The sequence below is a fragment of the Williamsia muralis genome, from assembly GCF_002735905.1.
GTDB lineage: Bacteria > Actinomycetota > Actinomycetes > Mycobacteriales > Mycobacteriaceae > Williamsia > Williamsia muralis_A.
The window spans coordinates 796,871-1,027,556 of record NZ_PEBD01000008.1 but is presented as its reverse complement, the minus strand read 5'-3'; the positions used below and the strand labels follow the sequence as shown (position 1 = coordinate 1,027,556).

The window sequence follows — 230,686 nt, the reverse complement described above, 5'->3', positions numbered from 1 at the left end:
CGTTGGTCTTCGAGACCAGTGCCTCACGTTCTTCGAGGACCTGGCGGATCGGCGGAACGATGAACTTGCCGAGCACCACCAGCACGATGATGAAGATCAAAAGGACAACGAAGAACGTGCCGTTGGGTATGAGGAAATTCTCTGCGGCGAGATCCATGGTGTCGTTTTACCTGTTTCCCGAAATTATTCGGCGCTGATCGGGGTGGCGAAGACGAACAACGCCATGAAGGCCAGGTTGATGAAGTACGCAGCCTCGACCAGACCGACGGTGATGAAGAACGGAGTGAACAGGCGGCTCTGCGCTTCTGGCTGACGCGCGATGCCTGCGATCAGCTGCGCACCGGCCAGACCGTCACCGATACCGGCGCCAATAGCGCCGCCGGCCATGATCAGACCGCCGCCGATCAGTGCGCCCATGCCAATCATTGGATCCATTTACTTTTCCCTTTCGGTGGTACTGACAATCGGATTGCCAGGTCTTATGGCCCCGCCGGCATCGCACCGGCAAGGGGTCGTGCTAGTGGTGCTCGTCCTCCAGCTCCATTGACTGGCTGAAGTACAAGATGGTCAGCAGGGTGAAGATGAACGCCTGGATTAGGCCGACGAAGAGGTCGAACATCTTCCAGATCGAGTTGGGTGCCCACATGATGTAGGCGGGGAAGATCGCGATCAGCGAGACCATCACGCCGCCGGCGAACATGTTGCCGAAAAGACGGAGTGAGAGCGAGACGGGCTTCGCGATCTCTTCGATGATGTTGATCGGGGCCAAGCCGATGGCGTGACCCTTGATCAGGGCCTTGGGATGGCCGAGGAAGCCGCGACGCTTGACGCCGGCCGCGTGGTACGCGACGAAGACGAACAGAGCGAGCGCGTAGACGAAGTTCGCATCGGAGGCCGGCGGCTTCAGCCATTCACCGGTACCTCCCCCCTCCTTGCCGTACTGGACCGGCAGCACCGAGATCCAGTTGGCGACCAGGATGAAGATGAACAGCGTCACGGCCAGTGGCAGCAGGAACGGCGCGACGCGCATGCCGATCGAGCTCTCGACCTGGCCGCGCATCTGGGAGGTGAGGGTTTCGAAGAACAGCTGTACCGGGTTGGGAACACCCGACGTCATCTTGGCCCGCACGTAGAAGGCCAAGCCGAGCACGACCAGAGCCGCAAAAGCGGTCCCGATGATGGTGTCCAGGTTGAAGGTCATCCCGAACAGATCGACGTGGGTGTGGTGCCCAACCTCGATCTCTGCCTCGGCGAGATACGACGTATCTGTCATGACTGGGTACGAAGTCCTTTCATCACTGGAATAACCGTGTTGAGAACCAGGATCACCTGACACAGCGCGAGTCCGAACATCACGCCGAGACCGTCCGGCCTGGCGAGGAACGCCACCACGAGGGCGACGATCGTCAGGAGCGCCAGACGCAGGGCGGAGTTGATCGCGATCGGCCGCTTGCGCGGATTCTCTTCAGCGGTGATTCCTTGCACATACAACTGCACGAGCTTGGCATTGGCCAGACTCAGGGCCAATCCGACGAACATCCAGATACCGAACATGATGTGGCCCAGGTAGGCGCTTGCGGCCACTGCGACGACGACCAGCAATCCGCTCAGGATCGCGGGGCGCACCAAACTCAGCGGAACATCCGGGAATACCGGCGCCGAGTCGGAGCTTGACGTCGTCATGCACCTCTCCTCAAGGGTCCAGCGGGTTCGCTAGCTCTGGGGGCAGCCTGGTAGAGCCGTGCCCGTCGATCTGGAACATGATCGGGGCGACAGCTCATCGATCCCTGTGACCATATCAACACTGTGGTGGCCTGCCACCAGGGGGTGCGTTGACCGCGATTGCGGCTCTCACCTTGGCGATTCGGCTACTACAGACGATAGTACTACGTTGCATCGCATACCCGAAATGTCCGGGTTAGGCTTCACTTCGTCACAGATTACTGGACACGGTTCCACCGGCCGCCACCCGGTCAGGCAGACGCACCCTGACGGTGTCGTCGACGAAGGCGCGGGACGATGGTGGCGACCATCGCGAGAACCAGTCCGGCTGCCAGGACCGGTACCACCACCGACACCGAGAAGAACGTGCTCGCAGCCGCCCCGAAGGCCAGTAGTCCGACCCAGAGGTAGATGAGCAGCACCACGCGCCTGTGTGAATGACCGATCTCCAGCAGTCGATGGTGCAGGTGCATCTTGTCCGGTGTGTAGAAGCCGACACCTGCCCTGGTCCTGCGCACGACCGCCATCAGCATGTCGAGCATCGGGATGAACATGACGGCCGCCACCAGGATGATCGGCGACAGCAACGTGAACACATCGGCGGGGCCGTAGGCATTGGTGGCCACCCTGCCCGATGCGCTGGTCGAGGCCGTGGCCAGCATCAGCCCGATGAGCATCGAGCCGGAATCGCCCATGAAGATGCGGGCGGGCTGGAAGTTGTGCGGCAGGAAACCGAGGCATGCACCGGCGAGAATGGCCGAGATGAGAGCCGGCGGGTAGTAACTGACGTCGCCGCCCTGGTCTCGGAGCAGACCCAGCGAGAAGACACAGATCGCCAACGACGCGATGAGCGCCAGGCCGGCGGCCAGGCCGTCGAGGCCGTCGACGAAGTTCATGGCGTTGACCGTTGCGACGGTGACCGCGATCGTGAGCAAGCCCGCCTGGAGTGGGTCGAGCACCACCGTGCCGATGTCGCCGAACGGGACGTACAGCAGGTACCAGCTCACACCCATGATCACCAGGACACCGGCAGCGGTCAGCTGGCCGACGAACTTGGTCAAGGCGTCGATCCCCCATCGGTCGTCGATGATTCCGACGAGCACGATGACCCCACCGGCGACGACAACGGCATTCATGTCGTCGGTGTATGCGAAACCCCTTGTCAGAGCGGGCAACTCGCCGGCGAGAGACATCCCGGCGAGCACGCCGATGTACATGCCGACACCGCCCAGACGCGGCGTGGGAATCGCGTGGACATCCCGGGTCCGCGGAACGGCCACCGCACCGGTCCGCGTGGCAACGACCCGCACGACACCGGTGGCGAGATAAGTGATGACGGCGGCGGCGAGCCCGACGAGCATCAGCTCCCGCAGCGGGACGCCTGCACCACTGCTCGTGAGGCCGGACTGCGCTGCGATCAGCACACCACCGCTCTCAAGGGGACTCGAATAGGCCGCGAACACGGGTCAACGCTACTAGCGCGCGCTCGAAAAGCACGCAAGCGGTCGACCGGACCCGCCGCCAGCGGGATCGAGCCGACTCAGCTACGCAAGCTCTCGACTCCGGTGCCCAGCACCTCGGCGATCTGCTCGGCACTGATCGCACCCTCGCGCAGAATCTTGGGACTGACGTCCGTGAGATCGACGATGGTCGACGGCATCGCCTTCTCGGCCGGTCCACCATCGAGGTACACGGCCACCGACTCCCCCAGTTGCTCGCGGGCCTCGGCGGCGGTGGTCGCCGGCGGTCGGCCGGATATGTTCGCGCTGGAGACGGCCATGGGCCCGACCTCACGAAGGATCTCGATGGCCACCGGGTGCAGCGGCATCCGCAGCATCACCGTGCCCCGGGTGTCACCCAGATCCCAGGCCAGCGAGGGAGCCTGGTGAACCACCAGACTCAGGCCGCCGGGCCAGAACGCCCGGGTCAGTTCCCTCGCCATCGACGACACGGACAGCACCAGGCCGTCGATGGTGCTCCACGAGCCGACCAGCACGGGCACGGGCATGTCCCTGCCCCGCCCTTTGGCGGCCAGGAGATTGTTGACCGATTCGGAATCGAAAGCGTCGCAACCCAACCCGTACAACGTGTCGGTGGGCAGGACGATCAGGCGGCCACCTTTGGCGGCGCCGACGGCGGCGCGGATACCGGCCGTTCGAGAATGGGGATCGTTGCAGTCGAACGTGGTGCTCACGGGTCCCATCCTTGCATGGTCCCCTTGGCCCACATCCGCGACGTACCCGCCGGTCAGATGCGGCGGGACGTCGTCGTTCTGGTGGCGGTGACAAAACGCGGCCGTCCGGCCAGATCGTGGTTCTGGGCGATCGAATCGAACCGGCCATCGGCGGTCAGCACATCGACCACCGCCTGTCCCGTGCTGTCGTCGTGCTCGATGGCCACTTTGCCACCCGCCTCGAGGAGCTGGGCGACGGTGGCGATCATCGGGCCGATGACCGACATCCCGTCCGCTCCCCCGAACAGCGCGAGGGGCGGGTCGTGGTCGATCACCTCGACCGGCAATTCGGCTGTCTCGGGTATGTAGGGCGGGTTGGCGACGACAACATCGGCTCTGATACCGGTCAGAACGGCCGGGTCCCGAACGTCGCCCTGATGCACCTCGACTCGATCCGCGAGCTGATCGGGCATCCGCGAGAGGTTCCGGTGAAGCCATCGGAGTGGCTCGTCGGCGATCTCGACGGCGTGCACCACGGCGTCGCGCCGACCATCCGCGATGGACAAGGCGAGTGCACCGCTTCCGCTGCACAGATCCACCACCACCGGTTCGGCAACGTCGGCAATCGCCTCCAGTGCCCACGACAGCAGCGCCTCGGTTTCCATCCGGGGTATGAACACCCCGGGGCCGACCTCCAGATCGACCATGCCGAACTGGACGCGACCGATGATGTGCTGCAAGGGCTCACGCGCGCACCGCCGGTCGATCATCGCGCGGTACGTGTCGGTCTGCTGCTGCGTCAGCTCATCGACCGTGACGAGGCCGCCCACGGATGTGCCGGCCACGTGAGCCAGCAGAAGCGCTGCGTCGACGTCCGGGCTGGGGACACCTGCGGCGGCCAGTTCGGTCGTTGCGGCCCTGCGTTGTTCGCGCGCGTTCACTCCGCCTCGAGGCGGGCCTGGCGATCGGCGGCTCTGAGGGCGTCGAGAAGTGCGTCCATGTCACCTGCGAGAACGGCGTCGAGGTTGCTGGCTTTGTAACCGATCCGGTGGTCGGTGATGCGATTCTCCGGGAAGTTGTAGGTGCGGATCCGTTCAGAACGATCAACCGTCCGCACCTGCGCCGCCCGCCCTTCCGACGCCTCCGAGTTGGCTGCCTCCTCGGCCGCCGCCTGCAGGCGCGCAGCGAGGACCTGCATCGCGCGGGCCTTGTTCTGCAGTTGCGATCGTTCGTTCTGACAGGTCACGACGATCCCGGTGGGCAAGTGGGTGATCCGGACCGCGGAGTCGGTGGTGTTCACGCCCTGTCCGCCCTTGCCCGAACTGCGGTACACGTCGATGCGGAGATCGGAGTCGTCGATCTGCACCTGCTCGACCTCATCGGGTTCGGGATAGATCAGTACGCCGGCCGCCGAGGTGTGGATACGCCCCTGCGACTCCGTGACCGGCACACGCTGGACACGGTGTACGCCACCCTCGAACTTCAATCGCGCCCACACGCCGTCCGGACCGTCGCCTTTCGACTTGATCGAGATGGTGACGTCCTTGTACCCGCCGAGATCGGACTCGGTGAGTCCGAGGGTCTGGGCCTTCCAGCCGTGCCGTTCGCAGTACTTGAGATACATCCGCGCCAGATCCGAGGCGAACAGGGCCGACTCTTCGCCGCCTGCACCCGATTTGATCTCCAACACCACGTCGTCGCCGTCGTGGGGATCGCGCGGCGACAACAGGTCGGTGAGGGTGGCGTCGAGATCGGCGGCGGTCTTCTCCAGCTCGGGAATCTCGGCCGCAAATGCCGGGTCGTCCGCAGCGAGTTCGCGTGCCGCCTGCAGATCGTCCTGTGCTGCTTGAAGTTTGGTGTACGTGGCCATGATTGGCGCGAGCTCGGAGAAGCGCTTGCCCACGCGGCGCGCGGCAGCGGGGTCATCGTGCAGGGAAGGGTCGGAGAGCTGCGACTGCAAGCCTGCATGCTCGGCGAGAATGTCGTCGATCGCGGACGGCTCGGGGCTGCTCATGACCTGTTCCTACTCGAGAAAGTTATGACCGACGGCTGATGAGGTCAACCGGGGGATTCGACGAAAACGGCGCCTGGCCTGCCGCACAGGCAGACCAGACGCCGGACTTTCAAGCTATTTCTCGGCTGCAGCGTCTTTCTTCGCCGGACGCTTGCCGTAACGCTTCTCGAAGCGTGCGACGCGGCCACCGGTGTCGAGAATCTTCTGCTTGCCCGTGTAGAACGGGTGGCACTGCGAGCAGACCTCGACGTTGATACGACCGTTGTCCTTGGTGGAGCGGGTCGTGAAGGTGTTCCCGCAGCCGCAGACCACAGTGGTCTCGACGTACTGGGGGTGGATTCCCTGCTTCATTCTGGTGTCCCTTTCAATGGTCGCCGGGTCACCTTCGCGGATCGAAGGTGTGAACCGGAACCGGACTCGACCGTTCAGTATGCCAGAGCCGCTGCCACGTCAGCGAATCGCTAATATTCAAGCGATCGACGGCGGGTATACATCCTCGGCATGATCAGTGGAACGACCTGACAATCGTTTTCATTCCGCGACGTCCTCTACGGCAGGCAGATCCATGACACGGGCAATAAACTTCGCGACTGCAGCAACCGTGCTGGTCTTCGGCCTGGGAGCCTGCACATTCGAGCGTTCCGGCGATCCCGTGCCCGAATCAGCGGACTCCGGATCGGTGTCGAGCTTCCGCCCATCGGCGGACAATCCTGATCCCACCGACGACATCAAAGGCGTCGAGAAAAGGTACTACCCCGCTGCTCTTCATGTGGTCCCCACCGATCGTGTCCGTTACTCGTTCAGCCCGCCCATCGGCGGGCGGCACGACGCGGTCTGGGCCGCCTGCACCGGGGTGGTCTACAACGCGGGCATCCGTTCGGAAAACGCCGTGCATTCACTCGAACACGGAGCGGTCTGGCTCACCTACAACCCGGAAGACCTCGATGCGGAGGCCGTGGAATCGCTCGCCGAGCGCGTCGACGGAGTCGACTACACACTGCTCTCGCCCTACCCCGGATTGGACCGACCGGTGTCGGTGCAGTCGTGGGGACATCAGCTCAAGGTCGACGATGCCGACGACCCACGTATCGATCAATTCATCACCGCAACGAAGCAGAACATCCAAAGCGGTGTCTACCCGGAAGCCCCCGAAGAGACCGGTTACCCCGAACCGGGGGCCACGTGCGCGGCGTCCGGCGCGTTCGATCAGCTCGATCCCCCACCGTTCGATCCGCGCCCCGGCACCCTGCCGGAGAACTGATCACTGCCACCACGCACGAACCCACCCATCCCGTTCGGCCCGCCCTTTTGACGGGTGGGCCCACGGGATCAGGTGGGTTCGGTGGCTGCGAGCCGGCGACTAGTCGTCGCCCATGGCTCCCGGTGCGGTCTTCTGTACCTGCATGAGGAACTCGATGTTGCTCTTGGTCTTCTTCAGCTGACTCACGAGGAGATCGATCGCCTGCTGCGAATCAAGGCCGGCAAGCACGCGCCGCAGCTTGTGCACAATCGAGAACTCCTCGGGCGACAACAGCAACTCGTCCTTACGCGTGCTGGACATGTTGACGTCGACCGCCGGGAACACCCTGCGCTCGGAGATCTTGCGGTCCAGTTTGAGCTCGGCGTTGCCGGTGCCCTTGAACTCCTCGAAGATCACCGTGTCGCCGGTGGAACCGGTCTCGACCAGAGCCGAGGCGATGATGGTGAGCGAGCCACCGTTCTCGATGTTGCGGGCAGCACCGAGGAAACGCTTTGGTGGGTACAGCGCCGTCGAGTCGACACCACCGGACAGGATCCGGCCCGATGCCGGCGACGCATTGTTGTACGCACGACCCAGTCGGGTGATCGAATCGAGCAGCACCACAACGTCTTTGCCGTCTTCGACGAGACGCTTGGCCCGCTCGATCGCCAACTCGGCCACCGAGGTGTGGTCTGACGGCGGGCGGTCGAAGGTGGAGGCGATGACCTCACCCTTCACCGACCGCTGCATGTCGGTGACCTCTTCGGGCCGCTCGTCCACGAGCACCACCATGAGGTAGCACTCGGGGTTGTTGATCGAGATGGCATTGGCGATGTTCTGCAGAATCGTCGTCTTACCGGCCTTGGGCGGGGACACGATCAGTGCACGCTGTCCCTTGCCGATCGGCATGACCAGGTCGATGACGCGGGTGGAGATGCGCTCGCTGGTGGTCTCCAGGCGAAGACGCTGATTCGGATACAGCGGGGTCAGCTTGTTGAACTCCGGCCGGCGTTTGGCGGTCTCGACGTCTGCGCCGTTCACCGAATCGAGCCGTACCAGCGGATTGAACTTCTGACGCTGATTCGACTGCTCACCTTCGCGCGGGACCTTGACCGCCCCGGTGATCGCATCGCCGCGACGCAGCCCGTTCTTGCGGATGAGGTTCATCGACACGTAGACGTCGTTCGGTCCGGCGAGATAGCCCGACGTACGGACGAACGCATAGTTGTCCAGCACATCGAGGATTCCCGCGACCGGCTGCAAGACGTCGTCGTCGGAGATCTGTGGCTCACGCTCGTTACCGCCGCCGCCGCCTTCGCCGCGGTCACGTCCGCGACGACGCTCACGGAAACGGCGTCCCCGCCTACCGCCGCGGCCGTCTCCGTCCTCGTCGTCGTCACGGGGACCGTTGTCGCGGTTGTCACGGGGGCCGCTGTTCTGGCCACTTCCCTGATCGCCCCGGTTGCGGTTCCTGTTGCCCTGCTCGGAGCGGTTTCCCTGCTCCGAACGGTTGCCCTGTTCGTCGCGGTTCCGGTCGTCCCGGTTGCGGTCGTCGCGGTTCCGGTTGTCGCGGCTCGAGCCGCTGCTCTGGTTGTCGCGGCCCTGGTTGTCGCGGCCCTGGTTGTCGCGACTCTGACCCTCGCGAGTCTGATTGTCGCGGCCCTGACCCTCGCGACCCTGGCTTTCCTTGCCCTGGTTGTCCCGGCCCTGGTTGTCCCGGCCCTGACCCTCGCGGTTGTCTCGACCTGCGGCCTGCCCGTCGCGACCACGACGACGCTGCCGCCGCTGATCGTTGCCGTCTGCCTGGTCACCGTCTTGGGAAGACTCGTCGGTCTTCGGCGCGGCCTTCTCCTCGGCGGGTGCCGCAGTGGCCGCCCGCTCGGGTTCGACCCTGGTGGTCTCGGTGGTCTTCGTCGCTGCTTCGGCGGCGGGTTCCGCAGGGGCGGAGGCGCCCTTGACCTGCGGCTTCTCGGCAGAGGCAGTCGGTGCGTCGTCCGACGGCGCCGTTCCTGCCGAGGTCTTGTCTGCGGGCGCCTTGCTCGAGGCCGCCTTGCCCTTGGTGGCAGGTGCGCTGGACGCCCCGCCACTCTGGCGTTCCTTGATGGCCGCGATCAGGTCGCTCTTGCGCATACCCGACGTGCCCTTGATGCCCAGCTCTCCCGCCAGGCCACGAAGTTCAGTCAGAACCATTCCCGAGAGCCCGGTCCCACGGCGACGTTCGGCTTTCGGAGTGTCAACTCCACCGAGGTCGAGCGTGTTCTCCGAGCCCGGTGCAGTGATCAGGTCCGTATCCGTCAACGGATATCCTTTCCTTCCCCCGCCGGTAGATTCGCGAGGGCCAAAGTTCTCGCACCCGGAGCCCAGGTGAGAGGTGCCGCTACTTTTTCAGCGGTCTTATGAGGCGTGTGTCGTTTGCCGCGCTTTATATTTCACGGACTGGCGCCCGCGGGCTGTGATTCGAATTTGACATCCGATGAGAAGCACGCTCGGGTGAAAACATCCGCGGCTGGACGGGTACATGCTAACCAGGATCAGTAGTTCGGGCAACACCCACAGAATGCGGCGTGTTCACAAACTGCGAATCAATCTAAGTTGCACCCGTCGTCGTCAGTGTACGACTACTCCGGGTGCAATCTCTACTTCCTGCAGAACAAATCCCAGCTCAGCTGCCTTGTCGCGGGTCTGAGGTGGTAGCTCCGACGCCGTCAGCGCCAGCACGGTGGGCCCGGCGCCCGACACGGTGGCCGGTACCTGCCGCTCGCGCAACCATCGCACCAGGGCGGCCGTCGCAGGCATCACCGGGGCCCGGTAGTCCTGGTGAAGTCGATCCTCGGTCGCAGCCATCAGCAACTGGGGTTCGGTCGTCAACGCGACCACGGCCAGAGCTGCGCGGCTGACATTGAACACCGCATCCGCCCTGGACACAGCGTCCGGCAACAACCCACGGGTGACCGCGGTCGACGACTCGACCTGCGGAATCATGGCGTAGGCGCGAATAGCTGGATGCAGCTCCAGCGCCCTCGCGAAATAATTGAGTGCCGGTGAATCCCCCGCGACGTCGGAGGTGTGGACACCCGCGGTGGGTTCGGACCAGGAGACGACGGCCGAACCGAGCACACTCGCCGAGGCATTGTCCGGGTGGCCTTCGAACTCCGACGACAGCTGGATCAACGCCTCGGTGGACAGTTGTGTTCCCAGGCCGGCGGCGCGGACCAGGCCGGCAGCGACCGCAAGCCCGCCGACAACTGCGGACGCCGACGACCCCAGACCACGGGCATGTGGAATGCTGTTGCGGCACTTGACGTCCAGGCCCGGGGCCGTGACGCCGGCCGCCGCCAGCCCCCGATTGATCGCCCGGACCACCAGGTGTCGCTCGTCGAGCGGTACTCCCTCGGCGCCTTCGCCGCTGACGGTGATGCGCAGTGCATCGCCACCGACGGTGACGGAGATGTCGTCGTAGATTCCCAAAGCGATACCCAGAGAATCAAACCCGGGACCGAGATTGGCACTCGACGCGGGAACACGCGCTTGCGCCTGGACCCCCGCAGGCAGAACGGGATTCACGTCCACACCTTCGCGACGGAGCCCGGCCACGTGCGAGTCATCGCCAGAGGATTCATCAGTCCGCGTTGCCCACACCGTCATGATCGGTTCCCATCAGCCCACATTCAGCGCGCGTGCGACAGCCACCGGATCAACCGGGATGGCCTCCACCGGCGGGATGCCGGCCAACGCGGTGTCGGGATCCTTGAGGCCGTTGCCGGTGACGGTACAGACGACGAGCTCGCCCGCGGACACCCAGCCCTCTTCACGGGCAGCAAGAAGTCCGGCGACACTGGCCGCCGACGCCGGCTCGACGAAGACACCTTCGTGGCCTGCGATCAGCCGGTAGGCCTCGAGCAGTTTCTCGTCGGTGGCAGCCCGGAATCGGCCACCCGATTCGTCCTTGGCGGCAACTGCCTGGTTCCAGCTGGCGGGTGAGCCGATCCGGATGGCGGTGGCGATCGTCTCGGGATCCTTGACCGGTTTGCCGGTGACCAGAGGAGCCGCGCCGGCCGCCTGCACGCCGAGCATCCGAGGGGTCGACCCGACAACACCGTCGCGGTGGTACTCGGTGTAACCCTTCCAGTACGCGGTGATGTTGCCCGCGTTCCCCACCGGCAACGCATGCACGTCAGGAGCCCTGCCGAGCACATCCATGATCTCGAAGGCGGCCGTTTTCTGACCTTCGATGCGGGCTGGGTTCACCGAGTTGACCAGCTCGATCTCGGTCCACTCGGCGGTGGCCTTGCGAGCCAGTTCGAGGCAGTCGTCGAAGTTGCCCTGCACCTGGATGATCTTGGCACCATGCATCACGGCCTGGGCGAGTTTGCCCATTGCGATCTTGCCCTCCGGAATGAGGACTGCGCACGTGATGCCTGCGCGGGTTGCGTACGCCGCGGCCGAGGCCGAGGTGTTCCCGGTGGACGCGCACAGCACCGCGGTCTTCCCGTTGTTGACGGCATTGCTCACGGCCATCGTCATCCCACGGTCCTTGAACGAGCCGGTCGGGTTGAGGCCCTCCACCTTGAGGTACACCTCGCACCCGGTGATCTCGGACAGGTGCGGTGCGGCGATCAACGGCGTGCCACCCTCGAGCAGGGTGACCACCTTCCAGTCGTCCTTGACAGGCAATCGGTCGCGGTACGCCTCGATCAATCCCGGCCATGCGCGGTGCACGGCGACAGACTCACTCATTGGTTCCCTCCAGTCGGAGAACGCTGGACACGCTCAGGACGGCTTCCAGTTTCTCCAGTGCCGCAACGGTTTCGGACAATGCCGCATCAGGTGCGCGATGGGTGACCACCACGAGCCGGGCGTCGTCGCCGGCGCCTTCCTGGCGAACGGTCGAGATGCTTATGCCCCGAGAGGAGAACTCTCCGGCGACTGTTGCGAGCACCCCGGCGCGGTCCGCCACCCGCATCGACACGTAATACCGGGTCCGCACGTCACCCATGGGGGCTATCGGCAGCGACGCGTACGTCGACTCCAGTGGGCCACGACCACCGTGCACCTTGTTGCGCGCAGCCATCACCAGGTCTCCCAACACTGCCGATGCGGTGGGCGCGCCACCGGCACCCTGTCCGTAGAACATCAGCCGGCCGGCGTTCTCGGCTTCGACGACCACCGCGTTGAAAGCGCCGTTGACCGCCGCCAGAGGATGTTCGAGCGGCACCAGAGCCGGATACACGCGGGCCGAAATGCGTTGCTGCCCATCCCCACCGACGATTCGCTCGCAAATTGACAGCAGCTTCACCGTGCAGTCGAGGGCCTGTGCCGAGACGAGGTCGGCAGCGGTGATCTTGGAAATGCCCTCGCGGTAGACGTTGAGGGCGGTGACCCTCGAGTGGAAGGAGATCGACGCCAGGATGGCTGCTTTCGCCGCCGCGTCGTAGCCCTCGACATCGGCTGTCGGGTCGGCCTCGGCGTAGCCGAGTCGGCCTGCCTCTGCGAGCGTCTCCTCGTAGTCACTGCCGTCGGCATCCATCGCGGACAAAATGAAGTTGGTTGTGCCGTTGACGATTCCGGCGACACGGTTGACGGTGTCTCCGGCGAGCGACTGCATCAGTGGGCGGATCACCGGGATGGCGCCGGCCACGGCCGCCTCGAAATAGAGATCGACCTTCGCCCCGGCCGCGGCAGTCGCGAGTTCGCCGGTGTAATCGGCGAGCAGCGCCTTGTTGGCGGTGACCACGGACTTGCCGCTCTGCAGCGATTCGCGGATCAACATCCGCGGCGGGTCGATGCCGCCGATGAGTTCGACAACGATGTCCACATCGTCGCGGGCAACGAGGTCTTCGGGTTTGTCGGTGAGCAGGGCCGGGTCCACCCCGTCACGAGGAACGTTGAGGTTCCGGACGGCGACCCCGCGCAGTTCCAAGGGGGCGCCGACCCGTGCCTGCAGGTCAGCGGCGTTGTCGGTGAGGATACGAACCACCTCGGTCCCGACATTTCCCATTCCGAGTACCGCAACGCCGATGGCGCGGGCCCCGTTGTCGTTGGTTCGGCTGTCCGTCACTCGTTCACCTCCAAGCTCAGTAGATCTTCAACAGTTTCACGTCGCAGGATCACTCGCGCGTCGCCTCCCCGCGTGGCGACCACAGCGGGTCGGGTGACCATGTTGTAGCGACTCGACATCGAGTAGCAGTAGGCGCCGGTGGCGCCCACCATCAGCACGTCCCCGGGGCCGACATCGTCGGGCAACCAGCAGTCGCGGATGACGATGTCGCCGCTCTCGCAGTGCTTTCCGACCACCCGACTGACCACCGCATGTGCGGTGGAGACCCGCGACGCCAGCCGGACGTCGTACTCGGCCTGGTACAGCGAGGTGCGGATGTTGTCGCTCATACCACCGTCGACAGAGACGTAACGGCGATGAGCTCCGCCCGGCCCGAGCTGGACGTCCTTGACGGTGCCGACGGTGTACAGGGTGACACCGGCCGGACCGGCGATCGCACGGCCCGGTTCCACCGCGATGGTCGGGGTGGGTAGGCCCAGTGCGGCCGATTCACGTTCGACGATGGCGGCGAGTTTGTCGGCGACTTCCTGAACCGGAGGCGGGTCGTCGGAGGGCAGGTATGAAATACCCAGTCCCCCACCGAGATCCAGGATCGAGAGTTGGGCGGTCTTGTCCACGCCGAACTCCGAGACCACGTCCCGCAGCAAGGACAGGACACGGTGGGCGGCCAACTCGAAACCACCCACGTCGAAGATCTGCGAACCGATGTGGCTGTGCAGCCCCACGAGTCGGAGGTTGTCGGTGGCGAAAACCCGTCGGACCGCGTCCATCGCCGTGCCACCGGCCAAGGAAAAGCCGAACTTCTGGTCTTCGTGTGCCGTGGAGATGAACTCATGGGTGTGCGCCTCCACGCCCACGGTTATCCGGATGAGGACGTCCTGGACCACGCCGAGTCGACCGGCGATCTCATCGAGACGTTCGATCTCGATCATGGAGTCGAGCACCACGTGCTCCACACCGGAGGTGACCGCGAGTTCGAGCTCGTGCGGTGATTTGTTGTTGCCGTGCAGGGCGATCCGATCGGCCGGGAAACCCGCACGCAACGCCACCGTCAGTTCGCCGGCCGAACACACATCAAGCGAGAGACCCTCTGAGTGCACCCACCGCGCGACCTCGGTGGACAGGAACGCCTTCGACGCATAGTGGACGTGCTGCGCCGATCCGAACGCCTTCGCCATCTCGGCGCACCGCGCCCGGAAGTCCTCTTCGTTGATGACGAACAGCGGGGTGCCGTGTTTCTCGGCCAGCTCGGTGACCGCGATGCCGCCGATCTGCGCCACACCGTTTTCGTCGCGATCGGTGCCCTGCGGATAGATCGCCTCCGGCAACTGCGCGAGTTCCTCTGGAGAATTGGGCCTTTCGGCCAGGTGCGGTGCCGCCACGACCTCCGCGTGCCGTGGTCCGGCGGGGTGTGCGTTCACATTCGCTCCGGTGCGCTCACGCCGACCATCGCCAGACCGTTGGCGATGACCTGCTGGGTGGCGCCGCACAGAGCCAACCGTGCGGCGTGGAGATCGGTGGGCTCCTCGTCGCCCTGAGGCAGGACCCGGCAACGGTCATAGAACTTGTGATACGTGCTCGCCAGCGCCTCGAGATACCGGCAGACACGGTGCGGCTCACGCAATTGCGCAGCAGCAGCGACCACTGCGGGGAAGTCTCCCAGCGTACGGATCAGATCGCCCTCGGCCCGATCCACCAGCAGCTCGAGGTGGCCGGTGGAGGCGGTGAGACCCAGGGCCTCGGCATTGCGGCCGATCGCCGCGAGGCGGGCGTGCGCGTATTGCACGTAGTAGACCGGGTTTTCGTTCGACTGGCTGACGAGTAGGTCGAGGTCGATGTCGATGTTCACGTCCACGGACGACCGGATGAGTGAGTAGCGGGCGGCGTCCACACCGACCGCGTCCACCAGATCGTCGAGGGTGATGACCGTGCCTGCCCGCTTGCTCATCCGCACCGGCTGCCCGTCGCGGACGAGATTGACCATCTGCCCGATCAGTACCTCCAGACGGTCGGGGTCGTCGCCGAGCGCCGCGGCCGCAGCCTTCAGCCGGACGACGTAACCGTGATGGTCGGCGCCGAGCATGTAGATACAGAGATCGAACCCACGGTCACGCTTGTCCTTGAAGTACGCGATGTCGCCTGCGATGTACGCCGCCTCGCCGTCACTCTTGATGACCACGCGGTCTTTGTCGTCACCGAACGCGGTCGACCGCAGCCACCAGGCGCCGTCGTTCTCGTAGAGGTTGCCGTTTGCCTTCAGTTCGGCGATGGCCTTGTCGACCTGACCGCTCTCGAACATCTTGTTCTCGTGCGTGTAGACGTCGAAGTCGGTGCCGAACTCGTGCAGGTTCGCCTTGATCTGCGCGAACATGAGATCGACGCCTCGGGCCCGGAATGTCTCGAGCCGCTCTGCCTCGGGGAGGTCCAGGGCGCCGGGTGCGGCCTCGAGCACCTGCGCCGCGATCTCACCGATGTACGCGCCGGCATACCCGTCCTCGGGAGTGGGTTCACCGAGTGCGGCGGCAACCAACGATCGCGCGAACCGGTCGATCTGTGCGCCGTGGTCGTTGAAGTAGTACTCGCGGGTGACCGCGGCACCTTCGGCCGAGAGAACCCGGCCCAGCGCGTCACCCACGGCAGCCCACCGCGTGCCACCGAGGTGGATCGGACCGGTCGGGTTGGCCGAGACGAACTCGAGGTTCACCCGGAGCCCGTCGAGGGTCGTGCCGGTCCCGTAGGCCGCACCACGTTCGATCACTCCGGCAATCACCACGTTCTGCGCGTCGGCGGCGAGTCGGATGTTCACGAACCCGGGTCCGGCGATCTCGGCGGTGGCGATGCCCTGACGGCTGGAGAGCTCGGCGGCAAGCCATCCGGCCAGCTCACGCGGGTTGACGCCGACCTTCTTACCGAGTTGGAGCGCAACGTTGGTGGCGTAGTCGCCGTGCTCGGGATTGCGCGGCCGTTCCACGACAACACTCTCCGGCAGCGCGGACGGGTCGAGTCCGTGGTCGGTGAGGACGGTTGAGGTGGCGGCATGCAGCAGCACCGCGAGGTCGGCGGGGGTCACGATGCACCATCCTATTGGCCCGCACCTCATCATTGACAATCGCCGTCTCCCTGCACAGCGATTGCCGTCGACGCGCACAAGTACACTGTCGGTCGCCGGTTCACATGCCGGCACGCACTCGTTCGCTCACCCCAGTTTTTGCACCGAAAGAGATCCATGGCCGACGCCGATAAAAAGGGCAACAAGATTCCCAAGAAGCCGTCCACCGCAGGTAAGTCCGGCAAGAAGAAGGCCGGGCAGGTCCCCGTGGTGAAGGCGGGGGGCGTCGGACGGCAGATCCCGTGGATGACCATCGGCGCAGTGGTGGTGATCATCGCGCTCGTCGGCGGCCTGGCCGCGTACCTGGTGCCCAAGTATCTCGATCAGCGCGAAGTCGCGAAGTTCACACCTTCGGCGTCCAATCCCGACCCCTCGGACAAGATCGACGGCGTCACCAAGATCTACTACCCGGCCGGTCAGCACGTGCAGCCGACGCAGCGCGTGGCCTACGACCAGTCACCTCCGTTCGGCGGACCTCACGACGCGGTCTGGGCCGCGTGTACCGGCATCGTCTATCCGAACCAGTTGCGGACCGAGAACGCCGTCCACGCACTCGAACACGGTGCGGTCTGGATCGCCTACAACCCGGACACCATCGCTCCCGGCGACCTCGACATCCTGCAGGACAAGGTCGAGGGCGAGTCGTACATGCTGATGTCGCCCTACCCGGGCCTGGACACGCCGATCTCGCTGCAGTCGTGGGGTCATCAGCTCAAGCTCGACTCCGCAGGCGACGAACGCGTCGACCAGTTCATCGAGGCCCTGCGCCAGAACTCGAACAGCGGCGTGTACCCCGGCCAGCCCGACGCCACCGCGTATCCCGAGATCGGGGCCTCCTGCGCGGCGACGCCAGGCGCGTTCGATCCGAACAACCCTCCCCCGGCCGACGTCGGCCCGATCCCCGCTGACGCCATCCCCATGGACGGCACCGGCACCACCCCCGCCACCGAGGAGGGCCTGGTCGCACCGGAGCAGCCGATGACCACCGCTCCGGCCACCCCGGAGCAGCCCGTCCCGGCCACACCGGCGGGCTGATGGACGACTCGGAGTCCGGCACCGACTCGAACACCCGCGAACAGGCTCAGACCGGGTCGGATACCGGGACCGGAACTGCTGAGGCCGAACAGACCTCCACTTCTGACGCACAACGCAGGCAGCTGCCGGCGATGCTGGTTCTCGGCGCGGTCGCCATGTTGCTGCTCGGTGTGGTCGTCGGTTTGTTGCTGCGCATCAGCTTCGAAGGCGACGACGACAACAGGCCCGCCGAGGACTCGGCCGCGGTGGGCTTCGCGCAGGACATGATCCATCACCATCAGCAAGCTGTGGAGATGGCGACGATCGAGTTGTACGGCGGGAGCGACCCGCAGGTGCAGTCCCTCGCCTACGACATCCTCACCTCGCAGACCAACCAGATCGGCCAGATGCAGTCGTGGCTGACCCGCTGGGACTACCCGCTCGACAATCCCGACGAGGCGATGGCCTGGATGCAGGGTCACAGTGACGGGCACGGTCACGGGGGCAGCACCGAGCCCAGCATGTCGATGGGGCCGAGGGCACCCGGTTCACCCCCGATGCCGGGGATGGCGACCACGGCGGAGATGACAAAGCTGCGGACGCTCCAAGGCGCCGAGCTGGACACTTTCTTTCTGCAACTGATGTTGCGACATCATCAAGGCGCGACCGAGATGATGGAGTTCGCGGCCGAGCGCGATCACGTCCAGGAAGAGTTCGTCCGGCAACTCGCCCAGCAGATGGTCAATGTCCAGCAATCGGAGTCGGACACGATGACGAAGATGCTCGAATCCCGTGGGGCGCAACCTCTTCCGATGAATTAGTCACAGGTCACCGGCTGCGCGGCAAGTCCTCGAAGACCGACCGCCAGTACTCCTCGGGAACGGTTCGGCCGGACTTGAGGATCAGCGCCAGGCCGGTCGCCATGAAGATGCCCAGGATGCCCAGCCACAGGCCGAAGACACCGATGGCAATCCAGGCCGCAGTGACCAGTGGCGGCCACGGATCGAGCACCACCAACAGCGGGGCGAACAGGAACCCGAGTCCGATGTACCACGACGAGCCTGCCCGATCCATGATCAGGACCGCCCGTAACCAGCGCGGCGCGCCGGGCAAAGTCGTCGTGGTTGAGTCTTGTCGATCGATATCCATGCCTTCAGGGTCACCGCATCGGTGGTCGAAATCGATTACGCCGGAGGTAAGAAAAGCGCCCCCGCCTGCGTAGTTCGACCACCGCCTGGCGATATGGCAACGGAAAACGAGAACACGTTCTAGTATGGGACCATCCACACACGGCTCGGGGATGGTGCATGTACGACTTCGAAGAACGACGTGACGATGACTCCGCGCTGTCATCAGAGCGGTTTCCGAAACCGCCTCTCGCGCTGACCGCGCTCGAACTGGCTCGCGTGATGGTCGAATATCCCACATCGGCGGTGGTGGACGCCATCCTCCCGAGCCATGGTGTGGGCGAGGGACGTCCGGTGCTGGTGATCCCCGGTTTCTACGCAACCGATGGCCTCACCAACAGGATGCGTTCCCATCTGCGCGGTCTCGGCTACCGAGCCCACGGATGGCACCTAGGCCGTAACTTCGGATTGACCGACCACATCGTCGAGGGGCTACCCGACCGACTGGACCGACTTCACCAACGCTATGGCGTGCCGGTCAGTGTTGTGGGCTGGAGTTTCGGCGGCCTGCTCGCCCGGTGGCTGGGCCACGAACGTCCCGACGCGGTACGGCAGGTCGTCTGCCTGGGGTCCCCGTGGCGGCCTGAGGGTGAGGTGACCAGGACGACGGCAATGTTCGAGCACGCCGCACGCAAGTACGGCCTCGTCGACAACGCGCGAGAGATCGTCGACACCCTCCGAGGACCGCTACCCGTCCGATGTACGGCGATCTATTCCAAGACCGACGGGATACTCAACTGGCGCAGTTGCGCACTCGACGAGGACGACAACTGCGAGAACATCGCGGTTCTCAGCAGCCACATCGGGCTGGTCTCCAATCCACTGGCCCTGAGCGTGCTCGCCGATCGACTGGCCCAGAACCCGCTTGCGCCAGAACCTTTCGATTGGGCGCGCTGTGTCCGTCACACCATCCTCGGTCCATCGATGAGCGCCCCGACGTTGAGAAAGACCGCATGAGCACCGACAAGACGGCCGGCGAGTCCGGCGACGAACCCACAGGCACAGAGTCGGACGAAGAACTGTGGGAATTGCGTGACGGAGCCTGGGTGACCAGGTTGATACCGATCCTGCGATTGGCGGTCAAGGGCTGGTTCCGGTCCGAGGTGAAGGGCATGGCGAACGTGCCCGATGGCGGAGCGCTGCTGGTGTCCAATCACTCCGGCGGCCTCCTCGCGATGGACGTACCGGTGATCGCGGTGGAGTTCTTCGACCACTTCGGCAGTGAGCGCCCGCTCTACGTGCTGGCGCACGACATGCTGTTCATCGGCCAGGGAAAACAGCTGTTCGCTCGCGCCGGTTTCGTTCCGGCCAATCGCCGCAACGCCGATCAGCTCCTCCGCAGCGGAGGCGTCACCATTGTTTTCCCCGGCGGCGACTACGACGTGTTCCGGCCGTCGACCTCGGCCAATCGCATCGACTTCAACGGCCGTACCGGGTACGTGCGCACCGCGCTCGAAGCCGGGGTGCCCATCGTCCCGGTGGTGAGCATCGGAGGGCACGAGGCCCAGATCTTCCTCAGCCGCGGTGAGGATCTCGCCAAGCTCCTCCGTCTCGACAAACTCATGCGGACCAAGCTCGCCCCGCTGTCCTTCGGATTCCCCTTCGGGTTGTCGCTGCAGTTCCCCCCGAACCTGCCGATGCCGACCAAGATCGAGACACGGGTGCTCGAACCGATCGACATCGTCGCGGAGTTCGGACCCGACCCCGACATCGCTGAAGTCGATCGTGTGGTCCGCGACCGTATGCAGTCCACATTGGATGAGATGGCCCGGGCACGCCGCTTCCCGGTGCTCGGATGACCACAGGATCAGGAGCCACGTCGTGACCGAGTTGATTGGCCGAATTCGCCGGATGCTGTGGACCATCGGGGTACTCGTCCGCAGTGGCATGCTCGCCCCGCTGCGCCCGGACAAGTACCTGCGGATGGGACTCGTGATCTGGCGTCAGGGCACCACACCGATGACCGGCCTCGGGTTGGCAGCAGTGCGGCGGCCGAACGCCACTGCCCTCGTCGACGAACTGGGCAGCCTGACGTGGGCGCAGCTCGACACCCGTAGCGACGCTCTCGCCACGGCGTTGCGCGACCTGCGGCGAGAGCCTGACCAGACCGTCGGCATCCTCTGCCGCAACCACCGTGGTCTCGTCGAAAGCCTCTTGGCATCAACAAAACTCGGCGCCGACTCGCTCCTGTTGAACACCGGGTTCTCGGGCCCTCAGCTCACGGAGGTACTCCTTCGCGAGCACACCGGCGTCCTCATCTACGACGAAGAGTTCGCCGATCTGGTGGCCCACGCCCGTTCGCACGTCGAGGATCTCGCCGAAGTGATCGCGTGGACCGACAGCGGCACCGACGCTCCCACCGTCGAAGGGCTCATCAACAAGCATCGTGGCGCCAAACGTCCGGGACGTCCGGATTCCCCCGGACGTATCGTCCTGCTGACCTCCGGCACCACCGGGACCCCCAAAGGCGCACGCCGCTCCGGTGGCGGGGGCGCCGGAGCGCTCGCGGCCATGTTCGACCGCATCCCCTGGAAGGCGGAAGAAAAGATCGTCGTCGCGGCGCCCATGTTCCACGCCTGGGGCTTCGGGCAGCTCGCCGTGGCCGGGACGATGACCTGCACCGTGGTGATGCGCCGCAAGTTCGATCCGGAGGCAACGCTGAAGTTGGTTGCCGAGCACCGGGCCACCGGTCTCGCGCTCGTGCCGGTGATGCTCGAACGCATCATGGATCTGCCGTCCGAGGTGCTCGACCGCTACCAGCTGAGTTCATTGCGTTTCGCCACGGTCAGTGGATCGCGGATGAGGGCCGACGCCGTCACCGGGTTCATGGACCGGTTCGGCGATGTGGTCTACAACAGCTACAACGCCACCGAGGCGGGTCTGATCAGTACGGCGACACCTGCGGACCTGCGCGCAGCGACGGACACTGCCGGCCGGCCCGCGGCGGGCACCGAGGTGCGGATCCTCGACGACAACCTCGACGAGCTGCCTGTCGGCGAAGTGGGAAAGATAGCCGTTTTCAGCAACTCTCACTTCGAGGGGTACACATCGGGTGACTCCAAGGACTTCCACGGCGACTTCATGTTGTCGGGCGACGTGGGCCGCCTGGACGAGAACGGCCGGTTGTTCGTGGTCGGCCGCGACGACGACATGATCGTCTCGGGTGGCGAGAACGTCTATCCCCTGGAGGTCGAGGAGACGCTCAACGCCCATCCCTCGGTCCTCGAAGCTGCAGTGCTCGGAGTCGAGGACGACAAGTACGGACAACGACTGGCGGCCTACGTGGTGCTCAAGCCCGGCGAAGATGCTTCCTGCGACGATCTCAAAGCACACGTCAAGTCCCAATTGGCCGGCTTCAAGGTGCCCCGCGACGTCGAGTTCCTCGACGCCCTCCCCCGCAACGCCACCGGCAAGGTGGTCAAACGCGAACTCACCGGACCCGCGTGATGACAAACGCGGAACAGTTTGGGTAAGTCACCGATGACGCGCCTCGCACCCCTCCATACTTCCGGAATGGAGCGAATGGAAGGGGTTGATGCCGGCTATCTGTACATGGAAACGCCAACCATGCACATGCACACGCTGAAGATAGCCATCATCGAACCGCGAGAGGGTTTCACGTTCGAGCGTTTCCAGGAGCAGATGCTGGCCAGGCTCGGCCAGCTTCCGCCGCTGCAACGACGGGCTCTGCCCGTACCACTCTCGCTCAATCACCCGCTGTGGATCAGTGACCAGCCGATCGAGCCCGAGCGGCACCTCTTCCTGCACGACCTGCCGGCGCCCGGGGGTATGGCGGAGCTCGAGGCGGTCACCGGCGAGATCGCGGGAACCCCGCTCGACAGGTCGATCCCGCTGTGGGAGATGCACGTGTGCCAGGGCATGGCCGACGGGCGAATCGCGGTGATAGGCAAGATGCACCACGCGCTCGCGGACGGCGTCGCAGCCAACGCTTTGCTGGGCAACATCACCGACCAGAGTGACGATCCCGAGCAGAACCCTGCGCCACAGAAGGATTCGAGGTCTGACAGCTGGAATCTCGAACCGACGCCCACCAAGGCCGAGCAGACCCGACTTGCCCTGTCCGATGCCATCCGCCAGATGGGCACGGTGCACGGCCTCCTGTCGCGTACGGCGTCCGGAGTCAATGCGGTGGTGCGGCATCGTCGGGGTGATTCGGTGTCGGTACCCCGCCCGGTTCTCGACGCGCCCCGGGCATCGTTCAACGGCGCTCTCGGTGCCTCGCGCATCTTCGCCACGTGCACGCTCCCCCTCGACGACATCAAGCAGGTGCGAAAAGCCAACGGCGTCACCGTGAATGATGTGGTGCTGGCGATCGTCGCCGGAGCGCTGCGCGACTGGACCAGGTCGCGCGGCGAGGACCTGTCCGGATCACTTCTGGCCGGGGTTCCGGTGTCGACCGACGACCCTGAGGGCCCCGCGCGTCTCGGCGGCAACCGGGTGTCGAATCTGTTCACGACCCTCGCAACCGACGTGGACGACCCACGTGAACGGTTGCTCGAGATCTCGCGGACAACCGCCGCCTCGAAGAAGGTGCAACAGCACCTGGGTCCTCACATGCTCACCGAGTGGGTGCAGTTCACTCCACCGGCACCCTTCAGTGCAGCCCTCAAGCTCTATTCGAAATACAACATGGCGGCCAGACACTCGCCGCCGTTCAACGTCATCGTGTCCAACGTCAAGGGTCCGGCGCAGGACGTGACAATCGCCGGTTCGAAGCTGAGTGATCTCTTCAGCGTCGGACCACTCATCGAAGGTATCGGCCTCAACGTGACCGCGTGGTCCTACGCCGGCCGGCTCAACGTCTCGATTCTGAGCTGCCCGGACCTGGTGGATGATCTCGGTCCGCTCGTGGCACGTATGCGTCCGGCTCTCGATGAACTGGCGAACATGCCCGACTGAGCAGTTCGAGCGAGAGGACGACCATATGACAGTGCAGCTGGCCGGAAAGGCCCTGAACCGGGTCGCGCGCACCAGTGCCGACGCCCTACGCAGCGGGGTGGGGGCAGGATTGAAGCAGATCATGCCGTCCGCACCTGCAGTCGACGCCGTGCCCGAGGGCCGGATCGTCGAGCTCCCCGGGCGCGGCCGGACATTTGTCGTCGACGTGCCCGGCCCCTCACCCACCGCTCCCACGATCGTGTTGCTGCACGCATTGGGATGCACCTCGTATCTGAGCTGGGTCGCCACCTTCAGCGAGCTGTCGCAGCACTACCGGGTTGTCACGTTCGACCAGCGGTGGCATGGGCGGGGTATCCGGTCGTCGCGCTTTCGATTCGTCGATTGTGCAGACGATGTGGTGGCCGTGATGGACGCCCTGGGCATCGAACAAGCAGTCGTGGCCGGGTACTCCATGGGCGGCGCAGTGGCCCAGTTGACGTGGCAGCGGCACCGGAGGCGTGTATCGGGCCTGGTGCTCTGCTCCACCGCGAGGAACTTCCGTGGGAAAAAGGGTGAGCGACTGTTCTTTCCCCTGATGACCGCCGCTATGCATCCGTTGGCCAGCTTCGCGCTGTCGCATGTCGACCGGCTGGCACAGACCCTCCCCGAGCTGCCGTCGGTGGAAGTGGCGAACCCGACCGCGTGGAGCAAGGTCGAGTTCCGCAGTACCAGCGCCTGGTCCCTACCCGAGGCGCTCGGTGAGCTCGGCCGTTTCGACTCTGCGGCCTGGATCGGCGGCGTCGACGTTCCGACTGCTGTGGTGGTGACCGGAAAAGACCACATCATCCCCTCACGCCGCCAGCGCAAGCTGGCGGACTCGATACCCGGCGCCCAGGTCTTCACCGCACGCGGTGGGCACGCGGCCATCGTGTTGGGGGCAACGGGGTGGGTTCCAGTGTTCCTCGAGGCGGTCCAGAACGTGACCGATCGTGTGACACCCGGTACCAGGGCAGCGATCTGAGCCGGAGATGTCGCCTGAATCTGTGCGCTCCGTGAATCTCTTTCAAGCCATGCCGACGAATCCCCTTCGAACCAAACTCCACGAGTTCGCACGTTGAAAGCACATCAAATAACTTGGCACATATGCGGGGACGCCGCACCCACCCGCAATTCCCGCCGATACGCGTCCGATTCAAGTGATCGATTCAGTTTGCTGAATCGTGATATTCGGACGGGTGCCGCGGACGGATGACGCCTCGCGAGACCGACAGGCGCCCACGGAAGAACCTCGCCGAGAGCCATGTGGATGTTTGACCCCGCTGGTACGCTACCCCATACCCAGATGCGTAGGAGGTGTGCCATGTCAGCTGCATATACCGACCCCGGAGGCGGAGATAGCGACGGAGGCGTTGGGGATTGACGGAAGCGGCTGCGGTGCGGCTACGATCGGTCGAGTCGCCGCACCGCCCAGTATTCGCCGGCTACCTGCCCCGGTTCTCGAGTCAAGAACTAGACGCTAGATTACTTCGTGTGCCTTGGCACCTAGCCACTCTTCTGTACCCGCCGAACATACTTCTACACATCGACAAGTACGGCTCCGATCGTTGGACCGACTATCTGGGTCTGAGTTCCGGATCCCGGTTGGCCCTGCACTTGGAATGCCTACGCTCGCTCGGTTTTTCGCAAAAGACTATTGACGCGATCGGCTTGGTAGATCGGTCGAGGTTTGTCCCCGCCACCATGGAATGGGCGGCCCACCTAAACTGGAGCATACCAATTGATGCCGGAAGTTGCTTGAGCAACCCGGTGCTGGTTTCGGCGATGACTGAGTGGTTACCCGATCTGATTGATGGGAATATAATAGAAATCGGGAGTGGGTCCGGGTTTCACACCGCAATCCTCAGACACCTGTATCCCGATAATCTAATAATAACCTACGAAGCGAACCGGGCCGTATCTGAACTCGGGTGCCGCAACCTAGAAAAGCACGGATACTCCAATATTGTCCAACACACCAGGCTCGCGCCAGACGATTTTGGACGCCAGACCGGCCTCCGGATCGAAACCCGGATGCCGTCCATCGTCGAAGGTGTAGACTTTGATAATCTTCGTCCTGAGTGCACCTGGATTGCACCAAGGCTATTGAGTCAAGGAGAGTATAACGCGTTTCCCTCCAACGGTAAACTGCGAAAAACATTTACATCCTACGGGGAATATGCATTGGCGAACACGTCCCGCGAATGCGTACTGCATAGGTCCGTACACGACGGTGAATCATTCGTTGAATTATCGCGGCTCTATTCCGTTGTCTTCGTTGAACAGCTTACAGAAGTGACTCCCGGGAAAATCGACCCACAAAACACAGAACTGGATAAATTGATTAATTCGAATGGTAAAATGGTTCAGATATGACCGGTCGCATATTCAATCAATCTAGCTACATAGACGGAATTCTTCTTAACTCGGGGTTTAAGTGCTCCGAAAGGAAGCGCCTTCTGTCGAAGTTTGCGGGTCAGTGGGAGTCATACGGTTTCGGAATCCAACAATTCTTAGAATATGCGGATTTGCTGTCACGCAACGTCGAGTTGGCGGTCAGTCAAACAGATGTAGAGAAACGCTTACTAACCAATGCGCTACTCGATTTTGCAGATGCTGTTCAAGTCGACACTGTTCCCAATTGGCTGAAATCCTTGGACCGATATGGAAACCGAGATGCAGCGGCGATTCTAGACGACGACTGTGATCGCATCTCTAACTTCTACTCCGACTCGATCGGCATGGATGTCGGAACGGCCAGCGTTCGTTTGGTCGAGCGACTCCCACCGCCATACGAGGAGCGACCCTTTTCCGCACTGACCGCGGACGAGGGTGACCGTAGAAAGTTTGGGATCGCACCCGGGGTGTATTTCTTGCAATCAGACGTACGACCTTCCCTTTGTGAGTACTTCCTTGCGCACGAGCTCGTACACGTAGCAATTGGGAATAGATACCCGGACGAGCCCGCCAACTTTTTAGAAGAAGGGTTAGCGGAATTAGTTTCAATTTTTTACTACTACGCTGAAACTTACGGGAAGGACGCCGCTCGTAGTCTTTTTAGCAGCGTTCGGAGGACCACAGACCCTAGCTATACACTCGACTCGTACGGTGAATCACTTAGCATTGTCGCCCTCGCCGCCGCACGGAACGGCCTCGATAGTATCGTCGAGTACTTTCTTCGCGAAGGTCGAAACTCGGCTCTGAAACATCTTCTCCGTGAATTTGAAGGGGCACAGCCCGCGCCGAAGTCCGACAAGTCTCCGATTTGCGCCCTCAGTGCAGCAACCCTTCCTAGGTCGACTGCGGTCTCCGCGGCGGCCTTTGTGTGCGCACCGTACGCGCTGGTTGGCGCAACGGTGTCCGAAATCTCGCATGCCGCAATGATGTCGCCCGAGCTAGTTGAGTCTGCTTTACGGGATCTGTCAAGTATTTCCGCAACCGTGCTTCGTCCAGATGGACAGGTCGTATCCGCAAGTAGTGCCCCAGATTTCTCTGAATCAGGGCTCTTAAGATTTAGAGTGTCGTAGTTGTGACCGGAGCTCACAAGCGCACGATCCGGAAGCTCACGCTTTTGGCATTTGCCCTGGTGCTCGCTGGAGCCGTGCTGTCTCTGACAATCTATGTGGGGAATACAAATCACGGATGGGGGTTCTTTCCTGCATTTCCGTGGCTCGCTCTCGGCGAAAGTTTACTCTCCGCGTTCGTCGTTGGGTTAATTTACGAATGGTTGACAAGATCAGAATCTCAGGCAGAGCGCGATGATCACCTCACCAAGCTCTTGAGCGTGGAGCGCGAAAAGCTCCTGGATGCTCTGCTAATCGAGTCGCTTTCATCGCCAGATCGAATCGGGAGGTTCTCCAAAGATCAGATAGAAGATTTAACATGCAATGTGCTTGAGGCGCGATTAGCGGACCGAGCACTTGCATCCGACTTGGGCAGAAATCTCATCGGGCAGTTCGGCGGGACAGGAACGGCTTCCACCAGATTTGACGATATGAAGATGCACATTTCATTGAATGGCAGATCAAAAGAGCCGTCGACTGAAGCAATGATGGATGTCCAAATTACGTACAGTTTCCAGAAGAACTTAGCAAGGCCCGATTTTCGGATGTGCGTAGCTGAAGAGAACGAGACTTTGTTCGCTCAACTCAGCCCGACGCGCGGGTGGGACCACGTGTGGTACCCCGGTCGCCGGCAACTATTCGCCGATGACCTGTCCGATGCCATAACCATTGACTACGCGTACATCGACAACAACAACCTGGATGTACAGGTGAGGCCACTTGTCGTCGAGGGAAGGGCCGTAGGTACAGAGTTCATAGCAAGATCCGACGAGCTCGAAAGTCTCGTCGGAAAATCGGTGAGCGTTTCCTTTTCATACATTGCTCGCGTTGCTCGATCGTCAGGGGTGCTGGCCTTCCCGATCGCACAACCGACCCATCGGCTCGATTTTGAACTGGTAGTCGACGATCCAGACATTTCTGCGTTCAATTGCTGGCCATTCTTGTCAACTGCGGCGGCGCCAAAAGTGGTCAAGACGAATACCTCGACTAAAAGACGTGTCGTCATGCACGTCAACCGGTGGGTTCTCGCAGGCGGTGGTATCTGTATCAGCTGGCGATAGTTTATTCACGTCACACTATAGATTTCCATAACTCTTGACGAGAAGAACTAAACTCAGCCCCTGGCGCACGAGCTCGTATAGATGCTCTAGGAACACGCGTCACCCTGATTGCGTCAGGTCGTGATTTCTAGAAGCAACTCTCGCCTCGACATGTTCGATACCAGGCTGCGCAGACGACGGCCTGCGAGCGCAACTCCCGAACGAATCCTAGTTAGGAGCGCGCGGGGGCGCGCTGGTAGGACGCGCATTGCGACTTTGAACCTGTGGCGTGCCACTTTCATGCGGGCGATGCGTTGTTCAGTCATATTCTTTACGCCCTTGGTAGCGACGACCCTGTGTTCAGTGAACTGGACTTTCGACTTTGGCTGGCCTGGAAGATCGCCAACTGATCCACCTACTTCACACGGATGATGCTGGCTGGCAGTAATTGTCCTCTGCGAGCTGGGTCAGCATACGACCTCTCCATGGAATCGGCCAAATTGATCGCGCTTGTCATCGGTGCCATTGTCGCGCTGTTGACCTTCCTTGGATCTCTGCCCCTTGGACCCCTCCGGCTCACCTCATGGCGACTGCGGAAGCACATGGAGAATGTTGCATGCATCGAAGGCCAAAGATTCGAGGCTCAGCGAAGTGTCCTGGAGGCTAGAGCCTATGATTTGCAGACAAGGTTGCCGCCCTGCAACGGGTGCGCACCCCCTGGCCTGCGTACGTTCTCGGCGCCTTTTTCCTAAGCGGGTCGGTCTTCTACTGGGGCACGATGTTGTGGGCGCCCTTGCCGTGGGGAGCAGGTTCGGACGCTTGGCAAACAACCGTAACGCAAGGTGGCATAGGTCTATTCTTCGCGTGAATGAGCCTTGTTCGGTACGCGGTCTACACGAAGCGTGAACGCCGGCGATTTGTTCACGCTGGGTTCTCCCCTAAATTCGCTCTAAAACCCAAGCCCTACACAATTGGTCAGCTGAGTTCTGGCGCGCCAAGGTATCGGAAGGCGGTCAGACGCGCTGCGGCGATGAAGCGAAGCGGTAAGTGGCCTAAGGACGTTTGGCCACCGCGGTCGACCGCGCGATGGATCTGGCGGGCCATCCGACAAGCCTACGAGCGCGACAAGTTTGGACTCGCACGCCGCTAGTCTGATCGATGTGTCCACAGAGATAGCTGTTGCGATCATCGCCGCCGTGGCGGCTGTTGTTGGTCCCACGCTGGTCTGGCTTGCGTCGCGGCAGCAGACGAACGACTCGCGTGCGTTGATCAACAAGGACCTCGACTTGGCGGAGCGGCTTACTAAGATTGGCCCATCAACTGAGGAATACGCGAAGCCGCTCATCGGGAATGTTTTCGCTCAGATCGACGCACTTGTTGCCCGCGACCATGCTCGGCGAGCCAGAGGCAAGTTCGTTCGTTGGTTGTGGCCGGGATACGTCTTGATCGTGGCGGGTTCGGTGATCTATCCGTTCGACTTCCCAAAGTTCTCTGGAGTTGTCGGCTGGCTCTTTAATTCGGGTGGGTTCAGTCTTGTCGGGATCGGCTACCTGGTGGCAGTGTGTCCGTTCTATGTGCGGTCTCAACTTCGTCACCCAACCCGCCCGAGTCGGCCCTGACACAAATCGCCCCACCTTGTCGTCTCAGTCAGAGTACGGCAATTTCGTCGTATCTGCGGGCCTCAACGCTCCATGATCTGTTGCACGGCGAGCGGGATGAACCGCCCACGTTCGGCCATTCGGCTGTGGGCTCCTAAGCCCGCGGGGGTGGGCTTTGCGCAGCTGCTTGTCTCGGTCGTACTGCCGGGCGGATGGTCTCGTGGCAGAAGCCGGTCATCTCCGCTACCTCCGCGGTCGTCAAGTACTTCATGCGGGTGTCTCGGGCATTCCTGGCAGTTCGGCTGCTTCTATCAGCTTCCCGAGGTGGCCGTGGAGTTCGCGGAGTTCTTGCCACGATCACTGCGGTCGAGGCGTACACGCCCCCCCACGCCGAGGGTGGCCACTACGGCGCGGCGCGGTCGGTACCTGTAGATGGACGCAGTGATGCTGTGAGGGAGAGTCATGACGGGTGCTTTCCGTTGTGTCGCAGACCCTCCGAGTGCTCCAACACTCTGGGGGTCTCTTACTACAACGGCACTCTCCGGCCAGCCGCAACAGAATCAAACCGGGATAGCACGATGCCCAGGCTCAACGCTACAATAGCGCTGTGACCTGGGCTTCTAACGTGCCCCCGGCAGGATTCGAACCTGCGGCCTTCCGCTCCGGAGGCGGACGCTCTATCCCCTGAGCTACGGGGGCTCAATGGGCGAGAGTCAGCCTAGCGCATCGGGTGTGGGCATCCCAAAACGGATGGGCCGGGCGCGTTCACACGGCCACGAGGTGAGCCCCGCCTACACCCTGATAGCGCTGCGGTGTGCACGTGAGCACGATGACCTGGGAGTTCCGTCCGGCGTGTCCCAGGACCGCTCCCATGCTGGCCAGGCGCTCGGGGTCGGTGTAACCCAGGGCGTCATCGATGATGACCGGCACGCCGTCTGCGGGGTCGACGAGCATGGCGCACGCCAACCTGCTGATGATGCCCAGCTGTTCCTTCGCGCCGCCGGAGAGGGCATCGTGGTCGACGGTGACCCCGTCGAGCGTCCGGGTGGTGATGCGCAACTCCTCATCGATCCCGACGCCCAGGCTCGACCCGAACACGACCTTGCCCAGCCGGAGCACCTGGTCGGTGAACGGCTGGACATAGCGGCGCCGGGTGTTGTCACGGTGACGCTGCAGCGTGTGGAGCAACAATTCCGCCGCCTGCGCGCGGACCCTGACCCGCTCCAGGACGCCCTGTGCGGCTTCCAATTCGCTTGCTGCGAGATGCAATTGGTCCAGCTGGCCATCGTCGCGACGGATCTCGATGCGCGTGCGCAATTCGGCGATCTCGGTCCCGAGACCGGCCAGGCGCGGCTCTGCATGCTCCACCAGCGCGGAGACGTTGGCGTAGTGCAGCTCCAGTGTCTCCGGGTCTGCCTCGTCGATGTCGCGGGCGGCACATGCCATCGCCTTCTCCGCTTGTGCGATGTGCTCGAGGATCGCCACGCGCCGCTCCTCCAGCGCCTCATCGGTACGCCCGTCGCACAATTGATCGTGCTGGTCTCGGAGATCATCACGATCGGCGCGCAGCTGGACGAGACGCTCGTCCAGGATCCGGTGCTCGTTGTCCAGACTGCGCAGCTCGCTCTGCACCTCTGCTCGTTGCTGGGTGACCCCGGCGAGCCGAACCGACGCGGCACCTGCACGCCGTTCGGCCTCCTCGACGTCGACGGTGGCTGTAGCCGTCGGCTGGGCGTCGATCCGAGATGTCAGCTCGGCCAATTCGGCGCGCAGTGTGTCCTCGTCACGGTCGCCCAGAACCGCGGCCAGCTGTGACCGAACGCTGTCGACCGCGTCTGACGCCCGTTCGCGACGGCGCACCTGGGCCCGCAATTCGGCGACGTCCGCGACGCCGCGCTCGTCGAGGAAACCCGCAAGGGCCCGCTCCGCAGCGGCCAGTCGACCGGCCAGGGTTGCCGACTCGGCCCCGGGCGCCACGGCCACCCGCACCACACCGTCCACCTCCACCACCGTGCCCTCGGTGAGTGCGAACTCGGTGGTTGCCGTGTCGACACCGTCGACGGTGATGGTGTGGTCTCCGAGTTTCACGACCGAGACAATTGCTGCAGCAGAACGTGACTCGGCGCGCGCGATGGTGACTCGCTGGGCGAGGTCTTCGGCGATGTCGAGGTCGTCGTGGTCACTGATGACAGCAGCGACCTGGCCCCGGGCGGCCGTCAGCTGTTCGCGCAACGACCCGACGCGTTCCAGCAGTGCGGTGATCTCGTCGCGGCGCGTGCGCAGCGCACCGTTCTTCGCCGCAGCCCTGGCGGCGGCGACCTCCTCGGCCGCCCGGGCCTCTGTCAGCCGCGCATCCTCCATGTCGCGGTCGAGACGCGTCAGCTCGACCCGCCGTGTGTCCGCGACACCTCTGACGTGTTCGACCGCCCGGACGGTCACGTCGATGGTGTGCTCACAGTCGTTGACCCGCTTGCAGGCTGCGGCGCGCTGGGCCTTCTCGCGGTCGAGAGACTGCAATTCGTTTCCCAGAGAGCGCATTTCGGTTCGCGCCTCGTCATGCCGCCGTTGCAGCCCCACCGCCCGCTCTCGCTGCTCGGTGAGCGAAGCCAGTTCCACCTTTGCCATCTCCAGCGAGTTCGCCAGCTCCCGGCGCGTGGTGGTGAGCGTCTCCAGGCGCGCGGCGTCCGCGGTCACCTGGTCCATCGCAGCGGCCAGCTCGGTGTGACGAGCCTGGGCGCGTTCCACGTCGGCTGTGGCCGCGGACAGTTCCCGGGCAGGACGACCTTGTGCCGCAGTGAAATAGCGTTCGTACTCCGCACGTACAACGTCGAGCAACGCCGAGTCATCCGACCCGGGGTCGGTTGCCGGCGACGTCGTGCCTGCTGCGGTGTCGAGTGCACGAGACAACGCTGCGCTCGACGACAGTTCGCCGACCACCGAGTCTCCCGCCTGGAGCAGGCGCAACGCCTTGAACAGGCCCGCGTCGACACGTTCATCGAGGATGGCGCACACACGCTCGTGGGCCGCGCGGCCACTGAGCTGCTCTCTCGCCGGCTCATCGATGACCAGTTCAGTGCGGGCACCCCTGTTGTACTGCTTGGTGTAGGTGAATCGGTACGGACCGCAGCTGATGTCGGCCTCCACTATCGATCCGACATCGAGACCGGATGGGGCGACGGCACGTACCTTGCCGCTCTTGCTGTCCGAGCGCACCTCCAGCAGCAGATCGAGAGCCTCGATCATCGATGACTTGCCGGCCTCGTTGGCACCCTCCACCACAGTGACCCCGACCTCGGGAAAAATGATCTCCCGCTCGGTGATCCCGCGAAAGTGGCTCAGTCTCAGTCGATGCAGCTTCACCGGCTACCACCGGCCAGCCGGAAGAGCAGGGCGAGGGCCTCCTGCGCCGCGGCTGCCTGCGAGTCGGTGGCGCGTGCCAGCTCCGACAGTTCGGTGACGGCGTCGCCGATGAACCCCGTCAGTGCCATCTCGGCGAAGTCCTCGTCGTCGGGTCTGATCACCAGGTCGTGACGCAGATCCCAGAACGTCAGTGCGGCAAATCGATCCGCGAACTCCTCGAGCATCGCATCGAGTTCTGACCGTTCGGTGATGCTCACGGACCCACGCAGCGCCAGTTGCACCACGGTGTTCGCCTTGTGGTCGAAGGCGTCGAGGCGCCGCCGCAACCCGGAGATGTCGTCGGCGCTGTTGATGTCGTGCTCGACGGTACGAAAAGCCCACTGCCCCACGGCTTCGGCAGTGACATGCACGGTGTTCTCATCGTGCGCAGGGGTGACACCCGGCATGTACTGGCCGCGGGTGAGGGTGACCACCAGTGCTCGGCCCGGATCCTCCTCGCGGTGATCATAATTGGTGACTTCCTGCGCTCCGGAATACCAAATCCGTCCGGTCTCACCGATATCGGTGACCGAATGCCTGTCTCCCAGCGCCACATAGTCGATCAACCCGTTCGCGATGGCGCGTTCGAGTTCGGCGACCTGGATGAGCGTCGGGTCGTCGGAGTCGGGCGCGAGCGTGTCGACCCGTCCATGACCGGCAACGATGCGGATGTCCTCGCTCGGCCCGAGCATGGAGACCTGCTGTGCGATGGTGTCGGCCAGCGGCACCTTGCTGGTCCACGGCGCGGCGATCAGCTGCACGCCGGGGCGCACCTGAAACGCACCGACCGTTCCGAGAACGTGGACGTGGTCGGGTTTGTGGTCGGTGAACACGCGCGAGTTGTAGATGCTCGCGGCGTCGAGCGGGTCGTGATTGCCCGGGAGGAGGTACACCGGGCACCCGATCTGCCGCATGTGGTCGAGACTTCGACGGATGACGCGCGAGGACACCTGCCGGTCCTCGAACACGTCACCGCACACCAGGACGAACTCGGCGTTGTGCGTGGCGGCCAGCTGACCGATGCGTCCGATGGCCTCCTGACGCGCTGCTGTGTACCGCGCCTGGGCATCGCCCTTGAGGAAGTGCCTGGTCATGCCGAGCTGCCAGTCCGCGGTGTGGATGAAGGTCACCTCCTGCGCAGGCAGCGACAACGGCAGAGCTGCACTCATGGGTGACCTCCCCTCGTGGCCCGGATCGAACACAGTGACGACTGGTCCGATCCTACGAGCGGTGTCCGACAGAGCGTTGGATCTTCAGCGGTGGGTCACGCATCGCTTGTCGAGAACGACGAGACCGGCCGGTCGGCGGACACACCGGCTTTCAGTATCGCTCGCTCTCGATCACCACCGATCCGGCCACCGCGAGCACGATCAGCCGTGTGTCGTCGGCGATCTCGTAGCCGAACTGGTATCCCGTGTCGATGTCGTAGCGCGAATCGCGGTCCTGTCGGCGACCACTTCCGTCGACCACGATGATCTCGCACAATCCCGGTTGGGTCTCGGCGCTGCACGAGTAGTCGATCAGCTCCGGCGACGGCTGCGGGTCGACCACCGACACCCCGGCATAGATTTCCGGGCTCACGGCTTCGACATCGACGGTGACCTCGTCTCCGGATCCGATCGTGGCCGCGGGATCTCGGGCAGCCAGCCCCGAGAAGTCCAATCCGACAACGGCTTTCAGGAGGTCGGTGTCGACCCGTGAGATGGCCCGCTGGGCGATGGCGATCCAGTCGAAGTAGGTCGCCACCGGACTGATCTTCCAACCGCCGTCGGCCGGCACCGCGACCACATGACCGAAGGCACCGTACAGATTCTCGACAAAAGGGCCGCCATCGGAGATGCATCCCTGGTCGCCCTCCCCGACCGTGCGTATGCAGTCACCGTCGAAGACAACTGTTGCCTCGGTGCCCTCGGAACGGAGTGTGGCCTCGAACTTGTCGATCCGGACGCGCGCCTGGTCGTTGTCCCCCCTGGTGACCTCGACATCGAGATCGTCGATCGTCATCGGCGACTCGATTCCGACGTCGAAGTCGAACTCGGAGTCCGCCTCCAGCTCAGCATTGATGCCGGGGGCGTATGTCTTGAGCAGTCGCGCCTCGACCCCGCCCATCGCGTCCGCGACATGAGTGACGTCAGCGGTCCGGAGGGTCTCGACCAGTCCCTCGACGAACCCGGTCAGCGCCTGCTCCGGAGAGTCATAACCGGCTTCAGGCGGGCCGGGATCAGCTGTCTGCCAACCCAATTCCTCTGCGGTGTACTGGGCCGCAGTGAATGTGGGACTGACGAACCAGCCACCGTCGCGCCGCACCGACATCAGGAAAGGCGCCTGCTCGCGCTCACCGACCACCACCGTCTCGGTGCCGGTGTCGACGTCGTCGGCTGTGGTGGTCTTGTAGGTGACCTCGGGTCCGGCGATCGAGACCTCGATCTCGACAGCACCGACCGCCGCCGGATCAACGTCGGGGACGAGGTCGGCCAGCGACTCGATTGTTCTGGCGTCGATTTTCAGGATGATGGTCGCGCGTTCGATCGAGACCTTCGTCAGATCGGCTTCCACCGCCTCGGACGTCAGACGCAGATCCGATATCTCCACCGAGATGCCTTCGAATTGATCGATGGGTGACTGCCCAGCGGATCCCAGCTTGCTCTGCAGGTCCCCGATGTCACCGATGAGTCCGGCCAGCTGGTCGGTCTCATCGGGCGGCAAGAGTAGTCCGAGCCTCGTCCAGTCCTCATCCTCGAGAGCGCCCAGGAAGTCTTTCACCGAGTTCGTGGCGCTCGACGCCCCGTTGACCTGGGTGACGAGTAGCCGGTTCACCGCGAATCCGCCCGTCGCCACCAGGACTATTGCAGCCACGATCGCAATGGCCTTGAGAACGCCGGGGTTACGTGATGGGCCGGGCGGTCCGGGTTGCGGCGCAACGGGGCCGGGATTCGACGGGTAGGTCATCGGATCACACCACTTCGGGCCAGGGAGGCCGCCAACGCCTCACGCCACACGATGAACGCCGGCACGACGAACCCGACAAGCCAGAGCGCCAAGGGCGCAGGCTGGTTCCAATTCACCCGCACACTCATCACCACCAGGACCGCTATCGCGGTGATGACGAGTCCGATCGCAAAGCCGAACAGCGCTTTCTGCTGGTCCCCCGGCCCGCTCGACATCCTGTCGCGCACGAGTGTGGCCCCGGCCAGCGCGAGCGTGAAGAACACCAGCGCTGCGAGCACGGCGGACGTGGCCGAGTACAGGGTGAGGCCGGCGACCGACATCGCGACCCAGAGCAACGACACCGCCATCACCACACCCAGCGGCGCACTGTAGTACTCGTGCTGCGTCATCGCGATCCGGCGCGGTAGCGCAGGCGACAGCGCGGCAGCCCCGATCCCACCGAGGACGGCGATACCGAGGTAGCCCGTGGTCACCGAATCAACCGATTCGTAGGGCGCTCCTGGCAACGACACCATCAGCGCCCACCCTGCAGCAGCCCATCCCAGAAGCGAAAGCGACAGGGACGAACCCGTTTTACCGGTCGCTGCCGACAGAATCAGGCGGCCGACCACAATCAGCCAGGCCACGGCTGCGGCCGCGGAGACCAGCGGATCGAGGACGCTCACCCGCAGGCCTGCGACGGCATCGAGGTTCTCCACGAAACGCACCACATCGATTACCACAGCGGACACCGTCATCACCGCGAACAGCCCGCCGACGACAAGAAGAAGAGCCCGCGACTGCCGACCTGCGACGCCGAAGCCGTCGTGGCCCGAGACATCGAAGAGATCGGCCTCACGCGGCTGCCCCGCGAGAACCGCTCCCGCCAGCCCGATCCATACCGCCGGACCGAAACCCGTACCGCCGTAATCCCATTCGGTCCAGCGACACGCGATATCCCAGCCAAGGCAGACCATGACCACTGCGAGGTAGGGGGCCACACAGATCAGTTTGAGCGCACGCAGCTTCGCCGGCGTCCACGTCTGCCCGAACATTCCCCGCCGACTCGCGGCCGGCAACAACAGCGACAGCAGCGAGAGGCCCGTGACGACCGCGACGTCGACGCGGAACAACCCGAGGGTGTCGGCGTCCCAGTCCAGACCCAGCGAGGCCAGCAGCGCAACAGCCGCCACGATGTCCCGAGCCCGGTCTGCTCTGGTGGGTGCCCACGGAGCGCCACCGACAAGCGAAGCCGAAGCCGGGCGTTGCAACACATCCGAGGGTTGCGATGGGGGCACCGTTCCTGGTTGCAAAGTGCGCTCCTCCCGTTGGGCACCAATGCAGGTCACATCGTAGGTCAGGGTGAAGGAAGATCCTGTCATCCATTCGGCGCAGGGATACTGGGCAGATGACCCCCTCCCCCCGCAGCCACATGGTGGTCGCTGCCGCCGCCGGAACATCCAGTGTGGCGCTGGGACTCGGCGTCGGCTACCTGCTGGCACCTGCCGTCGATCGGAGTTCGTCGCCGCTACAGGCCGTGGGGTCCGAGGTGATCGACCGCATGCCCGAGGGCCTGAGGGAATCGGCCATCGATGCGTTCGGCACCGCCGACAAGACAGTGCTGCTGGTGACCATCGCGGCCGTCATGGCAGTGCTCGCCGCTATCGCCGGAGTGGCCGAATACCGGCGTCCCCCGGCCGGGCTCGTCATGGTGGCCCTGGTCGGAGCACTCGGGGCCGCCGCGGCGGTGGCGCGGCCGAACGCGTCGCCCGGGTGGGCGCTACCCACGATCGCCGGGGTGGCGGTTGCCATGCTCGTACTGCACTGGCTGATACGGGCACTGCGCCCGCGGGTCGGCGAACCCGCGGACCGTACCGTTGCCCACGGCGACGGGTCTGCCACTGCCACCGACCGTCGCCGGTTCCTGGTCCGAGCCGGCGCAGTCGGGGGCGGGGCGGTCCTGGCCGGACTGGGCGGTGTGACCGTCCGGCGGGTCAGCGGCGGGGTGGGGGCCGATCGTGCCGCCTTCGCCGTGCCCGATGCGAGCAATCCGGTCACCACACAAGCGCCGTCCATTGCTCAGGTCAGCTCGTTCATCACCCCCAGCGACGACTTCTATCGCATCGACACCGCTCTCGTGGTGCCACAGGTCAAGAGCACAAGCTGGTCGCTGCGCATCCACGGGATGGTCGATCGAGAGATCAGGCTCGATCTCGACCAGCTACAACGAGACAACAGCGCCTTCGACGCCGTCATCACACTGACCTGTGTGTCCAACGAGGTCGGCGGCGACCTCGTCGGCAACGCGACCTGGACCGGTTACCGCCTGAAGGACCTCCTCGCTGCGGCCGGTCCGTCCGCGGACGCCGACATGGTGTTGTCGACCAGTGCCGACGGATGGACCGCCGGCACTCCGCTGACCGCATTGACCGACGGCCGCGACGCCATGCTGGCGGTGGGGATGAACGGTGAACCGTTGCCGCTCGAACACGGCTACCCGGTCAGGATGGTCGTCCCGGGCCTGTACGGATACGTCTCGGCGACCAAGTGGGTCGTGTCGCTCGAGGTCACCAGATTCGATCGCGCGGAGGCGTACTGGACCACGCTCGGCTGGGCCGAGAAGGGGCCGATCAAGACCAGTTCGCGCATCGACGTGCCGAGGACCGGTTCCTCTCTCACCACCGGCCCGGTCACCGTCGGAGGCGTGGCCTGGGCACAGCACCGCGGCATCAAGGGGGTACAGGTGCAGGTCGACGACGGGCCGTGGAACGACGCAGAACTGTTGGATCCCAACGTGATCGACGCATGGCGACTCTGGAGGTGGCAGTGGGATGCCCCATCCGGCGAGCACCGCCTGCGGGTTCGGGCCATCGACGGCGAAGGCGCAACGCAGATCGAATCGGAGACGCCGTCGGTGCCGGATGGAGCGACCGGACTGCATTCGGTCGAGGTGCAGGTCCGGCCCTGAGCTATCGCGGCTCGGCGCAGTCGGCCATCCACCCGGCGAGCAAAGCCAGCGACCTCCGCGCCGCGGCATCATCGCGGTCGACGAGCCACCACTGCACGGTGCCGAACAGCATCTGCAACGCCGACCGCACCATTTCACGTTCGGACACTTCCCATCGCATCCCGCAGCGATCGCCGATCTCGGAAAGGTAGGTGTGTCCGTACTTCTCGGCGATGGTGTGCTGCAGCAGCGCCTGGCCGGCCGACGCCGATTCCGTCGGCTGCCGCAACGAGAACAGCATGGACTCGATCATGAGCAGCCAACGATTCGGGAATTCGGCCGCGCGTGCCCAGACCGCAGTGACCGCCTCCTGGATGGAGATCCGGAGCGCGTCCCGGCCGGTACCGAGGTTTTCGGTGGGCACCGAAGCGAGAAGCGCCTCGAGTTGTTCGGCGATCACCTTCTCGATCATCGCGGCGACAAGTTGTTCCTTGTCGTCGAAGCAGTAATGCACCACGCCGAGGGAGACCTTGGCTTCCTCGGCGACACCACGCACGGTCACCGCGCTCATCCCGCCGCGGTCGGCAAGCGTCAGAGCGCAGTTCACCAATTGTGCGCGGCGGTCCTCCACCGACAACCGGCGCGAACCTGGAACGTCACTGCGCATGGCGCACAGTACATCCCGAGACGAGCGCCGACGTCAACCGCGGTGGACACACGGCTGGTCAGTCCCCCGCGCCCGATGGCGCGGCGGCCTTCGCAGCGCTGGTCGCCTTCGGCACCCCGGCTACGCCCTCGGTGCCGGCGGGGACATCGCCTGGTTGCAACCCGCCCGCGGGCACCACCGCTTCCATCATGTGTCGCGGCCTGGCGAAGGCTGCAGCAGCGACGACGCCGATCAGCAGGGCCGCGGCCGGCAACAGGAGCGACTGCCCCATCGCTGCGGAGAAGCCGTCCCGAACCGACTCCGGGAGCCGTCCGGCCTGATCCATCGACGATGACCCGAACCCGGGAACCTCGGCGGCGAGGCGGGTCTGCATCAGGGCACCCACCGCAGCGCTACCGAGGACCGAGCCGATGAGACGCGTGGTGTTGTACACGCCGGCGCCGGCGCCGGCACTGGCCATGGGAAGGTTCCGCGTCGCGGTGGCAGCCAACGGCGCCCAGATACCCGAACTCGCCGCGCCCATGAGCGCCACGGGCAGCAGAAGCTGCCAGATCGGGGTGGTCGGTGTGGCGATCATCGCGAGCCAGCCGATGGCCACCGCGTTGAGCAGCAGGGCCGTGGCGACGATGTACCGAGGGTGGATCCGGTCGACCTGCCGGCCGACTATCGGCGCGAGCACGCCGGTGAGAACAGCCATCGGCACGGTCACCACCGCCGACTCCGTCGGGGTCAGACCGGCGACCAGCTGCAAGTAGTACATCAGCGGGACCATCATTCCGGCGGTCGCAAAACCCATCGTCGTGATGCCGATACTCGCCAGTGAGAAGTTCCGGTCGAGGAACAGGCGCAGTGGCACGAGCGGTTCAGCGGACCGTCGCACGGTCAGAATCTTGTGCTGCCAGTAGACGAACAAGGCCATCACCAGCAGGCCGAAGACGATCAGGCCCCAGATCCAGGCCGCCCAGTCGTATTTCTCGCCGTCCTGGATACCGAAGACCAGACAGGTCAGACCGATGCCGCTGAGCGCCATGCCGACCAGGTCGAAGTGGCGTTTGCTCGTGGACACCTGCGGCACCAGCTTCCAGGCCAGCGCCAGACCGACGACGCCGACGGGGACGTTGACGAAGAAGATCCACTCCCAGCCCAGTCCGTCGACGAGCCCGCCACCAGCAAGCGGCCCGATCAGCGTCGCGACACCCGCGACGGTGCCCCAGACACCCATCGCCGCCCCACGCTTGTTCTCGGGGAAGATTCTCGTGATCAGTGCCATCGTCTGCGGCGTGATCAGCGCCGCGCCGACACCCTGCAGACCGCGCGTGAGGATGAGCATCTCGATCGAGCCTGCGAACCCGCACCACACGCTCGCGGCGGTGAACACCACGAGGCCTGCGAGATACACGTTCTTCGGTCCGTACCGGTCACCCAGACGCCCTGCGACCAGCATGGGCACCGCGTAGGTGAGCAGATAAGCGCTCGAGACCCAGATGACCCCGTTGACATCGGTGTCGAGCGCCCGCTGAATGGCGGGCTGGGCAACCGAGACGATGGTCATGTCCACGAGGATCATGAAGAACCCGATGCACAAGGCGCCCAGCGCGAGCCAAGGTCTGGTGGTTATGGCCGGGCTGGGGCTGGGGTTACTCACTGTCTTCCTCTGTTCTGTTCGATGGGGTCGTGCCCGCCAACCACTCCTCGATCCACAGGAGGTCGCCGTTCTCCAGCCGATTTCGCAGGCTCTCGGTCCAGGCGATCTCAGCCTGCATCACCGACTGCCGGCAACCGGCATCGAGCAGGAACATCTCGGGGATGCCCCCTTCCGACGCCTCTGCCACCGACCGGTTGACCGATTCGAGCTCGGCGCGCATCGCACCGAGCCTCTCGGTGAGCAGCCCGACCACCTCTTGCCGACCCAACGAATGCGCCTCGGCCAGGGCCAGATAAAAGCTCGGGTACTCGACCGCGGGTGTGCGGAGCATTGTCGTGAGTGAGCGACGCAGAGTACTGGCGCCCAGCTCGGTGATGGCATAGACGGTTCGTTCGGGCCGGTTGCCGGCTCGCTGAACGCTGTTGATCTGCAACAGATCCTGGGCGTGCAGCCGGTCGACTGTGTGGTAGAGCGATCCGGGCCGGGTCTTGGCGAACCGGTCCTCGTTGCGTTCGAGCAACGTCTGGACCATCTCGTACGGGTGCATCGGTCGTTCCGCCACGAGCCCGAGCACAAGAACGGCCAACGGGGTCAGTTCGACATCGGCAGCAACACTGCGTTGCCCCATCGTGCTCCCCCACTCGACATTCGACCCGTCGGAAATAGTCCATGTGGAATATACCGCGCCGAAGTCCGTCTGCCCAGCCCTGATCAACGGCTACCCTGGAAACGATGAGCACCGAGTCGACACACTCAGCGCACGACACCCCGGGCACCTACGTGACCACCGGCGAAGAGTTCGTGCGGGACACCCGATACATCGACAACCGCATCACGCGTGACGGGGTCGGACCCGCGGGCGAGACATTCAAGGTCGAGCCCGGCCGGTACCGGCTGATCGTCGCGCGCGCATGCCCCTGGGCGAACCGCGCGATCATCGTGCGCCGGCTGCTGGGTCTCGAGTCGGCGCTGTCGATGGGCCTGTGCGGCCCGACGCATGACTCGGACAGCTGGACCTTCGACCTCGACCCCGACGGTCTCGACCCGGTCCTGAAGATCCCGCGCCTGAAAGACGCCTATCTGACGCGGTACCCGGACTACCCGCGGGGAATCACCGTCCCGGCCATCGTCGACATCCCCACCGGCGCCGTGGTCACCAACGAGTTCCGCCAGATGACCCTCGACTTCTCCACCGAGTGGGTCGACCACCACCGGGAAGGGGCTCCTGACCTCTACCCCGAACATCTGCGCGGCGAGATCGACGAGGTCATCGACGTCGTCTTCAAAGACGTCAACAACGGCGTGTACCGGTGCGGCTTCGCCGGCAGTCAGGACGCCTACGAAAGCGCCTACGATCGACTGTTCACACGTCTCGACCAGCTCTCCGACCGGCTACGCGAGCAGCGTTATCTGGTGGGCGACACCATCACCGAAGCGGACGTGCGCCTGTTCACCACCCTGGTCAGATTCGACCCTGTCTACCACGGACACTTCAAGTGCAATCGCTCCAAACTGAGTGAGATGCCCGTGCTGTGGGCGTACGCACGCGACCTGTTCCAGACACCCGGATTCGGTGACACGGTCGACTTCACCCAGATCAAACAGCACTACTACATCGTTCACGAGGACATCAATCCCACGAAGATCGTGCCCAAGGGACCGGACCTGTCCGGCTGGCGCACCGCCCATCACCGTGAAGAACTCGGCGGTCGACCGTTCGGCGACGGCACCCCGCCACCGCCGCCCATCGACGGCGAAGTGGTTCCCGCCGGACAAGGAGCCTGACCCGTGGCCAAGAAGCAGCTGTCGTCCATCGGCGATGGACAGATCGTGGGAGCCGGACGCAAACCCGAGGGCATCCTGGACGCCCTGGTCGGTCAGGCCCAGCACCTGCAGGCACCCGCCGTCGCCAAGTACGTCAACCACCTGCGCCAAGAACACCCGTACGAGTCACCGGCACAGATCATTGCCCGGCTCGAACAGCGCTTCCTGATGGCTGTCACCGGATCTGGTGGAGCGGTCGGCGCCGCGGCTGCGTTCCCGGGTGTGGGCACCGTGATGTCCCTGGCATCCCTCGGCGCCGAGACCGCCTTCTTCATCGAGGCATCGGCACTCCTGTCGCTGGCCATCGCCGATGTGCACGGCATACCGATCGACGACCGCGAACGCCGTAAAGCCCTCGTGCTGACGGTGGCGCTCGGTGAGTCGGGGTTGGCGGTGGTTCGTGACTCCCTCGGCGCGAAGTCCGGCGGAACCATGGGCCGTGCGCTCGGCGGCGTCATACCGGCACCGGTCATGCGCACACTCAATCAGCGGTTGGTCAAGCGCTACCTGCGCAAGTACACCCTCCAGAAGTTGCCGTTGGCGGCCGGCAAACTCCTTCCCGCCGGCCTCGGCGCGATCATCGGAGGCGTCGGCAACCGGACACTCGGCAAGATCATCATCAACAACTCACGCAAGGTCTTCGGCCCTGCTCCCAGGGAGTGGCCGTCGAATCGTCCCCACATCATCGCGCCCTACGACGGGCCGTCCTCTAGTTGACCGCTCCGCCAGAAGACGTTCGACCCGGGTGGATCCGGCGGCTGACCCGGGAATGTCTGCGTCACCGCAGACTGGTTGTGATCGTCCTCGGTGTCACCGGCCTCGCGCTGCTGATCGACCTCACGATCCCACTGCTGACCAAGGCCGCGATCGATGAAGCGACCGGGGCTGCCGAGCACGGTTACTCGATCGCAGCGATCGCCGGGGTCATGGTGGCGCTGGCCTTTGTCCGATTCGGATGCCAGTACGGTCGCCGTCTGACCGCTGGGCGCCTATCGCTCAACGTGCAGAATGCGCTGCGGTTGTCGATCCTGAACAGCGTGCTCCGCCTCGACGGTGCGGCTCAGGATCAGATCCGCACCGGACAGGTGGTGTCGCGCAGCATCACCGATCTGCAGCTGGTGCAGGGCCTCCTCGCGATGGTGCCCCTTTCGCTCGGCGCGATGGTGCAGGTGGTTCTCGCCATCGGGGTGATGTTCTACCTGTCACCGTTGCTCACAGTGGTTGCTCTGCTGGTCATCCCGGCCGTGTCGGCCATCGCTTTCAACAGTCGCAAACGCCTGTTCGCCGCCACCTGGTCCGCGCAACAATCGGCCGCCGACCTCGCCCAGCACGTGGAGGAGACGGTGACCGGCGTCCGGGTCGTCAAGGGCTTCGGTCAGGAGGATCGGGCGGTCGACGAGCTCGTGGGCCTTGGCCGTCGGCTGTACTCCATGCGCCTGCGGTCGGCGAAGATCAACGCGCGCTTCGCGCCGTCGCTCGCAGCCGTGCCGCAGCTGGGCATGGTCGCGATCATCGCCCTGGGCGGGTACCTGACGATGCAGGGCTCGATCACGGTCGGCACCTTCCTCGCGTTCGCCACCTACGTCACCACGATGACCGGACTCGCCAGGCTCCTCACCTCACTGCTGGTGTCGGCGCAACTCGCGCGGGCCGCCGTCGAGCGGGTGTACCAGGTGATCGACGAACCACCCGATCCCGCTCTGTCCGCACGCGGCACCCTGCCCGGTGATGCCCTGGGCCTGGCGCTGAACAACGTCACCTTCACCTATCCGGGAGCCCGGACACCCGTGCTGAACGGGGTCGACCTCCACATCGCCCCCGGCGAGGTCGTCGCCGTCGTCGGTCCGCCCGGCTCGGGCAAGTCGACCCTCGCCCTACTCGCCGACCGCTTCTATCGGCCCCAGGCCGGCACGATCGAATTGTCGAACGACCACGGCACTTTCGACATCTCCACGGTGGAGACACAGGAACTCCGGTCGACGGTCGGCGTGGTCTTCGACGAGGCCTTCCTCTACTCGGACACCGTCGCCGCAAACATCGCCCCGAACGCCCATGTCGGGAAGTTCGACACCACCACCGACGAGAAGCCACCGCTGCCGTCGGGCATCATCTCGGCCGCCGAACGAGCCGGCGCACACGGTTTTGTGACCGCACTCGAACACGGATACCGGACCATCGTCGGAGAACGAGGACTGACCCTGTCGGGCGGACAACGCCAGCGCATCGCATTGGCCCGCGCACTCTACGCCGACCCTCGCGTACTGATCCTCGACGACGCGACCTCTGCGGTCGACGCGCGCACCGAGGCGGACATCTTCACTCATCTGCGCACCTCTACGCGGACCATGTTGATCCTGGCCCATCGCCGGTCCACCCTGACCCTTGCCGACCGTGTCGCCGTTCTCGACGGAGGCCGCATCATCGACGTCGGTACCGAGGCCGAACTCAACGCTCGCTGTCCCCTCTTCCGCTCACTGATGAGCACGGATGTCCGCGACGACGACCTCGACGAGGAAATCGCCGCCGATCAGCCGGTGACGGTCGATGCGCTCTGGCCGAGCGAAGCACCCGACCCCGAGCCGCGTCTGCGCAAGGTCGCCGCACAGGCGACGATGGGTCCGCGCGGAGGCGGTGGAATGGCCGGTGCACTCGGTGCGATGGCTCCGACCCCGAAACTCCTCGAAGCGGTGCAGGCGCTCCCCCCGGCCGACGAGTCACCGGACGTCGACGACAACGACATCCGCACCGATCGGCCCGACTTCTCGCTTCGTCAGTTGCTCCGCCCGGTTCGCTGGTTGCTGGCCTTGGTCGTGCTGTGCATATCCATCGACACCCTTGTTGGTCTGGCCTTCCCGACGATCGCCCGCTACGGCATCGACGGAGCCACGTCCGACCGGTCGAGCCATCTGTGGTTCGCGGCCGGCGCAGGTCTGGTGGCCGTTGCGATCGGGTTCGTGGCTGCCGCGGTGATGACGGTGATCACCTCCCGCGCCGGTGAGCGCGTCCTCTATGCACTGCGCGTGCGGAGTTACGCGCACCTGCAGCGGCTCGGCCTCGACTACTACGAGCGCGAACTGTCCGGGCGGATCATGACGCGCATGACCACCGATGTCGATGCGCTGTCGACGTTCCTGCAGACGGGTCTGTCGACCGCGATCGTCAGCACCCTCACGGTGGCCGGTGTGGCGGTCGCCCTCATCATCACCGACGCCTCACTCGGACTAGTGATGCTGGTGGTGTTCCCGCCGATCATCGTGGCGACGATCGTGTTCCGCCGGATATCGTCGCGCGCCTACACCCGCTCACGGGAATTGGTCAGCGAGGTCAACGCCGACTTCCAGGAAAACGTCGGCGGCGTGCGCACCACCCAGGCCTATTCGCACGACGGCTTCGCCATGGCGCAGTTCTCGGCGAGGGCCGCGGAGTACGTTCGGGCCCGCATGGTGTCCCAGCAGGCAATTTCCATCTTCTTCCCCTTCATCACCCTGATGTCCGACCTCGCGACCGCGGGAGTGATCGCCTTCGGCGCGCACCAGGTTGCCGCCGGTAGCACCAGTGCAGGCACCCTCGTCGCCTTCGTCCTGTATCTCGGCATGCTATTCGGTCCGGTCCAGCAGCTGTCGCAGGTCTTCGACGGGTACCAGCAGGCGCTGGTCGGCCTCCGCCGGATCTCCGATCTGCTCGCCACCCGGAGCAGCGTGCGCTGTCCCGACGGTGTGCCCGAACTCGCCGTGGCAACACCGGAGAACGGATTCACCGGGCACGCCGAACTGAGAGAGGTCGGGTTCCGCTATCCAGGGTCGACAACCGATGCGCTCGCAGGCGTGGACCTCGATCTGCCCGCCGGGACCTCGCTGGCCCTGGTGGGTGAGACCGGCGCGGGCAAGTCGACCATCGTCAAGCTCCTCGCCCGGTTCTACGACCCGACAAGCGGATCGGTGCGGATGGACGGCACCGACATCCGGGGCTTCCGATTGTCGTACTACCGCTCCCGACTGGGCGTGGTCCCGCAGGAACCCCACCTGTTCACCGGCACCGTCGCCGACAACATCGCCTACGGCAGACCAGACGCCGACCACGAGCAGATCGTCGCCGCGGCTCGCGCGGTGGGAGCGTTGTCGATGATCTCGGCGCTGCCGGGCGCCATGAACCATCCGATCGGGGAGCGGGGGCAAGGACTGTCCTCGGGTCAGCGACAGCTGATCGCGCTCGCCCGTGCCGAACTCGTGGACCCCGACCTCCTGCTGCTCGACGAGGCGACGGCCACGCTCGATCAGGCCACCGAACGACGGGTGATGGCGGCCGGCCGGCACCTCACCGGATCACGGAGTTCGGTGATCGTCGCGCATCGACTGGCGACCGCGGCGCGAGCGGACCGCATCGCCGTGGTTGCCGGCGGGAAGATCGTGGAGTTCGGAACACATGACGAGCTCTTGGCGTTGGACCGAAGGTATCGCGCCCTGTGGACGGCAGGTATCACACCAGACGAGGCGAGCGAACCGACAGCCGGACACGGCGGCAACCGACCGGCATAGCTTCGGCGGCACTCGGGGACTAACCTTTAGACCTGGATACTTCGAACGGAGTTCCGGGCGGCGTGATAGCGGCGGAGACGGCCCCTGGCGCGGGACTCGACATGGATACGTAAAGGGAATTGAGGCGAGATACTGCCGTGAGCAGCAGTTCGATTTCAGACTTCGGACAGAACGAGTGGCTGGTTGAGGAAATGTACCAGCGCTTCAAAGAAGACCCGAGCTCGGTGGACCCGAGTTGGCATGACTTCCTCAAGAGTTATGGCGCAGAGGGTAATGGGTCCGAGGAGGCGAAATCCCCGCCGAAGTCGGCTGCTGGGTCCCCGCCTAAGTCGGCGCCGAAGGCGGGTGCCTCATCGAATGGCTATGCTGCCCCCAAGTCCTCCGCCAACGGATCCGCGGCCAAGCCCGCTGTCGACCCGACTCCGGCGAGCAAGGCCGCTGCGGGCCAGTCCGAGCACAGCAGGGACGCATCGTCGTCGACCACCACCTCGCCCGAGTCGACCACCGACAAGTCCGCGGAGTCGGTGAGCAAGGATGCCGCACCGGCGGCCAAGAAGTCCGCGCCGGCTCCCCGCAAGGACACCCCCACCAAGAAGGAAGCCCCGGCGAAGAAGTCTGCACCCACAGCAGGCGATGCACCGACCGAGGCCAGCAACAAGGTCCTGCGTGGTGCCGCTGCCGCGGTTGCCAAGAACATGGCGGCCTCGCTGCAGATTCCGACGGCCACCAGCGTTCGCGCGGTGCCCGCCAAACTGATGATCGACAACCGGGTGGTCATCAACAACCACCTCGCTCGCACCCGTGGCGGCAAGGTGTCGTTCACCCACATCCTCGGGTACGCGATCGTCCAGGCGATCAAGTCGTTCCCGAACTTGAACCGCCACTTCGAAGAGGTCGACGGCAAGCCGAACGTGGTGACCCCGGCGCACACCAACCTCGGTCTGGCGATCGACCTGCCGGGCAAGGACGGTTCGCGCACGCTCGTGGTCGCGGCGATCAAGCGTTGCGAGACCATGAACTTCGCGCAGTTCCACGCAGCTTACGAAGACATCGTCAGGCGGGCTCGCGACGGCAAGCTGACCGCCGAAGACTTTGCGGGCGTGACGATTTCGCTCACCAACCCCGGAACCATCGGCACCGTTCACTCGGTACCGCGGTTGATGAAGGGCCAGGGCGCGATCGTGGGCGCGGGCGCGATGGAGTACCCGGCCGAGTTCCAGGGCGCCTCCGACGAGCAGATCTCAGCGCTCGGCGTCGGAAAACTGATGACGCTGACGTCCACCTATGACCACCGCATCATCCAGGGCGCGGAGTCGGGCGACTTCCTGCGCACCATCCATCAGTTGCTGTTGTCGGACGAGTTCTTCGACCAGATCTTCACCACGCTCCACATCCCGTATGAGCCGATCCGCTGGCGTCGCGACATCCCCGAGGGCGCCGTCGACAAGAACGCCCGCGTGCTGGAACTGATTGCGGCATACCGCAACCGGGGCCATCTGATGGCCGACATCGACCCGCTGATGATCGATTCGGACGCCCGGTCGGCTCACCCCGACCTCAACGTGCTGACCTACGATCTGACGCTCTGGGATCTCGATCGCAGCTTTAACGTCGGTGGGTTCCACGGCGAGAACAAGATGAAGTTGCGGGACGTCCTGTCGATCCTGCGCGACTCCTACTGCCGGCACGTCGGTGTGGAGTACACGCACATCCTCGAGCCCGAGCAGCAACAGTGGCTGCAGGAACGGGTGGAGATCAAGCACGTCAAACCGCCCGTCGCGGAGCAGAAGTACATCCTCTCCAAGCTCAACGCAGCCGAGGCATTCGAGACGTTCCTGCAGACCAAGTACGTCGGACAGAAACGGTTCTCGCTCGAGGGTGCCGAGGCAGTCATCCCGATGATGGACGGCGTGATCGATCAGAGCGCCGAATACGGCCTCGACGAAGTGGTTGTGGGCATGCCCCACCGTGGCCGGCTGAACGTGCTCGCGAACATCGTCGGCAAGCCGTACTCGAAGATCTTCACCGAGTTCGAGGGCAACCTGAACCCGTCGCAAGCGCACGGCTCGGGCGACGTCAAGTACCACCTCGGCGCCGAGGGCAAGTACTACCAGATGTTCGGCGACAACGAGATCAACGTCTCCCTCACCGCCAACCCTTCTCACCTCGAGGCCGTCGACCCGGTCCTCGAAGGTTTGGTTCGCGCCAAGCAGGACCTGCACGACAAGGGTGACGGCGCGTTCACCGTGCTGCCGCTGATGTTGCACGGCGATGCCGCGTTCGCAGGCCAGGGTGTGGTCGCCGAGACGCTGAACCTCGCCATGCTGCGGGGTTACCGGACCGGCGGCACCATCCACATCGTGGTCAACAACCAGGTCGGTTTCACCACTGCCCCGGAGGCATCGCGGTCGTCGGAATACTGCACCGACGTCGCGAAGATGATCGGCGCACCGATCTTCCACGTGAACGGTGACGACCCCGAGGCCTGCGTGTGGGTGGCCAAGCTGGCCGTCGACTACCGGCAGGCGTTCAACAAGGACGTCGTCATCGACCTCGTCTGCTACCGGCGTCGCGGCCATAACGAGGGCGACGATCCCTCGATGACCCAGCCGGCGATGTACGACGTCATCGACACCAAGCGGTCGGTGCGTAAGAGTTACACCGAAGCGCTCATCGGTCGTGGTGACATCTCCACCAAGGAAGCCGAAGACGCCCTGCGCGACTACCAGGGTCAGCTCGAACGGGTCTTCAACGAAGTACGCGAGTTGGAGAAGTACCAGGCGGCACCGAGCCCGTCGGTCGAAGCCGATCAGCAGGCACCGGTGAAGCTGGACACCGCCATCAGCAAAGAGACGATGGAACGGATCGGCGACGCGTTCATCAACGTGCCCGAGGGTTTCACCGTGCACCAACGTGTCCAGCCCGTGCTCAAGAAGCGCTACGAGATGTCGCGTAACGGCGATGTCGACTGGGCGTTCGGCGAGCTGCTCGCATTCGGTTCACTGGTCGAAGAGGGCCGCACGGTGCGGCTGTCCGGCCAGGACTCGCGCCGAGGCACCTTCACGCAACGTCACTCGGTCCTGATCGACCGGGAGACGGGCGAGGAGTACACACCGCTGCGTACCGTCGCCGAGACCAACCCGGACAATCCGGGACGGTTCCTCGCCTACGACTCCGCTCTCAGCGAATACGCGGTGGTCGGCTTCGAATACGGATACTCGGTGGGTCATCCCGATGCCCTCGTGCTCTGGGAAGCCCAGTTCGGTGACTTCGTGAACGGCGCCCAGTCGATCATCGACGAGTTCATCTCGTCGGGTGAGGCCAAGTGGGGTCAGACCTCCGACGTGGTGCTGCTGCTGCCGCACGGTCACGAGGGTCAGGGTCCCGACCACACGTCCGGACGTATCGAGCGGTTCCTGCAGCTGTGCGCAGAGGGCTCGATGACCGTGGCCCTACCGTCGACACCCGCAAGCTACTTCCACCTGCTGCGCCGCCATGTGCTCGACGGCATCAGCCGCCCGCTCGTCGTCTTCACCCCGAAGTCGATGCTGCGGAACAAGGCTGCGGTGTCGCCGGTGTCGGAGTTCACCGAGGGTCGATTCCAGTCGGTCATCGACGATCCGGCCTTCACCTCCGATGCCGAACGCGAGAAGGTTCGGCGGGTGCTGCTGGTGTCGGGCAAGTTGTACTACGAACTGGCCGCCCGCAAGGCGAAGGACAAGCGTGACGATGTCGCGATCGTCCGGATCGAGCAGCTCTACCCGGTGCCGCACAAGCGTTTGCGCGCGGCGCTGAGCCGCTACACCAGCATGGAAGAGATCTTCTGGGTCCAGGAGGAGCCGGCCAACCAGGGTCCGTGGCCTTTCTTCGGTCTGGCGCTCCCGGAGATGCTGCCCGAGTTCTTCAACGGCTTGCGCCGGGTCTCGCGGCGGGCGATGTCGGCCCCGTCGTCGGGTTCGTCGAAGGTGCACGCCGTCGAGCAGCAGGAGATCATCGACACCGCCTTCGGCTGACCGATCCTGGTGGGTTTTGGTGAGCGTTTCGGCAGGTCGCGCTCGCCGAAACCCACCACTATCGGGGGTCGGGGGTGGCTGCTGCCAGTGTCGCGATGAGCGGCAGTGCACGGGTGATCAATTCGACGAGGGCGTCGCGGTCCACGCCCGCTGAATCTTGCAGCCACCGGACGGTCACCTGCTCGGTGAATGTGACCCAACCGTGCACGGCGAGTTCGATCAGCGGTGTGCGCGTCAGATCGAGCAGCTCGGCCAGCGACAACACCCGTTCGGCCATCACGGTCCGGGTGTGGTCGGCGACCTCGCGCATCGCCGGGTCCGAGGCACCGCTCCCCTGCAAGATCGCGAGATAGGCCGAGCGGTTCGCGGACACGTAGTCGATGTACTCGGCCAACGATGCCCGGGCGATCTCGATCGGATCGCCGAGGCTCAGATCCGGTTCGGTTCGCGCGAGCATCCGCTTGCTCTGCTCCGTGGTCAAGGCGACCAGGAAGTCCTGCTTGGACTCGAAGTAGTGGAAGAGCAGAGCCCGCGACACGCCGGCCGCCTCGGCGACCTCTTCGACGGACACCTGGTCGAGCGCACGGTTGTCGAGCATCCGCAGGCCGTGGCTGATCAGCTGATCACGCCGTGCCTGTGGGCTCATCCGGGTTCGCCGAGCGGTCGTCACGCGTCCGATAGTACTGACTCTTCGTCAATAGTCCGGGCCGTGCTCGCCGTTTCCCTATTGACAGTTCGTCAATAGGCGGTATGTTCGTACCCATGAACGTTGTAAAGATCGCCATCATCGGCGCAGGCTTTTCCGGATTGGGTGCTGCCGTCAAGCTGCAGCAGAACGGATTCGACGACTTCGTCATCCTCGACCGCGGCAGCAATTTCGGTGGTACCTGGCGCGACAACACCTATCCCGGTGCGGCATGCGACGTCCCCTCGCACCTGTACTCCTACTCATTTGCGCTCAACCCCTCGTGGAGCCGCTCCTTCTCGCAGCAGCCCGAGATCCACAAGTACATCAACGGCGTCGCCGACAAGTACGACCTGGGGTCGCGGACCCAGTGGAACACCGAGGTCATCAACACCGCGTGGGACGAGAAGGCCGGCCACTGGGTGATCGACACCGACAAGGGTCAGTGGCAGGCCGAGTTCCTCATCGGCGGGATCGGCCCCCTGTGCGAGCCCAAGCTCCCCGACGTCACCGGCATCGAGAGCTTCACCGGCGAGATCTTCCACTCGGCGCGGTGGAACCACGACTACGACCTCGCCGGTAAGCGCGTAGCAGTGATCGGGACCGGCGCCTCGGCCATCCAGATCATCCCCGAGTTGGCCAAGAAGGTCGGGCGACTCGACGTCTACCAGCGCACGGCCCCCTGGGTCCTGCCACGTGCCGACCGGCCCTACTCCGCCAAGGAGAACTGGGCGTTCAAGAACATCCCCGGGTTCCAGCGTGCGGTGCGCGCGAGCATCTACGCCTCGCACGAACTGGTCTCGTTCGGCCTCACCCACCAGCCCAACGTCCTCGCACCCGCCAAGATCATCGGCAAGCAGAACATCGCTCGAGGCATCTCCGACCCGGCACTTCGGGCGAAGGTCACCCCGAACTGGAAGGTCGGGTGCAAGCGGATCCTGTTGTCGAACACGTACTACCCGGCGCTGAACCAGTCCAACGTCGAGTTGGTCACCGACCCGATCAAGGAAGTCACCACCAGCGGCATCGTCACTGCCGATGGCGTGAGCCGCGAGGTCGACGCGATCGTCATCGCGACCGGCTTCCACGTGACCGACTCCCCCACGTTCGAGCACATCATCGGCAAGGACGGGCGCAGCCTCGCCCAGGTCTGGGAAGCCGAGGGGATGAACGCCTACAAGGGTTCGACCGTCAACGGCTTCCCCAACATGTTCCTGATGGTGGGACCGTCCACCGGGCTGGGCCACACCTCGATGGTCTACATGATCGAGTCCCAGCTCAACTATCTCGTCGACTACTTCAAGCTGTCCCGCCAGTACGGCATCTCCCGGGTGGAGGTGCGGGCCGACGCACAGCACGATTACAACGAGACCATCCAGAAGAATCTCAAGACAAGTGTCTGGGAGACCGGCGGCTGCGCGAGCTGGTACAAGGACAAGTTCGGCAACATCACCACGCTGTGGCCCGGATTCACCTTCAACTACCGGCGACTGACCCGTAAGTTCGACCTGGCTGCGTACGACACCTCGACCGCGGCCGCGATCGCTCCCGCGGCAGGCGATGGCGATGGCACGACCAACACACTGAAAGAAGCGGTGACGTCATGAAGGACTTCAGAGGCAAAGTGGCCGTGGTGACCGGCGCCGGTTCGGGCATGGGCCGCGACCTGGCACTCCAGCTCGCAGCCAAGGGCGCCAAGGTCGCCATCTCGGACGTCAATCCCGCCGGCCTCGACGAGACCGAGCGCATGCTCAAAGAGCAAGGCGCCGAAGTACATTCGCAACTGCTCAATGTTGCCGAACGCGAAGCCGTCCTCACCTACGCGGACGATGTCGCCCAGCATTTCGGCAAGGTCAACCTCGTCATCAACAACGCCGGCATCGCTCATCACGGTGAGGTCGAGCTGACCGAGTTCAAGCAGTACGAACGCGTGATGGACGTGGACTACTGGGGCGTGGTGAACGGGACCAAAGCGTTCCTGCCGTACCTGATCGCATCGGGCGACGGGCATGTCGTGAACACCTCGTCGTTGTTCGGCATCCTGGCCATGCCGGGTCAGAGTGCCTACAACGCGGCAAAGTTCGCGGTCCGCGGCTTCACCGAATCGCTGTATCAAGAAATGCGGATCGCCGGACATCCCGTGAACGTCACCTGCGTCCATCCGGGTGGCATCAAGACCGCGATCGCCCGCAACGCCACCGTGTCCGAAGGTCACGACCAGAAGAACACCGCCGAGTTGTTCGACAAGAAGCTGGCCCGCACCACGTCGGCACGGGCCGCGGAGATCATCATCAAGGCGATCGAGCGCAACCGCCCACGGGTTCTCGTCGGCGCCGACGCCAAGGTGCTCGATCTGTTGGTTCGCGCCGGCGGATCCATGTACGAGATCGTCAACAGCAAGCTGGCGGTCAGGTTGCTGCCGAAGGCGGACCCATCGCCCGTGACCTCCACGTCTCCGCTCCTCTGACCCCTGGCGATCATGGAACTGAAACCATTCCTGTCGGTCCCGGCCGGTGAACTGATCTTCCGTCCGCTGTTCGCACTCACCCTCAATTCGCGGTGGTCGCCGCAGACCCAGCGCAAGCTGCTGGAGATGAGTACGTTGCTGTTGCCGAGGGTGCCTCACTCGGTGATCCGGTCGGTGACCCTGGGCGATCGGACTGCCGAGCGGGTCAGTGTCGGGGCCACCGAACACGGTCGGGCGGTGCTGTATCTGCACGGTGGTGCCTACATCGTCGGGTCCCCGACCACCCACCGGGCGCTGACCACCACGCTCGCGCGGGCCGCGGGCGCCGAGGTCTATGCCCTCGACTACCGGCTTGCACCCGAGCATCCGATGCCCGCCGCGGTCGATGACTCGGTTGCCGCCTACCTCGCCCTGCTCGAACGCGGATACAGTCCCGAGTCCGTGGCGATCGCAGGCGATTCGGCAGGCGGCGGGCTCAGCGTGGCCACGGCGAGGGTGTTGATCGACGAGCACGGGGTCACCCCCGCGGCGCTCGGTCTGATCTCACCGTGGGTGAACCCTGCCGGGGTGTCGGAGGATCTCGGCACCGACATCGTCGTGAACCTCGAGTGGTCGCGTCAGGGCGCAGCCGCCTATCTCGGAGACGGCGATCCCACCGATCCCCGGTATGCGCCGGCCGTCGGATCTTTGGAGGGGCTGCCGCCCACCCTGGTCCAGATCGGCCAACGTGAACTGTTGCTCGAGCAGGTCACCGAGTTCGTCGCCTCCCTGCGTGAGGCAGGGGTCGACGTCACCGCATCCGACCTCGGTCCGCTGTGGCACGTGGCGCACACCGCGGCGCCGCTGGTGACCGAGGCTGCTGCCGCAGTCGACGACCTGGGTCGATTCCTCGGTGACCGGCTGCGGTACTCACAGGCTGTGCTCGCCGAGCCAGCGGGTCGCAACGCCGGATAGCTCCGCACCACCGTCGACCTCGGCCGCCATGGTGGTCAGGTCGGCGGTGGTCAACTCGCCCGCAACCTTGTTCATGGCACGGAACAAGGTGCGGCTGAGGGCAGCGGTGCGGAAGATCGGCACCAGGTCCTGCGCCCGCATCGCGTCGTTGCCGTCGTCGAGACCCTGGAGTCCGGCGTCGTCGGCCACCACACCCAATGCCGAGAACAACCCTGCGGCGCGGCCCGCGGCCACTTCCGCGACCGCCGCCTGCGCATCCATCACCCGAGCGGGACCGAAAGCGCATCCCGCTCCGGCCAAGTCGCTGACCGTCTGCGGCGCTGGTTCCACCACGGTGACAAGCGGCAGCCCTGCCGGGAGCGCGGGGCACTCTGCGAGTTCATCGATGTCGGCCGTGGCCGCAAGGTAGCTGGACACGAACACCAGCGGCTTGTTCTGCACAGTGGTGGCATCGCCCGCCGAGACACCTTGCGGTAGTGCCTGATTGAGCTGGTTGTAGACGTCCTCCGAGGTGCGTCCCGATGCCCCCGGATCGAGCTGTGCCAGCAATTCCCCGGACCACGCCGGGAACAGATCCACTGTGCGGTTGTCCATCTGGTCGAGCAGGCCACCGTAGTCGGCCACCGGATGTTCGTCCGAGACTGCCGCCCCTGCCCCGCGAAGAGCTCCCGCATAGATGGCTGTGGCAACTCGACTCGCCGTATCGGCCGTCGATCCCATCACCAGTTCCTGCGGCGCCGGCCCCGGGTCCGAACAACCGGAGACCATCAGCGCGCAGGCCACCACCAGGACCGGCGCAACTCGTCGAATGTACTGCAGTAGAGCGGAATTCACCCTTGCTTGGCCACCCTGGCAACAGCGTCGGCGACCGCGGGTGCCACTCGGGGGTCCAGCGGGCTCGGCACGATCATCTCTGCGGACAGGTCATCGCCGAGGACTGCGACGATCGCGTCGGCGGCGGCCAACTTCATCTCTTCGGTGATGCGTAGAGCGCCCGCATCGAGCGCTCCACGGAACACTCCGGGGAAGGCCAGCACATTGTTGATCTGGTTCGGGAAGTCACTGCGGCCCGTGGCGACCACTGCCGCGTACTTGCGTGCGACGTCCGGATGGACCTCGGGATCAGGATTGGACAGAGCGAAGATGATCGCGTCGGAGTTCATCGTCGCGAGGGCCTCCTCGGGCACCTTTCCGGCACTCACCCCCACAAACACATCGGCATCGACGAGAGCGTCCGACAACGAACCGGTCCTGCCGTCGGGATTGGTGCGCCCGGCCATGTCGACCTTGACGTCGTGCAGGTTGTCGCGGCCACTGTGCACGATCCCCTTGCTGTCGATCACCGTGACGTCGGCGATGCCGTCGGCGAGCAGGATGTTCGCGCAGGCCACGCCGGCAGCGCCGCACCCCGAGATGACGATCTTGAGGGCACTGCGGTCCTTCTTCAGCAGCTTGGTCGCCGCCTTCAGCGCGGCGAGCACCACGATGGCGGTGCCGTGCTGGTCGTCGTGCATGACCGGACAGTCAAGGGCTTCGATCACCCGCTTCTCGATCTCGAAACACCGCGGGGCCGAAATGTCTTCGAGGTTCACCGCACCGAAGGAGTGCCGCAGGCGGATCAGCGTCTCGACGATCTCGTCGGGGTCCTTGGTGCTGAGCACCAGGGGGATCGAGTCGAGCCCGGCGAAGTTCTTGAACAGCGCCGACTTGCCCTCCATGACGGGCAGGGAGGCACTCGGACCGATGTCACCGAGCCCCAGCACCGCACTGCCGTCGCTGACCACCGCCACGAGACGATTGGTCCAGGTGTAGCGCCGGGCCAGTTCGGGGTCGGCGGCGATGGCGCGGGACACCTCGGCGACGCCGGGTGTGTAGGCGATCGACAGAGCACGCTTGGTGTCGAGCGGTGAGGTGATACCTACGGACAATTTGCCACCCTCATGGCCGGCGAAGATCTCGTCGCGGGTGATTGTCGATGCATCGGCGTCGGGGGCGGGCAGTTCACTGCCCATCAGGTCAGTCACGCCGATCACGCTACTTCAACCCAAAAGCTCTCACGGCCATACCTGGTAGTCGTGAGGTTGTCACGTGTGGTCGTGACGTGTTCGCAGCCCGCACTCCACCGATTCGACATCAACCAGCACCGATGATCCAGACGCAATCCTGCCGCCGGGGCCCCGCGCAGCCGCCGGAATCTTCGGCCGCCACGGTTCCGGGCGTAGCATCCCCGGTGGACTTTCGCCACGCACAGACAAGGGAGGTGCCATGCCGCCACGGCCGCATCTGCGTACCAGCACACCGGGCAAACCCTCCGCCAGGGTGCCCATCCCGCCGTCACGTGCAGTCGTCGATTGTGCGGTGTACGTCGACGGCAAACGTCTGCCCGGGCTGCGCACGTTCAGTCACGCCCTCGACGAGGTGCGCTCCACCGGGCGGGGCTACGTGTGGGTGGGTCTGCACTCCCCCGACAGTCGGCAGATGGAAGGGGTGGCCAACACGTTCGGCCTGCACGAACTGATGGTCGAAGACGCTGTGCAAGCCCATCAGCGGCCGAAACTCGAGCAATACGACAACACGTTGTTCCTGGTACTGAAGACCGTCAAATACGTTGCCCACGAATCTCTACAGGTGGCGAACGAGGTAGTCGAGACCGGCGAGATCATGGTGATGGCGGGCAACGAGTTCGTGATCACGGTGCGCCACGGTGACCACACGGGGCTCTCGGGGGTTCGCAAGCAACTCGAGGAACTTCCCGAGCGCCTGGCTCTGGGGCCCACCGCGGTGATGCATGCCGTGGCCGACCATGTGGTCGACACCTATGTCGACGTCACCACGGCCGTGGAGTTCGACGTCGATGCGCTCGAAGAGAACGTCTTCTCGCCCGGCCGCCGGATCGAGATCGAACCCGTCTACCTCCTCAAGCGTGAGGTCATGGAGTTGCGCCGGGCCGTGGACCCCCTCGACGCGGCACTGCGCCGGCTCACCTCGTCCGAGGACAAGCTGATCCCCAAAGAGGTACGGCGCTATTTCCGCGACGTGCAGGACCATCACACCAGCGTCAACGAGCGGATCGCGAGTTATGACGAGGTCCTGACATCGCTGATCGACGCCGCATTGGCCAAGGTCGGTATCCAGCAGAACACCGACATGCGCAAGATCTCGGCATGGGTGGCGATCGCGTCGGTGCCCACGATGATCGCGGGTATCTACGGGATGAACTTCGACAACATCCCGGAATTGCACTGGAAGTACGGCTACTTCGTGGTGCTGACGTTGCTGGCCACGATCTGCGTGGGACTCTGGCGGACGTTCCGGCGCAATCACTGGCTGTGACCATGAGCCGCGCCCGTTGGCCGACGGTCAACCGATGGTGGCGCCTGCCCTGACCGGGTCGTTCACGTCGATCCCCGCTTCGGCCCATGCTGCGCGGAGTGCGTCCACACCCTTGAGCCGGACCCACGCCGCCTCGTTTGCCGTGACGGGGATCGCCCGGAAGAATTGCACGTCTTCGAGGTCACCGGGTATCTCGCACGGCGCGATCGTGTCGTCCTCGAGTACGACGGCTGTGAAGGTCGCCCCTTCCCACAGCGGCTCGCCGAGATCGATCAGCGCATCGGCGGTCAAGACCAACCCTTCCACCGCCGGCGCCGCGGCCAGCATCGCGACCGTGCGGTGCAGCCCGCGCAGCTGTGTGGAACGGGCTGAGGCATCGGACAGACGCATCCGGATCACCACCTCCGCACGGGGTCCCGCCGTCGGATCCACGATCAGCTGGTCCGGTTCCCCCATCGGATGCCGGCTGCAGCCGAGCGACACGTAAGCCACGCTGCCCGGCACGATCGAAAACCGAAGGACGTCAATCGATTCGAGCCCGAGGAAGGTGACCGACGCCCGCTGGGGTTCGACGTCGTCGAACATCTCACGCAGGTGCGCCGCCACCCGATCGATCACCGACGACTCCGACTCGCTCACACGCCCAGGGTAATCCCCCTCATCTGGCCCGTAATCGCGGTCTTCGGCGCGTCATCACCCGGCCGCGTCTAGGGTCGAACACGTGGTGCGTGTGCTTTCGGTATCGGACGAGGTCGTCGACAGCCTCTACTACGGGGTTGCCGAGGAGTTGGCGCCCGACCTGATCGTCGCTGCCGGTGACCTGCCCTTCGACTATCTCGAGAAGCTCATGGCCCATTTCGGTGTTCCGTGCGTGTTCGTACCCGGCAACCACGACCGGGACCTGTCCGGCTTCAAGAAGACCCGGGCGGGCTGGACCGAGGCCGGATTGCCGGTCCGCGATCCGGGACCCGAGGGCGCGGTGAACGCCGACGGCCGTATCGTCACGGTGGCCGGTGTGCGCATTGCCGGACTGGGTGGCTGTATCCGCTACAACGACGGCCCCAATCAGTACCGGGAGGCGACCCAGCGTCAACGGGCCAATCGACTGGCCTTGCGCCGCTTCGCGTATCGGATGATGCCCGGGAAATCGGCTGTCGACATCCTGCTCACGCACAGTCCGGCGCGCGGCATCGGGGACGCCGAAGACGGCCCACATCGCGGATTCCGCTGTTTTCTCCCGCTGGTCTACCGGTTGCGTCCTCAGCTCCTGCTACATGGTCACATCCACCCCCACGGCCAGACCCCGATGGATCACACCATCCTGCTCAAGACGATCCCCGGCAAGACCCTGCGCCGCAGCACACTCTCGCTGAACACCGTCGGCTACTGCCTGTTCGACATCGAGCCCGGCGGAACCGGGATCCGGTTACACCGGAGACGCCATGGCGCGTGACACCGGGTTTCCGAGCGCCGACGCCGAGAACGACTTCAGCAGGCAACGCAGACGAGCCGAGCTCGCGCGTCTGTCGGCCTGGCTCACCCGACAACCCGCAGACGTCAACACGGTCCTGCCGTTCGACGAAGTCGTTGCGGCCCTGGGTAAGACGGGCGAGACATTCCTCGGGCTCACCGTGGTCGAGGTTTCCACGATCGTCGGCAGCGTGGACCGCACCCGCGACTTCGACCGCTACTTCCGGCCCACGTCGGCCCGCGTACGCGAACGCTGGCAGCGCCTTGCCACCGCCCAGCGGCGCGGTGAATCCGTACCGCCGGTGCAGCTCTACCGCATCGGCGACATGCACTTCGTCATCGACGGGCACCACCGCGTCTCGATCGCGATCTCACGACATTTCACGACCATCGACGCGTACGTGACCGTGATCCACACCCGCATCTCCCCCGAAGGCATCACCGCTCGATCCGATCTTGTACTCAAGGACCATCGGCGCCTGTTCATGTCCCGGGTCCCGCTGGAAGGCAAGCAACGCGAGGCCATTTCGTTCGAGGACCCCTTCGACTACGCCGAATGCGCCGAGAACGTGGAGGCGTGGGGGTTTCGGCTCAGCCAGGAGACCGGCACGTTTCTGAGCCGGGTCGAGGTCGCCCGTCGGTGGTTCGGCGAGGAGTTCCTGCCGGTGGTGCGGATGGCTCGGCGTGCCGAGATACTCCCCGAGGTGACGAGCGACGCCGAGCTCTATCTGTGGCTGGCGTCGGAACGATATCGCTTGGTACGCAAGCACATCTGGGACGAAGCGATCATCGACGAACTGCGTGAACATTCCCGTCGCAGGCGTAAGTCGACCTGATCGCACGCGTGGCCCGCGCGCCCTGTCCACAACGCATTTACCCGCATCCACATCGCAGCGAGCCCGGCGGGATCACCCGCCGGGCTCGGCTGTCGATCGGTATTACTACAGGCTGAGGTTGTGACCGCTCGCCTGGTCGAACACCGACACCTTGGAGGTGTCGTAGAACAGCTCTGCCTGCTGCCCTTTGCCGATGTTGGACTCCGGTGAGAGGCGGGCGATCAGTTGGCCGCTACCCATCTGCGCACCGGCGTCCGCCGCGATGTCCGCCAGCGCCTTGGCGGACGACTGGCCGCCCTCGACGGTGAAGTGGGCGTAGTTGTCCGAGCCCATCGACTCGAGCACGCTGATCTGCACGGTGAAGGTGGCTCCCTTGGACCGGGCCAGCGGGTCGACCAGACGGGCATCTTCGAAATGCTCCGGCCGGATGCCGATGAGCACCTCACCATTGCTGCGAGCATGTTTGGCGTTCTCCACCACTCGCCGCATATCGCTGACCGCCACCTCACCGATCGCGGTCTCGATGCCGTTCTGGGTGAGGCGCCCGGGCAGGAAGTTCATGGCCGGCGAGCCGATGAACCCGGCGACGAACAGGTTCGACGGCCGGTTGTAGAGCTCCTGCGGAGAACCGATCTGCTGCACCAGGCCGGCGCGCAGGACCACAACCCGGTCGCCGAGCGTCATGGCCTCGGTCTGGTCGTGGGTGACGTAGACCGTGGTGGTGCCGAGACGCTGCTGCAGCTGAGCGATCTCGGTACGGGTCTGCACACGCAGCTTCGCATCGAGGTTCGACAGCGGCTCGTCCATCAGGAACGCCTTGGGAGAGCGTACGATCGCGCGGCCCATGGCCACCCGCTGTCGCTGACCACCGGAGAGGTTGGCCGGCTTGCGGTCGAGGTACTGCCCGAGGTCGAGGATGCGTGCTGCCTCGTCGACCTTCTGGGTGATCTCGGCCTTGGGCATCTTCGCCAGGGTCAGCGGGAACGCGATGTTGTCACGCACCGTCATGTGCGGGTACAGCGCGTAGGACTGGAACACCATCGCGATGTCGCGGTCCTTGGGCGCCTTCTCGTTGACCCGTTCTCCGGCGATGCGGAGTTCACCGGAGGAGATGTCCTCGAGACCGGCGATCATGTTGAGGGTGGTGGACTTTCCACAACCCGACGGGCCCACCAAGATGATGAACTCGCCGTCGGCGATGGTGATGTCGACGTCGTTGACGGCCACAGAACCGTCGGGGTACTTCTTGCTCACCTTGTCCAGCACGATTTCGGCCATTGGCTATCCCTTCACGGCGCCGGAGGTCAAACCGGCAACGATACGACGTTGGAACAAGAGGACAAAGATGATGATCGGGATCGTGATGACCACGGCCGCAGCCGCGATGGATCCCGTGGGTTCTTCGAACTGGCTGCTGCCGGTGAAGTTCGCAATCGCCACCGGGGCGGTGATCGAACGCTCCGTCGATGTCAGCGAGATCGCCAGCAACAGGTCGTTCCAGGCGAAGATGAACACGAGGATGGCAGCGGTCACGATGCCCGGTGCGGCCAGTGGCGCGATCACCTTGCGGAAGGCCTGAGCCGGGGTGGCACCGTCCATCTTCGCGGCTTTCTCCAGCTCCCAGGGGATCTCACGGAAGAACGCGGACAACGTGTAGATCGCCAGCGGCAGCGCGAAGGTGATGTAGGGGATGATCAGGCCGGCCCAGGTGTCGAAGAGCCCCAGACGCCGTTCGATGTTGAACAACGGCGTCACCAGCGAGATCTGCGGGAACATGGCGATCAGCAGGGCTGCGCCGATCAGCGCCTTCTTGCCCGGGAAGTCAAGCCGCGCAACAGCGTAGGCGGCCATCGTGCCCAGGGTCACCGCGATCACCGTGGTGATCAGCCCGATTCCGATCGAGTTGATCAGCGCCGAGGTGAACGCACTGGTGTCGAAGATGCTGGTGTAGTTCTCCCAGGTCCAGGAAGTCGGGATGAACTTGCCGTCCTTGACAGAGCCGGGTGGCTTGAACGACAAGCTGATGATCCACAGCACCGGGATCAGTGCGTAGAGGACAACCAGCAGGTTGATGACGGTCCAGCCGACACGTCGGCCCATCACAGTGTTCATGGCTCAGTCACCGTCCTTCTGCGTCGGAGCCGGGTGCCGCGGCACCGAACAGCTTGATGAAGACGAAGGCGATGATCGCCACGCACAGGAAGATGAGCACACTGATCGCTGATCCAACTCCTAGGTTGAACGCCTTGAAGAGGTTGTCGTAGCCCAACATCGACACCGAATAGGTGTTGTTGCTACCTCGGGTGAGGATGTAAATGTTGTCGAACACCCGGAACGCGTCCAGGGTGCGGAACAGGAGTGCGACGAGGATCGCCGGCTTCATCAGCGGCAGGATGATCTTCGTCAGGCGTGTCCACGCTCCGGCGCCGTCCATCTGTGCGGCCTTGAGCAGGTCGTCGGGCACCAGCGCCAGGCCGGCCAGGAGGAGCAACGCCATGAACGGCGTGGTCTTCCAGACCTCGGCCAACACGATCACCGCCAACGACGGCCATTGCTCCGTCAAAGGCGCTGTGCCGTCGGGCAGCAGATTGGCCAGGTAGCCGGTGTCCGGCGTCCACGCGTAGTACCACGAGAAGGCAGCGACCACGGTGACGATGCCGTAAGGGATCAGCACCAGGGTCCGAATCGCCCCCTTGCCGAACAGGGTTCGGTGCATCACCAGCGCGATGGCCATGCCCAGCACCAGCTCGATCACCACCGAGACGACGGTGATCCCCAGCGTGACACTGAAGGCCGTCCACCAGTAGCTGTCACTCAGCACGGTCGCGTAGTTCGAGAACCCGATGAACTCGTCCTGCCCGGGTGCCGACAGGCTTGCCTTCTGCAGACTCAGCCAGAAGGCATACACAATCGGGTACCCGGTCACCAGGATCATCAGGACCACGGCGGGTGCGATGAGCAGCAATCCCAGCCGGCGTTCGGCGCGCTTTCCCTCGCTCAGCGCCGGCTTCTTCTTGCCGGTGCTCTGCGGCGCGTTCTGCGTCTCGATGGTCGCGGTCATGGGATCAGCCCCTCACCCTTGATGGCTTTGTCGACCTGATCGGCGAGCTGGTCGACCAGGGTCTCCGGATCCCAGGCGCCGACCGGGCTGAGCTTGGCCACCAGCAACGTCGAAATTGCTTGATAGACGGGCGATGCCGGACGCAACGCGGCGTTCTCGCTCTCGAGCTGCGTCTTGATCTGTTGCCCCATCGGGTACGCGGCCTGGAAGTCCGGGTCGTCGTAGATCGCCGCCAACGTGGGCGGCGTACCACCACTGATGGAGTACAGCTTCTGCGACTCCTCGTTGGTCATGCACTCGGCCGCCTTGAACGCGAGATCCTTCTGCTCCGAGGTGTCGGCGACCGCGATGTTCACGCCGCCGAGGGTCACCTTGGAGGGAACCTCCGGAAGGACACCCGGGTACCTGGCGAAGTCGAACTTGGTGCGCACCACGTCGTTCACAGGTGAGAGTTCGTTGTCCGGCGGCGGGTTGTCCGGATCGGCGAACAAGGGGCCGAACTCCTGCTTCACCTCAGGCAAGAACGCCACATCACCGGCTCCGGCGTTGGACCGCATCGAGGGAAACACGAACGGCCAGTTGACCTCGAAGGTCGCCTTGCCCGATTCCATGCCTAGGCGGGCCGAGGACTCATCACTGTTGGTGATGGACGGGTCGGCGCCGGGCGCTGTCGCGACCGACTTCAGGGTCTGCAGTGCCTTCACCGTGGCCGCGCGATGTTCCGGGGTGTCGTTGAGCGTCTGCTTGTTCGGATCATTCGGGTCGACGACCTGGCCCCCGGCACTGGAGAGCACCGAGTTGAACCAAACCATCAAACCCTCGTATTGCTTGCCCTGGACCATGATGTAGCTCGGTCCACCTGCCTTGCGGATGATCTCGTTGTCCGCCAGCATCTCGTCCCACGTGACCGGTGGCGTGTCCTTGTTGAGGTACTGCTGGAGCACATCGGGTCGGTACCAGAGGAGCTGGGTGTTGGTCCACGTGGGAATGGCGTAGAGGCGTTTGGCCTCGTCGTCGTCGGTCTTCCAGACAGCGGTTTCGTATGGCCCACCAAGGGTGTCGGCCTTGATACGTGCGGCCAACTCGTCAGGAACCGGTTCGATCCAGCCCGCGTCGGCGAACTCGGCTGTCCACACCACGTCCATGCCCATCAGGTCGAGGCCATGGTCGTTGCCCGCGAGGCGTCGTGCCAATTGCAGACGCTGATCGTCGGCTGCCTTGGGCAGCGCGAACGTGTTGATCTTGTACTCGCCTTTGGAATTCGCTGCGCAAGTCTCGGCTGCCTGCTTGATGAACGATGCACCGTCGGCGGGTGCATACACGTTGAGCGTGCCCGGCGTGGAACCCGAACTGCACGCGCTGAGCACCGGCAGTGCCACAGCCACTGCAGCACAAGATATTCCGAGCTTCTTCCAGGCGGCGACCTTTTTGGGCCCACCGATTGTCTTGGCTCTTGCGGATTTGTCGTCCACCGCGGGTGGATCACCGTTGCACTGCACGCAGCCTCCTCGATGAGTCGCCGGTGCGCGCAGGGATCTCGGCGCACACCATTGATTGCCTGCGACGTACGTTATAGGCGTTAAATAGTGACACGCAACACAATCGGCATGATCGTGCCAACTCGAGACCAAATCGTTGACTGCAGAAAGGCCCTGACCTGCGCCGGGCGGGGCAGCTACGGCTGCAGGCGACTCAACATGTCGCGGGCGCGTTCGGCACTGCGCGGATCGCACAACACGTCGTACCGTCCGGCAACCAGCTGCATCGTGGAGGAGAAGTCACGCTGTCCGCGCGTGGCCGCATAGGGAATCGAGGTGGACACCACGCCGAAGACGATGCCGCCGACGAGCCCGAAGAGCAGCGGCACCAATGGATTGGTGTCCACCACGATGCCGACGAGCAGTCCGAAGAACAGTCCCAGCCAGGCGCCGGACACCACACCGCCACCGATCACCTTGCCCCATGTCAATCGGCCGAGCACACGCTCGACCTGCATCAGGTCCACACCCACGATGGTGACGTCCTGCACGGCGAAGTTCTCGTCGGAGAGGTAGTCGACGGCACGCTGCGCCTCGGCATAGGTGGTGTACGACCCGATCGGCCAGCCCTTGGGCGGCGTGGGCAGGCCGGGCCCCGGCGCGGGTTTCATCGGATTGCTCATGTCTTCACTCCTTGTTCGAACGCTCGATTCGATTCGCGGCCGTCAGACGTCCACTGGCGACGGTGAGCGGGACATGCCCGCAGCGCGGCCCTTGCCGGCAATCACCTCGGCCATCTTCCGGCTCGCCTCATCGATCATCTCACCGCGGAACCGGACGGCGCCGCGTTCGCCACCTTCGGCGGTCGCCGCGTGTGCATAGGCGTCGAGTAATTCCTCGGCGTCGTCGTAGTCGGTCTGCCGCGGGCGGAACACCTCGTTCGCCGCATCGATCTGGCTGGGGTGCACCACCCACTTGCCGTCGTAGCCGAGCGCCGCCGAGGACTCGGCGACTGTCCTAAAACCCGCTGCGTCATCGATTTTCAAGTAGGGACCGTCGATCGCCTGCAGACCGTGAGTTCGTGCGGCGACGAGGATCGTCATCAACACGTGGTGATGCGCATCGCCTTTCAGGTAGCCCTGGGGCTGTTCGCCGACGGCCAGCGACCGCATGCCGAGGCTGGCCATCATGTCGGCGGGTCCCAGGACCAACGAGCGCAACCGCGGACTGGCCGAAGCGATCTCGTTGATGCTTGTCAGTCCGGCCGCGTTCTCGATCTGGGCCTGGATCCCGATCTTCCCCGCCGGCAGTCCACAGCCCGACTCCAGTTGGCCCAGCATCAGGTCGAGTGCGGTGACCTGCGCAGCCGAGGTGACCTTGGGCAGCAGGATGGAGTCGAGGTGGGCGCCGGCACCCTTGACCACGGTGACCACGTCGTCGACGGTCCACGGTGTGGTCCAGTCGTTGACCCGGACCACCCGCTCTTGCCCGGACCAGTCCGCCGCGCCCAGCGCCGCGATGACCGAGGCCCGTGCGGCCTCTTTCACCGAGGGCGCCACCGCGTCCTCCAGATCGAGGAAGACCTCGTCTGCGGGCAGCCCCCGCGCCTTGGTCAGCATCTTCGGACTGCTGGCGGGTACGGCCAGCACCGACCGTCGGATCGCGGTGTCAGAGGCTGGCATGGGACTCCTTTGTCGTCGACCGGGGCTCGCGACCACTACCCTTACAGCCATGGCAGCGGTGAGCAAGGCGTTCGTGGCCAGGCTGGCCGGTCTGGCGGTACTCGGCCCCGATGGTGAATCCATCGGCCGTGTCCGAGATGTGGTGGTGTCGATCCGATTCGGAACCGGTCAACCCCGGGTTCTGGGCTTGGCGGTGGAACTGACCACCCGTCGGCGCATCTTCGTTCCGATGTTGCGCGTCACGGCAATCGAGCCTACATCTGTGACGCTCAACACCGGAACGGTCAGTCTGCGACGCCTCATCCTGCGTCCCGGCGAGGCTCTGGTCCTCGGCCAGATCGTGGAATCGCGTGTGCGAGTTGATGATCCGGACCTCGAACACCTTCGTGGTCACGACCTCACGGTGGTCGACCTGGCGATCGAACGTCGCCGCACACGCGACTGGGTGATCTCCCGGGTCGCGGTTCGCGGTGCGCGGTCGCGGCTCGGTCGACGCGGGGAAACCCATGTCGTGGAATGGAATCACGTTCTCGGACTCACCCAGAGCGCGCTGTCGCTGCCCGGTCAGGGCGTCACCCAGATCCTGTCGCAGTTCGACGGCATGCGGGCTGCGGACGTCGCCCACGCGCTCCGGGAACTACCGTCGAAACGCCGCCAGGAGATCGCGTCGGCCTTCGATGACGAACGACTGGCCGACGTGGTGCAGGAGTTGCCCACCGACGACCAGACCGACCTGCTCGGGCACATGGAGGTCGAACGGGCCGCAGACGTACTCGAGGCAATGGACCCCGACGATGCCGCCGACCTGCTCGGGGAACTCCCGGATTCCGAGGCCGAGGCGCTGTTGCAGTTGATGGATCCCCAAGAATCCGAACCGGTTCGTCGACTCATGTTGCATTCACCGGATACCGCAGGTGGTCTGATGACCACCGAGCCGTTGGTGGTCACCGCCTCCACCACCATCGCCGAAGCCCTGGCCCGGGCACGCAATCCAGACCTCACCCCGGCGTCGGCCTCGCTCACCTTCGTGGTGCGACCACCAACCGCCACCCCGACAGGAAAGTACCTCGGCTGCGTGCACATCCAGGCACTGCTTCGCGAACCTCCGGCCAACCTCGTCGGCGGCATCATCGACGACAGGTTGCCGCATCTGGGCTCCGAGGATTCTCTCGAGAAGGTGACCCGGTATTTCGCCACCTACAACCTCGTGTGCGGTCCGGTCATCGACGACGACGGTCATCTGCTGGGCGCGGTGACCGTCGACGACCTCCTCGATCACTTGCTGCCCGAGGACTGGCGGGAAACCGAGGGTGAGGACGAGCTGACCACGGAGGGACCACGATGACGGGGCCCATGGACCGCGACCGCGCTGCGTCCGGCCGCGCCGAGCGCCAATCGTCACGGTCGGCCCGCCGTCTCGACACCCCCACCGAAACCCGCCGGTGGATGCCGAAACTGAACCTCGACAGCGACCTCGTCGGTGTCTACAGCGAACGCATCGCCCGCTTCCTCGGCACCGGCCGGTACCTCGCCATCCAGACCGCCCTGGTGATCGTGTGGATCTTCCTCAACCTCGCCGTGATCAGCCTGCAGTGGGATCCGTACCCGTTCATCCTGCTCAACCTGGCGTTCTCGACCCAGGCGGCCTACGCCGCGCCGCTGATCCTGCTGGCCCAGAATCGGCAGGAGAACCGGGACAAGGTCTCACTCGAAGAGGACCGGATGCGGGCCGAACAGACGAAGGCTGACACCGAGTTCCTGGCGCGGGAGCTGGCCGCGGTACGCCTGGCCGTCGGCGACACCGTCTCCCGCGACTACCTGCGCCGCGAGCTCGACGACCTGCTGACCGAACTCACCGAGCGGATCCTGGGCGACCAACGCAAACGTGACGAGCCCAAGAAGGGCGACGACCGCAAACGCGGAGACAAGAAGCGCGACGACGGGAACTGACCCCCTTTCCCTTGCCGGGTCCATTCGTCTGACGGTCGACCCTCCCGCCCCCCGACCACACCGACCCCGCCGGTGCGAACGCACGCCGATCCGGTCAATAAGTATGGTTCGCCCGCGGGCATCGATAACGAATATGTATCGTGGGTCACAATCAGTTCGTGATGTTCGGGGTCGGGGAGTCAACAGGAGTGCCGAAAGTGCGCTGGGGTCGTTTGGGCAAGGGCGGGAGCCAAAGAACAGAGCCGTCGAAGCATGCGTTCGACCTCTCCTCTGTGCGGTGGGGTCGCGTTCAGCTGCTCACCGGGTGTGCTGTCATCGGGGTGGGATTAATGGCCGCGGTCACCTCGAGCGCGCACATCGGACCCGCGCCCACCCTCACCGTCGCATCGGCGGATCAGACGGTCGCGGCGGCCGCCCCGGAGATCCTTCCCATCCCGGCCCGGCCCGAACTCGAGTTCCGTGCCCCAGCGGTCAGTCCGGCGCTTCCCGCGATGCCGGATCCGTTGGCAGTCCCCCGGATGAGGGCGGCAGCACTCCCCGACGGACCTCTGGGTATCCCCGGCATCGTCTTGCAGGCCTACAAGCTCGCTGAACAGCGGGTCGGCGCCGAGTCGCCCCAGTGCAAACTGCCTTGGTTCCTGCTCGCAGGCATCGGCCGTATCGAGTCGGGGCATGCCGGTAACGGCAACGTCGACAGCTCGGGAACCACGTTGACGCCGATCGCAGGGCCTGTCCTGAACGGCACCCTCGCCGGCAACGAGGTGATCGTCGACTCCGACGGAGGCCGTCTCGACGGCGACCCCGGACACGACCGTGCCATGGGCCCCATGCAGTTCATCCCCTCCACCTGGGCGTCCTGGGGCAGCGACGCGAACGGTGACGGCAAGTCCGACCCGAACAACATCTTCGACGCCACCTACTCGGCAGGCCGTTACCTCTGTGCCGGTGTCACCGACATCATGGCCGAGAAGACCAAGGTCGGCGCGGTCATGCGCTACAACCACTCCGCCGAGTACGCGGCCAACGTGCTGGCGTGGGCGGCCGGTTACGCAACGGGCGTCACCCCCACCGACACCGGTCCCCTGCCTGCGCCGACGTCGGGTTCGTCGACCCCGCCGAGCACGCCGTCGTCCAGTTCGCCGAGCAGCAGCGCTCCACCCAGCGAGAGCCCGTCGTCGTCCAAACCGTCGACCACCACGCCCACACCCTGCCCGATCATCTGCCTGCCGCCGATCGTGCTGCCCACACTCCCGCCACCACCGCCGCCGGCGAGGTAGCACGCCGCGCTCGCAGTGGCAGCCCGTGAGGGCGCGGGGTTGATGCGCGCGTAAACTCGGGGCCGATGACACAAGCAACGTTGCCGACCGAATCATCGATTCGCGCCGCGCTGGCCAAGGTGAACGACCCCGAGATCGGTAAACCGATCACCGAACTCGGCATGGTCAAATCCATCACCGTCGCAGACGACTCCAGTGTGGGTATCGGTATCTACCTCACCACCTCGGGTTGCCCGCTGCGTACCGAGATCACCGAACGGGTCACCGCGGCGGCTGCCGACGTGCCAGGGGTCGGATCGGTGTCGGTGGAACTCGACGTGATGAACGACGAGCAACGCACCGAACTCCGCAAGAGTTTGCGCGGTGATCGCGCCGAACCCGTCATCCCCTTCGCCCAGCCGAGCTCACTCACCCGGGTCTACGCGGTCGCCTCGGGCAAAGGCGGTGTCGGCAAGTCCAGCGTCACAGTGAATCTTGCTGCCGCACTTGCTGATCGGGGACTCAAGGTGGGCGTGCTCGACGCTGACATCTACGGCCATTCGGTGCCACGGATGCTCGGCAACGACGCAAAACCCACCCAGGTCGAGAAGATGATCATGCCGCCGATGAGTCATGGCGTGAAGTTCATCTCGATCGCCCAGTTCACCAGTGGAAACACCCCCGTCGTCTGGCGCGGACCGATGTTGCACCGTGCTCTGCAACAGTTCCTCGCCGACGTCTTTTGGGGTGACCTGGACATCCTGCTCCTCGACCTGCCGCCCGGCACCGGCGATGTGGCCATCTCGGTGGCGCAGCTCATCCCAGGCGCCGAGATCCTGGTGGTCACCACCCCGCAGCAGGCCGCAGCGGAGGTGGCCGAACGCGCCGGCGCCATCGCGCTGCAAACCCGCCAGAAGATCATGGGCGTCGTCGAGAACATGTCGTGGATGGAACTCCCCGACGGTAGCCGCATCGAGCCCTTCGGTTCCGGCGGTGGAGCCCGCGTGTCCGAGCGTCTGACCATCGCCGTCGGCGCGGAGGTACCCCTCCTCGGTCAGATCCCGCTCGACCCGGCTCTGCGCGAGGGCGGAGACGCAGGAGTCCCGTTGGTCCTCTCGTCGCCTGATTCCGCCGCCGGCGCAGCACTGCGTCAAGTGGCCGATCGCCTGGCCATCCGCAAGCGGGGACTGGCCGGGATGAACCTCGGGATCGACACCACTCGGCGCAACTGACGCACGTCACCGCGGGGTTTCAGCGGTCCAGCAACGCCTCGATGCCGTCGACGATCCGGGCGAGCCCGAACTCGAACGACCGCTCCGGGCTACCTATGGACTGGTATTCCGCGCCCACTGCGGTACCTACGCGGCCGGACACCGGGTAGTCGTCTCCGTCCATCAGTCGGGCGAGCACGGGCGCGTTGATCTCCCACCACTGTTCGTCTGACATCCCGGACTCGGTACGCGCCCGGGCAGCTTCGATCGACGAGCGCGCAGCGCTCTCGGTGAAGCCTGCGATGACCGCGAGCGTGGCATCCATCTCCAGATCGTCCAGACCGATCCCTTCGATGGCCGCGAGCTGCCATTCGTACCGCGTCGATGCGTGGGGTCCGATCCAGGGGCGGCTCTTCTGCACATGCAGCAACCACGGGTGCCGGTGATACTCGTCCCACAGCTGCCGTGCGATGGCAGTCATCCGTTCGCGCAGGTCACCGCGGTGCGGCGGATAGTCGACCTCTCCGGCCACCTCGTCCACCATCAGCCCGATGAGCTCGGACTTGCCCGGCACGTACGTGTACACCGACATCACGCCGAGGCCGAGGCGTTCGGCCACCTTGCGCATGGAGAACGCGGCCAACCCTTCCTCGTCCGCGGTCGCGATCCCGGCGGCGACCACCTCGTCGACACTGGCCCTTTGCCGAGGGCCGCGCGTCCCCTGCGGCTCCCCCACCTTCGACCGCCACAGCAGAGTCAGGGTCCGGTCGACGCTCGGTGGTTGTTCGGCTCCGTCTTCCATCCGCCCACACTATCCCCGTGTGGTGTACGGTGAACTTTCGCACTCAACGTCGTACAGCATACGAAGTAAGGAACCGATGACGTCACCTCCCTCGATTTCAGCGATCGGCCTCCACAAGCGCTACGGCGACACCCGCGCCCTCGACGGCTTCGACCTCACCGTGGAGGCCGGCACCATCCACGGCCTGCTCGGTCCCAACGGGGCCGGCAAGAGCACGGCCGTGCGGGCCCTGGCCACCCTTATCGACCTGGACTCCGGAGTCGCCACAGTGGCCGGCCACGACGTCGGAGGCGGGGCCGGTTCGGTCAGACGCGCGATCGGCCTGGTCGGCCAGAACGCGGCCGTCGACGAGCTGCTCACCGGACGCCAGAACCTGGTGATGTTCGGCCGCCTCTTCGGGCTCACCAAGAACAGGGCGGGCGCACGGGCCGACGAGTTGCTCGAGAGCTTCGGCCTGACCGATGCCGCAGGACGGTCGGTCTCCAGCTACTCCGGCGGGATGCGGCGACGCCTCGACATCGCGGCAGGACTGGTCCTGACGCCTGCCGTCCTGTTCCTCGACGAACCGACCACGGGTCTGGACCCTCGCGGGCGAAATGACGTGTGGCGCACCGTTCGTGAGATCGCCGCAGCAGGGACCACGGTACTGCTCACCACGCAGTATCTCGACGAGGCCGACCAATTGGCCGCCCGTATCGCGGTGATGAACCACGGGCGTGTGATCGCCGAAGGCTCTCCTGACGAACTCAAGCGCCGCATCGGCGGCGATCGGGTGACCGTGACCGTGACAGCCGACGATTCGCTCGACCGGCTCACCTCCAGCCTGGCCGACGCCGTCGGAAGCCCCGCAACCTCGGTTGACGCGCACACACACTCTGCGACGTTCGAAATCGACTCCGCGGTCATCGGTTTGGCCACGGTGGTGCATGCGCTCGAGGCCGCGAACATCACACCCATCGACCTGACACTGCGTCGACCCACACTCGACGAGGTGTTCCTGCACCTCACCGGCAGCAGCACAGACGAGGACAACCACAGCGCTACGGAATCACCCCAAAGGCCCAAGGAAGCAACGGATCTCACCGGAGGTGACAAATGACATCGACGCACCCCATCGCCAGCACGCCGACGCTGTTCACGCATGCCTGGGTCATCACCCGACGCAACCTCGCCCACTGGGTCAAGGACCCGTGGACTCCGATCTTCGGCCTGATGTTCTCGATCATGCTGTTGCTGATCTTCGGGTTCCTGTTCGGCGGCGCAATCGAGATCCCGGGGACCGGCGGATCCGACCGCGGCGACTACATCGACTTCCTGCTGCCCGGCATGCTGACCATGACGATGATGTTCGGCGTCGAGTCCACCACCTCGGCCATGTCCGCGGATGCCCGGAAAGGGATCACAGACAGGTTCCGATCGATGCCGATCAACAGTTCCGCGGTCTCACTCGGGCGCGTCGGCGCCGACATGATCAACTCGGTCGTCGAGCTTGCTGTCCTGATCGTCGGAGGTCTGCTCATCGGGTGGACAATCGGTGCCGGAGTCGGGTCTGCCCTGGCCGCCATCGCATTGCTGTTGCTCCTGCGTTTCGCGCTGCTGTGGGTGGGCATCTTCCTCGGCCTCACCTTTCACGGCAGCGCTGCGACGTCTGCCGTTCAGGTCCTGGTCTGGCCGGTGGGGTTCTTGTCGACCGCGGTGGTGTCCGCGGAGACGATGCCGGGCTGGCTGGGAGCGATCGCGGCGTGGAACCCCATCTCTGCCACTGCCACCGCTGTTCGCGATCTGTGCGGGAATCCGACCGGACTCACCGAGGGGCCATTGACCGAGTGGGCCATCCCGCTCGCTGTGGGTTGGCCACTGCTGATCAGTGCGGTGTTCATCGCTCTGTCGGCGCGGTCGTACCGGCGACTGCGCACCTGACGAGCACGAGCTGACTCAGGTGGCGTCCCAGCGCTCGACGCCTGAGGGCGCCGGGGCGGCATTGTCGGCATCGGCGGCCGCGGACGACGTCGTGGGGGTTCCTGCGCCCAGTGCCTCGGGCTTCGACGGCTCGGTACCTGCCTTGTTCAGCGAGACCACCTGAGAGTTCTCATCTGTGGTCGGCAGTGGCTGGGAGACCGGTTTGATCTTGGCGTCGCCGGAATCGAACTTTCCGGTGAAGAAGGAATCATCGCCGTCGAGAAGATGCTTGGTGATCACCGACCGAGGGGTCATACCGCGCAGCTCGTTCAGGTCGGACAGTGGTTTGCGCAGGTCGTCGAACTCGGGGCCGAGGTCTTCCTTGAGCTGCGCGGTGGCTCCGGTGGCGTAGTCACGAACCTGGCGCACCGACTTCATCGCCCAGGTCACCGCACCCGGGAGACGCTCGGGCCCGAGTATCACCAAGCCGGCGATCATCAAGATCGCGATCTCACCCCAACCAACACTGCTGAACACCGTTCCAGGTTACTGGCCTCGGCGGCTCTGTCGAATCGAACCGGCTGCCAACTCGCTGTGGGCAGTCGGCGCAGCACAGCCGGGGGTCTAGTCTGCGGCGGGTGTGATGGTGCCGTCGAAGGTGCGTCCGTCGCGCCAATACTGGAACGGCACCGGTGTGCCGATCTCCGACGTCCGAACGGCCACGGTCAGCTCATCGGCATCCTCGATGACACGATCGCCGAACTTGGTGATCACGTCGCCCTCGCGAATGCCGGCCGCCGCGGCAGGTGATGCCTCCACGACGTTGCGCACCTGCGCTCCGAGCACCCTGTCGTTACGAACCGAACTGGCGTTCACACCGATCTGCGCGTGCACCACTCGGCCGTCCTTGATCAGGGACTGCGCGACGGGGAGGAACTCGTTGACCGGAATGGCGAAGCCCAGACCGATGGATCCGCCACCCGGGGCCAGACCCGCAGTGTTGATGCCTATCACCCGGCCCTGGTCGTCGACCAACGGCCCGCCCGAGTTACCCGGGTTGATCGCGGCATCGGTCTGGATGGCATCGATGACCGCGTCGGTGTCGGACGTCTCGTCGGGCCGCAGGGGTACCGCCCGGTTGGTGGCGCTGATGATTCCGCTGGTGACCGTGCGATCGAGCCCCAGCGGCGCGCCGAAGGCCACCACCTCTTCGCCGATCTGGAGTTTGTCCGAGTCGCCCAGTTTGGCAACCGTCAAGTTGTCGACCCCGTCGACCTTGAGCACGGCGAGGTCGGTGCGGATGTCGCGTCCCACGATGCGGGCGGGAACGCGGGTGCGGTCGGAGAACACCACCTCGAGCTTCGCGCTGCGGTCGTTCGCCGCCATGGAGATGACGTGGTTGTTCGTGACGATGTAGCCGGCCTTGTCGATCACCACACCGGATCCGGTGCCACCGCCGTTCGGCAACCGGACATCGACCATCACCACCGCTTTTTCGACTGCCTCGGCGACGCGGGCGACCTGACTACGTGGTTCCTCTTCGTTGTCGTCATCGCTGCCCGAGAGGCTGACGGTATTCGAATGAAGGGGTTCGGTGACCTCTGCGGTGACCCGGCCGACGACACCACCGATCACCCCGACCACCAGCGCGATCACGGCGAGTACGGACAGGGCCCGCCAGCTGACCTTGCGGTCGAAGAGCACTTCGCGGACCCCGAGTTTGCGTCCGGGCACCGTGGGTTCGGTGGGCGGTGGGGTGTCCACAGCAGGCGAACTCAGTTGCGCCGGAGCGTCCGGGTCCCGCCAGGGGTCGGGTGTGGGCTCGGGTTCCTCTGATTCCCCGAAGCGGGAATCCGGGTCGCGTTGCAGGGTGCCGGCACCCTCGGGCCGAGAGAAGGCCTCGCGCAACACCGGGTCAGGGTTGGCGACCACAGGCTGCTGGGGTCGACTCCGGGCGTACTCCGGGGCAGCGAAGGCCCCTGTGACCCCCTCGGGCCTACCGAAAACGGCGGCCGTTCGCTCGGGAACGGGAGGATGATCGTTGGGCCGGGGCGCGAGTCGAGGTGCCTGACCGACTGTGCCGGCGGCAGGCGGAGCCGTGTAGGCATTCGATGATGGGCTTGAGCCGTGCTTGTCGGTCTCGGTCATCGGCCCGCCCGTGTCACCGGTGTCATGAAAAACTCGAACCCCTCGCTTGCGGCTGATCGCTGGAGGATCACTCCGGCGGCGCCGGTGAGATCCTCACCGAGGCTACCTGGCACAGTCGCTAACGATCGCGTCGCCGCTGACCGCGGTGAACGGGGAATCCGGGTGCGTCGAGGTGGGAATCGGGCTTGGCCTGCGTACCGGCGTCACCTGCCGCGCGGAGGTCGATCTCCCGCGTCGGGATCTGATTGAGTTCGCCGAGCAGGCGCGCGGGCATCGGGATCTCGCCGGAGCGCCGGAGCGCCGACCGTGCGGCGCTCTGCGCCTCGACCTCGGAGCGGCACTGGGCGCACATCTCGAGATGCTGAGACGCTCGCATGAAGGCGTTCATCCGCAATTCGCCGTCGACGTAAGCAGCGACAGCCTCGGTCGCGAGGTGTTCGGTCGACAGGAACTTGCGACCACCCTGCGTGCCGGGGGCCCGATAGTTCTTGTTGGTGGTGACCATCGCCGAGGTCGGCAACCACCCCAGGACGCGGCGCCGATTGCGCATACCCCTGGACTCGTCTCGCTCGTCGACCGTCTCGTCGGCGGAGTCGTCGGGTGTGTGGTCGCTCATCACGATCGCCCCTTCCGCTGCCGTCTACTCGATGCCCGGACTCGACTGTACGGACTGCGGCCATTCCACGCCGCACGAAACCCGTCGAAACGGACGCATTTCCTGGAAGAAGAACGGTCAGCGCGGCGGCGGAGTTCCCACCAACGCGCCCGATGTCCGGCGACGGCGCTCAGAAATCGTGGGCGAGTACCGATCGACCGGAGTGGTGACCGCTGGCCGCGAGGTTGTCTCGGATGGCTTGGCGACCTCGGTGGATCCGGCTACGGACTGTTCCGAGCTTCACTCCCAGCGTCGCGGCGATCTCCTCGTACGACAATCCTTCGATGTCGCAGAGCACTACCGCTGCACGAAACTCCGGGGCCAACGAGTCGAGGGCGGTCTGGAGGTCGGGGTCGAGGTTCGCGTCGTGGAAGATCTGCTCGGGATTGGGGTCGTTGCCCGGCACGCGCTCGTAGTCCTCGGGCAATGCCTCCATGCGGATCTTGTTGCGGCGACGCACCATGTCCAGGAACAGGTTGGTGGTGATGCGGTGCAGCCAGCCCTCGAACGTTCCGGCCCGGTAACTCGACAGCGATCGGAACACCCGGATGAAGGTCTCCTGGGTGAGGTCTTCGGCGTCGTGCTGATTACCGGAAAGCCGGTAGGCAAGGCGGTACACGCGGTCCGCATGCTCACGAACCAGGTCGTCCCACGCGGGCATCAGAGCCGTGTCACCGGTGGCATCGAAACGTGCCGTCCCGGACTCGGGCAGCACCGCATCGACCGCGTCTTCCCGGGCGAGATCGAACTCGCCCACGACTGCGTCGGTCCCGGTGTTCTCGGCGTCTCGGTTGACATCAGCCACGGTCAGCTCCACTTTCTCCGCGGACCGTCGGTGGACGGTCATTGGTTCGCACCCTTTTAGCTGATTCGCTGAAGTATTCATACCCAGTTCGGTCAACATCAAAGCCTGCCTCGTTGTTCCCCTATGACCTTGTCCGACGGGGGTGTGCGGGCACTATGAGCGGGCTGAGTGTTACCTGAGAGTGTGGCGGCCCGCGCTGCGACAGAATTGCTGCTCAGCGCGCCTGCGACCCTATCGGCGACCCCGGAGTTAACCTCGACCCTGTGTCCGACCACAGCTCCCCCGCCGATTCAGATGCGACTGCCCCGTCCGGGTCGACCGGGCCCGCCATCGACCCGGCCGTGCTGAGCCGCTACGCCGAAGCCGCGATCGTCGAAGACGAGGCGCTGCGCCTCGCTCGTGAGCGTTCCGACGAGTTGGGTGCGCCGGCGATCACCCCCGCGGTCGGGGCAACCCTGTCGCTGCTGGCGCGATTGGTGGACGCGAAAGCAGTTGTCGAGGTGGGTACCGGCGCAGGTATCAGCGGGCTGTGGTTGCTCAACGGCATGCGGACCGACGGCGTTCTGACCACCATCGACGCCGAGGCCGAGTACCACCGGGCAGCGAGACTTGCCTTCACCACCGCCGGAATCAGCCCGTCGCGGACCCGGTTGATCAACGGTCGGGCAGCCGAGGTGCTCCCCCGCCTCGCCGACGCGAGCTACGACCTGGTGTTCGTCGACGGCGCGGTGACCGATCAACCCCGCTACGTCGCCGAGGGCCTACGTCTGCTGCGCGGCGGAGGAATCCTCATCGTGCACAACGCGTCTGCCGACGGCACGGTCGCAGATCCTGCCAGCACCGACCCCGCGGCCCTGGCCGCGCGTGAGGGCGCCCTGCTGATCGCCGACGACGACACACTGCTCCCGGTGGTGATCCCGCTCGGCCGGGGCCTGCTCGCAGCAGCCAAGGCACGCGCCGACCTCGGCTGAGCGGTCCGCCCCTCCCTGCCATAGGGTTCGCGTGGGCCGAGTCAGTCGGCGCTGGGCGCCATCGCGGTCAACTCGGGATACTTCGGTGCGATCGTGTCGCCGGTGGAGACGCCACGGAGTCGACGACCGACCCACGGGATCGCGTACTCGACCGTCCACTGACGACCCTCGCGGCGCCGCTGGGTCGGCGAGACCAGTTGCGCCGGACCGAAATCCACCGGCACGAGATCGTGCTCGATGCCGAGCGCCCGCAGCACCTCGATCGCCATGTAGACGTGGCCGGCCGACGACATGTGCATCCGGTCGAACTCCCACATGCGACGCTCGCGAAAGATCCGCATCCGCCAGAAGTCGACGAGCACGAGGTTGCGTTCCTCCACGACCTCGCGCAACAACTCGTTGAAGACGGCGAACCGGCCGCGCAGTGCGCCGAAGACGGATTTCCCGCCGGTGTCGTACGCGGTGAAAGCGATCACGGTCGCGCCTGCGTCCTGGAGCCGGCCGACCGCCGCGTCGTACGACTCGATCAACGCGTCGATGTCGACGCTGGGACGAAGCAGATCGTTGGCCCCTGCGCAGATGGTCGCCAGGTCCGGTTTCATCGCCAGGGCGGGCTCGAGTTGTTCGCCGAGTACCGCGGGCAGCAGCCGTCCGCGGATCGCCAGATTTGCGTACCGGAACTCCGGGTCCTCCCTGGCCATCACCTCCGCGACCCGATCGGCCCAGCCGCGCACCCCGTTCGGGCAGCGGGGCTCGACGTCTCCCACGCCCTCGGCGAACGAATCTCCTACGGCGACAAAGCGTTTGAAGTTGGCAGACGTCTCAGACATCGGTCGAGAACCTCAGGCCACCGTCGGGGATGGTCACACCAGGCCACACACGTGCGCCACGGAGCAACTCACAGCGCGCTCCGATGTCGGCGCCGTCACCGATCACACCGTCGCGGACGAGGGCGCGGGGTCCGATGCGCGCGCCGAAGCCGATGATGCTGCGTTCGATCACCGCTCCGGCCTCCACCACGGCTCCGTCGAAGATCACGGCGCCGTCGAGGCGGGCGCCCGCGCCGATCTCCGCGCCGCGTCCGACCACAGTGCCGCCGATCAGAAGTGCACCCGGTCCCACACCGGCGCCTTCGTGCACCAACGATTCGCCGCGCGGACCGGTGAGTGCCGGAGACGGCGCGATCCCGCGCACGAGGTCGGCCGAGCCACGCACGAAATCCTCGGGAGTTCCCATGTCGCGCCAGTAACCGGAGTCGACGTGGCCCTGGACATGATGGTCGTCGGCGAGGAGTTGCGGGAACACCTCACGCTCCACCGACACCGGCCGATCGTCCGGGATGGACTCGATGACCGACCGCTTGAAGACGTAACAGCCCGCGTTGATCTGGTCCGTCGGGGGATCCTGGGTCTTTTCGAGGAATGCGGTCACCCGGCCCGTGTCGTCGGTCGGCACACACCCGAAGGCACGTGGGTCGCCCACCCGGACCAGATGCAGGGTCACCTCCGCCCCGGAGGTCTGGTGGGTGTCGAGAACCGCTCGGACGTCGGTGCCGCACAACACATCTCCGTTGAACACGAGGATGTTCTCCGCGGTCAGCTCGGACAGCACGTTCCGGATACCGCCGCCGGTACCGAGAGGCTCGGACTCGTGGACGTACGTGATGGACAACCCCATCTTCGATCCGTCACCGAAATACTGTTCGAACACTTGGGATTTGAACGAGGTGCCGAGCACGATCCTGGTGATCCCCGCCGCGCTGATTCGCGCAAGGAGGTGGGTGAGGAACGGAAGTCCCGCGGTCGGGAGCATCGGCTTGGGAGCAGACAGGGTGAGTGGTCGCAGGCGGGTTCCTTTGCCGCCCACCAAGATCACCGCCTGGACGTCGCTGTGTCGCGCCGGGTCGTCGTTGGTCGTCTGAGCGGTGTCGATGGTGGTCACGGAGTACCTTTCGCCGATCCGGTGGGGGACTTCTCACGTCGTTGAGCTCGTTTTGCCGCAGCCACGACGACCGCCGAGCGCGCACCGAGACCGGCACGGAGTGCGAGCCGCAGGGGCGCTTGCCACCAATGCGGGTGACGGTCGGCCTGGAATCGGTAGGCACTGCGATGGTGCGCGGGAAGCATCAGCTCGGGATTGCGGCCGGCAGCGTGCCCCTTGGCATGCAGGACCTCCGCGTCTGGCACGTAGACGTTGAGCCAGCCGGCGCGGCCGAGCCGGTCGCCGAGGTCCACGTCCTCCATGTACATGAAGTAGCGCGAGTCGAATCCGTCGATGGCGTCGAACGCGCGACGACGGAGCAGCAGACATGACCCGGACAGCCACCCGACCGGCCGTTCGGAGACGTCCTCGTCCGCCTGCCGGTAAGCGGCCGTCCACGGGTTGGACTTCCACACCGTTCCGAGGACCGCGTGCCCTGTCCCCGACACGATGTCGGGCACCCGGCGGGCCGACGGGTAGATACTGCCGTCGGGCTCGTGGATCAGCGGTCCCAGCGCCCCGGCCTGCGGCCATCGCTCTGCGGCCTCGAGGAGTTGATCGATGGAACCTGGACCCCACTCGACATCGGGATTGGCCACCACGACGAACTCGATGGAGGGGTCGATCTCGGCCACCGCACGATTGACCGCGCCCCCGTAGCCGATGTTTCCGCCCGTGTGCAGCAGCGACACGTGGTCGTACTTCTCCGCGGCCGCCTCAGGGGCGCCGTCATCGGAACCGTTGTCGGCGAGTATCACCGTCGGGATGGTGGTCGATGCGTGTTCGAGCGTCTGGATGAAACGGGACAGATACTCGCCTGACGAGTACGTCACCGTCACCACTGCGAATCGCTCGGGAACCGGCTCAGTCGTCACCGGCTCAGCGTAACCGGAGACCACTGGGTCGCCGGGCACCCCGTGGGACAGTCCGTCGTCCGAGCTCACCGGACGTGCAGCGCCGCAGACAACGCCGAGCGCCACTCTCGCAGCGGGGTGAGACCGGCCTCCTGCCATGCCCGTCCCGACAACACCGAATACGCGGGGCGGGGCGCGGGCCGAGGAAAATCGACCGAGGTGGTGGGCAGGACCCGGGCCGGATCGGCCCCGATCTCGGCGAAGACGGCCTGGGCCAGATCGAACCAGCTGCAGCTGCCGGCGTTCGATGCGTGCAGCGTCGCTCCCCGGGCTCCCGAGTCGCCGCGCCCGACCCGTTCGGAGAGTTCGAGCAGCCCGTCGGCCAGATCGGCGGAATATGTCGGGGAACCGACCTGATCGGTGACCACCGAGACGGTGTCGCGCTGCGATTCCAGTCGGCGCATCGTGCTGACGAAGTCCGACGAGTCGGGCATGCCGGTGTACACCCATGCAGTGCGAACAATCGTGGCGTCGGCATCCGCCGACCGCACCGCCTTCTCCCCCGCGAGTTTGCTGATGCCGTAGACCGAGGCCGGGCCGGTGGGGTCATCCGGTTCGAGCGGGCCCGACGCAACCCCTGTGAAGACATAGTCGGTCGAGATGTGGACGAGGTGCGCACCCGTACGGGCGGTGAGCCGGGCGATGTGGCCGGGCCCCTTGCCGTTGACCGCCATCGCGGTCTCCCTGTCGTCTTCGGCGGCATCGACAGCGGTGTAGGCCGCGCAGTTGATCACGACGTCCCCCGGGCCGATGTCACCGAGTACCGACTGCACCGACTCCTCGTCGGTGATGTCCAGATCTGCCGACGTCAAAGCACGTACCGCGCCCTCGGCGCGCGTACTCAACTGTTTGCCCACTTGCCCCCCGGCGCCGGTCACGATGACAGAGCGCACACCTGTACCCATGGGGTCCATCATGTCCGGTTGCGTAGGTGCTCTGCCATTCGCAGGGCGAGATTCACACTCCTGCGCGTCGCGGCGGTCCGGTACACGCCGCTTCCGGCATCCCAGAGCGGAGACGGATTCGCACGTAACATTGCCACTACTTCAACAGGTGCACTCTCCCGGTGATCCGGCGTGCTCCATCCGATGCCACCCGTCCACTACCCGTTAGGAGCGCTCACCGCCGTGGACCGTCCATCTTCGGATCGACCGTCAGGCGGGCGACGCCTCAACTCCACCGGCGGCCGGCATCAGCGGCCCCTTGCAGGTGAGGGTCCCACCGGCGGACGGCGACGTCCCCGCGGCGCCGAATCGGACGTTCCCCGTAGACCCCGAGCCGATGAGACTTCGCGCCGACGGGTGCCGCGCGATCCCCTGCCCCCCGAAGCGCCCCGCCCCAGGCGCGGAGACGGCGCCTCCCCGCCGAGTAGTCGGGCCGCACGGTCAGATCGCCGGGATCAACCGGGTCGGGCACCGAGGTCCCGCGCCGACGCGGGCGGACGACCGCCGCGTGAACCGGCGCCGGCATCCCCCACTCCGGCACACTCTGGGCGACCGCTGACGCGCATCATCGCGGCGGGCGTGTCGGTCCTGGTGCTGATCGCCACCGGATATGCGTGGAACCAGATGACCGACCTGGAGAACAGCATCACCAAACTGGGTGGTCTGAGCCTGGGCAGCGGTAAGGACGGAGCCGTCGACATCCTCATGGTCGGCACCGACTCGCGAACCGATGCCCAGGGCAACCCGCTGTCGGAAAAAGAACTGGCGCAACTGCACTCCGCTGACGAGGTGGCGACCAACACCGACACCATCTTGTTGATCCGCATCCCGAACGACGGGTCCTCCGCGACGGCCATGTCGATCCCCCGCGACTCATACGTCGAGGTGCCCGGCATCGGGAAGACCAAGATCAACTCGGCGTACGGCTCATCCAAAGAAGCCCGGCGCGAGGCCCTGGTCAACGACGGGATGGACCTCGAGCAGGCCGACAAGAAGTCCGTCCAGGCGGGACGCGACGCACTCATCACCACGGTCGCAGACCTGACGGGTGTCGAGGTCGACCACTATGCCGAGGTGGGGCTACTCGGCTTCGTCCTGCTCACCGACGCGGTGGGCGGTGTGGACGTGTGCCTCAAGGCGCCGGTCTCCGAACCGTTTTCCGGTGCGGACTTCCCCGCCGGGCGCCAGACACTCGACGGGCCCGAGGCACTGAGTTTTGTCCGGCAACGCCACGATCTGCCCCGCGGCGACCTCGACCGCATCGTGCGACAGCAGGTCTTCATGGCATCGCTGGCCCAGAAGGTGTTGTCGGCAGGCACTTTGTCCAACCCCGGTAAACTCGGCGATCTCGAGAACGCGGTGTCACGTTCGGTGGTGATCGACCAGGACTGGGACATCATCAAGTTCGTGGAGCAACTCAAGGATCTGTCCGGCGGCCGCGTGCAGTTCGCGACGATCCCGGTGGTCACCGAGCAAGGCTGGAGCGACGACGGCACCCAGAGCGTGGTCGAGGTGGACCCGGCGGCCGTCAAGGCATTCACCGATGGGTTGCTCGGAGAGAAGAACGGCACGGGCGAGAAGAAGTTCGCGCCAAGTGAGTACACGGTGGACGTGATCAACTCGGGCACCGTCGACGGTCTGGCCACCAACGTGTCGAAGATCGTGGCGTCCAAGGGGTTCCGGACCGGCGAGACCGGCAACGCCACCAACCCGTCCACCGACAGCACCGTGCTTGCCGCTGCGACCGACGACGCCGGGGCGAAAGCCGTTGCGGGCCAACTCGGCGGACTACCCGTGAAAGAGGACAAGACATTGGCACCGAACACGGTTCGGGTGATTCTCACCGACACCTACAGCGGTCCGGGCTCGATCGTGGACGACGGTCAGCAGGACAGCCAGAGCACCGAGGCGACAACACCCGCACCGGCTCCGGCCATCACCGCCGGCGGCACCGGACCGGAGTGCGTGAATTGACCACCCTCACCGATGCCGCGCTGAACCCGGCGTTGTCCAGCGACGGCTCGCAGCCTCTGATCACCTACTACGACGACGCAACCGGCGAGCGCACCGAACTCTCCGCCATCACCGCGGCGAACTGGGCAGCCAAGACGGCCAACCTCGTGCGCGACGAATTCGGGCTGATGCCGGGTGATGTGGTGGCGGTCGACCTGCCCGCGCACTGGCAGAGTGCCGCGGTTCTGCTCGGCGCCTGGTGGGCCGGTCTGCACGTACGGGTGGGCTACTCCGACGATGCGGCACTTGCGTTCTGCTCGATGGCGTCGCTCGAGCGGGTGGAAGGTGCGCCGGAGATCGCCGTCGTCTCACTCGATCCGTTCGGGATGCCGTTGCGTGACCTGCCGATCGGGCTCACCGACTACTCGGCCTCGGTGCGCGTGCACGGGGACCAGTTCAGGCCCGGCGGACCCGGCGATCTCGCTCTCGACGACCGCACGGTCGACGACGTGATCACCGAAGCGACCAACTTTGCCGCCGAGGCCGGCATCGTCGCCGGATCTCGCATCATGTCGAGCCGGCACTGGGACAGCGCCGACAACCTCGTGGTCAACCTGCTCGCCACCCTGGTGGCCGGCGGTTCCCTTGTGCAGGTTGCCAATCCGGACCTGGAGAAGATGGCTGCCCGGGCGAGCAGCGAGAAGGTCACCGCGACGTTGTCCTGAGCGGACACAGACTCCGACGTCCGCTCCGACGCCGCGGGATCCTCCGGACCGAACCCGTTCAGAAGAGCGTCGGCTGCGGGGTCTCGACCGCCGCGGCCTCGCGTACCGCCTCGCGCAGGCCGGACTGCCGGTCGCCGCTGAGACCGTGGTGCTCGAGCATCGGATCAACTCTGTCGCGCAACCACGTTCGGTATTCCGGGGCCACGTAGGCGCCGTGACCGTAGAGCCGGCGGTACTTGCCGACCAGGGCAGGATGGTGCTGGGCGAGCCACGACATGTACCAGCCACGGGTGGATCCGCGTAGGTGCAGTGGAAACGCGGTGACCGACGTTGCACCCACCTGTGCCAGGTGTGCGAACAGGTCGTCGAGGTCTGCACGCGAATCGCTGAGCATGGGCAGGATGGGTGAGGCCATCACGTGGCAGTCCAGGCCGGACTCACGGACAGCCTCGATCAGATCGAGGCGTGCACGGGCCGACGGCGTACCGGGTTCGACCTGTTTGCACAGGGTCTCGTCGAGCAGCGCCAAGGAGACGCCCACCGACACCGGCACCGATTTGGCCGCTGCCGCGAGGAGTTTGAGATCGCGACGCAGCAGCGTGCCCTTGGTGAGGATCGACATCGGCGTACCCGAATCGGCGAGCGCGCGAATGATGCCGGGCATCAGCCGGTACCTGCCCTCAGCCCGGTGGTAGGGGTCGGTGTTGGTTCCCAGAGCCACGGGCTCACGTTTCCAACTCTTACGCATCAACTCTTTTCGCAGCACCGCCGCGACATTCACCTTGACCACGATCTGGGTGTCGAAGTCACGGCCGGCATCGAGATCGAGGTATTCGTGGGTGGTACGCGCGAAGCAGTAGACACATTGATGGAGGCAACCCCTGGTCGGGTTGATGGTCCAACGGAACGGCACCTGTGAACTCTCCGGAACCTTGTTCAGTGCGCTCTTGCACAGCACCTCGTGGAACGTGACCCCGTCGAACTCGGGGGTGCGCACCGACCGGACCAGCCCGGCGCGACTCAGGCCGGGCAGCGCCGGAGACGGATCGCTCGCCTCTTTCTCGTCTCCGGCGTCCAGCAACTGCCCTTCCCACCGCATGCCCAGATTCGAACACGCGTTCTATTTCTTGTCAAGCCGACCCGGCCTGCCCGGGCCGTGTGCTATAGCGCGGCTGCGGGATCGGCGCGTAATGCGCGCCTGGCGGGCAGAGCTGCACTGAGCAGCCCAGCCAGTCCACCGACCACCACGATCACCACCATCTCGACCCAAGGAAGATCAGGTATGGACACGCGGTCAGCACCTACGATCGCCGCCGCGCCGGCCACCCCATAGGTGGTGCCGAGAGCCACACCCGCGACGGAGGCCACCGCAGCGATGATCGTGGCTTCGCCCAGGAGCATCGCACGCACCCCCCGGCTGCTCAGGCCGATCACCCGCAACAGCGCATTCTCACGGCGACGGTCGATCACCGACAGCGCCATGGTGTTTCCCACTCCGATGAGAGCAACCACCACGGCGACACCGAGCAGCGCCAACACGATTCGCAACAGCAGGGTGAGGATGTCGTCGAGCTGCTGCTGGGTTTCCACACCGCCGGAGAAGGTCGCGTCGGGCGACGAGGCGGCGACCAGATCACGCAGGGTGGTGACCGTGTCCGCGCTGCCCGTCCCGAAGGAGGACAGACGCACGGCCATCCCGGTCGGAACCCGCGCCCCGCCCACCGATGCGCGATCCGCGAAGGAACCGGCTTCGCCTTCGACCACTGTCATCGTTTTGGTGATCCCGCCGGCCAGAACCGTCACCCGCTCACCGTCCTGCACGCCCGCGAGGGCTTGATCTTCTGGTGCCAGCGCGACTTCATCCGCACCTGGGGCCGTGCCCGACCTCATCACCGCAGGCAACGACGAGCTGTCCACGGCGGCGATGTTCAGCGCGACCCCGTTCACATCGATCTTCGTACGGGTCAACGGAACTGCCGCAGCGACGCCCTCGGTGGTCCGGATCGACTCGACCAGCGGAGCCGGCAGCGGCGAACCGGACGAGACGATCAGATCGACCGGGTGCATGTCGGAGATCAACGTGCTCACGCTCGACCGCACCACCTGCGCGCCCACCACCATCATCGTCGTCAGGGTGATGCCGATGATGAGCGCCGACGCCGTTGCGGCCGTGCGCCGTGGAGCCCGCCCGGCGTTGGCGCCCGTCAGTTCTGCGACCGGACCCGCGGCCGTGCGCCGAAGCAACAGTGCGGCAGTCGATCCCGTTGCCCGGACGATCGGCGGCACGAGAACCACACCGGACAGCATGATCGCGAGAAATGTCGCACCGCCGCCCAAAGCTGCTGCGGGAACCGATTTCTGTCCGATCCCCCAGATCAGCACAATGGTGCCGATGAGGACCAGAACCGTGGCGGCAGTGATCCGGAAGATGTTACGGCCGCGCGGCTCCGACGAGGCGACAGTGGTGAAGGCCGCCAGCGGGGAGACCCTTGTCGCCAGTCGCGCCGGGATGGTGGCCGCGAGCAGTGTCATCACCACGCCGAGTACGACGGGCACGAGCACGGCGGTGAACGGGATCGCCAAGTGGGTCAACGGCAGCTCGGCACCGGTCATCCGGGTCACCCAGGTGGCCAGCGCGACACCTCCGATCCCGAGGATCACACCTACGACCGAGGCCGCGACACCGAGGACCAGTGCCTCCATCCGAACGCCGGACCGCACCTGGGATGCGTCTGCCCCGATGCACCGCAGCAGCGCGAGTTCCCGGGTTCGTGACGTGATCAGTACGGCAAAGGTGTTGGCGATCACCAGACACGACACCATGGCGGTGATCGCGGCGAACACGAGCAACACCGAAGCCAGGATCACCGACCCTCCGGTGAACTGCTGGACCACCCGGTCGGCCGCAGCCTCACCCGACATGGCTTCGGCCCCTGGGACGGTCGAGGCCGCGTCGTCCACCGCAGTCATGACCGACGCCGGGTCGGTGTCCCCCGCGAACGCGAGCCTGATCACCACATCATCTCGATCATCGCTCCGCCCGGAGTCCACCGCGGACACGGTGGCGCCGGGCGCGAACAACTGCGGCACGCCTGACGTGGCGTCACCACGCTCGACCAGACCCACCACGGTGATCTCCACAGCAGTCCGGTCGGTGGCGGTGTCGACGTCCGGGCGCACGAAAAGCCGTTGTCCGACCGCGAAGTTCGAGCCTGCGTATGCCAACGCCTGACGGTCGCCCTGCGGGAACACGCCGACCGTCAGTGTCTGCCATCGCAACTGCTCGTCACGTGCCAGCGCGGTCAGCTCCACCTGCGAGTAGGTTTTCGCGCCACTGGTCACGCTGACCAATCGGTTACGGTCGACCGCCACCGCTTGTACGCCGGGAACATTCGCGAGTTGCTCTCCCGTCTGATCCGCGAACTCGGACGGTACCGATACCGCCGCGTCGGTTGACGAGAACTGTGCTGCCACCGACGCACGCACCGATTCGGTGGACGTCGCGGTCAGTGTGAGTGTGGCGGCGACAAATGCCACACCGATGGCCACCGCGAGGACCGACGCCACATAGCGTCCCTTGTGTGCCCGCAATTGGGCCAGCGCGATTCCCCTCATCGTGGGTCACCCACAGAGACCTGATCGGAGCCGTGACCACGCATCGCTGCCAACACAGAATCTGCTGTGGGCGCGAGGATTCGGTCCACCATCCCGCCGTCGGCCATCACCAGCACCTGGTCGCAATAGCCCGCTGCCACAGGGTCGTGGGTCACCATCACGATGGTCTGGCCGATGCGGCGGCTACTGTTCTGCAGCAGCGACAGCACCTGCGCGCCCGACTTGCTGTCGAGGTTGCCGGTCGGTTCGTCGGCGAGGATGAGTCGCGGCCTGCCGAGCAACGCCCGGGCGATCGCGACGCGTTGCTGCTGTCCGCCGGACAATTCGCCCGGCTTGTGGTCCAGCCGATCCCCGATCCCCAGCACCGCCACCAGTTCGTCGAACCACAGCTCGTCTGGAGATCGCCGATCTAGGGTGAGCGGGAGCAGGATGTTGGCCCGTGCGGTCAGCACCGGCAACAGGTTGAACGATTGGAAGACAAAACCCAGCTCTCGACGCCGCAACCGGGTCCGCTGAGAATCGTTGCATCGCGACAGATCGGTGTCCCCGATCAACACCGTTCCCGCCGTTGCGGTGTCCAGTCCCGCGAGACAGTGCATCAGCGTCGACTTGCCGGACCCCGACGGCCCCATGATGGCCGTGAACCTGCCGACGGGGATGTCCACGCTCACATCACGCAGCGCATGAACCGCCGCGTCGCCGTGCCCGTATGTCTTCTGTAATGCAATGGTCCTTGCCGCGTATGGATCTGACATTGGCCCCACCTCTCGTGTCACACGCCGACTTGCGTTGTGGCACAAACCTATTTCGGATCAGGAGGTCGACACATCGACGTGCGGGCCGACATCTGCAGCCCTTCCGGTCAGCCCCCGGGATGACCCTCCGTACCCGGCGTGGTCCTCCAGGACGAGAAGAGGAACCTACCGGTGGAGGGTGAGGATGTCGTCGATCCCGATCATCCCGGTACGGAAGGCGAACAACACGACCTGCACACGGTCGCGGGACCCTGTCTTGGTGAGCACCCGGCCGACATGCGTCTTGACCGTGGCGAGGGACAGATGAAAGTCCGCGGCGATCTCGCCATTGGTCATCCCGACGGCGATGGCCCGCAACACCTCTGTCTCCCGGGGGGTCAGCGGATCGACGAGGTCGGGCACCACGGTGGCGTGGCCGGCAGGCGCGGGCGGCGTCGGCATCGCGGCGGTTCCCGCCACGTGGGTCAGCAGGCGTCGGGTGGACCGCGGCGCGATCACGGCGTCACCGGCATGAACCGTTCGGATCGCGGCCAAGAGCTCTTCCGGTTGTGCGTCCTTGAGCAGGAACCCGCTGGCACCAGCGGAGATTGCGGCCAGCAGGTACTCGTCGGTGTCGAACGTCGTGAGTACCAGGACTTTCGGGACACCCTGCTGCCCTGACCCACCCGTTTCCTGCTCGGCGAGCAGTTGCCTGGTCGCCGCGATGCCGTCGACGCCTGGCATCTGGACATCCATGAGCACCACGTCGGCGGGGGTTCGGCGCAGAGTCTCCACGGCTGCGGCACCGTCGGATGCCTCGAGCACCACCGTCATGTCGGCCTGCGAATCGATGACCATTCCGAAACCCGCACGTACCAGCGCCTGGTCATCGACAAGCGCTACCCGGATCACCTCGGTCATCGAACCTCCCCGGTGGGCAGCGACGCGCGAACACGGTATCCGGGTCCGTCGTCACGGGGGCCGGCCTGCAGCGTCCCACCATGTAGTTCGGCGCGTTCGCGCATGCCCAGCAACCCCTTTCCGCCGGCCGGACGCAGCTCGCCATCACCGATGGTAGGGGCGACCCCTCGACCGTCATCGGTGACGATGATCGTCAATTCATCGCTCTGCCAGTGCAACCCGACGTCCGCGGAGGCTCCGAGCCCCGCGTGTTTGAGGATGTTGGTGAGCGATTCCTGCACGATTCGATAGGCGGTCAGTCCGCATCCCACCGAAACGTCGCGAGCGGAACCACAAGAGTCCAGTCGAACCGGCAAACCCCCGGCCCGCACGGACTCCACGAGTTCGGGGATGTCGGCGATGCCTGGCACCGCCCGTATCTCGCGTGGCCCGTCGTCACGCAGCACCCCCAGCAGCGACCGCATGTCGGCGAGGGCCTGGCGCCCGTTGTCGGCGATGGTGGCCAGCGCCTTGACGGCCTGCGCCGGATCCTGTTGCGCCGCATAACGGCCGCCATCCGCCTGCGCGATCACCACCGTCAGCGTGTGCGCGATGATGTCGTGCATCTCGCGCGCGATCCGGGTGCGTTCGCCGATGGCGGCGATCTCGGCTTCCTGTGCCCGTTCGAGTTCCAGCAGGCGGGCCCGCTCCCGTAGTCCCTGCACTTCCCGAAGTCGCGTGCGCCGCAACATCCCGGTGGCCCAGATGCCGACGGCGATGACACCCAAGCTCACCGCTCCAGGCGCGGTGAACTCATACGCGGCCGTGTCGTCGGCTGCGGAGTACAGGCGTCCGGACGACAGCACACAACCGACGAGGCCAAGGGCCAATGCGGCTTGGGTGCCTCGTGTCGAGCCGTAGGCGGCCATCGAGTAGATACTGATCACTGCGGTCACCATCACCGCTGGACTGAGTCTTTCGTCGACCGCCAGATGCGCGAAGGCCGCAGCAGCGATGACGAGACCGGAGACGTCGGGGCGGGTCCGGCGGAACGCGACGGCGACACAGACGATTGTGCCGATCGCGATACGCCACACGAGCGGAGTACCCATGTGTTCCCACAGTTCGGGAACGACGCTGAGCAGCGCCAGCGCCGCGGCCAGCAACGAGTCGAGCAGCAGCCGACGCGGTTCGGCGAAGCGGTTCCAGCGCTGCAAGATCCGCTGGAAGTCCATGTTCGTCAATCTAGCGCCCGGGCGGGTGCCCGGGCATCAGACCGCGGGAGGATTTCTGACGTGGGTCAGCGCAGTAGTGCGCGTGACATCACCACTCGCTGGATCTGGTTGGTGCCTTCGTAGATTTGGGTGATCTTGGCATCGCGCATCATCCGCTCGACGGGGAAGTCGCGGGTGTACCCATACCCACCGAACAACTGCACCGCGTCCGTGGTGACCTGCATGGCCACGTCGGAGGCGAAGCACTTCGACGCTGCGGAGATGAACCCCAAGTTCTTCTCCCCACGCTCAGCCCGCGCAGCCGAGGTGTACACCATCAACCGAGCAGCCTCGATCTTCATCGCCATGTCCGCCAACATGAACTCCACACCCTGAAACGAGCTGATCGACTTACCGAACTGCTTGCGCTCCTTGACATAGGCGATCGTCTGATCCAGGGCGCCCTGCGCAATACCCAAAGCCTGAGCACCGATCGTCGGACGCGTGTGATCCAGGGTTTCAAGCGCCGTTTTGAAGCCGGTGCCCGGCGCCCCGATGATCCGATCCCCAGGAATGGTGCAGTCCTCGAAATACAACTCCGCCGTCGGCGAACCCTTGATACCCAGCTTCTTCTCCAACGGACCCACCGTGAACCCGGGATCATCCTTGTGGACCATGAACGAGGAAATACCGTTGGCGCCCTTCTCTGGGTCGGTCACCGCCATCACCGTGTACCAGCTCGACTTCCCGCCGTTGGTGATCCAGCACTTGGAACCGTTGAGCACCCAGTTGTCGCCCTCTTCCCGGGCCCGGGTCTTCATCGCCGCCGCATCCGACCCGGCCTCACGCTCGGACAACGCATACGAGGCCATCGCCTCCCCCGACGCGATCGACGGCAACACCTGCTGCTTGAGTTCCTCAGAGCCCTTCAAGATCAAGCCCATGGTGCCCAACTTGTTGACCGCCGGGATCAACGACGCCGACGCATCCACGCGCGCAACCTCTTCGATCACGATGCACGCCGCCACTGAGTCACCACCCTGACCGTCGTACTCCTCGGGCACATGGATCGCGTTGAACCCTGACGCCGTCAACGCCGCCAACGCCTCCTCGGGAAAGCGGGAGTTCTCATCCACATCAGCAGCGTGCGGCTCGATCTCCTTCTCCGACAGAGCCCGAATCGCCGCACGTAACTCGTCGTGCTCTTCACCGAGCTTGAACAGATCAAAATCGGGGTTGCCGGCCATCAGAACACTCCTCGTATCCGCCAGAAAACTCGGTTCTTCCCGTCGATCCTAATACTTGCGCGCCCCGGAGTTACTCACGGGTAACCGGAAAGACAGGGCCGTGCCCGGCCGCTGCAGACGCTAGCCTGACGATGAGTCGCACCCGCCTTGCCAGTGAGGAAGCCATGACCCCCAAACAGTCGCCCGAAACAGAACTCGCCGACTTCGACCGCGCCGAGTTCACCCATTCCGGCAAGACGCGCACGATCTACCGGCGAGGCGAGGGGCCGGCCGTGGTTGTCATCGCGGAGATGCCGGGAATCACGCCGAAGGTGCTGAACTTCGCTCGCAAGGTGTCCGACATCGGGTGCACTGCTGTGGTCCCCAGCCTGTTCGGGGTCGACGGCCTCGACCCCATGCCGGACAACCTGGGGTATCTCAAATCCGTCGGGGTCCTGACCTCGGTTCTGGTCCCGACCTGCATCAGCCGCGAGTTCACAGTCCTCGCCACGGGGAAGTCGTCACCTGTGGTGACCTGGCTGCGGGCACTGGCCGCCGACGAGCACGAGCGGTGCGGTGGCCCGGGTGTCGGCGCCATCGGGATGTGTTTCACCGGCGGATTCGCCCTCGCGATGGCCGCGGACGACCGACTCCTGGCCCCTGTGCTCGCCCAGCCCTCCATGCCGTTTCGGCCGGTCGGCGCGGCGAACATCGACATCTCGCCCGACGATCTCGCGGTTGTCAAAGGGCGGTGCGCCGCGGGTCTGGAAGTGATGGGCGTCCGGTTCAGGAAAGACAAGCTCTCACCCGCTGCCCGGTTCGACTACCTACGCAGAGAATTGGGCGACGCCTTCGTGGCCATCGAGATAGACGACGACGCCGCGGGCCCGTCCCCGATGCCACCACACTCGCCGCTCACCGAGCACCTGATCGACGAACCGGGCCAGCCCACCAGAGCCGCTCTCGACGAGGTCCTCGACCTCTTCCGGCGTAAACTACTGGTCGACGCCAGCAGCTAGCCTCCGAGAAGTTTCTGCTGCAAAGCCTGATCTTTCGCGAGAACCATGTCCGACAGGTCGGCCTGAAAGCGTTCCATCTGCGCTCGCAGTCCCGGGTCGGCCGCCGCCAGGATGCGCACCGCCAACAGACCAGCATTACGTGCGCCACCCACCGACACAGTCGCCACCGGCACCCCGGCGGGCATCTGCACGATCGACAGAAGCGAATCCATGCCGTCGAGGTATTTGAGGGGCACCGGAACACCGATCACCGGTAGTGGCGTTGCCGAGGCCACCATGCCCGGTAGGTGGGCCGCTCCGCCTGCACCCGCGATGATGACCGAGAGTCCGCGCCCGGCAGCCTCTTTCGCATAGTCGAGCATGCGCTGAGGTGTTCGGTGCGCGGAGACGACACCCACTTCGAATCTGACCCCGAACTCGGCGAGGGCCTCCGCCGCGGCCTCCATCGTCGGCCAATCCGAGTCGCTGCCCATGATCAGGCCGACCCGCGGGCCCGGTGGCCGGTTACCCGAACCTTCGCCGTTCTCACTCACCGTGCACATCCCATCCGTCGGTCCACTCCGCGTGCGACATCCAGTGTGCCGCCCGTTCCGCGATCTCCCGCACGTGCGCCACATGCTCGGGGTCGTCCACGTTGCCGGCCGCCGATCCCAATACGTTCACGTGTCCGATCTTGCGGTCGGGGCGTTCTCCCTTGCCGTACAGATGCACCTTCGCCTGCGGAATGCGTGCGAACAAATGGTGCAGCCGCTCGTCCATCGACATGACCGGAGCCTTCGCCGCACCGAGGATGTTGGCCATTACGGTGACAGGGGCCCGCGTTCCGGTGTCGCCCAGCGGGTAGTCGAGGACAGCACGCAGGTGCTGTTCGAACTGGCCGGTGACACTGCCGTCCATGGACCAGTGACCGCTGTTGTGCGGTCTCATCGCCAGCTCGTTCACCAAGAGCGAGCCATCGGTGGTCTCGAACAGCTCGACCGCCATCACCCCGACCACACCCAGCTCATCGGCCAGCGACAACGCGAGTCGCTGCGCCGAGGTTGCCGTCTCTTCCGACAGGTTCGGTGCCGGCGCGATCACCACGGCGCACTGTCCTTTGCGTTGCACCGTTTCCACCACCGGCCACACGGCGCCCTGGCCGAACGGCGAGCGTCCCACCATCGCCGACAGCTCGCGACGCAGCGCGATCCTCTGCTCGACCATCAGGGACGAACCCGCTGGTGCCGCCGCGAGCGCCTCGAGTGCCTCCTCGCGACTGTCGACCAGCCACACCCCGCGTCCGTCATAGCCGCCGCGGATGGTTTTGAGAACCACCTGCCAGTGATGTTGCTCACCGAACTCGATGAGCGCCTCCATGGGGTTGTCCTGAGGCAATTCGGCGTACGCGGGAATGGGCGCGCCGAAGTCGGCGAGGCGCCGCCGCATGGCGAGCTTGTCCTGGGCAAAGATCAGCGCACTCGGCGGAGGAAGCACACTCACGCCCTCACCGACCAGCACCTCGAGGTGCTCGATCGGCACGTGCTCGTGGTCGAAGGTCAGTGCGTGGCTGCCACGCGCCGCAACGCGGAGGTCGTCGAGGCTGTTGTGGCTGCCGAACACCACATCGGGGCTGACCTGGGCCGCCGGTTCGTCGGCGGATGCCGCCAGGACACGCAGACGCTGCCCCAATGCGATGGCGGCCTGATGGGTCATGCGCGCCAGCTGACCGCCGCCGATCATGGTGACCACGGGCATCCCCGGGGCAGCTACGTCACGACTGGCCTCCGGCGACGCCGGTGCAGGTGGGACTGCCGAATCGGAGGCCGTGGGAACAACGGGCACGGGTGCCGTCGAGGCAGGGGTCGGATCACTCGTCACGGCTATCCATCGTGTCACGGGAGGCGTCGATCGGACGACACGGGAGGCGCCGGGACGTGCCGGGATTGGTTTCTGGACGAACTTGTTTCGTAGACTCCATCCTTGTGTCACTCACCGATGGGCTCATGGCCCGTATGCCTGCGCCGCTGAGAGCGCTGGTAATGCGTCACCATGAGCTCATCAAGTTCGCCATCATCGGTGGCTCGATGATGATCCTGGACATGGCGATCTTCTACTCGCTGAGCCTGACGATCCTCGAGACCAAACCCGTCATCGCCAAGGTCATCTCCGGTGTGCTCGCCACCATCGTCAGCTACATCCTCAACCGCGAGTGGGCGTTCAAGAACCGCGGTGGCCGCGAAACCCACCACGAGGCGTTCCTCTTCTTCGCGATCAGCGGGGTCGGAGTGGTTCTCCAGGCCGCGCCGTTGTTCGTGGCGAACAACCTGTTCGACATCCGCAGTTCGGTCGATGTCACCAAGCTGGTGATAATCGACTTCATCCTCGGTTACATCATCGGCAATCTGCTCCAGATGGCATTCCGCTTCTGGGCCCTACGGCGCTTCGCCTTCCCCGAATCCGATCTCGCGGCCGCGGTCGACGCCTCGGTACTGCGTCCGGACGACGATCGCGAGGGTCTCGCACGGCCAAAAGACGGACGGACACAGGACCAACGGGCACAGGACGAACTCGCCGACGAGGAACTCGGTCACACCTGACCAGCGCCGCGCGCCATCAGCGGGGCTCGCTGTGACCGGTCCTCCTGGATCGGGCCGCATCATCCGTGTCATGTCGCGGAACCACGATCGCAAAGGTCGCCGGACGCCGCTGCAGCAGATCCAGACGGCCGCCGTCGGCTTCGATCAGTGCGCGGGCAAGCGGCAGACCCACCCCACTCGACCCACCCTCGGAGTAGCCGCGCTGGAACACGTGGGGCGCACTCTTGTCGCTGATCCCCTGACCCTCGTCGGACACCGACACCCGGATCATGCGGCTGCCGGGCAACTCTCGCGTGTCCACCCAGCAATCCCCGGCCCCGTGGTGCAGCGCGTTGTCGACGAGCACGCTCAAGGCCTCCCGCAGTCGGGTGGGGGTGACCCGGGCCGCGCACTGCCCGACCCCTCCAGCCCGTAGATGACGGCCCTGCACCTCGAACGCCGATTCATAGTCGGCGACCACCTGAGCGACCTGCTCGGGCACGGAGACGGGATCGAGCATCGCGACCTGTTCACCCCTGGCGGCGGTGATCAACTCATCGAGTTCGCTGGTCAGCCGTTCCACCTGCGCCAAACCTGCTTCGGCCTCGGTCACCACATCGGGATCGGGATGAATCGAGAGTTCGTCGAGCCGCAACCGGATCGCGGTCAGCCTGCTGCGCAGCTGATGGGAGACCTCTCCCACGATGCGCCCCTCGCGTTCGAGTCGGATGGTGATCTCCCGGTTGGCGGCGTCGAGCGCAGAGGACACCCGGTCGAGTTCTTCGATGTCGTAGTGCCGGCCTTCGGTTCCGAAGTCGCCTTTGGCCATCCGGGCGGCGCGTGCGGCGACGTCCTCGAGCGGGTCGGCGAGGCGGCCGGCCGTCACCGCAGCCACCACAAGACCCAGGATCACCGAGGTCACCACCACCAGCGAGACCACACCCACAGCTCCCCACTGCCTGCTGCGCACCTGTGCGTGCGGCACAGAGAGAGTGAGTGACCCGGCCTCGCCGAGAGTGAGCGATTCGGTGACCGCTTCCTCGTCGATCGGGGCTCCCACCTCGAGTCGCCCGCGTTCCATGCCCTCGGGCCCGCTGATCGGGAAGTAGATCTCCAGCCGGCCGTTCTCGGGTACGAGCAACCGGAACTTGTCCTGGTCGACGGTGCCGCTGATCGACCCGTCGGGTCCTTCTTGGCTGAGCAGTTCGGTGGACACCCGTTTGAGGCGGTCATCGAGATCTTGATGTGCGGTGTCGTCGACCCACCACCAGGCGGTGAACATCAACGGCACGCCCAGCAGCAGGCCGATGCCCATCACCATGGCCATCATCGACCGAAGGATCCGGCGGCGCATCTAGTCGGGGTCGAACCGGAAGCCGACACCACGAACGGTGACGATGCGCTTCTTCCGTCCGGGCTGATCGTCGCCGATCTTGCGGCGCAGCCAGGAGATGTGCATGTCGAGCGTCTTGGACGACAGGAGATCCGGGGTACCCCAGACCTCGGTCAGGATCTCCTCGCGGCTCACCACTTCGCCGCCCCGCTCCATCAGGTACCGCAGTAGGTCGAACTCGCGGTTGGCGAGCGTGGTGTCCTGACCGCCGACCAGCACACGCCGTCCGCGCGCGTCGAGGTGGATGTCGCCGGCTTCGATGACCACATCCACGTTCTGCTTGCGGCGGAGCAGCGCGCGTACCCGGGCCAGCAGTTCGGCAAGGCGGAACGGCTTGCCCACGTAGTCGTCGGCCCCGGCATCGAGGCCGACGACGAAGTCGACCTCGTCGGTCCGGGCGGTCAGCATGAGCACGGCCAGATTGGGCCGAACCGCCCGGATGCGGCGACAGACCTCGAGGCCGTCCATCTCGGGCAGACCCAGATCGAGGACCAGCAGTTCGAACCGGCCGCTCCGTGCCAGCTCCAGCGCAGCGGTGCCGGTGGTGACGACCTCGCAGCCGTATCCTTCACGGCTCAGGGCGCGGGCCAGCGGAGCGGCGATCGCGTCATCGTCTTCGGCGAGCAGAACTTCGGTCACCAGACCAATTTAGGCGCATGCGGCACAGATACCCGGATTCGATCGGATTCCCGCGCGGTCACAGGTCATTTCGTGACCGGCTCGCCGCGGCCGGGTGGAGGTCAGCGCCGGAAGCTGTTGCCGTCCGGGGCATCGAACACCTCGTGATAGAGCAGTGAGTGCACGCGTTCCACGTTCGGGATGTCGTTGAATTCGAGGGGGTCTTCGGAGGCCGACTCGATGATGAGGGTGCCCGTCCGGAGCATCCGATCGATCAGTCCATGCCGGAACTCCACCGAGTTGATGCGCTGCACCGGGATGTCGATACCCGAACGGGTGACGATGCCGTTGCGGTAGGTCACCCGCCGATCGGTGAGGACGAAGTGGGTGGTGCGCCAGCTGATCAGCGGCCGCACGAAGAACCAGAGGACGATGAGCAACCACAACGCGGCGATGACGATGCCCACGATCAGCTTTGCCGTGGAGTCGAGGTCGGCATTGGACAGGTAACCCCCAGCCACACCCGCGGCCGCGGTCCCGACAACAAAGATGAGCGCGGGTGCCAGCAGGCATTTCCAGTGCGGATGGTGATGCACAACCACACGTTCGCCCTGCGCAAGGATGTTCTCCGGATACCCCATCGACAAATCCTCCCGTAGATGACCGTGGCGCACGGCGACTCGCCCGGTCGGTGCCGTAATCAAACCAGAATCGGTGCTGTCCGAACCACAGGCAGCGCCGCGACAGCCCGCCGGTGGGGACGCAGACGGCCCCGAGGGCGCTACGGTGGACATCTGATCGTTCTCAGGCCGCAGCAGCGCTGGTCGGTAAACTCGCGCGCAGGGAGGTGCACGATGTACCCGAATGACCCGTACGACCCGAACAAGCCGCGAACAGCCCGGTTCGACCGTGGCTACGAACCCGAGTCGCAGGCTTACAGCCAGGCGTACGACCAGGGGGCTCCGCCTCAGGACCCGTACTACGCCGCTGCGCCACCCCCGGCCACGCCGCCGCGACGGCGCCCCGCCACCAATCGGCCGCAGGTCAACCCCACGATGTTCATCGGCGGAGTCCTCGCCACCGCCATCGTGACCGGCCTGGCCGCCTGGCTCGTCGCGTGGATCATTCGGCTGGTCATCGAGCGCATAAACGAGACCGGGAAGCTCGGCGTATGGAATCCGATGGCAAACGACGAGTACTGGTTCGCCATCGTCGCGTTCCTGTGCGCCCTGTTTGCAGGAGCGCTCTGGTACGTCCTGCAGCTCACCACCCCATCGCCGAGCCAGTTCTTTTCCTGGATCGTCGGGCTCCTGATCCTGGCCGCCATCTTGATCCCACTGCTGCTGTCGCGGGATTGGACGACCGGGATCTCGACCGCGATCATGCACGCGGTGATCGGTATCCCGATCCTCCTGCTGATCCCGGCGATGGGCACCAAGAGCTACGAACGTCGCTGACGGCCAGGCCTGCGGTAGGGCGCGACTTGCGGTAGGGCGACAGGCTGGCGTCAACCCAGATGGTCGGCGACCCAGATGGTCCGGCTACTCAGTTGGTCCGTCGACTCAGTTGGTTCCGTTCAGTCGGTGACCCTCAGGTGGGTGACGTCGCCGGCCGCGACCGGCACGTTCTGACCGGGAGCCACCTCGACGACCACTCGGCCGATGCTGTCGATTGCGGTCGCCAACCCCTCGATCTCTTCACCCGCGGGCATCTGCACCCGCACTCGATGTCCGAGGGTCGCGCAGGCAGCCCGGTAATCGTCGGCCACCGCGCCGAGATCACCCGGCCACTGGTCCAGTCGTCGTGACAGTGCTCGCAAAACAGCGCCGGCGAGCTGGGTCCGGTCGACGGAGGCTCCCGCCAGGTCCAGCGAGATGGCGGTTGGGACGGGCAGTTCCGCTTCCGTGAGGCTCACGTTGATCCCCAGTCCGATCACCACCACGGGCCCGCTCGGTCCGTGGGTCAGCTCGGCAAGGATCCCGGCGACCTTGCGTCCGCCGTAACCGTCGTCGGTGGCGGTGTCGTCACCGAAGAGCAACACGTCGTTGGGCCATTTGAGCCTGGGACTGAGGTCGGTGATCTCGGCGATACCCTCGACCACCGCAAGACCCGTCAGGAGCGGCAGCCATCCGAGTGCCTGAGGCTGGTCCGACGTGTTCGCCGGCGCGGCGACCGACAACGCCACCTGCGCGCGGGGCGGACTCTCCCACTGCCGGGAATGTCTGCCACGCCCCGCGGTCTGGTGCTCGGCGATGAGCACGGATCCAGCGCAATCGGTGGACCCGGCAAGACTCACCAGATCCGCGTTCGTGGACCCGGTCTCCTCGACCACGCGAACCGACCGCCATCGGGTGCCGGTCACCGCTTGTCGAAGGGCCTCGTGGTCCAGGGGCGCTCGCTCGTCGGTCATGAGGTCTGAGCGTAGAGCGCTGGCGACGCGATCCGCCACGAAACAAACGGAAGTACATGTGTCGCTCGGTACCGAACCAAACGTGAGAGAAGCCTCAGGTTAGCCCGCTCACACCAGCGAAAACGGGTGTGGATAGCATCATGGCCATGACGAGTGCCCCCCAGGACGTGCCATCGACGCCGGATATCCACACGACTGCAGGAAAGCTCATCGACCTGCACAATCGTCTCGCCGAAGCGAAGCATCCAGTCGGAGAGGCGGCGGTCGAGAAGACCCATGCCAAGGGAAAGCTGACCGCCCGCGAGCGCATCACCCATCTGCTCGACGAAGGTTCTTTCGTCGAACTCGACGCCCTCGCCCGTCACCGCAGTACCAATTTCGGACTCGCCGAGCGCCGTCCGCTCGGCGACGGTGTGGTGACCGGTTACGGAACCATCGACGGACGTGAGGTCTGCGTCTTCAGCCAGGACGTCACCGTCTTCGGCGGCAGCCTCGGCGAGGTCTACGGCGAGAAGATCGTCAAGGTGATGGATCTGGCGATCAAGACCGGCCGTCCGCTCGTCGGCATCAACGAAGGTGCCGGTGCCCGCATCCAGGAAGGTGTTGTCTCCCTGGGTCTCTACGGCGAGATCTTCCACCGCAACGTCCGCGCCTCGGGTGTCATCCCGCAGATCTCCCTCATCATGGGCCCGGCGGCCGGTGGCCACGTCTACTCGCCCGCCCTCACCGACTTCGTGGTGATGGTCGACGGCACCAGCCAGATGTTCGTCACCGGACCCGACGTCATCAAGACGGTCACCGGTGAAGACGTCACGATGGAAGACCTCGGCGGCGCGCAGACCCACATGGCAAAGTCCGGTGTCGCGCACTACGTCGCCAGTGACGAAGAGGACGCGCTCGACTATGTGAAGGAATTGCTCAGCTACCTGCCGAGCAACAACCGGGCCGAGGCGCCGCGCTTCCCCGTGGCACAGCCGGCCGCGGGATCGATCGAGGACACCCTCACCGACGAGGATCTCGAACTCGACACCCTCATCCCCGACTCGCCGAACCAGCCGTACGACATGCATGAGGTCATCCGCCGCATCCTCGATGACGACGAGTTCCTCGAGGTACAGGCCGGCCGCGCGGCGAACATCATCGTCGGCTTCGGTCGCGTCGACGGCCGCAGCGTCGGCATCGTCGCGAACCAGCCGACCCAGTTCGCCGGCTGCCTCGACATCGACGCCTCGGAAAAGGCCGCGCGCTTCGTCCGCACCTGCGACGCCTTCAACGTACCGATCATCACCCTGGTGGACGTCCCGGGATTCCTCCCGGGCACCGACCAGGAATACAACGGAATCATCCGTCGCGGCGCGAAATTGCTCTATGCGTACGGCGAGGCAACGGTGGGCAAGATCACCGTCATCACCCGTAAGGCCTACGGCGGCGCATACGACGTCATGGGCTCCAAGCACATGGGTGCCGATGTGAACCTGGCGTGGCCGACGGCCCAGATCGCCGTAATGGGAGCCTCGGGCGCGGTCGGATTCGTCTACCGCGGCAAGCTCAAAGAAGCTGCGGCCAACGGAGAAGACGTGGATGCGCTGCGCTTGCAGCTGCAGCAGGAGTACGAGGACACCTTGGTGAACCCGTACGTGGCAGCTGAACGCGGCTATGTCGACGCGGTCATCCCGCCGTCGCACACCCGCGGTCAGATCGCCACGGCGCTCAAGCTCCTCGAGCGCAAACTCGTCAACATGCCACCGAAGAAGCACGGGAACATTCCGCTGTGAGTGCAGACAACACGCCAGAGACGAACGCTGCGGGCGGCACCGGTGATGCCGCTGCGGCTCGGCCTTTCCTGCGAATCGTCAAGGGAAACCCGTCGGATGCCGAGATCGCCGCGGTCGTCGGTGTTTTCGCCTCGGCAGGGGGTTCGGGTGTGGAAGAGGACCCGGGGCCACGCAACCTGTGGGGCAACCCGTCCGACCGGCTGCGTCCCGCCGGCGGTCTTGCTCCCAACGCTTTTCCGAACCTGGCCTTCGGTTACTGAGCCGATGCACACGGGTGGGCGCCGATGACCCGGGTGGTCCTGGCATCGGCGTCGCCCGCACGCCTACGGATCCTGCGGGCCGCCGGTGTCGATCCACTGGTCGAGGTCTCGAATGTCGATGAGGATGCGCTGATCGCCCAACTCGGCGACACCGCATCTCCCTCCGACGTCGTCACGACCCTCGCGAAAGCCAAGGCGGACGATGTCGCCGCACACCCGGGCGTCTCCTCGATCGACGACGCGGTTGTCATCGGGTGTGATTCGATGCTGCACCATCGCGGCATCCTGTCCGGCAAACCTCACACTCCCGATGTGGCTCGTGCTCAATGGCTTTCGATGCGCGGCTCGGTTGCCGACCTGTTGACAGGCCACTGTGTGCTCCGGATACGCGGAGGCTCGGTGGTCGCAGAGGCTGTCGCGTTCGCGGGCACCACAATTCGTTTCGGTTCGCCCACCGATGAGCAGGTGGACGCATACGTCGCCACCGGCGAACCACTGCCGGTGGCCGGCGCATTCACGCTCGACGGGCTCGGGGGCTGGTTCATCGACGGTGTCGACGGCGACCCGTCATCGGTGATCGGCATCAGTCTGCCGCTGGTTCGGACCCTGCTCGATCAACTCGGGGTCAGCGTGACCGACTTGTGGTCGGCACGTTGAGGATTGCGACCATCCGGCGCCCATAGGGCTCAGCCCCCGAGCACTACCAGAAGGTGTACGACAGCCCCCACGAGCTGAGCTCCTCACCGATCTGCGCCCGGAGTGTGCCGACATCGCCGAAGTGGTCCGGGTGGATACCGAACACCGTGATGGTCACCTTGTCCCCGTATTCCACCGCCCACGCCGCCACGGCGGGACCTTGAGCACGTCGGTTGGCAATCGGCCGACCGCGGACGATGGCGCGGATCCCGAACGATTCCGCGGTCTCGGTACCGAGCCGGAGCGCGCTGGGGGGCACCACCCCGAGATTCGAGACGGTGGTGTCGGGGCCGGGCACCGACTGCATCAGCTTTCCGATCAGCCGTCCCGGCAGGAGCCGGACGACCGGTTGCATGTTGTCGGCCATCTTGTCCGACTCGGCATCGGCGTAGTCGATGAACGCCTGCTTGCTCAATGCCCGGATGTCGGCCAGGCCTCGCTGCGGACTGACCGGTCCGTCGATCCGAATCCACACGCCGCCCGAGGCGTTGGCCCGCTCGTCACCAGCTTCACGTTTGCTGACCGCCATGCACACCCGGAGCTGGTCATCCACCGGAAGGTCCGTCCGCTGGACCAGTCCGGCAAGCACGGCCGTGAACAGGCTGTTGGTGGTCCCTCCGTGCTCTCGTGCGGTGTCGGCCCACCGCTCGCGATCCACATCGAGGATCACCAGGGTGGTGTCCGGGCCGGGCGCATCCGGTGATGCCTTGGTCGACGGCGCAGCACGCCGCGACGGGCTAGGCGTCTTCGTCTGATTCCGCAACGCGCCGCCGAGAATTCTGAGCGCCCTGGCGGCAGCCAACAACTGGCCGGCGGCATCCACCACGTCCGCTCGACGGCCACTGCGGCCCCCGGTCTCCGCATGCGTGGGCAACCGGTTCTGCGACGTGCCCGCCTGGGCCGCCGCCAGGGCCGCATAGACCCCCTCGCCGTCAGAGATCATGTGTGACACCAGCAGTGACAACACCAGCTTGCCCGATCGAGTCCGCGCGGCGTCCAACTTCCAGCCCCGGCCCTCTGCGGGCGCGAGTTCGCCCTCACGCACTCGCGTGTCCAACCAGGAGGCGATGTCGTTGTCACCGATCGGCTTGTCGTCGATCGCCACGTCCGGGACGTCGTCGGCCCGAACCCACCGGTCACGTGCGAACGGAACTGTCGCACAACGCACTTTGCGGTTGAGCGGACCTGCCGACAGCTGGTCTCGCAGCCGTAGCACCGCTGCCTCGCCCGGGTCAGAGGCGAACACCCACAGGAACTGGATCGGCGCGCTGAGCCCGAAGAGCCGTTCGGCGAGATGGTAGGACTCGTCGGGTCCGGTGACCCGATCGAACCCACCGACGAGGCGTTCGGTCGTTGTCATTGTCGCGCCCTCTCGTTGTCCTGGAACATGTGCCGGCCACTGGTGCCCGCGACCAGCCATCTCGATTGCCGGTCAGGGCATGTGCTTGTCACCACAGCCGAAACGGCACGCCCCACGCCCGAAGTTCTCCTGCGAGAATTCCGCCGAGTTCTGCGCTGTCGGCGATGTGCATCTCGTCGAACGCGGCAACGGAAAAGGTTGTGGTCCGGCCATATTCGAGTAGCCATGACTGCACGCCGTCGCCGAAGCGGTACGGCAGTGCCGCATCCACTCCCTGCGCGATCCCCCGGAAGGCAACTCCTGATGCCGCCACCCCGCCCACTTCGGTGAGCTCTGGAGTGAACACCCCGAGATTCGAGGCCACCGCGTCGGGCATCCCATCCCCACTGCTCACCGTCTTGATGATTAGCTGCGCGGGTAACAACCACATCAACGGCTGGAGGTGGATCATCGCGGGTCGACGACCGGCATCCAGGGCGGTGAACGCGGCCTTGCACTGTTGCCGGATGTGACGCAACGTCCCACCGGGAACAGGTTCGTCGGTGAGTGTCACCGACACACCCGCGGTCGCGTTCGCCCGGTCGTCGCCGTCTGTCCGCTGACTGACGGGAATGCCCACCTTGATCGGGACACCGAGTGGGGCGCATCCGCTTGAACGCAACACCCCGGAGATCACCGCGATGAACAGCGAGTTGGACGTACCGCCGTGCTCGGCAGCGACTTTGGTCCACACGTCGGAGTCGACACTCACCGTCGACCAGGAGGCGCGCGCACGGGGCGCACGTTCGTGCATGGGCAGGCGCGGCGCTCGGTCGATCGCCCCTCGCTTGCCGAACATCGACGCACCGCCGGTCGCAGCTGCGCGCACCACTCCCCCGATGGCCGAACCGATGTCGGACAGCAGATCCACGCCGTCGTCGATCAGTTGCCGCCGCGGACCGACGCCAGATACCCCTGACCACAACGGTTCTGGCGTGCGGTCGGTGAACGCGTCGACAGCCGCACCGACCATGTTCTGTCCGTCCGTGACAAGGTGAAGAGCGGTCAGCGACAACGCGAATCCGCCCTGTTCGGTGAACGCCCCACGTAGCTGCCACGGCGGCCCCGTCAGCGGGTCGAGCGGCGCCGACTCGAGTTCGGAGTCAGCCCAAGCCCCCACCAGATCCGAGTCGATCGGCGTGACATCGATGATCAGATCGGGGTGCGTGTCCGCCCGCACCCATCGCGGCCGGACACCGGGCAACCCGGAGACCGCCACGAGTCGGTTCAGCGGGCTCGATGCCAGATTCTTGTTGATCGCGGACAGAGCCTCCCGGCCCGGCGGTCGGTCGAATGTCCACACGAGCTGCAGCACCACGGACCAACCGAGTTCGCGGTGGAGAAACCAGTACGTGAAGTCCCCGGCCTCGAGCCGGCGCGTACGAGTCATCGGCTCGTCACCACGGCCGGCGACCATTCGGCGACCGATGCCTCGATCAGGTCAGCCGCTGCCGTCGTCGCCTTCTCCGGCGTGATGAGCTGTGCGGCCACTGCGCTCGCCCGTGTGGTGCACTCCGAATCGAGGACCGTACGCAGCCGGTCCTCGAGCGACTGCGCATCCAACTGCGACAGCGTCATCGAGGCACCGACTCCGAGACGCTCGAGTTGAGCACCCCAGAACGGCTGATCCGAACCCACCGAGCAGACCACCGCAGGTTTCCCCGCACGCAGTGCGGCCGATGTGGTCCCAGCTCCTCCGTGGTGGACCACTGCCCTACACGCGGGCAACACAGTCCGGTGGTCGACCTGTCCGACGATGCGCACGGTGTCGTCGGAACTCACGTTGAAGTCGTTCCAACCGGCACTGACCACGGCGCGCTCACCCACGCCCCGGCATGCCCGCCCGATTGCCGTGACCAATGCGCCGGCATCCGCCACCGGCATGCTCCCGAACCCGAAATAGATCGGTGGTGTACCCTCGGCAATCCAATCCTGCAGTCCCTCATCATCTTCCGACATTCCGGGGGCGCTATCACCCGGCCCGACAAAACCCACCATCGGGCGGGCGGCACCCCACTCCTCGGAGAGGTCCGTACAGAACAGCGGGTCGTACGCCTGTATCTCTCGTGCCCCGTATCTCGTCATCCGACTCGGCAGGTCGCTGTGTGCGCTCGCCATACCCAAACGCGCACGCTCCCGGTTCTCCCGCTTGCACGTCAGGCCCCAGAGCACAGCGTCGACCATCTTCCAGCTGACCCGGTTGATGAGCGGCGCCAAGGAGAGCGGCGCACCAGGAAACGGTGAGAAGCACGAGTTCGACCGCACCGGCGCATGGTGCAACGAAATGAGGGCTATGCCATGGTGTTCGGCGAACAGCAAAGCCACCTGCTCGGTGGTGAACCCGGTGACGATCGCATCGACCTCTTCGGTCAACACCGCCATCGTGTCGATCATCTCCACCCAACCGACATCACGTAACTCGTTGAAAGCCTTGAGTCGTGCGGCCGGCCCACCCGACCGCACCCGGGTGCGCACCAGCTCGGACTTCATATGCGCACGGGTGTCGTAACCGAACGGGACAACATCTACCCCGAACCCGGCAGCGAACTCGACCAGATTGGGTGGTGCAGCAAAAGTGACAGCATGACCACGACGCTGCAACTCGGCACCGATCACAGCCGCGGGCTGGATGTCACCGCGCGTGCCACTGAACGCGAACAGTAGCTTCACGTCCCACTCCGCATCAGCTTCATGCATACCGATCGTAGGGCAGCGGCAACGTGGGCGCAGCGCCAGAAGACCGGCGTCACATCATCCACCGAGCGCGGTAAGTCTGCCTGGCGCTTACGATTTGCCGAACCCACACCACCCCCCGATACTGTGCGGACGAGGAGGACCATGAAAATTGTTCTGTCCTGCAACGGCAGCCGGGGTGACGTGCAGCCGGCAATGGCACTGGGTTCTGCGCTCGCACGCCGAGACCACGAGGTGACTCTGGCCGTTCCACCCAATCTGGTCTCATGGGCGGCCGATTCCGGCCTCGCCACCCAGGCGTGCGGTATCGACACCGACGAACTCCTCGGGTCAGATCTCGTGACCAGAGACCTCAAATCATCGAATCCCGTGACACGCCTTCGAGCCGTGTCCGAGATCACGCTGCGCGGCGGAAGTCGGTTACAGCATGATCTACGCGCCGTGGGACAGGGTGCCGATGTGATCATCGGCGGCAGTGCGGGCCAGGAGCGCATCCTCAATGTGGCCGAGTCTCTCGGCATCGCGTATGTGCCACTGCACTACTGCCCTATCCGCAAGAACTCGGTGGTCTCCCCGCTCCCTTGGCTACCGCCCTCGATCACGGCGCACAGCTGGACGATCCTCGAGCGCATACTCTGGCACACCAGCGCATCCACCGAGAACGAGCTGCGCCGCGAACTGGGGCTCGGCCGCGCGAACACTCCGGCCGCATCGCGCATCACCGGGCAGGGCGTGCCTGAACTGCAGGCCTACGATCCGCTCCTGTTCCCCGGCCTCGGCGACGAATGGGGGCGGAGTCGTCCTCTTGTGGGCTTCCTGGAGTACCTGCCTTCTCGGCCAAAACTACAGAGCGACTTGACACATCGATCCCTCGTCGACTGGCTCTATGCCGGCCCGGCGCCGCTGTATGTCGGCTTCGGCAGCATGAAGATCGGGGACCCCAGCATCGTCGAGCACGCGATCGTCGCGACCGCCGAACGACTGGGGTTACGTGTCCTGCTCGTCACCGGCGGCAGCCATCTCTCCATCGACTCCCCCGACGACCGCTTCTTCGTGACGTCCACCATCGATCACAAGACAGTGCTTCCCCGGTGTACCGCAGCGGTCCATCACGGCGGAGCGGGTTCGACTGCCGCTTCTCTGCGTGCCGGATTGCCCACCGGCATCTGCTGGTTCGGGGCGGATCAGCCCATGTGGGGACGACAACTCACCCGCTTGGGTGTCGGGGTGTCCATGCCGATCTCTCGCATCGACTCCGACACGCTGACGTCCTTGGTCAGCGCCCTCATCGAACCGGACCGCCGCAGAGCTGCCCGCGCCACGGCCACCTCGATGATCAAGCCTGAGTGCGCCGTCGCTTCAGCCATCACGATCATCGAGGAAACAGTGAGCCCGCACCTACCGAACAGAGGAACCAGATGAACTCGAAGATCCTGTCCGTTGTCGTGCCGGCGTACAACGAAGAGGAAGCGATCGGACCATGCCTCGACAGTCTGATCGGCCAGCTCGACTTCATCCGCGAGATCATCGTGGTGGACAACAACTCCACCGACAAGACCGTCGACATCGTGTTGTCGTACGCGAAGCAGATTCCCGAGGTCTCCCTGATCTCGGAACTGCAGCAGGGTCTGGTGTACGCACGAAACACCGGACTGGACACAGCAACCGGGGAAGCGATCGCGCGGATCGATTCGGACACGATCACACCGCCTCACTGGGCACGCACCGTCGTGGAGTTCCTGCAACACGACACCGAACAGCGATGGGCCGCACTCTGCGGTCGGGGCGAGGCGTACGGACTGCCGTACGGAGACGCTGCCGAACGCCTCAAGAACCGCTTCGATCCACTCCGCGGTCGTCGCCGACGCCGGCATACGGTGAAGGACGTACCCGTTCTCTACGGCTCGAACATGGTGGTCCGGCGCGAGACCTGGCATCTGGTACGCGATCTGGTGAGCATGCGCCGAGACGTCTTCGAAGATGTGGACACCGGGCTGTGTGTGCAAGCGGTCGGCGGCAGGAACGCCTTCCTACCCGACATCACCGTCGGGGTCTCACCACGACGGATGGAGTCGAGCATCCCGGCTTTTGTCCGATACATGAGCTACCTGCCACGTACCCTGTTGCTACACAAGCGGTATGGGTTCGCCGCGGCGGCCGTGTTGGTCTACCTGCCCTGCGTGACCATCCTCCACGCAGCCCGACTGCTCGTCATCCGGACCTATGACAAAGACTCGGACACCTTCGCGGCAAAGCATCTGTTACGACCGGTCACCGATCGAATCGCACCGTGACCGGCAACCGCAGCCCAGTGCTGTCCTGAACACCAACGCACGCTCAGGTTTTCACCATGTAGACGCGCAGGGTCAGCGGGGCGAAGACCATCAAGACGATGAATGCACCGGCCAGCGACCACGCGATCTCCGGGCCGAAGTGCCCGTCGACCGCCAGTTCACGGACTGCAGAGACCAGGTGTGAGACCGGATTGACCGAGGCGAACGCCTGCATCCACCCGGGCAGGGTATCGACCGGCACAAGAGCGTTGGACACAAACGTCAGGGGCATGAGCACCAGCATCGAGACCCCCTGGACTGTGGACGCCTTGTTCATCAACACCCCCATCAGCGCAAAGATCCAACTCAGTGCGAATGCGACGACGATCACCAGCACACATCCGGCAAGCAGTCCAGCAATGCTGCCCGGCCGGTATCCCATCGCGAGCCCCACGAGTACGGTCACGCCGGTGGCGATGACATATCGCACGACATCCGCGAGCAGCGACCCGGCCAGTGGCGAGATACGGGCAATGGGCAGGGATTTGAAGCGGTCGAAGACGCCCTTGTCGAGGTCCTCCCGTAATTGCACGCCGGTGGTGACCGACGCCGCCACCGCAACCTGCACCAGCACACCTGGGATCAAGATCGGCAGGTAAGCGGGTACGTCTCCGGCGATGGCACCACCGAAGATGCTGGAAAAGAGCACCGTCAGCACGATCGGCAGCACAACGACGTCGAACAACTGCTGTGGGTTGTGTTTGAGTTTGAGCAGACCACGACGGGCCATCGTCAGTGCCTGGGACACCGACTCGGAGACCGACACGTGGTCGGCGATCACCCGGTCGGCCAGCAGAGCCGCAACCTTGGGGTCATATCCCTCGACGCAGATCGTGCCGCGAGTGGATGTTGCCGGCCCCATCAGGCCGCGTCCTTCCCCTGGTCCGGTATCGCTTTTCGGGCGCCGTCCGGGCCTTTTCCCTGTTGATTCCCGGTGATCGCGAAGAAGACCTCATCGAGGCTCGGCCGCTGTACGGTCATCTCGCGCACACCGATCCCTGCCGCGCGCAGGGCTAAGAGCACCTCGGGCACAGGCTCCATGTCGGTGACGGGCACTGCCACGGACGTACCGGCGATGCTCACCTCCGAGTGGGTGATGGCGCCCGCGATCCGAGCAGCGTCCGAAACCGCTGCCGCATCGACCAGATGGAGCATCAAGGTGGAGATGCCGACCGCGGCTTTGAGGTCGTCGGCTGTGCCATCGGCGACGAGGCGACCGTTGTCGATGACCGCGATACGGTCGGCGAGCTGGTCGGCCTCCTCGAGATATTGGGTGGTGAGCAAGACGGTGGACCCTCCGGAGACGAGTTCCCTGATCGTCGACCACATCTGAGCCCGCGTGCGGGGGTCCAATCCGGTGGTCGGTTCGTCGAGGAAGATGAGCGGCGGCCTCGAGATGAGGCTTGCCGCCAGATCGAGTCTTCGTCGCATGCCACCGGAGAAGTGTTTGAGCGTGCGGTCGGCAGCATCCTGGAGACCGAACTCAGCGAGCATCTCGTCGGTCTTGTTCGTGGACTGGGTCTTCGACAAGCCCAGGAGTCGACAGAAGATGTTCAGGTTCTCCGCCGCGGTCAGATCTTCGTCCACCGACGCATATTGTCCGGTGACCCCGATCAGCGACCGGACCGCGTTGGCCTGTCGGACGACGTCGAATCCGAACACCTGCGCCCGCCCCTCATCTGGCCGCAGCAAGGTCGCAAGCATCCGAACGGTGGTGGTCTTCCCAGCTCCGTTCGGACCCAACACTGCGTAGACCGTCCCGGCCGGCACTGCAAGATCGATGCCGTCGACCGCATGGAAATCGCCGAAACTCTTCTTCAGACCGGTTGCCTCGATGGCCAGACCAGAACCGACTGCCATATCGATCTCCCTCATCTGACAGTTGTTGGTGCATCACGACTGCTGGAACATCGCGACGATCACGTTCAAGGACAACCTGTTTCGCCGATGACCGGCGTCACCGGTGCGGACGAACAGATCGGCAGAGCACCCGTTCCCGAAATCTGTTCCGGCGCAGCACCGGGCCGCCGTGCACCCCAGCTGAACCTAGAGGACGGGTAGGGCTGCGATGCCACCCGCCTGTGACGAACATAGCCTTGCCGAACGCCGGGTGGCAACCGCTGCCATGACGCGTGCTTGCGCAACGTCACATTCTGTGGTGTCGATAAAGCACTGTCCAACAGTGCATTTCACAAGCACGACACACCAGCGACACGTGGTAGCAAAAAGAGCGGCAGGAACTTCGGACCTGCGTGACGAACACCACGTCCTTTTGCTGAGGCAAAGATCCCTGTCCAGTCCTAGTGTTGAGGAGCGCAGCGAATACTCCCGCGCATCCGGCGCAGTGCGGCGTCGCCCACCTCCCCCTCTTTCCCGCGGTTCCCCTGTCGTGCGTGATCATCCCGAATCGGATACTGCAACATGGAATTCACTGAACTGGCTGATTACCACCTACCGTCCGGGCGGGTGACCGAATGGACTCCGAGCACCGAGGGTGACGGCGAGTGCTGGGCGGTCGACAATCGGCCGCTGACCTATGTCCACGAACACCACGTGGTCCGGGGGTTGACCTACGAGACGCGTGATGTTGACGAATCATCTTGGCTCGGAGGTGTTTTCGAAGTTCACGAACGCTACGACGAACGGGCACTCGCCCGCACCTTGCGAAGCTGGATGCTCCGGCACGAAGCCCTCCGGACCACGGTGGCCACCGGGGTCGACACGACGGGTGCCATCTCGATGACCAGGCTCACCAATGCCGGATGCGTTCTCGACATGCGACCACGTGTGACGGGGCCCATCGACGCATCCGCAATCCACGACCACCTCACAGGCCTGTTCGATTCCCGGATCTCGGCACTGCGGTGGCCACACTGTCTCGTCGCTTCCATCACCGAGGTCGAAGGTGCCCTGCCGGGAGACGGATTCGTCCTGGTGTTCGCGGCCGACCATTCGGTGATGGATGCCTACTCGATGTTGTTGTCCATCAATGAGATACAGCGTTTATACGCGTTCGAGCTGCGCGGGGCAGAGCATCAGTTGCCGCAGATCGGCAGCCACATCGACTTCAGTGTCACCGATCGGCTCGCCGGAGGATGCCTCACCGCCGATCATGTGGCGGTCCGAGCATGGGACCGTTTCCTTGGCGTCGGCACCGGCGCGTTCCCGGCCTTCCCTCTGCCCGTCGAGGCCGTGAGCGCACCACACGTCACCGACTGCGACATCGTGGCCCGGCCTCAAACGGGCACGTCCTCATGGCTTCTGTCGAACGAGACTGCCGCGGTGGTGAACGCACACTGCAGACGACTCGGGTTCACACTGCAATCAGCCGTCCTTGCTGCACTTGCGACCACGACCCGCGAACTCACCGGCATGAATACCCTGCGTTTCACCATGCCGGTGCACACCCGCCACGAGTCGCAGTACGCCGAGTCGGTCGGCTGGTACGTGGGCATCATCCCGGTCGAGATCGACATCACCCGCGCACAATCGTTCGCTGACTGCATGTCCGCCGCCGCGGCGGCAATTGCGGAACGCAAGGACTTGTCTCGCTACCCCTACCCGCGGGTGGCCGAGTTGCTCGAGAACCGGGCGGTCCCACGATTCGTCGTGTCCTACCTCGACGTGCGATTCGTTCCGGGGGCGCACGATTGGGTGCGGTGGCGCGCGCACACGCTGCGCAGCGCGGCCTATTCCGGGGACGAGGTCTACCTCTGGATCTCCAGGACGCCCGAGGGGCTGAACATCTCGGCTCGTTACCCGGCCACCGAGGTGGCTGCCACGAACGTGTCGGCCTTCATCTCGGGTCTCGGCGACCAGTTGGCGGAGCTGACCCAGGAACACCGATTCCACGCTTCCACGCCTGCCCCGTTCTCGCTGACGTACTCGGAGGACAAGTTCCCCGCGTAGTCGATTCTCCTCGAAGACATCATCCCTCTCAGACAAGGAGCCAAGACGTGATCCTCACCGCGATGGATTGGTGGACGCCTGCCCCCGGCGCGTTGCTGGAGTGGCACCCGAGCCCCGCGTCGGCGGCGCGAGCCCTGGACGCACCGACCACGTCAGGCCCACTCACGTTCTTGCAGGAGAACCACCTCCGCAGTTGCCACGCGACCGCCGCCGCGGGTGGCGAACACAACGCCTATCTGGGAGCAGCCACCGAAGTGGACGGTCCGATCGACCGTGCGGCGCTCAGTCGGGCCCTGCGCATCTTCACACTTCGGCACGAGGGACTGAGGACCTGGTTCCGCATCGACACCACGCAGATCACGCGCATGCTTGTGGAACCCGACGCGGTCGAGTTCGAGGCGCACAATGTGGGCGACTTCACGACCGAGACCGAGTTCCGGCGGTACATCCACGCCAGACTCGGCGCCGAGGCCATCTCCACGAGTTGGCCGGGTTTCGCGTTCGGGGCCATCAGCAGACCGGACGGTTTCACGATGTATTACGGCTGCGACCACGCCCTGTCCGACGGTGCCTCACAGGCGCTCGTGCTCGACGAGATCGCCGAACTGTACGAAGCCGAGAAGAATGCGACCGCGCCGCCCCCGCACGTCAGCGCAGCCACGGGGAGCTTTCTCGACTACGCGAGCCTGCAGAACAACGTCGCCGCACGGTTCACCGACGAATCACCCGAAGTCATCGAGTGGGTGGACATCTTCACCTCCCACGGAGCCACGATGCCGCGTTTCCCGCTCGACCTCGGGCTCGGGCCCGGAGAAGCCGCGCCGGTGCGGCCGATCGAGTTCGACCTGCTCGACGCCGCAGGCGCCAATCGGTTCGAAGACGTGTGCAGACGGTCCGGCGCAGGTGTGATGGGCGGCATCTACGCAGCCGCAGCGATAACAGAACTCGAACTCACCGGCCGCACAGACTACTTCGCCATCGCCGTGCTGGGCACCAGGTCGGCGGAGTTCGCGCTGTCCCAAGGGTGGTTCTGCAACTTCGCACCGGTTGCGTTCGACGTGACGTCCGCTGGTTCGTTCACCGAGGTCGTCGCGGCCGCCAACGCCGGCCACGTGAGGGCAAAACGTCTCTCGTCTGTGCCACTGCCCGTGGTCATCACCGCACTGTTGCGTTCGGGAGTAGATCCCCGCGATGTCGCCGGGACGCCGAACCTCCTGTCGTACCTCGATTTTCGGCGATTCCCGGGCGACGGCCGGCCCGCGCACGATCGTGGCGTCATATTCACCGGCGAGGGTCGCACCTCGAACGCGTCGATGTGGTTCAACCGCGACCGCAGACGGCTCTACCTCGGACTCCAGACCCCCGACACAGCAACGGCGCAGCTCGAGATCAAACGATATCTGCAGCGCCTCTGGGAGGTGATCGACACCGTCGCACGCGAAGGTGACTACGCTGTTGCGAGTACCCCTGTCGAGGAGCTTGCGCTTGCACGTCACCACGATTGACCGCTACTCGCCCGACCCCGGTGTCCTCCTGCGGTGGTCGGTGGACAGCTCCGCCGATCGCGTCGTTGCCTCCGCGGTGCCACCCTCGTTCAATCAGGCCTTTCATCTCGCCGGCGCCGAAGACGGAACCGTGTGGCTGGCAGCAGCTTTCGATGTGGACGGCCGAATCGACACCAAAGCGCTCGAACGGGCGTACCGCCTTCTGATCGCACGGCACGGGACCTTGCACAGCGGTTTCGTCCGAACCGACGGCGGGATAGAACGCGAACTGCACGACGCGTCGCACATCACCCTCGTTGCGCGCGCCGGGATCGAGACGACGTCGTCGGCCGATCTCCGCGACCTGCTGTGGAACTCACTGAACGATGCCTGCCACCCGTTCGGCTTTCCGGCGTACCTGTTGGCAGCCATCGACCGTGCCGACCGCTCCACGGTGTTCTGCGGATTCGACCACTCACACGTGGACGCCTACTCCATGTCGATCATCGTGGGCGATCTGCACCAGCTCTACCACGCAGCCAAGGCCGAACCGGGTGGTTTCATCGCCGACGAGATGCCGATGGCCGGCAACTTCGTCGACTACTGTGCCGCGGAATCCGATGCTGCGCCCATCGGGCGGTCCGACCCCCGCATGAGAGCGTGGCTGACGTTCTTCGACGAGCACGAGAACACCGCCCCGTCCTTTCCGCTCGACCTCGGAATGCTCCCGGGTGAGAAAGCGCCGCAGGCGGTCGACCTACGTCATCTGCTCGGACCCGAGGCCACCGACCGCTTCGACAGCCGGTGTCGGAGCGCCGGGGCGAGTACCTTCGCCGGAGTGCTCTCGGCGATGGCACAGACCGTCCGCGGCCTCGGCGGCGGACCACAGATGTCCATGCTGTTCCCCGTACACACCCGACGCTCAGAGCCGTGGCAGAACGCGGTCGGGTGGTTCACCACCAATGCACCACTCGATGTGGTCGCGGCCGAGAACTTCGACGAGACTGTCACCCGCACGGGGCCCGCGTTACGCGCGGCTGTGAAGTTGGGTGAGGTGCCGGTGCCCCAGGTGCTCGAGGCGACCGGCGGTATCCACCGCAGTCGCGACGACATCTTCATGGTCTCGTACGTCGACTACCGGAGACTGCCCGGCTCGGGCACCCACGAGGAGATCGGGGCGACCCACATCTCGAACGTCACCACCGCCGACGACGTCCAGTTCTGGATCTCCCGAACAGATCGGGGGCTGGCTCTGCGCACCCGCTACCCGGACACCGAAACCGGTGTATCCGTCATGGGCACCTTCCTCGACGAACTCGGGCGCAGACTCGCCACCGAGTGGTGACGCGTCCGGCGTCAGGGTCCTCTGGCCCCGTCCACTGCGTCGGTATTGCCGTCGGCACTACGCTCAGGGGGTGCACCCGCACGCATCGTCCAGCCCGATTTGGAGCACCGCACGTGACCGTTGAGATCGACAACAATCCCGGCTTCGCCGACTACGTTCATCCAGAGCGTCTGGTGAGCACCGAATGGCTCAGCGCCCACCTGGGAACCAACGGCCTCAAGATCATCGAATCGGACGAGGACGTGCTGCTGTTCGACATCGGCCACATCCCCACCGCGCAGAAGGTCGACTGGCACCTCCACCTGAACGACCCGGTGACCCGCGACTACATCTCCGGCGAACAGTTCGCAGAACTGATGCGCAGCAAGGGCATTCGCCGCGACGACACCGTGGTCATCTACGGCGACAAGAGCAACTGGTGGGCCGCGTACGCACTCTGGGTCTTCACCCTGTTCGGTCACGAAGACGTACGACTGCTCGACGGCGGCCGCGACGCCTGGTTCTCAGAGGACCGCGACATCACCCTCGACGTCCCGGTCTACCCGGAGTCCGACTACCCGGTCGTCGAACGAGACGACTCGCTGATCCGTGCGTTCGCCGACGAGGTGCGGGGAGCACTCGGCACCGAACCACTGATCGATGTCCGTTCGCCGCAGGAGTACTCCGGTGAGCGCACGCACATGCCCGAGTACCCCCAGGAGGGTGCGCTGCGTGGCGGACACATCCCCACCGCGGTCTCCATCCCGTGGGCCAAGGCGGCCGCCCCGGACGGCCGGTTCAAGCCGAAGGCCGAACTCGACGAGTTGTACGCCGACTTCGAATCTGATGAGCCCACCATCGTCTACTGCCGGATCGGCGAGCGGTCGTCGCACACCTGGTTTGTGCTCACCCACCTGCTCGGGTTCGAGAAGGTACGCAACTACGACGGGTCCTGGACCGAATGGGGCAACGCCGTGCGCGCCCCCATCGTGACCGGAACCGAACCCGGAACCGCCCCCTCGACAAGCGGCAAGAGGTGACGGCCGCCCTCGATGAGATCGCCGAGGACTTCTCGGCGCTCTCCGACTCCGAGAAGATCCAGCTGCTGCTCGAATTCTCCGACGAGCTCCCCGAGTTACCGGACGATCTTGCCGAAGCGGCGATGGAACCCGTACCCGAATGCCAGTCCCCGCTGTTCCTCTCGGTGGACGCGAGCAACCGCGATTCGGTGCAGTTGTACTTCAGCGCGCCGCCTCAGGCACCGACGACACGTGGCTTCGCGTCCATCCTGTACCAGGGCCTCAACGGTGCCGGTGCTGACGAGATCCTTGCCGTACCAGGCGACTTCTACACAAGGCTGGGATTGGAATCGGCGATCAGCCCGTTGCGACTGCGTGGGATGTCGGCCATGTTGTCGCGGATCAAGGCGCATCTGGGCCCGTCGAGCCCGGTGCCGGGACGATGAGATCGCGTAGTCATGAAATTCATCCAGATGATGGATCAGCCCGTCGAACCTGGCGGGCTGGTCGAGTGGTCGCCCTTCACCGAGGGCGGATTTGCGCAGTGGACGGCTGATTCGCGGCCCACCTCGCACAATCACGAGCAGCATCTGCGCGCGGCGTTCGACTACCGGCTGCGCACCAAACGTGAGGGCGGCCGCGAATCGTGGCTTGGGCTCGCGATCGATTTCGACGAGCCGATGTCGGTACCGGCCATCCGCGCGGCACTGTCGACCTGGATCGACAGGCACGAGGTGCTGCGCAGCCATGTTGTCATCTGGGCGGACCGCCTGGCCCGGCTGACCACCCCGCCCGGATCGGTGAAGCTGAAGATGGGGCGGGTGGGCTGGTACGGCGAACCCGGCCCCCTGCTGGATCAGCTGGCAGGGTCCTTTGACCGAGCGACCGCGCCGCTGCAATGGCCCGCTTACATCTTTGCCACCGTTGCGCGCGAGGACTCGTTCACGCTGCTTTTCGCGGCCGATCACTCTCTGGTGGACGGCTACTCCCTGATCATGGGCCAGTACGAACTCGTGGCGCTCTACACCGCGCACCGGCGCAAGGTGGAACCCGACCTGCCGCCGGTGGGGTCGTACGTGGACTTCAGCGCCCATCAGCGGCGAGAGGCAGACTCGGCAGGCGCCGAGCACGAGGCCGTTGCGGTGTGGGCCGACTTCCTGCGCGACTCGGGCGGGGAACTGCCCCGGTTCGACATCGCCGACGAGGACGGGACGGCGGTCGAGGCCCCGACACCGTCACCGCAGCCGGGTACCGATCTGATCCCCCAGGGTTCGATCACGGCAGATCTACTCGACGACGAGCAGACCAACAGATTCACGGCGGTGTGCTCAGCGGCGGGCGGCTCGTTGCTGTCCGGGGTGATGGCGGCCCTGGCGATCGTCTACGCCGAGCTCGGCGGAGGCCCGGTGTTCCGGTGTGTCATCCCCCGCCACACGCGCACCGATCAACAGTGGTTCGGGGCACTCGGATGGTTCGTCGCCACGGTCCCCTTTCGTCTCGACACCTCAGGCGCGACCGATTTCGGACAGATCATCGCCCGGGCGGCAGACGAGATGCGGCGCGTCCGCAAAGCCGGGAACCTGCCCTACCTGCGAGTCGGAGAGATCCTCGGGCACACCGGCGACACGGAGATCCCCGACCCCAGGTTCGTCGTCTCGTTCATCGATCTGCGGTTCGCCCCCGGGCACGCAGAGGCAGACGCCGGTCGGGCAAGGGTGCTTCGCAGCCACAACTACTCGAGCGAAGAGGTGTACATCTGGGTGCACCGCACTGCTTCGGGCATCCGCATCTCGTCGCGCTTCCCGGCGCAAGGCCGCACCCATCGGCAGGTCGGACGTTATCTCGGCGCCTTCGGAGACTTTCTCAAAGAGGTCGGCAATCGCAGCACCTACGGGCCGCAACCGGGCGACCCCGAGCGCGAATCGGCGACTTGAAAAACGTTACCGGTGAGTAGGTATCGGTGACCGAACGAGCGATCTGTGGGCCAGCAGTCGTGCCTGTTCGGCGGGGTGCTTAGACTCCATCTAGTGCCGTCCCCCACATCCCGCGGGAAGGCATGCCCACGTAACAACACATCGAAATCCGAGACAGTGTCACCGACGCGCATCGACCAGCGCCCAACAGGAGATCAAGTGCCAAGTCACGCCAGCACAGCACTCACGAAAGTCCTCATCGCCAACCGGGGCGAGATCGCGGTACGGGTCATCCGGGCTGCCAAGGACGCCGGATTGACCAGCGTCGCGGTGTACGCCGAACCGGACGCCGATGCTCTGTTCGTGAAGCTCGCCGACGAGGCCTTCGCTCTGGGCGGTCAGACCTCGGCCGAGTCGTACCTGGTTTTCGACAAGATCCTCGACGCCGCGGCCAAGTCCGGGGCCGACGCCATCCACCCCGGCTACGGCTTCCTCTCGGAGAACGCCGACTTCGCCCAGGCTGTCATCGACGCCGGGCTCACCTGGATCGGGCCGTCGCCCCAGTCGATCCGCGACCTCGGTGACAAGGTCACCGCCCGGCACATCGCGCTGAAGGCCAACGCACCGATGGCCCCGGGTACCAAGGACCCTGTCAAGGACGCGGGTGAGGTGGTCGCCTTCGCCGAGGAGCACGGTGTCCCCGTCGCCATCAAGGCGGCATTCGGCGGCGGCGGCCGCGGCATGAAGGTCGCCTACACGATCGAAGAGATCCCCGAACTGTTCGACTCGGCCACCCGTGAGGCAGTCTCGGCATTCGGTCGCGGGGAGTGCTTCGTCGAGCGCTACCTCGACAAGGCGCGCCACGTGGAGGCCCAGGTCATCGCCGACCAGCACGGCAACGTGATCGTGGCGGGAACCCGCGACTGCTCGCTGCAGCGCCGCTTCCAGAAACTCGTCGAAGAGGCACCCGCACCCTTCCTCACCACCGAGCAGCGCGACAAGATCCACTCGTCGGCCAAGGCCATCTGCAAGGAAGCCGGCTACTACGGCGCCGGCACGGTCGAGTTCCTCGTCGGTTCCGACGGCTTGGTGTCATTCCTCGAGGTCAACACCCGTCTGCAGGTCGAACACCCCGTCACCGAGGAAACCGCAGGCATCGACCTCGTCCGCCAGCAGTTCCGCATCGCAGCAGGCGAAAAGCTCGAGTTCACCGAGGATCCGACCCCTCGCGGTCATTCGTTCGAGTTCCGCATCAACGGCGAGGACGCCGGCCGCGGCTTCCTCCCGGCTCCCGGACCGATCACCGTCTACAAAGAGCCGACCGGCCCCGGCGTCCGTGTCGACTCCGGCGTCGTCGAAGGCGACGTGATCGGCGGCGGGTTCGACTCCATGCTCGCCAAGCTGATCGTCACCGGTGAGAACCGTGAGCAGGCGCTCGAGCGGTCACGACGCGCGCTGGCCGAGTTCCAGGTCGAAGGTCTGGCGACAGTCATCCCGTTCCACCGCCACATCGTGTCCAACCCGGCATTCATCGGTGACGGCGAGGGCTTCGACATCTACACCAAGTGGATCGAAACCGATTGGGACAACCCGATCGAGCCCTACACCGGTGGACAGCCCATCGAGGACGACGACAACGAGCCCCGCAAGACCGTGGTGGTCGAGGTCGGCGGACGGCGCCTCGAGGTGTCGCTGCCGGGCGATCTGGCCCTGGGTGGTGGCGGATCCAACGGAGTTGCCACGAAGAAGCCCAAGGCACGCACGCGCGCCAAGGGCGGTAACGCCGCAGTGTCGGGTGACGCCGTCACCGCGCCCATGCAGGGCACCGTCGTCAAGGTCTCGGTGACCGAGGGCCAGGAAGTCGCCGCGGGCGATCTAGTTGTCGTTCTCGAGGCCATGAAGATGGAGAACCCCGTCACCGCCCACAAGGACGGTGTCGTGACAGGCCTGGCCGTCGAGGCCGGCGCCGCAGTCACCCAGGGCACGGTCCTGTTCGAGCTGAAGTAGGCGTACGCCATCGAGGCTGTCGAGATCAACGCCGGCGCGTGGTACCTGCGGGCATTGCGTGACGATGATCGGGTGTCGGATCGGCCGGCGCTGGCTCTGGCCGGTGTCACCGACCCCGATCACGTGCGTGCCTGTGAGCGCGGCTGGGACGAGGAAACCCGCTTCACCTGGGCCGTGTGTGAGCCAACCACCGGCGAGATGCTCGCCGAGGTCGCCATCGAGCCCCAGGGCACCGGTAACGCTGCCCGATTGACCGGGTTCGCCCGGGACGGTTTCGACGAACCGCTGGCAGCAGCACGAATCGTGGTGCAGCGCTTTGGTGAAGTCGCGCTGGGTTACACCTTCGACTGACCAGTTCCACAGAACCCGCAAAACCCGCAGAAAATTCGCGCCACCTGCCTGCGTGCGCGCCGGTTGCAACCGGCGCGCACGCAGGCAGGTGGCGCGAATCCTTGCGCAGTCTCCGCTTCAGACGTCTGGACGGTCGTGGTCCAGCCCGGTGCCGAGGTCGGCGCAGTCGACCTCGATGACGTCGGTACGGGCAGCGAGATAGGGTCCCGCGCCACGGTCCCCCGACAACGACTGCAGGACCCCATCGAGATGGTCTGCGCCGAGGTAGACCGGATGTCCGGCAGACCCCGCGAATACTGCTCTGCCCAGTCGGCCGGGTCGGGGACCGCAAGCGTCCAGAAGTCGGCGCACCTGCGCGCCCGTCACGTCCGGGATGTCAACAACATGTAAAACCACTCCGACTAGATCGGGGACGTCGGCGGCTTCCAGAAGCGCCACGCGCACGGACTCGCTCAAGCCCCTGCGCCAGTCCGGCACCTGTACGGCCTGCGCTCCCCCGGGCATCTCCGGGGCAGCGGCACCGACGGTGACGAGCACCTGTCCGCATCCGCCGTCGCCGAGCGCATCCACCCCGGCGCGCAGCCAATCACCTTGATGCGCAAGTATTTTCGGCATCCCGTATCTGGTGCCCGCGCCGGCGGCCAACAGAACCCCGACCACCGTTCCGTGCTCTGGCATACCGCCTGGGCCCGCGCTCGCACTCGATGGTGCTGCCCTGTCACGGGCGTCTCCGGTGGCCGTCTCGCCCGCCGTGCGCTCCACCGATCGACCTCCTCCGGGCCTGACGGCCTTGGATATATCGGTTCTGCTCGCCGAGCGGACGAGCAGACTTCGCGAGATCCTCATGGGAAGCGATGGCACCCCGCCGGATGGCGGTGCCCACGAGACCCACATGACCATCTCACCAGAGGTACCACCGAATGAGCACCGACTCCGAGGCCGGATCATCCGACGCCACCCGATCGTTTCGACCCGATTCGACCGCTTTCAGGACGTGATGGGCTGAACAGGCACAGACTTCGAGCATTGACGTGTGCAGGCAACCAGAGCGGGCGCTGCGATGAAGGCAGCAGCACCACGAGAAATCGGAGAGGACGGGACCTGACGTGCGACGAGTTGACTGGCGAGGACTCGAGAGTTTCAACGAGTTGCGCGAGCGCCAGGCGATCCACGCCCTCTACCAGTGCTGCACGTCGTGCATCTGGGCGATCCGGGTGGCGGCGGGCCGGCCGTTCCCGGACGAAGAAGCCCTCTACAACCGCTCGGATCTGATCCTGGCAGAGTTGTCGGAGGCAGACCTGGAAGAGGCGCTCGACGGGCACCCCCGAATCGGTGACCGGCCGACGAACTCGTCATCGGCCCGCGAGCAGTCCGGGGTCGCCGGCGCAGACGAGGCTGTTCTGGCCGAGCTCAAGCGGTGCAACGCCGAGTACGAGGAGAAGTTCGGCCATGTGTACCTGGTCTTCGCCGATGGGCGACCCGCCACGGAGCTGCTGGCAATTCTGCACGAACGCATGAACAATGATCCGGAAACCGAAAGGCGGGTCATGCGAATGGAATTGGCGAAGATCAATCGTCGGCGGCTGCGACTCATGTTGGAGCCGGCGATTCGATACGTCGACGAAGGCGAGGATGCCGCGTCGTGAGTGACCTCAGCACCCACGTTCTCGATGCGGTCACGGGCAAGCCGGCCAGCGGCCTCACGGTCATCCTCTACGATTCAGATGGCGCCGAACTCGCCTCCAGCACAACCGATTCTGATGGCCGTATCGGATCGCTCGCCGGCGGCGGGCTCACCGAGGGCGTCTACCGCTTGCTTTTCGACACCGGCAAGTGGTTCGCCGACAACCACATCGAGGGTTTCTACCCGGAGGTGGCGATCACATTTTCCGTCACCGATACCACCAGGCACCACCACGTGCCCCTGTTGCTGAGTCCGTTCGCCTACTCGACGTACCGCGGCAGCTGACGATACAAAAGGAGAAGACACAGAGCTCATGGGCATCATCCTGGGTGAGAACCAGTACGGCAAAGCCGAGAACCGGGTGGTGCGGATCTATCGCGACACCCCCAGGCACGAGATCAAGGACATCAACGTCGGCAGCGCCCTTCGCGGCGACTTCGCCGCGGCCTACACCGACGGTGACCAACGGAAGGTGCTGCCCACCGACACGCAGAAACAGACTGCCTATGCCTACGCCAAGGAAAAGGGCATCGAGTCGATCGAGAAGTACGCGCTCGAACTCGCCCGCCACTTCGTCGACGACTTCGAACCGGTGTCCGGGGCCAGGATCGAGGTCGAGGAGTACGCCTGGGAACGCGCTGTGGTCGACGGTGCCGAGCACGACCACACATGGGTCCGCAAGGGTCAGGAGACCCGGACCGCCGACATCACCGTGGAAGGCAAGGGCGATGCCCAGCAGACGTGGGTGATCGGGGGCCTCAAAGACCTGGTGCTGCTGAAGTCGACCGGTTCGGAGTTCCACGACTTCCTCGAGGACGAATACACGATCCTCGAACCGACCACCGACCGGGTGATGGCCACATCGCTGGTGGCCAAATGGCGTTTCACCACGACCGATGTCGACTGGGAGGCGGTCTACCCGGCCATCAAACAGATCATCATCAACCGCTTCGCGACCGTGCAATCCCTTGCCTTGCAACAGACCCTCTACGAGATCGGGAAGATGATCCTGGAGACCTACGACGTGATCGCCGAGGTACGCCTGTCGGCTCCCAACAAGCATCACTTCATCTACGACCTGTCCCCGTTCGGCCTGGAGAACAACAAGGAGGTCTTCCATGCCGACGACCGTCCCTACGGTTTGATCCAGGGCACGGTGACCCGCGACGATGCGCCGGACGCAGGCCCGGCATGGAACCCGCAGATGGCGTGGCTGGGCTGAGCCCACGCAGGCCGGGCCACCCCCTCCCTGGCCGCCGATCGGTCTGATCGACGGGGCGGTGTCGGCGCTGATCGGCGCATGGGCTCGAATGGATTCATGGACACTGTGCAATTGGTGGAGGTCAGTCCGCGCGACGGACTGCAGAATGAGAAGACCGTGTTGTCGGTGGACGACAAGGTCGAGCTCATCAACCGCAGCGTGGCAGCCGGAGTCCGGCGCATCGAAGCCGTCAGTTTCGCCAACCCGAAACGCGTTCCCCAGATGGCCGGCGCCGAGGAGGTGATGGCGCAGCTACCCCGCGGTAACGGTGTCTCCTACATCGGCCTGGTGCTCAATCGTCGCGGCCTGGACCGGGCCTTGGCCGCGGGAGTCGACGAGATCAACGCCGTGGTCGTCGCGACCGATGAGTTCAGCACGCGGAATCAGGGCTGCACTGTCGCAGAGGGCATTTCGGCATGGCAACACATTGCCGAGGACGCCCGGGCCGCCGGAATCCTCACGACGGTCACGATTGCTGCGTCGTTCGGATGCCCGTTCAGCGGTGAGGTCGATCCCGCGTGGGTCATCGAGGTGTCACAGCGTGTGGCGGCCGCAGGTCCCGACGAGATAGCGTTCGCCGACACGATCGGGGTGGGTGTCCCCTCTCAGGTGCGCGTGCTCGCCGCCGGTGCGCACAGCGCCGCTCCGGGCATTCCGGTGCGCTGGCACTTCCACAACACCCGTAACACCGGCTACGCCAACGCGCTCGCCGCTCTGGAGACCGGTGCGGCAGCACTGGACGCGAGCATCGGCGGATTCGGCGGTTGCCCTTTCGCCCCGGCGGCCACGGGCAACATCGCATCCGAGGACCTCGTCTACGCGCTCGACCGCTCAGGCGTTCATTCCGGCGTCGACCTCGAATCGCTCGCCTCTACAGCAACCTGGCTCGGTGCCCGATTGTCCAAAGACGTTCCCGCACAGCTCGGCCGGGCAGGCAACTTCCCGCCCAGCTGACGCTGCGGCCGGCCGTCCCGTCCGATCGAGGACTACTCCAGTTCCACCAGCAGGTCGCCGCCTTCGACTTGTGCGACGGTGGTGATGGCGATGCGTTTGATGGTGCCGCCGGTGGGGGTGGTGATGGCGGCTTCCATTTTCATGGCTTCGATGGAGCCGATGGTGGCGCCGGGTTCGATGTGTTGTCCGGGTTCGACCACGGTGGTGACGACTCCGGCGAAGGGTGCGGCGATGTGTTTGGGGTTGCCGGCGACTGCTTTTTCGGCGACCAGGACGTCGACCTTGAGGGAACGGTCACGGACCTGGACCGGTCGGAGTTGGCCGTTGAGGATGCACATCACCGTGCGCATGCCGCGTTCGTCGGCCTCGCTGATCGCTTCCAGACCGATGAGTAGTTCGACGCCGGGTTCGAGTTCGACGCGGTGTTCGTCGCCGTACCGCAGGCCGTAGAAGAACTGGTTGGCCGACAAACGTGAGGTGTCGCCGTAGGCGGTTTGGTGTTCTTCGTAGTCGCGGGTGGGGCCGGGAAACAGCAACCGGTTCAACGTTGATCGTCGGGTGGCGCTGTCGCCGTCGAGGGCGGCCTGATCGTCGTCGGAGAGCTCGGTGACCGGTTTGGCCGGGGCCCGGCCGGCCAGGGCTCGGGTGCGTAGGGGTTCGGGCCAGCCACCGGCGGGGTCGCCGAGCTCGCCGCGCAAGAACCCGATCACCGAATCAGGAATGTCGTAGGAGGCGGGGTCCTGGGCGAAGTCGTCGGCACTGACCCCGGTGCCCACCAGGGCTAGGGCCAGATCGCCGACCACTTTCGAGGACGGGGTGACCTTGATCAACCGGCCCAACATCCGGTCGGCGGCGGCGTAAGCGTGCTCGACCTGTTCGAACCGGTCCCCCAGCCCCAGTCCGATGGCCTGCTGACGCAGGTTCGACAACTGCCCGCCCGGGATCTCATGGGTGTAGACCCGGCCCGTGGGGGCGGGGAGCCCGGACTCGAACGGCGCGTACACCTTCCGCAGCGCCTCCCAATACGGTTCGAGCTCACACACCGCGGCCAGGTCCAGGCCGGTGTCGTACTCGGTGTGCGCGGTGGCGGCAACAATCGCCGACAACGCGGGCTGGCTGGTCGTCCCGGCCAACGCCGCCGAGGCACCATCGACCGCGTCCGCGCCGGCCTGCCACGCCGCCAGATACGTGGCGAGCTGCCCGCCCGGGGTGTCATGGGTGTGCACATGCACCGGCAGATCGAAGTTCTGTCGCAGCGCCGAGACCAGTGTCGCGGCCGCCTGCGGGCGTAGCAGTCCGGCCATGTCCTTGATCGCCAGAATGTGCGCGCCCGCGTCGACGAGTTGTTCGGCCAACCGGAGGTAATAGTCCAGGGTGTACAGGTTCTCGCGGGGGTTGGACAGGTCACCGGTGTAGGACAGGGCGACCTCGGCGATCGTGGTGCCGGTCTCGCGGACCGCATCGATCGCCGGCCGCATCTGATCAACATTGTTCAACGCGTCGAAGATCCGGAAGATGTCGATCCCCGTCGCAGCGGCCTCGGACACGAACGAGCGGGTCACCTGCTCGGGGTACGGGGTGTAGCCGACCGTGTTGCGTCCGCGGAGCAGCATCTGCAAGTTGATGTTGGGCATCGCCTCACGCAGCTGCGCCAGGCGGTCCCACGGATCCTCCTTCAAAAACCGCAACGCCACATCATAGGTCGCCCCGCCCCAGCACTCCACCGACAACAACTGCGGGGTCATCGCCGCCACATACGGGGCAACCATCACCAACCCGGTCGTACGAATCCGCGTCGCCAACAACGACTGATGCGCATCACGGAACGTGGTGTCGGTGACACCAAGGACTTTCGACGCCCGCAAGTCCGCGGCGAACCCCTCCGGACCCAACGACAGGAGCCGCTGCCGCGAACCATCAGCCGGCGACGAGATGTCGACGTCAGGAAGTTTGTCGCGCGGATACACCGTCGCCGGACGCTCCCCGTGCGGTTTGTTCACCGTCACATCAGCCAAATAATTCAAGATTCGGGTGCCCCGGTCCGCCGAGACCCGCGAGGTCAGCAACTGCGGTCGTTCCTCGATGAACGACGTCGTCACGTTCCCCGCCCGAAAATCCGGGTCATCCAACACTGCTTGCAGGAACGGCACATTCGTGGCCACCCCACGAATCCGGAACTCAGCCAACGCCCGCCGCGACCGCGCCACCGCCGTCTCGAAATCCCTGCCCCGACACGTCAGCTTCACCAGCATCGAATCGAAATGCGCACTGACCTCCGCGCCCAACGTCGCCCCACCATCCAGACGCACCCCCGCCCCACCCGGAGTGCGGTAGGCGGTGATCCGGCCGGTGTCAGGCCGGAACCCGTTCGTCGGATCCTCGGTGGTGATCCGGCACTGCATCGCCGCGCCGCGGATCTGCACCGCATCTTGCGACAACCCCAACTCGGCCAACGTCTCCCCTGCGGCGATCCGCAACTGGGACTGCACCAAATCCACATCGGTGATCTCTTCGGTCACCGTGTGTTCGACCTGGATACGAGGGTTCATCTCGATGAACACGTGATTGCCGTCGCGGTCCACCAAGAACTCGACCGTGCCCGCACACGTGTAACCGATCTTGCGGGCGAACGCGACCGCGTCCGCGCAAATCTTTTCCCGCAACCCCGCCGGCATGTTCGGTGCCGGCGCCAGCTCGATCACCTTCTGATGGCGACGCTGCACACTGCAATCCCGTTCGAACAAATGCATCACGTTGCCATGCTGATCAGCCAAGATCTGCACCTCGATATGACGCGGGGCGATCACCGCCTGCTCCAAAAACACCGACGCATCACCGAACGCCGAATTCGCCTCCCGCGCAGCAGCTTCAATGGCCTCCCGCAACCCGTCGATCGTCTCCACCCGCCGCATCCCCCGGCCACCACCACCAGCAACCGCCTTGACGAACACCGGGAACCGCATCGACTGAGCCGCAGCCATCAACTCATCAACATCCACCGACGCCTCCGACGACGCCAACACCGGCAACCCCGCCGCCTTGGCTGCCGCGATCGCCCGGGACTTGTTACCCGTCAACTCCAAAATGTCGGCAGACGGACCCACAAACGTGATCCCAGCCTCCGCGCACGCCGCCGCCAGATCCGGATTCTCCGACAAAAACCCATACCCCGGATAAATGGCGTCAGCACCCGCTCGCCGCGCCGCAGCGATGACCTCCTCGACCGAGAGATACGCCCGCACCGGATGCCCCGGCTCACCGATCTGATACGCCTCATCAGCCTTCAACCGATGAACTGAGTTTCGATCCTCGTACGGGAACACCGCCACCGTCCCGGCACCCAACTCATACGCAGCACGAAAAGCACGAATCGCGATCTCACCACGGTTGGCCACCAACACCTTGCGAAACATCAACGCGCCTCCACATCGCCCACGAAATCATCAAGTTGTCAGCCGAGCATCGTCGTGCGCGGCCCAGCTGGCCGAGGCAGCTGTAGCAAAGTCCTGCGCGATGTTTCGGGCGACTCTTGTGAAATACAGTCACGCCGTAGCACGTTCGCAGGCCGTGCAGGTCTGAACAGCGAGCCCCTACAAGAAGATCGCGCGCGTCAATCGGACGGCGTAGTCCGCATCGGGGTTGGTCGTACCGTCACCCACACGCTCGGCGATGGCTGCGATGGAAATATCGCGCCGTTTCGGCAGCCTGTGCTTCTCTGCCGCGGCGAGCGCACCTGGCATTTGTTCGCTGGTGAGGTCGGTGCAGTAGCACGGCGCGCCGGGCTGTTGCCGCCAGGATTCTGACAGGACACCGGCATCGAAACCGTCGAAGCCGGTTTCATCGACCAGCCCTATTGCCAATTCCCGGGCGTCGGCATCGTTTGCTGCAACGGGAATCGCGATACGGCCGGCAGTTCCTTGCGGGCGGCCGTGCTCCGCCAACGACGCTGAACTGATTGCGTTGAATACCTTCACGATTGGGCGCCCGAGTTGCTCCGCCACCCATTCGCTCTCGACCTGACCTTCATCGATCGCTTCAATGTGGCCATCGCGCAAGGGGTAGTAATTCGACGTGTCGAGGATGATCGCATCAGCCAAGGCCTCCGATAGCGGCGAACCGAAGGCCGGCAGCCGGTCCAGTGGCATCGAGAGGATCACCACGTCGACGTCCTTGACTGCCTCTGCTGCGAACACCGCACGGGCGCCCGCGCTGAGGGCGTCAGGGTGAACCGATTCCGGTTCGCGGGAGTTGGCGACTTTTACGTCATGACCCGCCGCGCTCAACTTCCGGCTGAGGGTCCTGCCGATATGCCCGGCGCCGGCAATTCCGATTCTCATCCTGGATTCCTGTTCGTTGTCTGTTCTTGGATCATGGAAAGTGCGTGGTTCCTGAAGTGCTAAGAGGAACGCAGTTCGAGCTGCCTGGCCTCGGCCACATTGCGACAGCCAGACAGAGCGAGAGCGATCTCGAGCTCTGCCCGCAGCAGCTCGAGCGCGTGTCGAGCCCCATCCTCACCAGCGGCCGCCAGGCCGTAGAGAGTTGGGCGTCCCACCAGACACGCCCGGGCCCCTAGAGCCAGGGCCTTCGCGATGTCACTACCGCGTCTGACCCCGCTGTCGAACAGAACCTCGGCTTGGTCGCCCACGGCTGCGACGACTGCAGGCAGGAGATCGATTGTGGCCGGGGCGTCGTCGGACTGCCGGCCTCCGTGGTTGGACACGACGACAGCGTCTGCTCCTGCCTGGACGGCAAGCTTGGCGTCGTCTGGATGCAAGATCCCCTTGACGACGAGCGGTCCAGACCAGATTTTCCTGATCCACTCGATTTCTTTCCAGGTCAGCCCCGGGTCGAAGCTGGCTTGGAAGGATTCTGCGTGAGACGCCGGTCCACCGGTGGCCTTGAAGTTGACCGGCAGGAATCGACCGTGCTGCACAAATCCCGTCGACCAACCCGGGTGGCGTACTCCCGAGAACAGAGTCTTCATCGAGACCCTCAAGGGGCGCGAGAATCCATTACGGAGATCGCGTTCGCGCTTGCCGGTACGAGAACCATCAACTGTGACGACCAACGCGCCGTAACCGGCTTTGGCCGCGCGGTCCAAGATCTCGACGACGAACTCGCGGTCGCGCCACACGTACAGCTGGAACCATTTCGTGCCTGTGGTCGATTCGGCGACATCCTCGATCGAGTACGACGCAGAGGTGGCCAGCGTGTAGATGGTGCCGATCGAGTCGTACGCACGTGCCAGCGCGGGTTCCCCCGAGTGATGGACGAGTCCGACGACCCCGGTGGGTGCGCCGATGATGGGCACCTCGATCCGCTGTCCCAGCACCGTTGTCGACATATCGACTTTGGAGACATCGGTCAGGACGCGCCCGACGATTCCGATCCGATCGAGGGCGTCCCGATTGCGACGCATGGCCAACTCGTCGTTTGCGCCACCCTCGACGAAGTCGAAAATTGTCTTCGGCAGTTTTCGCTTGGCGATGCGGCGAAGATCGGAGACGTTGTGCGCCTTCTTCAATGCGCGCGGCGTGCCTGTTCGTCGTCCGCGTGTTGTCCGAAGTCGTTGAAGGTCTCCCGACACCTGGTCAGTTACCAACTTGATGAACGGGTTCATCTCGACTCTCTTCCTGCACTGTCCGCATCGACTAGGTGGACCGCCTCTACCGACGTCCTATAGAGTTAATATCAGACAATTGGCCAGTTAACCAGGGTTTCACGAACCACTGCATGATGAGAGGTGCTCCTTGAAGGGTTACGAAGCGGTTGCGTTGGCTGTTCAACACTTCTCGGACGCACCGGTTTTCGGCGTCATGGGAAACGCCAACATGTTGATCTTCGCCGCGCTGTCGGCCAAGGGCGACGAGCGACTGGTGAGCGCCCGACACGAGGCAGCGGCTGTCGCCATGGCAGACGGTTACGCCCGAACGTCTGGCGAAGTGGGAGTCTCCACGGTCACCTCGGGTCCCGGACTGTCGCAGGTCGCCACATCGCTGCTCGCGGCCGCACGGTATCGCTCTCCTCAAGTCCTCATCAGTGGCGACGCGTACCGCCGTGATTCGGCTCGTCTGCAGGCCTTTGACCAACAGGCCTTTGCCGACACGTGCGAAAGCGGGTTCGTGCCGATCAAACGCGTGCAGGACATCGTTCCGGCCGTACATGAAGCGTTCGCGCGCGCCATCCTAGAGTCTCGGCCGATTCTGCTGTCGATCCCCGAGGACCTTCAATTGGAGGAAGCTGCATCCAACGTCGAGGCCGATCTTCAAGCCCTGACAAGACCCCAACGTGCAGTCACGCCTGCGCCTCGTGACTCCGAGATCGAGCGCGTGATCGACCTACTCGAAGACGCACAGCGTCCGGTTTTCGTGGTCGGGCGCGCCTGCCGTGACGAGGAGACCATCCGATCGATCAGGGAGCTCGCCGAGCACTACGGAGCGTTGTTGGCAACCTCGCTACCGGCGAAAGGGCGGCTTGACGACGACGAGTGGTCCATCGGGGTCTCGGGCGGGTTTGCCCACACCGGGGCGCGCAAACTCCTGCAGGGAGCTGACCTCGTAGTTGGATTCGCCGCTGGTCTTGCCAGTTACACCACCGACAAGACGACCCTCTATCCATCGGCGGCAATGGTCGCGCTTGATCTCCAGCAGGCTCCAGAGAGCGCAATGCTCGGACATGACGTGGTTCTGGGGGACGTCGCGGAGACCGCCCCACGGTTGCTGGCCGCTGCTCGCGGCCGCTCGAGTGTTCACGTGAACTTCCGTGGACCCGAGGCGCTCGAGCACATCAAGACCCTGACCACCGAGGCAGTGGCGACCATTGACGAACGACCCGACGGCATGCACCCTGCCGCGGTCGCTGAAGCCCTGAGAACGTCCCTACCGCACGGAGCCCAGGTGGTCCTGGGCGGCGGCCACTTCTGGGCATTCGTCGTCATGGGCGTTCACAAACGCCCCGACCTGCATTGGCAGTTCTCTTACCAGTTCGGCTCGATCGGCCAAACCCTCCCCGTTGCAATCGGCGCTTGGTACGGCGATCCCTCGCGGCCTCTTGTTGTGATCGACGGCGATGGCAGCGTGCTCATGCACATCCAGGAACTCGACACAGTGGCCCGCTACCGGATACCCATGACCCTGATCGTCGCGAATGACGGAGCGTTCGGGGCCGAAGTCCACAAACTTCGACCGGCCGGACTCACCGACACCATCGCGACGTTCACTCCACCCGACTTCTCGGCCATCGGTGAGGCGTTCGGCGGCATCGGCGTTCAGGTCAAGGAGGACACCGCACTCGCTTCAGCCCTCGAGCGCAACGCCGACGCCGGTCGATTCCAGGTGCTCGATGTCCACATCTCCAGCGAAGTGGCGAGCGAGCCGTTCAAACGGTGGTACTACGAGGGTTGAGCCAACGCCGGCCCGGACTGCGCCGACACCGCAGACGCCTGATCAGAAGCAATTGCCAACTCGTACGAGGCGGCAAGGCCGGACAGGTGCAGTCGCATAGCCGATTCGGCGGCTGCGACATCTCGACTGCGAATGGCCTCGACGATGGCCCGGTGCTCGTCCACCACCCGCTCCCACATCGCCTGATCGAGACGGTTCCTGGGCACCCGCCGTGCGCTGACTTCGAACACGGGGAGAGCGACGATGGGAAGCAGACGGTTGCCCGAGGCTTCGAGTAGCTCTTGGTGGAAGGCGAAGTCGAGGTCGAACAGATGCTCGACGGCGGGCACCGAGTCAGGTACCAATCCCGCCAATCTCTCCACCGTGTCCTCACCGCACTTCGCCGCGGCCATGCCGGCTGCCGGAACCTCGAGGATGAGCCGTACCTGGACCATCTCGGCGATCGAGAGATCGCTGGCGCCCACAAGCGTGGCCAGCGACGTCGTCAAGCCATCCGAGACATTGGCAGCTGACGGCTTGCTGACCACGCTTCCGCCGTGCGCGCCCGGTTGTGTCACGATCAGCCGCTCTGACGACAAAAGCCGGAGGGCTTCGCGAACAGTACTTCGGCTGGTGCCGAACTGCTCGCACAGCTGCGCCTCGGCCGGCAGTTTGTCGCCGACACCGAGGAATCCGGTCACGATCCACTGTCGGATCTGAGCAGCGACCTGCTCGTACGCGCGTTTCACCGGGGTCGCTGTAGGGAGCGGCAAGGAACGGTCATTCATGCGTGCATCCTTCGGATCAACGGCCTGCTGGCCGCGGTTAAATGTGAGTCTATTGCATTGTCTGATTTTAATCCGTTACTGTGACATAAACATTCGGGAGAAGGTTCATATGACCGAGGCAGCACCGTTCAGCCCCCTTGCTCGACGATCAGTTACACACGAAACCGTGGATCAGTTGGCGACAAAATACCGCACCTGGGGGCAATGGGGCGCTGACGACGAGCTCGGTAGCGCAAACTACGTGACACCTGAGCGGCTTGTCGCTGCTGCCCAGCTCGTCCGCACAGGAACGACGTTCTCTTTGTCCCTTCCCATGGACGTCACCGGGCCCATGCATGGGCCCTCTTCGCGCGTGAACCCACAACACCAGATGCTCATGACCGCACACGACTCCCTGCCCGGCCCGGTCCGCTACAACGATGACGCCGTCTACATGCCCTTGCAGTCGTCCACGCAATGGGATTCGCTGGCCCATGTCTTCTACAACGGCGAAGGGTACAACGGCCGCGGAATCGACACTGTCGGTGTTGTCTCAGGCGTGAGCGCCAACAGCATCACCGCTCTGCGCCGGCATGCCGTGGGCCGCGGCGTTCTCCTCGACCTGGCTCGCTTCTACGATCGCGACGCCTTGGAACCAGGCGCCTGCATCCAAGCCGAGGATCTTGAAGCATGCGCACAGGCTCAAGGTGTAGACGTCGGCGAAGGAGACTGGGTGCTGGTTCGCACGGGCCAGATGGCTCAACACCGAAACGCCGGATCGTGGGGCGACTACGCCGGTGGCTCGGCTCCGGGCCTGGGTGTGAGCGCCGCCGATTTCTTGTGTTCTCGGCGGGTTGCCGGAGTCGCATCCGACACCTGGGGACTCGAAGCACTGCCGTACGAGACAGCCGATCTGTATTCTCCGCTGCACATCATCCTTCTGGTCAACGCCGGCATCTACATCGGAGAGATGTGGGATCTGGACGCCCTCGCGGAGGACTGCGCCGACAACAAGGTGTACGAGTTCTTCCTCGCCGCTCCCCCGCTTCCGATCACCGGCGCAGTTGCATCGCCGATCAATCCGATTGCGATCAAGTGAAGCACTAGACCACTCGACTCGTCCATCGGTGTCAGACGGTTGCCGATGGATGGGTCGTGGCAATGCCGCCGGCGGTCCAAGCGCTCAGACAAAAAAAGCCCGCTCGCTTACTGGAAGCGAGCGGGCATCTTTATTGGTGAGCGACGGGGGCTGTTGACCGATGCTGCTGTTCGCATTCCCGACCGAGCGTGGCCTGCACGGCGATGTGAAAACCGTTGCAAGACAGACTCAGTCGGGGCCGACAACAACTCCTTGAGACCCAGGGTCAGGCCTGCTGCAAGCCCAGTGCCTGAGACAGCTTGCGCAGAGAGGGCCGCGGGTCGTACGTCGGGCCGTTCCCGGCGACCTGGACCACGACATGGTCAGCGCCCGCCTGCAACTGCCGGTTGATCGCTTCGACGGCCGCATCGAGTGTTCCGAGTCCGATGAGCGCTCGTTTGAGCCTGTCAGAGCCGCCGGGCACGAAGTCGTTCTCAGTAAACCCTTGGCGCAACCACGAATTCCGATAATTGGGGAAGCGAAGGTAGCCGTCGAGGTGCAGACCCGCGGCTTCGTTGATCTCACTCTCGGATCCATCGAAGGCCACGGCGTGCTCGGTGATGATCCACTTGTCATCGCCCAGGATCTCGCGTGTGGTCCGCGTCTGTTCAGGGGTCACCAAATATGGCATTGCACCGTCGGCGGCCTCTCCGGACAGCGCGATCATCTTGGGGCCCAATGCGGCAAGAATGCGCGGAGGGCGACCGATCTCTTTCTCCACGAACGCCGGTAGATCTGCCATCTCCGCCAGGTAGTCACGCATTGCGGCAAGGGGCTTGGGTACTTCCAAACCGAACCGTCTTTGGAGTCCCAGCGCATGGCTGACGCCCAAGCCGAGGACGAACCGGCCGGGGTACACGGCAGCGAGTGTCCGGGCACCGGCCTCAGCGATCGATGCATGGCGCGCAAAGATGTTCATGATGCCGGTTCCGACAACGAGACGCTCGGTCGCAGGCAGAAGCGCTGCGGCAAGCGTGATGGAGTCCTTGGCGCCGCTCTCGGGATAGAAGAACGAACCGAATCCCAACTCTTCGATCTCGCGCGCAATCGCTTGGACCTCTGGCGTGGGCCAGTGATCATTGGCCCAGAAGACTCCGACCTTCGATCGGAAGTCGATCTGCGTCCGCGGAGACGTCGGTGCATCAGTCTCAGGCATCGACCCGGCTCTCGATCAGTGTCCGCAGACGACGCTTGTCCGGCTTACCCGAACCCAGCCAAGGGATCTCGTCGCGGTCCATGAGGAACCACAACGTGGGGACCTTGTACTTCGACAGCTTGCCGGCGGCATACTCGGCGAGCGCTTCGGTCGACGGCGCATCACCAGGCGCGGCCACCACCACGGCAGTCACTTCTTCGCCGCGCTGTGCGTGCACCGTTCCGAACACGAGGCAGTGCAGGACGGACTCGTGGGACTCGATGGCCACCTCGACCTCGCGCGGTGACACGTTGGCACCTGACGCCTTGATCAACTCCGAGTAGCGGCCCACATAGAACGGACGCGGGTCGCCGTCGATCATGACCACACGGTCGGCCGAGTGATACCAACCGTCCTCATCGAGGATCTCCCAGCGCTCGCGCCCGTAGTAGCCGAGCATGAGACCGGGCCCTCGCACGCACAGTTCGCCCTCTTCGCCCGACGGCACCGTCAGTCCGGTCTCCGGATCGATCACCTTGAGTTCGACATCGGCGAAGGTGCCCATGGTCTCGCTCATCGAACGATGCGCGGAAAGTCCTGGAATCGGGACGTTGACCGTGGCGACATCGGCAGGCCCACTGGTCACCGCGGGCGCCGAGGACAGATCGCGCGAAGCGAAACTGGGGTGAGCTCGGATCGACTGCATGACCGTCGGCCAGCCGATCACGGACGTTCCCCGTTCACGCTCGAGCAGCTCCAGCGCTTCACCAGCGTTGAACTTCGGCATGATGAGCAACGTCAGCGGCGAGAGCAACGCAGTGGAAATCGTCAGAACGCCTCCGACCCAGAAAAAGGGCATCCCGCAGATGGCCTTGGCCGGAAGATCGCCGGCGTCGGCCGCCATCATGGCCGGCACCGTGGCGCAGTCACGAAGGACCGATCCGTGCGAATGAACGACGCCCTTCGGGTCGGCACTGGAGCCCGAGGTGTACACCACCACGGCTGCATCGCCGGGTTTGACCTGCTGCTCGACGAGCTCGAGTAGTTGCCTATCGGGTTCGCCCGTCGCTGCATCTGCGTAGAGGTCGACCGATTCAGCCCAGGGTTTGGTCGTGGTCCCATGAATCCACACCCTGCGCAGATATGGAGCCTCGGTGAGGCGCAGGCTCGGGTCGGAAGCGTTTTTCAAACCCGGCAGAGCACTTTCCAAGAAGTCCTCGACGTCCTTGCCGACCACCGTACGGCTGGTGATCAGAACATCTACGTCGCCTAGAAAAATCACCCGGCCGAGTTCGGCTGGCGAGTAGATGGTGCTGAAGCCCTCGACCAGCGCACCGATGCGGGTCGCAGCAAGCCACGTGACGATGAACTCGTGCGTGTAGGACTCGAAAATACCGACACGGGTTCCCTTGCCGATGCCGCGGGCAAGCATGCGCCGGGCGAGCCTGGCCGACGCCTCCTCAACCTCGCGATAGGTCATCCGGCGGTCCAGGGACACGACAAAATCCGTGTCACCGTGCCGTTCGACTGACTGCTTCAGCGCCTCGGGAATGGTCGCCTTGTAGCCCAGGTCGATGGAAGTCATTACGGTCGATCCTTTCCCGCTGTCGAAGGCGGTGAACTCTCAGCGCGAACGCTGTCCTTCTCCGCCAACACGATTGGCGGCGCATCTTGCCACGACTTGATTCCGTGCGCCTCGTCACCAACCCCCCACCCGTGGCTGCTGATCTGAGCCCAGTAAGCGTGCTGGAACTGATGCAAGCTGAAGGACGATGCAAGAGAGTTGGTGAATCCCATGTTGTCGAGAGTCTGATTCACCGACTCCTTGACCAGCAACGCCGTCATCGTGGGCACCTCGACGATTCTCCGCGCGAAGTCAATCGTGGACTGCTCCAAGGCCTCTCGAGGGAAGACCTTTGTCACCATTCCGAGGCGGTACGCCTCGTCGGCGTCGATCGCGTCGCCCGTCAGCATCAATTCCTTGGTCTTCCGAGGGCCGAACTCCCACGGGTGCGCAAAGTATTCGACTCCGCACATGCCAAGCCTGGTGCCGACAACGTCGGCGAACTGTGTGTCATCGGCCGCAATGATGAGGTCGCAAGCCCACGCAAGCATGAGTCCGCCGGCGTAAACGGGGCCCTGCACCGATGCGATCGTGATCTTCCGCAGGTCTCGCCACCGCTTGATATTTTCGAAGAAGTAGTGCCATTCCTGAATGAATGTCTGCTCCGAACCCTCCCGGGTCCCGCCGTTGACCTGATAGGTCCGGTGCATCGTGGGCCCCGGAGTCTGTTCGGCCACAGTAGCTTTCGAGCCGAGGTCGTGGCCCGACGAAAAGGAGTCACCGGCACCTCGCAGCACGACGACGCGCACGCCGTCGTCTTCCTCGGCCGCTGTGAACGCCTCACCCAGTTCCACGAGCAGACCGCGGTTCTGCGCGTTCTTCTGCTTGGGACGGTTGAGGGTGATCAGGGCAATGGAACCTTCATCGATCAGCTCATACTCGATGAATTCGAAGTCAGTCATATTCAGACCTTTCCGTTCTTGTACGTAGTCGGCGGTGACGTGGCGTCGCAGAGCGACCGCTACGACGCCTGCGCGGAGCGAGCCGGGCCCAGCTCGTAGGGGTCCAGATCCTCAAGAGCATTCTCCAGCGCCTCACGGTAGGCGGTGAAGCCGCCGGCGTAAGAAACAACCTGCCGCTTCTTGCCCTTCACGTTTGCGCTCATCCACCAGCTGTCAGCCGTCGGGTACAGGGTGCCCTCGATGGCTTCGTCGCAGGCTCGCGACCATGCCGCCTGGGCCTCCTTGGTCGGTTCGATCCACTGTGCGTCTCGCGACTCGGCCGCCCTGATGAGGTCGGCGATGAACCGGTTCTGGGCATTTGCCAGCAATGGTGGCGAGAAGAATGCACTGGGGCTCTGCATACCGTTGACGAAGAACATGTTCGGGAAACCGTGAGTGGTGATGCCGAGATGCGACTCGACTCCGTGAGCCCACTCGTTCTTCAAGTGCAGGCCGTCCCGGCCCCTGATGTCGATACGCAGCAGGCCACCAGATCCCGCGTCGAAACCGGTCGCAGCAACGATGACGTCGAGCTCGTGCTCTGCGCCACTGGCGAGCTTGATCCCGCGCTCTGTGATCTCGGCGATGGGATCTGAGTTGACGTCGACCAGCGACACGTTGTCGCGATTGAAGGCTTCGTAGTAGCCGTCCTCGCCGCAAGGTCGTCGGAGCAGCGGGCCGTGATTCTTCGGGATCAGCAGCTCAGCCACCTCCGGATCCCGCACCACGTTTCGGATCTGCCGCTCACAGAACTCGCGAAGCAGGTCGTTGGCTTCCTTGGTGACCGCCAAGTCGGTGTAACTGGCGGCGACGTTGAGACCGCCCGTCCGCCAGCGCTCAGAGAATTCGTGTTCGCGCTCTTCCGCGGTGACCTCGAGGGCCGACTTCGTGGGCGCGTTGCGCAACTTGAAGTCCACCAACACCACGCCGTAGCCGGGCTGCTCGTGCTCTTCCTGGCGAATCTTTGCGTAATTCTCTTTGACGAACCGCTCGTAATCTTCAGGCATCGTCATGTCGATGATCGGGAAAGCCCAGTTCGCGGTGCGCTGGAACACGCTCAGATGCTCGACCTCCTCAGCCAACTTCGGAACCAGCTGTACGGCAGTCGCGGCCGACCCGATCACCCCGACCTTTTTACCCTCGACCGAAGCGTCGGTTTTCCACTGACCGGTGTGCAGTAGCTCGCCCTCGAACTTGTCGAAGCCGGGCACATCCGGCCAGTGAGGAGCCGACAAGAAGCCGGTCGCCATCACGCAGTATTTAGCGTGGTACAGGTCCCCACCCGAGGTCTCGACCTCCCAAATCGCCCTCTCCTGGTCGAACTCGGTCCGAGCGACGTAAGAATCGAAGATCATGTCGTCGCGTAGCTCGAGCTTGTCCGTCACCCAGTTGAGGTACTGTTCGACCTCCGCTTGCGCGGCATAGCGCCGAGACCATTTCCATTCCTGCTGGATTTCATCAGAGAATCCGTAGGAGTACTCCAGGCTCTCGATGTCTACGCGTGCGCCCGGGTATCGGTTCCAGTACCAGGTCCCGCCGACACCCGAACCGGCCTCGAGCAACTTGACGGAGAATCCCGCCGAACGGTAGACGTGCAGGGCGTTTATTCCGCCGAATCCGGCTCCGACCACCAGAATGTCGAGCAGATCTTCAGGCGTATCGGCATTTTTCCCGGCCTCGAATGTACTCATTGTTCCCTTTCGCTGTTCGCATCTTGAACTTGTTGCGCCACCAGGAAGACAGGTAGCTCTATTGATCTCGGGTGGGGGCGCTCTCGACAACCTGACCAGGCGCGTCCACTTCGGGGCGGTGCGTGCGGCTCGACGGTCAGCACGCCGTCCGGCACTCGGAGCTCAGTCCGGCTTCGCGCCGCCGGCGCGGGAGACCCGAGCGTTGCGAATCGCGCGCGGCCGACGGGGCGCCCTGATCGAACGGACAGCCGCAACAGTTGGGCGGGGCAGGTTTGACGACACTGCGCGCGTCCCTGCAGACGGTTCGACTGCCGAGCCCGGGGCCACGTAAACCTCACTGGGCACCTCTTCCGATCGGATTCTGACGCCCGGGCGCATCGCACTCAGCGCAACCAAGAAGCCTTCTTGATGATCTGTGACTACGGTAACAGTCATCGGTCCGATCTGACAATAGTCAGACATTTACGCAATGGATAGGCTGCTGAACGCGCACTTCATAACGGGTCCCTACCGGCCGCGGCACCTCGACCGGCGGTGTCAAAGACAGCTGCGGGCGCGCTGTACGCCTCGGCGCCGAAACAGCCCGCTCTTCGAAGGACGCCTGTTGCGTAAGCCGCCGCGGTCTGAACACAGTTCGAGGCGCGGAATGCGCACGGCTCGACAAACCAACACATTGATCCAGCCACGTGTGACGAAAAGGGTTCTCGCGCAGTCAGTACGCCCTATGACACTGCAAGAAGATCGCTCAATGCAACAACTTCTGCGGCAATACGGACATCAGCGGCGTCGACCATCTTTCCTTCGACGGCAACTGCGCCCGATCCAGCCCGCTGGGCGTCCCGGTAGGTCTCGCAGATCAGCCTCGCCCGCTCTGCTTCGCGTTGCGTCGGAGTGAAGGCGGTGTTGGCGGCATCGATCTGAGATGGGTGAATCACCCATTTTCCAGCGAATCCGGATGCACGAGAAAGTCGAGCCTCTTCCGCGAAACCGTCCAGATCCCGGAAGTCGGCGTACGGGCCGTCGATCGGGATGGCGCCGGCCGCTCTTGCCCCGACCACAATCGACTGCCGCGCGAACGTCGCATGGGCTTTCTCGGCATCAGATGCGCCAGGAGTGGGCAAGATGGCCCTCAGCGAGGCTGCATAGTCGCCGGGGCCGAACGTCACGGTTTCCAGCCTGGCTGATGCGTTTGCGATGTGCGACAGGTTGACCATCGCGGCCGCTTCTTCGATCAATACCTCGAGTCCGATGGCGTGCCGGGTTTCGAGCTCGACGTGATCAAGCACTGCCGAGACGAACTCGACGTCGGCGCCACTTCTGACTTTGGGAACCACCACAACGTCGAGTTTCGCGCCGGCAGACCGAGCAACCGTCAGCAGATCATCCAGAACCCAGGGCGTACCGACCGAATTGACGCGCACGCCAAGCACTTTGCGTCCCCAGTCGAGATCACCGATCGCATCACAGGCGGCTGCGCGTGCCGATGATTTTTCCCCGACAGCAACCGAGTCCTCCAAATCGAGAATCACGTAGTCGGCGGCCGACGACGCGGCCTTCGCGATCATCCGATCGTTCGATGCCGGAGTGGTGAGCACACTTCGACGCAGCCGCACTGGAGGCGTGAGCATCAGACGACGATCTCCCCCGCGCGCAACTTCTCGATGGCTTCGGGATCGAGACCGATCTCGGCCAGGATCGAGTCTGTGTGCTCCCCGAGCAGCGGTGGCCCGAGCTCGTTCACGCTGTCGAGCGTCGAGAAGCTCGGGGCGAAGTCGAAAACCTTGACAGGGCCTACGGCGCTGTCGATTTCCTTGACCAGCTTGCGGTGCTTCAGGCGGGGATGTTCCAGCGCTTCGTCGAACTCGTTGTAGGCACCCGACGGTATCCCGAACTCGTGGAAACGCTCCAACCAGTAGCTCTGCGGCTGCGAAGCCATGGCGTCAACGACGATCTTCTGCAGCTCGTCTTTGTTCTGCAGACGAAGACCATTGCTCGAGTAGTCGGGGTGATCGATCAGCTCAGGCAGGCTCATGGCCTCGCAGAAGCGACGCCATTGGTCATGACTGCCTGCACCCGCAGCGATGACAACACCCTTGCCGTCGCCCGCCTGGTACACCCCATAGGGGAACATCGTGTGGTGGTTGAGGCCGACCCGTCCCGGATTTCTGCCCTGATACCAAGCCATATATGGGAAGTACCCGGTCCAGGTCATGACTGCATCGAAGAGAGCGAGGTCGATCGTCTGGCCCTCGCCGGTCCGTTCACGGTGATACAGACATTCCAGAATCGAGATCGTCGCGTACATGGAACCGGAGATATCTGCGACGGAGACGCTGAGCTTCGCAGGTTCCGCCTCGGTTCCATTGGTGCTGATCAGACCTGATTCAGCTTGAATGATCAGATCGAGTGCAGCCCGGTCCGCCGATGGGCCCGTTTGCCCGAATCCGCTGATGTGACAGATGATCAGGTCATCCTTGACCGCCCGGAGCCGCTCGTCGTCCAGACCCCAGCTGGCGAGGGTACCCGGCACGAAGTTCTCGATCACGACGTCCGCGTCGGCGAGTAACCGCAACAGTATGTCCGCACCCTCTTCTGACCGGAGGTTGAGGGCGATACTCTCCTTGCCCGGGTTCACCCACACATGGCCCGAGCACATGCCGTTGACGTAGTCGTCCCAATGTCGAATGAGGTCGCCGCCTTGAGGGCGTTCGACCTTGATCACCCGCGCGCCCATCTGAGAGAGCAGTCTGGTACTCATCGGCCCCGAGACGCCCTGCGTCAAGTCGACGACTTTGATTCCGTGCAATGCAGAGCTCATGTCAGTGGCTTCCTTCGGTGGTACGCACGGGACGTCGCTTGATCGAGACTGTGCGAACGCCTTCGACGACCGGGATGTCGTCTCCCTTGCGGCCTTCAAATCGGTACGTGAGTAGGCCGGCGTCTTCGCGCTTGCTGTCGGGTGCAAGCTCGAGAATCTCGCTTCGGGCGTGCAAAGTGTCGCCCTCGAACACCGGGTTGTGCAGGCGAACCCCGGTCAGCCCGACATCGGCGATGGCGTTCTCGGACAGATCCTCGGAGGTGAGTCCGATGACAACCGCAATCGTGACCGCGCCCATGACCAGACGCTCCTCGAACCGGCCGTCCATCAGCCCGTGGGCATAGGGGAGGTTGAAGTGCGCCTCAGCGGTGTTGAGCGTTGTATGGGTGATCCATAGATTGTCGACATTGTCGATGGTTCGACCGCGAGCGTGATCGAACACCGTCCCGACAACGAAGTCTTCGAAGAAGTTCTCGCTGCCGGTGACAAAGGACAGATCCCACGCTTTCGAAGGTACCCCGCTCATCGTTCACCCAAGATCCGGCGGGCGATGATCTCGCGTTGAATATCGCTGGTGCCCTCGCCAATTGGCAGCAAACCGGCGTCGCGCCAGTAGCGGTTCACCTTGGAATCGATGGCATAACCGTTGCCACCATGGAGATAAAGTGCGTCCCACGCGACCTTGTGCGCCATCTCGGCCGCGAACAGCTTGACGGCGCCGGCTTCCAGGTCGGCACGTTTGCCAGTGTCGAAAGCTTCTGCGGCAGAGAACGTCATCGAGCGCGCCGCTTGAATCTGCGTGTACATGTCCGCAAGCCGGAAACGAACCGCCTGAAAGTTCGAGATCGGCTTGCCGAACTGCACACGTTGCTGCGTGTAGGCCAAAGCTTCTTCGTATGCGGCCTGGGCCAGGCCGATACAGCGAGACGCGAACGTGATACGCGCAGTTTCGTATCCGCTCATCAGCTGCCGGAAGCCTTGTCCCTCAACGCCTCCGACGAGAGCGCTCTCCGGCACCTCGAGGTCATCGAGTGCAAGCGAGTATGACTTCATTCCGTGGTAACCCGCGGTGGGGATGTGCGTACCGGTCAGGTTCGGTGGAAGAAACTCACCAGCCGGCTTTTCGACCATGAACAGGCTGATTCCGCCGTGCTTGTGCTCATTGCTGGTGCGGGCGTAGACGAACAGCAGGTCCGCGCGATTGGCGAACGTGGTCCATTGCTTCGTTCCGTTGAGTACGTAGCCGTTCGAGGTGCGCTTGGCCGTCGTCTTGATGTTGGCCGCGTCCGAACCTGCCTCGGGTTCGGTGCCCGAGCTGGACGTCATGATGTCGCCCGTGGCCATGCCGGCGAGGTATTTGTTGCGCTGCTCGTCGGTGCCGTAGAGGTGGAGAATGTGTCCGAGGGTGGAGTTGCGGTGGATGACGCTACCCACCGACAGGCTTGCCTTCGCAAGCTCCTCGGTCACGACACAAAGAGCGGCCGTATCCAGGCCAAGACCGCCGTGCTCCTCGGGCAGTGTGACTCCGAACAACCCCAGTGCGCCCATCTTGGCAAGGACCTCGTCGGGAATTTGCTTGTCCTCGAGGTCGAGCGTCTGGGCGATCGGCTCGATCTCGCGTTTTGCGAACTGCCGGGTACTTTCCTGAATGGCCAGGTGGTCGTCTGTCAGGTACGTCACGTCGTCTTTTCCTTCATTCGCGCGAGATTGGTGCGTTGGAAGCTCAGCACTTGCTGCTGGTCTTGGTTGAAGCCCGAGGTTCGCCAGCTCACGATTCCCCAGCCGGGCTTGGACGAGGAGGTGCGGCAGCTCAATGTCTCGGACCGGGCGTATACGGTTTCGCCGTCGTAAACGGGGCGGTCGAACACCAGATCATCGATTCCGAGGAAGGGGCCTCCCGCTTCCGAGAGGTCCTCTACCGAGAGCCCGAGAATCGTCGTGAAAACGAGCATCGGGTTGATCACTGCACCGTCGTAACCCTGGGCCGCGGCGTAGTGGTCATTGAAGTAGATCGGGCAGAAGTTCATCGTCATCGTGCTGTACGTCTTGCTCTCAGAGCCCGAAAGCGTTCGGCCCCAATGGTGGTCGAAGGTCTGACCAACGCGGAAGTCTTCGTACAGCAGTCCGCGTTCACGCCGGATCGTCTGGCCGCTCATTTGGCACCACGCTGCCCGGTCGTCTCACAAAAGGCATCGACCAATTGCGACGCGCTGAGATTTTCGACCTCCAGTACCGTCTTCGACACTTCCTCAGCCGCAGCCTCGTCCCAGCGACGGGTCACGTTGCTGCGGAACTTGGCGACGACCTCGGATTCGTTGAGCGGCTGCTCGTGAGTCCCACGACTCGATGCGTGACGCTTCTGCAGCACCGAGCCGTCCTTGAAGGTGATGATGACCTCACCCGGGAAATGCGCCGGGTAGTCGCTCTGCTCATCGATTGGGCAGGTGACGAGCGCGGCGATCCGGCGCACTGCCGGGTCGTCAAGCGGTTGATCGTAGAACGATGCCAGGTCAACCCGGCCCTGCTGAAGAGCCAGCGCGATGGCGAACTGGATGCTGAACAGGGCGTCATAGATCGTCTCCGGCGCGATGCGGCGATCGACCGGGGCCGCCACTGCTGGAATGAGCCGCTCGCTGGTAGGCGCAGAGATCGATTCGATGTCGTCGAGGGTGCGGCCAGAGTCGAGCAACTGCTCGCGCAACTCGAGGGCGGCATCTATGAAGGCGTGGGTGAAATGGCAGCAGGGATAAGGCTTGAGCGCCAGTTCGGCAGTCATCCAGTGGCTACCGAGGTCGTCCAGATGAAGGGCGGTGCGATCGGGCACCCGGCCGAGGTGACTCATGAAGAGTCCGTTGTCGCCCTCGAACACCGAAGCCGGCCCGACAAATCCCTCCTCGGCCAGCGTGCTTGCAACGATGCCGCTGTGAGCAGCCCATCCTGGGTGCAGACGCTTCAGCCACGAGTGATGCAGCTCGAGGATCCCGGCAGCTTGGCTGCCGGCCAGACCCATGGCTCGAACCATCGTCTCGGGTGACACATTACGGACGCTGCCGGTGGCGCACACTGCGGCAAAGGTGCCGAGGATGCCGGTGGGATGAAAACCACGATCGTGGAACTCGCCTTGTCCTGCGATGGCGAGACGCGTACCGACCTCGACGCCGATGATGTAGGCCAGAAGCAGATCTGTGCCGCTGGCATCCTCCGCTTCAGCCACGGACAGGGCCGAGGCGAGCGCGGGAGCGCTTGCGTGGTGGATCGCTTCGATGTGGGTGTCATCGAAGTCAAGACCGTGAATCAAAGTCCCGTTGACCAATGCGGCCGACGCTGCTGGGAGCGGGGTGCCCCAGCCGATCACTCGGCTGTCCTGGCCGCTCCCGAGGCGCGTGCCGGCGCGATGTACCGATTCGCCGAAATCCATTGTGGTCGAGGCAACTGCGATGCCAAGGCAGTCCGCCAAATGCAGCACCGCCCTATCCCGGACGGCGCGTGGGACGTCTTCGATCGTCAGCTCCGAGGCGAAGCCAGCAAGCTCGGATGCGATCATAGAGTAACCTCCAATTGACAGACAATTACATTGACTGACTGTTACTGTACATGCAACCGTGGAGCTGGCAAGAGAAATTTGCGCAAGCCAGCAGAACGAGACCAGACAAGAACTGCCAGGCATGCTTGTCAGTAGTTTGGGCCTCACCGAAGGAGACGTGATGACGTTGAACAGCGACTTCGACCTACAGGATCAGGACGTCAGCGCGTTCCGGATTCGGCTGAGGACGTGGATCGGCGAGAACATCGCTCATCTCACGCCTGCGAGCAGTACTGAAGACAGCCGTCGAGAAACCAATCAGCAGATGTATGACGCCGGGCTGCTCGGACTCACCTGGCCGAAAGAACTCGGAGGCCGGGGGCTCAGTTCCGCTCACCAGACCGTGTGGAACGACGAGATGCGCGACTACCAGTGGTCTCTGCCGTACTCGGCGGTGACCGTAGGTATCTGCGCACCTACGGTGCGCGACTTCGGGACACCAGAACAACAGACCCGACACATCCCCCGAATGTTGCGAGGCGACGAGCGCTGGACCCAGCTGCTGTCCGAGCCGGGAGCAGGATCGGACCTGGCAAGCGTGTCGACCACCGCAACGCTCGACGGCGACGCTTACGTCATCACCGGTCAAAAGGTGTGGACGTCGCTTGCGGTCGAGTCGGATCTCGCGCTGGCGCTGGTGCGGACCTCGCGCGAAGAGCGCAGACACAACGGACTCAGCATGGTTGTGGTCGACCTGAAGGCGCCAGGAGTGGAGATCCGCCCATTGCGGGAGATCACCGGCGAGACCAACTTCAACGAGGTCTTCCTCGATGGGGTCCGAGTATCGCCAGACTCCATTCTCGGCGAGGTGGGCGGGGGCTGGGCCGTGCTGATCGCGATGCTGACGCACGAACGGTTGGCGTTGGGAGCCGGGACGACCGGCTCGAGGATGGATGCTGACGTATTCGACTCACTCGTCAAGCTCAGCCAGGAACGCGGCATCATCGATGAGCCCCACGTTTCAGGCGCTCTGCTCGACCTCTACATCGAGCAGCGAATTCTCGACCTCAACGGAATACGGATTCGCCGCGCCATCGAGACGTCGAACCCGAAGGGGCCTCTGGGATCATTCGTCAAGGTCGGGACCGGATCCGCAGCTGAGGCGGCCGCACGGGTCAGCGCACTTGTCGCAGGCAAGGCCACCATGGCCTGGTCTGCGGAAGACGCTGCGGCCCAAGAGGCGGCGCACCTCATGCTCAGCTTCCCCATGGCTTCGATCGCCGGCGGAACCACAGAAATTCAGAAGAACGCGATCGCCGAGCGGCTACTGGGGCTACCTCGAGGAAGCTGACAGGCCACCCTACGACCGCTCGGATGCTTTGAGAGGACTCCACCTTGTACATACCAATTCCCATGAACGATGAACACGCGGCGATGGACGACACCATTCGCCAACTCCTCACGCGTTCCGTCGCTCTCGAAGACGTTCGCGGGGCCCTGGAACTCGGCGCGGACGGACTGGCCAACACCACGGCCTGGAAACAGGCATCGGCAATCGGCCTGCCCGGCATAACGATCCCGGAGGAATACGGCGGCATGGGCGGAACGCCGCTCGACATGTTTGTCGGGTTCCGAGCATGGGGCAAAGTGGTCCACCCATCGCCGTTGTTCTCGTCGATTGCGCTGGCGGCACCGGCCCTCGCGCGGGCGGGCTCGGTGGCTGCCAAGAAGGAGCATCTTCCGGGTATCGCTTCGGGTGAGGTCCTCGCGACCCTCGCTGCTTCCGAGGAATCCGCCGGCTGGGATCTAGACCGCATCGCAACAACTGCAACACAGACCGACAGCGGTACCTACCTGTTGACAGGCCGCAAGCTCCACGTCCTCGACCTCACCGGCGCCGACCTGGTTCTCGTGGTGGCAAGGGCTGATTTCGGGATCGGCCTCTTCGCCGTGGACCGAGACGATGCCGGCTTCACCGATGAACCACTCACCAGCTTCGATCTCACCCGCTCAATCAGCCACCTGGAAATGAATCGCGTTCCGGCGAGCCTGGTTTCGGATGAGAACGACTCCGCACCGCAGTTGATGGCAGCACTCCGCGACGCCGAGCTGTGCCTGGTTGCCGACTGCATCGGCGGAGCGGAGGCGGCACTCGACATGGCGATTTCGTACGCCAAGGTTCGCGAGCAATTCGGCCGGCCCATCGGCGGATTCCAGTCCATCAAGCACAAACTGGCCGACTTGGCAGTGACTGTTGAAGGAATGATCTCGTCTGGGTGGACCGCCGCGGAGGAAGCCGAAGCCGGTCGCGAGTCTGCATACAACGACCTCCTTCTCGCCAAGATCTATTGCACGGACGCCTACTACAAGGTCGCGCGCGCCAACATCCACGTTCACGGTGGGATCGGGTTCACCTGGGAACACCCCGCACACCTGTATTTCCGCCGCGCCGTCGCGAACACCATGCTGTTGGGTGATCAGGACGTCGACCGATCGAACCTCTTCGCTCGCCTCGTGACCGCGCACGCCGGGGAGGGCGCATGAGCATCAATTCGGAGCCATCCGCGGAAGACGCTGTTCGGCGACTCATCGCCCTATACGCGTTCAAGCTCGACGACCGCGACTACACAGCGCTGGCCACGATGCTGCACGAAGACTGCATCATGGCCGTGGGAACTTTTCGTCTGACCGGACGTGACGAGATGATCTCCTCGGTGGCGGGTATGCAGACGCAGGAACCAGGCCGCCACCTTCTAGGTCCGACTGTCGTGCAGCTCGACGACGAAAGCCACGCATCTGCCTGGACGGACATGGTCGGGATCGTTCCCGGACCGGACAACACCCAGATCATCGCCGGGACGTGGCGATATCACGACCGCCTCGTTCTGACCGAGGACGGCTGGCTCTTCACCCATCGTTTCCTGCATTCGCCTGCCGAACCGCTGATGTCGGGAGCGCCTTCAGTTCCGACGCGGTGATGACTTCTGGCCAACTGCAGCATGAGCACACGTCAGGAATGTCTCGCGGACTGACGTTGCTGTTCGCCGTCGCCGGAGGCGCTGCGGTTGGAAACCTCTACTGGGCTGGACCGCTGCTCAGCGATATCGGCGAGTCTCTCGACGTATCTGATGGACAGGCCGGACTTCTGGTGACGGTCACCCAGATCGGTTACGCCGTGGGCATCTTCCTGGTGGTACCACTCGGCGACACCGTCAACCGTCGACGCCTCATTCCGTCGATCATGTTCTGCTCGGCTGTTGCGTTGGTGGCATGCGCTGCCGCCCCCAGCTTTGCGGTGCTTCTCGTCGCACTGGCCGCGCTCGGGCTCACCACGGTGTCGGCACAGCTTCTGACGCCTTTGGCCGGCGACCTCGCTCGGGATGAGCAACGTGGGCGCGTTCTCGGAACTGTCGTGTCCGGCCTCATCATAGGAATCTTGCTGTCTCGCACAATCAGTGGTTTTGTCGCCGACGCCTTCGGTTGGCGCGCAATCTACATGGCGGCAGCTGTATTGATGACACTGTTGGCGGTCATCCTCATCGTTGTACTCCCGACAACTCCGGAGCGGCCCGCAATCGGTTATCGCAGATTACTTCTTTCGGTTTTCGGCGCTGTGCGACAACACAAGTCGGTCCGTGTCACGATGATTCTCGGAATGGCCGCCTTCGCGGTCTTCACGATGTTCTGGACCGGCCTCACTTTTCTCCTTAGTTCTCCTCCGTTCTCGTACTCCGTCAACCAGATCGGACTGGTCGGTTTGGTTGGACTGGCAGGAGCTCTGGCCGCTCGTCGTGCCGGCGCACTCTACGACCGCGGCCTGTCGGTACCCGCCACCGGCATCGCCCTAACGCTCACCCTCGTGGCGCTCGCGGTCGCCGGCATAGGCGCGCAGTCCATTTTCGTGATCATCGGCTCCGTCCTCCTGCTCGACGTGGCGGTTCAGATGGTCAACATCCTCAATCAGACCCGCATCTTGTCGATCGACCCTCAGGCGCGTAGTCGGCTCAACACTGCTTTCGTCACGGTCAACTTCGTCGGAGGCGCATTCGGATCCGCACTGGCCGGCATTCTGTGGCAAATCGGCGGGTGGTCGGCCCTCGTCTGGGGCGCAGCGGCGATCATCGCGGCGGCGTCAGCCGTGTGGCTTGCCTACCGTGGCCTGCTCGGAGGTGAGATCGAGTCGAGTCGGTCAGATCGATGACGAATCGTAAGGGCACTGGCCGGCCACTCAGCGCGCTACCGCGCTGAGCGGCCTTGGACCAGGCTTCTCACCACCCGAAGGTCGCCGTGAGCGTCCCGCCCATGAGCGCGGCCTTCTCGTCCTTTGACAGGGGCAGGTGGTCTCTGAATGCCGCGACAGAGTCGGCGTAGGACACCAGCTTGACCGCACGCGTCCAGTCCGTCCCCCACATGCAGCGCTCGATTCCGAACGCGTCGAAGTAGCGAGTCAGAGGCGACCACAGGTCGGTGAACGGGAACGGCTCGTGCGACAGAGTAGGTGCAGCCGAAATCTTGACGGAGACGTTGTCATGCCGGGCCAGGGACAGCACGCTGTCGATTGCCGCGAAGGGGTCGGACGGCACGGGGGGCTCGAAAGGTTGAGCCAAGCCCAGGTGGTCCAAGACGAACCGTGTTCCGGGGTACAACGATGCGAGGCGATCGAGGTGCTGCAACTGACCCGGGCAGTAAACACAGATCGGAAAGTCGAACCTCTGCGCCGCTGTGATGACGGCCTTGACTTCGGCCGACGCAGCGTCGAATCCTTCGATCACGCCCGGCATCAGCCGAATCCCGACCGAGCCGGGAATTTCGCCCCAACTGTCGATGTCTTCCACTGCACCGGCCACGTAAGGATTGATCGGGGCAATGATCCGGAACCGTTCGGGGTACCGACGATAGACTTCGGCGGTGTAGCTCGAGTCGTTGTGGTAGAACGCCCATGACGACACGGCCAGCGCACGGTCTACGCCCGCCTCGTCCATCGCGGCGAGCATTTCCTCACCGGTCATCGAGTCAGGTCCCACCAGCCGGCCTTTCCATGGGCGACCCGGATGATCAGGCTCGTATACGTGTATCTGAGCATCGATGATGGACAGTGTCCCAGCCGCACTCGACTCTTCTGAAGGACTCATCTTCTCCGTATCCTCTTCTCTCTCATGGCATCACAGCCTGTTCACGACACCCGGTTGTCAGCGCCGTTCGATCGAATTGGCTCCCTAGCGGCCGAACCAGACAGGAGCTCGCTTCTCGGCGAAGGCCGACGCACCTTCTTTCGCGTCGCGGGACTCGTAGACCGGCCCCACCAACCGATCTTGTTCCGACCATTCGTCGGCCGGCGACCACTCGGCGGCCGACCGCGCGATCTGCTTGGTCGCCACGACCGCGAGTGGACCATTCGCGGCGATGGCCGAAGCCAGCTCGAGCGCCACCGAGAGTGCCTCACCCTGACCGGTCACCCGATTCACCAAGCCCAACTCCGCTGCTCGAGGCGCGGAGATCGTATCGCCGGTCAGCAGCATTTCGAGCGCTATGGCCGTCGGAATGCGTTGTGGCAGCTTCATTGCGGCTCCCCCACCGGCCACAGTGGCCAACTTGACCTCAGGCACTCCGAACGCAGAGGTTTCCGAAGCCACAACCAAGTCGCAGGCCAACATCAACTCGAAGCCGCCCGCTACCGCCCACCCCTCCACTGCAGCGATCAGGGGCTTGCGCGGGGGAGACTGCGTCAGCCCACCGAAACCCTTACCCTCGACCCACGGCAGATCGTCGGCCAGCAGTGCTTTGAGATCCATTCCGCTACAGAATGTTCCGCCCGCGCCCGTCAAGACGCCCACTCGGAGCTCCACATCGGAGTCGAGTTCATGTACAGCGGCCGCAATCCTCTGCGCAACGTCCCCATTGACGGCATTGCGGACTGCCGGTCGGTTGATGGTGATCACCAGGATGCGGTCCTGGACGGTGACCGTAACCGTCGGCTCACCTTCATCGGCAATCGGCTTCACGGGACGATCACCGCCCGCCCGAGCAGCTCTCCGACGGCCAGCTTGCGGTAAGCGTCCACAGCATCCTCAAGGGCGAACTCCTCGACGTGAACCTCGACCAAGCCCGCGCGCGCCAAGTCCAGTACTTCGGCGAGTTCGCTGCGGGACCCCCAGTAGGGTGCACGTACCGAAACACCGAGCGGAGTATGGCCGAATCCCGTAGTGACTGAACCGCCGCCAATCCCCACGATCTGAATGCACCCGTCGACGGAGACCACGTCTGTGGCGAGATCCAGGGTGGATTGCGCGCCGGCAAAGTCGAAGACCACCTGTGCACCGGCAACTCCGGTCAACGTGCGGATCTCATCTGCTGTTCGATCGCCTGCGATGAGCGCGTGGTGCGCCCCCACGTCCAGAGCCATGTCGAGCCTGTCTTTGTCGAGATCGACGGCGACAACGGTGGCTCCAGTGATGGCGCGAATGATCTGAACAGCTACATGTCCGAGGCCCCCGACTCCGATCACCACAGCATGGGCCCCGGGAAACAGCTTGCCCTGGGACGACCGGATCGCATGATAGGGCGTCAGTCCAGCGTCCGTCAGTGACACAGCCTTGATGGGGTCCAACCCGGCGAGGGGCACGAGAAACCGCTTGTCGTGCACGATCATGTAGTCGGCCAGCGCACCTGGTTCACCGAGACCCGGCGGCTTGATTCCGAGTTCTGCGGCGTGAGGGCAATAGTTCTCCTCGCCCCGCGAGCACACTCGACAACTCCCGCATCCGCGCGGGCCGTACACGGCAAACGATTCTCCGACCTCGATGCCCGACACACCCGGACCGAGCTTGTCCACTGTGCCCGCGCCCTCGTGGCCGAGTGTGAGCGGCAGCCCGTATTCATACACATCTGCGGGTCGACTCATCAGCCCCAGATCCGAATGACAGAGCCCGGCTGCTGTCACCCGCAGGCGAATCTGACCTGGGCCCGGCTCCGGCTTGTCGATCTCGACGACCTCGGGGCCCTTTCCGATGTGGCGGTACTGGACAGCTCGCATGAGATCCTCCTGATCCGACTCAGACGGGTCCGAATTGTTCGGCGACGCGGGGCACGGCGGGCCTAGGTGGCCTCAACTGAAAGTGAGCGTACGCCTCGCAGGCAGATTGCGATACAATTGTCTGATATTTTTAAAGCCTGTACAAAGTCCGCGGGCGCCGGCCGTCGATAATGTCGCACGCCAACGAAAGGTACGAACTTGAGCCTGCTCTTCAGCCCCATCACCTTGCGTGAGGTCACCGCACGAAACCGGGTCTGGGTGGCGCCGATGTGTCAGTACTCCGCCATCGATGGCTTGCCGAACGACTGGCACTTGGTTCACTTGGGTTCCTTCGCCCGCGGCGGAGCCGGCTTGGTGTTCACCGAAGCGACCGCTGTGTCGCCCGAGGGGCGAATCACACCGGAAGACACCGGGATCTGGAACAGCGAGCAGCAGAGCCAATGGTCTCGGATCGTTGACTTCGTACACGGACAGGGCGCGTTGGCCGGGCTTCAGTTGGCGCACGCCGGCGGCAAGGCCTCGACGTTCTCGGGGTTCACAGGCGAGCGTGGACCGGTTGCGGACTCCGATGGTGGATGGCAACCGGTTGCACCGTCGATCGACTCGTTTCCAGGGGTTCGCGACGACGCACTCCCGCTCGACAGCCGCGGAATTGCACGAATTGTGGCCGCATTCGGCGATGCAGCCGAACGCGGGATCGCGGCCGGCTTCGATGTGCTCGAAGTGCATGCGGCCCATGGGTACCTACTTCAGGCTTTCCTGTCCCCCATCTCGAACCTTCGCGATGACGAATACGGCGGATCCTTCGACAACCGGGTCCGGTTCCTGCTCGAAGTGGTCGGAGAGATCCGCGGACGAATACCCGCGGGCGTTCCGTTGGTCGTCCGGGTTTCGGCCACCGACTGGGCCGAAGGGGGCTGGACTGGTGACGACACTGTGCGGTTGAGTGGGCTACTTCGTGACGCCGGCGTCGACCTGATCGACAACTCGTCGGGCGGAACTGCGTTGGCCAAAATCCCGGTCGGCCCCGGCTACCAGGTTCCGTTCGCTCGACGCGTCCGCCAGGAAGCTTCAATCCCCTCGGGCGCAGTCGGATTGATCACCGAAGCCAAACAAGCTGAGGACATCCTCGCCGACGGGTCAGCTGACGTGATTCTTGTTGGGCGCCAGATGCTGCGCGACCCCCACTGGCCGTTGCGCGCGGCAGGCGAGCTCGGAGAATCATCGACCGAGCTCTGGCCCGTCCAATACCGACGCGCGGCTGGCTGAAAAGAGCTCTGCGACAGGACGATCAGACATCGTGAGGGTTGTCGATTTCCACCCACGGCTGGGCGGGCTCGTCGATCTGAAGCATGGCGATCCCCAGTCGGGCGCAAAGGCACCCGAAGGCACCTTTGCGCCGCGCTCACCAGTGTCGAACGGGATTCTGCGGGTTCGGCATACCGGAGTAGTACCCGTCAGCCACAAATCCGTGCACGATCGCCAGTCTCTCAGCAATTTTCCAACCGTCGGCCACCTTCACGACGCGGTCCTCGTAAACGCCCCAGTGGTCCAGGCCGTGGTCGGTGACCGCTAGGAAATACACGCATGTGTGCGCGGTGGTGGGATCAACTCGGCGGATCTCGCGACTGGTGATGTGGTGCTGCACGTATTTCGGTCCACCAGGCGGCGTTTCCATCTCGGCCACGCGCTCCCACCCCTTGTTGATTGCCTCACGGCCTTCCGCACGTCCGAAGGGCGTGTGCAAGATTCCCTCCGGTAGGAACAGGTTGAGCACACCATCGGCAGCCTTCCGATCGATTGTGATGGGAAAGCCGCCGAAAAGCCGGTCCATTCCCACCACGAACATGTCGAACAACTGTCCGATCTCAACAAGGTCTACGGCTTCAGACTGCTCCACGAATCCTCCTATATATCAGACAATTGATTATCCAGACAGTACACTAAAGCTCGGTACCGACTCTGGAAAATAACGCGATCCACCAGCGAGTGCCTGACTCTTACGAAAGGACACTTCTCCATGCCTTCCGACCGCCCAATGCCCATTACGCCAATGCCCGCAGGTGACTTCACGCCCGCCATGCAGGCTGCCACCGGACCCACGGCATCTGCGACGTCTCTCGCGATGACCGGGCTGATCGGCAAAGCAGGCCCTGTGACCGACACGTTCTTTCCGTTTTACGCCGCTCTGACCAAAGAAGAGAACGTTCTCGGCTTCAAGCTCACCGAACTGGTTCGGCTCGCGGTGGCCACCACAACCGGCTGCGAGGCGTGCTTGGCATTCCGAAACCCCAAAGCGATTGAGCAGGGTATGGATGCGGATGCCCCCGACCTCTTCGACGAGCTGGATACGGCAGACTTCACAGAACGCGAAAGAGCCGCAATCCGTTACACACTCGCTTTCTGCACCAATCACCACCTCGTGGATGACACGATGTGGGAGGAGCTCAAGTCGGTCTTCGACGACCAAGAAATCATGACCCTCTGCTTGTACGTCTCGACCTTCCTGGGTACCAGTCGGTTGTCGCACGTGGTACGGCTTGTCGACGCGCACTGCACCCTTCCCGGTTACCGGCTGTCGGCAGTCACCGACGCGAAAGCCGCACAGACTGCCAATTGAAGATGGGCAAGGCTGTTGGCCCTCGCCCACAACGCTTTCGGTACACCGGCAGTCGAACGAACAGCCCCAGGAACTCTTTCGATTCCTGGGGCTGTTCGGTTTCGCGCATTCGGTCAGGTCAAGCTTGCGGCTCCGGAACTCGACTGCTCAAGAAGGAGTCCTCGATCTCATCGATCCGAGCGCGGGCGTCAGACGCAGACAGATCCATCTCGATCCGACCGCGACGCATGACGTAGACCCTGTCTGCGTATATCAGGGCCTTCCGGGCGTGTTGCTCGATGAGGAGAACTCCGCACCCGCGCGTTTGCGCTGCTTCACGAACTGCCTTGAGCAGCCGTTCGACAATCAGCGGAGCAAGACCGAGCGACATCTCGTCGACCAGGAGCAGCCTCGGTTCTCGGCATAGCGCCCTTGCGAGGCTCAACATCTGTTGCTCGCCTCCAGACAGCAGCCCACCTCGAACGTGCAACCGCTTCTCGAGTTCCGGAAAGAGCGCGAGCGCGTCTTCTGTCGCTACCCCACCCGCCTTCAGATTGTCTGTGACAGAGAGGGTTTTGAAAATCGATCGCTCTTCGGTCACATAGCAGAGGCCTCGACGTGCCCGGTTGTGGAGCGGGGCTGTCTCAAGCTTCCCGTCGAAGTAGACCTCGCCAGTGTGCAGTGGGAGGACACCGCTCAACGCGAGCAGCGTCGTTGTCTTTCCGGCACCGTTGGCGCCGAGCAGTGTCACGACTTCACCGGCGTCGACATGCAGGTTGATGTCGTGAATGACCGGCTGCGAACCGTATCCCGTGGTCAAGCCCTGGACGTCCAGAACCACACTCATCAGAAGCCGTCCTTTGCCGTAGAAGTTCCGGCCAGGGTCACGGCCGGCGGTGTGCTCACTGTTGGATCCTCGATCAACTCGTCAGTCGTCTCGCCCAGATACGCTGCGATGACTGCGGGATTGTTTCGGACTTGCGCCGGGTTGCCTTCGGCGATCTTCTTACCGAAATCAAGAACAACGATGTCGTCGCACACGCTCATCACGAAGTTCATGTCGTGCTCGACGAGGAGGATCGCCATTCCCCAGTCCGCGGCGAGGCGCCGGACCAAACTCGCCAGTTCGGCCGTCTCCGCATCGCCGAGGCCTGCGGCAGGTTCGTCGAGTAGGAGAATGCTCGGTGTGGTCGCGACTGCACGTGCAATCGCGAGCAGTCGCCTCTTCCCGTAAGGCAGGTCCTCCACCTTGGTCTGCAGGTCCGCCTCGAGGCCGAACTCGTTGATAGCTGCGACCACCTCACCCGGCAATTTGGGTTGAGTGGGCAGGACGAGGTCGCGGAAATAGGAGAAAAGGTCGCGAGGATCGGACGCAACTCGAAGGTTGTCGATCACCGTCGAATCCTCGAACAACTCCAGCGATTGGAAGGATCGGCTCAAACCTTGACGCGAACGTTTGATCACGTTCCACCTGTTGATCGGTTGCGCATCCAATTCTATGGTGCCTTTCGACACCTTCGTGAACCCTGTGACCGCGTCGATCAGAGTCGTCTTTCCGGCACCATTGGGTCCGATCAGACCGACGATCTTGCCGGGGGTGACCGACAACGAAACGTCGTCGACGGCGACTGTGACGCCGTATGTCACGGTGAGGCCTGAGACCTTCAACTCCCGCGGGTTGACTTTGCCACGGATCTCGGCAGGCAGCGATACCGGCTTTTCCGGCTTGATGGCAATCGCGCTGATCGACTTTCCCAGCTTGCTTCGCACCCACCGGATCTGGTTTCCCGTTTCTCTTGCGATTCCATGCTGATTCATGAGGACAAGCACGATCAACAACACACCCGTGATGAGTGGGACGTATTCCGCGATCCCCGAAAAGACACGATCGCCCACCACTGTTCCCAAGCCACCCGGGGCCAACGTTGCACCGAATATCGGACCCATGATGAAACCGATACCGCCGATCATGGCCCATGCCACGGCAGAGATGGACTCGAAACTCGTCCACGTCGCGTAGCTGATCGAGGTGTTGCGGAAAGCCAACAGGATGCCGCCGGCCGCCGCCAACGCGGCCGCCAGTCCGAAGGCGTACAGCTTCGCTCCCTGAACGCTGATGCCCAGGGCCGCCGCTGCGCGCTCGTTGGTACGGACTGCGATCAAGCGTCGGCCACTCCGTCCCCGTCGCACATTGGCCACGGCCAGACATCCGACGATGAGAACGGCAAGAGTGACGTAGCCATAACGTTCCGGGTGACTGATCGCCCCGATGTCGAATCCGAAGAGATGCGGGCTTTCAATCTGGGTGCCTCTGTAGTCGCCGGTATAGCTGGAGTTGAGGAAGAGCATCAGCTCCAGTGTGCTTCCCAAGCCGAGCGTCACGACTGCGAAGTTGATACCTCGCGTTCTGACGGCGGGCAACACGAACGCGAGACCGAGCGGGACTGTGCCCAGGACCCCCGCAAGAGCGCCGGCCCAGAAGGGCCAACCCTGATCTGCCACAAGGCGTCCCGCGATCCACGCACCGAATCCGGCGAGCGCGAACTGCGCCAACGAGAGTTGTCCGGTGTAACCGGTGACAACCACCAGGGACAGGAGGATCAAGGCGGTGGCCATGGTGATGGTGAAACCGTCCTGCCAGGCAACGGGAGTGAAACCGACGGCGAGCACTCCGACCACCACCGCGAGCGCAACGTATACGAGCTTGACGCGCCCATCCCCGATCGCGGGAAGCCGTTGTAGGAAGTAATCGCGAAGCGGCAGGGTTTGTCCGCGCGCCACCATGAACACGACGATCAGGATGAAGGGAACTGACGAGCCAAGACCGGGCTGCTGCACGTATCGCGTCAATTCGACTTCGGCTACGCCGATGACGAGCGAAGCCACCAAGGCGATGGGGAATGACCTGAAAGAGGCGATCAGGGCGGCCGCAAGTGCAGCCAGCACCATGTTCGTCAATACCGATACCTGCAGGGTCACGATCGGGACAATCAGAATCGCCGCTACTCCGGCAAGGGCCGAGCCCAAGGCCCAGTTGGCGGTGGCGATCACATCCGGCGACCAACCGAGTGTGGCGGCCGACCGCTGATTTTCGGCGACAGCGGCGGTACCCACGCCGAACTTGGTGAACTTGTACAAAGCCCATAGCGCGACCGCAAGGACTACGGCGATCACCAGCAGGTAGATGCGATCGGTGGAGACCTTCACGCCGCCGATGCTGACGGAGTCAACCGGGAGTGTGCTTGGTACGAAGCGTATGTCAGTGGTGAAGACAAGGACGACCAAGGACTGCAGGGTGATCAAGATACCGAGTGTCGCCACTACCCGCGCAAGCGGAGACGCTTGCCGCAGTGGCCTCATCACCAACAGGTGGGTGGCCGCGCCGATGACAGCCGAAGCCGCTACGCCCGCAACCAAGCCGACTACGAAAGGGTGACCGTGGTCGACGCTTATCGACCAGTAGATGTACGCGCCCACCATACCGATGGCGCCATGGGCGAAGTTGAGCACGCCCGATCCGCGATAGATCAGTACGAGCCCTTGCGCCGCTAGGGAGTACAGGGCACCGAGGCCAAGTCCCAGGAAGGCGAATGTGATGAATTCTTGCATTGTGAAGCACCCCTAGCGGTGTCAAGAGTAGTGACGTGTTGAAGTGTGAGAGTCAGGGAACTGCCAGGACTTTCGAGGCGTCGACCTGGGAGACGTTGCTGGGGTTCGTCGTGCGGGCGAAGCCGCAACCGATCAGAGCGATCAAGCACAGCGTCGCTTGCACCGTCACCGCGTATGCCCAATTTCCAGGTGTGCCATCGATGAGGCCGATCGCAACCGACGGGATGAACCCGAACATCAGACCAGCGATCTGCATTCCGACCGCGAGGCCACCATATCGAACGCGTACGTCGAACTGTCCCGCGAAGAACGCCATGGTGCTGCCGTTGCCAACGCTGTAGACGAGGGCGTACACCAAGATCGCCGCCATGTAGATGACGATCATGTTCTGTGTGTTGAACGACCACAGATAGAGCGCGAACGCCGGGATGCTGAACACCGCTCCGTAGACGAATACCGGCTTGCATCCCACGCGGTCCGATAGCCACCCCCCTAGCGGGACGGTCAGGAGCGACACGGCCGTCACGATGACGAGCATCCACAGAATCGACGAACTCGGCAGACCCACAACCTTGGTGGCATACGCCAATCCGAAAACGGTGACCATCGTGTGGGTGCCTTGAAACAGAGCCATCGCCGCGACAGTCAGCAGTGCACCCTTGTGGTCTCGAAAGAGCACTCGGAGCGGCGACACCTGTTTGACCGGTTCGTGTGCTTTTGCTTCCAAGAACTCTGCCGGCTCGTCAAGCCCGCGTCGGATCACGAAGCCGAGCACGATCAACAGTCCGCTGAACAAGAACGGTATCCGCCATCCCCAGGACATCAACTGGTCGTCGGGGAGCATTGCCACGGGGACAAAAACCAGGTTGGCCAGGATGAAGCCGGTGAGGTTTCCCGACTGAATCCAGCTGGCATTGAATGCTTTTCTGGAGGAGTCGGAACTCTCGACCACCAGACTGACGGCGCCTGCCGTTTCACCGGCCGCCGAGACGCCCTGTATCAAACGCATCACAACGAGCAAGATCGGAGCGGCGACACCAATCTGCTCATACGAGGGAAGCGCACCGATGATCAGCGTCGCGCTGCCCATCATCACCAAGGTCAGAACCAGAACTCTCTTGCGAGAGAACTTGTCACCGAAGTGTCCCCAGAGTAGAGCTCCGAAGAAGCGTGCGACATAAGCCACCCCGAAGGATGCGAGCGAGACCAGCAGGGCGAGATCGCCGGCCGCTTCAAAAAAGACTGTTCCGAAGACCAGGGCCGCGGCCGAGGCATAGATGAAGTAGTCGTAGTACTCCAGAACGCTGCCGAAGTATGCGGCAAGCGCTGCTCGTCGGCCCTGCTGGTCCGGTTGATGCGACGATGATTCGCTCACTGATCGAGCGTTACGAGATTCATATCGTTTCGTCGTCATGTGAGTCCTTTGCTCTCAGATTCATCGTTGCGACACGCTTTGGAAGTTGGAGCGCTACACAGTTTCTCGGCCCCAGGGATGCATGGGTACATGACGAACCCGTTGGGCCGCTGCCACGCCCAAGCCCCGGGTAGGGGCTTGGGCGTGTGCGGACTAATCTCCCGCGGGCGGGGTGCTGGACGCGGGGATCGGCGTTCCGGCCATCGAAGCGGTCATGTCATAGAAGGCGCCATCAGCAAACGGCGTGATCTTGCCGTCCTTGATCACCGAGTAGGTGATCGACCGATTGACTTGATTCTTGAATGCGCCGCCCAGTCCGTCGTAGGACTGTGCGAAGTCGATGCCCGGGGCGACACCCGGAAAAGTCGACACGTGCTTCTGTGCCGCGGCGAGGAACGTGTCGTGGTTGAGAGGCCCCTGAATACCTTCGACGACGGAGGTGAACTCAGCGTATGCCGCCCAGGCTCCAAGTGCCCCAATGCTGTTGAAGGCGAGGTCGGAACTGGGCTTGTACTGCTTGATCGCCTCACGCAAGTCTGCGTATGCCGGACTCGACAGATCCTGGTACATGCCCGTGACGACAGCGCCGTCGGTCTGCTCAGGGAACTGCTTGGCAACGTTCTCGTTCAAGAGTCCCTGCAACCCGTAGATCCGCTGGTCTCCCCCCTGCGATGCGAACGCGCTGAGGAAGGGGGCGAGGCTCGCCTCTGGAATCGGGGAGATGAGGCAGTCGCTGCCCTTGAGTGCCTGCGTCACCTGCGCGGAATAGTCCTGCGCCTTGAGCGGGATGCGAATCACATCTTTGAGAGGAGCAGCACCCATCGATTTGAGCCCGCTCTTCGCGAGGCTTACCTGAAGGTCGGTCGTCGCACCGGCGTCCGAACCGATCCACACTGTGTTCTTGCAACCGTCCGCGGCTGCTTTGACTGCCATCCCGCTCTGCATGGCGAGGCCGGCCCCGAGCTGCTGCACGACAGGGCTGTCCAGTTCGGAAGCAACGATCGCACAACAGATCCCGAACTCCGACGTGTTCGCCTGTTCCAAGACAGGTACGACCGACTCGCCGTTCAGTGTGTATGACCCGACCGTTGCCACAACACCCTCGTCCACTGCCTTGCGCGCACAGGCAGCAGCCTTGTTGGCGTCGTCGGCCTCGTCGCAGGTGATGACCTCGAGCGGACGGCCACCGATGCCACCGTGCTCGTTGATCCAATCGCCATACATTTCGGCGGTCTTGAGGATTTCCGGGTGGGGATCGAGCTGGCCGGTCCCCGACGCGATGGTCATCACCTTGATCGGCTCGCCGGTCAGGTTACTGGTAGCGGAGGCTTGGCCCCCGCCAGACGACTCCGAATCTGAATCGGAGCCACAACCCGCCAGCGTCATCGACGCTGCGACAACCATGGTCACGCCAATCGTGAGCCGGCGACGCCGACCGCTCCGATTCCGCTGTGTTTTGCCAAACATGCTGATGATTCCTCGTCTCTCTGACCTCGTGTGCCGAGATCAACACCTCACGTGCCGGACGCATGTGAGGTGCGTCTCATCTGTACGAGGGACAGTAGCGGCAAACGTCTGTTCTCGCAATAGTCCGACATTTACGAACGGTCGCTGTCGAGCTAGGGATGCTACGAAACGATCCTGTTCAGGGCGGCTACTCGGTGACCTCGCTCTTCTACGCGGTGCCGTGACAGTTCCGCCCGACGCAGCGCCACCCCCACTTGGCAGATGTCGAGATCGGACAGGCGTATGGCGCACCCACGGAATAAAATCTGACTATTGAAAAATCAGATTCGACTGTTATCGTGGTCACACTCACACCTACGTGGTCGAATCACATCGACAGCGAGGGAGATACGCGACGGTCCTCGAACGAGCGAAAACCTGCGCCTCGCGCCTCCCAATACCTCGCGGACATCACGAGTTACTCCACCATCGGAAGGATTTCGCCCATGTTGACCGAACAGCTCACTGCCCGGCGGGAGCAGATCGTCCGCGATTACTTCGACTCCAATGACACGCAGGACTGGGACGTCATCAGGTCGTTCTTCGCGGATGAAATGGAGTTCCGGGTCGGCAACGCCGAGCCGATACGTTCGCTCGACATCCTGCAGGAGAACGTACAGACAAACCTCAAGTCGTCCGAGGTAACACTGATGTTGCACCTGATCGAGTCGTTCATCCACGACCCGCAGGGCCGGTACTGCGTATCGGAGATCGAGGTTCAACTCGCACGAGCCGATGGACGGACGTTCACGGGACCATGCATTGCAGTGTTCCGGTTCGATGCCGACGATCGAATCGAGAGCTACCACGCGTACCTCGACCCCGGTGACTTCTGGCTTTAGACACCTCGTCGATCAACAACCAGCAGAGGAGGATTGACCATGTACCACGAGCAGACAGCGAAGCTGCGTGAGCAGAGGATCCAGGACTACTACGACGCTTGTGCGGTGCAGGACTGGGATCTGATCTCTGCGTTCTTGCACCCCCAAGTCGTCTTTCAGGTGGCTGGGAACGAGCCGACCCGATCGGTGGAGGTTCTTCAACCGCGCGTCGTGAAAGCACTCGCAGTCACTGGAGTCACAGAGATGACGATGACGGCCGACCAATACATCCACGACCTCAACAGTGACCAATGCGTCGCCGAGATCACCGTTCGGCTCAAGCGCGAAAACGGTAAGTCATACGAGGGCCCGGGGTGCGCAGTCTTTCATTTCGACGAGGCCGGACGGATCGACAGTTACCACGCCTACACCGATGAAGGCGATTTTTGGTCATGACGCGTCGGTAAACGAGGAGCGCACCTCCGACTCCACACAGTTTGCATTCAACCCACTGGCAATTTCACTCAGTCACCACGCGATACGAGGCGTAGATATGACCATGATCGATGTTGTAGATCGGTACTTCGTTGCCGCAGAGGCCGCAGATGTTGACGAACTGCGTCGAATTTATGCGCCCGATGCGACCATCTGGCACAACGACGGGGCCGGCGACCTGACGGTCGATGAACATCTCCACAATCTCGCAATGTTGTTCGGCGCCATGCCAAGTGCGACGTTCGAGGTGAAGCGCAGGTCGGAGGTCGAGGGCGGAGTCTTCCAGACCCACACCTTCCACGGCGTACTACCCGACGGCACCCCGGTAGCGGTGGACGCGGCACTGTTCGTGGGGGTAGCCGACAACAGGGTCACCCGAATCGAAGAGTATTTCGACGCGGGTGCGGTGGCCGCCGTGTTTGCCGCCGTGGAGTAGGGGAACCGACTGGCCTGTTGCATCGGCGAGTCAACACAGCAACGAAGATAGGGCAGACCGAGGAAGGGCTTGGCACAATGCGCGTCGGAGTGGTGTTCCCGCAAACCGAACTGGGCGGCGATCCGGGCGCAATTCGCGCCTACGGACAGGGGATCGAAGAACTCGGGTACCGCCACCTGCTTGCTTACGACCATGTCGTCGGCGCCGACCCAGCCGTGCACACTGGCTGGGACAAAGCCTACGACGTGCAGACAACGTTCAGCGAACCTCTGGTGATGTTTGGCTACCTTGCCGCAATCACGCAGAAAGTCGAACTGGTCACGGGCGTGATCATCCTGCCGCAACGGCAGACCGTACTGGTGGCCAAACAGGCCGCCGAGGTCGACCTACTGAGCGGCGGCCGGTTGCGGCTTGGGGTCGGAGTCGGTTGGAACGCGGTCGAATTCGAAGCGCTCGGAGCAGACTTCACCAATCGAGGCAAACGTTCCGACGAACAGATCGAGTTGCTGAGAAAGATGTGGTCTGAGCAGTCCGTGAGCTTTACCGGGCAGTATCACAGCGTCACCGGCGCGGGCCTCGGGCCTCTGCCCGTGCAACGTCCGATTCCGGTGTGGATCGGAGCGGCCTCGGCTCCGGGATACAGACGCGCAGGCCGTCTGGCAGACGGTTGGTTCCCCCTCGTCGAACCGGGCGACGAACTCGAGAAGGCAAAGGGCATTGTCGAACAGGCAGCGCACGACGCCGGTCGAGACCCCGCCGAGATCGGCATGGAGGGTCGCATCATCTACACCGGAAGCCTCGATGCTGTCGCTGATGAGCTTGCCCAGTGGAAAGATGCCGACGCAACCCATGTTGCGATCAGCACCATGGACGCCGGACTCGAGTCTGTCGACGACCATCTCGAAGTACTCGCCGCAGTCGCCGAGTCGATTCTCTAGAGGCTCTACCTTGTTCAGCATTGTGATCGCGGAACGCTTCGACCTGGTCCGACTATGGTCGAAAGTGTCTCGACCTCCGGCGCACTCGTCGATTCCTCTTCCGAAAGCGTTATGCTGGTGCATAATTGAGCCGTGAGCGTGTCACGCCTGTCCGTTGATCAGTTGCGTATCGTCGATTTCGCAGTGCGCTGGCATCGATACGGCGGGGGCGGAGCCGAAGACATCTTCGTCGATTTCGGGCTGTCCGAATCGGATTACTTCATTCGCCTGGAAACCCTTCTGTCAGCGCGGTCATTGGCAACCGGCCTCGATTCGAAAACGATTGCCGATATGCGAGACGTCTGTAGGCAAAGAATAGATGCCGCAGACACGTCGATCCGGTAGGCGCGGTACACATCACCATCCTGCGCACTCCTTGCCGACAGGGCTTTGATTCGCCAACCGGTTAGTCGGTCAGGATCGTCGACGGTTGTGAGTCGAATCGGTCGCACACCGTAATCCAGACGTCACTGCGTAGTCCATCAATTGTCTGACAGAATGGCGCTATGCGAGCCACGAGCCTTCACGCCCCCGGTGACGTCCAAGTGGCGGAGATCCCCGCCCCTGTCCTTCGCGCGCCGACCGACGCGATCGTGAAGGTGGTTGCAGGCGCGATCTGTGGGTCAGATCTATGGCGCTACCGCGGCGTGAACGACTTCACCCCTGGCCTGCTGATGGGCCATGAGTGCATTGGCGTAGTCGAGGAGGTGGGGGCAGACGTGAGCTCGTTCCGCTCCGGTGACTTCGTCGTCGTGCCGTTCGACCACTGCGACAACACGTGCGCCAACTGCCGGGCCGGCGTCCACAGTTCCTGCGTGAACTTCGGTGCGACGCAGACCGGTCAGGGCGAGTACGCGCTGGTGACTCAGGCGGAGGGCAGCCTGGTCAAGACCGACGCGATGCCTGATGCGGCCCTGTTGCCTTCCCTACTCACCCTCTCGGACGTGATGCCCACCGGCTGGCACGGCGCGGTCGCGGCCGGTGTGCGCCCGGGCCACACCGTGGTCGTCGTCGGCGATGGCGCGGTCGGGTTGTGCGGTGTGCTCGCCGCCGCCACGATGGGGGCCGAACAGATCATCGCCATGTCCCGTCATCAGCCTCGGGCCGAGGTCGCTCGGGCCTTTGGCGCCACCCATGTTGTGGGCGAGCGGGGCACCGAGGGCGAGGCGTTGGTCATGGACATCACCAAAGGTGTTGGCGCCGATGCGGTGTTGGAGTGTGTCGGCACCGACGCTTCGATGACGACCGCCTTCGCGGTCGCGCGGCCCGGCGCCACCGTCGGGTTCGTCGGCGCCCCGCACGGGGTCGAACTGCCGGTGGGTGCAATGTTCTCCAGGAACATCGGTCTGGCGGGCGGGTTGGCTCCCGTGCGCCGTTACTTGCCCGGGCTGCTGGAGTTGGTACTCAGTGGCCAGATCAAACCTGGCCGAGTTTTCGATGCAACCCTCCCCCTGGACCGGGTCGCAGAGGGCTACCGCATGATGGACGAGCGAACAGCGATCAAAGTCCTCATCGAGCCATGACGATCACTGTTGACTACTCCCATGTTCGTCGAAGGGTCGCCAGCAATATAGTCTGACATTTGGCTAGTTCCTACTGCGACAGGATGGCGATGGCAGTGTCTTTCAACGGTCAGTCGACCGCTGGCGATGTTCTCGACAACGTTGATCTGAGCGGCAAGAACGTGTTGGTGACGGGCGCGACGTCGGGCATCGGCCTCGAGACCGTCCGCGCGTTCGCAGCGGCGGGTGCGCGGGTGACAATGGCTGTGCGTGACGTCACGCGAGGCCAAGATCTCGCTCGGGGTATCGACGGTGAGGTAGTGGTTCGCGATCTTAATCTTGGCGCGCCCCAATCAATTCGCTCCTTTGCAGCGGGATGGGACGGGCCTCTCGACATTCTCGTGAACAATGCAGGCGTCATGTCACTACCCACGCGTCAGCTAAACGAGGATGGGTGGGAGCTACAGTTCGCGATCAACCACCTCGGTCACTTTGCGTTGAGCGTGCTGCTTCACGATGCGTTGAAGGAGGCGCAGAGCGCGCGTGTCGTCGTGGTGGCGTCGAGCTCCCAGTCCCCAATCGTCTTCGACGACATCAACTTTGACCACCGCCCGTACGAGCCTTACGAAGCATATGCACAGTCCAAGACTGCCAATGTGCTCTTCGCAGTGGGCGCCGGCGAGCGCTGGGCCACCGACAACATCACGGTTCACGCCGTCATGCCGGGGATCATACGCACGGGGATTCAGCGTCACGTCGACCCTGATGCCCTCAAGACAGCACAGGATGCACTCGAGAAGGAAATCGCCTTCAAGACCCCTGAGCAGGGTGCCGCCACTTCGGTGTACGCAGCAGTCGCCCCAGAACTCGCAGGCGTGCCCACCCGGTACCTGGAGGACTGTCACGAGGCGCCCATTGTGAATGAGTCCGGGTTGCGGGGTGTTACGCCCTGGGCGCTCGACCGTGACAATGCCAACCGCCTGTGGGCAATATCTGCCGCAGCAACGAAAGTAGACGCCGAATAGCAGTGGCGCCCAGCGGCGTCAGTTTGTCGCCCTGTCGTCGCAGGCACTAACCGAGTCGACAGTGCTTCCTTCAACTCTCTGCGAATGGACTCTCCGAGACACGGACGATTGTCTTACCCATTGCGCTCTTGCCCATTGTCTCGACAGCCTTCGGTACCTCCAGAAAACCGCACACCCGAACAACCGGGATAGAGATCAAACCTCGTTCATGCCAGCCATTCAGCCGTACCGACGCTCCATCCCGCTCCTCGGCCGTGCGCACCGTGTGAAGGGCTCCAGTCACCGAGACACCGGAGACCAGGATGTCCAGTACCGAGATCTCCGGAAAGGCTAGTGCGCCGGCGAACCCGATCAGTACAAGGCGCCCTCCGATCCGAAGGCTCTTGAACGCGTCCCCGATCAACGGACCGCCGACCGTATCGAACACCACGTCGACGCCGGCCCCATCGGTCAACTTGTCGATGGCGTCAACAAGATTTTCTACCCCAAGGTCGATGACCTCGTCCGCTCCCTGCTGCGAACAGAAGTCGACCTTTTCGTTTCCTCGAGCGGTGGCGATGACCTTGGCGCCCAGCGCCTTACCGATCTGGATGGCTGTCGAGCCGACCCCACCTGATCCGCCGAGCACCAGAAGTGTCTCGTCGGGCAGAAGTCGGGCCCGGTCGTGCAGCCCGACGTAACCAATGTGCGCCGTTCCGAGAAACGAGGCAGCCTGCTCGTCGGACATTGACGGCGGTGCGAGCACAGCGCCGTCTCCGGGACTGAGACAGTACTCGGCCAAACCACCGAAGCCGCCCGAAAACTGTGTGAGACCTATGATTCTGTCGCCGACGGAGAACGGATATCCGGGCCCGGCGGCTTCGACGATGCCCACCATCTCCTGACCTGGGGTGATCGGAAGTGAAGGCGTCATGAAGTAACGGCCTTCCGTCATCATCCGGTCGGGTAGTCCGAGGTTGGCGGCAAGGACGCGAACGAGCGCTTCGTTCTCACCGGGAGCTGGAACCGGCACGTCCTGCAGTTCGAGTACCTCTGTCGGCGTGCCGAATTCGCGTACGCGCCATATCTTCACCGGCTACTTCCCTGCTACGTGGTGTGCGACTTCGAAAACTACGGGTAAAGGGTACGCCCCTCGTGCTGAGAAACTGTTCTTGGACAGACCCTTCTCAGCCCGCTGTGATGGCCACAGCACCGGCAGTTGCCAGCTCGTCGATATCCCCGTCAGTGAGACCCATCTGGAGCAGTACCTCACGGGTATGCGCCCCTGCGGCCGGTGGGGGCCCACTCACAGCTCCGGGCGTTGAGCTCAGCCGCGGCGCAGGAGCTGGCTGCACCACGCCACCGACTGTCAGAAAGTTGCCGCGTGCGACGTTGTGCGGGTGGTCCGGAGCCTCGACGAGGCTGAGTACTGGAGCGAAGCACACGTCTGTTCCCTCCAGGAGGTCGCACCACTCCGAGCGGGTCTTGGTGCGAAAGATCCTTGCCAGTTCTTCCTGCTGCACCTTCCAGCTTTCTTCGTCGTGCTGCGCATCCCATAGGGGGTCGGTGAGCCCTAGGGTGTCGCGGAGAAGTTGATAGAACTGCGGTTCCGCGGACGCGATGGTCACATACTGGTCATCGCCGGTCTTGTACGCATGGTAGAACGGCGCACCACCGTCAATGACGTTGCGCCCCCGGCCCAAATGCCATTTGTTGTCTGCGAGTAGCCCGTGGTACGGCGCACTGAGGGCGGCCACTCCGTCGACCATGGACGCGTCGACCACCTGACCTACCCCAGTTTGTTCGGCGACCCTGAGGGCACAGAGAACCCCGAAGATGAGGAACATTGTCCCACCGCCGAAGTCGCCTACGTAACTCACTGCCGGTACCGGTGGCCCTGCCGGATCGGACCCCATGCCGTCCAGTGCTCCACTCAGAGCCACGTAATTGATGTCGTGTCCTGCCGCAGAAGCGAGTGGCCCGTCCTGCCCCCACCCTGTCATCCGGCCGTAGACGAGCCGGGGGTTTCGTTCCAGACATTCCGACGGCCCCAGGCCCAACCGCTCCATGACGCCAGGCCGGCTGCCCTCGATGAGTACGTCGGCCTCCTCCACCATCTTCAGAAGCAGGTCCCGTCCGGCAGACGATTTCAGATCGATCGACACCGACCGCTTCCCTCGGTGCGCCGGCGCGACTTTGTCGGACGCGCCACGAGGTACCGCGCCGGGGCGGTCGACGCGAATTACATCTGCTCCCATGTCAGCCAGCAGCATCCCTGCCAGCGGACCTGGGCCGATACTGCGGAGTTCGAGTACTTTGACACCCGACAACGCTCGCTGATCAACTGCGGCCATCTTCTGCTCCTCGCTCCAGGACTACGCCGGACGACACCAGGTCGTCGATCTCCGGCTCGGTGTAACCAGCTGAGGCCAACACTTCTCGGGTGTGCTCACCGATCAGTGGCGCAGGGCCGCTCGGCCCAACGTCGAACGCACCGAATCGAATTGGGAATGCGGGCTGGCGCACTTCGCCCATCTGCCGGTGGTCAACAGTGGTCACATATCCGTTGTCCAGCGCCTGACGATCATCGAGCACGTCAGCAAATCCGTTGATGGGCGCGAAATTGAGACCCGCGGAACGCAGCGCGGTCAACCAGTGCTCACGGTCTTCGGCCGCGAACGCGCGGTCCAGAATCGGGTACAGCGAATCGAGGTTCGAAGTGCGTTCGTCGAGCTCGCTGAATCTTGCATCGTCGATCAGTTCATCGAGACTCATCGCCTTGCAGAAGTCTGCCCAGTACTTCTGCTCGGGATGGTTGGTCCCCATCACCCACTTGTCGTCCGCGCACCGATAGAAGTTTCGTAATGGCGAGCGACGAGTTCTGTCCGCATCGAGTGTGACTTCGTGGCCCCGGGCACCGGTGAAGCCCAGATTGCCGTACATGAGCCAGGTGCCGGCACCATACAACGATGTGTGCACTTCCTGGCCTACGCCATGAAGCTCTCTCGCCGCCAGCGCTGTTATGGCAGCGTGGCTACCGACTATCGCAGTCAGCTGATCCATGACCATGACGTTGAGAGGTTGCGGTTGACCACCGCCGACGGTGAACATCATGCCCGACATCGCCTGGCCGACATTGTCGAACGCGCCGGCGTCGGCGAGAGGGCCTTCGTTGCCGAAGCCGGTGATGTTCACGTGGATGATCTTCGGATTGACCGCCGACAAGGTCTCGTAATCGATACCGAGCTTGCGCCGGGTCGGCCCTCTCAGATTGGTGACGAAGATGTCAGCGTCGGACACCAAGCGTGTCAACGCTTTCTGACCCTCTTCGCACGTCAGATCCAGACTGATACCCTTCTTCCCCCTGTTCGACAGCTCGAACATGACGGTCCACTCAGAGGAGTCGATGTCCCTAGTGTCCGTCATCGGCGAGAAAGCTGCGAAGAACCTTTCTGGATCACCCTCCATACTTTCGACCTTGACGACGTCGGCGCCAAGATCGGCCAGTATGGCACCGACTGCGGGACCGGCATGCCACACGCCGACCTCGACCACGCGGATGCCGGACAGCGGCCCCTTGCTGCCCTCGATGGTTTTGATGGGGTCTGACTCAGGCATGATGCCCACCTTCCAATGATTTGAGTGACCGCCACGCCCGGAACTCTGACCGATCATCGTCGATCACTGATTGAGCCGGCGTGCAGAGCGGCCTTGATGAAGTTCAGTGGCGCTCAACGCGCCCGTGTTCTGGGACTGATCGTGTGTTCGATGGGTTGTTCACCATTCGGCGATCACGTTGGCCATCCCGAGACTGCTGTTGCCGCCGGTTCGATACTCCGCGTAGACGACCTCTCGAACCGGGATGACAGACCAGTCGTCGATCGCGGTGCCCTGACACAGTTGCAGGCTTGCCGAGGCGTCCCACGCATCAGCACCACCTAGATCGTAAGCGTTCTGCGCCTTCAACAGTTGCGTCTTCATCAGGTTGCCGCAGTGGTCTCGCAGCTCCGAGCTGTACAGTGCCGCCACGCCTGGGCGGGACTTCTTCTGCCGCGATGTGGTCTGCAGACGTACCTCGGCGTTCTGTGCTCCGGAATGTCCAAAGATCGAACAGTGGAAGGTGCTTCCCTGCCACCCGGCGTCCACTGAACCCAGACCGTAGGGAAGACCCCAGATCTCCCGTGCTGCAATCGTTCCCATGAAATCAGTCTTGATTCCCGACGCCACGTAACGGACCGGCTGTCCGTCGTGGAGCGCGTAGACACCTACGTAGGCGCCAATGTACGGGCCGAAAGACGACGTTTTGTGGTGGGAAACCCGCAGCCAGCCACGACTGTCCGGATCAGGCTCCAGAACGTCTGGAAGTACCGAGGACACCGCGTCCGAGTCGGTACGGAAATCAATCAAGAAATCCCACTCCCGCGCGTACTCGTACGGCCCCGGGTGGTATCTCTTTCCGATCGTGTTCATGTCAAGCAATCCTCTCGGTAGTGTCTATTTGCCCGACAACGTCGGGTGGGTGCGCTGCTGAGCCGCGGGGTGAGGTAGTTCGAGGCGGCTGTGCCCGGCGCCATAGAACTTCTCACGTAGCGTGCCCGGGGCATACTCGCGCTTCATCAGTCCTCGTTCTTGCAGCACCGGAACCACGAAATCGATGAATTCGGAATATGTTCCAGGCGTGATGATCGAGATCATGTTGATCCCGTCCACGCCCACCGCCGCCCACTCCGCAAGCTCGTCACTGATCGACTCCGGCGTTCCGACGACCCGATATTTCGCCCCGAAGAAGGCGGAAAGATCTCGGACGGTCGGGTTTGATCCTTCCGGCTGCTTGTCGATGAACAGCTGCAGTGGCCCCTTGACTCCGTCTGCTTGCTTGATCAGTTCGCGCAGCGGGGTGTCGGGATCTGCGCTCGCGAAGTCGATTCCCATGAAGCCGCCTCGGTACGCCATCGATGCGGTCGGGTCCTGGTACTTGTCGAGCTCCGCAGCTTTGCGTTCGGCCTCTTCCATCGTCGATCCCACCACGAAGGTGAGACCCTGAAAAAACCTCAGGTCATCGGCATTTCGCCCTGCCGCGTCAGCGCGTGCGCGCATGTCCTCGATCACGCGGGCAGCATCTGCTGGAGTGTCGGCCATGATGAAGATGCCCTCCGCGTGCCGTGCCCCAAAGTTGCGTCCGACGTCAGAACCGCCCGCTTGGAACAACATCGGAGTCCGCTGCGGCGAAGGAGCGACCTGCAATGGACCTTCGCTGCGGAAGTACTTGCCCTCGTGATTGATCTTGTGAACTCTCGACGGGTCTGCGTAGATTCCGCGGTCGACGTCCCTGAGGATGGCGTCATCGTCCCACGAGCCCTCCCACAGCTTGTAGACCACCTCCAGGTATTCCTCGGCAATCGAATATCGCTCGTCGTGCTCGACGAGACCGTCGAGCCCGACGTTTCGGTGCGCATTGGCTGAAGCGTTGGTGACCACATTCCATCCGATACGTCCCGTGGAGAGGTGATCGAGCGTCGCCATCGAACGGGCGAAACTGTACGGCGGGTGCTGGATGGGCGCGCTGGTGACGATGAAGCCGAGATTGTCGGTGGCATGGACCATCGCAGGCAACAGCATCATCGGATCGGCGATCGGAAACATCAGTCCCCGTTCTGGATAGATCTTCCAGTCGCCGCCGAAGTCGCCACCCAATCCGGCCCCATCGGCGAGAAAGATGGTGTCGAACATGCCGCGCTCAGCCAACTCGGCGAGTTCGATCCACGTGCCCAGGTCGTTGTGGTCCACGGTTTTGTTCTCGGGATGTCGCCACATGCCCTGGTTGACGTGTGACACCGTGTTCATCGTGAAAATGTTGAACATCAGTTGTTTGGTCATCTGTACTACCTGACTTTCCATCGCGTCCTGCGAGCAGGAACGCATAGTGTTTGTAATCGTTTGCCGTGTCGATACGAGCCAACGCAATCGACATGATCACGCGTTATAACTCGACGAGAACTTTGCCGACGTAGTCGCCCTTCAGCAGCCCGAAGAAGGCCTCAGGGGCCGACTCGATCCCATGAAACTTGTTCTCTCGAACGGAGAGTCTTCCCTCGCTCAGCCACCGGCCCACGTCATTACTGAATTGCTTGGCCATGCCCACGTGATCGTTGACGTACATTCCGGAAACCCTGAGGCGCTTGCGCACGATGTTGAACAGGTTGCCTGGAACGGTCTTGGCATCGGGGTCGTCGTACGAGGAGATCGTTCCGCACATCACCACTCGTCCGAAGTCATTGAGGTGAGCTAGTGCTGCGGCGAAATGATCGCCTCCCACATTGTCGAAGTACACATCGATGCCGCCGTTCGCTGCGTGGCCGAGAGAATCCGAAATCGGCGCCGACCCGTAGTCGAAGACTTCATCAAAGCCCAGTTCGTCACGGACATATTCTGTTTTGCCCGATGACGTACTGCCGATGACCTGACTTGCCCCCATCAGCTTCGCCATCTGCCCTGCCATAGCGCCGACAGTTCCTGCCGCAGAGGAGATATAGATGGACTCCTCTGGCACCAGCTCCGCAACCGCAGTCAACCCTGCGTACGCCGTCAGTCCAGGCATGCCCAGGACGCCCAGTTGGTATGACAGTGGATGGTCGGATGGTTTGAGGAGGCGTACGGCACCACGCGGTAGTAGCGCGTATTCCCTCCAACCGTCCATGTGCAGGACATGCGCGCCGACCGGGATGTCTGCGGCCCGTGACGCGACAACCTCGCCGACGGCGCCGGCCTGCAACGGCGCACCGACCGCGAACGGTTCGATATACGAACGCTCATCGTCCATTCGGGGGCGCATGTATGGATCGAGAGAGAACACGATGTTGCGGACCAGCACCTCGTTCTCCGCCGGTTCGTCGATCGTCACCTTTTCGATGTCGAGCATCGATGCGTCAAGCCGACCCTGAGGGCGCCGACTGAGTATTACTTGCTGGGATGTCGGCATCGCGATTACCCCTGCCCCACCAAAGCGTCGCGATACTGCTCACGCAGTTGCACTTTCGAGAACTTCCCCACACTCGTCTTCGGGATGGTCTCCAGGACGATGATCTTCTCCGGCAGTTGCCATTTGGGAAATGCATCCGCCAGGTGGCCCATCAGCTCTTCGACGTCGATCACAGATCCTGGGGTGGGCACCACGCAGGCAATGGGCCGTTCGGTCCATCGCTCGTGGGGTACGCCGACAACTGCGGCCTCGAGCACCGTGGAATGATTCATCAGCTCGTTTTCCAAGTCGACCGAGGAGATCCATTCACCGCCTGACTTGATGAGATCTTTGGTGCGATCGACAAGACGTATCCATCCGCGGGCGTCCATGGTCGCCACATCGCCAGTACGCAACCAGCCGTCGGTGGTGAAGCTCTCCAGGTCGTCGTCTTTACGGAAGTAGCCGCTCGCGATCCACGGGCCGGCCACCTGCAGCTCGCCTCGGCTGGTCCCATCGTGCGGTACGGGTCGGTCGGTGCCCGCCTCGACGATCCGGGCCTCGACTCCCAGCGTTGCACGCCCGACGCCCGCTCGAAGATCGGCCTGATCGTGCTCGTCAAGTGCGCCATGCGCCCGGTCCAATCGCGCCACCGCGGCAAGAGGGCTGGTCTCCGTCATACCCCAGGCCTGTTGCAGTGGCAGCCCCACGTCAACCCGGAAGGCCTCCGAAAGCGCAACCGGGACTGCCGCTCCGCCGCAAGCGATGAGCCGCAGCGCGCTGGTATCTCTGCCCTTCATATGGGGTAGGGCCGCGGTCCATATGGTCGGAACGCCGGCGGTCATGGTGATGCCGTGGTCCACAAGCAAGTCGGCCACCCGTGGCCCACTCAAGTCCGAGCCGGGCAAGATGATGTCCGCTCCCTGCGCGATCGCCGCATGCGGTATTCCCCAAGCGTTGGCGTGGAACATGGGTACAAGCGGGAGGACACGATCCGCTTCGTTGATACCCAGGGTCCCCACGGCACCCGCTGCCATCGTGTGCAGATAGACGCTGCGGTGGCTGTAGACGACCCCTTTTGGATCTCCAGTGGTGCCGCTGGTGTAACACATTGCAGCAGCGTCGTTTTCGTTGTCAACCTGCATTTCGACCGCCGGCGATGCGGCGACGAGCTCGTCGTAGTCGTGCACCGACGCCGCGCCGCTGTCCAAGCCGTACTCACCGGCATTTGGCTCATCCTCCATCACGACGACGTGCCGTACTGTCGGACATCGACCAAGAAGCGGCCCAAGTACTCCCAGCAATGATCGGTCGACAAAGATGGCGTCGTCCTCGGCGTGATTGATCACAAAGACAATCTGCTCCGCCGAGAGCCGGATATTGATGCAGTGCAGTACTCTTCGTGCACCGGGGACCCCAAAGTACATCTGTAGATGACGCGCCGAGTTCCAGGCGAAGGACCCGACCCGCGCACCGACGGGAATGCCAAGGGCGTCGAGAGCACCCGCCAACTTCCGTGTCCCTGCCGCCCACTCCCGGTATGTGGTCGCCACCTCGCGCGTGGGCTCGACAGACACGATGGATTTGTGACCGAAGTAGTCTTCTGCCCGTCGAAACAGTCGATCGATGGTCAACGGGTAGTCCTGCATAAGTCCATGTGTCATGAGACTTCCTCATCTGCTGTGACGTGCGTCGAAGCACTGCGTTGCGGAACTGTTCCACCGAGCGCACGGGTGCATCGTTCTCCTGCTGCGAGGAGGCGGGCGATGTTGTCCCGAAGGAGCGCACCCGACATCGAGGTGCTGAGCCCGTACAGTCCGATCTGCAGGACTCGGCCGTCGTTTGCGAAGATGGGCACACTGAGCGAACGCACATCGTAGTGCTCGTCGTCCCTGATCTCAGGTGGATTCAACATCGACTCTTGCACGTCGATGAGGGCGTCGGCCAGATCGTCATCCAAGCGCACAACGGACCGCGTGCTGATCGTCGTCTCCAGTGTGTCGTAGGGTTTTTCGCCATACCCGACCACGTAGCCGCGCTCGCGAATCGCTGTCAGCTCGTGTCTCCAGTTCTCAAGCGTTTCAGCGTCCTTCCGACCTCCGGCCTGGACCCATCTGTCTGCGTCGGTGGGTGTGCTCCACGCGGCCAGCGGGGCCCCGAGCGGCGCGACAAAAGGCAACCGTCTGCCCACTCGTGTGGCCAACCGCGGCGACGTGTCGGTCCCTGCGCTCGCCAGGACGACGAACTCATCGTGCACTCGCGCGACGAGCACGCACTCCGAATCACACTCTTGAGCAACATGTTCGAGCTCTGGGCGGACAGCGTCTACAGCAGGAAGTAGGCCCGCCAGGCTTGCCTCTGCGACGGCGAGTGACGACGGGCTGAACTTGCCGTAGCCACCTCTGAAGAACAAGAGCGGCAACTGATTTGGAACAGATCCCATGTCGACCACTCGACCGACCACCAAGTAGTGGTCGCCGAGTTCCTGAACGTCGTACAGTTCGCAGTCGATCCACGCCGCAGCACCCGTGATCAAGGGCGAACCCGACTCGGCGGGACTCCATTGGACGCCGTCGAACTTGTCTACGCCCTTCCTGGCGAACTTGCGGCACAAGTCCTCCTGGTCGTCGCTGAGAACATTCACAGAGAAACGCTTTTGTTCTCGAATCTGCGGCCAACTCGACGAAGACTTGTCGGGATAGAAGGCAATCAGTGGTGGGTCAAGGGATACCGAAGAGAACGAGCCGATGGTGAGAGCAGCGGGGTTCGCGCCGGGCACAGAGGCGCAGACGACCACGACCCCAGTGGGATATTGGCCCATGACTTGACGGAACTGGCCCGGGTCGATGGTCTTCATGCTCTAGGCCTGCGGTCCGCCGGATACGTAAATGACCTGACCTGAAACGAATCCCGCACCCTCACTGGTGAGGAACGACACGACGTGCGCCACGTCTTCGGGTTCGCCCACACGGCCAACCGGGATCGCCGCTTCGCCGGCAGCGATGAGGTCGCTGAACTCCATCCCCATCCGCGCGGCGGTCGCGGCAGTCATGTCGGTTCGGATAAAGCCTGGCGCCACCGCGTTGGCGGTGATCCCGAACTTTCCCAGTTCGACTGCCAATGTCTTGGTGAACCCCTGCAGTCCTGCCTTGGCGGCCGAATAGTTGCCCTGGCCACGGTTGCCGAGCGCAGCTGTGCTGGACATGTTGACGATTCGGCCATACTTGGCGTCGACCATGTCCCGCTGTACGGCCTTGGTCATCAGGAAGGCGCCCTGCAAATGGACGCGTGTCACGGCGGTCCAGTCGTCGAGGGTCATCTTGAACAGGAGGTTGTCGCGCAGGATCCCCGCATTGTTGACCAGGACCTGTGGGGGGCCGAGCTCGGCGCGGACCTTCTCGATGGCCGCTGTCACTTGAGCTTCGTCGGATACATCGGCGCCGACAGCGAGAGCCCGACCACCGCCCGCATCAATGTGTTCGACCGTGTTCGTACAGGCACTCTCGTCCAAGTCGACGACCGCGACAGCCAGTCCGTCCGTCGCCAGACGCTTGGCCACAGCGGCTCCAATTCCTCTCGCCGCACCCGTGACAACGGCAACACGCGTTTCATTCACTTCATTACTCCACTCAAGTAGGTGTTTTGCAGATTCGACGCCGACGTATGTGTCAGCGGGGCAGAGCCTCGGCGGCCTCCCGAGTGGAGGTCGACCGGGTCAGAGTTCGTCGCAGATCGCGTTTGAGAATTTTTCCGCTCGCGTTGCGGGGCATATCGTCGGTGCGTATCACGCGCGCCGGCACCTTGATGCTCGAGAGAGTGCTGCGGCAGTGCTCGATGACGTCTGAGTCGGTCAACGACGAGTGAGAATCAATGGTCACCACGGCGACCACTTCCTCCCCGAGCTTGGCATGTGGCATACCAATGACCGCAACGCTTACCACGCCAGGAAGGTTTGCGATGACATTCTCGATCTCGGCGACCTGAATGTTCTCCCCACCCCGGATGATGATGTCTTTGATTCGCCCGGCGAGGTAGATGAATCCGTCGTCGTCTATCCGACCAAGGTCCCCGGTCCTGAATTCGCCGTTCGGGAAAGCTGCACGTGTCGCGTCGTCGTTGCCCCAATAGCCCGCCGCCACAGTGGGTCCGCTCACGCAGATCTCGCCCACCTCACCCGGTCCGACTTCCTTACCGTCGTAGTCGACGATTCTGACTCGACTTGTAGGAAGGGGAACCCCGATCGATCCGGCCCGCGTGATCAGATCAGGGCCAACAGACAACGCCACAGTCCCCGTCGTCTCGGTCAACCCGTAGCCGGTAGCCATCCGGACCTCATCGCCAACGACGGTCGATGCCGCGCGCAACAAGCTTGTCGGAACCGCCGAGGCCCCAGAGGTCAACGTCAAGAGCGAACTCAGATCGACGCCCATGGCAGTTGCAGCAGAGACGAACTCCGTGAGCATCGCGGGAACCGCACCCAACGAAGTGACACCCTCGGACGCCACCATCTCCAACGCCTGAGCCGCATCCCACTTGCGCAGAACGACGCAAGTCGCACCGCCCACCAAAGACGCATACATCCCGCCCAGACCGGCGACATGGAACCACGGAAGTACCTGCAGCACAACCGGATGTCCGGCCGTCGTCGGCGCCGGGGCATCACGTGCGCTGTCGATCGCAACCGCACAGATCGCAGCGTTCATCACAGCGACACAATGATTGCGGTTCGTATGGATCACGCCCTTCGGCGGTCCCGTCGTGCCCGACGTATAGAGAATGGTGGCTGGATCAGCCGGCATGACTTCAGCGTCGGGAAACACGCCCGTCGAATCAAAACCCACGATTTGCTGCCAGTTGTCGAGGCCGCTGTCTTCGTCACCCAACACGACGACACGGACATCGGCGTCGGCAAGCCGGTCACGCAGTTGTTCGACGAGACCGAGATCGGCGAAGACAACGCTCGGGCGAGCGTCGCTGATGCCGTATTCGACCTCGGCCGAAGACCACCACGAGCTGAACGGCACGAACACCGCGCCGATGGCTTGGGTAGCCCAGAACACCACGGGGAACTCAACGCGGTTCCGGCAGAAGATCGCCACCCTGTCCCCACGGTTCACCCCTACATCCTGGAGCCACCTGGCCACAGAGGCACTCTCGCGGCTCAGTTCGGCGTAAGTACGAACCTCCTGCCCACACACCAGTGCGCGGCGATCACCGAAATCCCCGATCTTCAGCGCATACTCGCGCATCGACGATTCGGCGCTCAGGTAGTTCGGTACTTCTTCACCACCGATGACCTCGGAACTCAGGGCGAAGTATTCGTCTGGGCCGGAGAGGCTTCGCATGACCGAGCCGGTCCCAGGCCAGTCGTTGACATTCACTGCCCTGCACCTTCGTGCTCGGCGAACACGTCACGCAGGTAATCGCCGGCTTTCGCAATGGCATCGTCAGCTTCGGGAAATGTGCCCCCGCCGAGTTGGAACACGTGCTGCATCTCGGGAAATACTTCGAGTTGCACCGGAACCCCGGCAGCCACCGCGTTGTCTCTTACGCGAGTGGAGTCGTCGAGTAGCGTCTCGTGGCCCCCGACCTGAATGAACAGTGGGCACAGTCCGCGGTAGTCTCCGTTCACCGGCGATGCGATGGGGTCGCCTTCTTGGCCAGGCGCGTACATGCTCCCCAACGCCCGCATGCCCTCAGCGCTGGCCATGAGATCGACACCGGCGTTGCTCGTCATGGATTTCCCAGTTGCCTGCAGATCACTCCACGGCGACATCAGTACCGCTGCCGCGGGTAGATCGCTACCACGATCCCGCAACGTCAGGAGCGTGCTCAGAACCAAGCCCGCCCCTGCCGAATCACCGACCAGCGCAATCTGTGTGGACTTGTAACCGAGTGAGAGCAACCCCTCATACGCGGCCAGCGCATCGTTGAGGCCTGCCGGGAACGGATTCTCGGGGGCTAGGCGGTAGCGCGCTATCAGTACAGGCACTCCCGATGAGCGAGCGATGTGGCCCGCGAAATTGCGGTATCCGACGGGGGTTCCATACGCAAACCCCCCACCATGCAGGTAGAGAATGGCTTCCGTTGTGTCCGAGTCGCTTTCCTTGCTGACCTCGACCCAGATCCCGCTCAGCCCATCAACCCCGGCGTCCCGGAATGTCACGCCATCGGGCGTGCTCGTCATTGCCTGAAGACCCTCGGCGACGATGCGTTGGTCCGTCAGCGGCAACTGCGACACCGCCATCATTCGTTCACTGTGTCGCTTGAGTTTGTCCAGGAACTCCGCTGCTTGCTCACTTGCCATGTCATGACCTTCCGAATGTGATGCGTCGTCGTACCAGAACCGTCGGAAGCGACGCGTTCTATTACGTACCCAACGCGTACGTTACTCGTGTGATCCACGCCTCGTCAAGACCGCCGCAGGAGAGGATCTGACCAGCACCCGCGCATTCGCCCCGACGGCACCGGGCGGACGCATTATCGGGAAAAACATGTACCTACAACAGATTTCGCAATGAAAGGACGACTAGCGCCCACCGTGGCAGTTGACGTTCTGCCGAACGCGTTGTGCGTAGACGCTCAGCTCTTTGTCCGGTCGAACCCTCGAGGGCTCGAGAGGTGCCGCTGTTCGGACCTGCGCCGCGTTGCCCGCTACATATTCAGTCAGCCGACAGCGCGTCGAGTGTCCAGTCGGTCAGCTGCTCGACGTAGCTCTCTTCTTGCTGCGTCAGTTTCACGCGCTTGGAAGGCGGGGTGTGGATGGTACGCATGACGACTGGACCGCCGATGGCTTCGAGCAAGAATTTCACAGATGGAGAGTGTGTCAGTTCACCGCGCTCGATGGCGCGCTCGGTGATCGCGGTGAATTCGGCGTGCGCGGGACGCAATACGTCGGCTCGAGAAAAGACCTGCAATTCTGGGTAGAGAGGCAGCTCTACCTGGAGTCGTAACCAGGCACGGCCGGCGTCGGTCATCATGAAATTGAAGAAACGGCGGATGTACTCATGGATGTCCGCACGCAGGGAGCCGTGGTCGGCATCGGTCTGGTCCACAAGTTGGGTTGTGGCTGCTTGGAGCAATTCGATCCGGGAATCCCATCGACGGTAAAGGGCGGGCTTGCCGACACCTGCTTCGGACGCGACTGCGTCGAAAGTGAACCGCTCCCATCCCCGCCCGGCAAACACGCGCACCGCACCCTCGAGAATGCGCCGGTCGTAACCTTCTTGACGTGGCCTTCCTACTGTTCCTTGCGTTGCGGATGATGCAGTATGGCTTGTCACAATCGCCTCCAACGGCGGGTCTCAACGGGCCCTGTTCATGCGCCAAACGGTCTGCAGGAATGCGCGTTTGGCTCCTGGTACGGGTAGCACCGGCCCCTTGCTGCGGGCACCCGAGTTTCGTCCATCTCAACGTACCGTTGTTGTACGATTTCGTTCAACCGAACCACCACGGGGGCCGGATCACCCCTCCGATGGGCGGCCATGCTGCCCATCCCAGGCAAGCAACAGTCACATCCATCGTGAGGACAACTCAGTGGAACCGTCCCCTTCCGTAATCCCGCCCCATCAGCCGATGCCTGACGACGTGTCGTCGGAGGCGTGGGTGTTATGGGCGAACGGACAACCTGCCATGGGCACCTTGGGGTTGACCTGTACGTCCGTCGAGCCGGACGAGTCCGCCTTCTCCCTAAATCAGGGCGCTTTCCCGGTCAATCCAAATGGGGCGGTCCACGGTGGGGTCATCTCAGCCGTGGCCGATCAGGTGATGGCCGTCGTTGCAGCCCGGGCATCAGAGCCCGGCATGATTCCCGTCACGAGCTCGCTGCACATCCAGTTTCATACACCAGCGTTTCTACCGGTCACTGTCCGTGGTCGCCTTCTGCCGAGTGGATTTCGTATCAAGTACGTCGAGGTGGTGGTCGAGGACACAGCAGGTGCACGCTGCGCGACGGCCAACGGAACCATGGTCGGTGCGAGCGCAAGTCGACGGCTACCGGGCACCACTGAATGAAAGCAGGTAGGCGGCTGTGGCTCGCGAACGCTTATTGGGCAGTCAGTCCACCGTCGACATACAGCTCCGCGCCGGTGATGAAGCCTGAATCGGGGCCGGCGAGAAAAGCCACGGCATCAGCCACCTCCGCGGGGGTGCCCAGTCTCTTCGTAGGCGTTTTCGCGACAGTGACATCTCGGAAGGTGGGGTCGCCGAGGCGATCGAGCATACGCGGTGTGCCGATGTAACCGGGATGCAGAGAGTTCACGCGTACCCCTGCCTCGGCCCAATACATCGCTGCGCCCTTGGTCATGCCTCGCACTGCCCCTTTGGCTGCGTGATACGCGATGCTATGCGGGACCCCGATGGTTCCCAGAATCGAGCAGACGTTGACGATCGAACCGCCCCCGCTCCGTTCGATCAGCGCGCCGGCATGTTTCATTCCGAGCCACGTACCCGTCTGTCCGACCGCAATGACCTTGTCCCACGCTTCCGTCGATTCGTCGACGACCGATGCCAGCGTCGACAATGCGGCGTTGTTCACCAGGCCGTAAAGCCCACCCAGGGCTTCTAACTCGTCTGTGATCGAGGACCAAGCCGCTTCGTCTGACACGTCGAGTTCGCGGGCTATGTGGTTGCCGGTGAGACGGGAGACCAGTTCCTCGCAAGAGCCCCGTTCGATATCGGTGACCACGAGTTGAGCACCCTCAGAGGCGAACCGTTTGGCAATCTCTTGACCGATTCCGCCGGTGGCACCGGTGATGAGAACTCGCCTCCCGTCAAACCGTTTCACTTTCGGCACCCTCTCGGTTCCCGGTCTTCGATGCGGTCGTTTCGGGGAATGGGTCCAGCCGTGTTGTTCGACTGCTGCCCGTAACCGCGAGTCGTCGCACCTCAGGGAGCATGTTCTGCACCCAGAACTCGCTGTCGTAGACCGCTGAGTACACACGGTCGCGCTGGTCGTCGTTGTCGAACTGGCGCATCCACACAAACCGGGTGTGGTCGTGGTCGGCCCAGTAGAGACCGAGGACCCGCATCCCGCGGCTTTCCTGGTACGGGACAGCGCGGGCCATGAAGGCCTCCCATTCTTGCCACATTCCCTCGTTCACCGTGTATTCGTACAGCTCGATATACATCTGGGCTCTCTTTCGGTTCCGTTGAGTTTGCCTGCACCGCTCGGGATTACGCGCATCACCGGGCCAGCCGCCCGCCGCCGATGGTGATCGAGGTACCCGTCAAGTGATCGGCCGAAGCCTCCATGAGAAACGCGACCGAGTCCGCGACGTCCGCGGGCGTTGCGAGTCGACCCATCGGCACCTGAGCTGCTCGGTCCCGCGGATCCAGGTCCAGGCCGGCGAAGATCGAATCCATCATTTGCCCTGCGACTGGTCCTGGACACACTGCATTGACCCGCACACCGCGGTCTGCCCATTCCAGAGCCGCAGCTTTGGTCAAACCCATCACAGCGTGTTTGGAGGCCACATACGCGGCCATGTTCGCCTGCCCGGCGATCCCACCCACGCTGGACGTGTTGACCACGGCCGACCCGCGACTCATGAGAGGGCCAATGTGTTTGAGCCCCAAAAACATTCCACGGACGTTGACGGCCATGACCCGATCGAAGGTCTCGACCGAATAGTCGGTCAGCGGTGCGAAATCCCCAGACACTCCGGCGTTGTTGAAAAGCCACCGAACAGACCCGCCGCTGAAATCCCGCGCGACGTCCGCGTACTTCGCAGCGTCACCAGCCGACGAGATGTCGCATTGCAACGTTGCCACGTCGGCGCAAAGATCCAGGACTTTGCTCCGTGTCGATTGCAATTTCGGCAAGTCCTGATCGATCAACAACATCCGCGTGTTGGGTGAGGCCATTCGCACAGCGACCGCAGAACCGATATCGCCTGCAGCACCCGTGATCACCAACGTGTCAGGCGCAGTCACAGGCACACCGACCCTCGGTACGGCACGGGACTCGATTGACCGACATCACGCGAACTCGATACCTTTGTACCCGCTGTCCGCGATCTCGGTCGCTTTCTCGACCCAGTTGGGTAGGCCCCCGTAGTAGACCAGCACTTTGCCGTCCGATCCCGGAATGTTGCCCCTCTGATACCAGGAGCCACTCGCAAGCAGAACTGGTTTTGCGGATTCGTAGACGTGTTCAGTCCAGTCCTGCGCTGCTTGTTCGGACACTTCAGCACGGGAGTAGTTGTTGGTCTTGACGTAGGTGATCAAGTCCGCCAGCCAATCGCCGTGGCTTTCGCTGAAGGCTGGGAGGTTGCCGCCGAGACTGTGAACGCCGGCAATGAAGGAAAGGTTGGGGAACCCTGGAACACCCATTCCCAGCAGCGTGCGTGGGCCCCCGGACCACGAGTCCATCAGGGACTCGTCATTCTTACCTCGGATATCGATCCTCTTCAACGCCCCCAGCCACGCCTCGAAGCCTGTTGCAAAGATGATGACATCGAACTCGAACTCTTCATCTGTTGTGACGACGCCGGTCTTGGTGAAGCGCGCCACGGGGGTCTTCTTCAGGTCGACCAGGTGGACGTGATCATTCTTGAACGTCTGGTAGTAACCCGTGCCCTTCGGCGGGCGATGCATCCCGATCCCGTGGTCGGTAGGAATCAATTTATCGGCCAGTTCCTGGTCGCCGACCTCCTCGCGAATCTTCGCCTCCACGAACTTCGTGAAGTCCTCGTTGGCCGCCGGATCAGACAATGTGTCCAGGAAGGCGGACGTCAAAACTTTCAGGCCCGGGGCGTTGTACAGCTCCTCGTACTTCTGCAGCCGCTCTTCTTCGGATACTTCAAACGTCATCCGCGTCTCAAGCTCGTGATTATGACCACCGACATGACGTTGTCGTTCGGCATGTAGGGCTCGAAAGTTCTGGCGAAAGTGGTCGTGTTCTTCCGGTGTGAACGGGCGGTTGTTCAGCGGTGTCACCCAGTGGCCATTACGTTGGAAGACCGTCAGCGATGCGGCGTCTTTCGCGACCTCCTGTACCAGCTGCACGCCGGACGATCCCGTTCCGAAAATCGCAACGCGCTTTCCCGCATAGTCGATTCCCTCGGCGGGCCACTCGCCGGAGTGAACTTTGACGCCCTCGAAGTCGTCGATCCCCTCGAACGGGGGTGTGTACGTCTCGGAAAGCATGCCCGTTGCCAGCACCAGGAATCGCGCGATGGCCTGCTGCCCGTCGGCGTAACCGACCACCCAAACGTTGTTGGTCGTGTCGAAACGTGCACTGGTGACGGTGGTGTTCAGCTGAATTTTGTCGCGTAGATCAAATCGGTCGACGACGAAGTTGAAGTAGCGCTCGACCTCCGGCTGGCCGGCGAAGCGTTCGCTCCACTTCCACTCGTCGGCCAAGATGTCGGAGAAGAAGTACGCGTACGAGTAGGAATCGGAGTCGAATCGAGCCCCCGGGTACCTGTTGTAGAACCAGGTGCCGCCGAGGCCGGCACCCCTCTCCACCAACCGCACGGAGTGCCCCTGTTCGGTCAGGCGGTAAAGACCGTAAATGCCCGAAACCCCGCCCCCGACGATGATCGCGTCGAGTATCTCTTCCGCCGAATTTGCCGTGTCGGCGATGTCTTGTGCCTGTCGATTGTTCATAGGGACCTCACATGTCACGTTCGTAATTGATTCAGTCACAACACGATTGGGTTCCGCGGTGCGTGACTGGGCAGAAGGATCCGGGCACTTCAGGCAACCGGATGTGATGAGCGTCCCACTTGATCTCGAACGTGTCAACCACCATATTCCTCGAACTTCGGCCGCCATTCCGCCGCCTTGAACATGCCCTTGCCCAAATCGTACTCAATCGGTACGATACTCACAACGGGCAGTTGAACTGCTCTACGACCCACCAACGAATACGACCCAAACGTGTTGCGGATCAGACATTTTCACGCCTGGTCCTTGCCCACTGATGGCGTGTGCGCACAAACCAGAAGGGGTGTCCCGTGTCCCGACGCACTTTCATTGCCGGTGTCTACGAGTTCCCGCCGAGGGTCGCCCCGACATATTCAACCCACCAGATCAAAGCCGAGTGCGCGTCGAAAGCGCTGGAAGACGCCGGCCTCACGTGGGCCGATGTCGACGGAATCTACGACGCAGGTGAGTCAGAAACGTCGCTTCCGGGCCTGGGCGTGGCCGAGTATCTGGGTATCAAACCCAACGTCATCGACACGACGAACGTCGGCGGCGCATCGTACGAGCTACACGTCGCTCACGCGAAACGTGACATCGAAGCCGGCCTGATCAACGTGGCGGTTCTGACCTACGGCTCCACGTTGCGAAGTGACTCGAGCGCGGGCGGTATCCCGACGAGCATAGGCCAGCGGGAAACCCCTGCTGAACAGGTTGAACGTCCGTTGGGTCTGTCCCTGGTGGGAAGCTACGCCTTGGCGGCGTCTCGCCACATGCACGAGTACGGAACCACACCCGAGCAGCTCGCCTCAGTCGCGGTCTCGGCGCGCAAGCATGCACTGCGAAACCCACTGGCTGTCAACGGACTAGAGGCCATGTCGATGAGGAATCGCGGTGAACTCACAGTCGATGATGTGATCGCTTCCCGGCCTATCGCCGATCCTCTCCGGCTGCTCGACTGCTGCCTGATGACCGACGGCGGCGGAGCCATTGTTCTTGTGTCGGAAGCAGTACTTGCGGGGTGCCGCCAGCCTGGCGTAGAGGTGCTCGGTACCGGCGAGGCCGTCTCATTCATCGATGACGACAGCGATTTAACAACCACTGCAGCAGCCGATTCGAGCACTCGCGCGTTCGCCCAGGCTGACGTTGAGCCGGACGACATCGACGTCGCGATGTTGTACGACTCGTTCAGCATCACGGTTTTGATGCAACTGGAGGACCTCGGACTGTGCGACAAGGGCGCCGGCGGTGACTACATCGCAAGCGGTGCACTTGATTTCGACTCGACAAGCGGTCCCGCGGTGAACACCGACGGTGGGGGTTTGTCGTCCACCCACCCAGGTATGAGAGGACTCTTCTTGCTGATCGAGGCCACCCGCCAGCTTCGCGGTACATCAACATCTCAGGTGCGTGATGCCGAACTCGCTGTATGCAATGGAATCGGCGGATTTCTTGGTTCGCGCCATGCGTCGGGAACAGTTGTCCTGGGAGCCACGAGATGACACACGGCGTATTCAACCCAGAAGCCAATCCCGCACGAGTGTCGCAGTGCTCCAATTGTCGCCATAAGTTCACCTATCCGCGTCTTCACTGTTCGCGGTGTGGCTCGCTCGCGATCTCGAGCACACCGGTGGACGGGCAGGGCACCATCTACTCCGTAACTGTTGTACGCACCCATCCCGACCCCGAGTTCAGATCGATGACCCCATACGCCGTTGCATACGTCGACCTCGACGGTGGCGGACGAGTGTTGGTGCGGCTGACAGGAAATGACTCAGCAGCGGCGGCGATAGGTGATCGAGTCCGATTCTCATCCGCAGATACCCCGTCACCACCGGTTGCGGTAGCGCTGTCGGTTTCGAGCGAGGACTCAAGCTCCGTTGCAGTCACGAAGGATCGGATCAACCGATGACGTCAACCGACTCCGGTCTGCTCGTTGAACGCGATGGCGGCACGGTCACAGTGACTTTCAACCGGCCGCACACGAGAAACGGTCTCCGCAACCAGGAATGGTTGGCCCTCACTAAGACATTGGGCGAGGTGAATCGCAGCAGCCGAGATCGCGTGGTGGTCTTGACGGGCGCCGGAGGGAATTTCTGTTCGGGAGCAGAACTCGGCGGGCCAGAGGACGACATGTTCCCGCTCGCCGGCATGCAGATAGTCAACGACGCATGCATGGCGATTCGGCGCCTGAACAAGCCAGTGATCGCAGCTGTGTCCGGCTACGCAGTAGGTGCAGGGTTCAACCTGGTCTTGACCAGTGACCTCGCGGTTGCGGATACCACCGCTCAGTTCTCACAGATCTTCATCAAGAGGGGAATGTCTCCCGACTTCGGCGGGTCCTGGCACCTGCCCCAGGCACTCAGCCTCCACAAGGCCAAAGAGCTTGCCTTCTTCGGAGACAAGATCTCGGCCACCGAGGCCCGGGACCTCGGCCTCATCAATCACGTGGTTGCGTCAGACGAGCTCATCTCGTTCTGCAGCGACTGGGCATCCCGGCTCACGGCGCTTCCTCCAATAGCCCTGGCTCGCACCAAGCATCTGCTGAACACGTCTCTCGAGGGAAGTTTCGGAGCCGCGCTCGATCAGGAAGCCGTCGCCCAGGAACACAACTTCACGACGTTCGACACGCATGAAGCCATCTCTGCGTTCCTTGACAAACGCCCACCCCGCTACCTGGGCCGTTGATTTGAGCCTGGCGGCCCACATCTTCTGCCTCACAACACCATTTCGCACATAGGAACGATCATGATCAAGTTCGATACACTCGATGCCTTCGAAAAGGCCGCCGGTTCGCACCTTGGCTACAGCGAATGGATTTCCATCAGCCAGAACGACATCAACGCGTTTGCCGATGCCACCGGCGACCACCAGTGGATCCACACCGACACCGACGCCGCCGCACGGGGACCCTTCGGCACAACCATCGCTCACGGCTACCTGACGGTCGCCCTGATTCCGCGCCTGACCGCGTCGATCTTCTCTGTTGGCGGTCTGAAGATGGGTATCAACTACGGCACCAACAAAATTCGATTTCCATCTGTTGTACCTGTCGACAGCAAGATTCGAGCCGGCGCTGAACTCGTTTCTGTGACGCCCACGTCGCAAGGCAGCCTGGCCGTGATCAGAGTGACCGTCGAGCGCGCCGGGTCACACAGACCCGTTTGTGTCGCGGACACCGTGACCCTGTTCGCGTGAGAGGGCGGGACTGACGATGACGGTACTGACGGCGCCGATCCGTGAGGAAGACCCCACGATGGCCAACGCGCACAACTGCATGACACGAGTCAAGCGGGCAATTGCTGACCTCCGCCTCGGCCAGGTCGTCGTGTTGGTCGGTGGTGATGCAGACACTGACAGCTATCTCGTGGTTGCAGGCCAGACCGCGACGGGCGCCGGGCTCGACTTCATTGTTCGTCACAGCTCTGGGTTCCTCTGCGCACCTGTGTCCGAGAACATATGTGGACGCATTGCTCTGCCTGCGATGGTGGGAGCCGATCACGCTGCTTCCGATGTCGATTACACCGTCGCCGTCGACGCCGCGGAGGGGGTCGGCACCGGTATTTCCGCCCTGGACCGGGCGGTCACCTTACGCCGGCTGGCCGATCCGGCCAGCACTCCTGAGTCGTTCACCCGCCCAGGACACGTTGTGCCCATCCGCGCGCATGCTGCCGGGGTACTCACGCGGCCCTACTACGCAGAGGCGACCGTCGACCTGATGCGCGCTGCTGGGCTGCAACATGTCGGCGGCGCCGCTGCGCTGGTCTCGCCCACTGATCCAACGTCCATCGCGGACCAAGTAGAAAGTCGTGCATTCGCCGATGCCCACGGTTTGAATTGGGTGTCGATCGATGACGTCGCGGCGTATCGCAGCCGTACAGAAGTTCACATCCGTCAGACCTTCCGGACGGTGCGCACCTCACCACACGGCCCCGTCGAAGCTGTGGGGTACCACAGCGACGTCACCGATGCCGACTACGTCGTCTACTCCCCTTCCGCGCCGTCGCCATCGTCCCGGTTGCGTGCCCATGCCTTCTTCGAGAAGGACTTCGCGCCGCACGCACCGGTCTCAACGCCGATAGCGGATACACCGATCACGGAAGCGATGGCCGAACCCAACCGCCTGGTTGTCGTCGCCCGGCTCAAGCATGATCATGGGTCGGCTGACGGTTGTGCAGGCCCGAACTCCTCCCAGTACTCCTCACGTATCGCAGACATCGCTCAGGTCCTGAGGCAATTCGGCATTGAGGAATCCCAGCTCGTGGATCCGCTCCCTGAACTTTCGGACATGCTCAGAGCGATGACCCATTCGGTTCCCATCAACTGACATCCCCTCTACCGCAACTTCTTTCTTACTCTCAACAGAACAGGGCGCAGGAACGCTGCCGCGGACCCCCGCCATTGCAATTCTTCCGACCTAACCAAGAGGACCGGCATGAAGAGATCGGCTTTCACACCAGATCACGAAGATTTCCGACAATCTGTGCGCGACTTCCTGAGTCGAAAGGTTGCACCGAACGTCGACACATACGCCGAGAACCGGCTCATCGACCGCGAGGTGTGGCGTGAGGCCGGCAAGCAGGGCATCCTCGGCCTCGAGATCCCGGACAGCTACGGCGGCAGCCAGGCCAACGACTACAGGTTCAACGCGGTTGCAACCGAAGAGTTGGCAGCTGTCAGCATGGCGCTGGTATCGAGCTTCAGCATTCACTTCGACATCGTCACGCCCTACATTGTCGATCTGGCAACGGAACAGATGAAACAAGAGTGGTTGCCGCAAATCGCCGGCGGCGACGTCGTCACCGCCATCGGCATGACCGAACCGTCAGGCGGCTCGGACCTCGCAAACCTGAAGACATCCGCAGTTCGAGACGGATCGGACTGGATACTCACTGGCTCGAAGACGTTCATCACAAACGGCTACTCCGCCGATCTGGTGGTCGTAGCCGCACGAACTGATCCCGAGCAGCGGTCGAAAGGGATCAGCCTGTTCCTGGTCGACACCTCGCTCCCCGGCTTCGAACGCGGACGCAAACTAGACAAGGTGGGCCAACCAGAGGCCGACACCGCCGAGCTCTTCTTCGATCACGTGCGCCTACCGGCATCAGCTTTGCTCGGCGAACCCGGAACTGGGTTCGCCGCCATGATGACACGACTACCGCAGGAACGAATCGGCACGGCCGTCGCAAACGTCGCCCACGCCAAGCAAATTCTCGCCGAGACTATTGAATACGCCCGAGACAGAAAGGCTTTCGGGCAGACAATCGGATCTTTCCAACACAACAAGTTCCTTCTTGCCGAGCTGGTCACCAAGATCGAGGTTGTCCAGGCATACGTCGACGCTGCGGTCGTGGAGCACGCCCAGTCCGGACTGAGCGCTGTCGACGCCGCCAAAGCGAAGTGGTGGTCGGCACATGTCCAGAACGACGTTCTCGATCACTGCGTGCAGCTTCACGGTGGTTACGGCTACATGCGCGAGTACAGGGTTGCCCGCGCATGGATGGATGCGCGAGTGACCAAGATCTGGGCCGGCTCGAACGAGATCATGAAAGAAATCATCGGGCGCGACCTCGCAGTCTGAAGCAACCCAGACTTCGCAGACCGCGATGATCCGACACAGTGGCCAAGACTGAAGAAGCAGATTTCAGACCAGTTCGTCACGCGCTCACAAAACGAATGGACCGAGATCTTTGAAGGCACAGATGCGTGTGTGGCGCCCGTGCTGTCACTTACAGACGCGCGACGCCACCCACACCTCAAAGCCCGCAAAAACCTTCATCGAAGTCCAATCACAATGGCAACCCTCACCCGCACCCTGGTTCAGCAGAACACCCTCGAGTACCCAACACCACCGCCTCCGACTGGGCACGAGCCGGAAGCCTCCATGGTCGACTGGAGGACCTAAGAGGCGAAGTGTGATTTCCAGCCTGCGCAAACAAACGTCCCAGACACACGCACCACCGAGCAGCTGTACTACTCGGCGAAGGTGTAGTCGGCAAGGGAGAACCGCCGGCTCTGCCAGGCTGCTTCGAGTGTGGTCGAGGCCCGGAAGGGCACATCACCGTTCTTGGTGAAGTAGTAGCTATTTGCGCCCGCGCAGGTCGGATCGGTGAACACCTGCAGGGGGCGGCGCGCCAGTATCGAGGTCATGTACTTCTCCTGCGCCGCCGCGGTCACCTCGGCCGACGTGGCGTGGCGGCGGCGAGCTTCGTCGAGTACCCGCACGATGTGGGCCGCACTGTTTTCGACCAGCGTGAAGAATGAGGCGCCGTTGTAGCCGTATGGGCCAAAGACGGTGAAGAAGTTCGGGAAGCCCGCCGTCGTGACGCCCTGGTAGGAATGGAATCGCTCGGCGTCCCAGTGCTCGGCCAAGTCGGTGCCGTCGTCCGAGGTGAGCTGATAGGTCGGTAGCGCATCCTTGTCGGTGACCTTGAAACCCGTGGCCAGGATGAGTACGTCGAGTTCGTGTTCGGCGCCGTCGGTTGTCCGGATCCCGTTCGGGGTGATCGCCTCGATCGACGTGGTTTCCAGGGCGACGTTGTCGCGGTTGAAGGTTGACAGATACGAATTGTGGAAGCTCGGCCGTTTGCACCCGAGGGCGTAGGTCGGCGTGAGCTTGCTCCGTGTGGTCGGATCGTCGACCTGCATGGCGACATACTTGCGGGCGGCAACTTCGAGGGCGGCGGTGCCGGGAATCCATCGATGAAAGTGCGCCAGCACCGGGAAGGTCGCCTCGACGAACGCCTGGCTCGCCAGGCGGGCGCCCTGCCTGACTCCGGGCACTTTCTTCAGACCTGCGCGTCCGAGGCGACCGAGGGGGAAGTCCGGTTTCGGTAGACACCAGATGGGGGTGCGTTGAAAGACCGTCAAATGCTCGACTTCGGTTGCGATCTCAGGGATCACCTGCACGGCCGTCGCTCCGGTGCCGATGATCCCGACCCGTTTACCCGCCACGGACACCTCGTGGTCCCATCGGCTTGTGTGCATCGTCGCGCCCTCGAAGGTGTCGATGCCGTCGATGTCGGGCAGTTTTGGCTGGCTCAGCGGTCCACCGGCGTGAATCAGCCAGCGTGCGTTGACATCTCCCCCACTGGTCGAGATCAACCAGTGTGCGGACTGCGCGTCGAACGTGGCCTTGTTCACGCGGGTGGAGAACTGCAGGTGGGGTGTGAGGTTGTATTCGTCGACGATCTGCTCGGCGTACGTACGCAGCTCACGGCCAGGTGCGTAGCTACGTGACCAGCTCGATCGCTGAGCGAAGGAAAACTGGTAGCTGAACGACGGGATGTCGACCGCCACACCTGGGTAGGTGTTCCACTGCCAGGTGCCGCCGGGACCATCGGCGTCGTCGACGATGAGCAGGTCGTGAAAACCGGCCTCCTTGAGTGCGATCGCGGTCCCCAAACCGGAAAAACCACCGCCGACAATGACGATCTCGTAGTGCGGACGCAGAGTGTCGGGCACGATTCAGGCCTCTCATTTTCAGGTACGTGGTGCTTGGTCGGGAACACACTCGCCCCCCACCGATCCGGCATCGGAACGTCGCGCGACTCGGGCTTGTCGTGCGTCATCAGACGTAGAGGTTCCACATTACTGCCATTGTCCAGTGTTACACTCGCGGATGTCACGTCGATCGTGACTCTGACATCAGGCGGGAGAGCTCGGCCTCGGTCCCCGAAGAGTACGGCAGCGGTGGTTGCCGAAGATGGTCGCTGGTGAGGTGGTCGCGCGATCGCCTCGGTCGCAAGCATGAAATCTGCTGTTGCACAACCCGTTGCCTACACCAGGGACCGTCAGGCGTTCGCCGATGGTCAAGGGTGGACAGATCCGACCCGCGCTCGTGGATTCAGCGCAAAACTCTCCCCCGGAGACGAGCTACCCACTCGCAAAAGAAATTCACTCACTATGCCTGCTGTCGGTCCTCGTGCCTGCCCACGCCAGCAGTAACCACCGCACCCGGAAACGGGGACGAGCCGTAAGCGATGGTGACTGCCTCAGTCCGCGCCAAAAAGGAGTTAGCGCGGCACGCCCAGGCGCGCCCTCAAGCATGTCGTCGAACTTACGGACGGACCGAAGCCCGATCGAGATTGCCCGGCATACGGTACATACTCGACGTAATAGTTTGCAGCGCAACGCAATCCGTCAACAGTGAAACAACGGAGCGCGGATCGATCTCTGGCGCAGGCGTTCAGGCGAGACTGACCAGCTGTCATTACGGCCGGGGTCGGGCCCCAAGGGGCCCACCGGCCCCTACCGACTGCCGAAGACTTCGCTACCGCCATCGCCGACGAAGCCTGCACGTCAACCAATGCTGCCCGAACAGAGACCGGGGTCTTGAGCGCAAACTTTAATGATGGGACCCGCGCCCGCGGTGCGTCAGAGGTTTCGCGGGCGTCGGCAAAAAAAGTGTGCCGCCTCACGAATCGCGTCTTCGGGCGGTCGGGGATGCCAGTCGAGTTCGCGCCTCGCCTTGCGGTTGTCCAGTGGCGTCATGATGTGCATCAGGCGCATGGTGGTGCGCGTCATCTGTGAATCGCGGCCTCTGATGGCCGCAACTATCTCGCCGAACAAGCCAATGATGCCCAAAGCTTGGCGAGGAAACGGATACTTTGGTGGTGGTGCACCAGTGGTTTCGGCTGCGGTGTTCAGGATGTCACGGGTGTTCCGGAATCCGGCCGAGATGATGTAGCGTTCGCCGATCCGCCCACGCTCGCCGGCCAGGACCATCGCCGCAGCCGCGTCTCGGACCCCGACGACCTCAGCCCCGGTCCCGTGGAAGTAGACGGGCATCTTGCCGCGGGCCGCTGCGGCAACGAAGCTTCCGTGCGGGGTGGGCAGGAAGTCGCCGGCCCCATAAGTGTTGGCCACACACATTGCCACGGCGGGGAGTTGCCGCGTGCGTGCGTATTCGAGGACGAGTTCCTCCCCTGCCACGCGGGATCGCACGTATTCTCCAGCTTTGGGTAGCCAATTGTGGGGACCGTGGCCCTCATCGACGAGACTTGAAGAGATTGGCAGTGTCGCAATGGAACTCGTGTACACAAACCGTTTTAGTGATGCCTTGCTGGCGACTTCCAGCACGGTGCGCAAATTCTCGACGTTGGTGCGGAACAATGGGCGCGGATCGCGCAACCATGGACGGGCGTCGACCACGCAATAGAAGACGGTGTCGCAATCACTCATGGCAGTACGGATCGACTCGGTGTCGCTGATGTCCCCAACAAAATACTCGACGTCGAGGTCCTCGAGAGCTCGTAGTGAACTCGATGACCGCACCATGGCCCGGACCTGCTCCCCGCGCTCGACGAGCGTGCGAGTGACGTGGGAGCCCAAAAACCCGCTGGCTCCAATCACGAGCTTTCGATTCACCATGTCGCTCGACCTCTTCCTGGATGCGATTACCCATGTGATCGAAAAGTAGACAAGTGTCTATACGAGTGTCAACTCTTTTCCGATTTGGTGGAGTTCAGCTCCCCGCTATGACGCGTGCCGCCGCAGTCTCAAGCAGCGCGGCGACCTTCTCGTAAGACACGTGTCCCGTGCCAGCTCGCATGACCGCGCCGGTGTAGACGAGATCAAGCAGCTCTACGAGCGTGTCGTCCGTGTTCGGACCAAGCGCGTTGGCGATTCGGCGGCGCATTTCCGCGGCGAGCTGCATCCTGATGTCCCGGACTTCGACATCGTTGCTTAGCAGCGCATGATAAGCAGCCCGAGCAACGGCCGGTCGCTCGGCGAGGGTCAGCGCCGCCTGTCGCATGGTCACGACCACGCGTTCGGCCGGTGTCCCCTGGGCCACGATGGGATCTTCCGGGTCTGAGAACTCGCGCCAGTACAGCTCGGCGATCAGGTGGTCTTTGGACGAGAAGTAGATGTAGGCCGTCGCGCGGGTAACTCCGGCACGTTCGGCGACGGCCTGCACGGTCAACCCCGGATAGCCGATTTCGACCAATAGACCTGCCGCGGCCTCCGACAACTTACGGACCGTTTCTGCCCGCTTCCCGGTTAGTCGCCGTCGCGTACCTTGGACTGGACGCACAGATTCCGACACGCAAACAGACTCTACGTCGATACGGCCGCCAGTAGACAGGTGTCGAACGAGCGGATCCTTCGAATATTGGCTCTTATTCCGCGGGGGCAACGGACGAACGGCGCGGTGTTGACGCGTCAAGGCATTCGTCAACTCAGCGGTGCTGCGAGTACTTAACGCGACAGGCGAGGGGGCAATCGGCGAGTAGCGAGGCACAGCATTTCAACTGCCCACGTCTAACAAGGGGTCCGGCCGCGGCTTTGAGAGGTCTGGTGGCTCCCGGCGAGTGCTGGTCGCAGTACGGCATCGACTGAGCACCCTGTGCTTCGGATGAGTTCCGGTGCCGGGCTCCTAATCGCGGCCGGTAGAACAGCGGCGAACCGGGCTATTACACCTGCGCACCCCGGAGCGGGGTCTAAACTCATCGTCGGACCTTCCAGGGATCAGGCGTCGCGAGCTTGTCGAACTGGTCCTCGCTGCCGCGCTTTCACATGAATGGCGGCTCGTAGGGTACGCCGGAATCTACCGGTTTATCCAACGCGCTGCGCGGCGCTCACTAAATGCTTCGATGCCCTCGCGGAAGTCGCTTGAAGACAGGATCTTTGCTTCAGCTTCGGCGGTCAATCTCCACCCGCGAGGATCGTCGCGGCGGAGGATGTCGTCGACGGCGCGCAGGGTTGCCTGAACTGCCAGCGGCGCGTTGGAGGCGATCTGGGTCGCTAGTTCAAGCGCAGCTGATTGGGCGGTGCCATCAGTAACGATGTCGTTGACCAAGCCGAGGTCGTACGCCCTGGCGCTGCTTATGGGGTGACCGGTCAGGAGCATCTGCTTGGCGATGTTTGGCGGAAGCGCACGGGGGGCGCGAAACAGTGCGCCGGCGTTTGCGACGACGCCGTGAGTGACTTCGGGCAACCCGAATTGGGCCGACCTCGCCGCAATCACGATGTCCGTGGCCAGGGCCATTTCGAAGCCGCCCCCGTAGGCGAACCCCTCCACTGCCGAGACGAGCGGTTTCGTGCGGTGCCGCCCAACGACGCCGTATTGACCACCGCGGACGGTTGGTTCGCCGGGACCTTCGATGAGGTCTGTTCCGGCGCAGAAGGTGTGGGCGCCACCGCTGATGACCCCACACCACAGGTCACGGTCATCGTCAAGCTCGTTGAGTGCGGCATCGAGTGCGGCGGTCATCTTCGCGTCTATGGCATTCCGCTTAGCCGACCTGTTCATTTGGATGAGTAGTACCCGCCCGTGACGTTCAATGAGCACCCGCGGTGCTTCGATGTTCATCACTGGTCGATCCAGTCAACGACCTCGTCGTCAGAAGCCCGACGGGTGCGGTAAGAATTGACAGGGTGGTCCAGGTCGGGGTAGCCGAACGAGATTCCACACACGATCGACCTGTCTTCACTTAGATCGAGCTCGCGCCGGACGACGGTCGGGTACATCGCGAGTGCTGCCTGGGCGACGGTGCCGATTCCGTGTGACGCAGCGACGGTGAGAAAGTTGCTCACGTAGCCACCGCAGTCGACCGCGCCGTACGCGCCGAGGGCTTCGTCGGTGTGGATGAAGGCGACGTGGGGAGCGCCGAAAAAGTTGAAGTTCTGCAGTGCTTGCTCCTGCTGGCGCGCTCTGTCGGCTCTCTCAATGCCGAGTGCGTTGTAAAGCTGGAACCCGCTTTCGCGGCGCCTTTCTCGGTGCACGCCTCTGTACTCTCGCGGGAACGGGAAGTCCGGTTTCTCGGTGGTGCCGCTGATCGCCGCGGAGTGCAGCGCGTTGCGCAGCCGGTCGGTCCCCATCCCGCGTGTGATGGCAACCTTCCATGACTGACTATTGCACCATGACGCTGTGAGCTGGGCGGTCGTCAGAATCTTCCGAATGGTTTCTTCCGGCACAGGCTCAGCTCTAAACGCACGGTAGCTGACCCTGGCGGCAAGGAGGTGTTCTAAGGTCTGCGCCGCGTCTTCCGGAAGTTGTGCCGATCGTCGTTCGCTAGGGACGGGAGGTGAATCAGACTTGGTCATGGTATGCCTCTCGGGCAGAGGATGTTTCGATTACAGGGCGGCGGGAAGGACGTCTGCGACAAAACCCCGCGGGCATGGACGGCATCGCGACGCATGCTGGAAAGAGCTAGAGACTCCGGTCCAGCGCGGCGCCACCATAGATGTAAACACGCGTCTAGCTTGCTGGCAAGACACACGTCCACCTTCCGGCCGAAGGCATATTCAAGATGGCAGCGGTGACCGGCTACACCCTCACCACTCAATTTCACCGACATATCAGAAGAAGCGTCGATCGTCAGCATCGTAATTGGGGCGCATACGCTAGCTACGAGTGAAGAGGTGGGATGGCAATCATTCTTTAGCCATTGGCGGCCAGTCGATAGCCGATTCCGCGGGCGGTTTGTATTAATTTGACGCCGAACAAGTATCTGACTATGTGCCAGCGCACCTCGGCGTGATCTCTCAAGGGCGTCCGCCGCGAACCAGCGGATGCCGCGCCAAAAAAAGTTAGCGCACCGGCAGACGCCGGTACGTCTTCCCATTCACGTGGACGCTTCAATCGGGGAAGCGCAGAGTGCGGCTAACGTGATGGACCTCACTGGCCGACAGTCGCTGGTAAAGCGAACACTGCTTCCGGGACGATGGGTAGAAAGGGACACGATGGCGCGGCACCCAATGGCGTTCTTTTCTTTCGTGACGCTTGCGCACAGCACTCCCAACGACCACCGGAACTACAACAGATGGCATTTGATGGACCATCGTCCGGAGAACCTCGCACTCCCCGGGGTCGCATGGGGCGATCGATGGTGCCACACCGCGGCACAGGACGACGTGTCCCCGGCAGCGTCCGAAATCGGTGCGATCGACTACGTGGCGATGTACTGGTTCAATGACCCTGCGGCACAGTCGATTCGAGAATGGAACCAACTCGGCGCCGACTCGTTTGAATGGGGTCGAGGTCCATTGATCCCCGGGGTCGAACGACCGCTCCTGGGCTTCTTTCGGCCCATCAAGGGATATGCGTCCGCCTCTGCACTCGTGTCGGCCGAGGTGCTGCCCTACCGTCCGAACCGGGGTGTCCATCTCACCCTCACCCGGTTCGACGACGCGCGAGGGGCGGTGGCTCATGAGCACCATGCAAATGAGGATCGCACCTTGATACCGGAACTGCTCGGTCTCACCGGCGTGGCCGGTGTATGGACCTTCAGCTTCAGTCATCATCAGAGCGTCACGATGCGTCCACGGGCCATTTCGGCGGATCCGGCGGGTTCGATGCGGATTCGGCTCGTCTACATCGACGATGGCCTGAAGTCGACGACAGATCGAATAACTCAGTCTCACAGCGCATTTGATGCGCGGCGCGGATACGGCCAGCCTGGCTCGGGAGTCCGGACGCTGGCAAGCATGTCGCTACGCACCATCGTGCCTTTCCTCGACTGGTGACCAATCGAGCCTGCCGCTCGGTGCCCGTAGGCGGCAACGACAGAAGAAGCAACTGCAGTACATGAAAAGGGAAGGCGCTAAACAATGACCGGTACCATAACTGACGGGCCAAATCTCGTCGATCGGAGCAAGTACGGACCATGGGCGGTGATCGCAGGTGGGTCCGAGGGAGTGGGCGCCTCATTCGCTCATCAACTGGCAGATGCCGGGATCAACCTCGTCCTGGTCGCCCGTAAACCCGGGCCCTTGCAGGAGACCGCTGCCGCGGTGGGGGCACGCGGAGTCGAGGTGCGCACACTCTCTCTCGACCTGACCGACCCCGGTTCGGTCAGCCAGATACTCGCCGTCACAGAGGATTTGGATGTCGGCATGCTCGTCTACAACGCGGGCGCGAACAGTTATGGGAGCGACTTCGTCGAGGGGGACCTGAGCCGCTTCCAGAATGTCATCGACCTGAACGTCACGGCACAGCTGACACTGGTCCATCACTTCGGTGCGAAGATGCGTGCACGAGGGAGTGGTGGTCTGCTCTTGGTCGGCTCGATGAGCGGCTATCTGGGCGGCAAACATCTGTCGATCTACGGTGCCGTCAAAGCATTTGGCCGAGTCTTCGCCGAGTCGCTCTGGCTAGAGTTGCGAGACCATGGCGTCGATGTACTCGAACTCGTGCTCGGAGTCACCCGAACTCCGGCGATGGAGCGCGCCGGGATGAATCTCAGCGGTGCGATGAACGTGAGTGAGCCCGACGATGTCGCGCGCGAGGGGCTAACTCACCTCGCGGACGGTCCGGTATGGGTTGCTGGCAGCAACGCAGCCCGTGTTGAGGAGATCAGCGGGCTCGACCGTCGAGGGCTGATTCTCAAGCAGCACGAGCGGATGCTGAAATTGTTCCCGCAGAAGGCGAATACCGGTGAGGATCCCGTTCGGACGAGGGGCTGAGCGGTGCGGATCGGAGTCACAAGCCCGATCGTCACCCGACTACCCGGGGTCGCCGGGGAATGGGAAGCGTCGGCCGGGATCGCTGAGTTCGCCGACATCGCCGCGGCGGCCGACGAACTCGGCTTCGAGTACATGAGCTGCAGCGAGCACGTGGCCGTGCCAACCCAGGTGGCGGCCACGCGTGGCGGGACTTACTGGGACCCGTTATCCACATTCGGCTTCCTCGCCGCACGAACGCGTCGTATAAGGCTCATGACGCAAGTGCTGGTGTTGGGCTACCACCATCCGCTGGAGATCGCGAAGCGGTATGGCACTCTCGATGCCATCAGCGGTGGCCGAGTGACGCTTGGTGTCGGAGTCGGGTCGCTCCGTGAGGAGTTCGACCTTCTCGGTGCCGAGTTCAGTGGTCGCGGTGAACTCGCCGACGATGCGCTTCGTGCCGTCAAGGTCGCGATGTCGCAATCCGAACCGCGGTATGAAGGGACCCACTATCGCTTCGGGGGGATGCTGGTCGAACCCCATGCAGTGCAAGCAGATGTCCCGATCTGGGTCGGTGGTCGTAGCGTGAGGTCGCTGCGTCGCGCTGCAGAGTTGGGCGATGGGTGGGTACCGTTCGGTCTGGGTCGCGAGCGGTTGCGACAGATGCTGGATTCAGTGACTCTGCCGGAGGATTTCGAGGTGATCCTCCCGACTGGCCCGCTGAACCCAGCCGGCGACCCGGACCACGCACGTGCCGAGGTGGTGGCGACTGCGGCCGCAGGCGCCACCATAGTCGGAGTCACCATCGCGGCGTCCTCGGCCGACCATTACATCGAACAGTTGACAACCCTAGGGGAACTAACCGATCTGTCGGTGCCCCCTGAACGATCGAACACAAGTGGAGGTGCGTTTTCGTGAGGACGTCTGAGGACCGGGTGTCGGCGTTGGAGGCGAGGCTTTGCCTTCTGGAGGACGAACGCGAGATCGGTCGATTGGTGGCCTCCTACGGCCCTTTCGTCGACAGCGGCGATGCCGAGGCCGTGGCCGCATTGTGGATTCCAGACGGTGTCTACGACGTCGACGGACTGTACATGGAGGGGCGCGACGACATCATTGCGATGGTGGGTTCGCGCACTCATCAGGGCTTCATCGCTGGTGGCTGTGCGCATTTCCAAGGACCCGTCCACGTGACCGTGCAAGGCGACGAGGCAACGGCGGTCAGCTACTCACAGTTGATCCTGTCGAGAGACAACGAGTTTCAGGTCCACAGAGTGACTGCGCACCACTGGCGGTTCGTCCGCACCGACGAGGGTTGGAAGGTGTCCCGGCGAACGAGCCGTGCGCTCGACGGGAATCCCGCGGCGCACGAGCTGCTCAAAGCGGGAACGCGGGGGGCGCCGGCGACAAGACCGACGACCTCATCGCCGACCGCGGCAACCTCGCCTGCAGGATCGAGCGCCGTCGAACCAGCATGAGGAGGCAATCCCCCGATCGAAATATAGAACGCGTCACTCCACAGAGTCCGCACGCTAGGGCGGTATTGCCGAACCCGAATCCACCCCTTTACTCCCGGCAGCCGCCGCGTGTCTGCCCGCACTCCGAGAACTGCTGACGGGCTCGCCCGTCGTCCATCGGATTGGGCTCACGCACCGGCAGCGGCGCTCACTCCCGCTCGCCGCCCGAAGAAGCTTCCGTCGCCCAGACTGGCGCCGCTGGCGTACCCGCCCGCACACACCCCTGAAGTACAGCGCCCCGCCGCGTACAGACCCGGTATCGGTGCACCCGATACGTGCAGCACCTCCGAGTCGACGGACGTCTTCAGTCCTCCGAGCGTGAAGCCACCCACGAGGCCGCGGAGGTCGTACGCGGCCACGGCCCCAGCGATCGGCCGCAGCCATTCAGGCTTCTTGCCGAACAACGGATCCGTTCGCTGCTCAGCGAACCTACTGAACAGCTCGACCGTCGACACGAGCGCCCCGGCGGGCAGCCCGATCTCCGCCTCGAGCTCGGACACGCTTTCGCACACCCACTTCGGAGTCGCTCTCATCGCTTTGGTGGACGAGTCGGTGGTCAGCGCCTCCTCGTAGGACGACTCGTCGATGACCAAGAACGCGTCACCACCCTGGCGTAACAAGGTTTCTTGCGCGATCCGGCCGGCATAGGTGTCCTCGTTGACATAGCGCTGTCCCCGGCCGTTCACGAGGATTCCGCGCGCCATCAGTTGTGGATCGCAGAAGATCGCCACTTCTGTGGCATTCATGTGCGCCGTCGCGGCGCCGAGTGCCTGACTCATCAATATCGCACGCCCGTCGTGACTTTCGATCGAGGCCGCGGGGCGGCCTTCGATGTGCGGGGCGTGATCCCGGAGCATCGTGTTGTCGTAGGCGAAACTGCCCGTCGCGAGCACCACGCCACGTCGCGCGCGGATAGCCGTGTCGATTCCATAACTACGTGCGAGGACTCCGACCACTCGGCCGTTTGCATCGACGACAAGGGACTGCACGCGATTGTCATACATCGTTCGTACGCCCAGCCTCTCAACGAGGTCGAGCAACGGCTTCATAAGCATGTAGCCGCCGGCTTGCTCGCCGTTTGCGTCCGAGGCGCGCCGTGGAAGGTGGCCTCGCGGTGCCGGGGGGATGATGGTGTTGAACGGGGCCGAGTTCTCGCCGCCGGAGTACATCAACCCTTCACCATGAGGCGGTTCCCAACCAGGTTCACCCCAAAATGACTCATCGAACACGACTCCCGCCTCCACGAGCCAGTCGTAGTGATCGACGCTCTCGTCGCAATATGCATCGATCTTTGCCTCGTCCACGCCGGGCCCCAGCGCGGTTTTCATGAATGCCTTCATGTTCTCGGCCGTGTCGTCGAACCCCAATGCCCGCTGCAAAGAAGTACCGCCGCCCAAATAGATGAACCCGCCGGACATCGCCGCGGCACCACCACCACCACCAAGCCGTTCAAGAGCCACGACATCAGCGCCCGCGCGGGCCGCTTCGATCGCGGCCGTGGCCCCGGCAACGCCGAGTCCGGCCACGACGACATCGGCCTCATGTGACCAGTTGATGTCAGATTCCGACACGGGCATCAACGTCAGGTCCGCCATTGTTTCCTCCTCGAAGATATCGGGTCATTCAAAATCACCCTGTCGGAATTGCCCATGGGTCTTTCCGGTCATCGGGAAGGCTTCGGTCGCCCTGCCTTGCATGCGAACCGTTTCGACGACGACCGGGCCGTATGCCTTTTAACAGCCGGCGTTCGCGTCCTTCTTCTTCCTGAGTTCAAGGGCGATGTCGATGAGCTGGTCCTCCTGCCCGCCGACGAGTTTGCGGCTGCCGGCCTCGAGCAGGATCTGCGCCGTCGAGACGCCGTAGCGTTCGGCGTGGCCCTCGGCGTGCTTTAGAAAAGAGCTGTAACAGCCCGCGTAGCCCATCATCATCGCCGAACGATCCACCAGGCACTCCGAGGGCATCGCGGGACGGACGACGTCCTGAGCCGCGTCGGCGATCTTCATGAAATCGACGCCGGTTGTGATGCCGAGCTTGTCGCACACGCCCACGAAAGCCTCGGTGGGTGTGTTGCCCGCGCCCGCCCCGAATCGTCGAATTGAGCCGTCGATCTGCTGGGCGCCGGCACGAATAGCGTTGACCGAATTGGCAATCGCGATGTCGAGGTTCTCGTGCCCGTGGAACCCGACCTGCGCGTCATTGCCGAGTTCGGCCACCAGTGCCTCCACCCGTACGGTCACGTCTTCGAGAACCAGCGCACCGGCAGAATCGACGACGTATACGCACTGACACCCGGCATTGACCATGATGCGCGCCTGCTTGGCGATGACCTCTGGCGGCTGGCTGTGGCTCATCATGAGAAACCCGACGGTCTCCAGACCCAGATCCCGCGCAAGCCCAAAATGCTGGATGGACACATCGGCCTCGGTGCAGTGTGTAGCTATGCGACAAATCTGGGCTCCGTTGTCCTGGGCTGCGCGGATGTCGTCCTTGGTCCCCAGACCTGGCAGCATCAAGAAGGCGATCTTGGCGCGCTTGGCGGTGGCGGCCGCCGCCGCGATGAGCTGCTGCTCAGGAGTTTTGGAGAACCCGTAGTTGAACGACGAGCCGCCCAGACCGTCACCATGTGCCACCTCGATCACCGGCACACCGGCCTGGTCGAGCGCGCCGACGATCGCCCGCACCTCGTCCTCGGTGAACTGGTGGCGCTTGTGATGGCTGCCGTCCCGCAGCGACGAGTCAGTGATGCGGATGTCAAGAGTGTCAGAGTACCTGCGCGCGTTCGCCATCAGCTCCGGGTTGCGCGGTGTTACAACCACATTGGTGCTCATGCGGGGACTCCCAATCTCATCTTGGCAATCTCTTCGCCGACCTTGGTGGCGGCAGCGGTCATGATGTCCAGATTTCCTGCGTAGGGCGGGAGGAAGTCCCCCGCACCTTCGACCTCGACGAATATCGATACCCGGGCGTGCCCACCGTTCAGCACGCTCGGCGGGTCGAACTGGGGGTCCTGCAACAACCGATACCCTGGCACGTAGGCCTGAATCTCTTTCTCGCGCCGGTGAATCGATTCGGCGATCGCATCGGTGTCTGCATCCTCGGGAATGGCGCAGAAGATGGTGTCACGCATGATCATCGGCGGATCGGCCGGATTCAGGATGATGATCGCCTTGCCGCGCTTCGCGCCGCCGATCGTCTCGACACCCGCCGAGGTCGTCGCAGTGAACTCGTCGATGTTCGCGCGGGTACCGGGGCCGGCCGACATCGATGCCACCGACGCCACGATCTCGGCATACGGCACGGGCACAACCGAACTCACGGCGTGCACCATCGGAATGGTCGCCTGCCCGCCGCACGTGATCATGTTGGTGTTGGGCGCCTCCAGATGCTCGCGGAGGTTGGCCGGCGGAACCACCGCGGGGCCGACGGCAGCCGGGGTGAGATCGATGGCGATGATGCCCGCTTCCTCGTACTTCGGCGCATACTCGCGGTGCACGTAGGCCGAGGTCGCCTCGAAGATCAGGTCCGGGCGCTCAGACGACGCCAGCAGCTCGTCGGCGCCGCCGCTCATCGTGATCAAGCCATGATCGGCCGCGCGTTTCATACCCTCGGAGGTGGCATCGATGCCGACCATCCAATGCGGCTCGATAACCTCGGAGCGCTCCAGCTTGTACATCAGGTCGGTGCCGATGTTGCCTGACCCGATAATCGCTGCGGTCAGCTTGGCTGCCACGGGTTCCTCCTCATACTCGTTTGAAGGTTGTTGGTGTTTAGGTGAAGTCGAGGGTGACACTGCCCAGGCCGGCGAAGTCGGCCACGAAGTGATCGCCCGGCGAGATGTCGATGGCCCGCGTCGCGGTGCCCGGGAGAATCACGTCACCCTTGCGCAGGCGCACCCCGAAACCCTCGACCTTGCGCGCGAGCCAACTCACCGCATTCAACGGATGCCCTAGTACCGCAGATGAATTGCCCTTGGCGACGATCTCTCCGTTGCGCAAGAGCGTCGCCTCGATGTCACCGGTGTCGATCTCGGAGAGCGGAATGCGCTGCTGACCCAGAACCCATCCACATGACGACGCGTTGTCGGCGATCGTGTCGCACAGTGTGATCTTCCAGTCCTTGATCCGCGAGTCGATCAACTCGATCGAGGGCACCACCCACGCCACCGCTGCGATCACATCTTCATAGGTGCAGCCCCCACCCGGCAGGTCCTCGCCCAGGATGAAGCCGACCTCGACCTCGACGCGCGGTAAGCAGAGCTTATTCGCGTCGATCGGGGTGTGCTCGAAGTACTGCATGTCGTCGAGGAGATGACCGTAGTCCGGTTCGTCGACACCCATCATCTTCTGCATGGCCTCGGACGCCAGGCCGACCTTGTGCCCGGCGACCTTTGCCCCGGCATCGAGTCGCTTGCCGATGTTGATCAGCTGGATTTCGTACGCGTCGACCACATCTAGGTCGGGGTGCGCGTCAGAGGGCCGGTCGATCGCGGTCGCCGACGCCTCCGCCTGCGCCAGATCAGCCGCAATCTGCTCGCGAATCCCCTGCTCAACCCCCATGTCGCCTCACTCTCGGTTGTCCGTGCACGCTCGACCGTGCCGCCCGTGCGGAGCGCCGGACACGATTTTGAAACACTTCTTATTGTGGAGTGAGTGCCTGCGCCACGACGGCATTGGCACTTCACCGTGATTTCATCACCCCACACCGCGACCGGCGTTGGACCAATCCACTCAGCGGGAGGAGTCGCGACGTTTCGGCCCCCGAGCCGCCGCGGCCCCGGGTCCGGGAACGGACGCCGGGGCCGACGGCAGGTCACCAGTCGCGCTAGATCTTCACCGCTTCTTCTGTACCCATGTAGGCACGCTCGATTCGTGCCGGCTCTGCCTTGAGCGCGGTCGCCGAGTCGTCGATGACGATGTTCCCGTGCACCAGCACGGCAGCCTTGTCCGCAACGTTCAGGGCCAGATGGACATGCTGCTCGACAAGGACGACCGACATTCCGCTGTCCGCGGCGAGACGTTTCAAGACCTCCAGAATCTCGCCCACGATCACCGGGGCGAGACCCATGCTGAGCTCGTCGATGAGCAGGACCTTCGGTTGCTGCACGATGGCACGGCCGATGGCGAGCATCTGCTGCTCGCCGCCGGACAGCCTGCCCGCGTCGACCTTGAGTCGCTTCTCCAGCGAGGGGAAGTACTCGATGACCTGGTCGACTGCCGCAGCGCGGCGACCGCGCCCGGGTACGGCCAGCCTCAAGTTCTGCACTGTCGACAGCTGCCGGAAGAGCGCGCGGTCGTCGGGCACCAGGACCATTCCGGCCCGCACAGCATCGCGGGGACGTCCACTGCCGACCGAGACGCCGTTTACCTCGACCGTTCCGCCGAACCGCGGGAGTATCCCAGCCAGGGCCAGGAGCAGCGTAGTCTTCCCGGCACCGTTCGGCCCGAGGAGGCAGCGGATCTCGCCGGGTTCGACGGTCAGGTCGATGTCCCGCACGCAGGGCCGTTGCTTGGTGTACCCGGTCGTCAGTTCGCGAGTGTGCAGTGCGCTCATGACAGGACCTCCTGAGTGCTGCTGGGCTGGCCGGGCGGGTGGAGTTCCGGGATGGCCTTGTGCTCGAGATCGACTGCACCGCCAGGCATCCCCAGGTAGGCACGGATGACTGCGTCGTTGTTGCGGATTTGCTCAGGGGTTCCGGTAGCGATGACTCTGCCCAGATCGAGCACGACAACCCGGTCGCAGATCGAGAGCACGAGGTCCATGTCGTGATCGACCATGAGGATCGAAGTGCCGGAGTCGCGGGCCATGCGCAGTCTCTCGCCGAGCCACTGGCTTTCGGTGGAATCCAACCCGGCTGCCGGTTCGTCCAGGAGTGCGACCACGGGTGAGGCCGCGAGTACGCGCGCCACCGACACGAGTTGCCGTCGGCCCTGCGACAGGGTCGCCACCTCCGCATCGGCCATCGCGTCGAGTCCGACCATCTCCAGTACCTGCGCGACACGCCGTTCCACTGGCATGTCCGAACGCGAGCGGCTCGCCCCCACCGTCACGTTCTCGGCCACCGACAGGTCGTCGTAGAGTTCGACGTCTTGGAAGCTACGGCCCAGTCCGGTACGGCTGCGGACGTGTGGACGCAGCGCGCTGATCACGCGACCGTCGAGCGTGACCGTACCGGTAGAAGGTGCAAAACCGGTGACCGCATCAATCACCGTCGTCTTGCCGGCACCGTTGGGTCCGATCAACCCGACGATCTCCCCTCGGTACACCCCGAATGACACATCCTCGGCAGCGACGACGGCTCCATAACGGACACCGATGCGGTCGACGGCCAGTAACGGGGTCGTGCGATCGATTGCCGGTGCAATGTGTGCAGCGCTGTCCACACCGGAATCGGATGGCGCTTGAGTAGAGGCGCGCCGTCGCATGGCGGGCAGCGTAGGCCACGGGATGTGCGGCAGTCTGCTCGCGATTCCGTCCGGGTTCGCCATCACGGAGACGATCAGCAGAATGCCACTGATGAGCGTGTAGTACTCCCCGAGATCCGCCGCACGGTCGAGGACGATGTAGAGCAGACCACCGGGCGCCATGATGCCGGCAAGTATTCCGCCGGTGATGGAGGTGATTCCGGCTATGTACATGACGGCGAACAGGCTGATACCCAGGAAGACCGTGAAGGACTCGGCGGTCGCAAGGGTCTGTTGGTAGCCGAGCAACGAACCGCCGAGGCCCGCGATGAATGCGCCAATTCCGAAGGCGGCCAGCTTGGTTCGCGACACATTGATGCCGGTGGCCGCGGCCGACCGCTCGTTCGCGCGGACGGCCAGCATGTCGGTTCCCAGGGTGCTGCGTCGGAGCCAGGCCACACCGAGTCCGACGACGACGAGCACAATCAGGCACAGGAGGCCGAACGCGAGGCGTGGATAGTTCTCGCCTGCGCCGATCCCGAGATCGATCCCGAAAATCCGCGGGATGTCGATGGGCGCGCCGGTGACCCCGCCGTTCAGCGAGGGATTCCGGAACCAGAACGCCTCCAGGAACACTGCGAGCGCGAGCGTCACGACGGTCAGGGGTAGGCCTCGGACACGCAGGGCGGGCAGACCGACGACGACACCGAGCACGGTGGCGACGACCGCTGCGATGATCGGGGCGAACGGGAACGGGATGCCTAGATGGGTGTTGAGGACCGAGAGGGAGTAGGCACCCACACCGGCGAGGGTCAGCTGGGCCAGCGACACCTGACCGGCGTAACCGGTCACGACTACCTGGGACAGCGCGACGACGGCAAAGATGATGCTGGTAATCACGGCCGCTCGGTAGCTGCCGGTGGTCACCATGAGGGCGATGATGGCGATCGCGATCGACACCAGCGCCGGGAGCAGGATTCGCTCCGGACGCGGCGCGCGGCCCAGGGCCTGGCGCACGACCGCACCGCGATCAGGTAGCGGCCTCCCCTTCACCACCAGGAAACCGAGGATGAGGATTAGCGGAATTGCTTCGGAGAGACCAGTTTTCGGGAGCCAATCGAATGTGTTCTGCAGGTTCGTCGCCTCGGACTGCAGTGCGCCGATCGCAATGCCGGCGATCACGGTGAGCCAGATGGACGAGAAGTTGCCGACGAGCGTCGCAGCGAGCGCAGGCACGATGAACATCGTGTAGGCGACCGGATTCAGCGAGACCAGCGGGGCGATGAGGATGCCGCCGAGACCCGCCAGCACCGAGGACAGCGCCCAGTTGCTGAACGCGATTTTGTCCGGCGACAACCCGGTCAGGTAGGCGCCCTTCTCCGATTCGGCCGCCGCCTCGGTCGCGACGCCGAACCGGGTGTACCGGAAGGCCAGGGTTGTGACGATCGCGAGACCGACGACGCAACCCGCGAGCCACAGGCGGTCGGTCGGCGCGACACTATCGCCGATCGGGATGGTCTTCATCGGGAAGATCGGTTCCACCAGCGGGATCTGGGTGCCGACGCGCTGTGCGATGACCGCCTGAAGGACGATCATCAGCCCGATCGACGCTACCGCCTTGGCCACGACCGAGGCATTGCGCATGGGTCGAAAGATCAGCGCGTAGCAGAGCACGCCGAGAACCGCTGCGATGACGAGCGCGATCGCCATGGCCGGGACCACCCCAAGCGGTCCACCGAGGTGAATCGACTTGGGGAGTCCCGGAATCGGGACCATCAGCTCCCCCGTCCTCAGCAAGACGTAGGTGTACGCGGTGTACAAGGCGACCGCGCCGGTCGCGAAGTTCACGACGCCGGAGCTCTTGAAGGTCATCACAAGCGCGAGCCCGATGGCCGCGTACACCGCGCCATTGCCGAGGCCGAGTACGAGATAGGAGAGATGGTCAGTCATGTCGTTTCCTTCTGTGCCGGAACGCTTACGCGGCCGGTTTCTGTCCGGCGGTCTTCAGGTCGACCGGGACACCCTGATCGTTGATCATTCCGTAGAGCATCTGGCTCGAGCACAGGGCCGGCATCTGCGGAAAGGCAGTCCCGTTGCAAGTGAAGGTGATTCCGCCGCCTGCGGGCATCTCGACGTTCTGGCTCGTCTTCAGCGCCTCGGCGATCGAGGCCGCGTTGACGTCACCCTGAATGTCGTTCGTCGCGCGCACCAGTCCGAGGACGACCTGGTAGCCCGAGGATCCGGGGCCAGTGATCGAGAGGTCAGGTGCGTACTGACCCATCACGCTGCGATAGAGAACCGAATCCGGATCGTCGGAGAGGTAGTCGGTCGCGGTGATACCGAGATTGCCCTTGACCGCGTCGATGCCGACGACGTTGGTGACATTAGGGTCAAGGCACGTCGGGATGAGGATCTTCTTCACTGTTGGGTTCTGGGTCTGGACCGACTTCAAAACCGCCGCGCAGGTGGCCGCGTCCGCCACCACACTGATTCCGTCCGGCTTCTCCGACAGACCCGCCGAGACCATCGGAGTCGGGTCCGGCACGCCCAGCGGGATCGGCACGACGTTCAGGTCGATATCCATCGCCTCGAAGATTGGACCGCCCATCTGACTGATCACGGCGCCGGTTCCGCCACCGTCGCTGGCGAAGATGGTGACCTTCTTCAGACCTTCACTTTTCGCGGCGGTCGCCGTCGTGGTGAGCGATCCGGGAAGCCCGGCTGACAGTGCCGAGACACCCGGCGAGGTCAGCTCTGCTGCGGAAACGGCGTTGAGTGTCACGTACGGGATCTTCGCGCCGGAGATGATGGGGACGATCACCTGCCCCATGGACGTACCGGACGAGAGCACTGCGGCGACACCCTGCTCGACAAGCTCGTTGGCGCACTTGGTGGCCGAGGTAGGCTCTTCTTGCTGCTTGCAGACGATCAGTTCGACCGAGTGCCCGGCCAGACCGCCGCCGTTCTCGTTGACGTACTGGACGGCCGCTTCCGCGCCCTGACGGTACTCGGGCAACGACACCGCGGCACCGCCCTCGGCGGAGATGAATCCAATCTTGACAGGCGGCCCGTCGGCCGGGTCGGCGGGCAGTGACGTCGTAGCTGCCGACGGCGCGCCGCTGCTCGAGGAATCATCACTGCCGCAAGCCGTCAGGGCGACGACGCTCACAAGGGCGAGCGCGCTCAGACCGGCCACGGCTCGCCGATGGCGAGTCAGTCCACCGAGTTTCATGCTGGTACTCCTTCACAGACTGCGAGGCGCGCGCGCCGGATAGGACATCCAACACATCGGCTCCCCCGCGTGATTCGCATCACCCTCCGGGTGCAAGCAATGAATTATGTGTCCACGCGGTACCGATGAGGAGACTGCAGTTCCCGGTGACCGGGAGATTCGTCGTGCGCTCCGGTGAGCACCTCCGACGACTCTCTGACCTGCAGCAAAATCTGCCCCGGTCCATGTGGACGGACCGGGGCTGTCGATGAGCCGAACGAACGACCTGCGGAGTCAGTGGTAGGGGGTGAACCCGCGGAACAGACGGATGTAGCCGAACATCCGCCGGATTGGTACCGATCGCGGCCAGTCCTCCGCACGGAAGTACGCGTCCGAGCCGCCGTCTACGAAAAGCACACTCCCGCATAGGAACCGCGCCGAGTCGGACAACATGAACAGCACCCAATCGGCGAGATGACCGGCGTCGCCGAATCCGCCGATCGGCACAGGGAAGCTCCGGATGGCCTTCGCCTCGGCTGGCGTCGCCAGCTGCTTCTCAAGCAGCGGAGTCAAGATCGCGCCGGGCGCCAATGCATTCAGCCGAATGCCGGCCCCCGCCCACTCACGGGTGATGGCCGTGCGGCGCACCCAATGGCTCACGGCGATCTTGGAACCGGCGTAGACGATCGTCGCGCCCTGTTTGCCGAAGACCCGCACCGATTTGCACACCTTGTCGATGTCGCGCTCTGCGAACGCCGCGAGGGTACGCGAGGGCACTGCGGGGACGGTCGTGGTCGAGTTGCTCGAGAACACCACGACCTTCGCCTCGTCTGCGGCGGCCAACGCGGACCGCCAGCCTTCGAGCAGTTCCACGACGCCGAGGTAGTTGACCTCGGCGATCAGACGGAGCCGCTCCTTGCCGGGCGTCGGACCCAGGCCCGCGGCGAGTACCACCCCGTCGAGCTTTCCTCCGGAAGCCTCGAGGACATCTCGGACCGCGGTTCGTCGTCCTTCCGCAGTCGACAGATCCGCGATCACGTCGGCGTCGAGGACATCCACCCCGATCACCGAGTTACCCTGCGCGCGAAGTTTTTCCGCGACGGCGCGACCCATGCCCGAAGCTGATCCGGTCACCACATAGCAACTCGCCGCTCGTTCTCTCACCGCTGTCCTCCTCTGCCTCGTCGGCGAAGGATCACGCCGCGCTGATATTTGACACATTATGACAAAAATGGTCAGCTCGGGATGTGTTCCCCGTCGACAACGCGCCAGGACCCCCCTCCGAGGTGGGCCGGCGCGGCCGCGGGCGACCCTCGGTGATCGACTCCGGAGCAGTCGCCGAGGCGGCATTCCGCCTGTGGCGGGAACGAGGGTTCGCCAATACGAGCTGGCGCGATCTGGCTGATGCCACCGGCGTCAGCGTCCGCACTCTGCTCCGCCACTTCCCCACCAAGGCCGACATCGCCTGGGTCGGCGTCGCCCAGGCCACCGTCCGACTACGCGACGCCCTGGACAAGACCTCGGACACCACCACGCTTGCCGATGCGATCCGAGCAGGTGTCGTGAGCTCGGTGTCACATCAACCTCGTGTGCAGCGCGCCAATCCCGCATGGTTGCGCCTGATCGCCGACGAGCCGGAGCTCATCGCGATGGCACCCCGCGCCTACCGGCCGTGGATCGACGAACTGGCCGCATTCATTAGTCGGCGCGTACCGCACGCACCACCCGCTGTCTGCCGTGCTCTCGCCTCCACGTATCAGGCAGCGGCGTTCGCGGCGCTCACGGAGTGGGCCGATTCAGGGACGCACGGAGATTCCGCGGACGCAGTCGATGCGATGCTCGGCTGGATCGACATCCGCATCCCGGACACCCCCACAGACACCTGAGTCCCTGGTTCCGCAGCGGCCGCATCAACCGACCCGATCCCCTCTCCCGATCTCAAGCCCCAGCCCACACGTTTAGAAGGAGACCCCGATGTCCGACATCACGCCGCCCGTTTCCACGACCACAGCCCCTGACCCCCTGGCACCAGCCCGCCTCGGCCCGGTGACCTTGCGGAACCGCGTCATCAAGTCCGCCACCTTCGAGGGCGTGACCCGCAACGCACTCGTGACCGACAAACTCATCGACTTTCACGTCGCGGTGGGCAGGGGCGGGGTCGGGATGACCACCGTCGCCTACCTTGCCGTCGCTCCGGAGGGACGCACGGAGCGCGACCAGATCTATTGGCGTCCCGAGGCGTTGCCCGGACTACTCCGCCTGACCGAGGCCGTCCATGCCACGGGGGCCAAGGCAGCGGCCCAGATCGGCCATGCCGGCCCGGTGGCAAACTCTCGGTCCAACGGGCTGCCGTCCATCGCGCCGTCGGCCCGGCCGAACCCATTGGCGCTGGGCTTCGACCGCGCCGCCACCGAGGACGACATCGCCCGGGTCATCGCCGCGCACGGTGATGCCGCCCGTCTCGCCAAGGACGTCGGCTTCGACGCCGTCGAGATCCACCTGGGCCACAACTATCTCGCGAGCTCCTTCCTCAGCCCGAACATCAACCGTCGCAAGGACTCATGGGGAGGGTCGCTGTCCAATCGCGCGGAATTCGCCCGCCGGATCGTCGCCGAGGTCGGCGAGGCGGCCGGCGGCGAGATCGCCATCATCGCCAAGATGAACATGGCCGACGGAGTTCCGGGCGGGCTGTGGCTCGACGAATCCCTACAGTTCGCCCGAATGCTGGAGTCGGACGGGCACCTCGACGCGATCGAACTGACCGGCGGGTCGTCGTTGTTGGACCCGATGTACCTGTTCCGGGGCGATGTGCCCACGCAAGCGATGGCCGACACCCAGAAGGGCTTCGTGAAACTCGGCATGAAGCTGTTCGGCGGTCTCGTCTTCAAAAAGTACCCCTACGCGCCGTTGTACTTCCGCGACTATGCGCGCCAGTTCCGCGAGACGCTGTCCATGCCCCTCGTGCTACTCGGCGGTGTCACCGACTACGACGGTATGACCACGGCGATGAATGACGGCTTCGAGTTCGTGGCCATGGCCCGCGCACTATTGCGCGAGCCGGACCTGATCAACCGCATCCAGAAAGATCTGACAACGACCTCGTTGTGCATCCACTGCAACCTGTGCGCGGCGAGCATCTTCACCGGTACAAGATGTCCGCTGGTGGCTGACGCTAAGGCGTGACGCCAACGAAAACCAGGCGTCGTTTCTGTGTAGCCTTTCGTGAGCCGTTTCACATCGACTGCACTCTGTGGCACAATTCCTAATAGAAATAGCCACGTCAGGGCTTTTGGGCCCATGAACAGGAGCGAGCGGCATGTCTATTCCGAACGAGGTCGTCGACGATTCTCCAACTGCGCCGAGCGCGATTCTCGATCGGCTGTCGCTAGTCCTCGACGCCTTCGACGGCCGGGACCGGTTGAGCCTCGCCGAGATCGTGCTGCGGACCGGGCTCCCGCGATCTTCGGCGCATCGGATGCTCGAGCGGCTCGTCGCCCTACGGTGGTTGAGCCGAGACGGCCGCAGCTACAGCCTCGGTATCCGGCTCGTCGAACTGGGTTCGCTGGCCGTTCACCAGGACCGTGTGCACGCCGCGTCGACCGAACACCTGCACCAGCTGTACCGAACGACGGGCATGGTGGTGCATCTGGCCGTCCTGGACGGTGACGACGTCGTCTACCTGGACAAAATCGGCGGTCGACTGGCAGCCCTCGTACCCACCCGCATCGGCGGCCGCCGGGACGCACGCCGTTCGGCGTTGGGACGGGCACTGCTCGCCTACTCCGGGCACCGGATTCCCGGCGCCGATCTGATCCTCGAGCATGGAATCGCTTTCGAGCGCAACGAATCCGTCGCCGGTTTCGGGTGTATCGCCTCGCCGATCGGACCGATCGGCGAGGCGACCACAGCGGTCTCGGTGTGTGGGCCCCTTCGTGACCTGGCTTTCGATTCGACGATGATCACCCCGGTGCGCCTGACCGCGGGTGCGATCTGGCGCAGCATGTGCGACGGTACCCGGGTCACCCCGACGCTGCAGCGGCGCAACCTGATGCGTTCATTGCCCACTGCGGCGCGAGTGCTCGCCGAGGGCTGATCCCCGTCGTCGCTCGCGGCCGCGTGGCGTGGGCGGTCAACCCGTGTGTGCGGGGTCGCTCGAATCGGTCGGGACGTCGCGCCAGACCCCGGGATTCCGCGGGACCGGTAGCCCGCGATGGTCGCGGTCGGCGGCCGATTCGAATCGCTCGGCGGCGGAGTCGATCTCGTCCAACAACTCTTGCGCGAGCTCGATCTCGGACTGGTAATAGCGCTGCGCCCACCGCAGGCTCATCTGGGAGAAGGCCCAGCCAGGCTCGGCCTCGGAGTGCTCGGCGTGCAGTGCAGCCCGCTCCGCCGTCTCGCGGAGGTTGGCGATGTGTTCCTGCACAACACGTTTGAGAACTTGAGGCGTCTGCAGATGCCCCATGTACAGACGTAACATCACGCCGTGTTTCAGTACGGGGATCTCCACGTCGGCTGAACGAGACCAGCTGCGCAGCGCGTCGAGACCGGTGTCGGTGATGCCGTAGACGCGCCGTCCCCGGACACCCTCGTCAGACACCTTCCGAGACACGACGAGCGACTGGTCCTCGAGCTTCTTCAGTTCGGCGTACACCTGGCTCACCGACGGGCTCCAGTAGAAGAAGCCGATACTCCAGTCCGCCCATTTCTTGAGATCATTGCCGGTCAGTTCCTCGCCGAACGACAACATGCCCAGCACAGCCCAGCTCGTCGCCGGCAGGTTCGGGTGGGTATCGTCGCTCACCAGCCGAGACTATCAACGGGCTACTCGCGGCCAGACGTGGTCTTTCCCGGCCATCGGGAGCGCATTCGTCCCGATCCGCTCACCTCCCGGCCACCGGGAGATAGACCAGTAGTTCGCTCCCCCGCCCGATACCGTGACCGTTCATGAGCGACCGAACCATCTTCGTTGTCGATCAGGTCGTCCTCAAACCCGGTGCGGCACGAGACTTCGTCGCCGCCTACCTCGATGAGTACGCACCAGCCGCCGCGCGTCGAGGCCTGATCCTGGACCGGATCATCGTCACCCCACCGGTCTGGCTCGACGACGCCAGCAACACCGTGACCGCGACATGGTCGGTACCGGGACCACGAGCCTGGTGGCAGACCATGGTTGCCGCCCGGCACGACCCCGCTCCCGCACAATGGTGGACCGACGTGGCGCCGATGATCGTCGAGCGCTCACGTTCCATGGCGGCCGATGTAGGCGACGTGGAAGGACTCTGCGATGTATGAGATCACCCGACTGATCCACCTGTCCGACCCCGGCGACCCACAGGCATTAGACGCGATCGTCGAGCGCGTGACCTCGGCCGCCTCGGCAACAGGTGCGCGCAGGACCCTTGTGTCTCCGACGCTGGCCGGAGTCCGCAACGGCGGAGACCTCGTCGTCCACCTACAGTTCGATTCCGAGGAGGAGTGGCGACGAGGCCGGACCGACTTCGACGAAGCAACCTCTGCGGGGTCGGTCGCTCGAGTCAACTCGGTCGAGTATCACGGTGCGAACACCCGCCTGCCCGGAGATTCGGGCCGGCGGGAGAACACCGGGCGGGAGGGGATCGTGTATCGCATACTGCTCCTGCGCGTGGACGAGACGGCCACGGACCAACTGATCAACGAGTTCGAACGTGCGCTCCTGCGCATGCCGCGGTACGTCACCTCGATACAGGCGTGGCAGCTCAGCCACGTGACCGAGGCGGGCGGTGACTCACGGTGGACGCACGTCTGGGAACAGGAGTTCGCCGACACCGACGGTCTGCTCGGCGAATACATGGACCACCCGATCCACTGGGCGTCGGTGGATGCATACTTCGACCCAGAGAACCCACGGTGCATCGTGAGAGACCGTGTCTGCCACAGTTTCTGCACCGCCGACGAACCTGTGGTGCCTACGGCTGAGCTGGCGGGTTCGGTGGATTCCGCGCGGTAGAACGTCGAGACGGGCAATCGCCCCGCGGGAATCCCTTGGGGCGCTTGCTGTCCGTCGCAGGCGGGCATCAGCGCGTCAGGAACGCGAGAACCGCTGACTCCCATGCCTTCTGCTGCTCGATCATGACCCAGTGGCCACAGTTGGGGAAGATGTGAACCTCGCCGAAGGGCAGGGTCCGCATCGGGATGATCGACATGTCCACGGGACTGACCCTGTCGTCACGACCCCAGGTGATCAGCGTGGGCACCTCCAGCCTGCGCAGGTTCGCCCATCCCGGGGTCGCGTCCGAGGCCCGCATCGCATCGGCCATTCGTTGCAGGGCTGCCGAACCGTACATCGCGCGCGAACTCGCCAGCGTCTCCGGGTCCGTCGCCTGCGCCCATCGCTCCTCGATCATCTCCTCGGTGATCAGCGAGCGGTCGTAGACCATCGAATTGAGCCAGGCGATCAACGATTCGCGGGTCGGGTTCTCGACGAACTCGCTGAGCCGGACGATGCCTTCGCCCGGTTGCGGACCGTACAGATTGGTCCCGGCGCCGCCGACGGTCACCAGCCGTTCGACGCGACACGGCGAGTTCAGCGCGAAGTCGGTGGCGATGAACCCACCCATCGAGTTGCCGATCATACGCACGCGGTCGAGGCCCATTCCGTCGAGGAAAGCAGTCACCGCGGTCTGCGCAGACATCATCGGATGAGGAGCACCGAAGCTGTCGCTGACCCCGAATCCCGGGAGCTCCAGCACGAACGTCCGGAAGTGCGCCGCGAGCGCAGATAGATTTCCGCGGAAGTTCCGCCAACCGGTGACTCCGGGGCCCGATCCGTGGAGGAGGACAAGGGGCGGGCCATCGCCGGCCTCGCGATACCGCAACACACCGTGCTCGGTGGGCAGTTCGAGGAGTTCGGGTGTGGTCGGGGAATTTGCGCTCTGGGCGTGTGGTGTTCGGGCACCTGGGGTTCGGATGTCTGCGTTGATCATCCTACGAGCGTGCCACCGTCATCCCGGAACGACAGACACCATTCCCGTTCAACGGCACACACCGGGAACGGAGCCTTCGCGGCCGATTCGAGGACTGCGCCGGCCTCAGTGCAACCGCGGAAGCTGTTCTGCCGTCGGCATTTCCAGCACGGACTCGGTCAGTTCGTGATCGGCGACGGCTTGATCGATCGTCCGACGCAACTGACCACACTGACGCGAGTGCGATCCGAAGGCGTCGGAATCCGCCAACGCGGCGATGAACGGGCATTCTCGCGCGTCGAAGGTCCATTCGACGGACGTGTGTGCCACGCTGAACTTCTCGACGCGCACAACTCGACCGCAACCCCTGCAATCCAACGACGTCATTGTCACGGTGTTCTCCCTTCTCCCCACTCAACCCGCCCGTGCCGCGGACAAGCGTCCATACTGGCCACGGAAGAACAGCAGCGGAGCCTGATCGGAGGCGTGCAGATGACGAACTCGTGCCACCACGATCGTGTGGTCGCCGGCCTCGTGTTCGTTCTCGATCTCCGCTTCGATCCAGGCCAGGGTCCCGGTCAGCACCGGCGCACCGGATGGCGACGGATCCCAGCCCAGGCCACGGAATTTCTCGGTCCCCCGCGCGGCCAACTGACGACAGATATGCTCCTGCGCCTCGGCGAGGATGTTGATGGTGAACCGCCCTGACGCGCGGACGAGAGGCCACGACGAACTCGTCTGCGCGACACAGAACGCGACCAGCGGCGGGTCCAACGACACTGAGGTGAACGAATTGGCGGCCAGACCGGTCGGTTCCCCGGTGTCCGGGTCCACACCGGTCACCGCGACCACACCGGTCGCGAAGTGGCCGAGCACCCGACGCATGAGCTGTCCGTCGACCTCCGGCAAACCGGCACCCCCGTCAGCGTCCGTGCGCGCCGCCCGATCCGGAACTGATGCCATCACGCCCATCTCCTCCCGTCGACACCGATGTGATGGACCATAGTTCTCGCGATCGTCATGCGCGTCCTGATTCCCGTTGGCCGGGACGGACATTCAGCCGCCGCGCTCCCGGGCCCGTCCCGCTGGTCAGGAACCCGTCTTGGCCCGGCCTCCGTTTCCTCGTAGTTTTACCGAAATCCTCCTCTATGGAGGACCGCCCCTGGTGCGCAGAACTCCTGTCCGCCAGGGGAACAGCAACCACAATGAGCAATCACGTAGTCGGGACCGAGAGGAAGCAATGGGAACGCTCGATGGCAAAGTAGCCTTCATCACCGGTGCCGCGCGGGGTCAGGGCCGCAGTCACGCGATCAAACTCGCGAGTGAGGGCGCCGACATCATCGCGCTCGACCTGTGCGCGCAGATCTCCACGGTCGAGTACGCAATGTCGACGCCGGACGACCTCGACATCACGATCAAGGAGGTCGAGGCGGCCGGCGGCAAGATCGTGGCATCGCAAGGCGATGTCCGTGATCCAGAAGCGGTGTCGTCAGCGCTCGCACGCGGCGAGGAGACCCTCGGTCGACGTGTCGACATCGTGCTCGCCAACGCGGGCATCATGCCTCTGGGCGTCAACGTGAACACCCACGAAGCCTTCCTGGACGTCATCGACGTCAATCTCAACGGTGTCCACAACACGGTCGACGCAGCGGTGCCCAGCCTCCTCGCCAACGAGGGCGGGTCGATTGTGATCACCAGCTCCAGCCAGGGCCTCAAAGGCACCGGCGGCATGGGTGGGGTGAACGCGGCCTATACCGCCGCCAAGCACGGCGTGGTCGGCCTGATGCGCAACTACGCCAACTGGCTGGGCCCGCAGAACATCCGGGTGAACACCATCCACCCCACGGGCGTGGCCACCCCGATGATCCAGAATCCGATCATCGAACAGTTCTACAGCGATCCGAACGCCGACTTCGACGCGGTCCGCAACATCATGCCGGTGCCGTTCATCGATCCGATCGACGTCTCCAACGCAATCGCTTTTCTGGTCAGCGACGCCGGCAAGTACATCACCGGTGTGACATTCCCCGTCGACGCGGGCTTCAACGCTCGCTAACACTCTGAACACGAGAACGGCCCCGATGACTGGTCATCGGGGCCGTTCTCGCTGTTCAGTTGTCAGTGATAACTTTCGCAGGCTCCGGTAAACGCCCGGCGGCCGTGAGTGCGGCGATGTACCCGTAGACGAGCCCCTGACCGATCGTCGCGCCGGCGCCGGGATAGGTGGAGCCGAATGCGTTGGCGGCGGAATTGCCGATGGCGTACAGACCGTCGATCACCGAGCCGTCCTCTCGGAGAACACGTGCTCGGTCGTCGGCACGCAAACCACCACAGGTTCCCAGATCGCTCAGCACAACCCGGACCGCGTAGAGCGAATCGCGATGCAGGGCACGCAAATTAGGGTTCGGCGTGACGGTCGGATCGCCGTAGTAGCGGTCGTACGCACTCGCACCCCTGCCGAAGGCATGGTCGACACCCACATCGGCAGCGGCGTTGAACGAGTTGAAGGTGTCGACGAACCGGGACTCATCGACCCCCATCCGCACCGCGAGGTCGCGCGGATTTTCGGCCGCCACCGCGATGCCCTCGTCATACCACTTCTGGGGCAACGGTTGCCGGGGGAAGAGACCGCCCGCCATGACGTAGCTGTTCCGGTATTTCTGATCGAAGACGAGCCACATCTCCCCGACCGGGTCACCGGCGCGTTCACGCTCTAGCACGCGTTGGCCGAAGCTCATGTAGTCGACGGCTTCGTTGATGAACCGGCGACCCGAGGCGTCGATGATGAGCGAACCCGGCAACGACCGCTCGGCGAGCAGGACCGACGGCGACCCGCCCGGGACCGCCGCCACCGCGGGAAACCACCACGCCTGGTCCATCGACGCGAGTCCGGCTCCGAGCTCCTGGCCAATCTTGATCGCGTCGCCGGTGTTCGTCGTGGCACCAAAGCTGACCCCGTCGATCAACTGATCGGACTGGAACTTGTGACGCATCTCCATGTCGTGATCGAATCCGCCGGCGGCCAAGACCACACCTTGACGAGCGTGCACGACCGTCTCGACGCCGTTGCGGGACACCACCGCACCCGTCACCCGACCCTGATCGGAGAGCAGCCGCAGCAACGGCGAATCGGTCCACACCGGAATCCCAGCACGCACGACTCCGGCGAACAGGCCCGCGGCCAGAGCTTGACCGCCGGCCACATACTCCTTCCTGAGAGCAAGTCCGCCGACCCCGATGGACAGCGCTTTCACAGCACGCCACAACGCCTTACGCGGCACGCTGGTCAACAGATTGAGCCACTTGTAATCCGCACCGGTGACGGGCATGGGTAGCGACGCCTCCATCAGACCCGGACGCAAACGCGCGCGTTCGGGTCCGAGCTGAGCCGCATTGAACGGCTTGCACTCACAGGTCCGACCGACCGCGGAGCCGCCCGGCAACTCCGGGTGATAGTCCGAGTAGCCCGTTGCCCACATGAACTTCATCGGTGTCGTGCGCGAGAGCATTTCGACCGTCGCCGAACCATGGTCGAGGAAAGCCGCGCCTCGCTCGCGTGGCGCGGTGTCTCCGACGACCGAGTCCAGATAGGTCGCCGCAACCTCGGTCGTGTCTTCGGGTTGTTCGCGCGAGAGTACCGGGTTGCCGGGAATCCAGAACGCGCCGCCGGAGCGGGCGGTCGAACCACCCACGTACTCCGACTTCTCGACGACCAGGCTGCTCAGACCCATCTCGTGCGCGGCAAGTGCGGCGGCCATACCGGTGCCGGCACCGATGACCAGCAGGTCAACGGTGTGTGCGGAGGGTGCGCTCATCGGACCGCTTCCGCTGCGGCGACGGCGGCGGCCACGAACGTCATGTCCGCGGGGTTGGGTTCGCGCATCATGGTCCAGTAGTCGACGAGGCGCCACGGGCACGGAACGATGGCCCGTCCACTGCTGTTGCGGTAGTAGCTGTTGACCGGCCCACCGGTGTGGACCCAGACCGTCTCGTCGAGGGCCTTGTCGACCTCCGCGTTGTAGTCGTCGAGCACGTCCTGCCGCACATCCATGGAGGCGTAGCCGTGTTCTAGGAGGTACTGCAGGCACTCCACCACGTAGTGGACTTGTTCTTCGCTCGTGATGTTGTGTCCCGCACCGTGGTTCGGTGCCGAGTTCGGGCCAGAGGTCACGAACAGGTTCGGGAAGCCAGTCACCTGAACGCCCTTGTACGCGCGCGGGTCCTCGCCGCCCTTCCACACGTCGGCCAGCTTCTTACCGTGTCGCCCGACGATGTCGATCTTCGTCGTGAAATCGAGCGTGAAACCGGTGGCCAGGACGATCACGTCGGCCGGGATGAACTCGCCCGTAGTGGTGTGCACCCCCTCGGGGGTCACCCGCTCGAACGAGGCGCGGTGCAGCGAAACATGGTCCCGTGTCAGTGCGGCGTAGAAACCGGGATCCTTGACGATCCGTTTGGCGTAGGGCCGGAAGTCCGGTGTCAGCTTCTCGATGAGATCGGGACGATCCGGGAAGCTGTCCTGCAGGTACTTCTGGGCGTTCTTCAAAACCATGTCGTTCTCCACGGATGCGGAGAAGTGGGTCGCTGCCCACTCGGGGTCGACCCGCGGCAGTCGGTAGAGGTTGTCCGAGGCGAACCAGTAGGAGCGCAGACGGAACCACTGGTTGTAGAACGGGAGGTGTTCCAGCGCCCAGCGCTGTCCGGCGGGCACGTCGTGGACGACGGTACGCTCCGGGACGATCCAGTGCGGGGTGCGGACGACCACGTCGAGGGCCGACACCCTGTCGACGATGCTGGCGACGACCTGCACCGACGTGCAACCGGTGCCGAGCACGATGACGCGCTTGCCGGTGACATTCAGGCCCGCGTCCCACTCGGCGGTGTGAATGACGCGTCCACCGAAGGTGTCGAGACCGGGAACGGCGGGGACGTTGGCCGTGTTCAGCATTCCCAGCGCCGAGATGACTGCCTTCGCCCGGTGATGCTCCATGAGACCGGCGCGGTCGCGGGTCACGACCTCCCAGATCTGGTCCTCCTCGGACCACGTCATCGACTGGACCCAGGTCTTCAGCCGGATGTGCTCGCGTAGCCGGTGCTTCTCGACCACGTCGAGCAGATATTGCTGGTACTCCGGTCCGGTCGGGTAGTACCGGGACCAGTTCGCATTCAGCTCGAAGGAGTACGAGTAGTAGTGGCTCGGTGTGTCGACTGCGGCGCCAGGATAGGTGTTGCGTGTCCAGGTGCCACCGATCTCGTCACGGGATTCGAAGACCGTGTAGGAGAAGCCCGCCTCACCCAACTTGATCGCGGCGTTGATACCGGTGATCCCGGCACCGACGACGATCACCTCGAAGTCGGTCGGCGGCGTCACGGTCACCGGCACGTGCCGCTCGTCGGTGACGAACCCTGCCTGTTCGCGCAGGAGGGGGATGAACTCCTCGTCGACCTCCTGGGAGGTGGCCACTCGGGCCATCGCGGCGAACAGGTCGGGCGCGGGCACATCGAGCTGCGTCGCGAGATCGGGGCCGGTGAGTATTTCGTGGGCCCGGGCCCGAATGTCGTCGGCCACGTCCTGTGGATACTGACCGGCCGGCAGGGCGTTCGGCGACGGTGTCCCGTAATGCGTTCCGGGACGGGAGTACTCGAGTCGCGAGCCGAACTCGCCGAGAAGGTTGGTATCGCCGGTCAGGTGCACGAGTGACATGAGCAACGGCGCGGGGTCACACTCCGCGAGCACGTCACGAAGCGCATCCGGATCGATTCGGGACCCGTCGGGTTCGATTCCGTCGAGTGACATTCCGGCGGAGGTGGTCTCGGTCATGGTTTGCCTTCCGGGAGAGGCACACCCATTCGGGTGAGCATGTCTCGTGGGTCTGGGGGTGGGAGTAGGTCGAGGAGCTGGCGACCACGACGCTGCGCCGCAGCCGTGCACATCTCGTCGTCGGAGTGAATCCAGAATTCGCCCTTGGCGATCTGCTCAATCATGTGCTCGGCGGCATCGAGCGGGTCGAGGCCCTTGGTCTCGTTGTCTCGCTGCATGGCGTCGAACACCGCGTTGGCGGTGGGGTTGTCGGTCGGCGCCTCCCGCTGGGCAGCGAGGAAGATCTGACTGCGGACCGAGTGCGGGATGATCGCGCTGACCTGGATCGGAGCGCCGACGATCGAGAGATCCTGGTGAAGACACTCGGTCATCGCGAGTACCGCATGCTTGCTGACGATGTAGGGGCCCTGCACCGCAACCGCATTCAGCCCGCCGACCGAAGACATGTTCGCGATGCACGCCGGTGATCCCGCCGCGATCATCCGCGGCACAAAGGATCGGAGGCAATAGAACACCCCGTCGACGTTGATCTGCATGAGACGTCGCCACCGTGCATCGTCGATCTCCCAGAGCAGACCCGCCGATTCGATTCCCGCGTTGTTGATCAACAGTTCGACGCTGCCGTGCCGGTCGAACACCGACTCGGTCAGCGCCTCGACCTCGTCGGGGCGGCCGACGTCGACGCCCTGCCCTTCGGCCCGCCCCCCTCCCGAGGAGATGTCGGCCGCGACCGCGGCAGCGCGGTCGGCGTCGATGTCGGCGACCACGACCGTCATTCCGAGAGATGCCAGCCGGCGCGCAAGTCCCTCCCCGATGCCCGCGGCCGCGCCGGTGACCACCGCCGTACCGGTCGAGAACCGCTGTTGTGCAACAGCACCCATCGTTGTGCTCACTCCTTTTGTCAGAGCCCGGCGGGGCGGATGTTGGGATTGCTCCACGACGGCGGCTCCCGGCGCGGCAACTCGTCGCGCCCGTCCAGCGTTCGGACCACAGTCTCGGTCGCCCACGGGTAGTGGAGGCTGAACGCGATCAACCCGGTTCGTTCCGCTGCAGGTGCCGTACACATCTCCAGTACCGTTTGGGCGAGGTACTCGACGGGCTCGGTTTCGTAACCCTCGGGCAGCAGTGCCGCCGCACCGGGCGTCCGGATGGCGGTCGACGGACCGACCGCGTTGACCGCGATGTTGTCGTCGAGCAGTTCCGCGGCGAGCCCCTGGGTGAACCGGTGCTGCGCCGCCTTCGTCGCCGCGTATATGACGTCGCCGGAGGTTTTGTTGTACTCGCGGAAAGGTCGAATCGGGCTCATCCCGGTGGACGACCCGATGTTGACGATCCAGCCGGCGCCGTTCTTCCGCATGAGCGGGATCACTCTCTGCGAGAGCAGGAAAGGGACTTTCAGGTAGTGCTCGACGGTGCGGTCGAAAGTCTTCTCGCTCATGCCCTCGACGCTGCTGTAGTCGGCGAACCCCGCATTGTTCACCAGGATGTCGATGCCGCCGGCCGCCTCTGATGCGGCATCAACGAGGCGCTCACGGTCAACCGGGTTTTCCAGGTCGGCCGGGATCGCGATGGCGGTGCCGCCCGCTTCCTCGATCGCCTGGACGGTTTCGGCCAGTGACCCCGCGAGCACGTGATTCTCACCGTTGCGCACCGACGTCGACGGCTTCGTCGACCGCGCTGTGACTACCACCGTCGCACCCTCCGACGCCAGCCGGCGAGCGATCCCGCGGCCGATGCCGCGACTGCTGCCGGTGACCAGGGCGACCTTGCCGGCCAACCGTCGGCCCGCCAACTCTTGTGTCATGACCACCTCTACGCACTCTCTGTGTTCGACTTCACATCTCGCCCTATGCTCGGCCTGCCGTCCCGGCTGCGGGCCATACCGGTCCACTCAATGGGAGGGCGGATTCACTCTGTCGACGCGAGGACGTCGCGCATCATCTGCCAGACCTTCTCTCGCGCAGGGGGTGTCAGGGACAACTGTGGAAAGGTCAAGAATCCGTGGAACAATCCGCTGAAGCGGTGCTCGATGACCGGGACACCGGCCTCGCGTAGGCGGCGCGCGTAGTCTTCACCGGCCGAGCACGGCGGGTCGAGTTCGGCGGTCGCCACCACCGCCGCCGGTAGCCCGGCGAGCGACGCCGCGCGCGTGGGAATGATCCGGGCGCTGTCACGCCCATTCGGCGCGTACTGATTCCAGTACCATTGCATCGCCTTCGTGCTGTTGTAGTAACCGACTCCGTAGCGCCGATACGACTCGGTCTCGAGGTCGTCGTCGATGACCGGGTAGAGCAGGACCTGGGCGACGATGGCCGGGCCGCCACGGTCGCGCGCGGCGATGCTCGCGGTAGCGGCGAGGTTGCCGCCGGCGCTGTCGCCGGCGACAGCGATCCGGGCGGGGTCGCCCCCGTAGCCGGCGATGTTCTCGGCCGTCCAACAGATGGCCCGGTACATGTCCTCCATCGCCGCCGGCGCGGGATTCTCCGGCGCCAGCCGGTAATCGACAGACACCACGACGGCGCCGACCTCGGCCGCCATCGTCCGGCAGAACTCGTCATGACTGTCGAGATCGCAGAACACGAAGCCGCCGCCGTGCGCGAACACCACAACCGGATGGGCATCACCTTCACGATCGTCGGAATGACCGTGCGGTACGTACATTCGCAATCGGAGACGGCCACCATCGGGCCCGTCGATCTCGAGGTCACGGGTGACCGCCATGTCGGGTTGGCGTGACAAGGGTGCCCGCCGGGACACGATGATCGCACGCAGTTCGGCGGGATCATGCTCGGTCACGTCCGGGAACCCGGCCTCCAGCGCCGACAACATTGCCTCGACGTCGGGGTGTAGGTCAGTCCTGCGTTCAGACATGCTGCGAAACCTCGCTTCTCACGAGATCACGAAGCCCTTGTAGCCGGCCTCCGCGACTTCGGCGCAGATCTTCCCGTAGTTCCCGAATCCACCGATATAGGGCATGAACACGCGGGGCTTGCCCTTGATGTTCGCGCCCATGTACCACGAGTTCGCGGTGGGGAAGAGCGTCCCGGCAGCTTTGGCGTTGCACTCGGCGACCCAGCTGTCGACGGCTTCTTTCTCCGCCTCGATCGTCGCCGCGTTGTGTCCGTCGACATGGGCGATACACGCTGCTATCCAGTCAATGTGTTGCTCGGCGCCGAGCACCATGTTGGCCAGCACACTCGGACTTCCGGCACCGGTCACCAAGAACATGTTCGGGAAACCGTTGACGGCGAGCCCGAGGTAGGTGCGCGGGCCGGCCGACCACTCCTCGACCATCGTCCGCCCGGCCCGTCCACGAATGTCGATGCGCGACAACGAACCGGTCATTGCGTCGAATCCGGTGGCGTAGACGAGCATGTCGAGCGGGTACTCCTGCTCGGTCGTGCGCACCCCACCGGCGGTGATCTCGTCGATCGGGGTCGCACGCAGGTTCACCAGGGTCACGTTGTCGCGATTGAAGGTCTCGAAGTAGCCGCTGTCGGTGACGATCCGCTTGGTTCCGATGGGGTGGTCGGTGGGGATGAGCAGGTCGGCAATGGCCGGATCCTCCACGATCTCCCGGATCTTCGCCTCGACGTACTCACGGGCGGTGTCGTTGGCTTCCCGGCTGATCGTCTGGTCGGGGAACGCCTTGGCGAACAGGTATCCGCCGCGGTGCCACCACTCGTCGTAGACGCGCTTGCGTTCGGTCTCGTCGACCTCCATCGCGCCTTTCGGACATGGGGCGTTCGGCGTACCGCCGCCGCTCTCCCGCGAGAGACGCCTGCGCTCCGCATAATTCGCCTTGACCTCGGCGATCATGTCGTCGCTCAGAGGCCGATTGCCGGCCGGGATCGAATAGTTCGGGCTGCGCTGGAAGACAACCACCTGCTTCGCCGTCTCGGCGATCACCGGGATCGACTGGATGCCCGACGACCCGGTGCCGATGACACCGACGCGTTTGCCGGTGAAAACGACTTCGTGGTGCGGCCATTCGCCGGTGTGGTAGTTCTCCCCTTCGAAGAGGTCTCGTCCTGGGATGTCGGGCCGGTTGGTCGCCGACAAGACCCCGGTCGCCATGACGACGAAGCGCGCCTTCGTGATCTCACCGGTGTCGGTGGAAATCGTCCACCGGGCGGTGTCCTCGTCGTAGACAGTCGAGGTCACCCGGGTCAGGAAGTCGTAGTGCTTGCGCAGATCGAACCGGTCCGCGACGTGTTCGAGGTACGCCAGGATCTCGGATTGTGTGGCGAATCGTTCCGACCAGGTCCACTCCTGCTGCAGGTCATCGTCGAAAGAGTACGAATAGTCGATGCTTTCGACGTCGCACCGCGCACCCGGATAGCGATTGTGATACCACGTCCCGCCCACACCCTCGGCGGACTCGAACCCGTGGACGCCTAGGCCCTGTGCGCGAAGCTTGTACACCGCGTAAAGACCAGAGAGTCCCGCGCCGATGACCACCACATCGTGATCGAAGTCCCTGATCGTCACGATGCCACTTCCTCGTCCTGGGCCGCCCTGCGCGCCGCCGCTTTCGCCTCGCGCGCCCACATCCACTCATGCCCCCAGTAGCTGTCGGCGGTAATTTCTTCTGCGGTGTAGTAACTTTCGTCGACCAGCTTGCCGCCGGTGCCGTATTCGATGTCCCAGCCACCTGGAACGCGGACGTAGAACGACACCATCTTGTCGTTGGTGTGCCGGCCGAGCGTCGAAGACACCGGGAAGTCGCGCGACATCACCTGGTCGTAGGCGCGGCCAACGGCGTCGAGTTCGTCCACCTCCACCATGACGTGGATCAGACCCGGGTCGCGGCCCTCGAGGCTCGGCATTATCGCGAGGCTGTGATGCCGCTGA

General features: G+C 64.0%; 205 protein-coding genes, 1 tRNA gene and 1 pseudogene (2 of these 207 cut by a window edge). 84 read left to right on the top strand and 123 right to left on the bottom strand.

What is annotated here, in order from left to right; all coding sequences use genetic code 11:
- From CSW57_RS13835 to rpmE, 9 genes are all read right to left on the bottom strand, one after another.
- On the bottom strand, positions 1–157 hold the 5' end (the start) of the coding sequence (locus CSW57_RS13835) for a F0F1 ATP synthase subunit B (protein ID WP_062800239.1). Its footprint begins 365 nt before the window's first position; the window shows 157 of its 522 coding nt (coding positions 1–157); its start codon is at positions 155–157; its stop codon lies off the left edge, out of view.
- A gap of 26 nt (positions 158–183) precedes the next feature.
- The gene (locus tag CSW57_RS13830; protein WP_023957890.1) at positions 184–435 is read right to left on the bottom strand and encodes a F0F1 ATP synthase subunit C; all 252 of its coding nucleotides are present in this window, start codon (positions 433–435) and stop codon (positions 184–186) included.
- 82 nt (positions 436–517) lie between these two features.
- Positions 518–1,273 carry a F0F1 ATP synthase subunit A gene (atpB, locus tag CSW57_RS13825; protein ID WP_023957889.1) on the bottom strand — a complete coding sequence of 252 codons (756 nt, stop codon included), beginning with the start codon at positions 1,271–1,273 and terminating at the stop codon, positions 518–520.
- The gene (locus tag CSW57_RS13820) at positions 1,270–1,683 is read right to left on the bottom strand and encodes an ATP synthase subunit I (RefSeq protein WP_030174327.1); all 414 of its coding nucleotides are present in this window, start codon (positions 1,681–1,683) and stop codon (positions 1,270–1,272) included. Before CSW57_RS13820 ends, atpB begins: the two co-directional genes overlap by 4 nt.
- A 290-nt stretch (positions 1,684–1,973) precedes the next feature.
- Positions 1,974–3,083, bottom strand: a complete 1,110-nt coding sequence (locus tag CSW57_RS13815; protein ID WP_189339263.1) for a glycosyltransferase family 4 protein — start codon at positions 3,081–3,083, stop codon at positions 1,974–1,976.
- 179 nt (positions 3,084–3,262) lie between these two features.
- Positions 3,263–3,916: an L-threonylcarbamoyladenylate synthase gene (locus tag CSW57_RS13810; protein WP_062800338.1), complete on the bottom strand. Its 654-nt coding sequence runs from the start codon at positions 3,914–3,916 to the stop codon at positions 3,263–3,265.
- A 53-nt stretch (positions 3,917–3,969) separates the two neighbouring features.
- Positions 3,970–4,836: a peptide chain release factor N(5)-glutamine methyltransferase gene (prmC, locus tag CSW57_RS13805; protein WP_099383242.1), complete on the bottom strand. Its 867-nt coding sequence runs from the start codon at positions 4,834–4,836 to the stop codon at positions 3,970–3,972.
- Positions 4,833–5,909, bottom strand: a complete 1,077-nt coding sequence (gene prfA / locus CSW57_RS13800) for a peptide chain release factor 1 (RefSeq protein WP_099383241.1) — start codon at positions 5,907–5,909, stop codon at positions 4,833–4,835. The genes prmC and prfA overlap by 4 nt, the downstream gene beginning before the upstream one ends.
- 114 nt (positions 5,910–6,023) lie before the next feature.
- Positions 6,024–6,260, bottom strand: coding sequence for a 50S ribosomal protein L31 (gene rpmE / locus CSW57_RS13795; protein ID WP_062800230.1), 237 nt, complete (start codon positions 6,258–6,260; stop codon positions 6,024–6,026).
- 214 nt (positions 6,261–6,474) lie between these two features.
- Here rpmE and CSW57_RS13790 point away from each other — a divergent pair, with 214 nt between their 5' ends.
- Positions 6,475–7,170, top strand: a complete 696-nt coding sequence (locus CSW57_RS13790; protein WP_099383240.1) for a DUF3105 domain-containing protein — start codon at positions 6,475–6,477, stop codon at positions 7,168–7,170.
- 99 nt (positions 7,171–7,269) lie between these two features.
- Here the strand turns inward: CSW57_RS13790 and rho are convergent, their stop codons facing one another.
- From rho to argS, 6 genes are all read right to left on the bottom strand, one after another.
- A complete protein-coding gene (gene rho / locus CSW57_RS13785) occupies positions 7,270–9,447 on the bottom strand; it encodes a transcription termination factor Rho (protein WP_099383239.1) in 2,178 nt (725 codons plus the stop codon).
- 309 nt (positions 9,448–9,756) lie between these two features.
- The gene (gene thrB, locus CSW57_RS13780) at positions 9,757–10,713 is read right to left on the bottom strand and encodes a homoserine kinase (protein ID WP_099383398.1); all 957 of its coding nucleotides are present in this window, start codon (positions 10,711–10,713) and stop codon (positions 9,757–9,759) included.
- Between the two features lie 93 nt (positions 10,714–10,806).
- A complete protein-coding gene (gene thrC / locus CSW57_RS13775; RefSeq protein ID WP_099383238.1) occupies positions 10,807–11,886 on the bottom strand; it encodes a threonine synthase in 1,080 nt (359 codons plus the stop codon).
- Positions 11,879–13,207 carry a homoserine dehydrogenase gene (locus CSW57_RS13770; protein ID WP_099383237.1) on the bottom strand — a complete coding sequence of 443 codons (1,329 nt, stop codon included), beginning with the start codon at positions 13,205–13,207 and terminating at the stop codon, positions 11,879–11,881. The genes thrC and CSW57_RS13770 overlap by 8 nt, the downstream gene beginning before the upstream one ends.
- Positions 13,204–14,628: a diaminopimelate decarboxylase gene (gene lysA, locus CSW57_RS13765; RefSeq protein ID WP_099383236.1), complete on the bottom strand. Its 1,425-nt coding sequence runs from the start codon at positions 14,626–14,628 to the stop codon at positions 13,204–13,206. Before lysA ends, CSW57_RS13770 begins: the two co-directional genes overlap by 4 nt.
- Complete coding sequence (gene argS, locus CSW57_RS13760) at positions 14,625–16,277, bottom strand: arginine--tRNA ligase (RefSeq protein WP_099383235.1); 1,653 nt, start codon at positions 16,275–16,277, stop codon at positions 14,625–14,627. The genes lysA and argS overlap by 4 nt, the downstream gene beginning before the upstream one ends.
- A 156-nt stretch (positions 16,278–16,433) precedes the next feature.
- Here argS and CSW57_RS13755 point away from each other — a divergent pair, with 156 nt between their 5' ends.
- Both CSW57_RS13755 and CSW57_RS13750 read left to right on the top strand, forming a co-directional pair.
- Positions 16,434–17,351 carry a DUF3105 domain-containing protein gene (locus CSW57_RS13755; RefSeq protein ID WP_099383234.1) on the top strand — a complete coding sequence of 306 codons (918 nt, stop codon included), beginning with the start codon at positions 16,434–16,436 and terminating at the stop codon, positions 17,349–17,351.
- The gene (locus tag CSW57_RS13750; RefSeq protein WP_099383233.1) at positions 17,351–18,151 is read left to right on the top strand and encodes a DUF305 domain-containing protein; all 801 of its coding nucleotides are present in this window, start codon (positions 17,351–17,353) and stop codon (positions 18,149–18,151) included. The genes CSW57_RS13755 and CSW57_RS13750 overlap by 1 nt, the downstream gene beginning before the upstream one ends.
- Before the next feature lie 7 nt (positions 18,152–18,158).
- On the opposite strand, the gene CSW57_RS13745 is transcribed toward CSW57_RS13750, so the two are convergent.
- Entirely contained in the window at positions 18,159–18,479 is a 321-nt protein-coding gene (locus tag CSW57_RS13745) for a hypothetical protein (RefSeq protein WP_099383232.1), read from the bottom strand.
- Positions 18,480–18,637: 158 nt separating this feature from the next.
- On the opposite strand from CSW57_RS13745, the gene CSW57_RS13740 reads away from it, so the two are divergent.
- The 8 genes from CSW57_RS13740 (at position 18,638) to CSW57_RS13705 (ending at position 29,674) form a co-directional block, all read left to right on the top strand.
- Positions 18,638–19,474, top strand: coding sequence for an esterase/lipase family protein (locus CSW57_RS13740; protein WP_099383231.1), 837 nt, complete (start codon positions 18,638–18,640; stop codon positions 19,472–19,474).
- Positions 19,471–20,316 (top strand): lysophospholipid acyltransferase family protein, encoded by an 846-nt coding sequence (locus tag CSW57_RS13735; RefSeq protein ID WP_099383230.1) that lies wholly within the window; start codon positions 19,471–19,473, stop codon positions 20,314–20,316. The genes CSW57_RS13740 and CSW57_RS13735 overlap by 4 nt, the downstream gene beginning before the upstream one ends.
- Before the next feature lie 52 nt (positions 20,317–20,368).
- Positions 20,369–21,964, top strand: a complete 1,596-nt coding sequence (locus tag CSW57_RS13730) for an AMP-binding protein (RefSeq protein ID WP_223249257.1) — start codon at positions 20,369–20,371, stop codon at positions 21,962–21,964.
- Positions 21,965–22,030: 66 nt separating this feature from the next.
- Entirely contained in the window at positions 22,031–23,437 is a 1,407-nt protein-coding gene (locus CSW57_RS13725) for a WS/DGAT/MGAT family O-acyltransferase (protein ID WP_189339250.1), read from the top strand.
- Between the two features lie 25 nt (positions 23,438–23,462).
- On the top strand, positions 23,463–24,437 hold the full coding sequence (locus CSW57_RS13720; protein WP_099383227.1) for an alpha/beta fold hydrolase: 975 nt from the start codon (positions 23,463–23,465) through the stop codon (positions 24,435–24,437).
- Between the two features lie 413 nt (positions 24,438–24,850).
- Entirely contained in the window at positions 24,851–25,828 is a 978-nt protein-coding gene (locus tag CSW57_RS24855; RefSeq protein ID WP_370623961.1) for a hypothetical protein, read from the top strand.
- Between the two features lie 1,153 nt (positions 25,829–26,981).
- A complete protein-coding gene (locus tag CSW57_RS13710; protein ID WP_099383225.1) occupies positions 26,982–28,076 on the top strand; it encodes a hypothetical protein in 1,095 nt (364 codons plus the stop codon).
- A gap of 1,139 nt (positions 28,077–29,215) precedes the next feature.
- On the top strand, positions 29,216–29,674 hold the full coding sequence (locus CSW57_RS13705; protein ID WP_099383224.1) for a hypothetical protein: 459 nt from the start codon (positions 29,216–29,218) through the stop codon (positions 29,672–29,674).
- 605 nt (positions 29,675–30,279) lie between these two features.
- Here the strand turns inward: CSW57_RS13705 and CSW57_RS13700 are convergent.
- The 5 genes from CSW57_RS13700 to CSW57_RS13680 all read right to left on the bottom strand — a co-directional run bounded on the left by CSW57_RS13700 (position 30,280) and on the right by CSW57_RS13680 (position 37,278).
- Positions 30,280–30,352, bottom strand: a tRNA-Arg gene (locus CSW57_RS13700).
- Positions 30,353–30,418: 66 nt separating this feature from the next.
- Positions 30,419–33,013 carry an AAA family ATPase gene (locus CSW57_RS13695; protein ID WP_099383223.1) on the bottom strand — a complete coding sequence of 865 codons (2,595 nt, stop codon included), beginning with the start codon at positions 33,011–33,013 and terminating at the stop codon, positions 30,419–30,421.
- Positions 33,010–34,182, bottom strand: coding sequence for a metallophosphoesterase family protein (locus CSW57_RS13690; RefSeq protein WP_099383397.1), 1,173 nt, complete (start codon positions 34,180–34,182; stop codon positions 33,010–33,012). Before CSW57_RS13690 ends, CSW57_RS13695 begins: the two co-directional genes overlap by 4 nt.
- 190 nt (positions 34,183–34,372) lie before the next feature.
- Positions 34,373–36,001 carry a hypothetical protein gene (locus tag CSW57_RS13685; RefSeq protein WP_099383222.1) on the bottom strand — a complete coding sequence of 543 codons (1,629 nt, stop codon included), beginning with the start codon at positions 35,999–36,001 and terminating at the stop codon, positions 34,373–34,375.
- The gene (locus tag CSW57_RS13680) at positions 35,998–37,278 is read right to left on the bottom strand and encodes a DUF7937 domain-containing protein (RefSeq protein WP_189339248.1); all 1,281 of its coding nucleotides are present in this window, start codon (positions 37,276–37,278) and stop codon (positions 35,998–36,000) included. Before CSW57_RS13680 ends, CSW57_RS13685 begins: the two co-directional genes overlap by 4 nt.
- A gap of 110 nt (positions 37,279–37,388) precedes the next feature.
- Between CSW57_RS13680 and CSW57_RS13675 the strand changes: the two genes are divergently transcribed.
- Positions 37,389–38,948, top strand: a complete 1,560-nt coding sequence (locus tag CSW57_RS13675; RefSeq protein ID WP_223249239.1) for a molybdopterin-dependent oxidoreductase — start codon at positions 37,389–37,391, stop codon at positions 38,946–38,948.
- 1 nt (position 38,949) lies between these two features.
- Here the strand turns inward: CSW57_RS13675 and CSW57_RS13670 are convergent, their stop codons facing one another.
- From CSW57_RS13670 to CSW57_RS13660, 3 genes are read right to left on the bottom strand one after another with little or no spacing between them, the layout of a single operon-like run.
- Positions 38,950–39,594, bottom strand: coding sequence for a TetR/AcrR family transcriptional regulator (locus CSW57_RS13670; RefSeq protein ID WP_099383219.1), 645 nt, complete (start codon positions 39,592–39,594; stop codon positions 38,950–38,952).
- A gap of 58 nt (positions 39,595–39,652) precedes the next feature.
- Positions 39,653–41,239 carry a DHA2 family efflux MFS transporter permease subunit gene (locus tag CSW57_RS13665; RefSeq protein WP_099383218.1) on the bottom strand — a complete coding sequence of 529 codons (1,587 nt, stop codon included), beginning with the start codon at positions 41,237–41,239 and terminating at the stop codon, positions 39,653–39,655.
- Complete coding sequence (locus CSW57_RS13660; RefSeq protein WP_099383217.1) at positions 41,232–41,867, bottom strand: PadR family transcriptional regulator; 636 nt, start codon at positions 41,865–41,867, stop codon at positions 41,232–41,234. The genes CSW57_RS13665 and CSW57_RS13660 overlap by 8 nt, the downstream gene beginning before the upstream one ends.
- A gap of 104 nt (positions 41,868–41,971) precedes the next feature.
- Between CSW57_RS13660 and CSW57_RS13655 the strand changes: the two genes are divergently transcribed.
- The 4 genes from CSW57_RS13655 to CSW57_RS13640 all read left to right on the top strand — a co-directional run bounded on the left by CSW57_RS13655 (position 41,972) and on the right by CSW57_RS13640 (position 51,611).
- Entirely contained in the window at positions 41,972–43,024 is a 1,053-nt protein-coding gene (locus CSW57_RS13655; RefSeq protein WP_099383216.1) for a glutathione S-transferase family protein, read from the top strand.
- A gap of 3 nt (positions 43,025–43,027) precedes the next feature.
- Entirely contained in the window at positions 43,028–43,780 is a 753-nt protein-coding gene (locus tag CSW57_RS13650) for a hypothetical protein (RefSeq protein ID WP_062800204.1), read from the top strand.
- Positions 43,777–47,598, top strand: a complete 3,822-nt coding sequence (locus CSW57_RS13645; protein WP_099383215.1) for an ABC transporter ATP-binding protein — start codon at positions 43,777–43,779, stop codon at positions 47,596–47,598. The genes CSW57_RS13650 and CSW57_RS13645 overlap by 4 nt, the downstream gene beginning before the upstream one ends.
- Before the next feature lie 137 nt (positions 47,599–47,735).
- A complete protein-coding gene (locus CSW57_RS13640; protein ID WP_099383214.1) occupies positions 47,736–51,611 on the top strand; it encodes a multifunctional oxoglutarate decarboxylase/oxoglutarate dehydrogenase thiamine pyrophosphate-binding subunit/dihydrolipoyllysine-residue succinyltransferase subunit in 3,876 nt (1,291 codons plus the stop codon).
- 58 nt (positions 51,612–51,669) lie between these two features.
- On the opposite strand, the gene CSW57_RS13635 is transcribed toward CSW57_RS13640, so the two are convergent.
- A complete protein-coding gene (locus tag CSW57_RS13635; RefSeq protein WP_223249238.1) occupies positions 51,670–52,281 on the bottom strand; it encodes a TetR/AcrR family transcriptional regulator in 612 nt (203 codons plus the stop codon).
- Between the two features lie 92 nt (positions 52,282–52,373).
- Between CSW57_RS13635 and CSW57_RS13630 the strand changes: the two genes are divergently transcribed.
- The 3 genes from CSW57_RS13630 to CSW57_RS13620 are packed head-to-tail and all read left to right on the top strand — an operon-like array spanning position 52,374 to position 55,717.
- Entirely contained in the window at positions 52,374–53,903 is a 1,530-nt protein-coding gene (locus tag CSW57_RS13630; RefSeq protein ID WP_099383396.1) for a flavin-containing monooxygenase, read from the top strand.
- Entirely contained in the window at positions 53,900–54,763 is an 864-nt protein-coding gene (locus CSW57_RS13625; RefSeq protein ID WP_030174234.1) for an SDR family NAD(P)-dependent oxidoreductase, read from the top strand. Before CSW57_RS13630 ends, CSW57_RS13625 begins: the two co-directional genes overlap by 4 nt.
- Before the next feature lie 18 nt (positions 54,764–54,781).
- Positions 54,782–55,717, top strand: a complete 936-nt coding sequence (locus CSW57_RS13620) for an alpha/beta hydrolase (RefSeq protein ID WP_370623960.1) — start codon at positions 54,782–54,784, stop codon at positions 55,715–55,717.
- On the opposite strand, the gene CSW57_RS13615 is transcribed toward CSW57_RS13620, so the two are convergent.
- Entirely contained in the window at positions 55,673–56,551 is an 879-nt protein-coding gene (locus CSW57_RS13615) for a glycine betaine ABC transporter substrate-binding protein (protein WP_099383211.1), read from the bottom strand. The genes CSW57_RS13620 and CSW57_RS13615 overlap by 45 nt on opposite strands.
- Entirely contained in the window at positions 56,548–57,729 is a 1,182-nt protein-coding gene (locus CSW57_RS13610; RefSeq protein ID WP_099383395.1) for an NAD(P)-dependent malic enzyme, read from the bottom strand. The genes CSW57_RS13615 and CSW57_RS13610 overlap by 4 nt, the downstream gene beginning before the upstream one ends.
- A 253-nt stretch (positions 57,730–57,982) precedes the next feature.
- Between CSW57_RS13610 and CSW57_RS13605 the strand changes: the two genes are divergently transcribed.
- Positions 57,983–59,050: a magnesium and cobalt transport protein CorA gene (locus CSW57_RS13605; RefSeq protein ID WP_099383210.1), complete on the top strand. Its 1,068-nt coding sequence runs from the start codon at positions 57,983–57,985 to the stop codon at positions 59,048–59,050.
- Between the two features lie 27 nt (positions 59,051–59,077).
- On the opposite strand, the gene CSW57_RS13600 is transcribed toward CSW57_RS13605, so the two are convergent.
- Entirely contained in the window at positions 59,078–59,635 is a 558-nt protein-coding gene (locus CSW57_RS13600; RefSeq protein ID WP_099383394.1) for a suppressor of fused domain protein, read from the bottom strand.
- Between the two features lie 136 nt (positions 59,636–59,771).
- Here CSW57_RS13600 and CSW57_RS13595 point away from each other — a divergent pair, with 136 nt between their 5' ends.
- Complete coding sequence (locus CSW57_RS13595) at positions 59,772–60,503, top strand: metallophosphoesterase family protein (RefSeq protein ID WP_099383209.1); 732 nt, start codon at positions 59,772–59,774, stop codon at positions 60,501–60,503.
- A complete protein-coding gene (locus CSW57_RS13590; protein WP_099383208.1) occupies positions 60,493–61,356 on the top strand; it encodes a chromosome partitioning protein ParB in 864 nt (287 codons plus the stop codon). The genes CSW57_RS13595 and CSW57_RS13590 overlap by 11 nt, the downstream gene beginning before the upstream one ends.
- A 105-nt stretch (positions 61,357–61,461) precedes the next feature.
- Here CSW57_RS13590 and CSW57_RS13585 read toward each other — a convergent pair whose 3' ends face one another.
- The 6 genes from CSW57_RS13585 to CSW57_RS13560 all read right to left on the bottom strand — a co-directional run bounded on the left by CSW57_RS13585 (position 61,462) and on the right by CSW57_RS13560 (position 67,577).
- On the bottom strand, positions 61,462–62,634 hold the full coding sequence (locus CSW57_RS13585; RefSeq protein ID WP_099383207.1) for an ABC transporter ATP-binding protein: 1,173 nt from the start codon (positions 62,632–62,634) through the stop codon (positions 61,462–61,464).
- Positions 62,635–62,637: 3 nt separating this feature from the next.
- Positions 62,638–63,468: a carbohydrate ABC transporter permease gene (locus CSW57_RS13580; protein WP_023957800.1), complete on the bottom strand. Its 831-nt coding sequence runs from the start codon at positions 63,466–63,468 to the stop codon at positions 62,638–62,640.
- Between the two features lie 7 nt (positions 63,469–63,475).
- On the bottom strand, positions 63,476–64,417 hold the full coding sequence (locus CSW57_RS13575; RefSeq protein WP_099383206.1) for a carbohydrate ABC transporter permease: 942 nt from the start codon (positions 64,415–64,417) through the stop codon (positions 63,476–63,478).
- Entirely contained in the window at positions 64,414–65,859 is a 1,446-nt protein-coding gene (locus tag CSW57_RS13570; RefSeq protein WP_370623959.1) for an extracellular solute-binding protein, read from the bottom strand. The genes CSW57_RS13575 and CSW57_RS13570 overlap by 4 nt, the downstream gene beginning before the upstream one ends.
- A gap of 233 nt (positions 65,860–66,092) precedes the next feature.
- Positions 66,093–66,578 (bottom strand): general stress protein, encoded by a 486-nt coding sequence (locus CSW57_RS13565; RefSeq protein ID WP_023957794.1) that lies wholly within the window; start codon positions 66,576–66,578, stop codon positions 66,093–66,095.
- A gap of 42 nt (positions 66,579–66,620) precedes the next feature.
- Complete coding sequence (locus CSW57_RS13560) at positions 66,621–67,577, bottom strand: HpcH/HpaI aldolase/citrate lyase family protein (protein ID WP_099383205.1); 957 nt, start codon at positions 67,575–67,577, stop codon at positions 66,621–66,623.
- Between the two features lie 49 nt (positions 67,578–67,626).
- Between CSW57_RS13560 and CSW57_RS13555 the strand changes: the two genes are divergently transcribed.
- The 4 genes from CSW57_RS13555 (at position 67,627) to CSW57_RS13540 (ending at position 72,015) form a co-directional block, all read left to right on the top strand.
- Complete coding sequence (locus CSW57_RS13555; RefSeq protein WP_099383204.1) at positions 67,627–68,922, top strand: magnesium transporter MgtE N-terminal domain-containing protein; 1,296 nt, start codon at positions 67,627–67,629, stop codon at positions 68,920–68,922.
- 8 nt (positions 68,923–68,930) lie between these two features.
- Positions 68,931–69,527 (top strand): DUF1003 domain-containing protein, encoded by a 597-nt coding sequence (locus CSW57_RS13550; RefSeq protein WP_023957790.1) that lies wholly within the window; start codon positions 68,931–68,933, stop codon positions 69,525–69,527.
- A 272-nt stretch (positions 69,528–69,799) separates the two neighbouring features.
- Entirely contained in the window at positions 69,800–70,804 is a 1,005-nt protein-coding gene (locus tag CSW57_RS13545) for a lytic transglycosylase domain-containing protein (protein ID WP_223249256.1), read from the top strand.
- Between the two features lie 65 nt (positions 70,805–70,869).
- On the top strand, positions 70,870–72,015 hold the full coding sequence (locus CSW57_RS13540; protein WP_023957786.1) for an Mrp/NBP35 family ATP-binding protein: 1,146 nt from the start codon (positions 70,870–70,872) through the stop codon (positions 72,013–72,015).
- Positions 72,016–72,034: 19 nt separating this feature from the next.
- Here CSW57_RS13540 and CSW57_RS13535 read toward each other — a convergent pair whose 3' ends face one another.
- Positions 72,035–72,796, bottom strand: a complete 762-nt coding sequence (locus tag CSW57_RS13535; RefSeq protein ID WP_099383203.1) for a TetR/AcrR family transcriptional regulator — start codon at positions 72,794–72,796, stop codon at positions 72,035–72,037.
- A 76-nt stretch (positions 72,797–72,872) separates the two neighbouring features.
- Here CSW57_RS13535 and CSW57_RS13530 point away from each other — a divergent pair, with 76 nt between their 5' ends.
- Together CSW57_RS13530 and CSW57_RS13525 are read left to right on the top strand one after the other, a co-directional pair.
- Positions 72,873–73,895, top strand: a complete 1,023-nt coding sequence (locus CSW57_RS13530) for an ATP-binding cassette domain-containing protein (protein ID WP_099383202.1) — start codon at positions 72,873–72,875, stop codon at positions 73,893–73,895.
- Complete coding sequence (locus tag CSW57_RS13525) at positions 73,892–74,716, top strand: ABC transporter permease (protein ID WP_099383201.1); 825 nt, start codon at positions 73,892–73,894, stop codon at positions 74,714–74,716. Before CSW57_RS13530 ends, CSW57_RS13525 begins: the two co-directional genes overlap by 4 nt.
- A gap of 15 nt (positions 74,717–74,731) precedes the next feature.
- Here the strand turns inward: CSW57_RS13525 and tatB are convergent, their stop codons facing one another.
- From tatB to sigE, 4 genes are all read right to left on the bottom strand, one after another.
- Positions 74,732–75,232, bottom strand: a complete 501-nt coding sequence (gene tatB / locus CSW57_RS13520) for a Sec-independent protein translocase protein TatB (protein ID WP_099383200.1) — start codon at positions 75,230–75,232, stop codon at positions 74,732–74,734.
- Between the two features lie 87 nt (positions 75,233–75,319).
- Entirely contained in the window at positions 75,320–76,843 is a 1,524-nt protein-coding gene (locus tag CSW57_RS13515; RefSeq protein WP_099383199.1) for a S1C family serine protease, read from the bottom strand.
- A 118-nt stretch (positions 76,844–76,961) separates the two neighbouring features.
- A complete protein-coding gene (locus tag CSW57_RS13510) occupies positions 76,962–77,459 on the bottom strand; it encodes a hypothetical protein (RefSeq protein ID WP_099383198.1) in 498 nt (165 codons plus the stop codon).
- A 169-nt stretch (positions 77,460–77,628) separates the two neighbouring features.
- Positions 77,629–78,255 (bottom strand): RNA polymerase sigma factor SigE, encoded by a 627-nt coding sequence (sigE, locus tag CSW57_RS13505; protein WP_370623958.1) that lies wholly within the window; start codon positions 78,253–78,255, stop codon positions 77,629–77,631.
- Positions 78,256–78,632: 377 nt separating this feature from the next.
- Here sigE and CSW57_RS13500 point away from each other — a divergent pair, with 377 nt between their 5' ends.
- A complete protein-coding gene (locus CSW57_RS13500) occupies positions 78,633–79,274 on the top strand; it encodes an O-methyltransferase (RefSeq protein ID WP_189339262.1) in 642 nt (213 codons plus the stop codon).
- Positions 79,275–79,315: 41 nt separating this feature from the next.
- Here the strand turns inward: CSW57_RS13500 and CSW57_RS13495 are convergent, their stop codons facing one another.
- The 4 genes from CSW57_RS13495 to rfbD form a co-directional block, all read right to left on the bottom strand.
- Positions 79,316–80,104, bottom strand: coding sequence for an SGNH/GDSL hydrolase family protein (locus CSW57_RS13495; protein WP_099383195.1), 789 nt, complete (start codon positions 80,102–80,104; stop codon positions 79,316–79,318).
- On the bottom strand, positions 80,097–81,206 hold the full coding sequence (locus CSW57_RS13490; protein WP_051406504.1) for a sugar phosphate nucleotidyltransferase: 1,110 nt from the start codon (positions 81,204–81,206) through the stop codon (positions 80,097–80,099). The genes CSW57_RS13495 and CSW57_RS13490 overlap by 8 nt, the downstream gene beginning before the upstream one ends.
- Positions 81,207–81,211: 5 nt before the next feature.
- Positions 81,212–82,129: a glycosyltransferase family 2 protein gene (locus tag CSW57_RS13485; protein WP_223249236.1), complete on the bottom strand. Its 918-nt coding sequence runs from the start codon at positions 82,127–82,129 to the stop codon at positions 81,212–81,214.
- Between the two features lie 65 nt (positions 82,130–82,194).
- Entirely contained in the window at positions 82,195–83,073 is an 879-nt protein-coding gene (gene rfbD / locus CSW57_RS13480; RefSeq protein ID WP_223249235.1) for a dTDP-4-dehydrorhamnose reductase, read from the bottom strand.
- Between the two features lie 618 nt (positions 83,074–83,691).
- On the opposite strand from rfbD, the gene CSW57_RS13475 reads away from it, so the two are divergent.
- Both CSW57_RS13475 and CSW57_RS13470 read left to right on the top strand, forming a co-directional pair.
- On the top strand, positions 83,692–85,086 hold the full coding sequence (locus tag CSW57_RS13475) for an LCP family protein (RefSeq protein WP_317615581.1): 1,395 nt from the start codon (positions 83,692–83,694) through the stop codon (positions 85,084–85,086).
- Complete coding sequence (locus CSW57_RS13470; protein ID WP_099383391.1) at positions 85,083–85,790, top strand: TIGR03089 family protein; 708 nt, start codon at positions 85,083–85,085, stop codon at positions 85,788–85,790. The genes CSW57_RS13475 and CSW57_RS13470 overlap by 4 nt, the downstream gene beginning before the upstream one ends.
- A gap of 58 nt (positions 85,791–85,848) precedes the next feature.
- On the opposite strand, the gene CSW57_RS13465 is transcribed toward CSW57_RS13470, so the two are convergent.
- The 6 genes from CSW57_RS13465 to CSW57_RS13440 form a co-directional block, all read right to left on the bottom strand.
- Complete coding sequence (locus tag CSW57_RS13465) at positions 85,849–86,889, bottom strand: Rv2578c family radical SAM protein (RefSeq protein ID WP_099383191.1); 1,041 nt, start codon at positions 86,887–86,889, stop codon at positions 85,849–85,851.
- Positions 86,890–86,951: 62 nt separating this feature from the next.
- Positions 86,952–89,405: an FtsX-like permease family protein gene (locus CSW57_RS13460; RefSeq protein ID WP_099383190.1), complete on the bottom strand. Its 2,454-nt coding sequence runs from the start codon at positions 89,403–89,405 to the stop codon at positions 86,952–86,954.
- On the bottom strand, positions 89,402–90,160 hold the full coding sequence (locus CSW57_RS13455; RefSeq protein WP_099383189.1) for an ABC transporter ATP-binding protein: 759 nt from the start codon (positions 90,158–90,160) through the stop codon (positions 89,402–89,404). Before CSW57_RS13455 ends, CSW57_RS13460 begins: the two co-directional genes overlap by 4 nt.
- A gap of 165 nt (positions 90,161–90,325) precedes the next feature.
- Positions 90,326–91,060, bottom strand: a complete 735-nt coding sequence (locus CSW57_RS13450) for a response regulator transcription factor (protein ID WP_189339247.1) — start codon at positions 91,058–91,060, stop codon at positions 90,326–90,328.
- Complete coding sequence (locus tag CSW57_RS13445) at positions 91,057–92,274, bottom strand: sensor histidine kinase (protein ID WP_099383188.1); 1,218 nt, start codon at positions 92,272–92,274, stop codon at positions 91,057–91,059. The genes CSW57_RS13450 and CSW57_RS13445 overlap by 4 nt, the downstream gene beginning before the upstream one ends.
- 65 nt (positions 92,275–92,339) lie before the next feature.
- Positions 92,340–93,500 (bottom strand): acyl-CoA dehydrogenase, encoded by a 1,161-nt coding sequence (locus CSW57_RS13440; protein ID WP_099383187.1) that lies wholly within the window; start codon positions 93,498–93,500, stop codon positions 92,340–92,342.
- A 164-nt stretch (positions 93,501–93,664) separates the two neighbouring features.
- Here CSW57_RS13440 and CSW57_RS13435 point away from each other — a divergent pair, with 164 nt between their 5' ends.
- Positions 93,665–94,498 carry a dienelactone hydrolase family protein gene (locus CSW57_RS13435; RefSeq protein WP_099383186.1) on the top strand — a complete coding sequence of 278 codons (834 nt, stop codon included), beginning with the start codon at positions 93,665–93,667 and terminating at the stop codon, positions 94,496–94,498.
- Here CSW57_RS13435 and purE read toward each other — a convergent pair.
- Both purE and CSW57_RS13425 read right to left on the bottom strand, forming a co-directional pair.
- On the bottom strand, positions 94,495–95,031 hold the full coding sequence (gene purE / locus CSW57_RS13430; RefSeq protein ID WP_262982251.1) for a 5-(carboxyamino)imidazole ribonucleotide mutase: 537 nt from the start codon (positions 95,029–95,031) through the stop codon (positions 94,495–94,497). The two genes, CSW57_RS13435 and purE, sit on opposite strands and share 4 nt — an antisense overlap.
- Positions 95,024–96,319: a 5-(carboxyamino)imidazole ribonucleotide synthase gene (locus CSW57_RS13425; protein WP_370623956.1), complete on the bottom strand. Its 1,296-nt coding sequence runs from the start codon at positions 96,317–96,319 to the stop codon at positions 95,024–95,026. The genes purE and CSW57_RS13425 overlap by 8 nt, the downstream gene beginning before the upstream one ends.
- 140 nt (positions 96,320–96,459) lie before the next feature.
- On the opposite strand from CSW57_RS13425, the gene CSW57_RS13420 reads away from it, so the two are divergent.
- On the top strand, positions 96,460–97,074 hold the full coding sequence (locus CSW57_RS13420; RefSeq protein ID WP_099383183.1) for a GtrA family protein: 615 nt from the start codon (positions 96,460–96,462) through the stop codon (positions 97,072–97,074).
- Positions 97,075–97,090: 16 nt separating this feature from the next.
- Here CSW57_RS13420 and CSW57_RS13415 read toward each other — a convergent pair whose 3' ends face one another.
- From CSW57_RS13415 to CSW57_RS13405, 3 genes are all read right to left on the bottom strand, one after another.
- Positions 97,091–98,407, bottom strand: coding sequence for a sensor histidine kinase (locus CSW57_RS13415; RefSeq protein WP_099383182.1), 1,317 nt, complete (start codon positions 98,405–98,407; stop codon positions 97,091–97,093).
- Complete coding sequence (locus CSW57_RS13410; protein WP_099383181.1) at positions 98,408–99,085, bottom strand: response regulator transcription factor; 678 nt, start codon at positions 99,083–99,085, stop codon at positions 98,408–98,410.
- A gap of 101 nt (positions 99,086–99,186) precedes the next feature.
- The gene (locus CSW57_RS13405; RefSeq protein ID WP_099383389.1) at positions 99,187–99,705 is read right to left on the bottom strand and encodes a PH domain-containing protein; all 519 of its coding nucleotides are present in this window, start codon (positions 99,703–99,705) and stop codon (positions 99,187–99,189) included.
- Positions 99,706–99,918: 213 nt separating this feature from the next.
- On the opposite strand from CSW57_RS13405, the gene CSW57_RS13400 reads away from it, so the two are divergent.
- On the top strand, positions 99,919–100,521 hold the full coding sequence (locus CSW57_RS13400; RefSeq protein ID WP_099383180.1) for a hypothetical protein: 603 nt from the start codon (positions 99,919–99,921) through the stop codon (positions 100,519–100,521).
- A gap of 119 nt (positions 100,522–100,640) precedes the next feature.
- Here the strand turns inward: CSW57_RS13400 and CSW57_RS13395 are convergent, their stop codons facing one another.
- The gene (locus CSW57_RS13395; protein ID WP_099383388.1) at positions 100,641–101,474 is read right to left on the bottom strand and encodes a biotin--[acetyl-CoA-carboxylase] ligase; all 834 of its coding nucleotides are present in this window, start codon (positions 101,472–101,474) and stop codon (positions 100,641–100,643) included.
- Between the two features lie 146 nt (positions 101,475–101,620).
- Here CSW57_RS13395 and CSW57_RS13390 point away from each other — a divergent pair, with 146 nt between their 5' ends.
- Genes CSW57_RS13390 through CSW57_RS13380 form a run of 3 tightly spaced genes read left to right on the top strand, consistent with a single transcriptional unit; the run spans position 101,621 to position 104,166 of the window.
- Positions 101,621–103,249: an acyl-CoA carboxylase subunit beta gene (locus CSW57_RS13390; protein ID WP_099383387.1), complete on the top strand. Its 1,629-nt coding sequence runs from the start codon at positions 101,621–101,623 to the stop codon at positions 103,247–103,249.
- A complete protein-coding gene (locus CSW57_RS13385; RefSeq protein WP_099383179.1) occupies positions 103,246–103,509 on the top strand; it encodes an acyl-CoA carboxylase subunit epsilon in 264 nt (87 codons plus the stop codon). The genes CSW57_RS13390 and CSW57_RS13385 overlap by 4 nt, the downstream gene beginning before the upstream one ends.
- Positions 103,510–103,533: 24 nt before the next feature.
- Entirely contained in the window at positions 103,534–104,166 is a 633-nt protein-coding gene (locus tag CSW57_RS13380; RefSeq protein ID WP_099383178.1) for a Maf family protein, read from the top strand.
- 43 nt (positions 104,167–104,209) lie between these two features.
- Here the strand turns inward: CSW57_RS13380 and CSW57_RS13375 are convergent, their stop codons facing one another.
- The 3 genes from CSW57_RS13375 to CSW57_RS13365 all read right to left on the bottom strand — a co-directional run bounded on the left by CSW57_RS13375 (position 104,210) and on the right by CSW57_RS13365 (position 108,301).
- On the bottom strand, positions 104,210–105,565 hold the full coding sequence (locus CSW57_RS13375) for a hypothetical protein (protein WP_099383177.1): 1,356 nt from the start codon (positions 105,563–105,565) through the stop codon (positions 104,210–104,212).
- Positions 105,566–105,653: 88 nt separating this feature from the next.
- Complete coding sequence (locus tag CSW57_RS13370; RefSeq protein ID WP_143696536.1) at positions 105,654–106,994, bottom strand: hypothetical protein; 1,341 nt, start codon at positions 106,992–106,994, stop codon at positions 105,654–105,656.
- A complete protein-coding gene (locus CSW57_RS13365) occupies positions 106,991–108,301 on the bottom strand; it encodes a glycosyltransferase (RefSeq protein ID WP_099383175.1) in 1,311 nt (436 codons plus the stop codon). The genes CSW57_RS13370 and CSW57_RS13365 overlap by 4 nt, the downstream gene beginning before the upstream one ends.
- Positions 108,302–108,442: 141 nt before the next feature.
- Between CSW57_RS13365 and CSW57_RS13360 the strand changes: the two genes are divergently transcribed.
- Both CSW57_RS13360 and CSW57_RS13355 read left to right on the top strand, forming a co-directional pair.
- Positions 108,443–109,720 carry a glycosyltransferase gene (locus CSW57_RS13360; protein ID WP_189339246.1) on the top strand — a complete coding sequence of 426 codons (1,278 nt, stop codon included), beginning with the start codon at positions 108,443–108,445 and terminating at the stop codon, positions 109,718–109,720.
- Positions 109,717–110,592 carry a glycosyltransferase family 2 protein gene (locus tag CSW57_RS13355; protein ID WP_099383173.1) on the top strand — a complete coding sequence of 292 codons (876 nt, stop codon included), beginning with the start codon at positions 109,717–109,719 and terminating at the stop codon, positions 110,590–110,592. Before CSW57_RS13360 ends, CSW57_RS13355 begins: the two co-directional genes overlap by 4 nt.
- Positions 110,593–110,635: 43 nt before the next feature.
- Here the strand turns inward: CSW57_RS13355 and CSW57_RS13350 are convergent, their stop codons facing one another.
- Together CSW57_RS13350 and CSW57_RS13345 are read right to left on the bottom strand one after the other, a co-directional pair.
- Positions 110,636–111,493 carry an ABC transporter permease gene (locus CSW57_RS13350; RefSeq protein ID WP_223249233.1) on the bottom strand — a complete coding sequence of 286 codons (858 nt, stop codon included), beginning with the start codon at positions 111,491–111,493 and terminating at the stop codon, positions 110,636–110,638.
- On the bottom strand, positions 111,493–112,491 hold the full coding sequence (locus CSW57_RS13345) for an ATP-binding cassette domain-containing protein (protein WP_099383172.1): 999 nt from the start codon (positions 112,489–112,491) through the stop codon (positions 111,493–111,495). The genes CSW57_RS13350 and CSW57_RS13345 overlap by 1 nt, the downstream gene beginning before the upstream one ends.
- A 606-nt stretch (positions 112,492–113,097) precedes the next feature.
- Between CSW57_RS13345 and CSW57_RS13340 the strand changes: the two genes are divergently transcribed.
- The 8 genes from CSW57_RS13340 (at position 113,098) to CSW57_RS13305 (ending at position 122,638) form a co-directional block, all read left to right on the top strand.
- Entirely contained in the window at positions 113,098–114,540 is a 1,443-nt protein-coding gene (locus tag CSW57_RS13340; protein ID WP_189339245.1) for a condensation domain-containing protein, read from the top strand.
- 47 nt (positions 114,541–114,587) lie between these two features.
- Positions 114,588–116,045 (top strand): condensation domain-containing protein, encoded by a 1,458-nt coding sequence (locus CSW57_RS13335; protein WP_099383170.1) that lies wholly within the window; start codon positions 114,588–114,590, stop codon positions 116,043–116,045.
- Complete coding sequence (locus CSW57_RS13330; protein ID WP_189339244.1) at positions 116,026–117,369, top strand: condensation domain-containing protein; 1,344 nt, start codon at positions 116,026–116,028, stop codon at positions 117,367–117,369. Before CSW57_RS13335 ends, CSW57_RS13330 begins: the two co-directional genes overlap by 20 nt.
- A gap of 113 nt (positions 117,370–117,482) precedes the next feature.
- Positions 117,483–118,388, top strand: coding sequence for a sulfurtransferase (locus CSW57_RS13325; RefSeq protein ID WP_099383169.1), 906 nt, complete (start codon positions 117,483–117,485; stop codon positions 118,386–118,388).
- On the top strand, positions 118,385–118,813 hold the full coding sequence (locus tag CSW57_RS13320; RefSeq protein ID WP_223249232.1) for a SufE family protein: 429 nt from the start codon (positions 118,385–118,387) through the stop codon (positions 118,811–118,813). The genes CSW57_RS13325 and CSW57_RS13320 overlap by 4 nt, the downstream gene beginning before the upstream one ends.
- Positions 118,814–118,825: 12 nt before the next feature.
- A complete protein-coding gene (locus tag CSW57_RS13315; RefSeq protein WP_099383167.1) occupies positions 118,826–120,301 on the top strand; it encodes a condensation domain-containing protein in 1,476 nt (491 codons plus the stop codon).
- A 198-nt stretch (positions 120,302–120,499) separates the two neighbouring features.
- Positions 120,500–122,287: an acetyl/propionyl/methylcrotonyl-CoA carboxylase subunit alpha gene (locus CSW57_RS13310; RefSeq protein WP_099383166.1), complete on the top strand. Its 1,788-nt coding sequence runs from the start codon at positions 120,500–120,502 to the stop codon at positions 122,285–122,287.
- 9 nt (positions 122,288–122,296) lie between these two features.
- Positions 122,297–122,638, top strand: coding sequence for a hypothetical protein (locus tag CSW57_RS13305; RefSeq protein WP_099383165.1), 342 nt, complete (start codon positions 122,297–122,299; stop codon positions 122,636–122,638).
- Positions 122,639–122,755: 117 nt separating this feature from the next.
- On the opposite strand, the gene CSW57_RS13300 is transcribed toward CSW57_RS13305, so the two are convergent.
- Positions 122,756–123,316 (bottom strand): nucleotidyltransferase family protein, encoded by a 561-nt coding sequence (locus tag CSW57_RS13300; RefSeq protein ID WP_099383164.1) that lies wholly within the window; start codon positions 123,314–123,316, stop codon positions 122,756–122,758.
- A 428-nt stretch (positions 123,317–123,744) separates the two neighbouring features.
- On the opposite strand from CSW57_RS13300, the gene uraD reads away from it, so the two are divergent.
- From uraD to CSW57_RS13275, 4 genes are all read left to right on the top strand, one after another.
- The gene (gene uraD / locus CSW57_RS13290) at positions 123,745–124,284 is read left to right on the top strand and encodes a 2-oxo-4-hydroxy-4-carboxy-5-ureidoimidazoline decarboxylase (RefSeq protein ID WP_099383162.1); all 540 of its coding nucleotides are present in this window, start codon (positions 123,745–123,747) and stop codon (positions 124,282–124,284) included.
- Positions 124,281–124,607 carry a hydroxyisourate hydrolase gene (uraH, locus tag CSW57_RS13285; protein WP_099383161.1) on the top strand — a complete coding sequence of 109 codons (327 nt, stop codon included), beginning with the start codon at positions 124,281–124,283 and terminating at the stop codon, positions 124,605–124,607. Before uraD ends, uraH begins: the two co-directional genes overlap by 4 nt.
- Before the next feature lie 28 nt (positions 124,608–124,635).
- Entirely contained in the window at positions 124,636–125,544 is a 909-nt protein-coding gene (pucL, locus tag CSW57_RS13280) for a factor-independent urate hydroxylase (RefSeq protein ID WP_099383160.1), read from the top strand.
- 96 nt (positions 125,545–125,640) lie between these two features.
- Entirely contained in the window at positions 125,641–126,537 is an 897-nt protein-coding gene (locus CSW57_RS13275) for a hydroxymethylglutaryl-CoA lyase (RefSeq protein WP_099383385.1), read from the top strand.
- Positions 126,538–126,569: 32 nt separating this feature from the next.
- Here CSW57_RS13275 and CSW57_RS13270 read toward each other — a convergent pair whose 3' ends face one another.
- From CSW57_RS13270 to CSW57_RS13260, 3 genes are all read right to left on the bottom strand, one after another.
- Positions 126,570–129,950, bottom strand: coding sequence for a pyruvate carboxylase (locus tag CSW57_RS13270; RefSeq protein WP_099383159.1), 3,381 nt, complete (start codon positions 129,948–129,950; stop codon positions 126,570–126,572).
- 177 nt (positions 129,951–130,127) lie between these two features.
- Positions 130,128–130,982 (bottom strand): NADPH-dependent F420 reductase, encoded by an 855-nt coding sequence (locus CSW57_RS13265; protein WP_223249253.1) that lies wholly within the window; start codon positions 130,980–130,982, stop codon positions 130,128–130,130.
- Positions 130,934–132,157, bottom strand: coding sequence for an alpha-hydroxy acid oxidase (locus CSW57_RS13260; RefSeq protein WP_099383157.1), 1,224 nt, complete (start codon positions 132,155–132,157; stop codon positions 130,934–130,936). The genes CSW57_RS13265 and CSW57_RS13260 overlap by 49 nt, the downstream gene beginning before the upstream one ends.
- Positions 132,158–132,287: 130 nt before the next feature.
- Here CSW57_RS13260 and CSW57_RS13255 point away from each other — a divergent pair, with 130 nt between their 5' ends.
- Positions 132,288–133,940: a thiamine pyrophosphate-binding protein gene (locus CSW57_RS13255; RefSeq protein WP_099383156.1), complete on the top strand. Its 1,653-nt coding sequence runs from the start codon at positions 132,288–132,290 to the stop codon at positions 133,938–133,940.
- Here CSW57_RS13255 and CSW57_RS13250 read toward each other — a convergent pair.
- Positions 133,928–134,707 carry a FadR/GntR family transcriptional regulator gene (locus CSW57_RS13250; RefSeq protein WP_099383155.1) on the bottom strand — a complete coding sequence of 260 codons (780 nt, stop codon included), beginning with the start codon at positions 134,705–134,707 and terminating at the stop codon, positions 133,928–133,930. The two genes, CSW57_RS13255 and CSW57_RS13250, sit on opposite strands and share 13 nt — an antisense overlap.
- Positions 134,708–134,816: 109 nt before the next feature.
- Here CSW57_RS13250 and CSW57_RS13245 point away from each other — a divergent pair, with 109 nt between their 5' ends.
- The gene (locus tag CSW57_RS13245) at positions 134,817–135,785 is read left to right on the top strand and encodes a cyclase family protein (protein ID WP_099383154.1); all 969 of its coding nucleotides are present in this window, start codon (positions 134,817–134,819) and stop codon (positions 135,783–135,785) included.
- A gap of 265 nt (positions 135,786–136,050) precedes the next feature.
- Here CSW57_RS13245 and CSW57_RS13240 read toward each other — a convergent pair whose 3' ends face one another.
- From CSW57_RS13240 to CSW57_RS13195, 10 genes are all read right to left on the bottom strand, one after another.
- Complete coding sequence (locus CSW57_RS13240) at positions 136,051–136,980, bottom strand: TIGR03620 family F420-dependent LLM class oxidoreductase (protein WP_099383153.1); 930 nt, start codon at positions 136,978–136,980, stop codon at positions 136,051–136,053.
- Positions 136,973–138,544, bottom strand: coding sequence for a class I adenylate-forming enzyme family protein (locus tag CSW57_RS13235; RefSeq protein ID WP_099383152.1), 1,572 nt, complete (start codon positions 138,542–138,544; stop codon positions 136,973–136,975). The genes CSW57_RS13240 and CSW57_RS13235 overlap by 8 nt, the downstream gene beginning before the upstream one ends.
- A complete protein-coding gene (locus tag CSW57_RS13230) occupies positions 138,544–139,485 on the bottom strand; it encodes an enoyl-CoA hydratase (protein WP_099383151.1) in 942 nt (313 codons plus the stop codon). The genes CSW57_RS13235 and CSW57_RS13230 overlap by 1 nt, the downstream gene beginning before the upstream one ends.
- 59 nt (positions 139,486–139,544) lie before the next feature.
- Positions 139,545–141,215 carry a flavin-containing monooxygenase gene (locus CSW57_RS13225; protein WP_099383150.1) on the bottom strand — a complete coding sequence of 557 codons (1,671 nt, stop codon included), beginning with the start codon at positions 141,213–141,215 and terminating at the stop codon, positions 139,545–139,547.
- A gap of 722 nt (positions 141,216–141,937) precedes the next feature.
- On the bottom strand, positions 141,938–142,843 hold the full coding sequence (locus tag CSW57_RS13220) for an HpcH/HpaI aldolase/citrate lyase family protein (RefSeq protein WP_099383149.1): 906 nt from the start codon (positions 142,841–142,843) through the stop codon (positions 141,938–141,940).
- A complete protein-coding gene (locus CSW57_RS13215; protein ID WP_099383148.1) occupies positions 142,843–144,033 on the bottom strand; it encodes a CaiB/BaiF CoA transferase family protein in 1,191 nt (396 codons plus the stop codon). The genes CSW57_RS13220 and CSW57_RS13215 overlap by 1 nt, the downstream gene beginning before the upstream one ends.
- Position 144,034: 1 nt before the next feature.
- A complete protein-coding gene (locus tag CSW57_RS13210; protein WP_099383147.1) occupies positions 144,035–144,559 on the bottom strand; it encodes a MaoC family dehydratase in 525 nt (174 codons plus the stop codon).
- Complete coding sequence (locus CSW57_RS13205) at positions 144,556–145,713, bottom strand: acyl-CoA dehydrogenase family protein (RefSeq protein ID WP_099383146.1); 1,158 nt, start codon at positions 145,711–145,713, stop codon at positions 144,556–144,558. The genes CSW57_RS13210 and CSW57_RS13205 overlap by 4 nt, the downstream gene beginning before the upstream one ends.
- Positions 145,710–146,189, bottom strand: coding sequence for a MaoC family dehydratase (locus CSW57_RS13200; RefSeq protein ID WP_099383145.1), 480 nt, complete (start codon positions 146,187–146,189; stop codon positions 145,710–145,712). The genes CSW57_RS13205 and CSW57_RS13200 overlap by 4 nt, the downstream gene beginning before the upstream one ends.
- Positions 146,186–147,700, bottom strand: a complete 1,515-nt coding sequence (locus CSW57_RS13195) for an MmgE/PrpD family protein (protein WP_099383144.1) — start codon at positions 147,698–147,700, stop codon at positions 146,186–146,188. The genes CSW57_RS13200 and CSW57_RS13195 overlap by 4 nt, the downstream gene beginning before the upstream one ends.
- Before the next feature lie 37 nt (positions 147,701–147,737).
- Here CSW57_RS13195 and CSW57_RS13190 point away from each other — a divergent pair, with 37 nt between their 5' ends.
- The 4 genes from CSW57_RS13190 to CSW57_RS13175 all read left to right on the top strand — a co-directional run bounded on the left by CSW57_RS13190 (position 147,738) and on the right by CSW57_RS13175 (position 151,757).
- Positions 147,738–148,907, top strand: a complete 1,170-nt coding sequence (locus tag CSW57_RS13190; RefSeq protein ID WP_189339243.1) for an acyl-CoA dehydrogenase family protein — start codon at positions 147,738–147,740, stop codon at positions 148,905–148,907.
- Positions 148,908–148,969: 62 nt separating this feature from the next.
- Positions 148,970–150,100, top strand: coding sequence for an acyl-CoA dehydrogenase family protein (locus CSW57_RS13185; RefSeq protein WP_099383142.1), 1,131 nt, complete (start codon positions 148,970–148,972; stop codon positions 150,098–150,100).
- Positions 150,097–150,534 carry a nuclear transport factor 2 family protein gene (locus CSW57_RS13180; RefSeq protein WP_099383141.1) on the top strand — a complete coding sequence of 146 codons (438 nt, stop codon included), beginning with the start codon at positions 150,097–150,099 and terminating at the stop codon, positions 150,532–150,534. The genes CSW57_RS13185 and CSW57_RS13180 overlap by 4 nt, the downstream gene beginning before the upstream one ends.
- A gap of 38 nt (positions 150,535–150,572) precedes the next feature.
- Positions 150,573–151,757 carry an MFS transporter gene (locus CSW57_RS13175; RefSeq protein WP_223249231.1) on the top strand — a complete coding sequence of 395 codons (1,185 nt, stop codon included), beginning with the start codon at positions 150,573–150,575 and terminating at the stop codon, positions 151,755–151,757.
- A 67-nt stretch (positions 151,758–151,824) separates the two neighbouring features.
- On the opposite strand, the gene CSW57_RS13170 is transcribed toward CSW57_RS13175, so the two are convergent.
- The 3 genes from CSW57_RS13170 to CSW57_RS13160 all read right to left on the bottom strand — a co-directional run bounded on the left by CSW57_RS13170 (position 151,825) and on the right by CSW57_RS13160 (position 154,589).
- On the bottom strand, positions 151,825–152,688 hold the full coding sequence (locus CSW57_RS13170) for an amidohydrolase family protein (RefSeq protein WP_099383139.1): 864 nt from the start codon (positions 152,686–152,688) through the stop codon (positions 151,825–151,827).
- Positions 152,689–152,772: 84 nt separating this feature from the next.
- Positions 152,773–153,549, bottom strand: a complete 777-nt coding sequence (locus tag CSW57_RS13165) for a crotonase/enoyl-CoA hydratase family protein (RefSeq protein ID WP_099383384.1) — start codon at positions 153,547–153,549, stop codon at positions 152,773–152,775.
- A 5-nt stretch (positions 153,550–153,554) separates the two neighbouring features.
- On the bottom strand, positions 153,555–154,589 hold the full coding sequence (locus CSW57_RS13160; protein WP_099383138.1) for an NAD(P)-dependent alcohol dehydrogenase: 1,035 nt from the start codon (positions 154,587–154,589) through the stop codon (positions 153,555–153,557).
- A 198-nt stretch (positions 154,590–154,787) separates the two neighbouring features.
- Between CSW57_RS13160 and CSW57_RS13155 the strand changes: the two genes are divergently transcribed.
- The gene (locus CSW57_RS13155; RefSeq protein ID WP_099383137.1) at positions 154,788–155,858 is read left to right on the top strand and encodes an NADH:flavin oxidoreductase/NADH oxidase; all 1,071 of its coding nucleotides are present in this window, start codon (positions 154,788–154,790) and stop codon (positions 155,856–155,858) included.
- Between the two features lie 136 nt (positions 155,859–155,994).
- Here the strand turns inward: CSW57_RS13155 and CSW57_RS13150 are convergent, their stop codons facing one another.
- The gene (locus CSW57_RS13150; protein WP_099383136.1) at positions 155,995–156,489 is read right to left on the bottom strand and encodes a nuclear transport factor 2 family protein; all 495 of its coding nucleotides are present in this window, start codon (positions 156,487–156,489) and stop codon (positions 155,995–155,997) included.
- A gap of 153 nt (positions 156,490–156,642) precedes the next feature.
- Between CSW57_RS13150 and CSW57_RS13145 the strand changes: the two genes are divergently transcribed.
- Positions 156,643–157,209, top strand: coding sequence for a carboxymuconolactone decarboxylase family protein (locus CSW57_RS13145; RefSeq protein WP_189339242.1), 567 nt, complete (start codon positions 156,643–156,645; stop codon positions 157,207–157,209).
- A gap of 118 nt (positions 157,210–157,327) precedes the next feature.
- Here CSW57_RS13145 and CSW57_RS13140 read toward each other — a convergent pair whose 3' ends face one another.
- The 4 genes from CSW57_RS13140 to CSW57_RS13125 all read right to left on the bottom strand — a co-directional run bounded on the left by CSW57_RS13140 (position 157,328) and on the right by CSW57_RS13125 (position 163,498).
- Positions 157,328–158,035 carry an ABC transporter ATP-binding protein gene (locus CSW57_RS13140; protein ID WP_099383134.1) on the bottom strand — a complete coding sequence of 236 codons (708 nt, stop codon included), beginning with the start codon at positions 158,033–158,035 and terminating at the stop codon, positions 157,328–157,330.
- Entirely contained in the window at positions 158,035–160,797 is a 2,763-nt protein-coding gene (locus tag CSW57_RS13135) for an ABC transporter permease subunit (protein WP_099383133.1), read from the bottom strand. Before CSW57_RS13135 ends, CSW57_RS13140 begins: the two co-directional genes overlap by 1 nt.
- Positions 160,798–160,849: 52 nt before the next feature.
- Positions 160,850–162,172: an MFS transporter gene (locus tag CSW57_RS13130; RefSeq protein ID WP_223249230.1), complete on the bottom strand. Its 1,323-nt coding sequence runs from the start codon at positions 162,170–162,172 to the stop codon at positions 160,850–160,852.
- Positions 162,173–162,364: 192 nt separating this feature from the next.
- Positions 162,365–163,498 (bottom strand): ABC transporter substrate-binding protein, encoded by a 1,134-nt coding sequence (locus CSW57_RS13125; protein WP_189339241.1) that lies wholly within the window; start codon positions 163,496–163,498, stop codon positions 162,365–162,367.
- A gap of 665 nt (positions 163,499–164,163) precedes the next feature.
- On the opposite strand from CSW57_RS13125, the gene CSW57_RS13120 reads away from it, so the two are divergent.
- The 7 genes from CSW57_RS13120 to CSW57_RS13090 all read left to right on the top strand — a co-directional run bounded on the left by CSW57_RS13120 (position 164,164) and on the right by CSW57_RS13090 (position 168,973).
- The gene (locus CSW57_RS13120) at positions 164,164–164,559 is read left to right on the top strand and encodes a nuclear transport factor 2 family protein (protein ID WP_099383130.1); all 396 of its coding nucleotides are present in this window, start codon (positions 164,164–164,166) and stop codon (positions 164,557–164,559) included.
- 39 nt (positions 164,560–164,598) lie between these two features.
- A complete protein-coding gene (locus CSW57_RS13115) occupies positions 164,599–164,994 on the top strand; it encodes a nuclear transport factor 2 family protein (protein ID WP_099383129.1) in 396 nt (131 codons plus the stop codon).
- Positions 164,995–165,091: 97 nt separating this feature from the next.
- Positions 165,092–165,469, top strand: a complete 378-nt coding sequence (locus tag CSW57_RS13110) for a nuclear transport factor 2 family protein (protein ID WP_189339240.1) — start codon at positions 165,092–165,094, stop codon at positions 165,467–165,469.
- 77 nt (positions 165,470–165,546) lie between these two features.
- Positions 165,547–166,407, top strand: coding sequence for an LLM class F420-dependent oxidoreductase (locus CSW57_RS13105; protein WP_099383127.1), 861 nt, complete (start codon positions 165,547–165,549; stop codon positions 166,405–166,407).
- A gap of 132 nt (positions 166,408–166,539) precedes the next feature.
- Entirely contained in the window at positions 166,540–166,791 is a 252-nt protein-coding gene (locus tag CSW57_RS13100) for a hypothetical protein (protein WP_099383126.1), read from the top strand.
- 161 nt (positions 166,792–166,952) lie between these two features.
- Positions 166,953–167,969: a zinc-binding dehydrogenase gene (locus CSW57_RS13095; RefSeq protein ID WP_099383125.1), complete on the top strand. Its 1,017-nt coding sequence runs from the start codon at positions 166,953–166,955 to the stop codon at positions 167,967–167,969.
- 83 nt (positions 167,970–168,052) lie between these two features.
- Positions 168,053–168,973, top strand: coding sequence for an SDR family NAD(P)-dependent oxidoreductase (locus tag CSW57_RS13090; protein WP_099383124.1), 921 nt, complete (start codon positions 168,053–168,055; stop codon positions 168,971–168,973).
- 70 nt (positions 168,974–169,043) lie between these two features.
- Here CSW57_RS13090 and CSW57_RS13085 read toward each other — a convergent pair whose 3' ends face one another.
- The 12 genes from CSW57_RS13085 to CSW57_RS13030 all read right to left on the bottom strand — a co-directional run bounded on the left by CSW57_RS13085 (position 169,044) and on the right by CSW57_RS13030 (position 183,193).
- A complete protein-coding gene (locus CSW57_RS13085) occupies positions 169,044–170,045 on the bottom strand; it encodes a zinc-binding dehydrogenase (RefSeq protein WP_099383123.1) in 1,002 nt (333 codons plus the stop codon).
- Between the two features lie 94 nt (positions 170,046–170,139).
- Positions 170,140–171,306 (bottom strand): CaiB/BaiF CoA transferase family protein, encoded by a 1,167-nt coding sequence (locus tag CSW57_RS13080; protein ID WP_099383122.1) that lies wholly within the window; start codon positions 171,304–171,306, stop codon positions 170,140–170,142.
- Positions 171,293–172,570: a CaiB/BaiF CoA transferase family protein gene (locus CSW57_RS13075; protein WP_189339239.1), complete on the bottom strand. Its 1,278-nt coding sequence runs from the start codon at positions 172,568–172,570 to the stop codon at positions 171,293–171,295. Before CSW57_RS13075 ends, CSW57_RS13080 begins: the two co-directional genes overlap by 14 nt.
- A gap of 159 nt (positions 172,571–172,729) precedes the next feature.
- On the bottom strand, positions 172,730–173,422 hold the full coding sequence (locus CSW57_RS13070; RefSeq protein WP_099383120.1) for an acetoacetate decarboxylase family protein: 693 nt from the start codon (positions 173,420–173,422) through the stop codon (positions 172,730–172,732).
- A gap of 24 nt (positions 173,423–173,446) precedes the next feature.
- Positions 173,447–174,829 (bottom strand): LLM class flavin-dependent oxidoreductase, encoded by a 1,383-nt coding sequence (locus CSW57_RS13065; protein ID WP_099383383.1) that lies wholly within the window; start codon positions 174,827–174,829, stop codon positions 173,447–173,449.
- 103 nt (positions 174,830–174,932) lie between these two features.
- Positions 174,933–175,931 carry an NADP-dependent oxidoreductase gene (locus CSW57_RS13060; protein ID WP_099383119.1) on the bottom strand — a complete coding sequence of 333 codons (999 nt, stop codon included), beginning with the start codon at positions 175,929–175,931 and terminating at the stop codon, positions 174,933–174,935.
- Positions 175,932–175,936: 5 nt separating this feature from the next.
- The gene (locus tag CSW57_RS13055) at positions 175,937–177,574 is read right to left on the bottom strand and encodes a long-chain fatty acid--CoA ligase (RefSeq protein WP_223249229.1); all 1,638 of its coding nucleotides are present in this window, start codon (positions 177,572–177,574) and stop codon (positions 175,937–175,939) included.
- Positions 177,571–178,767, bottom strand: a complete 1,197-nt coding sequence (locus CSW57_RS13050) for a flavin reductase (protein ID WP_099383117.1) — start codon at positions 178,765–178,767, stop codon at positions 177,571–177,573. The genes CSW57_RS13055 and CSW57_RS13050 overlap by 4 nt, the downstream gene beginning before the upstream one ends.
- 3 nt (positions 178,768–178,770) lie before the next feature.
- On the bottom strand, positions 178,771–179,526 hold the full coding sequence (gene fabG / locus CSW57_RS13045; protein WP_099383116.1) for a 3-oxoacyl-ACP reductase FabG: 756 nt from the start codon (positions 179,524–179,526) through the stop codon (positions 178,771–178,773).
- A gap of 52 nt (positions 179,527–179,578) precedes the next feature.
- Positions 179,579–181,291 carry a class I adenylate-forming enzyme family protein gene (locus CSW57_RS13040; RefSeq protein WP_099383115.1) on the bottom strand — a complete coding sequence of 571 codons (1,713 nt, stop codon included), beginning with the start codon at positions 181,289–181,291 and terminating at the stop codon, positions 179,579–179,581.
- Positions 181,288–182,217 carry an alpha/beta hydrolase gene (locus tag CSW57_RS13035; RefSeq protein WP_099383114.1) on the bottom strand — a complete coding sequence of 310 codons (930 nt, stop codon included), beginning with the start codon at positions 182,215–182,217 and terminating at the stop codon, positions 181,288–181,290. Before CSW57_RS13035 ends, CSW57_RS13040 begins: the two co-directional genes overlap by 4 nt.
- 355 nt (positions 182,218–182,572) lie before the next feature.
- Complete coding sequence (locus CSW57_RS13030) at positions 182,573–183,193, bottom strand: TetR/AcrR family transcriptional regulator (RefSeq protein WP_189339238.1); 621 nt, start codon at positions 183,191–183,193, stop codon at positions 182,573–182,575.
- Positions 183,194–183,485: 292 nt separating this feature from the next.
- Between CSW57_RS13030 and CSW57_RS24475 the strand changes: the two genes are divergently transcribed.
- Positions 183,486–183,923: a PaaI family thioesterase gene (locus tag CSW57_RS24475; RefSeq protein WP_189339237.1), complete on the top strand. Its 438-nt coding sequence runs from the start codon at positions 183,486–183,488 to the stop codon at positions 183,921–183,923.
- A 31-nt stretch (positions 183,924–183,954) separates the two neighbouring features.
- On the opposite strand, the gene CSW57_RS13020 is transcribed toward CSW57_RS24475, so the two are convergent.
- Genes CSW57_RS13020 through CSW57_RS13005 form a run of 4 tightly spaced genes read right to left on the bottom strand, consistent with a single transcriptional unit; the run spans position 183,955 to position 187,520 of the window.
- Complete coding sequence (locus tag CSW57_RS13020) at positions 183,955–184,695, bottom strand: SDR family NAD(P)-dependent oxidoreductase (protein WP_099383111.1); 741 nt, start codon at positions 184,693–184,695, stop codon at positions 183,955–183,957.
- Positions 184,682–185,038, bottom strand: coding sequence for an NIPSNAP family protein (locus tag CSW57_RS13015; RefSeq protein ID WP_099383110.1), 357 nt, complete (start codon positions 185,036–185,038; stop codon positions 184,682–184,684). Before CSW57_RS13015 ends, CSW57_RS13020 begins: the two co-directional genes overlap by 14 nt.
- 55 nt (positions 185,039–185,093) lie before the next feature.
- Positions 185,094–185,843, bottom strand: a complete 750-nt coding sequence (locus CSW57_RS13010; RefSeq protein ID WP_189339236.1) for an SDR family NAD(P)-dependent oxidoreductase — start codon at positions 185,841–185,843, stop codon at positions 185,094–185,096.
- A 45-nt stretch (positions 185,844–185,888) separates the two neighbouring features.
- Positions 185,889–187,520: a flavin-containing monooxygenase gene (locus CSW57_RS13005; RefSeq protein ID WP_189339235.1), complete on the bottom strand. Its 1,632-nt coding sequence runs from the start codon at positions 187,518–187,520 to the stop codon at positions 185,889–185,891.
- A 350-nt stretch (positions 187,521–187,870) separates the two neighbouring features.
- Between CSW57_RS13005 and CSW57_RS13000 the strand changes: the two genes are divergently transcribed.
- From CSW57_RS13000 to CSW57_RS24845, 7 genes and pseudogenes are all read left to right on the top strand, one after another.
- On the top strand, positions 187,871–189,058 hold the full coding sequence (locus tag CSW57_RS13000) for a thiolase C-terminal domain-containing protein (RefSeq protein ID WP_099383107.1): 1,188 nt from the start codon (positions 187,871–187,873) through the stop codon (positions 189,056–189,058).
- Positions 188,986–189,468 carry a Zn-ribbon domain-containing OB-fold protein gene (locus CSW57_RS24850; protein WP_099383106.1) on the top strand — a complete coding sequence of 161 codons (483 nt, stop codon included), beginning with the start codon at positions 188,986–188,988 and terminating at the stop codon, positions 189,466–189,468. The genes CSW57_RS13000 and CSW57_RS24850 overlap by 73 nt, the downstream gene beginning before the upstream one ends.
- Entirely contained in the window at positions 189,465–190,244 is a 780-nt protein-coding gene (locus CSW57_RS12990; protein ID WP_099383105.1) for an enoyl-CoA hydratase/isomerase family protein, read from the top strand. The genes CSW57_RS24850 and CSW57_RS12990 overlap by 4 nt, the downstream gene beginning before the upstream one ends.
- A 60-nt stretch (positions 190,245–190,304) precedes the next feature.
- A complete protein-coding gene (locus CSW57_RS12985) occupies positions 190,305–190,754 on the top strand; it encodes a MaoC family dehydratase (RefSeq protein ID WP_099383104.1) in 450 nt (149 codons plus the stop codon).
- Positions 190,755–190,770: 16 nt separating this feature from the next.
- A complete protein-coding gene (locus tag CSW57_RS12980; protein WP_099383103.1) occupies positions 190,771–191,883 on the top strand; it encodes a 3,4-dihydroxy-2-butanone-4-phosphate synthase in 1,113 nt (370 codons plus the stop codon).
- A gap of 108 nt (positions 191,884–191,991) precedes the next feature.
- Positions 191,992–193,137 carry an acyl-CoA dehydrogenase family protein gene (locus CSW57_RS12975; protein ID WP_099383102.1) on the top strand — a complete coding sequence of 382 codons (1,146 nt, stop codon included), beginning with the start codon at positions 191,992–191,994 and terminating at the stop codon, positions 193,135–193,137.
- 15 nt (positions 193,138–193,152) lie between these two features.
- Positions 193,153–193,461 (top strand): annotated as a pseudogene (locus tag CSW57_RS24845) (CoA transferase); the annotation flags it as partial.
- A gap of 68 nt (positions 193,462–193,529) precedes the next feature.
- Here CSW57_RS24845 and CSW57_RS12970 read toward each other — a convergent pair.
- The 5 genes from CSW57_RS12970 to CSW57_RS12950 form a co-directional block, all read right to left on the bottom strand.
- On the bottom strand, positions 193,530–195,008 hold the full coding sequence (locus CSW57_RS12970; protein ID WP_099383382.1) for a flavin-containing monooxygenase: 1,479 nt from the start codon (positions 195,006–195,008) through the stop codon (positions 193,530–193,532).
- 924 nt (positions 195,009–195,932) lie between these two features.
- The gene (locus CSW57_RS12965; protein ID WP_099383101.1) at positions 195,933–196,928 is read right to left on the bottom strand and encodes an NAD-dependent epimerase/dehydratase family protein; all 996 of its coding nucleotides are present in this window, start codon (positions 196,926–196,928) and stop codon (positions 195,933–195,935) included.
- A gap of 94 nt (positions 196,929–197,022) precedes the next feature.
- Entirely contained in the window at positions 197,023–197,529 is a 507-nt protein-coding gene (locus tag CSW57_RS12960) for a TetR/AcrR family transcriptional regulator (protein WP_223249227.1), read from the bottom strand.
- A gap of 576 nt (positions 197,530–198,105) precedes the next feature.
- The gene (locus tag CSW57_RS12955) at positions 198,106–198,870 is read right to left on the bottom strand and encodes an enoyl-CoA hydratase-related protein (RefSeq protein ID WP_099383381.1); all 765 of its coding nucleotides are present in this window, start codon (positions 198,868–198,870) and stop codon (positions 198,106–198,108) included.
- On the bottom strand, positions 198,870–199,604 hold the full coding sequence (locus tag CSW57_RS12950) for a nitroreductase (RefSeq protein ID WP_099383099.1): 735 nt from the start codon (positions 199,602–199,604) through the stop codon (positions 198,870–198,872). Before CSW57_RS12950 ends, CSW57_RS12955 begins: the two co-directional genes overlap by 1 nt.
- 639 nt (positions 199,605–200,243) lie before the next feature.
- On the opposite strand from CSW57_RS12950, the gene CSW57_RS12945 reads away from it, so the two are divergent.
- From CSW57_RS12945 to CSW57_RS12930, 4 genes are all read left to right on the top strand, one after another.
- Positions 200,244–201,026, top strand: coding sequence for a hypothetical protein (locus tag CSW57_RS12945; RefSeq protein WP_223249226.1), 783 nt, complete (start codon positions 200,244–200,246; stop codon positions 201,024–201,026).
- Positions 201,027–201,110: 84 nt separating this feature from the next.
- Positions 201,111–201,965 (top strand): SDR family NAD(P)-dependent oxidoreductase, encoded by an 855-nt coding sequence (locus CSW57_RS12940; RefSeq protein WP_099383097.1) that lies wholly within the window; start codon positions 201,111–201,113, stop codon positions 201,963–201,965.
- 3 nt (positions 201,966–201,968) lie between these two features.
- A complete protein-coding gene (locus CSW57_RS12935) occupies positions 201,969–202,862 on the top strand; it encodes an LLM class F420-dependent oxidoreductase (protein ID WP_099383096.1) in 894 nt (297 codons plus the stop codon).
- A complete protein-coding gene (locus CSW57_RS12930; protein WP_099383095.1) occupies positions 202,859–203,419 on the top strand; it encodes a nuclear transport factor 2 family protein in 561 nt (186 codons plus the stop codon). Before CSW57_RS12935 ends, CSW57_RS12930 begins: the two co-directional genes overlap by 4 nt.
- Before the next feature lie 167 nt (positions 203,420–203,586).
- On the opposite strand, the gene CSW57_RS12925 is transcribed toward CSW57_RS12930, so the two are convergent.
- The 8 genes from CSW57_RS12925 to CSW57_RS12890 all read right to left on the bottom strand — a co-directional run bounded on the left by CSW57_RS12925 (position 203,587) and on the right by CSW57_RS12890 (position 214,234).
- Positions 203,587–205,053: an FAD-dependent oxidoreductase gene (locus tag CSW57_RS12925; RefSeq protein ID WP_099383094.1), complete on the bottom strand. Its 1,467-nt coding sequence runs from the start codon at positions 205,051–205,053 to the stop codon at positions 203,587–203,589.
- 138 nt (positions 205,054–205,191) lie between these two features.
- Complete coding sequence (gene dmpG, locus CSW57_RS12920) at positions 205,192–206,286, bottom strand: 4-hydroxy-2-oxovalerate aldolase (protein WP_099383093.1); 1,095 nt, start codon at positions 206,284–206,286, stop codon at positions 205,192–205,194.
- On the bottom strand, positions 206,283–207,188 hold the full coding sequence (locus CSW57_RS12915) for an acetaldehyde dehydrogenase (acetylating) (protein ID WP_099383092.1): 906 nt from the start codon (positions 207,186–207,188) through the stop codon (positions 206,283–206,285). Before CSW57_RS12915 ends, dmpG begins: the two co-directional genes overlap by 4 nt.
- 37 nt (positions 207,189–207,225) lie before the next feature.
- The gene (locus tag CSW57_RS12910) at positions 207,226–208,014 is read right to left on the bottom strand and encodes a 2-keto-4-pentenoate hydratase (protein WP_099383091.1); all 789 of its coding nucleotides are present in this window, start codon (positions 208,012–208,014) and stop codon (positions 207,226–207,228) included.
- Between the two features lie 265 nt (positions 208,015–208,279).
- Positions 208,280–209,008 carry an ABC transporter ATP-binding protein gene (locus CSW57_RS12905; protein ID WP_099383090.1) on the bottom strand — a complete coding sequence of 243 codons (729 nt, stop codon included), beginning with the start codon at positions 209,006–209,008 and terminating at the stop codon, positions 208,280–208,282.
- On the bottom strand, positions 209,005–211,809 hold the full coding sequence (locus CSW57_RS12900; RefSeq protein ID WP_099383089.1) for a branched-chain amino acid ABC transporter permease/ATP-binding protein: 2,805 nt from the start codon (positions 211,807–211,809) through the stop codon (positions 209,005–209,007). Before CSW57_RS12900 ends, CSW57_RS12905 begins: the two co-directional genes overlap by 4 nt.
- Positions 211,810–211,834: 25 nt before the next feature.
- Positions 211,835–213,091 carry an ABC transporter substrate-binding protein gene (locus tag CSW57_RS12895; RefSeq protein ID WP_099383088.1) on the bottom strand — a complete coding sequence of 419 codons (1,257 nt, stop codon included), beginning with the start codon at positions 213,089–213,091 and terminating at the stop codon, positions 211,835–211,837.
- 273 nt (positions 213,092–213,364) lie between these two features.
- Positions 213,365–214,234 carry an SDR family oxidoreductase gene (locus CSW57_RS12890; RefSeq protein WP_223249225.1) on the bottom strand — a complete coding sequence of 290 codons (870 nt, stop codon included), beginning with the start codon at positions 214,232–214,234 and terminating at the stop codon, positions 213,365–213,367.
- Positions 214,235–214,386: 152 nt separating this feature from the next.
- On the opposite strand from CSW57_RS12890, the gene CSW57_RS12885 reads away from it, so the two are divergent.
- The 3 genes from CSW57_RS12885 (at position 214,387) to CSW57_RS12875 (ending at position 217,163) form a co-directional block, all read left to right on the top strand.
- Entirely contained in the window at positions 214,387–214,956 is a 570-nt protein-coding gene (locus CSW57_RS12885; protein ID WP_223249224.1) for a TetR/AcrR family transcriptional regulator, read from the top strand.
- A gap of 88 nt (positions 214,957–215,044) precedes the next feature.
- Positions 215,045–216,253 (top strand): NADH:flavin oxidoreductase, encoded by a 1,209-nt coding sequence (locus tag CSW57_RS12880; RefSeq protein WP_099383086.1) that lies wholly within the window; start codon positions 215,045–215,047, stop codon positions 216,251–216,253.
- A gap of 133 nt (positions 216,254–216,386) precedes the next feature.
- Entirely contained in the window at positions 216,387–217,163 is a 777-nt protein-coding gene (locus CSW57_RS12875) for an IclR family transcriptional regulator (protein WP_099383085.1), read from the top strand.
- 36 nt (positions 217,164–217,199) lie between these two features.
- On the opposite strand, the gene CSW57_RS12870 is transcribed toward CSW57_RS12875, so the two are convergent.
- On the bottom strand, positions 217,200–217,817 hold the full coding sequence (locus CSW57_RS12870; RefSeq protein WP_099383379.1) for a PadR family transcriptional regulator: 618 nt from the start codon (positions 217,815–217,817) through the stop codon (positions 217,200–217,202).
- A 197-nt stretch (positions 217,818–218,014) separates the two neighbouring features.
- Between CSW57_RS12870 and CSW57_RS12865 the strand changes: the two genes are divergently transcribed.
- Together CSW57_RS12865 and CSW57_RS12860 are read left to right on the top strand one after the other, a co-directional pair.
- Positions 218,015–218,362, top strand: a complete 348-nt coding sequence (locus CSW57_RS12865; RefSeq protein ID WP_099383084.1) for a hypothetical protein — start codon at positions 218,015–218,017, stop codon at positions 218,360–218,362.
- Entirely contained in the window at positions 218,355–219,056 is a 702-nt protein-coding gene (locus tag CSW57_RS12860) for a Dabb family protein (protein ID WP_099383083.1), read from the top strand. Before CSW57_RS12865 ends, CSW57_RS12860 begins: the two co-directional genes overlap by 8 nt.
- Before the next feature lie 67 nt (positions 219,057–219,123).
- Here the strand turns inward: CSW57_RS12860 and CSW57_RS12855 are convergent, their stop codons facing one another.
- The 3 genes from CSW57_RS12855 to CSW57_RS12845 all read right to left on the bottom strand — a co-directional run bounded on the left by CSW57_RS12855 (position 219,124) and on the right by CSW57_RS12845 (position 220,974).
- Positions 219,124–220,032: an alpha/beta fold hydrolase gene (locus CSW57_RS12855; RefSeq protein WP_099383082.1), complete on the bottom strand. Its 909-nt coding sequence runs from the start codon at positions 220,030–220,032 to the stop codon at positions 219,124–219,126.
- Between the two features lie 105 nt (positions 220,033–220,137).
- The gene (locus CSW57_RS12850; protein ID WP_223249223.1) at positions 220,138–220,341 is read right to left on the bottom strand and encodes a hypothetical protein; all 204 of its coding nucleotides are present in this window, start codon (positions 220,339–220,341) and stop codon (positions 220,138–220,140) included.
- An 84-nt stretch (positions 220,342–220,425) separates the two neighbouring features.
- Positions 220,426–220,974 (bottom strand): flavin reductase family protein, encoded by a 549-nt coding sequence (locus CSW57_RS12845; protein WP_099383378.1) that lies wholly within the window; start codon positions 220,972–220,974, stop codon positions 220,426–220,428.
- 277 nt (positions 220,975–221,251) lie between these two features.
- Between CSW57_RS12845 and CSW57_RS12840 the strand changes: the two genes are divergently transcribed.
- Entirely contained in the window at positions 221,252–222,067 is an 816-nt protein-coding gene (locus CSW57_RS12840) for a mycofactocin-coupled SDR family oxidoreductase (RefSeq protein WP_099383080.1), read from the top strand.
- Positions 222,068–222,122: 55 nt separating this feature from the next.
- Here CSW57_RS12840 and CSW57_RS12835 read toward each other — a convergent pair whose 3' ends face one another.
- The 7 genes from CSW57_RS12835 to CSW57_RS12805 form a co-directional block, all read right to left on the bottom strand.
- A complete protein-coding gene (locus tag CSW57_RS12835; RefSeq protein WP_099383079.1) occupies positions 222,123–223,826 on the bottom strand; it encodes a 3-ketosteroid-delta-1-dehydrogenase in 1,704 nt (567 codons plus the stop codon).
- Entirely contained in the window at positions 223,823–225,832 is a 2,010-nt protein-coding gene (locus tag CSW57_RS12830; RefSeq protein ID WP_099383078.1) for a flavin-containing monooxygenase, read from the bottom strand. The genes CSW57_RS12835 and CSW57_RS12830 overlap by 4 nt, the downstream gene beginning before the upstream one ends.
- Complete coding sequence (locus CSW57_RS12825; RefSeq protein WP_099383077.1) at positions 225,829–226,713, bottom strand: SDR family NAD(P)-dependent oxidoreductase; 885 nt, start codon at positions 226,711–226,713, stop codon at positions 225,829–225,831. The genes CSW57_RS12830 and CSW57_RS12825 overlap by 4 nt, the downstream gene beginning before the upstream one ends.
- 20 nt (positions 226,714–226,733) lie before the next feature.
- Positions 226,734–227,636 (bottom strand): SDR family NAD(P)-dependent oxidoreductase, encoded by a 903-nt coding sequence (locus CSW57_RS12820; RefSeq protein ID WP_099383377.1) that lies wholly within the window; start codon positions 227,634–227,636, stop codon positions 226,734–226,736.
- Between the two features lie 104 nt (positions 227,637–227,740).
- Entirely contained in the window at positions 227,741–228,703 is a 963-nt protein-coding gene (locus CSW57_RS12815; protein ID WP_099383076.1) for an alpha/beta hydrolase, read from the bottom strand.
- 18 nt (positions 228,704–228,721) lie between these two features.
- On the bottom strand, positions 228,722–230,323 hold the full coding sequence (locus CSW57_RS12810; protein ID WP_099383376.1) for a flavin-containing monooxygenase: 1,602 nt from the start codon (positions 230,321–230,323) through the stop codon (positions 228,722–228,724).
- A protein-coding gene (locus tag CSW57_RS12805; RefSeq protein ID WP_099383075.1) for a VOC family protein crosses the window boundary here: on the bottom strand, positions 230,320–230,686 show its 3' end. 575 nt of this gene lie beyond the right edge of the window; only the last 367 of its 942 coding nucleotides appear in the window; the start codon falls outside the window, past its right edge; the stop codon is at positions 230,320–230,322. The genes CSW57_RS12810 and CSW57_RS12805 overlap by 4 nt, the downstream gene beginning before the upstream one ends.

What these genes read in the sequence shown, in the direction of transcription:
- CSW57_RS13830 (WP_023957890.1), bottom strand. Translation starts at nt 435, where the DNA reads ATGGATCCAATGATTGGCATGGGCGCACTGATCGGCGGCGGTCTGATC.
- atpB (WP_023957889.1), bottom strand. Translation starts at nt 1,273, where the DNA reads ATGACAGATACGTCGTATCTCGCCGAGGCAGAGATCGAGGTTGGGCAC.
- CSW57_RS13820 (WP_030174327.1), bottom strand. Translation starts at nt 1,683, where the DNA reads ATGACGACGTCAAGCTCCGACTCGGCGCCGGTATTCCCGGATGTTCCG.
- CSW57_RS13815 (WP_189339263.1), bottom strand. Translation starts at nt 3,083, where the DNA reads ATGCTCGTCGGGCTCGCCGCCGCCGTCATCACTTATCTCGCCACCGGT.
- prfA (WP_099383241.1), bottom strand. Translation starts at nt 5,909, where the DNA reads ATGAGCAGCCCCGAGCCGTCCGCGATCGACGACATTCTCGCCGAGCAT.
- rpmE (WP_062800230.1), bottom strand. Translation starts at nt 6,260, where the DNA reads ATGAAGCAGGGAATCCACCCCCAGTACGTCGAGACCACTGTGGTCTGC.
- CSW57_RS13790 (WP_099383240.1), top strand. Translation starts at nt 6,475, where the DNA reads ATGACACGGGCAATAAACTTCGCGACTGCAGCAACCGTGCTGGTCTTC.
- thrC (WP_099383238.1), bottom strand. Translation starts at nt 11,886, where the DNA reads ATGAGTGAGTCTGTCGCCGTGCACCGCGCATGGCCGGGATTGATCGAG.
- CSW57_RS13755 (WP_099383234.1), top strand. Translation starts at nt 16,434, where the DNA reads ATGGCCGACGCCGATAAAAAGGGCAACAAGATTCCCAAGAAGCCGTCC.
- CSW57_RS13750 (WP_099383233.1), top strand. Translation starts at nt 17,351, where the DNA reads ATGGACGACTCGGAGTCCGGCACCGACTCGAACACCCGCGAACAGGCT.
- CSW57_RS13745 (WP_099383232.1), bottom strand. Translation starts at nt 18,479, where the DNA reads ATGGATATCGATCGACAAGACTCAACCACGACGACTTTGCCCGGCGCG.
- CSW57_RS13740 (WP_099383231.1), top strand. Translation starts at nt 18,638, where the DNA reads ATGTACGACTTCGAAGAACGACGTGACGATGACTCCGCGCTGTCATCA.
- CSW57_RS13735 (WP_099383230.1), top strand. Translation starts at nt 19,471, where the DNA reads ATGAGCACCGACAAGACGGCCGGCGAGTCCGGCGACGAACCCACAGGC.
- CSW57_RS13730 (WP_223249257.1), top strand. Translation starts at nt 20,369, where the DNA reads ATGCTGTGGACCATCGGGGTACTCGTCCGCAGTGGCATGCTCGCCCCG.
- CSW57_RS13725 (WP_189339250.1), top strand. Translation starts at nt 22,031, where the DNA reads ATGGAGCGAATGGAAGGGGTTGATGCCGGCTATCTGTACATGGAAACG.
- CSW57_RS13720 (WP_099383227.1), top strand. Translation starts at nt 23,463, where the DNA reads ATGACAGTGCAGCTGGCCGGAAAGGCCCTGAACCGGGTCGCGCGCACC.
- CSW57_RS13685 (WP_099383222.1), bottom strand. Translation starts at nt 36,001, where the DNA reads ATGACCTACCCGTCGAATCCCGGCCCCGTTGCGCCGCAACCCGGACCG.
- CSW57_RS13675 (WP_223249239.1), top strand. Translation starts at nt 37,389, where the DNA reads ATGACCCCCTCCCCCCGCAGCCACATGGTGGTCGCTGCCGCCGCCGGA.
- CSW57_RS13670 (WP_099383219.1), bottom strand. Translation starts at nt 39,594, where the DNA reads ATGCGCAGTGACGTTCCAGGTTCGCGCCGGTTGTCGGTGGAGGACCGC.
- CSW57_RS13660 (WP_099383217.1), bottom strand. Translation starts at nt 41,867, where the DNA reads ATGGGGCAACGCAGTGTTGCTGCCGATGTCGAACTGACCCCGTTGGCC.
- CSW57_RS13655 (WP_099383216.1), top strand. Translation starts at nt 41,972, where the DNA reads ATGAGCACCGAGTCGACACACTCAGCGCACGACACCCCGGGCACCTAC.
- CSW57_RS13630 (WP_099383396.1), top strand. Translation starts at nt 52,374, where the DNA reads ATGAACGTTGTAAAGATCGCCATCATCGGCGCAGGCTTTTCCGGATTG.
- CSW57_RS13625 (WP_030174234.1), top strand. Translation starts at nt 53,900, where the DNA reads ATGAAGGACTTCAGAGGCAAAGTGGCCGTGGTGACCGGCGCCGGTTCG.
- CSW57_RS13610 (WP_099383395.1), bottom strand. Translation starts at nt 57,729, where the DNA reads ATGGGCAGTGAACTGCCCGCCCCCGACGCCGATGCATCGACAATCACC.
- CSW57_RS13605 (WP_099383210.1), top strand. Translation starts at nt 57,983, where the DNA reads ATGCCGCCACGGCCGCATCTGCGTACCAGCACACCGGGCAAACCCTCC.
- CSW57_RS13600 (WP_099383394.1), bottom strand. Translation starts at nt 59,635, where the DNA reads ATGTTCGACGACGTCGAACCCCAGCGGGCGTCGGTCACCTTCCTCGGG.
- CSW57_RS13590 (WP_099383208.1), top strand. Translation starts at nt 60,493, where the DNA reads ATGGCGCGTGACACCGGGTTTCCGAGCGCCGACGCCGAGAACGACTTC.
- CSW57_RS13585 (WP_099383207.1), bottom strand. Translation starts at nt 62,634, where the DNA reads ATGGCCGAAATCGTGCTGGACAAGGTGAGCAAGAAGTACCCCGACGGT.
- CSW57_RS13580 (WP_023957800.1), bottom strand. Translation starts at nt 63,468, where the DNA reads ATGAACACTGTGATGGGCCGACGTGTCGGCTGGACCGTCATCAACCTG.
- CSW57_RS13575 (WP_099383206.1), bottom strand. Translation starts at nt 64,417, where the DNA reads ATGACCGCGACCATCGAGACGCAGAACGCGCCGCAGAGCACCGGCAAG.
- CSW57_RS13565 (WP_023957794.1), bottom strand. Translation starts at nt 66,578, where the DNA reads ATGAGCAATCCGATGAAACCCGCGCCGGGGCCCGGCCTGCCCACGCCG.
- CSW57_RS13560 (WP_099383205.1), bottom strand. Translation starts at nt 67,577, where the DNA reads ATGCCAGCCTCTGACACCGCGATCCGACGGTCGGTGCTGGCCGTACCC.
- CSW57_RS13555 (WP_099383204.1), top strand. Translation starts at nt 67,627, where the DNA reads ATGGCAGCGGTGAGCAAGGCGTTCGTGGCCAGGCTGGCCGGTCTGGCG.
- CSW57_RS13550 (WP_023957790.1), top strand. Translation starts at nt 68,931, where the DNA reads ATGGACCGCGACCGCGCTGCGTCCGGCCGCGCCGAGCGCCAATCGTCA.
- CSW57_RS13540 (WP_023957786.1), top strand. Translation starts at nt 70,870, where the DNA reads ATGACACAAGCAACGTTGCCGACCGAATCATCGATTCGCGCCGCGCTG.
- CSW57_RS13535 (WP_099383203.1), bottom strand. Translation starts at nt 72,796, where the DNA reads ATGGAAGACGGAGCCGAACAACCACCGAGCGTCGACCGGACCCTGACT.
- CSW57_RS13530 (WP_099383202.1), top strand. Translation starts at nt 72,873, where the DNA reads ATGACGTCACCTCCCTCGATTTCAGCGATCGGCCTCCACAAGCGCTAC.
- CSW57_RS13525 (WP_099383201.1), top strand. Translation starts at nt 73,892, where the DNA reads ATGACATCGACGCACCCCATCGCCAGCACGCCGACGCTGTTCACGCAT.
- CSW57_RS13515 (WP_099383199.1), bottom strand. Translation starts at nt 76,843, where the DNA reads ATGACCGAGACCGACAAGCACGGCTCAAGCCCATCATCGAATGCCTAC.
- CSW57_RS13510 (WP_099383198.1), bottom strand. Translation starts at nt 77,459, where the DNA reads ATGAGCGACCACACACCCGACGACTCCGCCGACGAGACGGTCGACGAG.
- CSW57_RS13495 (WP_099383195.1), bottom strand. Translation starts at nt 80,104, where the DNA reads ATGTCTGAGACGTCTGCCAACTTCAAACGCTTTGTCGCCGTAGGAGAT.
- rfbD (WP_223249235.1), bottom strand. Translation starts at nt 83,073, where the DNA reads ATGGGTACAGGTGTGCGCTCTGTCATCGTGACCGGCGCCGGGGGGCAA.
- CSW57_RS13465 (WP_099383191.1), bottom strand. Translation starts at nt 86,889, where the DNA reads ATGCGGTGGGAAGGGCAGTTGCTGGACGCCGGAGACGAGAAAGAGGCG.
- CSW57_RS13460 (WP_099383190.1), bottom strand. Translation starts at nt 89,405, where the DNA reads ATGAGGGGAATCGCGCTGGCCCAATTGCGGGCACACAAGGGACGCTAT.
- CSW57_RS13455 (WP_099383189.1), bottom strand. Translation starts at nt 90,160, where the DNA reads ATGTCAGATCCATACGCGGCAAGGACCATTGCATTACAGAAGACATAC.
- CSW57_RS13450 (WP_189339247.1), bottom strand. Translation starts at nt 91,060, where the DNA reads ATGACCGAGGTGATCCGGGTAGCGCTTGTCGATGACCAGGCGCTGGTA.
- CSW57_RS13445 (WP_099383188.1), bottom strand. Translation starts at nt 92,274, where the DNA reads ATGGACTTCCAGCGGATCTTGCAGCGCTGGAACCGCTTCGCCGAACCG.
- CSW57_RS13440 (WP_099383187.1), bottom strand. Translation starts at nt 93,500, where the DNA reads ATGGCCGGCAACCCCGATTTTGATCTGTTCAAGCTCGGTGAAGAGCAC.
- CSW57_RS13435 (WP_099383186.1), top strand. Translation starts at nt 93,665, where the DNA reads ATGACCCCCAAACAGTCGCCCGAAACAGAACTCGCCGACTTCGACCGC.
- CSW57_RS13415 (WP_099383182.1), bottom strand. Translation starts at nt 98,407, where the DNA reads ATGCGCCGCCGGATCCTTCGGTCGATGATGGCCATGGTGATGGGCATC.
- CSW57_RS13405 (WP_099383389.1), bottom strand. Translation starts at nt 99,705, where the DNA reads ATGGGGTATCCGGAGAACATCCTTGCGCAGGGCGAACGTGTGGTTGTG.
- CSW57_RS13400 (WP_099383180.1), top strand. Translation starts at nt 99,919, where the DNA reads ATGTACCCGAATGACCCGTACGACCCGAACAAGCCGCGAACAGCCCGG.
- CSW57_RS13395 (WP_099383388.1), bottom strand. Translation starts at nt 101,474, where the DNA reads ATGACCGACGAGCGAGCGCCCCTGGACCACGAGGCCCTTCGACAAGCG.
- CSW57_RS13390 (WP_099383387.1), top strand. Translation starts at nt 101,621, where the DNA reads ATGACGAGTGCCCCCCAGGACGTGCCATCGACGCCGGATATCCACACG.
- CSW57_RS13380 (WP_099383178.1), top strand. Translation starts at nt 103,534, where the DNA reads ATGACCCGGGTGGTCCTGGCATCGGCGTCGCCCGCACGCCTACGGATC.
- CSW57_RS13375 (WP_099383177.1), bottom strand. Translation starts at nt 105,565, where the DNA reads ATGACAACGACCGAACGCCTCGTCGGTGGGTTCGATCGGGTCACCGGA.
- CSW57_RS13370 (WP_143696536.1), bottom strand. Translation starts at nt 106,994, where the DNA reads ATGACTCGTACGCGCCGGCTCGAGGCCGGGGACTTCACGTACTGGTTT.
- CSW57_RS13365 (WP_099383175.1), bottom strand. Translation starts at nt 108,301, where the DNA reads ATGCATGAAGCTGATGCGGAGTGGGACGTGAAGCTACTGTTCGCGTTC.
- CSW57_RS13360 (WP_189339246.1), top strand. Translation starts at nt 108,443, where the DNA reads ATGAAAATTGTTCTGTCCTGCAACGGCAGCCGGGGTGACGTGCAGCCG.
- CSW57_RS13355 (WP_099383173.1), top strand. Translation starts at nt 109,717, where the DNA reads ATGAACTCGAAGATCCTGTCCGTTGTCGTGCCGGCGTACAACGAAGAG.
- CSW57_RS13350 (WP_223249233.1), bottom strand. Translation starts at nt 111,493, where the DNA reads ATGGGGCCGGCAACATCCACTCGCGGCACGATCTGCGTCGAGGGATAT.
- CSW57_RS13345 (WP_099383172.1), bottom strand. Translation starts at nt 112,491, where the DNA reads ATGGCAGTCGGTTCTGGTCTGGCCATCGAGGCAACCGGTCTGAAGAAG.
- CSW57_RS13315 (WP_099383167.1), top strand. Translation starts at nt 118,826, where the DNA reads ATGAAATTCATCCAGATGATGGATCAGCCCGTCGAACCTGGCGGGCTG.
- CSW57_RS13300 (WP_099383164.1), bottom strand. Translation starts at nt 123,316, where the DNA reads ATGCCAGAGCACGGAACGGTGGTCGGGGTTCTGTTGGCCGCCGGCGCG.
- pucL (WP_099383160.1), top strand. Translation starts at nt 124,636, where the DNA reads ATGGGCATCATCCTGGGTGAGAACCAGTACGGCAAAGCCGAGAACCGG.
- CSW57_RS13275 (WP_099383385.1), top strand. Translation starts at nt 125,641, where the DNA reads ATGGACACTGTGCAATTGGTGGAGGTCAGTCCGCGCGACGGACTGCAG.
- CSW57_RS13270 (WP_099383159.1), bottom strand. Translation starts at nt 129,950, where the DNA reads ATGTTTCGCAAGGTGTTGGTGGCCAACCGTGGTGAGATCGCGATTCGT.
- CSW57_RS13260 (WP_099383157.1), bottom strand. Translation starts at nt 132,157, where the DNA reads ATGAACCCGTTCATCAAGTTGGTAACTGACCAGGTGTCGGGAGACCTT.
- CSW57_RS13250 (WP_099383155.1), bottom strand. Translation starts at nt 134,707, where the DNA reads ATGAATGACCGTTCCTTGCCGCTCCCTACAGCGACCCCGGTGAAACGC.
- CSW57_RS13245 (WP_099383154.1), top strand. Translation starts at nt 134,817, where the DNA reads ATGACCGAGGCAGCACCGTTCAGCCCCCTTGCTCGACGATCAGTTACA.
- CSW57_RS13240 (WP_099383153.1), bottom strand. Translation starts at nt 136,980, where the DNA reads ATGCCTGAGACTGATGCACCGACGTCTCCGCGGACGCAGATCGACTTC.
- CSW57_RS13235 (WP_099383152.1), bottom strand. Translation starts at nt 138,544, where the DNA reads ATGACTTCCATCGACCTGGGCTACAAGGCGACCATTCCCGAGGCGCTG.
- CSW57_RS13230 (WP_099383151.1), bottom strand. Translation starts at nt 139,485, where the DNA reads ATGACTGACTTCGAATTCATCGAGTATGAGCTGATCGATGAAGGTTCC.
- CSW57_RS13225 (WP_099383150.1), bottom strand. Translation starts at nt 141,215, where the DNA reads ATGAGTACATTCGAGGCCGGGAAAAATGCCGATACGCCTGAAGATCTG.
- CSW57_RS13220 (WP_099383149.1), bottom strand. Translation starts at nt 142,843, where the DNA reads ATGCTCACGCCTCCAGTGCGGCTGCGTCGAAGTGTGCTCACCACTCCG.
- CSW57_RS13215 (WP_099383148.1), bottom strand. Translation starts at nt 144,033, where the DNA reads ATGAGCTCTGCATTGCACGGAATCAAAGTCGTCGACTTGACGCAGGGC.
- CSW57_RS13210 (WP_099383147.1), bottom strand. Translation starts at nt 144,559, where the DNA reads ATGAGCGGGGTACCTTCGAAAGCGTGGGATCTGTCCTTTGTCACCGGC.
- CSW57_RS13200 (WP_099383145.1), bottom strand. Translation starts at nt 146,189, where the DNA reads ATGAGCGGCCAGACGATCCGGCGTGAACGCGGACTGCTGTACGAAGAC.
- CSW57_RS13195 (WP_099383144.1), bottom strand. Translation starts at nt 147,700, where the DNA reads ATGCCTGGCAGTTCTTGTCTGGTCTCGTTCTGCTGGCTTGCGCAAATT.
- CSW57_RS13190 (WP_189339243.1), top strand. Translation starts at nt 147,738, where the DNA reads ATGACGTTGAACAGCGACTTCGACCTACAGGATCAGGACGTCAGCGCG.
- CSW57_RS13185 (WP_099383142.1), top strand. Translation starts at nt 148,970, where the DNA reads ATGAACGATGAACACGCGGCGATGGACGACACCATTCGCCAACTCCTC.
- CSW57_RS13180 (WP_099383141.1), top strand. Translation starts at nt 150,097, where the DNA reads ATGAGCATCAATTCGGAGCCATCCGCGGAAGACGCTGTTCGGCGACTC.
- CSW57_RS13175 (WP_223249231.1), top strand. Translation starts at nt 150,573, where the DNA reads ATGTCTCGCGGACTGACGTTGCTGTTCGCCGTCGCCGGAGGCGCTGCG.
- CSW57_RS13170 (WP_099383139.1), bottom strand. Translation starts at nt 152,688, where the DNA reads ATGAGTCCTTCAGAAGAGTCGAGTGCGGCTGGGACACTGTCCATCATC.
- CSW57_RS13160 (WP_099383138.1), bottom strand. Translation starts at nt 154,589, where the DNA reads ATGCGAGCTGTCCAGTACCGCCACATCGGAAAGGGCCCCGAGGTCGTC.
- CSW57_RS13145 (WP_189339242.1), top strand. Translation starts at nt 156,643, where the DNA reads ATGCCCGCAGGTGACTTCACGCCCGCCATGCAGGCTGCCACCGGACCC.
- CSW57_RS13140 (WP_099383134.1), bottom strand. Translation starts at nt 158,035, where the DNA reads ATGAGTGTGGTTCTGGACGTCCAGGGCTTGACCACGGGATACGGTTCG.
- CSW57_RS13135 (WP_099383133.1), bottom strand. Translation starts at nt 160,797, where the DNA reads ATGCAAGAATTCATCACATTCGCCTTCCTGGGACTTGGCCTCGGTGCC.
- CSW57_RS13125 (WP_189339241.1), bottom strand. Translation starts at nt 163,498, where the DNA reads ATGACCATCGCGTCGGGGACCGGCCAGCTCGATCCCCACCCGGAAATC.
- CSW57_RS13120 (WP_099383130.1), top strand. Translation starts at nt 164,164, where the DNA reads ATGTTGACCGAACAGCTCACTGCCCGGCGGGAGCAGATCGTCCGCGAT.
- CSW57_RS13115 (WP_099383129.1), top strand. Translation starts at nt 164,599, where the DNA reads ATGTACCACGAGCAGACAGCGAAGCTGCGTGAGCAGAGGATCCAGGAC.
- CSW57_RS13110 (WP_189339240.1), top strand. Translation starts at nt 165,092, where the DNA reads ATGACCATGATCGATGTTGTAGATCGGTACTTCGTTGCCGCAGAGGCC.
- CSW57_RS13105 (WP_099383127.1), top strand. Translation starts at nt 165,547, where the DNA reads ATGCGCGTCGGAGTGGTGTTCCCGCAAACCGAACTGGGCGGCGATCCG.
- CSW57_RS13095 (WP_099383125.1), top strand. Translation starts at nt 166,953, where the DNA reads ATGCGAGCCACGAGCCTTCACGCCCCCGGTGACGTCCAAGTGGCGGAG.
- CSW57_RS13090 (WP_099383124.1), top strand. Translation starts at nt 168,053, where the DNA reads ATGGCGATGGCAGTGTCTTTCAACGGTCAGTCGACCGCTGGCGATGTT.
- CSW57_RS13080 (WP_099383122.1), bottom strand. Translation starts at nt 171,306, where the DNA reads ATGGCCGCAGTTGATCAGCGAGCGTTGTCGGGTGTCAAAGTACTCGAA.
- CSW57_RS13075 (WP_189339239.1), bottom strand. Translation starts at nt 172,570, where the DNA reads ATGCCTGAGTCAGACCCCATCAAAACCATCGAGGGCAGCAAGGGGCCG.
- CSW57_RS13070 (WP_099383120.1), bottom strand. Translation starts at nt 173,422, where the DNA reads ATGAACACGATCGGAAAGAGATACCACCCGGGGCCGTACGAGTACGCG.
- CSW57_RS13065 (WP_099383383.1), bottom strand. Translation starts at nt 174,829, where the DNA reads ATGACCAAACAACTGATGTTCAACATTTTCACGATGAACACGGTGTCA.
- CSW57_RS13060 (WP_099383119.1), bottom strand. Translation starts at nt 175,931, where the DNA reads ATGCCGACATCCCAGCAAGTAATACTCAGTCGGCGCCCTCAGGGTCGG.
- CSW57_RS13055 (WP_223249229.1), bottom strand. Translation starts at nt 177,574, where the DNA reads ATGACACATGGACTTATGCAGGACTACCCGTTGACCATCGATCGACTG.
- CSW57_RS13050 (WP_099383117.1), bottom strand. Translation starts at nt 178,767, where the DNA reads ATGAAGACCATCGACCCGGGCCAGTTCCGTCAAGTCATGGGCCAATAT.
- CSW57_RS13035 (WP_099383114.1), bottom strand. Translation starts at nt 182,217, where the DNA reads ATGGCAAGTGAGCAAGCAGCGGAGTTCCTGGACAAACTCAAGCGACAC.
- CSW57_RS24475 (WP_189339237.1), top strand. Translation starts at nt 183,486, where the DNA reads ATGCCTGACGACGTGTCGTCGGAGGCGTGGGTGTTATGGGCGAACGGA.
- CSW57_RS13015 (WP_099383110.1), bottom strand. Translation starts at nt 185,038, where the DNA reads ATGTATATCGAGCTGTACGAATACACGGTGAACGAGGGAATGTGGCAA.
- CSW57_RS13005 (WP_189339235.1), bottom strand. Translation starts at nt 187,520, where the DNA reads ATGAACAATCGACAGGCACAAGACATCGCCGACACGGCAAATTCGGCG.
- CSW57_RS24850 (WP_099383106.1), top strand. Translation starts at nt 188,986, where the DNA reads ATGCAATGGAATCGGCGGATTTCTTGGTTCGCGCCATGCGTCGGGAAC.
- CSW57_RS12990 (WP_099383105.1), top strand. Translation starts at nt 189,465, where the DNA reads ATGACGTCAACCGACTCCGGTCTGCTCGTTGAACGCGATGGCGGCACG.
- CSW57_RS12985 (WP_099383104.1), top strand. Translation starts at nt 190,305, where the DNA reads ATGATCAAGTTCGATACACTCGATGCCTTCGAAAAGGCCGCCGGTTCG.
- CSW57_RS12980 (WP_099383103.1), top strand. Translation starts at nt 190,771, where the DNA reads ATGACGGTACTGACGGCGCCGATCCGTGAGGAAGACCCCACGATGGCC.
- CSW57_RS12975 (WP_099383102.1), top strand. Translation starts at nt 191,992, where the DNA reads ATGAAGAGATCGGCTTTCACACCAGATCACGAAGATTTCCGACAATCT.
- CSW57_RS12965 (WP_099383101.1), bottom strand. Translation starts at nt 196,928, where the DNA reads ATGGTGAATCGAAAGCTCGTGATTGGAGCCAGCGGGTTTTTGGGCTCC.
- CSW57_RS12955 (WP_099383381.1), bottom strand. Translation starts at nt 198,870, where the DNA reads ATGAACATCGAAGCACCGCGGGTGCTCATTGAACGTCACGGGCGGGTA.
- CSW57_RS12950 (WP_099383099.1), bottom strand. Translation starts at nt 199,604, where the DNA reads ATGACCAAGTCTGATTCACCTCCCGTCCCTAGCGAACGACGATCGGCA.
- CSW57_RS12945 (WP_223249226.1), top strand. Translation starts at nt 200,244, where the DNA reads ATGGCGCGGCACCCAATGGCGTTCTTTTCTTTCGTGACGCTTGCGCAC.
- CSW57_RS12940 (WP_099383097.1), top strand. Translation starts at nt 201,111, where the DNA reads ATGACCGGTACCATAACTGACGGGCCAAATCTCGTCGATCGGAGCAAG.
- CSW57_RS12925 (WP_099383094.1), bottom strand. Translation starts at nt 205,053, where the DNA reads ATGGCGGACCTGACGTTGATGCCCGTGTCGGAATCTGACATCAACTGG.
- dmpG (WP_099383093.1), bottom strand. Translation starts at nt 206,286, where the DNA reads ATGAGCACCAATGTGGTTGTAACACCGCGCAACCCGGAGCTGATGGCG.
- CSW57_RS12910 (WP_099383091.1), bottom strand. Translation starts at nt 208,014, where the DNA reads ATGGGGGTTGAGCAGGGGATTCGCGAGCAGATTGCGGCTGATCTGGCG.
- CSW57_RS12905 (WP_099383090.1), bottom strand. Translation starts at nt 209,008, where the DNA reads ATGAGCGCACTGCACACTCGCGAACTGACGACCGGGTACACCAAGCAA.
- CSW57_RS12900 (WP_099383089.1), bottom strand. Translation starts at nt 211,809, where the DNA reads ATGACTGACCATCTCTCCTATCTCGTACTCGGCCTCGGCAATGGCGCG.
- CSW57_RS12895 (WP_099383088.1), bottom strand. Translation starts at nt 213,091, where the DNA reads ATGAAACTCGGTGGACTGACTCGCCATCGGCGAGCCGTGGCCGGTCTG.
- CSW57_RS12880 (WP_099383086.1), top strand. Translation starts at nt 215,045, where the DNA reads ATGTCCGACATCACGCCGCCCGTTTCCACGACCACAGCCCCTGACCCC.
- CSW57_RS12875 (WP_099383085.1), top strand. Translation starts at nt 216,387, where the DNA reads ATGTCTATTCCGAACGAGGTCGTCGACGATTCTCCAACTGCGCCGAGC.
- CSW57_RS12870 (WP_099383379.1), bottom strand. Translation starts at nt 217,817, where the DNA reads ATGTTGTCGTTCGGCGAGGAACTGACCGGCAATGATCTCAAGAAATGG.
- CSW57_RS12865 (WP_099383084.1), top strand. Translation starts at nt 218,015, where the DNA reads ATGAGCGACCGAACCATCTTCGTTGTCGATCAGGTCGTCCTCAAACCC.
- CSW57_RS12860 (WP_099383083.1), top strand. Translation starts at nt 218,355, where the DNA reads ATGTATGAGATCACCCGACTGATCCACCTGTCCGACCCCGGCGACCCA.
- CSW57_RS12855 (WP_099383082.1), bottom strand. Translation starts at nt 220,032, where the DNA reads ATGATCAACGCAGACATCCGAACCCCAGGTGCCCGAACACCACACGCC.
- CSW57_RS12845 (WP_099383378.1), bottom strand. Translation starts at nt 220,974, where the DNA reads ATGGCATCAGTTCCGGATCGGGCGGCGCGCACGGACGCTGACGGGGGT.
- CSW57_RS12840 (WP_099383080.1), top strand. Translation starts at nt 221,252, where the DNA reads ATGGGAACGCTCGATGGCAAAGTAGCCTTCATCACCGGTGCCGCGCGG.
- CSW57_RS12835 (WP_099383079.1), bottom strand. Translation starts at nt 223,826, where the DNA reads ATGAGCGCACCCTCCGCACACACCGTTGACCTGCTGGTCATCGGTGCC.
- CSW57_RS12830 (WP_099383078.1), bottom strand. Translation starts at nt 225,832, where the DNA reads ATGACCGAGACCACCTCCGCCGGAATGTCACTCGACGGAATCGAACCC.
- CSW57_RS12825 (WP_099383077.1), bottom strand. Translation starts at nt 226,713, where the DNA reads ATGGGTGCTGTTGCACAACAGCGGTTCTCGACCGGTACGGCGGTGGTC.
- CSW57_RS12820 (WP_099383377.1), bottom strand. Translation starts at nt 227,636, where the DNA reads ATGACACAAGAGTTGGCGGGCCGACGGTTGGCCGGCAAGGTCGCCCTG.
- CSW57_RS12815 (WP_099383076.1), bottom strand. Translation starts at nt 228,703, where the DNA reads ATGTCTGAACGCAGGACTGACCTACACCCCGACGTCGAGGCAATGTTG.